We start from the raw sequence: 230,686 nt of genomic DNA on the forward strand, positions 1-230,686 counted from the left end.
GCACCGACAGCATCAGGCTGATTAACTAAAGAGAAAGGCTGGGATAACTTCCCGTCTTTATACTGTTGACCGCGATCGGTCGGTTTGGAAGAGCAGGCCGCAAGAATCGCTACCATTGCGCCTGCCATCAGATACTTCGCCCAACGTCCTTTCATTATATCTCGTCTTTAAGTTGCCCATTTCCGCGTGATGAAGATAACAAACCGCCAGGGCTAATGAAATGCGTTCGCATGCCCTTTGGCAAATTTTGCGCAAAAAATAGTCCATACAGCGCCATGTCGTTCAATTTGCATACAAAATCATGATTTATGTAAAAAAGGGGTTGCATCACAAACCTATCCGAGTATAGTGCGCATCCACGGACGCGGGGTGGAGCAGCCTGGTAGCTCGTCGGGCTCATAACCCGAAGGTCGTCGGTTCAAATCCGGCCCCCGCAACCAATTAAAATTTGATGAAGTATCTTCTACGACAGTAGAAAGACGGACGCGGGGTGGAGCAGCCTGGTAGCTCGTCGGGCTCATAACCCGAAGGTCGTCGGTTCAAATCCGGCCCCCGCAACCAATCAAATTTGAAGAAGTAAGTTTCTACAAGAGTAGAAAGACGGACGCGGGGTGGAGCAGCCTGGTAGCTCGTCGGGCTCATAACCCGAAGGTCGTCGGTTCAAATCCGGCCCCCGCAACCAACACTTCTAAAAACAATAAACACCCTGAAGGGTGTTTTTTTGTATCTGTCGTTTGTGAATGTGCCGGGCGTTTCACCCGGCTGAATGCGCTATCCGCGTCGCGCCAGCGTCGCCCCGTCTGAGAAATACGCCCGAATCCCCGCCAGAATCGACTCCGCCACCTCCTGCTGGAATTTTGCCGTCTTGAGCTTACGCTCCTCTTCAACGTTACTGATAAACGCCGTTTCGACCAGTATGGAGGGAATATCCGGCGCTTTAAGCACCGCAAACCCGGCCTGCTCAACGCTGTTTTTATGCAGCTTATTGATGTTACCCAGCTTGCCCAGCACTGCTTTACCAAACTTCAGGCTGTCGTTAATGGTCAGGGACTGCACCATATCGAACATCGTGTGGTCGACGTAGCGGTCACCGCTTTTGCTCACGCCACCGATCAGATCCGAGGCGTTCTGAGTGTCGGCCAGGTAACGCGCCGCGGTACTGGTCGCGCCTTTGGTTGAGAGCGCAAACACTGACGATCCACTCGGCTGACGGCTGGTAAAGGCATCTGCGTGGATCGAGACGAAGAGATCGGCGCGCTGCTTCTGCGCTTTTGCCACGCGAACTTTCAGCGGGATAAAGACATCTTCATTGCGCGTCATGTAGGCGCGCATATTGCCCTCTTTATCAATCAACGCCTTCAGACGACGGGCAATTTGCAGCACCACGTCTTTCTCCCGCGTATGATATTTCCCCACCGCACCGGAGTCTTCGCCGCCGTGGCCAGGATCGAGCATGATCACAATCGGGCGATCGCGCCCCGCTTTGCCCGGCTGCGGACCACTTTGCGCAGGCGGAACCTGACGTTGCAGATCGCCTTTGTTGTAATCCTCCAGCAGGGCCAGAAGCGGATCCTGAATATCCGTTGCATTGGCTGGGTAGAGATCCATTACCAGACGCTCTTTAAACGTCGCCACAGGGGCGAGAGCGAACAGCTGCGGCTTCACGTTCTGTTTGAGCTCAAACACCATACGCACGGTTTGCGGATCAAACTGCCCGACGCGCGCCGATTTAATAAACGGATCGTCACCGCGGATCTGCGCCGCCATCCCCTTCAGCACGGAGTTAAGGTTCACGCCTTCGAGATCCACTACCACACGTTCAGGATTGCTGAGGGCAAATTGCTTATATTTCAGCACACGATTGGATTCGACCGTCACGCGCGTGTACGTCGACGACGGCCAGACGCGCACCGCCACCACCTGACTCGTGGCGGCAAGGCCGACCTGGCTGACGCTAAGCAACCACATTGCCCCGGCCCCTTTTAACAAACGGCGGCGGCTTATTGCTGAATTGGATCCCGACATGCTTCTCCCGAGCAAGAAAACGAACTGATATACAAAAGTCCAGATTGACCGAAAACTTTAACGAATGACGCATAAACTGTCATCTATAAAAGGGTAAACAATTCGCTGCTAACGCACGGATTACTTATTCATTTCTGTGGGTCGCAGAAAATTTGCACTTGCACACGCGGCCACAATCGAATAAAAATACAGAAATTACGAATAAACATTCATTAAGGGTTGTACCATGGTGAAGGAACGTAGAACCGAACTGGTCCAGGGATTCCGCCATTCTGTTCCCTATATCAACGCCCACCGGGGAAAAACGTTTGTCATCATGCTTGGTGGCGAAGCCATTGAACATGAAAACTTTTCAAGCATCGTCAATGACATAGGCCTGCTGCACAGTCTCGGGATCCGCCTGGTGGTGGTCTACGGCGCGCGCCCGCAGATCGATGCCAACCTGGCCGCTCACCACCACGAGCCGATTTATCACAAACATACCCGCGTCACAGATGCGAAAACCCTGGAACTGGTGAAACAGGCGGCGGGGCTGCTGCAGCTGGATATTACGGCTCGCCTGTCGATGAGTCTGAACAACACGCCGCTGCAGGGGGCGCATATCAACGTCGTGAGCGGCAACTTTATCATCGCCCAGCCCCTCGGCGTGGACGATGGCGTGGATTACTGCCACAGCGGCCGCATTCGTCGTATTGATGAAGAGGCCATTCACCGTCAGCTGGACAGCGGTGCCATCGTGCTCATGGGCCCGGTGGCAGTATCCGTAACCGGGGAAAGCTTCAACCTCACGTCAGAAGAGATTGCCACCCAGCTGGCTATCAAGCTGAAGGCGGAAAAAATGATTGGGTTTTGCTCCTCACAGGGCGTCGTTAACGATGAAGGGGTAATTGTGCCGGAACTCTTCCCGAATGAAGCCCAGGCGCGCGTGGAAGCGCTGGAGGCCGAAGGAGATTACCACTCCGGCACCGTGCGTTTTCTGCGTGGTGCGGTGAAGGCCTGCCGTAGCGGCGTGCGCCGTAGCCACCTGATCAGCTATCAGGAAGACGGGGCCTTACTGCAGGAGCTGTTCTCCCGGGATGGCATCGGTACCCAGATTGTCATGGAGAGTGCGGAGCAGATACGCCGCGCGACCATCAACGATATCGGCGGTATTCTGGAACTGATCCGCCCGCTGGAGCAGCAGGGTATTCTGGTGCGTCGTTCCCGTGAACAGCTGGAGATGGAGATCGACAAATTCACCATTATTCAGCGCGATAACCTGACCATTGCCTGCGCCGCGCTCTATCCGTTCCCGGAAGAGAAGATCGGTGAAATGGCCTGTGTGGCTGTGCATCCTGACTACCGGAGCTCTTCTCGCGGAGAAATGCTGCTAGAGCGCGTGGCGGCGCAGGCGCGCCAGATGGGATTGAGCAAGCTGTTCGTCCTGACCACGCGCAGCATTCACTGGTTCCAGGAACGCGGGTTCACGCCGGTGGATATCGATTCCCTGCCGGAAACGAAGAAAGAGATGTACAACTATCAGCGCCGTTCAAAAGTGCTGATGGCCGACCTGGGATAATACGCCACTTGCCGGGAAGCGCTGCGCTTACCCGGCCTGCATTTCGTCCCTCATTCAGAGAGACTCAAAGATTGCGCCCAGCCCGCTTCGGCGTTCCGTGCGGGTGGCGATGGCCTGCATCAGCACGCGTTCATCGGTATACAGCGACAGGCGCTGACGCGCACGCGTGATGGCGGTATAGATCAGCTCGCGGGTAACGACAGGTGAAAGCTGCGTCGGCAGGATCAGCGCCGCATGGTTAAACTCAGAGCCCTGCGATTTATGCACCGTCATCGCCCACGCAGTTTCATGCTCGGGCAAACGGCTGGGCTGGAAGGACTTCACGCTACCATCCGGCATCTGGAACCAGACGCGCAACCCCTGCCCACGATCGAGTGCAATGCCGATATCGCCATTAAACAACCCCAGCGCACTGTCGTTGCGGGAAATCATCACCGGGCGTCCTTCATACCAGCGCGAGTGCAGGGTACGGTTGATTTTACGTTTCTGCGCCAGCAGCTGTTCCAGCCTGTCATTCAGGCCGCTGACGCCAAACGGCCCCTCCCTCAACGCGCAGAGCAACTGATATTCGCCAAACGCGGCAATCACCTGCTCCGGCGGACGTTGCTGTTGTACGCCGGTGAGAAAATGTTGATACCCCAGCAGGGCATCATCCAGCATCGCCTGATACTCTTCCCCACTTTGCAGCGACTTTTTCTCAATGTCGGTAAAGGTACCGTCAAACACCGCACAGGTCGTGTGCCGGTCTCCCCGGTTCACCGCCGACGCAAGCTGCCCGATGCCGGAGTCGCTGCCGAAACGGTAGCTTTTTTGCAGCAGGCACAAGCTGTCGCGCAGCGGGCCCGCGATTGAGTGCTGTTCCGCCGCAAGGGAACACCCTGTCAGGCGGGCCAACTCCTCCGCGCGTTCCGCGGTATAACCCAGACTGGCATAGGTGCAGATATCACCCAGCACGGCTCCAGCTTCTACAGACGCTAGCTGGTCACGGTCGCCGAGGAAAATGACCCGCGCATGAGGCGGCAAAGCATCGATCAGCCTCGACATCATCGTCAGGTCAATCATCGACGCTTCATCCACCACCAGCACATCCAGGTGTAGCGGGTTACCGGCATGGTAGCGCAGACGCTGGCTACCCGGCTGCGCGCCAAGTAACCGATGCAACGTGCTGGCTTCATTGGGAAAAAGCGCAAGCTGTTCCCCTGTAAGCGGCAATTTTTGCAGGGCGCCGCCTAATGACTCCGTCAGACGTGCCGCGGCTTTACCGGTGGGAGCCGCCAGACGAATACGACACTTTTGCTCACCGGATAACTGAATCAGCGCGGCAAGCAGTTTTGCCACCGTCGTTGTTTTCCCGGTGCCCGGGCCGCCCGAAATCACCGAGATCCGCCGCGTTAACGCCACGGCGGCCGCCACTTTCTGCCAGTCAGTCGCGTCGTCAGAGGTAAACAGCGTATCCAGCACTTGCCGGAGCTGCGCTTCATCGCAGGGAAGCGGGGCGTTGGTCTCGCTGAAGAAGCGCGCCACCGTCAGTTCGTTACGCCAGAGTCGGTTCAGATACAAACGCTCGCCGGTCAAAATCAGTGGCGTCCCGGTATCGGTCGCGCTGACGGCAGGCGAGCGGAGTAATATCGCCTGCCAGTCCACTGCCTCACCGAGCAGCGCGAAACACGACTGCAGCACCGGAGGCATTTTCTCATCCACAGCCAGACGCGACAGCGGAAGGCACACATGCCCCTCGCCTGCGTCCTTACTCAGAATGGCGGCAGCGAGCATAACGGCTGGCTCCTCGCCCGCCACCATCATGGCAAACTGCACGTCCAGGTGGCGCAATAATCGTTGTTCTACCGCCTCCAGCAATAGCGCCTGCATCGTCATGCCACCTCCTCTGTGCGTGCAGCAAACAGGTTATCCATTTTTTCAATCAGCTCCGCATCCGGACGGGTGCTGAAAACGCCCGACTGCGGGTCGTTAGCATCCACGCCGCGCAGGAACAGGTAAATAACGCCGCCAAAATGGTCTTCGTAACGGTAATCGGCCATGCGATGGCGCAGGTACCGGTGCAACGCCAGGGTATAGAGCTGATACTGCAGGTCGTAGCGATGCATTTGCATCGCTGAGGCCATCGCCTGTTGGGTATAGGCTTCGCTGTTCTCACCCAGCCAGTTCGATTTGTAATCCAGCAGGTAGTAGCGCCCTTCGTGGCGGAAAACCAGGTCGATGAACCCTTTTAACATCCCCTGAACCTGGCGGAAGTTGAGCGGTGGGCACCCGGCGGATAACGGATCGTACTCACGGATCAATGCGTCAAGCGCGTCGGCCCTGAGCGGGCTGGCGATGGGGAGATAAAACTCCATTTCGACCTGTTTATCTTTGGCGGTCAGCTGGCTGAGGGAAATCCCCTGTGTCGTGAGCGGCGCGTGCAAAACAGCGCGGAGCCAGTCGGTGAGAACCGGCTGCCATTGGGCGTCGTAGCCGCCGCTCTGGAGCATCTTCAGCACCCATTCTTCAGAGACCGGCAGGGTAAAATCCAGCTCTTCAAACAGGCTGTGTAAAAACGTGCCCGGCGAGGCCCCACGCGGGAACTGATGCGGTGTGAGCACCGGTTCAGCGGGCACGCTTCCTGCGCCTGAGGCATCTACGTCCAGTTTAGGCATCAAATCCTGAGCAACGCTTTGCCCGTGCTGCTGTAAACCGGAGTAACTGGTAACGCGCCAGTCGTCGGCAATCGTGCGGGCAACCTGGCGGGCATGCAGCTCTGACGCTCTCTGCTCCGGCGTCTGCCAGCGGCTGTTGTCGGGCTGAGACGGAATATGCAGGGCAACATGCTCTGAGCAAAGAGATTCGATGCACTGGCGCAGACCGGCAGCATCTTTGGGTTCGCCTCGCTGGATAAGCCTTCCCAGCGCACTCAGATGAAAATCACTCTCGCCGCTCTTATCGCCCCGGCGACGAAACAGCGGCGCAACGCCCAGGCTGCAGTGCCAGACCGAGCGGGTCAGCGCCACATAAAGCAGACGCAGATCTTCTGCCAGACGCTCGGCTTCGGCCAGCTCAACGCTTGACTCTGCGTTGCTGAGATCGAGTACCGCTTCAAACGACTCGCGATCGTGGTAAAAAGCCTGATCCTGCACGCGGTAATTGGCGATAAAGGGCAGCCAGACCAGCGGATATTCCAGGCCTTTCGATTTGTGAATGGTGACGATTTGCACCAGGTGTTTATCACTCTCTAGGCGCATCTGCTGGCTGGACGAATTACTGTTCGGGTCGGCAATCTGCTGCGCCAGCCAGCGCACCAGGGCATGCTCGCTCTCCAGCTGTGTCCCCGCTTCCTGCAGCAGTTCGCTGATATGCAGAATATCGGTCAGACGGCGCTCGCCGCCCGCGGTTGCGAGCATGTTCTCCGCAATGTGACGCTCTGCCATGAGCTCGCGCACCATCGCCATCACGCCGCGCTTTTGCCATTTTTCGCGGTAGCGAACAAACTCTTCTACCACGGCATCCCACGCGGCTTCGTCATTGTTGAGCACATCAATATCACGCGCATTCAGCCCGAGCATCGCACTCGCCAGTGCACTGCGCAGCGCACTCTCACGCTCTGGCGCCAGCACGGCCTGCAGCAGCCAAAGCATCTCCTGGGCTTCCAGCGTTTCAAAAACGCTGTCGCGGTTGGAAAGATAGACGGACGGAATATTCAGTAGCGTCAGGGCGTCGCGAATAAGCGCGGCCTCCTGGCGGCTTCGCACCAGCACCGTGATATCGGATGCTTTTACCGGCGCTGGTTTATCGCCCTTCCACAGCAACGCATCTCCACGCGCGCCTGCGCTGAGCCAGTCCCTTATTTGCGCCGCACAGTACTGGGCCATGGCATTTTGATAGTCGGCGACGCCACAGCCTTCGCCGTCCAGCAGCCAGAAGTGCATGGCGGGCTGCGTCTCACCGTTGAATTCGAAGCGCAACGAATCGTTTTTCGGGGCAAATTTGACCGGCAGAAACGGGATTTCCCGGAACATAAACGCCATATCCATGCGACTGAACAGCGCGTTAACGCTTTCCACCATGCCGGGAGAGGATCGCCAGTTGGTATCGAGCGTATAGTGCGCATCAACCTCACTGCGGGCTTTCATGTAGGTGAAAATATCCGCACCGCGGAAAGCGTAAATGGCCTGCTTCGGATCGCCGATTAACAGCAGTGCGGTGCCGGGCTGATGGCGCCAGATACGGCGGAAAATACGGTACTGCTGAGGGTCGGTATCCTGAAACTCGTCAATCATTGCGACCGGGAAGCGAGTACGAATCGCCTCTGCAAGCGCTTCACCATTTTCGCTGCACAACGCCGCATCAAGGCGACTCAGCATGTCATCAAACCCCAGCTCGCCCCGCCGGCGCTTTTCGCGCGACACGGCATCGCGAATTTCCGTCATCGCACGGGTGATCATCAGATCGTTAAGCGTCAGGGGCTCCGCCAGCAGAGTTTCAATTGCCACAAACAGGGGATGTTCAGGCACAATGCCGTCGGCTTTGGTCCGCTCAACCAGGAAACGCTGTGAGAATTTCTCCAGCGCGTCCGGAAGCTGATAACCGCGCGTCTCTTCCTGCGCCCATGCGCTGATCTTCTCGATCCATTTTCCCTGGTTGCCGCGGTTGAACTTGCGTCTGTCGATCCCGGAACTCTCGATGATCGCCTCAATCTCGCCGACTGATTCATTCCATTTTTGCTTGATGTCTGCGATTCGCGCGATGATTTTTTCATGGCGTGAGGCCAGGGTTTCATCCGCTGGCGGCGGCGATTTGATGACCGGCGCTTCCCCCTGAAGATAACGATCGATGGCACGCAGCAGTGCCTCTGGCCCTTTCCACAAGGCATGTACCGCTTCGGCGATATCGCGCGGTAACGGGTAGCAGTGGCGACGCCAGAAATCCGCACAGGCCTGATAGCGCAGCACGGATTCATCTTCAATGAGTTGTTGTTCAAACAGCATGCCGGATTCGAACGCATTCAGACTCAGCATGCGCTGGCAAAACCCGTGAATGGTAAAGACGGACGCTTCGTCCATCTGTCGTTCCGCAAGGAGCAGCCACTGGGCGGCCTGCTGCTTATCAGCAATTTCTTCCAGAAGGCTCGCGTAGAGAGGGTTATCCGTACTCTGGCGCAGGCAGGCGATGCGCAGTTCGTGAATATTGGTACGAATACGGCCGCGCAACTCAGCGGTGGCGGCCTCGGTAAAGGTCACGACCAATAGCTCTTCAACGCTCAAAGGGCGCGGAAAAGCAGCGTTACCGCCAAGCCCTAACAGCAGGCGCAGATAGAGCGCGGCAATGGTAAACGTTTTTCCCGTTCCCGCTGAGGCTTCAATCAATCGTTCACCCTGTAGAGGTAAACGTAAGGGATCAAGGGACTCAGCGGTATCGGTCATTCTTTCTTACTCCAGGGCATTGATTGCTGCAGCGCGCTGACGCTCTTCCAGACTTTCCAGCCTTGCGAGTTCACGTACTCCGTTTTCCCATTCTGGCTACCGGAAACCTGAGACAGAATGGTGATGCCCTGCGGCTTAATCACGGCCTGATGGAAGAAGTCCGCAACCTTCTGCGGCGTCAGCTGTTTTATCTCGGCCACTACTTTATCACGCGAATCAAATTTCATATTACCGCGATCAAAATCTTTGCTCAGCTGCGACGCCTCTTCGCCCAGCGTCTGCGGCGGCTGCATCACCTGCGCAATGACGGCCTGCTGGATCTGGGAAAATTCTTCCGGCTTCATGGCCCGCAGCTTTGCTTCCACCTGCGGGAAGAACGCCTGATAGCGCTGCCAGAGATAGGCCGGTTGTTTATCGCTGCTTTGCAGCAGGAAGCCCAGCCCCCACTGACGGCCAACGTTCATCGAGAAAGCAAATACCGCGTAGCCAAGCTGCTCTTCCGTGCGCAGTTGGTTATAGAACCACGGCTGAATAATCTGCCCCAGCACCGCGCTCTGTGCGGACCCGGAGAATTCGTCATAGCCCGTGGGCACAAACACTGCAGCCAGCGCGGAATCGGTACTGCTCCCCGCTTTTTCAAAAATCACATTCTGTTTTTTCTCAACCAGCACGTCCTGATTACGGCACCACTCGTCGCCTTTCGAACCCAGCTGAGTGCGGACATTCTCTGCCAGCGTTTTAGCCTGTTCCTCACTCATGTTACCGACGATAAGGAACTCAGGACGCGTGTTAGTTTTCAGCGCATCACGGTAAGCCAGCACCTCTTTTAATGAGATAGATGGCAGCAATGCCCGGCGTTCTTCACGCTGGAAATACGGGATTTGCGACAGCATTTGCGCTGGCATCAGCGCTTGATCGTATGCTTTGCCCTTTTCCGCAGAATCCATCATCTGCGCATACCAGGACTTGGCCTGCTCAAGCTGCTCTTCCGTCGGTGTATAGCTAAAATAGCCCTCCAGCAGTGCCTGGAACAGCTGAGGCAAACGCTGGGTATAGCCATTTGCATTCAGCATCAAACCATTGTTGGCATTGGTGGAGAAGCTGATCCCGCCAACGGCTGCCTGGTTGCTAAGCTGATCGAGCGCGATACCCGCGAGATAGTCATTAAGCGCGAACATCACCTGATTTTTGGCACTATTCATCGCTTTCGGATTACGCAGCACCACGCTGACATCCACCTTTGGCTCGCTCGCGAAATAACGGCTTGGGGTATACACCACGCGCAGCGTCGGCTCATCGACAATGAGCTGGGGGTGCGGATAATCCTTAGTGGTTTTGATAAGCGTAAAATCATCCGGAATGTAAGGGTTCAGTTCCGGCAACGTCAACGCAATCTCTCCAGCCTTCTTTTGCCAGGCAGCAAAGGTCTGGTCGCCGATCTTGTCTACCTGATAAGGTGCATCGACAAAGTAGGCGGTTTTGTTATGCGGTTCGTTCGGGCTGATGTACCAGATACGGGCATTCTGCGGGGTCATCATCGCCAGGCGCGCTTTTAAAGCCGCCGCATCATAGCGATCGGCAATATTGACCGCATCGAGGGTGTGTTCCACCGGCACGCGGATCATGGTATCCGCCAGCCACTCCACATAATCCATGTCGCGGGTGATGGACGGGTAACGGAAATCGAGATCCAGCACATGAGCGAGTTCATCAAAATAGCGCTTATCGACGCCTTTCTCACGCAGCAAAGAGAGGTAGCTGAAGATAGCGGCAACCACTTCATCACGGTTGGCCTGCCCTTTGTCGGTCAGGGTGGCGGAAATTGCCAGCACGCCGCTGTTGCCGTTTACAACAGGATCCGAATCGGCGCGAATCCCTTCCACCAGCCCCTGTTTTTGCAGCCAGTCGGATAATGTTCCCGGACTGCGGTTACCAATCAGGTAGGTCACCAGCTCGTCGGTTTTGCTGCGAAACTGTGCGGTGTTGTTATCAATGCGGAACTCAACGCGCAGCACCTTGCGGGGCATGGCAGGAACGTAGTGGATGACGATCCCTTTTTGCGCGTCCGTGACAACCGGCACGTCAATCTTGGGCAGGTCGATATTTTTATTTGGCACCCGGCCAAACGTTTTTGCCGCCAAACCAGCCAGTTCAGGCAGCGGTTTGTTGCTGTAAATAACCGCTTTCATCAGGTTGGCTGAGTAGTATTTGTCGCGAAACGCATGCAGAGCATCAATGACCGGGCTGCCGGGTTTATCGCTGAGCGTCTCCAGATTGCCGCCCGAGAAGCGTGCACCTGGGTGCGCCGGGTTGATCGTCTCAGCGCTGACCTGCGCCATACGCATACCGTCTCGGGTACGGGCCATCGTCAGTTCGGCATTCACCGCATTGCGTTCACGATCGGCGTATTTTTTATCCAGCAGCGGCGCGGCGATAGCATCCGCAAGACGATCAACCGCCCCGTCCAGCGCGTCATTTTCGACTTCGAGATAAAAGGCCGTGCGGTAAGGTGCCGTGCTGGCATTGTGGCTGCCGCCATGCATTTTTAGAAATTCGGACAGGCTATCCGGCTGCGGATACTTCTTTGACCCCATTAACGTCATGTGTTCGAGGTAATGCGCCAGCCCCGGATGAGCCTCAGGATCTTCCAGCGATCCAATCGGCACGACCAATGCCGAGAGGGATTTCACCGCCTGCGGATCGGAAACCAGCAGCACGGTCATGCCGTTATCAAGCCGGATCGCCTGATACTGCCGGGTGTCTTTTTCGCTCTTACGGATAGTGTCCTGAACGGGTTGCCAACCGGAGTCTGCCTGAGTGAAGGGAGCCCAAAAGGCGATAAACAAAACAAACGCTTTGAACACGGTGCTGCCTGGCATTACGACCTCTTTATCACGGCTATCCCCGTCATACTTCAAGTTGCATGTGCGTTGGCTGCGTGCGTTCACCCCAGTCACTTACTTACGTAAGCTCCAGGGGATTCACACCCTTGCCGCCTTCCTGCAACTCGAATTATTTAGGGTAAACATCATTAACACACTGCGTGCTGGACACGCCAACATCTCTTTATTGGGGGTACATCAGTCCGTGATAAGAAGTGCATCATAAATGAACACCCCATACTGCGCAATTTTTATACAGCGCTCAGGACTGATTAAATTTAAACAACGGTAACAGGTAGCGCTTTGCCTCTTCCGTGATAGCCTCAAAGTACTCTGGTTCGAGCGTGCGCCATAAGCGCTGGTACCAGACATCTTCCCCCTCGCCGCGCACCATCATGTTCCCTTCATAGGCCTGCATAAATTTACTGCGCGCTTTCTGCAGAGAAGCCTCATCCGTTAACATCGCATCATTCTGTGCGTCGTAACAGGCTTTTATCCACGCACCACCACTTTCAGGCAATAACAGCAGGGGTTTGTTCATTCCCTGGAGATAGCCTTCAATGTACAAAGAGAGGTAGCGAAACGCCTGCTCTGCCTCCATTGGCGGAAAGCGCCACTCGCCCTCTTTGCGCACGAAAATCCGGCTTTCGCCTTTATGGCCCAACGCACTGTAGACAAGATGTTCCAGCCAGAGTTGCAATCCCTGTGAAACGCTGAGCAGTGAAGGCCGCCAGCGCAGCAGCCCATCAGGCTGAACCTGAGTGAGCCAGCCGGTGAGCTGGATGCCATTGCAGCTGAGATCGATTTCAAGACTTTGTCCGGGCTGACGCTGCTCCCTTACGCGCTCCGCCAGAGCGTTCATCTCCTGGCATTGCGCCTCCCAGACGATCTCCCCAAACGCGCCATAAGGCAGTTGCCCTGCCGCACGATAGCGGCGATAAAGCTTGTCAGCATCTTCCTCGTCAACCAGTGCATTCAGCAGTTGCAGATTTAACTGATAGCGCTCCAGCCCTTCCAGCGTAAAAGGCTCTGCATCCGGAATTTCGCTCTCTTCAGAGCGGAAGTTGACCTGCAATCGCTGCTGGAAGAAGGCGCGAACAGGATGCGCCCAAAAGCGTTGAAGCTGTTCAAAAGTCAGGGTGTTAATGGGCAGCGGGTCAAGTGCCTGAATGAAATCCGTATGTGCTCTCCCCTCCTTTTTCGCCGCCGGTAGCCACTCGCGGGCATAGCTCTGCTGTTCGCTAACAACGTAGTTCATCGGGTCAAACGGCATACGGCTGTGGACACAGGTGATATGCGCCTTGACCCGCTGTTCGCTTTCATCACAGTTAAGGGCTTCATCACCCGCCAGATAGTGGCTCTGGCCGATATAATCCACTAACTCCTGCACCAGAACGGAGGGGAAGCGCTCGCTGTTATCCTGAATGGAGCGGCCGATATAGCTGATATAGAGCTTACTCTGGGCAGAGATGAGCGCTTCGAGGAAAAGATAGCGGTCATCATCACGACGACTACGGTCACCCCGCTTTGGATTTGCGCTCATTAAATCGAACCCCAGCGGCGCCAGGGCGCGAGGATAAACGCCGTCATTCATGCCGAGCAAACAGACCACCTTAAAGGGGATTGAACGCATTGGCATCAGCGTGCAGATATTGATTGGGCCCGCCAGGAAACGCTGACTGATTCGCTCCTGGTCAAGACGCTGCGTCAATTCATCCCTCAGCAGCGACAATGGAATCGCCTCGTGATAGTGGGAATTCACGCCCTCGTCGACGATAGCCTGCCACTGCGTTTCAATGAGCGCCATCGCCGCTTCGGTGTCACTGTCTGGCAGGAAGAAATCATTGAGCAACGCCCTGCAAACCGGAAGCCACTCTTCAAGCGGACGCGGCTGCATTAACTCACGACGCCAGCGGTTAAGCTGCATCAGCAGAGACGCTAAATGCCCCACCAGTTCAGCAATCAAACCGCTGGACTCATCGTATGGCAGCACCTCATTCCACTCGCCCTGGCTGCTTTCCATGGCGTAGCCCAGCAGCATACGCGTCAGGCCAAACCGCCAGGTATGTTGCCCGGTCGGAGGAAGCTCGAACTCCTGGACGTTGTCGTCATCAATCCCCCAGCGCACGCCAGATTCATTCACCCACTGGCGAAGGTAGCGCAGCCCTTCCTCATTGATGTTGAAGCGTGCGGCCAGCACGGGAACATCCAGTAACGCCAGGACATCTTCCGAGATGAAGCGGCTATCCGGCAGTGAAAGCAGGGTAACAAAGGCCTGCAAGGCGGGATGCGACTGACGAGCGCGACGGTCAGAGATAGCGTAAGGCAAGTATCGCTCCCCTGTCGCACTGCCGAAAACAGCCTGAATAAAGGGGCTGTAGCTATCGATGTCTGCCACCATCACCACGATGTCACGCGGCGTGAGTTCGGGATCGTCCTGCAGCATCGCCAGCAACTGGTCGTGAAGCACTTCGACCTCACGCTGCGGGCTATGGCACACATGGATCGTGATACTACGATCGTCAGCGTCCAGCTTCCGCTTGCTGTCGCTGCGTTCAAACTCTTTCGCCGTCACGCCCATAACGGCACGGTTTTCCAGATCAAGAATATCGAGCTGAATGTTATGCAGCAGGTTATCCGGGGCGATCTCGACAAAAGCATCCACATCGCCTTCACCCGATGAAGTGATATCAGAGAGCATGTGAATGTAATCACGTCCCAGCTTCCCCCATGAGGCAAGCAGCGGATTGGGCAGGTTCTGAATACCGTCTTCATCGAAAAGCTGCGCGGCGGTGGAGCCGTCTTTAAACAAAGGGACGGATCGCTCTTCAAAAAGGCGCTTTCTTTGGCGGGTTACCAGTCGTGAAAGCCAGCGTTCATCGAGGATATCCCCCCAATAGTGCCGGCAGGGGTTGGTAAACAAAATATGAATATCAATATGTTTACCCAGCGCATTCAGCGCCTTCAGATAGACAGGGGGTAATGCGGATATCCCACAGATAAAGACGCGTGACGGCAGACGGGCCGGGCGCTCCGAAGCATTTTCAAGTATCGAGATAAACCGATCGTACAAATTGGCACGGTGCCACTTAGGCTGGCCCAGTTTCTCCGTATGCTCAACCAGCGCTTTCCACAGCGGCGCCTGCCAGATTTGCGCCTCCGGTAGTCCTTCAACCCGCTCACCCGCTTCCCAGCGAATTAACCAGTCAGCACGGTAAACCAGATATTGGTCGTAGAGATCGGCGGTACGGGACGCCAGCTGGAACAGCTTGCGCTTATCGGTATCGTCATTGAGATAGTGGCGTAGCATGGCGAATTCATCGTGCTGCAGCATTTCCGGCAGCAGCGCCATCAGCTTCCAGCTCATGCTCTGCTTGTTGAAGGCGCTCTGCTCGGGAATGTCTGGCAATACGCGAACAAACATTTCCCAGATAAAGCTCGCCGGCAGCGGAAAATCAATGTTCGCGGCAATGCCAAATTTACGGGAAAGCGACATTTGCAGCCACTGCGCCATACCGGTGCTTTGCACCAGCACCATTTCAGGCTCAAAAGGGTCGTCCAGCCGCTCGCGCTCAACGATAAATTCCATCAGCGCTTCCAGCACATCCAGACGATTTGAGTGGTAGACCCTTAACATAGACGCTCCCGACTACTGGCTAACAGGGCAATGCAGACGCGTTATCTCACCGCGCCGCCCCAGAGGCGAAAAAAGTGTAACCGTGATGCTGACACATCCTGAGTGCGTTGTCTGCACCCGACTCACCTGCCAGCCTGCGGGCAGCGCAGTCGTTGAGAGCTGAGCCTGGTTCCAGGCATAATGCCAGAGCTGGCGGTACTGGTTAAACAGGGTAAACCGCGCCGCCAGTGCCCTGTGATAACCGGCCAGTGCGGTTACGATCATCACCAGCAGCATCATCGCCAGCAGAACCTCAACCATGCTAAATCCTTTCTCTTTGTTTACGGTAGCTGGCATAACGCGCGCTCCTTAAGGGGACAAAAATCACTCCAGCCGTGGGGTGAAAAGTGAATTTTACCGTCGATTATCTCTCCTGAGCGCCAGAGCAGCAGGTCATTGCCTCCGGCAATCAGCAGCACACTCGTCTCACTCAGCCGCCGTAAACACACTCGCCACGCTGATGCCTGTTTGCACTGCGCCAGAGGCGCCGATGACCAACGCTGAACGCGTCCCCACTCAAGCGCAGATTGCACCGCGGCCTGCTGCTGAAATGAACGGCTTTCTCCGCCAACGAGCGCACTAAACGTAGTGAGTTGCTGGTTGAGACCGGTGAGGATCAGGGTACCAAGCACCAGTAAAAGCAGAACCAGCGCCAGGGAAGACATTCCACGTTGACGGTTCACAAGTTGTACCCCGTGACCGTATACACCGCCTGATAAGGCTTCCCCTGCTCGCCCTTGCGGATAGCGACCAGTTCGATAGTGAACTCAGGCGCAAACCTGGCGTGTTCAACTTTTCTCACCATAAAGTGCGTGATCACCAGCCTGTCCGGATCCGTGAGCTTTTCCCATCCTTTGCCTTCACACGAGGTTGCACCACGCAGGGTTTCCAGTGCACCCGACTCCAGACGAAAACCGGTGCTGTCGTTTTCTGATGCACTGTTATCCCAGCTGCCGTTACTGTTGGCATCCCATCGCACAATGACACAGCTACCTTGCCTGCCCGTTAACAACCCTTGTCCCGGGCAGTTACCCGCACAGTAGCCTGCCCGCTGGAGCTGTTTGCCGAGGGAAAACAGTCTCTGCCAGACCTCCTCTTCCTGTTCTCGCTGGCCGGATTGCAGTAACACCGCTCGCTGCAAACCGGGTAAAAAGCGCGATGCGCCGATCAATAACAGGCTGCTGATGGCCGTCGCAATCAGAACTTCAGTAAGGGAAAATCCCTGCTGACGCTTCAACATTGCCCCCCCTGCGAGACCTGACACATCCTGATGCGCCCTCCATCTGAGACAATAATCAGCCATTCTCCTGCACGGCTTTGCACTCTTATCCGACCTGCCCATGCCGTATCCCTCAATCCATAGAACCCGAGTGACGGCGTTACCTCGCTGACCGCGACTTCTGGCCAGAGTGGAATCAGTGCAAAGGGGCTGCCCTGCTCACAGCCTTTTACGGCAGAACTCACCAGGCATGCCCTTTCCCCCACCTGCTGCAAGGTAATGCGGTGCTCGCGGTTGTACCGGTTGGCATGGTTGCGCAGAAACACCAGGTAGTCGCGCACCTGGCTGGCGGTTTGCCACAGCCGCTGCTGCCCCTGCCAACTGCTCCAGCCGTACAGGCCTGAGGCACTGAGAATGACGACCAGCGACACAGCCACCAGCGTTTCGATAAGCGTAAAACCGTTCTCTTTTTTCATACGGGGAGTGTGGCGATGCGCCGATAAAGTGGCGAGCAGCGAATTAACGTTTTACGAGGCGTTATCCAGGGTATTAAGCGAGTTGCAGCGCGTTGCACGCTTTCTGGATAACGCCTCGGGAAACGGGATAAAGACGAAAAAAAACCGGCGCTAAATAGCCCCGGTTGTGTCACGCTTTACCGCATCAGATAGCGACGGGCGCTTTGATGCCAGGGTGCGGGTCGTAGCCCTCAATCTCAAAATCATCGAAGCGGTAGTCAAAGATTGACGCCGGTTTGCGCTTGATGATGAGCTTCGGCAGCGCGCGCGGTTCGCGGGTCAGCTGGAGATGGGTCTGCTCCATATGGTTGCTGTAGAGATGGGTGTCCCCACCGGTCCAGACAAAATCCCCCACTTCCAGGTCACACTGCTGCGCCATCATATGGACTAACAGCGCATAGCTGGCAATGTTAAACGGCAGGCCGAGGAACACATCACAGGAACGCTGGTAGAGCTGGCAGGAGAGCTTTCCGTCAGCGACGTAGAACTGGAAGAACGCGTGGCACGGTGCCAGCGCCATTTTGTCCAGCTCGCCGACGTTCCAGGCGGAAACAATGATTCGGCGCGAGTCTGGATCGTTTTTCAGCTGGTTCATCACGGTGGTGATCTGGTCAATATGGCGGCCATCAGGCGTTGGCCATGCGCGCCACTGCTTGCCGTAAACCGGGCCCAGGTTGCCGTTTTCATCTGCCCATTCGTCCCAGATGGAGACGTTGTTTTCGTGCAGATACGCAACGTTGGTATCGCCTTGCAGGAACCAGAGCAGTTCATGAATGATCGAGCGCAGATGGCAGCGCTTAGTCGTCACCAGAGGGAAGCCTTCCTGTAAATTGAAGCGCATCTGGTGGCCAAAAATGGAGAGCGTACCGGTGCCGGTACGGTCGTTTTTCGGCGTGCCCTCATCGAGCACTTTTTTCATCAATTCAAGATACTGTTTCATGGTTCCTCAGGAAAGTTGTTGCTGTGGACGACGACGATACGCCCAAATCATCATAATGGCACCCGCGACAATCATCGGAATGGAGAGGATCTGCCCCATGCTGATGTACTGTACCCATTCACCGGTGAACTGTGCATCCGGCTGGCGGAAGAATTCAACAATGATGCGGAACGCGCCGTAGCCAATCAGGAACAGGCCGGAGACAGACCCCATCGGGCGCGGTTTGCGAATAAACAGGTTCAGGATGATGAACAGCACGACGCCTTCCAGTGCCAGCTCATAAAGCTGGGACATATGACGCGGCAGCACGCCGTAGGTATCGAAAATGGATTGCCACTCTGGATGCGACGGCAGCAACGCCATGTCTTCTGCACGCGAGCCGGGGAACAGCATGGTGAAAGAGACGCTCGGGTCAACACGCCCCCACAGCTCACCGTTGATAAAGTTGCCCAGACGGCCAGCCCCCAGCCCAAATGGGATCAGTGGTGCGATAAAATCTGATACCTGGAAGAAGTTGCGTTTGGTGCGTTTGGCAAAAATCACCATCACCAGGATCACCCCAATCAGGCCGCCGTGGAAGGACATGCCGCCGTCCCAGACGCGGAACAGGTAGAGGGGATCGTTCAGGAATACCGGGAGGTTATAGAACAGCACATACCCAATACGGCCACCGAGGAACACGCCGAGGAAGCCCGCGTACAGCAGGTTTTCCACTTCGTTTTTGGTCCAGCCGCTGCCAGGACGGCTGGCGCGACGACCAGCAAGCCACATGGCAAAAATGAAGCCCACCAGGTACATCAAACCGTACCAGTGAAGCGAAACAGGTCCTACTGAGAAAATGACCGGATCAAATTCCGGAAAATGCAGATAACCACTGTTCATCTGTCACCACAAGATGTTGTTATTCCGCTGAAAGTGGACAGCGGTAGAAATGCGATTCTGCCTTAAGCAGAGGCTCCAAAGTTGCGAATCATAGCATAAGGCGGGCGTGGAGGATGCGCCAGAGATGTAAAAGATGTGTATAGGGTTTTATCCGCACTGGTGCCCTCTCACCACAGGGAGAGGGAATAAGAGGATTAGCGGCCGCCGCGAATCAGGCCACCCATACCGCGTCGTTCCATAAACGCCGCCACCTGGTGCCGTACCTCCGCGGACAGCTGCGCTTCAAGACTGCGCTCAGCCAGCTCGCGAGCATCATTGATGTCGATATGTCGCAACAAATACTTCACGCGTGCGACGGCACGGCCGTTCATCGACAGGTGGCGATACCCCAGACCAATCAGGATCGCGACGCACATTGAATCCCCGGCCATTTCGCCGCACAGGCGTAAATCAATGCCGTACTGCTCCGCCTCACGGGCAATCATCGCTAACGCGCGAATGATCGCCGGATGCAGACTGTCGTAGATACTGGCGACGCGGGTGTTGTTACGATCGACGGCCAGAATATATTGCGTCAGGTCGTTCGTACCGACAGAGATAAAATCAACGCGGTTAGCCAGCTGCGGCAACATAAAGACCATCGATGGCACTTCGAGCATGACACCGATCCGTGGTTTAGGGATCGCATAGCCAATCATCTCTTCCACTTCCCGGCCAGCACGTTCAATCAGGCGCCGCGCTTCGTCGATCTCATCAATACTGGTCACCATCGGCAGTAAGATGCTGAGATTTCCCGTCGCCGCGTTGGCGCGCAGCATGGCGCGCACCTGGATCAGAAAGATCTCCGGCTGATCGAGCGTAATACGGATCCCGCGCCAGCCCAGGCATGGGTTCTCTTCGCTGATCGGCATATACGGCAGCTGTTTATCCGCCCCGACGTCCAGGGTACGCAGGGTGACGGGCTTGTCGTTAAACATCTGCAACATGCCCTGATACTGCGCCACCTGCTCCTCTTCGGACGGGAAACCACTTTGCAACATAAACGGGATTTCAGTGCGGTATAAACCGATGCCGTCGATGCGGCTGCCAAGCTTCTCCTCGTGCTCCGGGCTTAAGCCCGCGTTGAGCATGACTTTGATCCGCTCGCCGCTTTTGAGTTGCGCAGGCAGGTTAACGTCATCTTCCGCCAGCTTGCTTAATTCATTCTCTTCGCTGATGAGACGCTGATATTCCTGAAGCAGAACTGGCTCAGGATCGACCAGCAGTTCACCGCGGTAACCATCAACCACCAGCGTGCGTCGGTGCAGTACCGACGGCTGGATATCCGCCCCCATAACGGTAGGAATACCCAGCGCACGTACCATAATGGCGGCATGTGAGTTGGCGGCACCATCGCGCACCACGACGCCGGCCAGCCGGTCCTGAGGCAGTTCAGCCAGCGTCGTTGCCGAGAGTTCATCGGCAACCAGGACAAACCGTTTTGGCCAGGCATTTGGCCCCTGAATGGTGTCATCCAGATGGAACAGCAGACGTTGGCCCAGCGCGCGTAAATCTCCGGCGCGCTCCTTCAGATAACCGTCAGTTAATACAGCAAACTGTTCAGCAAACTTTTCGATAACCTTTTTAACGGCCCATTCTGCTACCGAACCTTTATCCACCTCGGCAAAAAGCTCACGACGCAAACGCGCGTCTGAGAGCAGGTGCGAATAGAGGTCAAAGATAGCCGCCGTCTCTTTTTGCGCACCTGCCGCAAAGCGTTTGCTGTAGCGACGAAATTCATTCGCCGCCTCTTCCAGGGCCGCGGTAAGACGCTCTCGCTCCAGCGCTTCATCAAGCGTGGAGGCTTCATACACCTGCTCCATTAACGGCAGCGTGGCGTCCATCCAGCCTTCAGCAATCGCCACGCCTGGCGAGGCCGGAAGAGCACGAATACGCGTATGACGATACTGACCAAAAAGCGCAGCAAGCTGAGACTGTGAGAGGATCGCCGCCATCTGTGTGGCAAGCGTAACGAGGAATGACTCTTCGCTTTCATCGTACTGACGCAGCTCACGCTGCTGGACGACCAGAACGCCGAGCAGCTGACGACGCTGGATAATTGGCACACCAAGGAAAGCGCGGAAGCGCTCTTCTTTTACGGAAGGAATGTATTTAAAACTGGGGTGTTTTTGCGCATCGGCAAGGTTGATGGGTTCCGCCAGCCGTCCAACCAGACCGACAATCCCTTCATCGAATGCGAGCGTTACGGTTCGTCCCCGTGGTTTTTTCAAACCACGGGTCGCCATCAGGTAATAGCAGCGCCGATCGTGGTCGGCCAGATACACCGAACAGACCTCGGTCTCCATCGCAAGACAGATGTCAGTAACCAGAATATTCAACGCCTCGTTCAGACGCGGAGCACTGGCCACCTTCTCGACTATTTCTCGCAAGCGGGTGAGCATGATTTGCGTAGCTTAACCTCTTTTACGTCGCCAGGCAGGTGCGCTTTGCGGCTTAGGCGGGATCTCCTGAAGCTGCATAACCACACTTGCAAACTCTTTCATCACCCTACGGTAAACATCGCGTTTAAATGACACGACCTGACGAACAGGATACCAATAGCTTACCCAGCGCCAGCCATCGAACTCCGGCGTACTGCTGGTTTGCATATTGATGTCTGAATCGTTGCCCACCAACTGCAGAAGAAACCACTTCTGTTTCTGGCCGATACAAACCGGCTTTGTGTCCCAACGCACCAAACGTTTCGGTAACTTGTAACGCAACCAGTTGCGGGTCGAGGCCAGGATGCGAACATCTTTACGGCTTAAACCGACCTCTTCAAAAAGCTCCCGGTACATCGCTTGTTCTGGGGACTCTCCCGGATTGATCCCACCTTGCGGGAACTGCCAGGAGTGCTGACCATATCGCCTTGCCCACATGACCTGGCCCTGACGATTACAAATTACTATTCCTACGTTCGGGCGGTAGCCATCGTCATCAATCACCGGACTACCCCAATCTAAACCTTATATATGAATGATTGTTTCACACTACAGGGAGGCGGTAAACCACTCTCTTACAGGCCTGCAACCTAATAACATTTGAATAACTCACAAATAAGGGCAGAGTTATAAACAGAAGTGCAGCTGCGAAGGGAATTTTATTCACCTTTTCTGTGGATATAGTTGTGAAGAAGTGTCTGATTACCCATGAACAACCTGAATCACCGTCAGGCTCCCTCTTTTAATGAAATTATATAAAATTATTATTTTCATATAGTTAAGCATGAAACCATCAACAAAAAAGAGAATAGCGTGACGATCATCACATCAGGGATCATCGTACTGATGAAAGATCGAACAGCGTCGGTTTTATCCACAGATTGTGCCAATAAGTTAAACACAATTTGTCTGAAATTTGGATTTTCGTCGCACGTCAAGGCTGTAAATTGAAACAGTAGTCAGGGTTATGCCCAGTTATCCCACTTTTCTGTGGATAACATGGTGTAAGATCCTGTTTATTGTCAGTGACCAGATTTGAACAACCCATTTTACGTTTCAGATCTGGTGCTAAATTTTCGATAAAAAAACCTATAAATCATAGACATGGAATATTGGTACAGAAAAAGTTAAACTCTATCCACAAGGGACAATTTCTTCGTTTATTTTTTAATCAAAAGGTTACCTTCATGCATCCGCTTACCCCCTTGCTCACACCGCCGTCAAGCGAGCGTCAGTTGCTGCAGCAGGCTCAGCGTCTGGCGGGTTTCTCGCTGGGCGAACTGGCGGCGATGGCAGGGCTTCCGATCCCGAAGGATCTGAAACGAGATAAAGGCTGGATCGGCATGCTGCTGGAACTGTGGCTGGGTGCCAGCGCCGGGAGCAAACCAGAGCAAGATTTTGCCGCCCTTGGCGTAGAGTTAAAAACCATTCCCATCGACAGCCAGGGCAAGCCTCTGGAGACCACGTTTGTCTGCGTTGCGCCTTTGACCGGTAATACCGGCGTGACGTGGGAGACCAGCCACGTGCGCCATAAGCTGAAGCGCGTGCTGTGGGTTCCGGTTGAAGGTGAACGTCAGATCCCACTGGCTGAGCGTCGCGTTGGCGCGCCGCTGCTCTGGAGCCCGGATGAAGAGGAAGAGCATCAGCTGCGTCTGGACTGGGAAGAGCTGATGGACATGATCGTGCTCGGGCAGGTGGAGCGCATCACCGCCCGACACGGAGAAGTGTTACAGCTGCGCCCAAAGGCGGCTAACAGCAAAGCGCTGACCGAGGCGATCGGCGCAATGGGCGAGCCGATACTGACGTTGCCGCGCGGTTTTTATCTCAAAAAGAATTTCACCGGCGCACTGCTTGCTCGTCATTTCTTACTAAAAACATAGTTTTTTACTTATTTTGCGAGCTAACAAACATAATCGCCTGGTTTTTAAGATTTTACTGCTTCTCCCTGTTTTCATAACGGGTTAATACTACACTATGATTTGATACGAGCCAGATGAGGACGATAACGATGAAAAAATGGGCGGTGTTAATTTCAGCAGTCGGGTTGGCGTTTGCTGTATCGGGCTGTAGCAGCGATTACGTTATGGCGACAAAAGATGGCCGGATGATCCTGACCGACGGCAAACCCGAAGTCGACGACGATACCGGTCTGGTCAGCTACCACGACCAGGCAGGCAATAAAATGCAGATCAATCGCGACGAAGTTTCGCAAATTATTGAGCGATAACAGTCAGAGGTCAGTAGCGTACTGGCCTTTTTGATTTTTTTCTTCCCCTTTTGCTTCCCCTCTGCCATGTTTATATTCCTTTGTCGGGAGGTTCCTGACGCGGTCTACATGTCTATTGAAGGAAGCCGGCTATGCATTATCACCGTATCCCCCACAGCGCTCTGGAGATAAGTCAACTGGGGTTGGGCACGATGACATTTGGTGAACAAAACAGCGAAGCCGATGCCCATGCACAACTCGATTATGCCGTCAGCCAGGGCATTAACCTGATTGATGTCGCAGAGATGTACCCTGTGCCGCCACGCCCTGAAACCCAGGGACTTACCGAAACCTACGTCGGTAACTGGCTGGCAAAACGCGGCAACCGTGAAAAGCTGGTTATCGCCTCGAAAGTCAGCGGCCCCTCGCGCAATAACGATGCCGGGATCCGCCCAAACCAAATCCTCGATCGCAAAAATATCCGCGCCGCGCTGGATGCCAGCCTGAAGCGCCTGCAAACCGACTATCTTGATCTGTACCAGGTCCACTGGCCACAGCGTCCAACCAACTGTTTCGGTAAGCTTGGCTACAGCTGGAATGAGAGCGCTCCCGCCGTTACGCTGCTGGAAACGCTGGAAGCGCTGACCGAATGCCAGCGCGCGGGGAAAATCCGCTACATTGGCGTGTCTAACGAAACGGCCTTTGGCGTGATGCGCTATCTGCACCTGGCGGATAAACACGATCTGCCGCGCATCGTCACCATTCAAAACCCCTACAGCCTGCTTAACCGCAGCTACGAAGTTGGCCTGGCGGAAGTGACACAATATGAAGAGGTGGAACTGCTCGCCTATTCCTGCCTCGGTTTTGGCACGCTGACGGGGAAATACCTGAACGGCGCAAAACCGGCCGGGGCGCGTAATACCCTCTTTAGCCGCTTTACCCGCTACAGCGGCGAGCAGACACAGAAAGCCGTTGCGGCCTATGTGGATATCGCAAAGCGTCACGGTCTTGACCCCGCACAGATGGCGCTGGCCTTCGTGCGCCGTCAGCCGTTTGTGGCCAGTACTCTGCTGGGGGCAACCACACTGGAACAGCTGAAAACCAATATTGAGAGTTTCCATCTGGACCTGAGTGAAGAGGTATTAGCGGAGATTGAAGCGGTGCATCAGGTTTATACGTATCCTGCACCGTAGCCCGATGCTTTTGCCCGGTGGCGCTCCGCTTACCGGGCCTACAAGTGCACAAACGTAGGCCGGGTAAGGCGAAGCCGCCACCCGGCTATATTTATCAACGGCGACGCTGCCAAAGCCATAATGCGGCAATCGCCAGCGCAAACAGCGCACCAAACCCGACGCCAATTCCCACCACTGGCACACCGACTTTCACCGCCAGCGAGTAGAGCCCCAGCATTAACAGCATCGCCAGGTTTTCACCCAGATTTTGCACCGCAATGGCATTTCCCGCCCCAACAGTCTGCTTGCCGCGCTCCTGCAGTAACGCGTTGAGCGGTACCACGAAGAAACCACCCAGAATACCAATCAGGATCAGCAGAACATAAGCAGGCAATAACGCATGCTGTAGCGAGAAAAGGAGCACCGCGACGCCAATGAGGATCCCCGCAGGCATGCAGCGTGCCACCGTTTCGAGCGTCACCAGCTTCGCCGCCGCGCCCGCGCCAACAACAATGCCGATCGCCACCATCGCGTTAAGATAGGTCGGCGTCGCATTGTCGGTAATGCCCAGCGCCACCGGCACCCACAGCACCAGCAGGAAGCGCAGCGTGACGCCTGCACCCCAGAACATACTGGTGCCCATCAGAGAGAAACGTGTTTCACCGTTACGCCAGAGCACGCGGCAGGCATTAAAGAAACTGCCGGTCATCGGTTTGAAGCGCCAGGATTGTCCCGGACGGGCTACCGGCAGCTTCGGAATGAACAGGTTAGCCACGACCGCACCGCCATACACCACCGCACAAACGCCCAGCGCCGCCAGGACATGCCAGTCGGCCAGTACACCGCCCGCGACGGAGCCGAGCAGGATAGCGGCGATAGTAGACGACTCCATCAGGCCGTTGGCTTTCACCAGCTTATCACCCGTGGTCAGCTCTCCGAGGATGCCATATTTCGCCGGTGAGTAGGCGGCAGCACCAATGCCCACCAGCGTGTAGCCAATAAACGGATTGAAACCAAAGCAAATGCTGGCGGCCCCCAGCAGCTTCAGACCGTTAGCAAACATCATCACCCGGCCTTTCGGGAAACTGTCCGCCACCTGCCCCACAAACGGCGCGAAGATAATGTAAGCGCCCACAAACACCATCTGCAGGATCGGCTGGCTCCAGTCAGGGTAAAACTCGGCCTTCAGCAGCGCCAGGGTGGCAAACAACAGCGCGTTATCGCCGAACGCAGAGAGAAACTGTGCGGCAATCACTGCCATCATGCCTTTTGACCTAAGCGATGTGTTAGTGTGCACTGACTCACGCATTTTGCTGTTCCGCCTCTTCAACCATGCCTTTCAGGGTCACAAAGTCAGGCTTACCGCTACCCAGTACCGGAAGGTGTTTCAGGTAACGAATATCGCGCGGTACCGCCAGCTCGGGAATGCCATGCTCACGCGCATGGCTAAGTAACCTGTCGCGCTTCAGCTCACTGTCGGTGGTAAACAGGACCAGCGCCTCGCCTTTGCTGGCATCACTCTTCACCACCGTCGCGTGCATCTTATCCGCGGACACCGCCGTCGCCAGCTGCTCAACCATCTCCAGAGAGACCATTTCACCGGCGATTTTGGCGAAGCGTTTTGCACGCCCCTGAATCTGCACAAAGCCCTGCTCGTCGAAGCGAACGATATCACCGGTGTCGTACCAGCCGGTTTCGACCTCACCGTTCACGTTTTCCGCCGTTGGCGCTTCCAGCACGCCCGGGTTTTCCACGCGCAGGTAACCGTTCATCACGTTTGGTCCTTTCAGCTGCAGGCGGCCACCGTCCTCAATGCCCGGTACCGCCAGCAGACGCGCATCCATTCCCGGCAGAATTCGGCCAACCGTACCCGGCTTCGCCGCCATCGGCACGTTGATGGAGACGACGGGTGCGCACTCCGTAACGCCATAGCCTTCAAGAATGCGCAGGCCAAACTTGTCCTGCCAGATCTGACGCGTGCTCTCCTGCAGTTTTTCCGCCCCCGCCACCACATAACGCACACGATAGAAATCATATGGATTAGCGAAACGCGCATAGTTACCCAGGAAGGTTGAGGTCCCAAACAGGACGGTGCAGTTACGGTCATACACCAGCTCCGGCACAATGCGGTAATGCAGCGGGCTGGGATAGAGGAACACTTCTGCGCCGGTCAGCAGCGGCGTAAACAGCCCCACCGTCAGACCAAAGGAGTGGAACAGCGGCAGCGCAGACATAAAACGGTCACTGGCGGTAAAGTCAGCAATGCTTTTGATCTGTTCAACGTTCGCGAGAATACTCTTGTGGCTGTGGACGACGCCTTTCGGGTTGCCTTCCGAACCGGAGGTAAAGAGGATAATCGCGTCATCTTCCGGCTGCTGTTTAACCTGTGCCAGGTGGGGCATCAGCAGGTGAGCGAAAATCCACAGCTTGTCGCCCGTCGTCACGTCCGCCTTCAGATCTTCCAGGAAGACCCAGCGAACCTGAGTCAGCTGCTCCGGCAGATGCCACAGCTTGCCTTTATCCAGGAACTGGCGAGAGGTAAAAACGGTGTTGATTTGGGCCGCAGTGATGGCACTGGTCAGCCCTTTTACACCCGCCGTGTAGTTCATCATTGCCGGAATACGGCCGCGGGACACCGCACCAAAAATCACCGCTGCGCTGATGCCCGCGTTAGGCAGCATCAGGCCAATCTTTTCACCCTTCTTACTGTATTTTTCAAGAATGCGGCCCACAAACAGGGTCTTGGTCAGCAGTTTGCGATATGTGTCAGGCGTGAAATTGATGTCTTCAATACAGTTTTTCCTGGCACCATAGCGATACTGTGCCGAAAGCAGAGATTCATACAGCGTTTCGCGCGGACGAACGGCCATTCGCGCTTCCATCATAATCTGGTGCAGCATTTCTCCGGCAATTTTACGGCGATCGCGGGCACGCGGTGCATCGGGCATCGGTAACGACGTTGGCGGCAGAATATGCAGGGTAATTTTTGGGAACAGACGCTGCTTCACCAGCCCTTTCAGGCGGCTGAAGTGGCTCAGCTCTGCGCCTTCGATACGCAGTGGCACCACGGTCGCTTTTGACTTCGCCGCGACAAATCCCGCGCCGTCATAGATTTTCATTAGCGAGCCGGTCACTGAAATGCGCCCTTCCGGGAAAATGACCACCGGACGCCCCTGCTCAACCAGACGTACCAGATGTTTAATCATCATCGGTTTGGTGGGGTCGAGCGGCACGAAGTCAATCAGCGGCGTGAGCCAGCGCATATACCACTGCTGGCTGATGGAGGTATACACCGCAAACACCGGACGCACGGGCAAAAACAGCGCCAGCAGGATGCCATCGATAAAGGAAACATGATTTGGTGTGATGAGAACGCGTTCGCCGCGAAGCGCCTGGGCATCGCCAGTAACGCGGATGCGAAAAAGAATACGGAAAAGTGTACGGAAGAACCCAAATAGCATCTCAACTCCCTTTGCCAGACAGTGTGGAGGGTTGACAGTAAATGGTGGCAGATTACACGAGAAGTGGTATGGGAGCGACAGCAAAAGTGGAGGCAAAAAAAAACCTGCGCATCCGCGCAGGTTGGTGCAAGAGATGAGTACGAAAACGTACTAAGAATTCTCACCAATCAATACCTCTGGGATCTTGATTGTGGCCGTTGCCCCTGCGCTTCGCCAGCAGGAAAACGCAAGGGAATGAGCCGAAGTGCAACCAGGTGTGAATATTCTCTTTTGCTGTTACAGGTTGAACTATCAGGCAAAAAAAAACCTGCGTAAAAACGCAGGCTGGTGTAAGTCGTGTTAATCAACCGGAGTTGATTCCACCTATCAATACCTCTGGGATCTCGACTCTATCAACCTCTTTAACGTCATCGCCACCGGACAATCGCAACAGCCTGAGGCAAAGTGTAACCAAAGGTTCAGATTCACCGTCTTCTGACATGACTGCGCGTGTAACGATTACACGATCAGGGGTGTTCTGCGTCACGTTTGTAGTGAGGGGAAATCGGTGCCCCTTGAATGCACGCCACTTTTCCGCAACACTATTTGGTGTGTAAACGCTTACCCCTAATAAGAAGGTTATAAATGGCGACAATAAAGGATGTGGCTCGTCTGGCCGGTGTTTCGGTTGCCACCGTCTCCCGCGTGATTAATGATTCCCCCAAAGCCAGCGACGCATCACGCCAGGCGGTACAAAGCGCCATGGAAACCCTGAACTACCACCCCAACGCCAATGCTCGCGCGCTCGCCCAGCAGTCCACTGAAACCATTGGTCTGGTGGTGGGTGATGTCTCCGACCCCTTTTTCGGCGCCATGGTGAAGGCGGTTGAACAGGTCTCTTATCAGACGGGTAACTTTTTACTGATCGGCAATGGCTATCATAATGAGCAAAAAGAGCGCCAGGCGATCGAACAGCTGATCCGCCACCGCTGCGCAGCTCTGGTGGTTCACGCCAAAATGATCCCGGATGCCGAACTGATCCACCTGATGAAGCAGATGCCCGGCATGGTCATCATCAACCGCATTATTCCTGGATTTGAAAAACGCTGTGTGGCTCTCGACGACCGCTACGGCGCCTGGCTTGCGACCCGTCATCTGATTCAACAGGGACATACGCGGATTGGCTATCTCTGTTCCAACCACCCTATTTCTGACGCAGAAGATCGTCTTCAGGGCTACTACGATGCCCTGCGCGAAAACGGTCTGCCCTGTAATGACCGTCTGGTGGCCTATGGTGAACCGGATGAGAGCGGTGGCGAACAGGCTATGACGGAACTGCTGGGCCGCGGACGGAACTTCACGGCAGTGGCCAGCTATAACGACTCGATGGCCGCTGGCGCAATGGGGGTATTGAATGATAACGGGATTGAGGTCCCGGCAGAAATCTCGCTGATTGGCTTTGATGATGTGCTGGTCTCTCGCTATGTGCGCCCGCGCCTGACCACCGTGCGTTACCCTATCATCACGATGGCCACACAGGCTGCCGAGCTGGCGTTAGCACTGGCCGAGCAACGCCAGCCACCGGAAATTACCCATCTCTTCAGCCCAACCTTAGTGCGCCGTCACTCCGTTGCGTCGCCTGCTGAAGCGCAAAGCGAATAACGGTACAGATGTACCGTTTTATCGGGATACTCCAGCCCATCGCCAATGTACTGCCAGCCGTAACGTTCATAGAAGTCACGGCAGGCAGACCAGAGATGGAGTTCGTCGTATCCGGCCTGTGCGGCAAAGGCGATAACGTGTTGCTGTAACTTACCTGCCAGTCCCTTACCGCGCGCCGCCTCATCAACGTAGAGCGCCGCCAGCCACGGACAGAGATCCTGTCGGGTAATCAAATCGCAGCGCCAGAGGCCCACCGTGCCGAGAAGCTGTTGGTCTTCTAAAGCGATAAACGTCAACGGCAGTGCCCCCGGCGCCTGGCTGTGCTCAACGATGCTGTGGAAAAATGCCCGTGGGAGCCCCTCGCCAAACGCCTGCCATATCCAGTCGGTAACCTGCTCCGCATACTGCGGGGCTTCATAAAGCGGGAGGATGACACTCTTTTTCACGTTTCACCTGGGTGTTCTTATTAATGGGCTAGGCTGACGCCTCCAGCCCGGTTTGTCGATTATTTTACCAGAGTCAGACTATTACGTTTTACTTCTGAGGGGCCAGGCGAATCGTTACCAAAAAGCGTGATCGTGGCAGAAGTTTTGCCCTTCCCGCATCGCTTATACGCCGTCAGGTCTGTGTTAAACTGCAGGGCATTACGTGGAAGCAGGAATGTAGAATGGCAACAATGCTGGATGTCTCACTGCGTGCGGGCGTGTCGAAGGCTACCGTCTCGCGCGTGCTGAACGGCACGGGTCAGGTTAAAGAGAGTACGCGTCAGCAGGTCTTTGCTGCGATGGAAGAGCTGGGCTACCGCCCCAACTTTCTCGCGCGCTCACTGGCTAACCAGACCAGCAACAGCATTGGTCTGGTCGTCTCCACCTTCGACGGCTTTTATTTTGGGCGCCTTCTGCAGCAGGCGTCGCGGCAGACCGAAACCCACGGCAAACAGCTGATCGTCACCGACGGTCACGACGCGCCGGAACAGGAAGAACAGGCAGTGCAAATGCTGGCCGATCGTCAGTGTGATGCCATCGTGCTTTACACGCGCTATATGAGCGAAAAGGCGATCATCAAACTGATGAATACCGTGCAAACGCCGCTGGTGGTCATCAACCGTGAAGTCAGTCAGGCTCCGGATCGCTGCGTGTTCTTCGAACAGCAGGATGCCGCATTTAAAGCAGTGGATTACCTGATCAATCAGGGCCATCGGGAGATCGCCTGTATTACCGTCCCTATCCACACGCCCACGGGTAAAGCGCGGCTGATGGGTTATCGCAAAGCGCTGGAAAAGCACGGTATTCGCCTGGACGAGCGTCGAATTAAGTACGGTGATGCCGGAATGACGAGAGGCTATGAGCTGTGCAAGGAGCTGATTGCCGACGGCGTGCCGTTTAGCGCCCTGTTTGCCTGTAACGATGATATGGCACTGGGTGCGTCCAAAGCATTGCACCAGGCAGGACTCAAGATCCCGCAGGATATCTCCCTGTTCGGTTTTGACGATGCCCCAAGCGCGAAGTGGCTGGAGCCTGCGCTTTCATCGGTTTATCTGCCAATAGATAACATGATTATTACGGCCATCGATCAGGCGATCCGGCTGGCAAAAAACCAGCCGGTCGATGCGATCCCGCCGTTTACCGGCACGCTGGTATTACGCGATTCGGTCACCACCGGGCCGTACTTTACTCAGATGAGTTCTAAAGCCAGCAGTTCCTGAATGGTCTGACGACGACGGATCAACTGCGCTTTGCCGTTATCAAATAGTACTTCCGGCAGCAGCGGGCGGCTGTTGTAGTTCGAGGACATCGACGCCCCGTACGCCCCGGTGTCGTGCAGCACCAGGTAATCGCCCGGCTTCACCTCTGGCAGCGCGCGGGTTTCCACTTTTCCACCTTCCTGCTGAGTGAATACGTCCCCCGATTCACACAGCGGGCCTGCGACAACCGTCTCGCGGCGCGGCGCATGCGTTAAATCGCGGCCATCAGCGGCCAGCGCGGTAATGTGATGATAGCTGCCGTACATCGATGGACGCATCAGGTCGTTAAAGCCCGCGTCAATCAATACGAAGTGGCGGGAGCCCATCTCTTTGACGCTGCGTACCTGCGCCACCAGCACACCGGCTTCGGCCACCAGGAAACGACCCGGCTCAATTTCCAGCTTCACGGCATGACCGAGATGGGCGGCGATTTGGTCACGCGCGGCGCTCCACAGGCCGTAATAGTGATCGGTGTCGATCGCCTCCTCTCCTTCGCGGTAAGGAATGGAAAGCCCGCCCCCGGCGGAGATCGCCTCAAGATCCTGGCCAAAATCGACAACCTGGCGCACCATCGCTCCGCAAACCTGCTCCAGATGGCCGTAATCCACGCCAGAGCCAATGTGCATGTGAATACCCACCAGCTTCAGGTTGTAACGCTGCAACACGTCAAGCGCGGCAGGCATGTCGGCATACCAGATGCCGTGCTTGCTGTTTTCGCCGCCGGTGTTCGTTTTTTGGCTATGACCGTGACCGAAACCCGGATTCACACGCAGCCAGACGCGATGACCAGGTGAAACCTGACCCAGCTGCTCCAGCATATCCACCGAACCGGCATTCACCGGCACCTGTAGTTCATGCACGCGCGCCAGCGTGGCGTCGTCAATCAGATCCGCAGTAAAGACAATCGCGTCTGGATCGGTTTTCGGATCAAATCCGGCCGCCAGCGCACGTTCGATTTCACCCAGCGAGACAGAGTCAACCTTGACCCCCTGCTCACGCATCAGGCGCAGGATGTGAATATTGGAGCAGGCCTTCTGGGCAAAACGCACCACGTCAAACTGATGCAGGGCCGCGATCTTCTCGCGAACGATCTGCGCGTCGTAGACCCACACCGGGCAACCAAACTCGGCGGGCAGGCGCAGCAGATTTTCGGCATTTAAATCGGTATCAGTTTGATTGAGCGGGCGTGGCATGGTCTTCTCCGGATAAATTCATTTTTCATGATTACGCCACAGCGGAAGGAGAATAAAAAATATCGTTTTATCGTGAGTCTATGCAAAAATGATATGGACAGTTCTCTGCTTTCAGGTGCCCTATGCCCGCTGTGAATTTACGCCATATAGAGATTTTTCACGCTGTGATGACCACCGGCAATCTCACCGAAGCCGCGCAGATGCTGCATACGTCGCAGCCGACGGTCAGCCGCGAGCTGGCGCGCTTCGAAAAGGTACTGGAACTGAAACTGTTCGAGCGCACCCGAGGAAGACTTCACCCAACGGTGCAGGGGTTGCGCCTGTTTGAGGAAGTCCAGCGCTCCTGGTACGGGCTGGACAGAATTGTCAGTGCGGCGGAAAGTCTGCGCGAGTTTCGTCAGGGCGAGCTGTCGATTGTCTGTCTTCCGGTTTTCTCTCAGTCTTTTTTACCGACCCTGCTTCAGCCTTTTCTGGCCCGCTATCCGGAGGTCAATCTCACCATCGTGCCGCAGGAGTCCCCCCTGCTTGAAGAGTGGCTTTCAGCACAGCGTCATGATTTGGGCCTGACCGAAACGCTCTCCACGCCTGCGGGAACGGCACGCACGGAGTTACTTTCTTTAGATGAAGTGTGCGTTTTGCCCGCCGGGCACCGGCTCGCCGGTAAGACAGTGATTGCACCAGAGGATTTCCACGGGGAGAACTACATTAGCCTGTCGCAAACCGACAGCTACCGGCAGCTGCTGGATACGCTTTTTGCTGAGCATCAGGTGAAACGGCGGATGGTAGTGGAAACGCACAGCGCGGCGTCAATATGTGCAATGGTGCGGGCGGGCGTCGGCGTCGCGGTCGTTAACCCGCTCACGGCGCTGGATTATGCCGGGAGCGATATCGTGATTCGCCCGTTTAGCCTATCCGTTCCGTTCACCGTGAGCCTGATCCGCCCGCTACACCGTCCGGCCTCCGCGCTGGTGGACACATTCACCGAACACTTAATGGAGCACGCCCGCAAGGTGGCGCTTCGCTTACCTGAACGGCAAAACCCATTATGAGAGCATAAACTCCACGGCATCGGCGGCGTGAATGGCGGTAGTATCGAATACCGGAACCGGGCTTCGCTCTGCAGGCACCAGCAGGCCGATCTCCGTGCAGCCGAAGATCACCCCTTCAGCCCCCTGCTGCGCCAGCTTTTCAATCACGCTGACGTAATACGCCCGGGAAGGCTCGCTGAAGGTACCCAGGCACAGTTCTTCGAAGATAATCTGATTGAGGCGCGCCCGGTCTTTCTCATCCGGTATCAGGCTTTCGATGCCGAACTCGCTGTGCAAACGCCCGCGATAGAAATCCTGCTCCATGGTGTAGCGCGTGCCGAGCAATGCCACGCGCGACATCCCCGACGAGCGAATCGCACGTCCTGTGGCATCGGCGATGTGCAGGAATGGCAGCGAACAGCGTGCTTCAATGTGCGATGCGACTTTGTGCATCGTATTGGTACACAGCAGAATGCCCTGCGCCCCCGCACGCTCCAGCCCCAGCGCGGCATCCGCCAGTATTTCACCGGCTTTATCCCACTCTCCGCTCGACTGACAGGCTTCAATTTCATGGAAATCAACGCTGTGCAGCAGCAGACTCGCAGAATGCAGTCCGCCCAGACGCTGCTTTACCCCTTCGTTAATCAGGCGGTAATAAGGGATTGTCGATTCCCAGCTCATCCCACCTATCAGGCCGATCGTTTTCATTATCTCTCCTTATCTCTGGTATCTCTTTTAACACAACCGACGCCCATATAAAAAGGCGCTGTATTCAGCGCCTTTTTAAACCCTGCGTTTATTGTGTCAACGGCTCTGACAGCGGATGACGGGAGAGCATCGCTTCACGCAGCAACACGCTACCGCAGGCAAAAAGCCCGCCCAGGAGTGCCGCCAGAATTACAATCAGAGGTTTGCCCGGACCGTCTTTTTTCACCGGCAAAGACGGAGAAAGCTGATACCTGAAGGGTTCAAGCTTAACGTCTGCAAAGGAGAGATTTTTCAGCTGCGCCAGATAGTATTCCCGGTTCTGGAAGTCCGCGTTCAGCTCCGTCACATCTTTGAGATTTTTTTCAATCTGCAGCTTTTGCGCGATTCCGTCAGCACCGAGCGCAACGGAGTAATCCGGGTCATCTTTTACCGCCTGCCCGCTGCTGTAGACTGGCTTCTTAATGCCCGCGGCATTCGCCACTTCCAGCGAATAATTCAGCCGCTGCAGGTTAGTATTGTGAATATTGGTCAGACGCACACGGTCGAGCTTAAGCTGCTGCTCTACCTCATTCGTCCTCAGGGCGATCTGGTTACGGATATTTTGCACCGTCTCTTTTTCAACAACCGCCGCGATATAATTGATATACCCCTCCAGTACGGTTTGCGCATCACTGGCTTTCGGTGCCGTGAAGCTCAGTGTCCAGGAGACGTAAGGCACTTTATCCGCATCTTTTACCTGCGCGTCATTCACCGCTTTCATTCTTTCCGCAATATTGACGACCGCACGGTGCAGTTCAAGCGCGTCAACCTCAACCTCTTCAAGCTGTGACATGACGTAAGGGGAAGAGGTCAAATACTCTTTGAGCAATGACTGCGACTGGAATTTTTTGATAAACAGGTCAAAGATTTCCGAGCGTGTCACCTGCACCTTCACGTCAAGGACCTGCAGTGCAACCATCATCTGGCGCAGCGGGTTCCACTGCGTCTGCTCTGCCGGGGTGATCACCGCTTTACTGGTCCATTTTTGCGGCAACATAAACGCAATAGCCAGACCTGCCAGCGCAAAGATAAAGACGATGGTGACGATGCGTTTTTTCGCGGCAAGCAGAACATCTAACAGACCCAGAAGGTCGATCTCTTTTGGAGAGATTGCGGGGGTAGCATATGAGGGAAAATCGAGATCCGTATTTTTTTTGAAATCCATTGCTGACATAGCCGTTCTTCTGTTGCGATTGCAGTAAAGTCCTGCCTGGTGAGTTCAGTTTTCAGATAATACTAGGAAATAAGAATAATCTGAACGCAAGAATTGGCTGTGTGTGTGCTTGCTATCAAAGTTGGTAGTTATTTACGACATTGCTCTTGTTAATTATCGAGCTAAAAAAAAAAGCCGGGTGGCGCTAGCGCTTACCCGGCCTACATTTTGCCCACGCAGGCCCAGTAAACGTAGGGCCCCCCGGCATTTACATTACACGCCGATATTACGCAGTTTTTCCCCGGCCATCAGTTTGCGTTCAATATGTTCCAGCGTCACACCTTTGGTTTCCGGAATCAGCCAGAAGGTCACGCCAATAAACGCCACGTTCAGCACCGTGTAGAGCCAGAAGGTTCCCGCAGCGCCAATGGCATCCAGCAGCGTCAGGAAGGTCGCACCAATGATCATGTTCGACACCCAGTTGGTGGTGGTGGAACAGGTGATCCCAAAGTCACGGCATTTGAGCGGCTGAATTTCGGAGCACAGGATCCACACCACAGGTGCGGCGCTCATCGCGTAACCGGCAATACACATCATGGTCATCCCGACAGAAAGCCAGGAAAGACCGCTTGAGGCCGTGCCGTTATCAAACTGCATCAGGCAGTAGCCGAGGATCAGCGTACCGAGAGCCATCACGCTAAAGCCAATTTTCAGCGCCGGTTTACGCCCGGCTTTATCGACGGTGAATACCGCAATAAAAGTGGCGAACATAAAGGTGAGCCCCACCACCAGCGTGGCAATCATCTGCTGCTCAGTGGTGGTAAAACCGGCCATTTTGAAGATGCGTGGCGCGTAGTACATGATGATGTTCATCCCGGTGAACTGCTGCATCGCCTGCAGCAACATGCCGAGGAACACCGCGCGGCGCACGTTGCGGTTGATCTTAAACAGCGCCCAGCCCCCCTGCTTCAGCTTCAGGCTTTCGCGGATTTCGTTCAGCTCTTCACGCGCTTTTTCAGAAGTATCGCGCAGCATCCGCAGCACCTCTTCCGCCTCGACGTGACGCCCTTTTTGCGCCAGCCAGCGCGGGCTATTGGGCAGGAAGATCACTAGTACAATCAGCACCACCGCAGGCAACGCCAGCACGCCGAGCATGGCGCGCCAGTTGCCGCTGTAGCTGAAGTACGTATCGGACAGGAACGCCAGCACGATGCCCAGCGTCACCATCAGCTGATACATACTGATCATCCTGCCGCGCACATTCTCACTTGCCATCTCAGAGAGATAAAGCGGTGCCGTGTAGGATGCGATCCCCACTGCCACGCCGAGCAGCACGCGGGAAAGCAGCAGCACCTCTACGTTGGTCGCAAATGCAGAGCCAATCGACCCCGCAACAAACAGGACGGCGCCGACCATCAGGCTGTATTTGCGCCCGAGGCGGAACGAAAGCCAGCCGTTAAACAGCGCACCGATAGCCGCACCAAGCATCATGCTGCTCACCACCCACTCCTGCAGGCGATTACTCAACGTAAAATGATCGGTAATAAACGGCAGCGCCCCGGCGATGACGCCGATATCCAGGCCGAACAGCAAACCCGCTACAGCTGCCGCAATGGAGACAAACTGGTTCATGCGTCGGGTATCGCGCAGCGCAGCGGGCATCAGGGTAGAGTCATTGATAGATGTCATATTTTTCCTGCCTCAACAGCAAAATTTGTTAAGTGAAATTACGAGAAAGCGCGGAAAAGTGTCAGGCTGGAATTCGCGAAGATATGGATGATTTCGCTATGGCATAGCGATCTGTGATGGACATTACAATTTCAACTAATCCTGAATAATCACAATATTTTACTAATGCGTTAATTTTTCAGGAATAAAAGTGTGACAGCGGTCATTTATCATTTTTCAGTATGGATTTTTCGTGTTTATCGATATGGATTTTGACAATTTTTAAGCAAAAAAAACCTCCGCTGAAGCGCAGAGGTTTTGTCAGAAGCGACGTTATCGTGCCAGCCAGCCGCCATCCACCGCAATGGTATAACCATTGATGTAGTCCGAGGCTGAGGAGGCCAGAAACACAACCGGCCCCATCAGGTCACTCGGCAGACCCCAGCGCCCGGCCGGGATACGCTCCAGAATGGCCGCACTGCGTTCTTCGTCCGCACGCAGCTGCTGGGTGTTATTAGTGGCCATGTAGCCCGGGGCAATCGCGTTGACGTTGATATTGTGCTGCGCCCACTCGTTCGCCAGCAGACGGGTCACGCCCATCACCGCGCTTTTTGACGCCGTATAAGACGGCACGCGGATGCCGCCCTGGAAGGAGAGCATCGAGGCGATGTTAATGATCTTGCCGCCTTTTCCCTGCGCGATGAAGTGCTTTGCCGCCGCCTGAGACATAAAGAATACGCTCTTAATATTCAGGTTCATGACGTCGTCCCAGTCAGTCTCGCTGAAATTAATCGCGTCTTCACGACGGATCAGACCCGCGTTGTTGACCAGAATATCAATATGGCCCCATTCCGCCACCGCGCGCTCAAGCAGTTGCGGAATGCCGTCAATTTTACGCAGGTCGGCGGTAAGGCTAAGAAAACGACGCCCCAGCGCAGTCACGCGCTCAATCGTTTCTGTGGGTTCAACGATATTAATCCCGACGATGTCACAACCCGCTTCCGCCAGACCTAACGCCATCCCCTGACCCAGGCCAGTGTCGCAACCGGAAACCACCGCCACTTTGCCCTGCAGAGAAAATGCATCCAGAATCATGTTAGTTCCTTACTCTTCAGCGCCTGTCACCAACAGGCAGATTGATACTTAACTGCCCGCGACTAGCGCAGATCCTTAACAGCAACGTGGTCCATGTCATCGAAGACCTGGTTTTCGCCGACCATACCCCAGATGAAGGTATAGGCTTTGGTCCCTACGCCAGAGTGAATAGACCAGCTTGGTGAAATCACCGCCTGCTCGTTATGCATGACGATATGGCGCGTCTCCTGCGGCTGCCCCATCATGTGGAACACGCAGGCATCGTCGTCCATGTTGAAGTAGAAGTAGACTTCCATGCGGCGTTCATGGGTATGGCACGGCATGGTATTCCACAGGTTGCCCGGAGCCAGTTCAGTCAGCCCCATGCTGAGCTGGCAGGTTTCCAGCACATCCGGAACGAAATATTTATTGATGGTGCGACGGTTGCTGGTGAGGTTATCGCCCAGCGTTACGGGCGCTGCGTCCTCAGGCGTCACTTTTTTTGTCGGGTATGAGGTATGCGCAGGGGCGCAGTTATAGTAAAACTTCGCGGGCTTACCGCCGTCGATGCTGGCAAAGACCACCTCTTTCGCCCCTTTACCGACGTACAGCGCATCGCGGTGACCAATCTCGAAGCACTGGCCGTCCACGGTAATCGTGCCCGGCCCGCCGATATTAATCACCCCCAGCTCACGACGCTCCAGAAAATAGCTCACGCCCAGCTGTTTACCCACTTCCCCGCCCACGGAGACGGTTTTTGCCACCGGCATAATGCCGCCGACAATAATGCGGTCGATATGGCTGTAGACCATGGTGTACTTGTCGGCCTCGAACACCTGCTCAACTAAAAACTCACTGCGCAGCCCCTGCGTATCCAGCGTTTTGGCGTGCGCACTGTGAATGCTTTGTCTGACGTCCACGGTAACCTCCAGATGTGGTCATGCCCAAAAGAAGAAAATAAACGAAACAACGTTCCGTTTTCATGATGAACACATACTATCGGCATAAAATAGGCTTTTCAATTAAATTCAAAACAACGTTTCATTTTTTATTTTGTTTATAACGAAAATGACACCCGGATCACGGTTAAGAGGTATGGGAATGAAGGGAGGATAAAAAACCTCCCGGAGGAGGTTTCATTAATCAGGAAAGATTAGCGTTCGATGGCCAGCGCCACCCCTTGCCCGCCGCCTATACAGAGCGTTGCTATCCCTTTGCGGGCATTGCGTTTTTGCATTTCGTGGACCAGTGAAACCAGTATCCGGCAACCGGACGCCCCGATAGGGTGACCCAGCGCAATGGCCCCACCGTTTACGTTGACCCGCAGCGGATCCCACTCCAGCATTTTGCCGACCGAGATCGCCTGCGCGGCAAACGCTTCGTTCACTTCAATCAGATCCACATCGGAGAGTTGCCACCCTGCGCGATCCAGACAGCGACGGGTAGCGTAGACGGGTGCGATCCCCATCAGTGCCGGATCAACACCCACGCTGGCAAACGCCTTGATGCGGGCCAGGACAGGGAGATCCAGCTCCAGGGCTTTACTTTCACTCATCATCATAACGGCTGCGGCGCCGTCGTTAATGGAAGAGGCATTGCCCGCCGTGACCGAGCCCTGGGTTTCAAACGCAGGATTGAGTCTTGCCAGGCCTTCAGCACTGGCGTCAGTGCGCGGCTGTTCGTCAGTATCCACGACAACCACCTCGCCGTTCTGACGCTGCGTACTGACCGGGACAATCTCGTCGCGAAAACGACCAGAATCAATCGCAGCACGCGCCTTTTGCTGGGAACTGAGCGCGTAAGCATCCTGCAATTCACGGCTGATGCCGTACTCGCGCGCCAGGTTTTCCGCCGTCACGCCCATATGATAGTCATTGAACGCATCCCACAGCCCGTCATGCACCAGGCTGTCGAGCAACTGACTGTTACCTAACTGCGCGCCGGTACGACTGTCGGTGAGAACGTGCGGCGCACGGCTCATATTCTCTTGTCCGCCAGCAATAACCACATCCGCTTCACCGCATTGAATGGCTTGCGTAGCGAGATGAAGCGCTTTGAGTCCTGAACCACAGACGTCGTTGATGGTGATGGCGGATACGGTGTTGGGCAGACCGCCTTTCAGGGCCGCCTGGCGCGCAGGGTTTTGCCCGGCTCCGGCAGTGAGAACCTGCCCCAGGATCACCTCATCAATTTCATGTGCGGCGACCCCGCTACGTTCCACCAGCGCTTTGACCACCACGCTGCCCAGGTCAACCGCCGAGTGACGCGCGAGCGCTCCCTGAAAACAGCCGATAGCTGTACGCAACGCACCCACTATGACGACATCTTTCATCACGACCTCTGTGTTAAATGACATGACGATAGTAGAGGATTGTTACTGGCAATTATCTTAATTGTTTAAAAATAGTGAGTTTAATCACAAGGATTAACGGACATCCTGCAGATACTGCCGCAGCCAGCTTCCGGCAACGCCGGGAGGGGATCGTTTATTCCACAGCAGATCGATGCCGATCGCCCTTGGCCAGCCAGGCACATTGAGCTGAACCAGGGATTTCGCGGCGGCAAATTCATCCACCAGCGCGCACGGCAACACGCACCAGCCGAATCCCTGCACAGCCATACTCAAGAGTAACAGGTAATTCGGTGCTGACCAGACGGGTCCTCGCGCAATTTCAGCCTCGCGTTCCAGATAAGTGCTAAGCCGCAGTTCGCGCCAGCCGTGCAGCTCGTCACTCTGCACTTCGGGTTGGCCCGCCAGGGGATGCGTAGTCGCAACATAAATTGCCATACGGGTCTGCATCGGCAGGCGGGTAACGCCAATGTCGGTGGGGTAACTGTCCCGCGCTTCCGTCAGCCCCACCTGCGCTCGCCCCTTTTGCAGCAGATCGATCACATCCTCTTCCTCGCCAATCAGACATTCGAACGCCGTATGGGGAAAGCGAGCGTCAAACTGCTTCATCATCTCTTCCAGCACGTCCGGGTTCAGGGTATCGGAAAGGACAAATGTCAGACGCGCCTCCGTTTGTGCCGTTAGCGACACCGCCAGTTCATCCAGCCGCGTGCTGGCGGCAAGGATGGCCTGCACATAACCCAGCACCTGTTCACCCTGAGCCGTTAACACAGGCTGACGCGCCGAGCGGTCAAACAGCTCAAAACCGAGATCGGCTTCAAGATGGGCAATGGAGGTGCTGATCGTCGACTGACTCTTACGCAACCGGCGTGCGGCAGCAGAGAACGAGCCAGCCGCAACGGCCTCAACAAACGCGGTAAGGGCTTCAGGTGAATAGCGCATGACCTATCTACTTTATCGATGGATACCATCTTTAATATATCAGCTTTAACGATAAAAATAGGCCGCATCACGCCCATACCGGCGAATTAATGAGGTCTACACTATGCAACATCAGGATGCACTCCACCGTAAACTGCCGGAGCGGATCTTCCATGCTGTCTGTTTCGAAGGGATTGCTACGGCGATCCTCGCCCCTACGGCCGCATGGCTCATGCAGCGCTCCGTAGTGGAAATGGGGGGATTGACCGTTATTCTGGCCACTACCGCCATGCTCTGGAACATTATTTATAACTTCGGTTTCGACCGTTTCTGGCCAGTCCAGCGGGTAACACGCACGGCAAAAGTGCGTGCGCTGCACGCCCTGGGGTTCGAATGTGGGTTTATTGTGATTGGCGTGTCGATTGTCGCTGCCGTGCTGGGCGTCACCCTGCTTCAGGCATTCACACTGGAAATAGGTTTCTTCCTGTTCTTCCTGCCCTACACCATGTTCTATAACTGGGCATACGATAACCTGCGTGAGAAATTCCTTAAGCGTCGCCAGCAACGACGCGCCCTGGCAGGCTAAATGCTCTCTGGCCGGACGCCTGTTCCGGCCAAACGCCATCGAAGCAACTGCGCTCTACGAGCATAATTATGGTAAATTGCACGCCATTCTGATGGTTTGATAGTTGAAACGTTGCTCTAATGTCGAAAATTTGGTCAAAAGATGAGACTCTCTGGAGTTTCGCTCTCTATGGCACGGCCGTGGGCGCAGGAACGCTGTTCTTGCCCATTCAGCTGGGCTCTGCAGGCGCTATTGTTCTGTTTATTACCGCCCTTGTGGCCTACCCGTTAACCTACTGGCCGCATCGCGCGCTGGCGCAATTTATTCTCTCTTCAAAAACAAAAGGCAATGAAGGGATCACCGGCGCCGTCTCACACTATTACGGCAAGAAGATTGGCAATCTGATCACCACACTCTATTTCATCGCCTTCTTTGTTGTAGTGCAGATTTACGCGGTGGCCATCACCAACTCGTTAACCGAGCAACTGGCAAAACACCTGACGGTGGATACCGCCGTGCGCGTGCTGGTCAGTTTAGGTGTGGTGCTGGTGCTGAATCTGATCTTCCTGATGGGACGGCATATCACGATAAAGGTGATGGGCTTCCTGGTATTCCCGCTGATTGCCTACTTCCTGTTTGTCTCGATCTACCTGACCGGGAGCTGGCAACCCTCGCTACTTACCAGCCAGATGGCCGTTGATCGCCATACGCTGCATCAGGTATGGATTTCCATTCCGGTGATGGTGTTTGCCTTCAGCCATACCCCGATTATCTCGACATTTGCCGTGGATCGTCGCGAGAAGTTTGCTGACGCCGCCATGGATAAATGCAAGAAGATCATGAAGGTGGCGTACCTGATTATCTGCCTGAGCGTGCTGTTCTTTGTCTTCAGCTGCCTGCTCTCGATTCCGCCGTCCTACATTGTGGCCGCCAAAGAGCAAGGGGTAACCATCCTGTCAGCACTGTCGATGATGCCCTCTTCTCCCGCATGGCTCGGCATTTCCGGGATAATCGTGGCGATTGTTGCGATGTCGAAATCGTTCCTCGGCACCTATTTTGGGGTCATTGAAGGGGCGACGGAGATCGTGAAGTCGTCGCTCAATCAGGTGGGTGTGAAAAAGAGCCGCGCCTTTAACCGCGCGATTTCCATTATGGGTGTGTCGTTAATTACCTTCGCGGTCTGCTGCATCAACCCGAACGCGATTTCGATGATTTACGCCATCAGCGGCCCGCTTATCGCCATGATTTTGTTTATCATGCCGACGCTGTCGACGTACCTGATCCCTTCGCTGAAGCCTTACCGCTCCCCTGGCAGCCTGCTGACGCTGATCGTCGGCGTGCTGTGCGTGTCGGTGATGTTTGTTGGCTAATGTTCCTGCCATACATTGTGCCGGGTAGCGCTGCGCTTACCCGGCCTACATTCCTACAGAGAATCACGCCCGGATATCGTCATATTCCCGCGTATTATCAAACTCATGTTTCGCAAACGGACACAGCGGAATAATTTTACGGTTCTCACCGCGCATCTTCTCGACCACTTTCGCCACCAGCTGTTTGCCAACGCCCTGCCCTTTCAGGCTCGGATCGACATCAGTATGCTCAATAATGCTCAGGTGCTCGCCGGTCGGCACGAAGACAATCTCCGCCACCTGATTTCCGTCTGCATCATTCACGTAAAACTTGTTATGGCCTTCCAGAATATCCATGGTTCCTCGCTTATTTTTGGCGATACTTCAGCGCACCGCTCGGGCAGGTATCAATTACGCGTACAACCGTTTCGACGTCCACTTCATCAGGAATAATCCACGGTTTACGTTTCAGATTAAACAGCTTTGCGCTCCCACGCACGCAGTTACCTGAGTGTTTGCAGATCCCGGTGTTGAAGTACACGTCAATTTTCTCGCCGGTATAGGCCCGGTAACCCGCATCCAGTAGTTCTTTATCCATGACATTGCCTCTGTAATTATTCTCGTGCTGAATGAAGCATAGCCTTACGGGATCCCGATGGCTATCACGCTGAAAACGAAAAGCCAGCTCACAACTCTTTTCTTACCGGATTGCGTCCACTATTTGCACATGTCAGGCTCCATAAATATCCCCTTTTCCAAGGCTAGCGCGGGTTGAATGAAACGCAGACTCTCTTTTCAGGTAAAGCTGTTTTTAGCGCTGGTGTGCTTCTCCTGCCTGCTGTTAGTGCTGCTGGGTACGATCCTGTTTCATTTTATTGACCGGCAGCTCCATCACGATCTCGGCCAGCGCGCCCGGGTTCAGGCCAGTGAGATTGCGCTGATGCCGGGTCTGGCGGAAAAGGTGGCGGCCAGAGATATCCCCGGCATCGCCCGGTTAATTCAGCCGCTGCGTGCCGAAAGTGACGCCAGCTATATTGTGATTGGCGATACCCACGAGCAGCATCTTTATCATTCGGAATCCCCGGAGCGCATTAATTTACCGATGATCGGCGGTGATAATGCTGAAGTACTCAAGGGCAAAACCATCATTTCCGTGCGTCAGGGCGGGATTGGGGTTTCGCTGCGCAGCAAAGCGCCCATCTTCAATGCACAGCATCAGGTGATTGGCATTGTCTCGGTCGGCTATCTGACTTCGTATATTGCCAACATTAACGCCCGCATTCTCTGGCAGGCCGGTTTATACGGGATTGCCCTTCTGCTGCTGCTGTTTATTTTCTCCTGGCTGTTTACCCGCAACCTTAAAAAACAGATGTTCAGACTTGAGCCGAAAGATATTGCCCAGCTGGTTTTGCAGCAAAGGGCGCTGTTAGAAGCCATGTATGAAGGGGTATTTGCCGTCAATGAAGAGAAGCAGCTGATTTTAATTAACCGCGCGGCACGAGAAATGCTGGATATTCATCGGAGTGAAAAAGATCTTATCGGCAAGCCGCTGGACGAGGTTCTGCAAACCTCGCCGGGGTTTTTAACACAGCGCTACGCCTCGGTGAGCAGCGGCCGCCACGACCAGATTGCGGTACTTAACCAGCGCGAGGTCATCGTCAACCGCGTGGCGATTGAGGTCGAGCCTGGCGTTGAAAGCGGCTGGGTATACAGCTTTCGCGACAAAAACGACATTAATACCCTCAGCAGCCAGCTCAGCCAGATCAAACGCTATGCCGACAACCTGCGCATTATGCGCCACGAACAGCTGAACTGGACCGCGACGCTGGTGGGGTTGTTGCAGATGAAACACTATGACGAAGCGATCCGCTATATCCAGGTGCAGTCGGAAGGCGCACAGCGCGTGCTGGACTTCGTGTCGGCCCATTTTGCCTCTCCGGCCTTATGCGGGCTGCTGCTCGGGAAATATGTCAGCGCACGGGAAAAAGGGGTTGAGCTACAGTTTGATCCCGCATGCCAGCTCACCCGCATGCCGTCCCGCCTCAGTGAAACGGAGCTGATGTCCATTATTGGTAATTTGCTGGATAACGCCGTGGATGCGACCCTCACCGCACCGGTCCCCGCGCCGGTAGAACTCTATATTTCCGATCGCAACCAGGAGCTGCTGATTGAGGTGGCCGACCGGGGCTGCGGGGTGGATGATGCGCTGAAGCCGCATATCTTTCGACAGGGATTCAGCAGCAAGCCGGACAGTGAAAACGACATTGTGGGTACCGAGCACGGTATCGGCCTGTTTCTGGTGGCAGGCTATATCAACAAAGCGGGCGGCAGCATTGAGATTGCCGACAATACGCCGCAGGGCACGATTTTCTCTGTATTTATTCCGAATGGGCTAAAGCATGACCCAAGCACTTGATGTTGTGATCGTTGAGGATGAGCCGCACCTGGCGGAGCTGCATCGCGAGTATATTGAGCAGAACTTTCATCTGCACGTGGTGGGCATCGCCGCGTCGATTGAGCAGGCATGCAGCCTGATTCGCCAGCATCAGCCGCGGCTTATTCTGCTGGATAACTATCTTCCGGACGGCAAAGGCGTGGAGTTAATCGACACTCCCCTGCTGAAAAGCTATGAGTGCTCGGTGATCTTCATCACCGCCGCCAGCGATATGCAGACCTGCAGCCATGCCATGCGCAGCGGCGCGTTTGATTACCTGATTAAACCGGTCTTTTTCCAGCGCCTGCACGCCTCGCTGGAGCGTTTTATGCGCTTCATCCACACCGTGCAGCAGGTAAAAGTCGTTGACCAGCATGCGCTGGATCGCCTGTTTAACCTGCCTGCTGCTGAATCCCCGCACACGCCGTCGACGAAGGGCATTGAGCCTCAGACCCTGGAGCGGATCAAACGGCTGTTTGCCGATCGTCCCGACAGCGCAATGTCGGTGGAGGAGGTCGTGGAAAACGTCGGGGTCAGCAAAACCACGGGGCGTCGCTATCTTGAATACTGCGTGGAGAGTGGGTTAATCAGCGTCGAAATGCTGTACGGCAATATCGGTCATCCCAGAAGGCTATACCGTAAAGCCCCCGATAAAACGTAATCCGCGAACATTAGCCAGCAAACGTTCGCGGATTCTATGGTGTTAATTGCTGAAACGACGGTGACAATCACACTTCGGAATCATCGCCCGCTTCCCCCTATTGTGGGTGGAGGCCGATAGGCTATGTTGACAATTAGTTCCTCAAATGTAACTAAAAGGTTAACTATAATGTCGAACACATTCCGAATTTCTCTGATTACCGCTACCGTCCTGTTCTCCGCTTCTGCGCTGTCTGCCCTGCCGCAGGGCTATCCGGCTGAGTATCAAAAGGTTGTCGATGCCGCCACGAAAGAGGGCAAAGTTGTCATCTACTCCACCACCGACACCAAAGCCGCCGGGCCGCTGATCGAAGGCTTCGAAAAAACGTATCCAGGCATCAAAGTTGAATATAACGACATGAACAGCACGGAACTGTACAACCGTTTTATCAGCGAACAGGCCTCCGGTGGCGGGAGCGGTGATGTGGTCTGGAGCTCGTCCATGGACACCGGACTGAAGCTCGCCGCTGACTACGCTATGGAGTACAAATCGCCGGAGCAGAGCCAGCTGCCGAAATGGGCGGTCTGGAAAGATAAGGCGTACGGCACCACCTATGAGCCGGTGGTCTTTATCTACAACAAACGCCTGATCCCGGCCGGTGACGTGCCGGATTCACACGCCGCGCTGGCGAAGCTGATTGCCAGCCAGACGGATAAATTCAAGAGTAAAGTCACCACCTATGACATTGAGAAATCGGGTCTTGGTTTTATGCTCTCAGTGCAGGATCACAAGGCCGATCCAAATTACTTTAAAACCCTGGCCGACGTTGCCAAAGGTGGCTTAGCGGTGCAGTCGTCTACCGGCACCATGATGGAGAGGGTCTCCTCCGGTGAAAACCTGATCGGCTTCAATATCCTTGGTTCTTACGCTGAAGCGCGTGCGAAGAACGACCCGTCGCTCGGCATAGCCTATCCAAAAGATTACACCCTGGTGCTGTCGCGCGTGTCGTTCATCAGCCAGCAGGCGCAAAACAGCAATGCGGCAAAACTGTGGCTGGACTATGTGCTGTCTGAAAAAGGCCAAAGCATCCTGGCAAATCAGGCGGACATTCCATCCATTCGTAACGATATCGAAGGCAAAAACGATATCGACGGCCTGACCAAAATCCTCGGCAATGCGCTGAAGCCGATCCCGGTTGATGAATCGCTGCTGGAGTATCTGCAGCCGAAGAAACGCCTGGAGTACATCAAAGAGTGGCGTGCAGCCGCCGCCAAATAAGCGTCCTGGCGCGGCGGCGTGCGCCGTCGCGCGTCTGTTCATCTGACTGAGTTCATTTTTCTGGGCTGCAACACCAGGGATACCCCATGAATACATTACGCAGAAAGTGGCAAAGCCTGCCGCGCGGTATTGTCGTGTTGATAACCGCCCTGGTTATCTATACGCCACTGTCGTTTATCGTGATACAGAGCTTCCTGTCCGCTCCGTTCTTTTCCCCGGCAAAAGAGTGGAGCCTTGAATCATTTGGTTTTATCTTCACCGACCCTGATTTCTACAAGGCCCTGAGAAGCGGCTTTCTTCTCGCGTTCGGGCTGGTCATCATTGCCATTCCGCTGGGTGGCGTGCTGGCGTTTCTGATGGTGCGTACCGATCTGCCAGGCCGACGCCTGATCGAACCGCTGATCCTGGTCCCGATTTTCGTTTCACCGATGGTGCTGGGTTTTGGCTATGTGGTGGCTGCCGGTCCGGTGGGCTTTCTGTCCCTGTGGGCACAGGCGCTGATCGGCTTTGTGCCGTGGAACATCTATGACATGTCGAGCATCGTGGTCATTGCCGGCCTGACGCATGTTCCGCATGCCTATCTCTATATTTCCTCCGCGCTGCGTAGCGTGGGCTCCGATGTGGAAGAAGCCGCGCGCACCGCGGGCGCCTCTCCGCTGCAGGTGATGACCTCCGTCAGCCTGCCGATGGTGCGGCCATCCATCCTGTACGCCATCGTGCTGCTGTTCTTCCTCGGGCTGGAAGTGTTTGGTCTGATGCTGGTACTTGGCGATCCGGAAGGCAACATGGTGCTGGCGACCTATCTGTACCAGCTGACGAACAAGCTCGGAACGCCTTCCTATCATCTGATGGCGGCGGTCGCCGTGGTGCTGATTTGCATCACTATCCCGCTGGTCATGCTCCAGCGTCGCCTGATGCGCACCGCCAACCGCTTTGTCACCATGAAAGGGAAAGCCTCTCAAGCTCGCGCGTTACCACTGGGTAAATGGCGCTGGGTGGCCGGGGCGGTGGTCGCCTTCTGGCTGACTGTCACCATCGGTGTTCCCCTGCTTGGCGTGGTGCTGCGCGCGTTCATCTCCAACTGGGGGGTGGGCGTTTCACTGTGGGATGAGCTTTCGCTGAGTACCTTTCGCACCATCTGGGCGCAGCCTAACCTGCTGCGCGCCATCGTCAACTCGATGTCGATTGGCGTGATTGGCGGCGCACTGGCCGTCGCGTGCTACCTGTTTGTTGGTATTGCCATGCACCGTAAACCGGACAACACCACGCGGTTCCTGGATTACAGCGTGCTGGTGCCGCGCGCCGTGCCGGGATTGCTGGCGGGTCTGGCCTTTTTGTGGGTGTTTCTGTTCCTGCCGATGTGGCTGGATAACGCCCTGAAATCCGGCTGGCTTTCCGGATTCGTCTGGACCGACTGGATGCGCGAAAACGTCATCGTCTGGCTGCGCTCGCTGCGCAGCACCATTTTCAGCGTCTGGCTGGCTTATACCGTGGTGTGGATGGCTTACGGACTGAGGCTCATCTCTTCCACGCTGTTGCAGGTGGGGCCGGAGCTTGAAGAGGCGGCACGCAGCACCGGCGCGACGCGCGGGCAGATCACCCGCCACGTCACCATTCCGCTCTCCCGCTACGGGCTTATCGGCTCATGGCTGCTGATGTTCCTGATCTTTGAGCGCGAATACTCAACCGGTGTGTACCTGCTCTCCCCCGGCACGGAAACCATCGGCTCGATGCTGGTTTCCCTGTGGGCCGCGGGTGCAATTGATATCGTGGCGGCGCTCTCTTTCATTAATATCCTGCTGGTCGTGGTAGGTCTGGGCATTGCCCTTCGTTTCGGAGTGAAATTACATGATTGAATTAGCGGTTGACGATCTGCACTTAACCTACGGCGACAATCCTGTTTTAAAAGGGGTCTCCATGAACCTGAAACGCGGCGAAGTGGTCTCCCTGCTGGGCCCTTCCGGCAGCGGCAAAACCACCCTGCTGCGCGCCGTCGCGGGTCTGGAAAAACCAACTCAGGGGTCGATTGTCATTGGTCAAAATAAAGTTTATGACGGTACGCCGCGCAGCGAGGTTCCGGCGGAGGAGCGTAACCTGGGGCTGGTGTTCCAGTCCTACGCCTTGTGGCCGCACAAAACCGTATTTGAAAACGTGGCCTATCCGCTCAAGCTGCGTAAAGTCCCGGCTAAAGAGATCCAGCAGCGCGTACAGGATGTGCTGGACCAGCTGGGTCTCGGTCATCTTGGTAAACGTCACCCGCACCAGCTCTCCGGCGGGCAGCAGCAGCGCGTGGCGATTGGCCGGGCGCTGGTCTATAACCCGCCGGTGATTTTGCTGGACGAGCCGCTGTCCAACCTCGATGCCAAACTGCGCGAAGAGGCCCGCGTATTTCTGCGCGAGCTGATCATTAAGCTCGGGTTATCTGCGCTGATGGTAACGCACGACCAGAACGAAGCGATGTCGATTTCCGACCGCATCCTGCTGCTCAACAACGGTAAAATTGAGCAACAGGGTACACCGCAGGAGATGTACGGTTCGCCGAAAACGCTGTTTACGGCCGAGTTTATGGGCAGTAATAACCGCCTGCATGGCAAAATCACCGAAGTACGCGACGGCAAAGCACGCATTGAAGGAAAAGACTGGGTGCTCTGGGGCCAGGCGGGTGAAGGGGTGCAGAGCGGTAATGAGGCTACGGCGGTGATCCGCGTCGAGCGCGTGGCGGTGGTCGAGGGGCCGGGGGAAAATCAGCTTGCGCTGCCGCTCCTCACCAGCATGTATCTTGGCGACCGCTGGGAGTACCTGTTCCGCACGGCGGGGGATGATTATGTGATCCGCGCTTACGGGAATGAGCTTCGCGACCCGCAGCATTGTCATCTATCGCTGCCAGAGAAGCATGTCTGGATATTCCCGAAAAACTAGAGAAATCGGCCTGCCATTCAGTGGCTAAACGGGATGGCAGGCCGACATTCAAAGCGCGAATGCGCTCCTCCATACTTATTTCAATCGTTTACCTGTTTCATCAACGACCTTCTCGCCGTCTTCCTTCGCGAAAGCCGCTTTCTGCGCATCAGGAAGAATATCCAGAACCACTTCTGAAGGACGGCACAGTTTGGTTCCCAGCGGCGTCACGACAATAGGCCGGTTAATCAGGATCGGATGCTGCAGCATAAAGTCGATTAACCGATCGTCCGTAAACTTATCTTCCGCCAGCCCCAGTTCTTCATAAGGCTCGACATTTTTACGCAGCAGTGCCCGTACCGTGATCCCCATATCTGCAATGAGTTTGACCAGTTCATCGCGAGACGGCGGATTCTCCAGGTAATGAATGACGGTCGGCTCATTTCCGCTGTTGCGGATCATCTCCAGCGTATTACGGGACGTACCGCAGGCCGGGTTGTGATAAATAGTGATGTTGCTCATAACAGTATCTCATTACAAAGTGAAAGAGAGACGTAGCGCCAGCGCGGCCAGCGTTACAAACAGCACAGGCAGAGTCATAACGATCCCGGTGCGGAAATAGTAGCCCCAGGTAATCGTCATGTTCTTCTGTGAAAGGACATGCAGCCAGAGCAGCGTTGCCAGGCTCCCAATAGGGGTGATTTTTGGCCCCAGGTCGCAGCCAATCACGTTGGCGTAGATCATCGCCTCTTTGATAACACCGGTTGCGGTGCTGCCATCAATAGAGAGCGCACCAACCAGCACGGTCGGCATGTTATTCATGATGGAGGACAGGAATGCCGTCAGGAAGCCGGTACCCAGCGTCGCGGCCCAGAGTCCTTTATCCGCCAGCACGTTCAGCACACCTGAAAGGTATTCGGTAAGCCCGGCGTTGCGCAGACCGTAGACCACCAGGTACATCCCCAGCGAGAAGATGACGATCTGCCAGGGTGCGCCATGCAGCACTTTGCCCGTGTTAATGGCATGGCCGCGTTTCGCCACAGCAAACAGGATGACGGCCCCCACCGCCGCAATCGCGCTCACCGGAATACCGAGCGGCTCAAGGACGAAAAAACCTACCAGCAACAGAATTAAAACGACCCAGCCGGTACGAAACGTCGCCGGATCTTTAATCGCTTTTGCCGGTGTCTTAAGAAGAGACAGCTCGTAAGTCGGCGGGATATCTTTGCGAAAGAACAGATGCAGCATCACAAGCGTGGTGACAATGGCTGCAATATCGACCGGAACCATCACCGACGCGTATTCGGTGAACCCCAGACCGAAGAAGTCTGCCGAAACAATATTCACCAGGTTTGACACAATAAGCGGCAGGCTGGCGGTATCGGCAATAAACCCGGCGGCCATCACGAATGCCAGCGTGGTGCCTTTGCTGAACCCTAATGCCAGCAGCATGGCAATCACGATCGGTGTCAGAATAAGAGCAGCACCGTCGTTGGCAAACAGTGCCGCTACCGCTGCGCCGAGCAGAACGATATAGGTAAAGAGCAAACGGCCCCGACCATTCCCCCAACGCGATACATGCAGCGCTGCCCATTCGAAAAAGCCGGATTCATCAAGCAGCAGGCTGATAATAATGACGGCAATAAACGTTGCCGTCGCGTTCCAGACGATATTCCACACCACCGGAATATCGCCTAAATGCACAACGCCTGAAATTAAAGCCAGGGCTGCGCCCAGCGTCGCGCTCCAGCCAATTCCCACCCCCTTCGGCTGCCAGATAACCAAAACAAGGGTCAGGACAAAAATAGCGCCTGCCAGTAACATAAAACCTCCTGACAGGGCGGCTCTGCCGCCCTGTATTAACCAATAAATTAGCGCATCAACGCTCTGAGCTTTTCGATACCGGCAGGCTCTGACGCCAGTAACGGAACAAGCGCTATACGATCAGCATGCTGATGCTTAACCGCCTCAATCTGCGGCAATTCCTGCCGGGCGCGCTGGCAAAGCAATGGAGAATGCGTATCCGCAATAGAAAGGCTGTTATTGATAATCCAGCCCCACGGATGAATCCCTGCGCGTTCAAGATCGGCCTGCAAATTCGCTGCCTCCAGCACTGGAGTGGTTTCCGGAAGCGTAACCAGCAGCACTTTGGTTCGCTCCGGGTCCTGAAGCTGCATCATCGGGGTAGTAAAATGGCCTTTGTCGCCCATTTTTTTGGCAATTTCGCGGTGATAAGCCCCGGTTGCATCCAGCAGCAACAGCGTATGCCCCGTGGGAGCCGTATCCATCACCACAAACCGCTTACCTGCTTCGCGGATCACTCGGGAAAATGCCTGGAAGACGGCGATCTCTTCAGTACAGGGGGAACGTAAATCTTCTTCCAGTAGCCGTTTCCCTGCTTCGTCCAGATCTTTTCCCTTCGTCTCAAGGACATGCCGGCGATAGCGTTCGGTTTCCTCGTGTGGGTTGATCCGGCTGACCTGCAGGTTATTCAGGCTGCCATTTAGCGTTGTGCTGAGATGTGCGGCGGGATCGGAGGTGGTGAGATGGACATCAAACCCCATGTCAGCCAGCCTGACGGCGACGGCAGCCGCCATCGTGGTTTTACCCACGCCACCTTTGCCCATCAGCATAATCAGGCCGTGTTCGTTACGGGCGATATCCTCGACCAGGCCAGAGAGCGATGCGTTTGCAGGCGTATCCAGGGCGTTCGTTGCAGGGAGCGGTAATGTCTCAGAACGGCTGTCCAGCAGGCCCTTTAATGCCGACACGCCAACCATGTTGACGGGTTGCAGTAATAAGGTATCTGTCGGCAGCCCGGATAAACCGGCAGGAAGATTTGCCAGTGCCTCTTGCTCCCGTTGCCATATCGCAGCAGCCAGTGCGTCATGTTCCGCTTCGGCTGCCGGCAAAACGCCATTAATCACCAGATACTGGTTTTTCAGGCCGATCGCCGCCAGTTCTTCATGGGTGCGGGCGACTTCCTGCAAAGTGGATTTCTGCAGTCGTGCAACCAGAACCAGACGGGTACGCGCAGGATCGGATAACGCCTCTACCGCGTGTGCGTACTGCTCACGCTGTTTTTCCAGCCCGGCCATTGGGCCGAGACAGGAAGCACCGTCCGGGTTACTTTCAATGAAGCTACTCCAGGCGCCGGGAAGCTGGAGCAGGCGAATAGTGTGGCCCGTCGGCGCTGTATCAAAAATGATGTGATCGAAGCGGGTCAGCAGGGAAGCGTCTGTCAATAAACCGGTGAACTCATCGAACGCCGCAATCTCAGTCGTACAGGCGCCGGAAAGCTGCTCGCTGATACTGTTAACGACGTCATCGGGCAAAAGCCCCTTAACAGGATCAACGATTCTGGCGCGATACTGCTGTGCAGCTTCCTGTGGGTCTATCTCCAGAGCGGAAAGCCCGGGAACGGCATTAACAGAGTGGATCGTGTTACCGATAGTTTGATCAAAGACCTGGCCGACATTGGAAGCGGGATCGGTACTCACCAGCAATACCCGCTTACCCCGTCCCGCCAGGCGGATAGCCGTCGCGCAGGAAATGGAGGTTTTGCCCACCCCGCCCTTTCCGGTAAAAAACAGGTAAGGCGGGATATTCTGTAAGAATTTCATATGTCCTCCCGACATACTCAGCAACAGGAAGTATTCCCACCACAGCAGCCGGTGGGCGCTAAGCCCACTTTTTCCAGCGGGATCCCAAACCAGCGAGCCAGCTCAGCGCGTTTTGGATATCGCCCGGCCATTACCGTTTCACCGTCCAGCAACAGCAGCGGAAGCCCTTCTGCTCCCGAGGCTTCCAGGAAGGCTTTCGCTTTTTCGTTCTGAACGAAGCTCATGGGCTGCTGCGCCAGGTTGTAACGTTCCACCTGTACGCCGCGTTCTTTCAACCACTGCACATCCGCAGAAAAATCAACCAGAACCTGATCGACATCTGAACCACATACGCCGGTACTGCAGCACAATGCCGGGTCAAAAACCGTTAACGTTTTCATTCTGAACACCTCACATTTGAAAAATCATATATGTTCAGGCAAATTTTTTTTTAGAGACAAATAGCCTTACCGCTACCAGAGCAATTTGCCGTTGCCAGCTTACGGGCGATGGCCTGTACGTCGTCCTGCTGGCATAACCAGGCCTGCTCAATCACCTGAGCAGCCCATGACGGAATATGCGGGGAAAGGCGATAGTGAACCCACTTGCCCTGCTTACGATCCTGCAATAGCCCACTTTCCCTTAGCATTGCCAGATGACGGGAAATCTTGGGCTGCGACTGATCCAGTGCCGTGCAGAGATCGCATACGCACAACTCTCCCATCTCTCTGAGCAGCAGTACGATGCCCAGACGGGTTTCATCGGAGAGGTATTTGAAGAGTTGTAAGGATGTTAGTGACATCAAACCTCCTGAGTATTTACCAACAGGATACCCGGCATGAACGAAAACTCAATACACATTCGGAAAAACACATATGTTTTTAATAATGGGTTTGAATCACGACGGATGCTTTACGTCTTATAAGGGGGAGGAAATTATTAGAATCACTAATACCCGATTAAAATTAGTGACTTGCCCCATCCGATCTCACCAGTAATAATACCGCCCAGAAACGTTACCAGGATAATAATCACTCACCAAAACAAAATGAAAATCTTTTTAGAAATAGTGGCGCTGTCAGTGCTATGGCTCGTCATCGGCTGGATCTTCTGTCGTGCATGGATGCGAGGCTGCAATGGGGAAGATAAATGATCAGATTGTCTCTTGAGGAAGTAGTAGAAGGACTTGAACGTCATAGCTTTATCTTTGAAGACGAACAACAGCATTCTCTGATCGTATTTATACTCTCCAGCATTTACGCCCAGGCGTCACAAAACACCGGAGGTCAGCCTACCTAATGAAATGGCTAATCGGTAGCGGTGCTGTGTTAATAATCCTGTTGTTGGTTTTAGTGACACTACTACTGCGTAGAACCAAACACGACAGTATGAAAACCATCCTTAGATACGTGAAAGACGATGAGAACTGAGGCACCCTCTATCTGAGGAAAACAAGCCGTACGGTGCGAACGGCGGGGATTAGGCCAGCTCATACCTATGTACAGGCGGAACGCTGTAATCAGGACGAATACTCTTAGAACCCGGCATAGCTCGCATCTCTTGCGGGAAGTGCCAGATATTGAAATCTTTATTCGGGAACGTATCGTAATGGAACGCATCCCAGCCAAGCACAGCAGCCATCCGTTCAAACGCAAGCTCTTTAGCCACTGACAGCTCCAGCCGTGGGTTAAGGTACTTCAAGTACCCAGAGTTCACAGCCCCAGTCAGGATGTCTACAACCTGCAATCCCAGATGGTGCTTAGAGTCGTGCATCGTTACAGACTTAACCAGCTTCTTCATCCCTGCCCTAGCCAGCATATGGTTAGCAACAATGCCCGTCACCTCATCATTCTTTTTGTACTTATCAATCTTCTGGTCAATGATGACTTCAACGTCACTCTTCATCTGCTTAGCAACGTTCTTAACGAGCATCGTGTACGTTTGGTAGAAAGCCAGCTCCCTATCTGTTTGCCAGTTGTTGTACAGGTTCTTCACAACGACAATCGAGTGAAAGCAGCATGAGTTCTTGAGCACCATAGCCAACAGCTCAATGCAGATGTTTGCCTGCCCCGCACTGTTCTTGATCTTCGACCACTTCAACTCACCAACGATGCCGTACTTGTCTTTCAGCTTCTGGACTCTCTCATTGAAGATGTGCAGCGTATCTTTACGCACACACAGCAAGCCAATGCCGTAACAGCGGTCACTCCCTGTCGTACCACTCTCATCACCAAAAGCCACGTATTCCATGCACAATACCCACTTAAAATTGAATGGGTATTTTATGCCCAACCCAAGCGGCAAGCAACGCTACTTGAGGTACTCTGGCACGTACCCTTCTGGAAGCTTATCCCGGAGCAATTTCCACAGCTCAAACGCTTCTTCTGTCTCATACGTGCTCAAACCGTAACGTTCACCATCCTTCCACACTCCTTCAAGTGTTTCGTACAGCCAGCCAAGCTCCATCCCCATAACTTCATCCACATGCCGAACAAGCAAGTTAGCCCTAGCCCGTCCAGCTTTCCAGCGTTCTTCTCTATCCTCCGAAAGGATGTCACCGAACTCACCTGTAGCAATCCGCGTATCCACGTACGCTGTGTAGTACCGAATCAGCAACAGCCGGGTTTTCATCAGCTCATAGTCTTCACTCAGGTTCATCATATTCATTTCCTCAAGACGCAGGGATGCCTAATGCCCGGTTGGTGATACAGGGCACAGCAGGATGCTTTGCATCCTTCCTCTTTAATCCGTAATGTTCAATCAGCCAAGTCTTATCAGGGTGCTCGTGTATCCTCAGCGGGAACCGTGAGCCAGACGGAGACAGAGCCTACATATCGTGTGTAGGTACGCTTTGGTGCGCAAGCACACCGGAATCACCATAAACCTGTTTATCCCGTCCAACGCTTCACAGCGGGAACGTGCAGAACATCGGGCAAATGCGCTAAGCTGATTGCTTCCAGTGAGTGGGGTTCATGTTGGGCTATCGCAGTACAACCGTTGAAACTACTGCCAGTGCAAGTGTATGCTCTCTGGGTCTACATTCACTGTCACGACAGAGACATCCAGAACTGCATCTAGCGTTGTACATTACACTGTGCCAGTCAGCTAAATAATTGAATTACAGAGACTTTAAGGAGTGGAGCGGGCGAAGGGAATCGAACCCTCGTATAGAGCTTGGGAAGCTCTCGTTCTACCATTGAACTACGCCCGCTTTGAGGTGCGTAAGGCATTATAGACCTTACGCCTCTTCATACAAGCCTCTTCACCACTAAGTGGCGATAAAATAATCACTTAGCACTTCGGCTTGCTGCCGGGTGCAGGAAGATAACGCTGCGGATCGATGGCCGTCGCCTTATAACGAATCTGGAAGTGCAGCTTCACCGAATCCGTTCCCGTGCTGCCCATGGTGGCAATCTTCTGCCCTGCTTTGACGTTTTGCCCGTTATTGACCAGCATCGTGTCGTTGTGCGCATAGGCCGTGATGTAGTCTTCGCCATGCTTAATCATGATCAGGTTACCGTAGCCGCGTAGCTGGTTACCGACATAAACCACCTTACCTGCGCCTGAGGCATAAACCGGCGTACCGCGTGCAGCGGCGATATCAATGCCTTTGTTACCCCCTTCAGACAGGGAGTACGGCAGCACCACTTTACCGCTGGCTGGCCAAATCCAGCAGCGTTGACCGACCGGTGGCCAGGAGGACTGCGGCACCGCATAGGATGGCGTCACTTTGGCGGTTTTGCCTTTCGCAGAAGATTTTTTACCCGAGGTCGAACTGCCGCTAACCTTCAGCTTCTGCCCCACTTCGATGGTATACGGTGGAGAGATGTTATTCAGACGCGCCAGATCCTTCACGCTGGTCCCCGTCGCACGCGAAATCCGATACAGCGTGTCACCGCGCTTAACGGTGTAGACCGAACCGGAATAGCTGCCCATATCCGAAGATTTACTCCCCGAACAGCCGGCCAGTAATAATGTCAGCGTCAGGCAAAAAATGGCGATGATGGGGTTTCTCGTCAGGCTTCCTGCAAACAAAACAGATCCTCGGTCAGCGTGAATGGCGCCCTATGATACCAGCCCTGGCAGAAATGGGTCAGCCCTTTTCCGCTCTGTGGGTCAAACCGTTCGTATAAGAATGCCGTATAATACTGCTCTGCTGATGGTGCAGAACCATCCGCATCGTTGGCACTGGAGCACGAATGAGTATTCAAGAACACGTTATTTTGGTAAACGACCAGGGAATGGTGATTGGCACTCAGGAAAAGTACGCCGCACACACCACCCAAACCCCTCTGCATCTGGCCTTCTCCTCCTGGCTGTTTAACGCCGAAGGGGAGTGTCTGGTCACCCGACGCGCGCTAAGCAAAAAAGCCTGGCCGGGTGTCTGGACGAATTCCGTCTGCGGGCACCCTCAAACCGGTGAAAAGACGGAAGAGGCGATTATCCGCCGCTGCCGCTATGAGGTTGGCGCTGAAATCACGGCGATTACCCCCGTGGCCGCCGAGTTTCGCTACCGCGAAACCGATCCTTCCGGGATTGTGGAAAATGAGATTTGCCCGGTATTCGCGGCACGCATTACCAGCGAACTGCGTATTAATCACGAAGAAGTGATGGAATTTGAATGGGTTAAGCTGGAATCGTTGTTCCACGCCCTAAACGCCGCGCCCTGGGGTTTCAGCCCGTGGATGGTGCTGGAAGCAACGGTCGCACGAGACGCTTTGAGAGCGTTTGCCGCGCAATAAAAAAGCCCCTTTCGGGGCTTTTTTTACATCTTAACGCCTTATTTCACCGGACGCATCGCCGGGAACAGGATCACGTCACGGATGGTGTGGCTGTTGGTGAACAGCATGACCATACGGTCGATACCAATACCCAGACCCGCCGTTGGTGGCAGGCCGTGCTCCAGCGCGGTCACGTAGTCTTCGTCGAAGAACATCGCTTCGTCATCGCCCGCTGCTTTCGCATCAACCTGATCCTGGAAGCGCTGCGCCTGATCTTCCGCATCGTTCAGCTCGCTAAAGCCGTTGCCGATTTCACGGCCGCCGATGAAGAATTCGAAACGGTCAGTGATTTCCGGGTTCTCGTCATTACGACGCGCCAGCGGAGACACTTCAGCAGGGTATTCGGTGATGAAGGTCGGCTGAATCAGGTGCGCTTCGGCCACTTCTTCGAAGATCTCGGTCACGATACGGCCCAGACCCCAGCTCTTCTCTACCTTGATACCGATGCTTTCCGCGATCGCTTTCGCAGAGTCGAAGTTATCCAGATCCGCCATGTTGGTTTCAGGACGGTATTTCTTGATTGCTTCGCGCATGGTCAGTTTTTCGAACGGCTTGCCGAAGTCGAACACTTCTTCACCGTAAGGGACCTGGGTGGTGCCCAGAATGTCCTGCGCCAGGGTACGGAACAGGGATTCGGTCAGCTCGATCAGATCTTTATAATCTGCATACGCCATATAGAGTTCCATCATGGTGAACTCTGGGTTATGACGAACGGAGATACCTTCGTTACGGAAGTTACGGTTGATCTCGAATACGCGATCAAAGCCACCTACCACCAGACGCTTCAGGTACAGTTCCGGCGCGATACGCAGGTACATGTCCAGGTCCAGGGCGTTATGATGGGTGATGAATGGACGGGCAGACGCACCGCCTGGAATCACCTGCATCATCGGGGTTTCCACTTCCATAAAGTCGCGGTTCACCATGAACTGGCGAATACCGGCCATGATCTGGGAGCGAATTTTGAAGGTCTTGCGGGATTCATCGTTAGAGATGAGATCCAGATAACGCTGACGATAGCGCGCTTCCTGATCCTGCAGGCCGTGGAATTTGTCCGGCAGCGGACGCAGCGCTTTGGTCAGCAGACGCAGCTCGGTACAGTGGATAGACAGTTCACCGGTTTTGGTTTTGAACAGTTTACCTTTCGCGCCAAGGATATCGCCCAGATCCCACTTCTTGAACTGCTCGTTGTAGATGCCTTCCGGCAGATCGTCACGGGAAACATACAGCTGAATACGGCCACCCACGTCCTGCAAAGTCACGAAGGAGGCTTTACCCATAATACGACGGGTCATCATACGGCCAGCAACGGCCACTTCGATGTTCAGCGCTTCCAGCTCTTCGTTCTCTTTACCGTCGAAGTCAGCGTGCAGTTGGTCTGAGGTGTGGTCACGACGAAAATCGTTCGGGAACGGCACGCCCTGCTCACGCAGCGCTGCCAGCTTCTCGCGGCGGGTTTTCAGTTCGTTGTTAAGATCGACTACCGCGTCAGCGCCCTGTGCTTGTTGTTCAGACATGTTGGTTCCTCATAACCCTGCTTTCAAACTTGCTTCGATAAATTGGTCCAGGCTGCCGTCCAGCACCGCCTGCGTGTTACGGGTTTCAACCCCGGTACGCAGGTCTTTGATGCGGGAGTCATCAAGGACGTAAGAACGGATCTGGCTGCCCCAACCGATGTCGGACTTGTTATCTTCCATCGCCTGTTTCTCAGCATTTTTCTTCTGCATCTCCAGCTCATAAAGCTTCGCTTTCATCTGCTTCATGGCCTGGTCTTTGTTCTTATGCTGGGAACGGTCGTTCTGGCATTGTGTTACCAGCCCGGTTGGAATGTGGGTAATACGCACCGCCGATTCCGTACGGTTAACGTGCTGACCACCCGCACCGGAGGCGCGATAAACGTCAATACGCAGGTCCGCCGGGTTAATTTCGATATCAATATCTTCGTCAACTTCCGGGTAAACAAACGCCGAGCTGAAGGAGGTATGGCGACGGCCACCGGAGTCGAACGGGCTCTTACGCACCAGACGGTGAACGCCGGTCTCGGTACGCAGCCAGCCGTAGGCGTAGTCGCCAATGATCTTGATGGTGACGGATTTAATACCGGCCACTTCACCTTCAGACTCTTCGATGATTTCGGTTTTGAAGCCGCGCGCTTCTGCCCAACGCAGGTACATACGCGTCAGCATGCTGGCCCAGTCCTGCGCTTCGGTACCGCCAGAACCTGCCTGAATATCGAGGTAACAGTCAGCGCTGTCGTATTCGCCGGAGAACATACGACGGAATTCCAGCTGCGCCAGCTTCTCTTCCAGCACGTCGAGTTCTGCCACGGCTTCGTTAAAGGTTTCTTCGTCGTCGGCTTCGACGGCCAGCTCGAGCAAACCGGAAACATCTTCCAGCCCCTGAGCCATTTGATCCAGCGTATCTACGATAGCTTCGAGAGAGGAACGCTCTTTACCCAACGCCTGTGCGCGTTCAGGTTCGTTCCAGACGTCCGGCTGTTCCAGCTCGGCGTTTACTTCTTCAAGACGCTCTTTCTTGGCATCGTAGTCAAAGATACCCCCTAAGAACGTCAGAGCGCTCCGTGAGGTCCTGAATACGGTTTTTTACCGGATTAATTTCAAACATGGTCTGTTTTCTTTTATGGACTTGTCAAAATGCGGTGATAAGAGCGGGATTGTACCGAATCCACGCCCTTTTTTATAGAGATTACTGCCGCTAAATTGGCCAGATATTGTCGATGATGATCTGAAGGGTGCGGTTTCCGCGAAACTCGTTGATATCCAGTTTGTATGCCAGTTCGACCTCGCGCACGCCGTTGTCCGGCCAGATGGCCGTATCGACGTTGAAGGCGATGCCGTCCAGCAGCGGTCCGCCGCCAACGGGCTCAACCATGACTTTCAGATGACGCTCGCCGACGATACGTTGCTGAAGCAGGCGGAAACGGCCGTCGAACAGCGGTTCAGGGAACATCTGTCCCCACGGACCTGCATCGCGCAGCATCTGCGCCACGTCCATTGTCATCTCATGCGGTGAGAGCTCGCCGTCGGACACCACTTCTCCCTGCAACAAGGCAGGGTCTATCCAGTCGGTGACCAGTTCACCAAATAGCCGCTGAAATTCGTCAAATTTCGCCTCTTCCAGCGACAGACCCGCCGCCATCGCATGGCCGCCAAATTTGATCATCAGGCCCGGGTACAGCGTATCCAGACGCTCCAGTGCATCACGCATGTGAAGACCCTGAATCGAACGGCCAGAGCCTTTCAGCGTGCCGTCACCAGCCGGGGCAAACGCGATCACCGGGCGGTGGAAGCGCTCTTTAATGCGCGAGGCCAGAATGCCAACCACACCCTGATGCCACTCAGGATGATACATCGCCAGCCCGCCCGGCAGCGTTTCACCGCTGCGTTCGAGTTTTTCGCAAAGGGTCAGCGCTTCGACCTGCATTCCCTGCTCTATCTCTTTACGGGTCTGGTTCAACGCGTCGAGCTCATTGGCCAGGACGCGCGCTTCGCCGATGTTATCGCACAGCAGCAGCGCCACACCGACGGACATATCGTCCAGCCTTCCGGCAGCGTTCAGACGCGGCCCGAGGGCAAAACCCAAATCACTTGCCGCCAGCTTGAGCGGATCGCGGTTGGCAATTTCCAGCAGCGCCTTAATCCCCGGACGGCACTTGCCCGCGCGAATGCGGCTTAAGCCCTGCCAGGTCAAAATACGGTTATTGGTATCGAGCGGCACGACGTCCGCGACGGTACCCAGCGCCACCAGGTCGAGATATTCGGCCAGGTTTGGTATGGCGATACCGCGTGATTCGAACCAGCCCTTATCACGAAGCAGGGTCCGCAGCGCCAGCATCAGATAAAACGCTACCCCCACACCGGCGAGAGATTTTGACGGGAAATCGCAGTCGCGCAGGTTGGGATTGATGATCGCTTCAGCGTCCGGCAATGTTTCACCCGGCAAGTGGTGATCGGTGACCAACACCGGGATCCCCAGCGCGTGCGCATGATCGACACCTGCATGGGAAGAGATCCCGTTATCAACGGTCATGATCATCTGTGCCCCGCGGGCGTGAGCCTGATCGACTACTTCCGGGCTGAGGCCGTAACCGTCTTCAAAGCGGTTCGGCACAAGGTAAGTGACGTTATCGCAGCCCAGCGCGCGCAGACTCAATACGCTCAAGGCCGTACTGGTTGCGCCATCTGCATCGAAATCCCCTACCACCACAATACGCGTTCCCTCACGGAGCGCGTTGTAGAGCATTTCGATGGCTTTTTCGATGCCGTTGAGCTGCTGCCAGGGCAGCATCCCTTTGACGCTGCGTTCAAGATCCTCAGCACTGCGCACGCCGCGGCTGGCGTAGAGACGCTTCAGCAGGGGTGGGAGATCGTCTGGCAAATCAACCGGTTCAACCGCCTCGCGGCGGCGCAATTTTATCGGGGCTTTCACGCGGATTATTTACCACCAAACTGTTTCTGGTGCGCGTCGAGGAACTCTTTCATCTCTTTTGGTCCCTGGTAACCCGGCACAACATAGCCATTGCTCAGGACAATCGCTGGCGTACCGCTTACGCCGAACTGCACGCCCAGCGCGTAGTGGTTAGCAATATCGATATCGCAGGACGCAGGCTTAACCTCTTTACCGCTCATCGCATCGTCAAACGCTTTGTTGCGATCTTTCGCACACCAAATCGCTTTCATGTCTTGCTCTGGCTGGCTCTGCACGCCTGCACGCGGGAAGGCCAGGTAACGCACGGTAATGCCCAGCGCGTTATAGTCTTTCATCTGCTCATGGAGCTTGTGGCAGTAGCCACAGGTGATGTCGGTGAAGACGGTAATCACATGTTTTTCCTGCGCCGCTTTATAGACGATCATCTCTTTTTCGAGCGCATTCAGGTTTTTCATCAGCAGCTGGTTGGTGACATTGACCGGCTGCGCGCCGCTCACGTCATACATTGGCCCCTGAATAATATGTTTGCCGTCTTCGGTGACATACAGCACGCCGCTGTTAGTCAGTACCGTTTTCATCCCGGCAACCGGTGCAGACTGGATGTCGCTGCTGGTAACGCCCAGTTTAGCCAGTGACTGTTTAATAGCGGCGTCATCCGCATGGGCGAACCCGGTAAAAGAGGCTGCCAGCAGGGTGAACAGCGCGAAAGACTTTTTCATAGTTGATCCCGTTACAATTTGTCGGCACTCACGCACGAGGGTGGTGCTGTTGGTGTAGCTGCCGCAGGCGTTCCGTCGCGACATGGGTGTAAATTTGCGTCGTAGAAAGATCGCTGTGTCCCAGTAGCATCTGCACCACGCGTAAATCTGCGCCGTGGTTTAACAGATGCGTCGCGAAAGCGTGACGCAATACGTGCGGCGAAAGCTTTTCACTGTCGATACCCGCCAGTGTGGCGTAATGCTTGATGCGATGCCAGAACGTTTGTCGTGTCATCTGCTGTGCGCGCTGGCTCGGAAACAAGACGTCGATAGACACGCCATTGAGCAACCATGGACGGCCATGCTCAAGATACGTTTCCAGCCAGTAAACCGCTTCTTCTCCCAGCGGCACCAGCCTTTCCTTATTTCCTTTACCGATGACGCGCACCACGCCCTGACGCAGGCTGATGTCGCTCATCGTCAGGCCAACCAGTTCAGAGACACGCAAACCGGTAGCATACAATAGCTCAAGCATGGCTTTATCGCGTAACTCCAGCGGCAGGTCAACAGCAGGTGACTGTAATAATCTCTCAACTTGTGCTTCGCTGAGATCTTTCGGCAGCCGCTGCGGGAGTTTAGGGGACGCCAGCAGCGCACTCGGATCGTCTTCCCGAATCTTCTCACGGTAGAGATGCTGGAACAGCCGACGCATCGCGCTGAGCAAGCGTGCAGAACTGGTGGCCTTATAGCCCCCTTCAACCCGTTCCGCGAGCAGCGCCTGAAGGTCGCCGCTTTGCGCACTCGCCAGCGATAATTCGCGACGCGCCAGCCACTCCACCAGCATGGTGAGATCGCGCCGATAGGCACTGAGCGTGTTCTCGGCCAGATTTTTCTCCAGCCACAGCGCATCGAGAAACTGTTCAACGAGTGCGAGATCCTTTTCCACATCGGCCCCTTTGATTCTGCAGTCAGGCCATTATGCCTGATTGCGACTGGTTTCTGGTACACTACGCACAAAGTCAAAGCATGAATTGAGATAGTTACGCGATGAATATTGGTCTTTTCTATGGTTCCAGCACCTGCTACACCGAAATGGCGGCAGAGAAAATTCGCGACATCATTGGCCCCGAACTGGTGACGTTGCATAACCTGAAAGATGACGCGGTCGCGCTGATGGAACAGTACGATGTACTGATCCTCGGCATCCCAACCTGGGATTTTGGTGAGATACAGGAAGACTGGGAAGCCATCTGGGATCAGCTCGATTCAGTCAATCTCGACGGCAAAATCATTGCGATGTACGGCATGGGCGATCAGTTGGGCTACGGCGAATGGTTTCTTGATGCACTTGGCATGCTGCATGACAAACTGGTACCGAAAGGGGCGACGTTTATCGGCTACTGGCCAACCGAAGGATACGAGTTCACCAGTCAAAAACCGATCATTGCCGACGGCCAGCTGTTTGTCGGACTCGCGCTGGATGAAACCAATCAGTACGATCTCAGCGACGAGCGCCTGCAGGCCTGGTGCGAACAGATACTTGGCGAACTGGCAGAAAAATTTAGCTGAGTGGGTTACTCCTGCGTCGGCTGTTGCAACAACATCCGGCGCAGATCTCGCCATTCTGAAGCATCCATACTGTCAGCCGCCAGCCACAGGTGCTGGCAACGTCCGCCGTCCACATTGCGTAACCGTAACATCATGCCGGAGTTGAGCATCCATGGCATACCCAGAATATCCCACTCTTTTCCCTGCCAGCGCAGGCGGGAATCCATCAGTAACTTGATCTCACCCTGACGAGCATTAATGCGACGCTGGCTGCGTACGCTGTCAAAAACGACAAACGAAAGTAACAGCAGCCACAGCGGTGTATAGCTCAGGGGCCATGGCATGAGTAGCACGATGGCCGCAACCAGGCCGTGGAGCATTAACGACATCCACTGCGAGCGCCACGAGACGCGAAGATCAGATTGCCACAGGACCACGTTCCCGATTCCGTGTTTGAATTAATTGCACCATCCGTTGCAACTCGGTGTCGGCGGGTTTGCCGTGGTTCATCAGCCAGTTGAATAAATCCGGATCGTCAGACTCAAGCAGGCGAACAAACAGCCGCTTATCATCATCGCTTAAGCTGTCATACTCATATTCGAAGAAAGGCATGATGGAAATATCAAGTTCACGCATGCCGCGACGGCATGCCCAGTGAATACGGGCCTTGTTGTTAATATCCATGTTCAGTTTCCTGCATTACGTTTGGCACAGTCGGGCCCCCGTTCAGTGTTCTTTATTTCTCTACGGGGACACCAGCTAGTGTAACGTGTTTTTGACCGTTTCATTACTGGAATATTGCGATCAACGAGCAGGCTTCCAGAATAAACCCTACAAAGACAGCGGATTACACTATTTTGCGTAGCGCTACGTATAACCGGTTTATGGCACAAATGGTCTGCTGAAAGCGCTTGCATTGCCAGCAGGCTCTTTTACCATTAGGCATTATCAAAGCGTTAAGCAATTCAGGATATCGTTATGGCATTTACACCATTTTCTCCTCGCCAGCCCGCCGCCTCTGCGCGTCTGCCGCTGACGCTTATTTCTCTTGATGACTGGGCGCTGGCGACGCTCGCCGGCGCCGACGCCGAAAAATACCTCCAGGGCCAGGTCACCGCCGACGTCAGCCAGATGACCGAACACCAGCACCTGCTGGCGGCGCATTGTGACCCCAAAGGCAAAATGTGGAGCAATCTGCGTCTTTTCCGCCGTCAGGACGGTTTTGCCTTTATTGAACGCCGCAGCCTGCGAGATGCGCAGCTCAAAGAACTGAAAAAGTATGCAGTCTTTTCCAAAGTCACTATCGTCCCGGACGACGAACATGTTCTGCTGGGCGTGGCGGGCTTCCAGGCACGTGCCGCGCTGAAAAATCTGTTTGCTGAGCTGCCGGATGCAGAAAAACAGGTCGTCAGCGAGGGGGCCACCTCCATCCTGTGGTTTGAACATCCGGCGGAGCGCTTCCTTCTTGTCACGGATGCCGCAACCGCCGAACGCGTCACCGAAGCACTGCGCGGCGAAGCGCAGCTCAACAACAGCCAGCAGTGGCTGGCGCTGAATATTGAAGCCGGTCTGCCGATCATTGACGCCGCCAACAGCGCGCAGTTTATTCCACAGGCTACTAACCTGCAGGCGCTGGGCGGCATCAGCTTTAAAAAAGGCTGTTACACCGGCCAGGAGATGGTGGCGCGTGCAAAATTCCGTGGGGCAAATAAACGTGCACTGTGGACACTGGCAGGTCATGCCAGCCGCGTACCGGAAGCGGGTGAAGATTTAGAGCTGAAAATGGGCGATAACTGGCGCCGTACCGGCACCGTGTTAGCCGCCGTACAGCTGGATGATGGTCGTCTTTTAGTCCAGGCCGTCATGAACAACGACATGGAAGCCGACAGCGTGTTCCGCGTGCGTGATGATGCGAATACGTTGAGTATTGAGCCGTTACCGTATTCGCTGGAAGAGTGATGCTGTATCGCCCGGTGGCGCTGCGCTTACCGGGCCTACCGATCCCGTAGGTCGGGTAAGGCGAAGCCGCCACCCGACAACAAACTACACCTGCCCCACATACAAATAAATCGCCAAAAAATGGCACACGCTGCCGCCCAGTACAAAACCATGCCAGATAGCATGATTGTATGGAATGCGCTTGCAGACGTAGAAAATGACGCCCAGCGAGTACACTACGCCTCCCACTGCCAGCAACGTTACCCCGCCAACCGCCAGCTTAATCGCCAGTTGATACACCACAATTAGCGACAGCCAACCCATGGTCAGATAGGTCACCAGTGACAATACTTTAAACCGGTGTGCAATGGTTAGCTTGAAGAGGATCCCCAGCAGCGCCAGGCTCCAGATGACAATCATCAGTCCGCGCGACAGCGGCGAGTTGAGCCCCACCAGCAGAAAAGGCGTATAGGTTCCTGCAATAAGCAGATAGATAGCACAGTGGTCAAATTTCTTGAGCCATATCTTGGCCCGTTGATGCGGAATCGCGTGATAGAGCGTCGACGCCAGGAATAACAGGATCATGCTTCCGCCATACAGGCTATAGCTGGTAATCGCCATCGCGCTGGCATTCGTATCAACCGCCTGTACCAGCAATAACACTAAACCGACTATCCCAAACACCAGGCCAATGCCATGGCTGATGCTGTTGGCTACTTCCTCCGCCAGTGAATATCCCTGTGCGATTAATGGTCTGCTCGCCATACAAAACTCCGGGAAACTAAAGATGATTATTCATCGCATGACTATGCTAACTGAGAATGATTCCAGTGAACACCTGTTAGCTAAAATATTTTCCATGTAATTTTTTTACAATAAAAATCAAAAGCATAGATATATTTTTCACCTGACATTTGTTCACATTAAAATTTATGCGTTATGAATCAATAGCATAAAATTAGATCCTGCCGTCTGGCTGCATGTTATGATGGTTAAACGAGGTCTGAATGAGAGTTTTGCCACTGTGAGTATGTTCACCCACTCCGCCATTGCCAGTCTCAATAACCTGGAGATGATGGTCTACAACTATGTCATTAAAAACCGTGACAAAGTGATGTACATGACCATCCGTGAACTGGCGGATGCGGCGGGCGTCTCAACCACCACCATCCTGCGCTTTTGCCGTAAGCTCAACTGTGAAGGGTATTCTGAGTTTCGCGTGCGCTTTAAGCTCTATCTTGAACAGAACGAACCTCAGCAGGCGAATTTCGGCGCCAGCGAAATTATCAGTTTCTTTAAAAGCGTGAATAATGAAGAGTTCGACGCTTTACTGGATGACGCGGTAAATATCATTCTCTCTTCGGAGCGAATTATATTTGTCGGCGCAGGGACATCAGGATCGCTGGCAAAATACGGTGCCCGTTTCTTTTCGAATATCGGAAAATTCAGCAACCATATTGATGACCCTTATTTCCCGGTCACCAATGATATGGCGAAAAATGCACTGGCAATTGTGCTCTCTGTGTCGGGCGAGACCGAGGAGATCCTGCGCTTCGCCAGCCAGTTCAGCCTGCATCACTGCAAGGTTCTCTCCATTACCAGCCATGAACACTCACGCCTGGCAAAACTGGCGGACTTTAATCTCTCCTGGCACGTTCCCCAGACGCGTATTGCAGGCGTCTACGACATCACCACACAAATCCCCGTTATCTATATTCTGGAATCTCTCGGACGCAAACTGGCGAAGAAACTGGCGGAATAAAACATCCTGTTTTTTTGATGTGACAAATCACAATTTCCGCGAATTGTTATATCGTGACATTCAATTTCGCTTTGCTAGACTCAAAACCAATACGTCATTTATTGAGAATAGCAGCGATGAAAAAATTGACCTTACCGAAAGATTTTCTATGGGGCGGTGCCGTTGCGGCGCATCAGGTTGAAGGCGGCTGGGACAAAGGCGGCAAAGGGCCAAGCATCTGCGACGTACTGACCGGCGGGGCGCACGGCGTGCCGCGCGAAATCACGCAGGACGTAGTGCCGGGTAAATACTACCCAAATCACGAGGCCATCGACTTCCACGGCCACTACAAAGATGATATCAAGCTGTTTGCCGAGATGGGCTTCAAATGTTTCCGCACCTCGATTGCCTGGACGCGCATCTTCCCGAAAGGTGACGAAACGCAGCCAAACGAGGAAGGGCTGAAGTTCTATGACGACATGTTCGATGAGCTGCTGAAATACAACATCGAGCCGGTGATCACCCTCTCCCACTTCGAAATGCCGCTGCACCTGGTGCAGGAGTACGGCAGCTGGACCAACCGTAAAGTGGTCGATTTCTTTGTACGCTTCGCGGAAGTGGTTTTTGAGCGCTACAAGCACAAGGTCAAATACTGGATGACCTTCAATGAAATCAACAACCAGCGTAACTGGCGTGCGCCGCTCTTTGGTTATTGCTGCTCAGGCGTGGTCTATACCGAACATGAAAATCCGGAAGAGACCATGTACCAGGTGCTGCACCACCAGTTTGTGGCGAGTGCCCTGGCGGTGAAAGCCGCGCGCCGTATCAATCCGGAGATGAAAGTCGGCTGCATGCTGGCCATGGTGGCGCTCTATCCGTTCTCCTGCAAACCGGAAGACGTGATGTTCGCCCAGGAATCCATGCGCGAGCGCTATGTCTTTACCGATGTTCAGCTGCGTGGCTACTATCCGTCTTACGTACTGAATGAATGGGAGCGCCGCGGTTTCTCCATCAAAATGGACGCAGGCGATGAGCAGATCCTCCGCGAAGGTACCTGCGACTACCTGGGCTTCAGCTACTACATGACCAATGCGGTGAAAGCGGAAGGTGGCACCGGTGACGCGATTTCTGGCTTCGAGGGCAGCGTAACTAATCCGCACGTCAAGGCGTCCGACTGGGGCTGGCAGATTGACCCGGTGGGCCTGCGTTATTCCCTGTGCGAACTATACGAACGCTATCAGAAGCCGCTGTTTATCGTGGAAAACGGCTTCGGTGCCTACGATAAGGTGGAAGAGGATGGCAGCATCAACGATGACTATCGTATCGACTACCTGCGCGCCCACGTTGAAGAGATGATCAAAGCCGTCACCCACGATGGCGTGGATCTGATGGGCTATACGCCATGGGGCTGCATTGACTGCGTGTCATTCACTACCGGCCAGTACAGCAAGCGCTACGGTTTTATCTACGTCAATAAACACGACGACGGCACCGGCGACATGTCGCGTTCCCGTAAGAAAAGCTTCGAATGGTATAAAGGCGTGATTGCCAGCAACGGCGAGCAACTTTAACGCCGTAACGCCGGGCGGCGCTACGCTTGCACCGGCCTACAAAACCTGCGAATCGTAGGCCGGGTAAGGCGAAGCCGCCACCCGGCGTTTATTTCCCGCCCGCCAGTTCAATAAAACTGCCCGTCACGTATGATGCCTTCTCGCTCAGCAGCCAGACTATCGCCTGCGCGACCTCTTCCGGCTGGCCGCCGCGCTGCATCGGCAGTAACGATTTCACGCGATCCACCCGCCCCGGCTCCCCACCAGACGCGTGAATATCGGTATAAATCAGCCCGGGCCGCACGCAGTTTACGCGGATACCCTGCGCCGCTACCTCCAGCGATAATCCGGTAGTCAGGGAATCTACCGCGCCTTTGGAGGCCGCGTAATCGACATACTCCCCCGGCGCGCCCAGACGAGACGCGGCAGAGGAGACATTGACAATCGCGCCACCCTTGCCGCCATGTTTGTGCGACATGCGCTTTACCGCCTCACGGCAGCAGAGAAAATAGCCCGTGACATTGGTGCTCAGCACGCGGTTAATGCGTTCAGCGGACAGATTCTCAATAGTGGATTGCTCAAACAGGATGCCTGCATTATTGACCAGCGCGGTAAGGGGCTCACCTTCGCGATCGAGGCTGTCAAACATGGCCATGACCTGCGCTTCATCGCTAATGTCTGCACGCAGGGCAAATGCTTTTCCACCCGCCTCAACGATCTGATTGATGACGTCCTTTGCGGCTTTGATATTGTGGTGATAGTTCACCGCCACGGTATAACCTTCGCGAGCCAGTTGCAGCGCGGTGGCTTTGCCAATGCCGCGGCTGGCGCCGGTGACCAGTGCAATTGCCATTGTCTTCTCCCAATAAAAAAGCCGGGTGGCGGCTTCGCCTTACCCGGCTTACGTTACTACAGCAAAAAAATTACTGGTATTCGCTCATCGGCACACAGGAGCAGAACAGGTTACGGTCGCCGTATACGTCATCAAGACGCTTCACGGTCGGCCAGTATTTATTCGCCACGCCTGCCGGGAAGACAGCCAGTTCACGGGAATAACCGTGATTCCACTCGGCCACCATCTCGTGCTGGGTGTGCGGAGCGTTAACCAACGGGTTATCTTCCAGCGTCCATTCGCCGTCCTGCACGCGGTCTATCTCCATGCGGATGGCCAGCATCGCGTCAATAAAGCGGTCCAGCTCGGCTTTGCTTTCAGACTCCGTTGGCTCCACCATCAGCGTACCCGCAACCGGGAACGACATGGTTGGTGCGTGGAAGCCGTAGTCGATCAGACGCTTGGCGATATCCAGTTCGCTGATACCCGTCGCTTCTTTCAGCGGACGAATATCGAGGATGCACTCGTGTGCCACACGCCCATCGCGACCGGTGTAAAGCACCGGGAAGGCCGACTTCAGGCGAGTCGCAATATAGTTAGCATTCAGGATCGCGACCTGGCTTGCCTGTTTCAGCCCTTCCGCGCCCATCATGCGGATGTACATCCAGCTGATTGGCAGGATTGAAGCGCTACCGAACGGTGCAGCAGAGACCGCGCCCTGACGGGTCAGCATACCTTCAATCTGCACGACGCTGTGACCCGGCACGAATGGCGCCAGGTGCGCTTTCACGCCGATAGGCCCCATGCCCGGACCGCCACCACCGTGTGGGATGCAGAAGGTTTTGTGCAGGTTCAGGTGCGACACGTCCGCGCCGATGAAGCCCGGAGAGGTAATGCCCACCTGAGCATTCATGTTCGCGCCGTCGAGGTACACCTGACCGCCGAACTGATGCACCACTTCACACACTTCGCGGATGGTTTCTTCGTACACGCCGTGAGTCGACGGGTAGGTCACCATGATGCAGGAGAGCTTATCGCCCGCCAGCTCGGCTTTCGCGCGCAGGTCGGCCAGGTCGATGTTACCGTTCTTATCACACGCCACGACCACCACTTCCATGCCCGCCATCTGGGCAGACGCCGGGTTGGTGCCGTGGGCAGAGCTCGGGATCAGGCAGATATCACGGTGGCCTTCGTTACGGCTTTCGTGATAGTGACGGATTGCCAGCAGCCCCGCATATTCACCCTGCGCGCCGGAGTTCGGCTGCATACAGAGCGCGTCATAACCAGTCAGTTTCACCAGCCAGTCGGAAAGCTGGTTGATCATGACATGATATCCTTCCGCCTGCTCTGGCGGGCAGAACGGGTGCAGCTCGGAGAACTCAGGCCAGGTGATAGGGATCATTTCTGCCGCGGCGTTCAGCTTCATGGTGCACGAGCCCAGCGGGATCATCGCCTGGTTCAGCGCCAGATCTTTGCGCTCCAGAGAGTGCATATAACGCATCATCTCGGTTTCGCTGTGATAACGGTTGAACACAGGATGCGTCAGGATAGCGTCATTGCGCAGCATGCTCTCCTGAATAGAGCGGCTGTCATGCGCGACCTCTTTGTCCAGCGCATCAATATCCAGACCGTGCGCATCGCCCAGCACGACATTAAACAGGTTGACGATATCGTCGCGCGTGGTGGATTCATCAAGGGTGATGCCCACGGCGTGATGAATGTCGCTGCGCAGGTTAATTTGTGCGGCATCCGCACGTGCCAGCACCACCGCTTTATCTGCGACGTCAACGCACAGCGTGTCGAAGTAGTGCTCATGACGCAGCTTCAGGCCTTTCTGCTGCAGGCCACAGGCCAGAATATCCGCCAGACGGTGGATGCGGCCGGCAATGCGTTTCAGCCCAACCGGGCCGTGGAAGACGGCGTACAGGCTGGCGATGTTTGCCAGCAGAACCTGAGAAGTACAGATATTAGAGTTCGCTTTCTCGCGGCGGATATGCTGCTCGCGAGTCTGCATCGCCATGCGCAGCGCGGTGTTACCGGCGGCATCTTTCGATACGCCAATAATGCGGCCCGGCATGGAACGTTTAAATTCATCTTTCGCGCCAAAGAATGCCGCGTGCGGTCCGCCGTAGCCCATCGGCACGCCGAAACGCTGGGCCGAGCCGAATACAATATCCGCACCCTGTTTGCCCGGAGCCGTCAGCAGCACCAGCGCCATAAAATCAGCGGCAACGCTGACCACCACTTTGCGGGATTTCAGCTCGGCAATCAGTGCGCTGTAATCATGCACTTCGCCGGTGGTACCCACCTGCTGTAACAGCACACCAAAGACGTCCTGGTGATCCAGCACTTTGTCAGCGTCGTCGACAATCACGTCAAAACCAAAGGTTTCCGCACGGGTACGCACCACGTCCAGCGTCTGCGGATGCACGTCCGCCGCCACGAAGAAGCGGTTGGCATTTTTCAGCTTGCTGACGCGTTTTGCCATCGCCATGGCTTCAGCTGCCGCGGTCGCTTCATCCAGCAACGAGGCGGAAGCGATATCCATCCCGGTCAGGTCGAGCGTCACCTGCTGGAAGTTCAGCAGCGCTTCCAGACGGCCCTGGGACACTTCCGGCTGATACGGGGTATAGGCGGTGTACCAGCCCGGGTTTTCCAGCATATTACGCAGGATAACCGGCGGTAACTGCACGTTGGTGTAGCCCATGCCAATGTAAGACTTATAGCGCTTGTTAAGGCCAGCGATGGCCTTCAGCTCCGCCAGTGCGGCGAATTCCGTGGTGGCTTCTCCCACCTGAGGCGGCGTGGCAAGCTGGATGTCTTTTGGCACGATCTGGCCGATCAGTGCGTTTAATGAATCCGCGCCAACCGTTTTCAGCATCTCCTGCTGTTGCTGAGCATCCGGCCCAATGTGACGTTCAATGAAAGCGCCACGGTTTTCAAGCTGGCTTAAAGTCTGTGTCATGAGCGATGGTTCCTGAAACGTGCAGTGAATTTAAGTTCCCTCTCCCCTCGGGAGAGGGTTAGGGTGAGGGGAAGATGGGCACCCTCACCCCTGCCCTCTCCCGGAGGGAGAGGGGGATTAACAATTACTCGTCTTCTAACAGGGCTTCGTACGCGGTCGCATCCAGCAGCGCGGCAACCTGAGATTCGTCACTGGCTTTGATCTTGAAGATCCAGCCACCTTCATAAGGCTCGCTGTTCACCAGCTCCGGCGAATCGCTCAGCGCGTCGTTTACGGCCACAATTTCACCGCTTACCGGTGCGTAGATATCGGATGCTGCTTTAACGGACTCCGCCACGGCGCAGTCATCGCCCGCGCTCACGGTTGCGCCCACTTCCGGCAGGTCAACAAACACCATGTCGCCCAGCAGCTCCTGCGCATGCTCGGTGATCCCTACGGTGTAAGTGCCGTCCGCCTCTTTGCGCAGCCACTCGTGTTCTTTGCTGTATTTCAGTTCTGCTGGCACATTGCTCATTGAAGTTCTCCTGATAAAAATAGTTAGGCGACCGGCTTACCGGCGCGAACAAAAATCGGTTTGGTCACGTTGACCGGCATTTCGCGGTTGCGGATTTGCACCACCGCCGTCTCGCCAATGCCCGCCGGCACGCGAGCCAGTGCAATACTGTAGCCCAGCGTCGGGGAGAAGGACCCGCTGGTGATCACGCCTTCGCGCGGATTGCCGTCGGCATCGGTAAAACGCACCGGCAGTTCTCCGCGCAGCACGCCTTTTTCCTTCATCACCAGGCCAACCAGCTGTTCAGTGCCCTTCTCGCGCTGCATTTCCAGCGCTTCGCGGCCAATAAACTCACGGTCAGCGGGTTCCCATGCGATGGTCCAGCCCATGTTGGCCGCCAGCGGAGAGACGCCTTCGTCCATCTCCTGACCGTAGAGGTTCATCCCCGCTTCAAGGCGCAGCGTATCGCGCGCGCCCAGGCCAGCCGGCTTCACGCCCGCTTCCACCAGCGCACGCCAGAAATCAGCTGCTTTCTCGTTTGGCATGGCAATTTCATAGCCCGCTTCACCGGTATAGCCGGTCGTGGCAATAAACAGATCGCCCGCCTGCACGCCAAAGAAGGGCTTCATCCCTTCGGTGGCTTTACGCTGCTCGTCGCTGAACAGAGACGCGGCTTTCGCCTGCGCGTTCGGCCCCTGCACGGCAATCAGCGACAGATCGTCACGGACGGTGATGTCGATGGCATAAGGTTCGGCGTGTTGGGTGATCCAGGAGAGGTCTTTTTCGCGGGTGGCGGAGTTTACAACGAGGCGGAAGAAGTCTTCGGTGAAGTAGTAGACGATAAGGTCATCAATCACGCCACCCGAGGCGTTCAGCATACCGGTATAGAGCGCTTTCCCCGGTGTCTTCAGCTTCGCGACATCGTTCGCCAGCAGATAACGTAGAAACTCCCGGGTGCGGCTACCGCGCAGATCGACAATTGTCATATGGGACACGTCGAACATACCGGCATCGGTGCGCACCGCGTGGTGCTCATCAATTTGCGAGCCGTAGTGCAGCGGCATCATCCAGCCATGGAAATCCACCATGCGGGCGCCGCATAACACGTGCTGTTCGTACAAAGGAGTCTGTTGAGCCATCTTGTCCTCGTTGAAAAATTCACCGTGAAACCCGGTATCGGCCTCGTTTCCGAATGCCGACGCAAACGTTCTCTTTTACCTGAACTTACCACCGAAACCGGCGGTTAACCATAAGGTAAAACGGGTCATCACATTAGCTTATGACCAAAAAACGCTGAAAAGCCTACAGAGTTATTCACTGGAAAAATGCGATTAACCCCGCACAAAATTAACAATGATCTAACAGGATTTAGCACATGGTGATATTTCATGCGGAAAAACGGGCCGAATTTCCGTCACATAAAAATCATGACATTAGATTATCTAATGCGAAAAATGACGTGGAATTAGAATATTTCAAACGAGGGAATTTTCCCGGCACAGAGGCCGGGAAAAGAAAGTGTGACGGGGGTCTATTTTATTTCAGCCAGTCCGGCAGGTCGTTAAGACCCATCGCCTGACGCAGGAGTTGAGGTTTGACGCCAGGGAGGGTATCGGCGAGCTTGAGCCCAATATCACGCAGCAGTTTTTTCGCCGGATTTGCCCCGGCAAACAGCTCGCGGAAGCCCTGCATGCCTGCAAGCATCATCGCCGCACTGTGCTTGCGGCTGCGCTCGTAGCGACGCAGATACACATGCTGCCCAATATCTTTACCCTCTCGCTGCAGACGACGCAGCTCTTCTACCAGCTCCGCCGCATCCATAAAGCCGAGATTAACGCCCTGCCCGGCCAGCGGATGAATGGTATGCGCCGCGTCGCCCACCAGCGCCAGACGGTGCGCGGCAAACTGACGCGCATAGCGTCCGGTTAAGGGGAAGACCTGACGCTCGCTCTCAAGAGTACAAAGCCCCAGACGGTTATCAAACGCCACGCACAGTGCCTGGTTAAAGGCCTCTGGCGTCGCCTCCTGCATCTGCTGCGCTTTTTCCGGCACCAGAGACCAGACAATTGAGCAGAGATGCGGATCGCTTAACGGCAGGAATGCCAGAATGCCGTCGTTGTGGAAAATCTGGCGCGCCACGCCGCCGTGCGGCTCTTGGGTACGGATCGTCGCCACCATGGCATGATGGCGGTAATCCCAGTAGGTCAGCGGAATATCCGCTTTATTGCGCAGCCAGGAGTTAGCGCCATCGGCACCGACCACCAGACGCGCGGTGAGCATATCGCCACTTTGCAGGGTGATAAACGCCTCGTTTTCGCCCCACGCAACCTGCTGGATTTGCGCAGGCGCAACCAGCGTTACGTCGCTGCACTGCTGAGCTTTCTGCCACAGCGCGTGGTGGATCACCGCATTCTCAATGATGTGACCCAGATGGCTATAGCCCATGCTTTCATCATCAAAAGCAATATGACCAAAGCTGTCTTTGTCCCATACCTCCATGCCGTGATAGCAGCTCGCACGCTGGGCTACGATATCTGACCAGACGCCAAGGCGCGTCAGCAGCTTTTCGCTGGCCGCATTTATTGCCGACACGCGGAGTTCCGGCGGGGCATCAGGTGCGACGGGCTGAGGCTGCTTTTGCTCCAGCACGGCCACACGCAGGCCGCTGCCTTGTAATCCGCAGGCCAGGGCCAGTCCAACCATTCCGCCGCCAACGATGGCAACATCAACATTTTGCACAGTGATAACTCCTTAACGCGCGACCCAACCCAGGGTCCGCTGCGCCAGCACGTCGCGTGCCGGAATGAACAGTTCCATCGCCATCAGCCCGAGGTTGCGACCGGCAACCAGCGGCGCCCAGCGATTGGCAAAGAGATGGACTAAACCATCGGTAACGCCGATTGTCGCCTCTTTATCGGCCTGACGTCGCTTCTGGTAATGGCTGAGTACCGGGTATGTGCCGCAATCTTTCTGTTCGCTCCACGCTTGCGAAAGCGCTTCGGCCAGGCTCATCACATCCCGCAGACCCAGATTAAAACCCTGACCCGCTATGGGGTGAAGCGTTTGCGCGGCGTTGCCGACCAGCGCCACGCGGTGCGAAACAGACTGTGATGCGGTAGTTAACGACAGCGGGTATACCGCACGTTTTCCCGCATGGGTAATGCGACCCAGCCGCCAGCCAAACGCTTTCTGCAGTTCACTGCAAAAACGTTCGTCGGACCAGGCCTTAACGTCTTCCGCCTTTTCCTGCGGATGGCACCAGACCAACGAGCAGCGACCATCCGACATCGGCAGCATCGCCAGCGGACCGTGCTGCGTGAAGCGCTCAAACGCCCGGCCGTTGTGTTCTGCGGCAGTAGAGACGTTCGCAATGACCGCAACCTGCCCGTAAGGCTGCTGCTGCCACTCAACGCCGCACTGGGTTGCGAGCGCCGAGCGCGACCCGTCCGCCGCCACAAGAAGCTGGCCGTCGAGAACGGTGCCATTATCCAGCGTCACGCTGACCGTTTCTTCACTGCGGGTAAAGCTCGCAACGCGTGACGGACAATGCAGGGTCACGCCTGGCGCGTCCTGCAACAGACGAAACAGGCGCAGGCCAACATCATGGAGTTCAACGACCTGACCCAGGGCGTCAATACGATAATCATGGGCATCCAGCGTCACAAACCCGGCATGACCGCGATCGCTCACATGCACGGTATGAATGGCGGTGGCGCAGTCGGCAATCGCCTGCCAGATGCCAATTCGGGAAAGCTGTTGGCAGGTTCCCTGCGCCAGGGCAATGGCGCGAGAATCAAAGCCGGGGTGATTCTTCGTTTGTGGTGCAACCGCCTCAACGAGATGCACCGGAAGCTGCCCCTTCGTCAAATGCGAGATCGCCAGTGCCAGGGTGGCACCGGTCATGCCGCCGCCAACGATAATCACGCTCATACGCGTGCCGCTGCCATCAGCGCCTCAATATCGTCTGCGTGTTTCACCACGCTCGCGGTCAGGTTTTCGTTACCGGTTTCGGTAATGACGATGTCATCTTCAATACGAATGCCAATTCCGCGGTACGCTTCGGGCACATCGGCATCCGGCGCGATATACAGCCCCGGCTCGACGGTCAGCACCATGCCCGGTTCCAGCACGCGTGAACGGTCGGTACCGTACGCCCCCACATCATGCACATCCAGCCCCAGCCAGTGGCTCAGGCCGTGCATAAAGTACGGACGATGCGCATTTTCGGCGATCAGGGTGTCCACGTCGCCTTTCAGGATGCCAAGCTTCACCAGTCCGGTAATCATGATGCGCACAACTTCGCCGGTCACCTCCTGAATGGACGTGCCCGGGCGATACAGCGTGAGCGACGTTTCGAGTGATTCGAGAACGATGTCATAAATTGCTCGCTGCGCGGGCGAGAACTTACCGTTCACCGGGAAAGTACGGGTGATGTCACCCGCGTAGCCCTGATATTCGCAACCGGCGTCAATCAGCACCAGATCGCCATCGCGCAGCGCACTTTCGTTTTCGGTGTAATGCAGAATGCAGCCGTTCTCCCCGCCGCCGACAATGGTGTTGTATGACGGGAAGCGCGCGCCGTGACGGTTAAATTCGTGATGAATTTCGCCTTCCAGCTGGTATTCGAACAGACCAGGACGGCATTTTTCCATGGCGCGGGTGTGTGCCAGGGCGCTGATTTCGCCAGCGCGGCGCATCACGTTCAGCTCTTCTTCAGATTTGAACAGGCGCATCTCATGCACCACCGGACGCCAGTCCGTCAGCGTGGCCGGCGCGGACAGATTCTGACGCGAGCCTTTGCGCAGCTTATCCAGAGCGGTGAAAACAATCTCATCGGCGTACGCATATTCGCCCTGCGCGTGATAAAGCACGTCGAGGCCATTGAGCAACTGATAGAGCTGCTGATTGATTTCGCTAAACGCCAGCGCGCGGTCGACGCCCAGCTTCTCCGGTGCGGCCTCTTGCCCTAAGCGGCGGCCAAACCAGATTTCAGCGGTTAAATCGCGTACGCGGTTAAAAATCACGCTGTGGTTGTGGGTGTCATTACTCTTAATCAGCACCAGGACCGCTTCCGGCTCGTTAAAGCCGGTGAAGTACCAGAAATCGCTATTCTGGCGATAGGGGTATTCGCTGTCGGCACTGCGCGTCACTTCCGGCGCGGCAAAAATCAGCGCCGCACTGCCGGGCTGCATTTTTGCCAGCAGCGCCTGACGACGGCGCAAATACTCTTGTTGCGAGATAACCATGACACCCTCCTGTGCGTTATTTTTCTTAATGTAAGGTTGGCTTACGAACTTCCGGCGCGGTCGGCTGTGAGCGCGTAAAGTTGTCGTGGCACAGCAGAGCCGCCACGCGCACGTACTCAATAATCTCTTCGAGGGACATTTCCAGCTCTTCCTGGTCTTCCTCTTCATCGTAGCCGAGCTGGGCGATGTTACGCAGATCGTCGATCGCTTCACCCGCTTCGCCGGTCACTTTATCAAGCTTAGGCTGGGTTACGCCCAGGCCAAGCAGATAGTGGTTTACCCAACCCGCGAGCGCATCGGCACGATCGAAGACGCTGACGTCATCACCTTCAGGCAGATAAAGCTGAAAAAGGAAGCCATCGTCCTCCAGCGAATCACTGGTTGCCGCATGCATTTTACGCAGCGATTCTGCCAGCTCGTGGCCAAACGCCAGCCCTTCGTTCGTGAGGTCGTGGATCAGCGGCTGCCATGAGCTGTCGCTGTTTCCGCCGCACAGTATGCCGCTGATCAGACCGTGCATTTCGGCAGGGGTAAGTCCGACACCCTGCTGGTTCAGTAACTGGTTTAAATCCTTGTAACCAGGCATTTCGTTCTGTATAGACATACGCATTCGTCATCAAAGGGAGGATATTCATGATATGCTACCACTTTGGACCCTGGTGATACCAGAAAAGGGCTTGTATCTTCACATCAGGGTAGCTATAGTGTCGCCCCTTCGCAGCCCCCGGGGCAGTAAGCGAAGGCAGCGCAGTCAATCAGCAGGAAGGTGGCATGTCTGCACAACCCGTCGATCTCCAGATTTTTGGCCGTTCACTGCGAGTGAATTGTCCGCCTGAACAAAGGGATGCTTTGAATCAGGCTGCGGACGATTTGAATCAGCGGTTGCAAGATCTAAAAGAACGCACTAGAGTCACAAATACTGAGCAGCTGGTTTTCATCGCCGCGTTGAACATCAGCTATGAACTGACTCAGGAAAAAGCGAAGACCCGCGACTACGCGGCTAGCATGGAGCAGCGCATTAAAATGCTCCAGCAGACCATAGAACAGGCATTGCTTGATCAAGGTCGCAATCCCGAAAGACCGGGACCAAAGTTTGAATAACACTTCTCAGTTGACTATGGTAGAGTAACTGTGAAGACAAAATTTCTCTGAGATGTTCGCAAGCGGGCCAGTCCCCTGAGCCGATATTTCATACCACAAGAATGTGGCGCTCCATGGTTGGTGAGCATGCTCGGTCCGTCCGAGAAGCCTTAAAACTATGACGACACATTCACCTTGAACCAAGGGTTCAAGGGTTACAGCCTGCGGCGGCATCTCGGAGATTCCCTCTTTCTTCTTCTACCTACTACCATGATTCAATTCCCTGAAGTTTCTGCCTCACGCCAGGATATCCGTCAACTTATTCGCCAGCGTCGTCGTGCACTTACGGCTGAACAACAGTCGCATTTTGCCCAGCAGGCCGCCGCCCGCATGATGGCGTGGCCCCCGGTGGTTATGGCTAACACGGTCGCTCTGTTCCTGTCGTTTGATGGCGAGCTCGATACCCAACCACTTATCGACCAGCTCTGGCGCGCCGGGAAGAAGGTTTATCTACCGGTGCTGCATCCTTTTAGCAAAGGCAATCTTCTGTTTCTGCACTACCATCCGCACAGCGAGCTGGTGGTGAATCGTCTGAAAATTACCGAGCCCAAACTCGACGTGCGCGACGTGCTCCCGCTGTCACAGCTGGACGTGCTGATTACGCCGCTGGTGGCGTTTGATGAACAGGGCCAGCGCTTAGGAATGGGCGGCGGTTTTTACGACCGGACGCTGCAAAACTGGCAGCAGTATGGGTTGCAGCCGGTGGGTTATGCGCATGATTGTCAGGGCGTGGAGGCGTTGCCCGTGGAGAAATGGGATGTGCCGTTGCCGGCGGTGGTGACGCCATCGACGTTGTGGGAGTGGTGAAACAGGCGTGCAGCCTGATGCCCTCACCCCAGCCCTCTCCCACAGGGAGAGGGTGAAAACATAAAAAACGGTAACGATAGTTACCGTTTTGCATTTACCTCGCCACCCGACACCATCAGTAAAGCAGACGCGCGCGAATCGTCCCCGGAATCGCTTTCATGCTCTGCAGCGCTTTCTCGGCAACATCTTCATCCGCTTCGATATCAATCACCACGTAACCCATCTGCGAGTTGGTTTGCAGGTACTGGGCGGCAATGTTGACGCTCTGCTCGGCAAAGATTTGGTTGATAGCCGTCAGCACGCCAGGACGGTTTTCGTGGATGTGCAGCAGACGGCGACCACCGTGCAGCGGCAGAGACACTTCCGGGAAGTTCACCGCAGAGAGCGTGGAACCGTTGTCGGAGTATTTGCTCAGCTTACCCGCCACTTCAAGGCCGATATTCTCCTGCGCTTCCTGAGTAGACCCGCCGATGTGTGGCGTCAGGATCACGTTGTCGAATTCGCAGAGCGGAGAGTTAAACGGATCGCTGTTGGTGGCAGGCTCCGTCGGGAACACGTCAATGGCCGCCCCCGCCAGATGCTTACGCTTCAGAGCATCGCACAGCGCAGGGATGTCGACCACCGTACCGCGCGCGGCGTTGATCAGCAGTGAGCCCGGTTTCATCAGCGCCAGCTCTTCTGCACCCATCATGTTTTTGGTGGACGCATTTTCCGGCACATGCAGGCTTACCACGTCGCTCATGTTCAGCAGGTCAGAGAGATGCTGCACCTGCGTCGCATTCCCTAGCGGCAGCTTGCTTTCGATATCGTAAAAGTAGACGTGCATCCCCAGAGATTCCGCCAGAATCCCCAGCTGAGTACCGATGTGGCCATAGCCGATGATACCCAGTTTTTTACCGCGCGCTTCGTATGAGCCCGCAGCCAGTTTGTTCCACACGCCGCGGTGCGCTTTGGCGTTAGCCTCCGGAATACCGCGCAGCAGCAGCAGTAATTCGCCAATCACCAGCTCCGCCACGGAACGGGTGTTGGAGAACGGGGCGTTAAATACCGGGATACCGCGTTTGGCGGCAGCATTCAGATCAACCTGGTTGGTACCGATGCAGAAACAGCCAATCGCAACCAGCTTCTCCGCCGCAGCAATAACGTCTTCCGTCAGTTGAGTACGGGATCGCAGGCCAATGAAATGGGCATCACGGATGGACGCTTTCAGCTCTTCGGTATCGAGCGCGCCCTTGTGAAATTCGATGTTGGTGTAACCCGCCGCACGAAGGCTATCAAGCGCTTTCTGATGCACGCCCTCGACCAGCAGGAATTTAATCTTGTCTTTCTCCAGTGATACCTTTGCCATTTCCCCGACCCTGTTTTTTATCTGAACTGATGTTGTGCTGGATTGAAATCCGCTGTAGCCAACATATCAAAAAAAACTATTGCAGCAATATGAACGTTTGCGTCGGCACTCTGAAGAAAAGTCATACAGGGCAAAATGGCAGAGCAAAATGCTAAGGAAATTTACAAACGTGGCAGGATCGGCAAAAGAGGTGGAAAAACGTGACACAAGTCACCGAATTTAGCTTTTCAAAAATTTTTTAGCGGGGGGAGCGCTCCCCCCGTCAGATCATTTTACGATGGTTTTCACACCGTCAGCGGTGCCGATCAGCGCCACATCCGCGCCACGGTTGGCGAACAGCCCTACGGTGACAACGCCTGGAATACCGTTAATCGCATTTTCCAGGGCAATCGCGTCGAGAATTTCCAGGCCGTGCACGTCGAGGATCACGTTACCGTTATCAGTGACCACACCCTGACGGTATTCCGGACGACCACCCAGCTTCACCAACTGACGGGCAACCGCACTCCGCGCCATCGGGATCACTTCGACCGGCAGCGGGAAATTACCCAGAATATCGACCTGCTTGGAGGCGTCAGCGATGCAGATAAATTTGTCTGCAACGGAAGCAATGATCTTTTCACGGGTCAGCGCTGCGCCACCGCCTTTGATCATCTGCATGTGGCCGTTGATTTCGTCTGCGCCATCGACGTAAATCCCAAGACGATCCACTTCGTTGAGATCGAAAACGGTAATGCCGAGGCTTTTCAGCTTTTCCGTGGACGCATCAGAGCTCGAAACCGCGCCCTCGATCTGCCCCTTCATCGTGCCCAGCGCATCGATAAAGTGTGCCGCCGTTGAACCCGTACCAACACCGACAATGGTACCTGGCTGTACGTACTGGAGAGCGGCCCATCCTACTGCTTTTTTCAGTTCATCCTGCGTCATGATCGTTTTGCCTGTGGTGTGAAAACTCAGGGCGCATTATAGAACACGTCGAATGGATTTCGTCTGCCACAAAGGGAAAATTGTGTCATAGTGCAGATTAAGCAAAATTTAGGAGCCAGCCAGAGCAATGAAACGTCCGGACTACAGAACACTACAGGCACTTGATGCAGTTATTCGTGAACGCGGTTTTGAGCGCGCAGCGCAAAAGCTGTGTATCACCCAGTCCGCCGTATCACAGCGTATCAAACAGCTTGAAAACATGTTCGGGCAGCCGCTGCTGGTGCGTACCGTGCCGCCTCGCCCAACGGAGCAAGGTCAAAAGCTCCTCGCCCTGCTGCGCCAGGTTGAGCTGCTGGAAGACGAGTGGCTGGGTGACGAACAAACGGGCTCCACGCCGCTGCTGCTCTCTCTGGCGGTCAACGCCGACAGTCTGGCAACCTGGTTACTGCCCGCCCTTGCCCCGGTCCTGGCCGACTCCCCTATTCGCCTGAATCTACAGGTTGAAGATGAAACCCGTACCCAGGAACGTCTGCGTCGCGGTGAAGTTGTTGGGGCGGTCAGTATTCAGCCTCAGGCGCTGCCAAGCTGCCTGGTGGATCAACTGGGGGCGCTGGACTACCTGTTTGTGGGTTCAAAAGCCTTTGCGGAGCGCTACTTCCCTAACGGCGTCACCCGCGCCGCGCTGCTGAAGGCGCCTGCCGTGGCGTTTGACCATCTGGACGATATGCATCAGGCGTTCCTGCAGCAGAACTTTGACCTGCCGCCGGGCAGCGTGCCGTGCCATATCGTCAACTCGTCTGAAGCTTTTGTGCAGCTTGCGCGTCAGGGCACTACCTGCTGTATGATCCCGCATCTGCAGATTGAGAAAGAGTTGAAAAGCGGTGAGTTGATTGATTTAACGCCGGGGCTGTATCAGCGCCGGATGCTCTACTGGCATCGTTTTGCGCCGGAAAGCCGCATGATGCGCAACGTCACCGATGCACTGCTGGCGTATGGGCATAAGGTGTTGAGACAGGATTAAAAAGAAAAAGCCGGGTGGCGGCTACGCCTTACCCGGCCTACAGGTTACTGAGCCGGTTTCGGCTGTGCTGCAACAGGCTCCAGCTGGAACACCACATCCACCTGATCGTCGAACTGAATGGTTGGCTGCTCGTAAGTTTCCTGAGCAGAAACCGGTGCCGCGTCAGCCTTCATCATCCGTACCATCGGGCTTGGCTGATAGTTAGAGACGTGGTAACGCACGCTGTATACCGGGCCAAGCTTGCTCTTGAAGCCGGACGCCAGCTGTTCAGCCTGATGAATGGCATCATCAATCGCCGCTTTACGCGCTTCGTCTTTGTATTTCTCCGGTTGCGCAACGCCCAGCGACACGGAACGGATTTCGTTCAAACCGGCCTTCAGCGCACCATCCAGCAGTGAATTCAGCTTGTCCAGCTGACGCACGGTCACTTCAACCGTACGCACGGCACGGTAGCCTTTCAGGATGCTTTTGCCGTTCTGGTAGTCGTAATCCGGTTGGGTACGCAGGTTAGCAGAGCTGATGTCTTTCTTGGCGACACCGTTCTGTTCCAGGAAGGAGAGATATTGCGCAACGCGGTCGTCCGCCTGTTTTTTGGCAGAGGCGGCATCTTTCGCAGCCACGTTGACTTCAATTGCCAGGGTTGCGACATCCGGTACCGCGTCCACGCTTGCGGTGCCTGACGTGACAATGTGCGGGCCATCCGGCAGTTCACTCGCCTGCGCCGACACCGCACCTAAACTCACTAATGCCGCCAGGGCCATCACTTTAAACTTCACTGTCATTCCTCCATGTTGCGAAGAGTGCCCCAGAAACAGGGCGCATGCCAGCAAGCTTAGCGGGTCTGGCTCAGTTGTCCATAAGACAACGCTTAGTTGAACAAACCCTGAACATGATGAACGCCCTCTTTCGCCAGCTGGAAAGCGATAAACCACATCACCAGACCGACCAGCGTATTAATGATGCGCTGGGCTTTGGCGGTCCGCAGTCGTGGCGCCAGCCACGCCGCCAGAATCGCAAGACCGAAGAACCACAGGAACGACGCGCTGACGGTTCCCAGCGCAAACCAGCGTTTAGGCTCAACGTCCAGCTGTCCGCCGAGGCTACCCAGCACCACGAAGGTATCCAGATAGACATGCGGGTTAAGCCAGGTCACCGCCAGCATGGTGACGATAATCTTCCAGCGCCCCTGCTTCATCACTTCAGCGCTTGCCAGTTCGAGGTTACTGCTCATCGCCGTTTTCAACGCACCGAATCCGTACCACAACAGGAAGGCGACGCCGCCCCAGGTCACCAGCGCCAGCAGCCACGGCGACTGCATCAGAAGTACACTCCCGCCAAAAATCCCGGCGCAGATCAGCAGCAAATCGCTCACCGCGCACAGCAGGGCAATCATCAGATGATACTGGCGGCGAATACCCTGGTTCATCACGAACGCATTCTGGGGACCGAGGGGAAGGATCATGGCCGCACCTAAAGCAAGCCCTTGAAAATAATAGGATAACATGACGAAATTCTCACAGTAATGTTCTGGATGCAGACTATACTGCGCGAATCACATTAGAGGAAATGGATAATATTAATTGGGGATTAGCAAGGCTTATAAAATCAAAGCCCGGTGGCGCTGACGCTTACCGGGCCTGGGGGTGACGTTACTCTGCTTCTTTAACTTTTTTGACGTTCACGTCCATCTGCGGATACGGGAAGCTGATGCCGTTGGCGTCAAACTCACGCTTAATACGTTCCAGCACGTCCCAGTATACGTTTTGCAGATCGCTGCTTTTGCTCCAGATACGCACCACGAAGTTGATAGAGGACGCGCCCAGTTCGTTCAGGCGTATAGTCTGCTCTTTATCCTTCAGAATACGATCGTCGGAGGCAATGATGTTGCTAATCAGTGACTTCACCTGATCGATATCAGAATCGTACGCTACGCTGATAATAAGCTCGTTACGACGTACCGGCTCACGGGAGAAGTTGGTGATGTTCCCATCGATGACCTTCTTGTTCGGCACGATCACGATTTTACCGTCTATCGAACGCAGCGTGGTGGAGAAAATCTGCACATTCAGCACGGTACCCGCCGTGCCGCCCAGATCGACATATTCACCGGCGCGGAACGGACGGAAGGTGACCAGCAGAACGCCAGCCGCCAGGTTAGCGAGCGAGCCCTGAAGTGCCAGACCAACGGCCAGACCGGCGGCGCCCAGCACGGCAATGACGGAGGCGGTCTGAACACCAACACGGCCTAATGCCGCAATGAGGGTAAACGCGATAATGCCATAGCGCACCAGCGCTGACAGGAAATCAGCAACCGTGGCGTCAATGTGGCGAGTGAGCATGACGCGATTGATGGCTCGGGAAACGGTACGGGCAACAATCATCCCCACGACAATAATGGCAATTGCCGCCGCAATATTCACGGCGTAGCTGATGAGCAGCGCCTGATTGCGCACCAGCCAGGAGCCAGCGTTATTGATGCTATCTACAACACCGAGATCTTCCATTTATCTTTCCTTATGCTCTTATAAACAACAAAAACCATCCCATAGCGAGACAGGCAGGTCAGTAAAGGGTAAACAAAAAGTACGCGTATTGCCAAGCAGATCACAAAAACAGGTATTGCAGGATATTGAAAAAGCATAAAAAAAGGCCCGCTATTGCGGGCCTTTTAACGCTTTCAGCAGCTCAAATTACAGAACGTCAACCGCGTTCAGTTCTTTGAATGCCTGCTCCAGACGAGTAATCATTGAAGTCTGTGCAGCGCGCAGCCATACGCGTGGATCGTAGTATTTCTTGTTCGGCTGGTCTTCGCCTTTCGGGTTGCCCAGCTGACCCTGCAGGTAAGCTTCGTTAGCTTTGTAGTACTGCAGGATACCGTCCCAGGTAGCCCACTGGGTGTCGGTATCGATGTTCATTTTCACCACACCGTAGCTGACGGAGTCTTTGATTTCCTGAGCAGAAGAACCGGAACCGCCGTGGAAGACGAAGTTCAGGCTGTTGTGAGGCAGGTTGTGTTTCTTAGAAACGTATTCCTGAGAATCACGCAGGATGGTTGGAGTCAGAACCACGTTACCTGGTTTATAAACGCCGTGTACGTTACCGAAGGACGCTGCAATGGTGAAGCGTGGGCTGATTTTGCTCAGCTCGGTGTACGCGTAATCAACGTCTTCTGGCTGGGTGTACAGGGCAGAAGCGTCCATGTGGCTGTTGTCCACGCCGTCTTCTTCACCACCGGTGCAACCCAGTTCGATTTCCAGAGTCATGCCCATTTTGGCCATGCGCGCCAGGTACTTAGAGCAGATTTCGATGTTTTCGTGCAGTGACTCTTCAGACAGGTCGATCATGTGAGAAGAGAACAGTGGTTTACCGGTGGCTGCGAAGTGTTTTTCACCCGCGTCCAGCAGACCGTCGATCCACGGCAGCAGTTTCTTCGCGCAGTGGTCGGTGTGCAGGATAACAGGAACACCGTAGTGCTCAGCCATCTGGTGTACGTGGTGCGCACCAGAGATAGCGCCCAGGATAGCAGCACCCTGAGGAATGTCAGTTTTCACGCCTTTGCCCGCGATGAACGCAGCACCACCGTTAGAGAACTGAACGATAACCGGTGCTTTAACTTTGGCAGCGGTTTCCAGTACGGCGTTGATGGAGTCGGTACCTACGCAGTTAACTGCTGGCAGAGCGAAGTTGTTTTCTTTAGCTACCTGGAACACTTTCTGTACGTCATCACCAGTGATAACGCCAGGTTTTACGAAATCAAAAATTTTAGACATGTTGCTTAGTCCTGTATCTTCGGCCGTTAGAAAAGGTGCGAGCTCTGATAAGCGCGCTGAAAATTGGGCAGGTTTCCCTGCCCTTGAATGGCTTACTTCTTAGCGCGCTCTTCGAGCATTGCTACTGCTGGCAGAACTTTGCCTTCCACGAATTCGAGGAATGCACCGCCACCAGTGGAGATGTAGGAGATCTTGTCAGCGATACCGAACAGATCGATAGCTGCCAGGGTGTCACCACCGCCTGCGATAGAGAACGCTTCGCTGTCTGCAATAGCGTTAGCCACGATTTCAGTCCCTTTGCGGAAGTTCGGGAATTCGAACACGCCAACAGGACCGTTCCACAGGATAGTTTTTGCGTTTTTCAGGATATCAGCCAGTTTTTGTGCAGAAACGTCGCCCAGGTCCAGAATCTGCTCTTCATCTTTGATGTCGTTAACAGATTTCAGGGTCGCGGTTGCGGTTTCGGAGAACTCGGTCGCCACGCGAACGTCAGTTGGAACCGGGATGTCACAGGTGCCCAGCAGGCGTTTCGCTTCGTCAACCAGGTCCGCTTCATACAGGGATTTACCCACGTTGTGGCCTTGAGCAGCAACGAAGGTGTTCGCGATACCACCGCCAACGATCAGCTGGTCAGCGATTTTTGACAGGGAATCCAGCACGGTCAGTTTGGTAGACACTTTAGAACCACCAACGATAGCGACCATTGGACGAGCAGGTTCTTTCAGCGCTTTGCCCAGTGCTTCCAGTTCGTCAGCCAGCAGAGGACCCGCACATGCTACGTCTGCAAATTTACCGATACCGTGGGTAGAGGCCTGAGCACGGTGCGCCGTACCAAATGCATCCATCACGAAGACGTCGCACAGTGCAGCGTATTTCTTAGACAGGGTTTCGTCGTCTTTCTTTTCGCCTTTGTTGAAGCGAACGTTTTCCAGAACAACCAGCTCACCAGCAGCCACTTCAACGCCGTCCAGGTAATCTTTTACCAGGCGAACCGGGTTGGACAGTTTGTCTTTCAGGTAATTAACCACTGGCAGCAGAGAGAACTCTTCGTTGTACTCGCCTTCGGTAGGACGACCCAGGTGGGAGGTGACCATCACTTTCGCGCCCTGCTTCAGAGCCAGTTCGATGGTTGGCAGGGATGCACGGATACGCGCGTCGCTGGTCACTTTACCCTCTTTAACCGGTACGTTCAGATCAGCACGGATGAAAACGCGTTTACCAGCCAGATCCAGATCGGTCATCTTAATTACAGACATGGTGAATCCTCTCGTTGATTCTTAAAGTTTTGCAGACGCACGATGCGTCTTACCTGAAACCTTGAGCGGCCATTGCTAACGTGGTGTCGAGCATCCGGTTAGCAAAGCCCCATTCGTTATCACACCAGACCAGCGTCTTGATAAGGTGTGCGCCACTGACCCTCGTTTGCGTGCCATCAACAATAGCGCTGTGCGGGTCGTGGTTAAAATCTACTGAGACCAACGGTAATTCCGTATAGTCAACTATACCATGAAATGCTCCCTGTGCCGCTTTTTGCAGCAACAGGTTGACTTCACAGGCTTTTACCGGTTTTTTCACCGTCACGCTCAGGTCGATTGCGGTGACGTTAATCGTCGGGACACGCACGGCAATCGCTTCAAAACGGTCATTAAACTGCGGGAAAATTCGGGTGATCCCTGCCGCCAGTTTCGTATCTACCGGGATGATTGACTGGCTCGCCGCGCGAGTGCGTCGTAAATCCGGATGGTAGGCATCAATAACCTGCTGGTCGTGCATGGCGGAGTGAATCGTGGTCACGGTGCCGGACTCAATGCCATACGCATCGTCTAACAGTTTGATGACCGGAATAATGCAGTTGGTGGTACAGGAGGCGTTGGAAACGATGAGGTGTTCAGCCTGCAGCTCATGCTGGTTGACGCCAAACACGACGGTCGCGTCGAGGTCGTTACTGCCGGGATGAGAAAACAGGACTTTTTTCGCACCGGCTGCCAGGTGAGCTTCGCCATGTTCGCGATTGCCGTAAACCCCGGTACAGTCGAGCACCACATCCACGCCCAGCTCACGCCACGGTAGCCCTGCGATACTGCTTTCATGCAGCACGCGGATGGCATCGTCACCGACAAACAGCTGCTCTCTTTCCTGGCGAACATCCCAGGCAAAGCGGCCGTGGCTGGTGTCATATTTCAACAAATGCGCCATGCCCGCAGCATCCGCCAGTTCGTTGATTGCCACCACGGTTATTTCCGCACGACGCCCGGATTCATATAAAGCACGAACCACGTTGCGCCCGATGCGACCGAAGCCATTAATCGCTACGCGTACGGTCATAGATCTCCTGCAAAGCTATCCCTGAGTTTGAGGTGGCTGAAAGAGTAATCCAGCTACGCCCGAAGGGGAATCTTTGCTATCACAAACTGCGATTGATTGGTCAATTGTCGAACATTTAATCGACTGAAACGCTTCAGCAAGAATAAGCGAATCGAGGAATAAAAGGAATGGCTGTCCAGATGAATAAGCGTGCTATATGACATGCGTCACATTTTCGGTGGAATAATGCCTACAAAAAAGCCGGGTGGCGCGCTAGCGCTTACCCGGCCTACTTGCGTGCCATTTGTAGGCCCGGTAAGCGTAGCGCCACCGGGCAAAACAGCAATTACAGCAGTTCTTTCGCCTTAGCGACAACGTTATCAACGGTGAAGCCGAACTCTTCGAACAGCAATTCTGCTGGCGCAGACTCACCGAAGGTGGTCATACCGACGATAGCGCCATTCAGGCCCACGTATTTGAACCAGTAGTCAGCGATACCCGCTTCCACTGCCACACGCGCAGAAACCGCTTTAGGCAGAACAGATTCACGGTAAGCCGCATCCTGTTTGTCGAACGCATCGGTAGACGGCATGGAGACCACGCGCGCCTTAACGCCTTCGGCAGTCAGTTTTTCCCATGCTGCAACCGCCAGTTCAACTTCAGAACCGGTCGCGATGAAGATCAGCTCAGGCTGGCCTGCACAGTCTTTCAGCACGTAACCACCGCGAGCGATGTTCGCCAGCTGCTCTGGCGTACGCTCCTGCTGTGCCAGGTTCTGACGGGAGAGGATCAGCGCAGTTGGGCCGTCCTGACGCTCAACGCCGTATTTCCACGCTACCGCAGATTCAACCTGGTCACATGGACGCCAGGTGCTCATGTTCGGGGTCACGCGCAGGGAAGCCACCTGCTCTACCGGCTGGTGAGTTGGGCCATCTTCGCCCAGACCGATGGAGTCGTGGGTGTAGACCATCACCTGACGCTGTTTCATCAGCGCAGCCATACGCACGGCGTTACGCGCATACTCTACGAACATCAGGAAGGTAGAGGTGTACGGCAGGAAACCGCCGTGCAGGGAGATACCGTTGGCAATCGCGGTCATACCGAATTCACGTACACCGTAATGGATGTAGTTACCGGCAGTGTCTTCGTTAATTGGCTTAGAACCAGACCACAGAGTCAGGTTAGATGGCGCCAGGTCAGCGGAACCGCCGAGGAATTCAGGCAGCAATGGACCAAATGCTTCGATCGCATTCTGGGACGCTTTACGGCTGGCGATTTTAGATGGGTTCGCCTGCAGCTTAGCGATGAATTCGTTCGCTTTCGCGTCGAAGTCAGACGGCATTTCGCCTTTCATACGACGGGTAAACTCAGCCGCTTCCTGAGGGAAGGCTTTCGCATAGGCGGCGAATTTCTCGTTCCAGGCAGCTTCTTTCGCCTGGCCCACTTCTTTTGCATCCCACTGAGCATAGATCTCAGATGGAATTTCGAATGCAGGGTGTTTCCAGCCCAATGCTTCACGGGTCAATGCGATTTCCGCGTCGCCCAGCGGTGCGCCGTGGGAGTCATGCGTACCCGCTTTATTCGGAGAACCGAAGCCGATGATGGTTTTGCACATCAGCAGGGACGGTTTATCGGTGACCGCGCGCGCTTCTTCTACTGCACGTTTAATCGAGTCAGCATCGTGGCCATCAACGCCACGCACAACGTGCCAGCCGTAGGCTTCGAAACGTGCTGCGGTGTCGTCAGTGAACCAGCCCTCAACGTGACCGTCGATGGAGATGCCGTTGTCATCATAGAACGCAACCAGTTTACCCAGCTTCAGGGTACCTGCCAGGGAGCACACTTCATGAGAAATGCCTTCCATCATGCAGCCGTCGCCCATGAACGCGTAGGTGAAGTGGTCAACAATGTCATGACCAGGACGGTTGAACTGCGCCGCCAGCGTCTTCTCAGCAATCGCCATCCCCACTGCGTTAGCAATACCCTGACCCAGTGGGCCGGTGGTGGTTTCTACGCCAGCGGTGTAACCCACTTCCGGGTGACCTGGAGTTTTGGAGTGCAGTTGGCGGAAGTTTTTCAGCTCTTCAATAGGCAGATCGTAGCCAGTGAGGTGCAGCAGGCTATAGATCAGCATAGAGCCGTGGCCGTTAGACAGCACGAAACGGTCGCGGTCAGCCCATGCCGGGTTCTGCGGGTTGTGGTTAAGGAAATCACGCCACAGGACTTCGGCGATATCTGCCATACCCATAGGGGCACCCGGGTGGCCGGATTTGGCTTTCTGTACTGCATCCATGCTCAGCGCACGAATAGCATTAGCAAGCTCTTTACGTGAGGACATTTTAACTCCAGATCGGACTGTTAAAGGCCATGCCCTTGACGACAGCGCGTTTTGGGCTACGCCGGAAAAAAGTGCCAACAATGTAACCCAAGCCGCAGGGCATGTACATGGACCATTCTTTTGCAGCTTAAGAAATCTCTGGATCATGCTCGCATGTTGCGCAATCTGCTCGCCCGCGCCTGTAGATATTCCTTATACTTATCCCGGCCCCGGCTTCGTTGCGGGTGCACTTTTCGGATTTTATTGAGATTAATAAGTACGGAAGCAACTTCATGAAAATGCGTGCAATAGTGCTGGCCCTGGGTACAACGCTCATGCTGAGCGGCTGTCAGAATATGGATTCTAACGGTCTGATGACGTCAGGCGCAGAAGCCTTTCAGGCCTACTCCCTGAGCGATGCGCAGGTTAAAGCGCTGAGCGATCAGGCCTGTAAAGATATGGACGGAAAAGCCACGATTGCGCCGGCTAACAGTACCTACACACAGCGTCTGAATAAGATTGCTTCCGCGCTCGGCGATAACATCAACGGTCAGCCGGTGAACTATAAGGTTTACATGGCTAAAGACGTCAACGCCTTCGCGATGGCAAACGGCTGCATCCGCGTCTATAGCGGGCTGATGGATATGATGACCGACAACGAAGTGGAAGCGGTTATCGGCCATGAAATGGGTCACGTTGCGCTCGGCCACGTGAAAAAAGGGATGCAGGTTGCCTTAGGCACCAACGCCATCCGTGCGGCGGCTGCCTCTGCGGGCGGTATCGTGGGCAGCCTGTCTCAGTCACAGCTCGGCGATGTCGGAGAAAAGCTGGTCAATTCCCAGTTCTCCCAGCGCCAGGAGTCCGAAGCGGATGACTACTCTTACGATCTGTTGCGCAAACGCGGGATTAATCCGTCAGGTTTAGCCACCAGCTTCGAAAAACTGGCGAAGCTGGAAGCGGGACGCCAGAGCTCCATGTTTGACGATCACCCGGCCTCAGAAGAACGTGCACAACATATTCGCGACCGTATGGCCGCAGATGGAATTAAATAATTCTGGAAGGAGGCAAATTTGCCTCCTTTTTATTTCGCATGAATTGCCAACTTAATCGCACGTATCGGTAACTCCCGCAAAACCCTCTCCATATCCGGCTCTTAGCGCTGAAACGTCTGGACACATAATTATTGCAATCATTAACCATTCGGGTAATTATCCGACCTGCAGTAATTCATTTTAATATATTAAGACAGAGACGTTCCCTCCGTGAAAAAAGAATTATCGTTAATTGCTTTAGGTTTATTCGCCGCATTACCCGCCGCTGCGAGCCAGCAATCCGACAGTCAGGGTTTTATTGACGACAGCCATCTGGACCTGTTTTTACGCAATGCGTATATCAGTCGCGACTATCATCAGGGCCAGCAGGATAAAGCCGAATGGGGCCAGGGTATTATTGCCACCTTCACATCCGGTTATACCGAAGGGCTGGTGGGCTTTGGTGTAGACGGCATTGCACAGTATGGCGTTCGTCTGGACGGTGGCCGTGGAAAAAGCGGTGCGGGCGGTATCGACTTCTTTAAACAGGAAGACGATGGCCGGGCAAAATCCGATTTAGCGAAATTTGGCGCAACCGCCAAAATGCGTATCTCAAATACCGTGCTGAGCTACGGTAGTCAGCGTCCTGAGCTGCCGATCGTGAATGCCGACAACTCCCGCCTGCTGTTTGAAAGCTACACCGGCACCCTGCTGACCTCAAAAGAGATCGACGGTCTGGAAGTCAACGCCGGTTACTTCACCGACGAGCAGCGCAAAAGTGATGACCGCCACGACAGCGGCCTGAAGAGCCTGACCTTCGGTGGCGCGAGCTACCAGTTTAACGAGCAGTTCAGCGGTGCGGTGTATGCCTCGCATAATGAAGAGGTAATGAACAAGCAGTACCTGGGCCTGAATTTCAAACAACCGTTCAGCACCGGGCAGCAGCTGGTACTCGACTTTAACGGCTATAACTCGCGTCTGGAGCAGGGTTACGCCGACAGCCTCGACACGGGCCGCAGCAACACCATCTGGAGCCTGGCAGCGAGCTATATCTGGGACATTCACACGTTCAAGGTGGCATACCAGCAGAGCAGCGGCAGCACCGGCTACAACTACGGTGGCTACCGAGACCAGGGCGGTGTGGGTGACGGCGGCAACACCATCTGGCTGGCTAACTCCTACTGGTCTGATTTCAACGGCGAAGACGAACGCTCTTGGCAGGCATCGTACGGCCTGGACTTTGGCGGACTCGGCCTGCCGGGCCTGAGCTGGACCACCGCCTACGTGCGTGGCGATAACATCAAAACCTCTGAAACCAGCAACGGCAAAGAGCATGAGTGGTTCAACCAGATCCAGTACCAGGTGCAGGATGGTCCGGCGAAAGATCTGAAGCTGAAGCTGCGCTATTCCGTGCTGCGTGTCTCCAGCAACGCCAGCGATTACAACGTGGGTGGGGATGAGATCCGTGCTTACGTGGAATACCCGTTTAACGTGTTCTGATGAAAAAAGCCGGGTGGCGGCTTCGCCTTACCCGGCCTACGGTTTTTTCGCTGTTATTGTGTGAGAAACCGTAGGCCCGGTAAGCGCAGCGCCACCGGGCGATATCCACGATATCAATACAGCGTCTTCTGCGGCGGCCCGGCAAACTTCAGGGCGCCAATCTGCCCCATCCGCACTTCCACTACCGACGGGCCCGGCATCGCCAGCGCTTCTGTCATAACGGCAACAAAATCATCGGCACGCTCAACGCTCCATGCCTGCAGGCCAATCGCCTGCGCCAGCAGAGTGAAGTCCGGCGTATGCAGCTCGTTGTAATACTGACGCCCGCCGAAATACTTATCCTGAATACCACGCATTACGCCGTACCCCCCGTCGTTCATGATCAGCAGCGTCACGTTGGCTTTCTCCTGGGCCAGCGTCGCCAGTTCGCCTAGGTTCAGACTCAGACCACCATCACCCACCAGCCCCACAACCTTGCGCTGCGGGTTAGCTATCGCGGTGCCAATGGCCATCGGCAACCCCATACCAATGGCTCCGGCCAGCGAGTGAATGTTCATCAGCGGGCCGTTGGCGCGGAACAGGCGGCTGCCCCACAGGCTGCCGGACACGGTGATATCGCGCACCAGCAGGCCGTCCTGCGGAAGCGCTTTCTCGATGGCATCGTTAAGTCTCGCATAGGGGCCGCACTGATCGCGCAGGCCCTGCCCGGCTTGCTCAACCGCCTGTTGAACCAGCGCGTCCCACTGCGCGTTGCCCCACTCACGCCCCTGTACGTTGTCGGCCAGCGCGCTAAGCAACGCGGAACAATCGGCTATCAGCGTGTTATCCATCAGATAATTACGGCTCGCCGCCGCCGGGTCGATATCTACCTGTACCCGTGGAGACGGCAGCGCCAGCGTCCATGAGCGGGTTTCGTTGCTGCGCAGGCGTGAACCGGCGACCAGCGTAAAGTCACATTGCGCGATGAGCGCTTCAACGGATGGCGAGTTGTGAAACGCCCGCAGGCTACCGCGATGGCTGTCCGGCAGCACGCCGCGCGCGTGGGTGCTGGAGATGACGGTGATGCCTGCATCCGCCAGTTTTTTCACCGCATCAGCGCTTCTCAGCGCTCCGCCGCCCAGCCACAGCAACGGCTGTTTTGCCTGCTTCAGCTGCGCCCAGAGTGCGTCAACTATCGCGGGGTCCACGGTGGCGACCGACGTCGGTTTCACCGGTGCGGTCACCAGCGAAAGCGGAATATTTGCACTCTGAATATCAATCGGGATCTCAACAGAGACCGGCCCGCACGGCGGCGTCTGCGCGTCCTGAATCGCTTTATGCAGGATAGCTATCGCCTGGTTGGCGTTGCTGATGCGGTACGCCCGTTTGGAGCTGGCCTTCAGGAAGGTCAGCTGGTCGCGGGTTTCATGGATAAATCCGGTATCGGCATCCAGCCAGGCTTTTTCGACCTGTCCGGTTAAATGCAGCAGCGGCGTGCAGGCGTTCATCGCTTCTACCAGCGCGCCTACCGCGTTACCCGCACCCGCACCGGTGCTGGTCAGCGCCACGCCGAGACCGGAAAAACGTCCGTGGGCGTCGGCCATGGTCACGGATCCCGCTTCGCCGCGCGCGGGCACGAAGCGAATGTTGCCGCGCTGCCCGACCGCATCCGCGATTGGCAGGTTGTGAATGGAGATGACGCCGTAGATGGCCTCAACCTGATACTGCTCCAGCGTTCTGGCGATGGCGTCGCCGACGGTTATCATTTCGCTCATTGCTCACCCTTTCTCAGTCGCACCAGTGGTTGACGCTGTTACCCGTCGCCAGATAAATGCTCTTTTGCTGCATCCAGGCTTTCAGCCCCTGAATGCCCTTTTCGCGGCCCAGACCGCTCTCTTTAAAGCCCCCGAACGGGGTTGAAATCGCAAAGACTTTGTAGGTGTTGATCCACACCGTGCCCGCCTCAAGCTGTTCGCTCAGGCGCAGCGCGCGCCCGGCATCGCGCGTCCAGATCCCCGCCGCCAGGCCGTACACCGAGTCGTTGGCCTCGCGGATAAGCGTGGCCTCGTCGCGAAACGGCATCGCCACCAGTACCGGGCCGAAGATCTCCTCCTGACACGCGCGGGCGCTGTTGCTCAGCCCTTCGATGAGGGTGGGCAGGAAGAAACTGCCGTTTGCCAGCTCAGGATCGGCCGGGATCTCCCCGCCGCACAGCACGCGGCCCCCTTCGCGCTTCGCCAGCTCGACGTAATCCTGCACGCTCTGACGATGTTTAGGGTTAATCAGCGGCCCGACATGGGTACCGTCAGTAAACGGATGTCCGACGCGCAGTCCGCGCGTGAGCTCAAGCAGCCGCGACATCAGCGGCGCGTAAATGCTCTCGTGGATAAACAGCCGTGAACCGGCGATGCACGCCTGCCCTGCCGAGCTAAAAATGCCGTAGCAGATGCCGCGCGCGGCCTGCTCGATGTCTGCGTCTTCCAGCACGATGGTCGGGGATTTTCCGCCCAGCTCCAGCGATGCCGGGATCAGCTTTTCCGCCGCCACGTGTGCAAGATGGCGGCCCGTAGTGGTGCCACCGGTAAAGGAGATTTTGCGCACCTTAGGGTGACGCGCCAGCGCATCGCCAATCACCGAGCCTTTACCGGGTAGCACGCTCAGCAGCCCGGCGGGCAGCCCGGCTTGTTCAAAAATACGCGCCAGCTCCAGCGCCATCAGTGGCGTGGCCTCGGCAGGTTTGAGGATCACCGCATTTCCGGCGGCAATCGCCGGGGCAACCTTTTGCATTTCGCTGGCAATCGGCGAGTTCCATGGTGTGATGGCAGCCACCACGCCGAGCGGTTCATAGCGGCTCAGGGTCAGCAGATCCGGCTGGCGTGGCGTCGGGAGTTCCCCTTCCAGCAGCTCGCAGGCAGAGGCAAAGTAGCGCGCCGTCCCTGCCGCACTCATCACCAGCCCACGCGCCTCCGCGAGCGGCTTGCCGTTATCGCGGCTCTGCATTTTCGCCAGCTCGTCGACGCGGGATTCAATCAGATCCGCGACCTTATGCAGGATCCTCGCGCGCATGTGCGGCAGGCTGCTGCGCCACGCGGGATCGCGCCACGCCCGCTCGCCGGCCTCGATTGCGTCATTCAGATCGTCGAGACTTGCCGCATTCAGCGTCGCATTGATCGACCCGTCTGCCGGGAAATGGCTCTGCATCGGATTGCCACCACCATGTCGCCAGTGGCCGCCGATAAAAATCTTCAGATCGTCCATCGTCGCTCCTCAGCTCAGGGCCAGCTCGCGGCAGGCGCGTACCGCGCTCAGTGCTGCAAGGGTGGAGGTTTTAGGGTTAGACGCCAGCGGCAGCCCGCTCAGCTCAAGATGGAACTCGCCGAACACGCCTTCGACATGCAGCGTGTGGGTATTGCGCTTCGTTGCCGGGTCGACCATCAGCTGCACGCGCGTCTCGTCCATCCCGACGCCACCGAGCGCCACCGTCGCCGCCACGTTGGCGTTCGCCGGGAACAGGCGCGCCGCCTCGCGGGCGCTGCCTTCAAAGAAAACGCTCGCCTCAGACACCGCGTTAAGGTCGATAAGCTGCTCAGCATAACTGCCGCGCCAGCTGGCCGGGCTTTTGCGCGACTGATAGGTCACGCGTTCCAGCCCGCCCTCTTTCGCCGCCGCCAGCCCGTCAATACCGGCAACCGCGCCGGAGAGCAATGTCAGCTTGCCGCCAGCACTGAGCAAACGCTGCTCCAGCGCGCTGTCCGCCAGCGCGCCGGTGGAGATCACCGCCAGATGCCAGCCGCGACGCAATATGTCCTCGCCGTACTGCGCCACCGCCTGCTGGCTGGCGCACTCCAGCACCAGATCGGGCGTGTCAGCGCACGCCACCGGCGTACCGAGCGCCATCACTGCATCACCAAACTGTGTGTGAATCGCCGCATGATGAGATTCACGCGCCACGATCCAGCCGATAGCCACGCCCGCGGGTAAACGCTCAATCACCGCCTGCGCCATGGCGCCAAAACCAATTAACATGATCTTTTTCATAATGTGTCCTTACAGGTGGCGGCAGAAGCCGCCGGAAACGTCCAGCGCGGCGCCGGTGGTGAATGACGCCAGCGGCGAGGCGAGGAACAGCAGCGCCTGCGCGGGCTCCTGCGGCTTGCCGAGACGCGCCATCGGGATGCCACGTTTACGCGCGATCTCCGCCGTCCACTCCGGCCAGCTCTGACTTTTGTCCGTCCGGCTCTCAAAGCGGCGCTGCCACTGCCCGGACTCCACCATGCCGAGCAAAATGGAATTCACGCGGATACCTTTACCCACCAGCTCTTTTGAGAGCGTCAGCGTCATATTCAGCAGCGCAGCACGGGCGGCAGAAGTGGCGATCATGTGCTCCTCCGGCTGCAGCGCCAGCAGGGAGTTCACGCAGGTAATGGAGGCGATATCGGACCGCTCCAGCAGAGGCTGAAACGCCTGCACCGGGTTGATCACCCCGAACAATTTCAGTTCGGCTTCGTGCAGCCACGCTTCGCGCGGGGTATCGCTGAAATGCGCCACGTAGCCCTGCCCGGCGTTGTTGATCAGCATGTCCGCCGCGCCAAAGCGGGCCTGAACGGCATCCGCAAAGCCCTGGACTTCGGCAGCGTTTAGCACGTCGCAGCGGTAGGAGAAAATCTCGCCGTCGGGGTATTCGTTTTGCAGCGTCGCGTGGGCGCTGGCGAGCCGGTCCGGGTCTCGGCCGCAGAAAGCCACTTTTGTCCCCTCGCCCAGCAGCAGGCGCAGCGTTTCAAAGCCAATGCCAGAAGAACCGCCGGTGACTACCGCTACGCGCCCGTCAATTTGTGCATTCATCGCGCACCTCTTCGTTAATGCGTAAAAGCTGTTGGTTAAAAAACGCCGCGTTATCGAGATAGCTGGCGTGCCCGGCCTGGGGAATGGCGGTAAACGGCATGCCGTAGCGCAGTGCCAGCCCCTGCACCAGCTCGGGCTGCGTGATCGCATCCTGCTCGCCGCACCAGACCTCAAACGTGCCGGAGTAACGTTTAAGCCAGCCGTGAATATCGTCGTGTGCCAGCATCCACGCGGCGGCAAGGTAGCCCTCAGGACGCAGCTTGCGCATGCCCGACGCGACGGTGGCGATATCTTCCCCGCGGGCACCGGGGCGCAACAGCTTCGCCGCGCGGGTCTGGGCAAGGATTTCACCGCCCAGCGCCATCTGCTGCTCGCGGCTGCGCCAGACCTGCTCGCGTTGCTCCGGTGCGGCCTGACCGTAGCCCTGCGCGGCATCTGCCAGCACCAGATGCCGCACCCGGTCGGGAAACTTCGCCGCAAAGGCGCTGGCGACCAGCGCCCCGAGAGAATGGCCGACCAGTACCGCCTGCCAGACGCCCGCGCGGTCAAGCATTGCCGCCAGTGCATCGGCGTAATCTCCCGCACTCGCCCGTTCTACGGTCAGCATCGGGCTTTCGCCATAACCGGGCATGTCCCACGCCAGCACGCGAAAACCCTTCAGCGCCATCTGCTTATGCCAGGAGGCAGCACCCGAGCTGATCCCATGCAGCAGCATCAGCGGAATGCCGCTTCCCTGTTCACGAAAACCCGTCATCATGCCCCCTTAGTTCCGCTTCACTTTTGAAAGCGGATGATCGGCGGGATAGGTCGGGATTTCCGGCTTGTTGGTCCCCAGCATGACGCACATCAGCGCCTCTTCTTCCCCGTGGTTAAACAGGCCGCGATAGATACCCGGCGGGACGGAGATCAGGTCACGCTCGCGCAGCACGGTTTCGGTGTAGTGTTCGCCGTCCTGGACCATCAGCGTGATTTGCCCTTTAAGCATGAAGAACACCTCTTCCACGTCGTCATGCAGGTGCAGCGGCCCTTCACACTTCGACGGCAGCACCATGGTGGAGAAGGTGAAATGGTCCGCCTGCACGGTGTTGGTGTCGTTCGCCACGCCCGTTGCGCCGGTGCCGATGTAGCGCATCTGCGCCCGGCGATATTTCGGGTCATAGTCGGCCTGGAACTTCAGCGCGTTCCAGTCGTACTTACGGCCTTCAAAGCGCGCGATGCGCGACTCGACCCACTCTTCCATCGTCAGGTGCTCAGGTTTGATGCCTGATTTATGGGTTACGGTTGAATCAGTCATGACACTCTCCTCAGTAACGTCTCAGCAGCGGCAGTAACAGGACGCAGCCCACCGCCGCCATCACCGCCAGAAAAATCAGCCCGGAATCCATGCTGTGGGTGAAGGCGATAAGCGCCCCCATCACCGCTGGCGACAGTGCGCCCGCGAAGTTTCCCAGCCCGTTGAAAATGCCGCCCGCCGTCGCGCTCACCCGTGGATGAGTGGCCTTCGCCAGCAGGGCAAAAATGTTGGGTGCGCCAGTGCCCCACATAAAGGTGCTGAAGCTCATCGCGGCGATGATGGTCAGCGGGGTGTCGAGGTGCATGACCGCCGCCAGCCCGACAGCCGCGCCCGCCATGGAAATAAAGCAGGCTGCCGCACGCTTATCGACCCGGTCAGAGAGCCACGCGCCAATCACTTCGCCCGCCAGCATGGCGATGAACGGCATCGACGACAGCCAGCCCGCATGCTCCAGGTGAATGCCTTTGCCTTTGATCAGGTAGCCCGGCAGCCAGCCATTGATGCCCCACAGGTAGGTCATGAAGGCGATGTTAAAGATGCAGATGATCCAGAAGTGCGGGCTGACGAACAGCTCGCGCCGCGCGGCACGCCGCTCATCCTGAGACGCCTGCGTGGTGCCAGGTTTCGCCTCCAGGCGGATACCACGCAGACCGATGCGCACGAAAATCAATACCGGCACGGTAAGCATCGCCATCACGAAGAAGGTGCTCTGCCAGCCGAAGGTGTTCAGCAGCCAGAGGGAGAGCGGAAAACCAATCGCCGCGCCCACCGGCGTGCCAAGCAGCCACAGCATGGTGGCGCGCGCCTGCAGATGCTGCGGGAAGTTGTGACGCACAATGGCGAAGGCCAGCGGGAACAGCGGCCCCTCCGCCACCCCCAGCAGAATGCGCAGCACGATCATCAGCGTATAGTTGTGGGTAAAGCCCATCGCCACCATCAGCACGCACCAGATCGCCATCATCCCGGTCAGCAGGCGCAGCGGCGCGATTTTATCCCCCAGCCCGCTGAGAAAGACTGACGAAAAACCGTAGCTCAGCAGAAAGGCGCTCATCAGAATGCCGAGGCGCGTGGTGTCGAAATCGATCCCCATCGCCTGCTGGAAATGGCTGTCAGAAAACAGCGCCGCAATACTGATTTTGTCGAAAAACGCCAGCAGCACGCAGGCCAGCAGCGACAGCGGGATAGCCCAGCGCACTGCTTTTTCAGGCGTGCGGGTTCCCTCACCGCCTGCCTCAACGGGCGCGGTGTTGGTCTCTAATGTGGTCATCTCTCCCCCTACGGGTGCGGGTTAGCTATCGCAATGACATCAGTGAAAAAGTCGGGTCGGCGAGCGGTACGTCCGATAAATCCCGCCCTGCCGCCATCCAACGTTTCGCCAGCTTGACGGTGCGCGCATCGTTAAACGCCACCAGCTGCGTCAGTCGTCCGTTTTCATCCAGCGAGAAAAAGAGCGAATCTTCACGCGCTATCGTGTTGCTGCCCGGATGCGGAATGCCGAGGATCTGAATATTGTGCTGGTATTGATCCGACCACAGCCACGGCGCGTCGTCGTAGCCTAGCGCATCGGGGTTGAGCATCGCTTTCGCCGTCGCCACCGCCTGATTCTGGGCAAATGCCCACGACTGAATGCACAAGCCGTAGTGGTGATGCTGAGCCACATCGCCAGCCGCAAAGATGAACGGATCCGAGGTACGCCCCTGAGCATCCACCACGATCCCGCGCCCGGTATGAAGCCCCGCATCGTGCGCCAGTTCCAGATTGAGATCGACGCCGATCCCGACCACCACCGCATCAAAGGTTTCGCGCTGGCCATCACAGTGAATAACCGGCAGGCCATTATCGTCCTCCAGCTCCAGCGCGCCGCAGCCGGTACGGATGTCGACGCCCTGTTCGCGATGGATGGCCGCTAAGCGTTGCGATACTTCTCCGCTCACCGACCTCATGCACAGCGCGGGCTGCTGCTCGAACAGCGTGACCGCCACGCCGTTTTTGCGCGCGGAGGCGGCGATCTCAAGGCCGATCCAGCCGCCGCCCACTATCGCCAGGGTTTTACTCTGCGCCAGACGCCCCTTCAGACGCTGCGCGTCCTGCCAGTGGCGCAGGGTATAGACCTGCGGATGCGCCGCCCACGCCTCGCCCGGCAGACGCGCCCGCCCTCCGGTGGCAATCAAAAGAATGTTGTAACTAAGATGCGTACCGTTGCTTAAACGCACCGTTTTTGTCTGACGGTCGATCTGCTCCGCACGCAGTGGGCGGTACCAGGTCAGATCCAGCGCCTGCTGTGCCTCTTCGGAAAACAGCCGCGGGAGCGCCGCGTCAGGCTCCAGCAGAGACGCCTTCGACAGCGGCGGACGTTCATAGAAATCCCACGCTTCTTCCGCCACCACGCAAATCTCGCCCTCGAAGCCCTCGTCGCGGAGGGTTTTTGCCGCCCAGCCGCCCGCCTGACCGCCGCCGATAATGACAATGCGCGACGTCATACCGCCTCCGGCTTTTTCTGCTGACGGCGCGTGTCGTGGTCGATGCCGCCTTCCACCGCCCATTCGGTGAAGGAGACCAGCGAATGCTCCAGCTCGCGCGGCTGCCAGTTTTCGGTCAGGTAATCGTCGTTGGTGTAATACTCAAACGCGCCGCCGGTCGGGCTGTTGACGTACCAGAAATAGGCCGACGACACCGGATGACGGCCCGGCCCAATAAACGTGCTCCAGGCGTTTTTATTCATCGCGATACCGCCGCCGATCACCTCGTGGATGTCGCGCACCGTAAACGCAACGTGGTTTAGCCCGCGCTTGCGGTTCGGTAATTGCAGCAGGAACAGGTTGTGATGGCCGCCGCGCACGCCGCAGCGCAGGAATACGGCGCGGTTGATGTAGCGGTCAGAGACCTGGAAGCCGAGCACTTCGCGATAAAATGTCTCCACCGCGGCCAGCTCCTCAACGAAAAACACCACGTGCCCGACATTAATCGGCTGGGCGCGATCGTAGACCGGGCTGGGGGTGTCGATTCGGCGAGCGTCTCCCCACTGGTTAATCGGCTCAACGTTCAGCTCCACGTCGGTCTGCTGGCTGACCTGCACGCGCAGCGTCATGCCGTTCGGATCGCGGCACTCCAGGGCGTCGCCCACTTCACGAAAGCCAGGCTGCCCGGCAAGCTTCGGGCGCAGCGCATCGAGGTCTGCCGGGGTGGCCACCGCCCAGGTCATACGGCGCAGGGTGTTGCCCGCTTCAAAGGCTGGCGGCAGGTCGGGGCTGTCAATCGGATTAAGCTCCACGCGCGCGCCGCTCAGGGTGGTAAAACGCTGGCCGCTGGCATCGCCCGTCAGGCCAAAATCACGCATAAATTTGGCGCAGTGCGTCAGGTCTTCCACGCCAAATTCCAGCTTTTCAATTCCGGTTACACTCATCGTTCGTTGCCTCATCTGGCCCAAATTGGGCGTAAAACATGCCCGACGCACTGAAGCGCCTGACGTTAACTCACTGATTTAACTGGCCTGTGACAGGTACCCTAAGAAGCCAGAAATTTTATCTGCCGCGAGGCGAACCTCGTTCTGGAGCCGCTCGCGGTCGGTCTGCGGGATCTCCTCCGACGGCACCAGAATGCTGACCACCGCCGCCACGCGCTGGCTTCGGTCATACACCGGATAGACGATGGAAGAGATGCCGTGGCGGAAGAAAGACTCGCCAATCACATATCCGCGGGCTTTGTCCTGCTGCACCATCTGCCACAGGGCTTCGCGGTCGTGAAGCTGCCCCGGCGTGTTGCCCGGCAGCCGCTCGTGCGGGAACAGCTGTTCAAAATCGGCGCGGGAAATATCGGTCAATAACATGCGGCCAAGCGAGGTACAGTGCACCGGCAGACGGGTGCCAATGCTGACCTGATTGATACGCGACCCGGCGGCGCTGACGCGGGCAATGTAAATAATGTCGCGTCCGTCGCGGATCGCCAGATGGCTGCTGCACTGGCTGACATCGCGAAGCTGCTCGATCACCGGCTGGCCTACCTGCGCCACGTCCAGCGAGGCGATGTACTCAAAGCCCAGGCGCAGCACGTTCATGCCCAGCGAGAAGGTATTGGTGCGCGCATTGCGCTCCAGAAAACCCATATACTCCAGCGTCTGCACCACGCGGTAGGCAGTGGCCTTCGGCATATCCACCAGCCGGTGTAGCTCGGCAAAGGTCAGCTCGCGATGCTGCTCGCCGAAGGCCAACAGCAGCTGCAAACCGCGTTCAAGCCCCGGCACCAGATACTTCACTTCCTGATCGTTTGCCATAATCGCCATACCTTAGTTAAAGACAAAACCGCCGTTGACCGGGATCAACTGCCCGGTGATAAACCGCGACAGATCGCTTAACAGCCAGACCACGCTGCCGGTGACATCCTCCGGCTGCTGCGCGCCCGTTAACGCGCGACCATTTTCGTAGAGCTGATGGCGTTCGGCGGGCACATATTCGGTGGCCTCGACGCGGGTCAGCCCCGGCGCGATAGCGTTGATTCGAATGCGTTTTTCCCCCAGCTCGCGCGCCATTGAGCGGGTCATCGCAATCACCGCCCCCTTACTGGCCACGTAGGCCATCAGGCGCGGCGCGCCCCACAGCGCGGTATCGGACGCCACGTTCACAATCCCCGCCCCTTCGCGCAGCAGCGGCACGGCGGCACGCGTCACCAGCCAGGTGCCTTTGACGTTCACGCTCATTACCCGATCCCAGAGATCCGGATCGTAATCCAGCATGTTTTTACCGCCCACGCCGGTCGCCATTGCCGCGTTGTTCACCAGGCCGTCAATCTGCCCCAGTTTGCCAATGGCGCTGATTACCTGCTCGATGGACTGCGGATCGGCCAGATCGATAACGTGCGATTCGGTTACATACCCTTGCTCGCTCAGACGGTGGGCGCTTTCGGCCAGCTCGCCTTTGAGGATGTCGCACATCACCACGCAGGCACCTTGCGCAGCGCATGCGCTGGCAAAGTGGTAACCCAGCCCGCGCGCGGCGCCGGTCACGACGATGCGCTTCCCGCTCAGCAGTCCGTTCATCAGGCGGCTCCCTGCTGCGCTTCGCGCATCGCCAGCTGTTCTTTCGCGGCCTTTTGCATCATGCGGCGCAGGCGCGAAAGCCCGACGTCGTGCTGGTAGAGGTATTCATGGTCACGGGCATTTGGCGCCAGGCTTTCCAGCACCACGCGGTCCTGCTCCAGCACTTCCCAGTGCAGTTTTTCCAGACGATTGCGGTACATAAAGCGCCACATATCGCGCTGCCAGCCCTGCACGCGGCGGATGCGCCAGAAAAAGACGCGGCAGTTGTCGTTATCTTCCGGCACCACCATGCCGACGATAAAGAAGTGGCCGCCCGGTCCGAAACGCTTCTTATACGGAATGGAGAGACGCATCCAGCAGGTGCCGCTGTTGCCCAATTCCACCCAGTCGAAATTGACGCCGCTCTGCCCCTTTTTCTCGAAGATGAAGCCGGTTTTGGTCGGCTGAAGCACCATGTCGGCCTTGCGATCCCCTTCCGCCATCGAATGTGATGACGAATGCAGATAGGTGCCGTGCATCGGGTCCATGACGTTTTCCAGCGCGTACTGGTAATTGCATTTCCACGCGGCGGTGCAGAGGAAGTTGCTGAAACTGTCCGTGTCGGCGAGCTCATCCGGGAAAGTCAGCTCGTCCGGCTGCTGGTCAGCAGTGACGCCGAACCACAGGAAAATGGCGCCGTGCGCCTCCTGCACGTTATAGCTGCGCACGCACTGCTGGCCGACCAGCGGGCATTTGTCCACGGCGGGCACATCTTTCACTTCGCCATTGCCCGCCACTTCCACGCCGTGGTACCAGCAGGCAATACGGTCCCCAAGGTTCCAGCCCATCGACAGGCGTGCGCCGCGGTGCGGACAGCGATCTTCCAGCGCCTGCACCTGGCCGTCTTTATTGCGCCAGACCACAATCTGCTCGCCCAGGCGGGTAATCCCCACCGGCGCGGACTGCACTTCCCAGCTCGCCAGTACCGGATACCAGAGGCCGCGCAGACCTTTATCCAGATAGTTTTGTACGGTAGTCGTCATCGCGTTGTCCTCAGTAGCCGTTAACCTGTAAGAATGCCTGGAAGCTGGCGTCGCTCCAGGGCTCGCCCTGCTGGTCGTGCATGCGCACCGCGTTCAGCCCGTTCACCAGCTCCGGCAAGGTTTCAACGCCCTGCTCGAAGAGATCTTCCAGCGTCGCGATCAGGTTCATCTCCCAGTTTTCCGGCTCGCGGCTGCGGGTTTGCCAGATCAGGTTCTGGTAATCGCCTGGCTTATGAATGGCACCGTTACCGCCTTCTGCAGGCGGAGTAAACTGGCGGCTTTCCGGCAGCGCCGGGTTGTAGTTCAGGGTGTCGCTCATGCCACGGTCTCCTCGACGAAGGTAATCTGGATTTGGTTTTCAAAGACCCGAACCGGATAGCGGTTAAGGTTGCGACCACCGGGGCCATGCAGGCACTGGCCGGTTTTGACGTCGAACACCGCCTCGTGTAGCGGGCATTCCACCTTGCCATCTTCGACGAAGCCCTGGCTCAGCAGGGCATATGCGTGCGGGCATACGTCTTCCAGCGCGTAATATTCACCGTCAATCAAATAAACGCCGATCTCTTTACCGTCGACGTTGCCGCTAAAAGGGAAATCTTCCTGTACTTGTTCTGCGTCACATACGCCTATCCAGCTCATCACGATCCTCCAGGCTTTTGTTTCATATATGAAACTCTGTTTCTTATTTAATACGGTCAATATAAAAGCGATGAATGTTTCGTCAAGCGCGAATGTGACGAATTTGTTAACCAGGAGGTAATTAATTAACTAAGTGTGCAAAGGATCACGAAAAAATGCAGCGATATGAAATTTTCATTATTGCCGCGTGAAAGAATACGATTTTTCGATAGTCTAAAATTTCAAAAAACAGATATTGACTTCTTTTCTTTTTGCTCATTAAAAATAAAAAGGTGGCACGTCATCGTGTTTCACCTGTGAAACTTATTTTTACTTTATTCTTAATAAACAATGAGTTTCATAGGCGAAACATTTTACACCCGTGACAATCACCCTGATAAAAAATATTCACACGCGCAGACATAAGGCAGGCATCATGACGGCAAGATGGCAAGGTACAATTGCACTGTTATTACTCATCATTATTTCCTACATCGACCGTGTGAATATCTCGGTAATGATTTTACACCCGGAATTTGCCGCACATTTTCAGTTAAATGAAAACAGAATGTTACAAGGAATGCTCATGACCTGCTTTCTGCTGGGTTATGGTTTTTCGGCTTTATTATTAACGCCAGTTATTGAAAGCAAACTTCATTATCGGCAGGGATTATTAAGCAGCATTGCGATTTGGGCCGCGGTCTGTGCGATTTCGCCCTTGCTCGGCTCGCTGATGGGGATGCTCATTGCGCGCGTAATTCTGGGGATTGCGGAGGGGCCGCTCTTTTCATTAAAAACGCGCTTTATCAGCGAGCGCTTTGACGCAGAAGAGATCGGCAAACCCAACGCGGTGACCGCGCTGGGCGTCTCGCTCGGGCTGGCGGTAGGCTTTCCACTGATCACCTGGCTGATGGCGCATCTGGGCTGGGCGGGATCGTTCTACGCGTTGGCCGTCATGAATCTTGTGCTGGGTGGCGGGTTAATCTGGCGCTTTCTGCCTGCGCCCCAGAGCCGGGGGAAGATGAAAAAGCCGGGATGGGTGCAGACCTTCACCCTTGCCTGGCAAACGCCGCTGCTGGGCTGGATCCTGTTGGTTGAAATCGCCACGCTGAGCTATCTCTGGGGGAGCAGCGCCTGGCTGCCCGCATGGCTGCGCGATGAACATCACTTCTCACTGCATGCTACGGGCCTGCTTGCAGCCATTCCCTTCCTACTGAGCCTGGGGTCGAAATTTTTGGGCGGCGTGCTGCTCGACAAAATGCGCCCGGAACAGGCACCGGTGCTGTTTGTGGTGGGAGGCGCGTTAACGGCGCTGTCCGTGGTCGCGCTGATGCTCAGCCATCAGCCTGTCTGGTTGGGGATGTTTATGTTGTCCGCCAATGCTTTCTGGGGACTTCAGGGAGCTGCGATCCCTGCGGTGATCCAACATCATGCCGCGCGGGAAGCGGTGGGTAGCGCGTATGGGATCATTAATGGCATAGGGAATATCTGTGCGGCGTTTATTCCGCTGCTGATGGGGGTGGTGATGAAATCGGTCGGGTCGGTCAGCTCTGGCTTTTCGGTCCTGGTCGTGTCGCAGGCGATCACCCTGCTGGCCGGAGGAATGTTGCTGCTGCGCATGCGTCGCGCAGCAGCAATCAGCGCCTAAGGCTTATTCGCCTTTTTTCGCCGCCTGAATGTAGAGCATTTCCAGTGCCAGGGTCGCTGCCGCCAGGGCCGTGATTTCGGACTGATCATAGGCTGGCGCCACTTCCACCACGTCCATCCCGACGATGTTCAGATCCTTCAGGCCACGCACCAGCTTGATGGCGCGGTCGGACGTCAGGCCACCGATCACCGGCGTACCGGTGCCTGGCGCAAAGGCAGGATCCAGGCAGTCGATGTCGAAGGTCAGGTAGACTGGCATATCGCCGACGATCTGCTTCACCTGCGCGATGATGTCATCCACGCCGCGATCGTTCACCTGGCAGGCATCCAGCACGGTGAAGCCGTTGTCTTTGTCGAACTCAGTACGAATACCGATCTGCACGGAGTGGTTCGGATCGATCAGGCCTTCGTTCGGTGCAGTGTAGAACATAGTTCCGTGGTCAAACTCGCAGCCGTTCGCGTAGGTGTCGGTATGCGCATCGAAATGGACCAGCGCCATTTTGCCAAAGTGTTTCGCGTGGGCGCGCAGCAGTGGCAGAGTCACAAAGTGGTCGCCACCGAAGGAGAGCATACGCTTACCGGCAGCCAACAGTTTCTCGGCGTGGGCCTGCAGCTTTTCGCTCATCTCACGCGCGTCGCCGAAGGCATACACGAGGTCACCGCAGTCAACCACGTTCAGGCGCTCGCGCATGTCGAAGTTCCACGGGAAGCGGTTATGCTCCCAGGCCAGGTTGGTGGAAACCTGACGGATCGCCGCCGGGCCATGACGTCCACCGGCACGACCCGAGGTTGCCATATCGAACGGCACACCGGTGATCACCCAGTCAGCATCGCTGTCGTAGGGCTGGAAGTTCATCGGAAGGCGTAAAAAACCAAACGCGTTAGATACCAGAGAGTTGTCGTACTGATGACCTAAAGTGCTCATGTCCTGACCTCTTAAAAGTCGTTGCATTAGATACAGATGAAAAAAAATCCCCTCCGCGTCGTTAAACCCGACGAGGAAGGGATTGATGTCCTTACTGCTTTTGCCTAATGCTAGCCTCTGGAACGTGAAGATTCAAGCTCACTTTTCAAAACATAAATCAATTGTGTTGCCAGACTTTTACGGCCCCTAATTATTCACCATACCGATAAAATTCATTTTTAGAATTGATATTATCTTAACCCCCCCATTTCTTCGCATTATTTGCGTTTAAAAGTTTGAAGCAAAACTTAATTCATAAATTTAATAAATATACCATTTTAAAACTAGGAATATATTTAGGCCTGGCCGATAGCGGTGGAGGAGATGACCTCTATACAATAGCCCCCCCAATGAAATGATATGGATATTTTTATGAATAAGTTATCTAAGCTGGCAATCCTGGCCGTTCTTTCAACCATCGGTACCGCCGCGGCAGCAGAAGATGGCACGATTACTTTTGAAGGTACTATTAGCGACGCAACCTGTACTATTACCGGCGGTGACGCACAGGGCGAATCTGAAAGCCCAGACTTTACCGTTCATTTACCTTCTATTAGTACAACCGCGCTTGCAACGGATGGACAGCGTGCGGGCGATACCCCATTCCACATTACGTTAAGCGGCGCAAACTGCACCAATGGCAAAATTGCCAGCGTATTCTTCGAACTGGCGCAAAGCACCAATATCGATGCCACCACCGGTAACCTGAAAAATACCGTGGCTAAAGCGTCAGGCGGAGCTGAGAAAGTTCAGGTTGGTTTACTGGATTCTTCAAAAGCAAAACTGAACCTGAATACCGCAAACGATAGCGCTAAAACCGTTACGGTTGCCGGTAATACGGCTCGCTTTGATTACTGGGCACAATATGTGGCGACGGGTGGTGCATCTACTGCCGGTCAAGTCTCAACCGACGTTGTGTACTCCATTAAATATCAGTAATCGCGCGCCCCGCGGGTTTATCCGCTAAGAGTATCACCTAAAGGATTAGGCCAGATGTTAAAAAAACTTGTTATATCTTCTGTATTCATGATGACGCTGGCCTTTTCCTTTGCGGCCAGTGCAACGATTCAAATTATGACGACCCGCGTGGCATTCAACGCCGGGGAGAAAGAACAAACGATTCGTATTAATAACGTCAGCAAAGCGCCTGAACTGGTTCAGGTGTGGCTTTCCAGCACCGATAAGAGTGACGGCATCGCCAAAGAAGATTTGCCTTTCTTTATCACCCCACCGGCGGCCAGAATTAACGGCCAAAAGGGGAAAGTTTTCCGCATATTCCAGACGGAAGGCGCCGCCGCGAAATATCCAAAAGATCGTGAAACGGTTCTGTGGCTCAATGTCCTGGATATTCCGCCTGAAATGGCGGACGACGTAGATAAAAATCAGCTAAAGATGGCGTTCAGAACGCTGATTAAATTTTTCTATCGCCCGGTTGGTCTGAAAGGTAATCCGATGAAAGCGGCGGATGAATTAACCTGGCAATTGAAAAAAGCAGCCAACGGTTATGACGTCGTTGGAACAAATAATTCGCCTTTCCATGTAAGCATGACAAATGTCTGGCTCCGAGATGCTCAGGGTAAAGATGTCATGATTGATGGCGAGATGATCGCGCCATATAGCACGCTGGTATATCACTTCCCGCAGGTTAATGCCGTGCAGGGGAAAGGGACATTCCAATACAATTATATTACCGATCTGGGTGCCTATATTAAGCGCACGTATAACTTCTGATTAGTAATCATATTGACCAGGACGGTGATATGTCGATGTTTTACAAGAAAACTAACATTCTGCGGGTGATTAGTGGCTTTGTCATTTCGGTGACCATTGCGCCACTCGCAGTATATGCCAGTGATACCAGTAAGCCGATGACATTTTCTCGTGGGTTTATGAAGTATTACGATAGCGGAATCGATCTGACACAATTTGACGGCGTTGAAAAAATACTGCCGGGGAAATATACGCTTGAGGTTTACAGCAACCTCAAGCCGGTTAATACCTGGACCGTTACCTTTGTGGCTGCAAATAATGAGCAGGGATTCAACGCCTGCATGACGCCCGAAATGGTCGTCCGCTTTGACGTCGACACATCAAAACTTCCCCCCGACTGGAAGCAGAATACCTGCATTATTCTCCCCGAGCTGATTAAAGGCGCGACGGTTAATTATAATGCGGTAGAAGAACAGCTGGATGTCACGATTCCTCAGGCAATGCTGCTTAACACGCCTGCGGGTTACGTAAGCCCGGAGTTATGGGATAACGGCGTGCCGGCGCTGATGTCCTCCTATACCCTCAGCGCCACCAGTTCACGTTATCGCCCCGCTCAGGATAACGCGACCTATCTCTACAGCAATTTGCACAACACCCTCGCACTGGGGGCATGGCGTTTTACGACCTACGACAGTCTGAGCTCCGGCAGCGACACGGAAAATACCGGCGTACAGCATATCCAGGCCTATGCAGAGCGGGCCATTGCGCCGCTGCAATCGCAGATAGTGCTGGGCGATCTGAACACCACCGGTGATTTTTTTGACACTACCGCCCTGCGTGGCGTTCGTCTCGCCACGGACGATCGCATGCTTCCCGACTCGGTACGCAACTATGCCCCGGTGGTGCGCGGCATCGCCAACAGCAACGCCACGGTGACCATCAAGCAGGCTGGCAACACCCTGTATGAAAAGGTGGTGCCACCTGGGGAGTTCGCCATCAGCGATCTCTATGCGACCGGCTATAACGGCGATCTTGAGGTCACCGTTAAAGAGACAAACGGCAAAGAGTCCTACTTCGTGGTCCCCTACTCCAGCGTGCCGCAGCTGCTGCGCGAAGGTTACTCCCGCTACTCTGTGGCTGCGGGTGAAATCCGCGATACCTGGCTGAAAGAGGATCCGAAAGCGGTTGAGGGCACGTTTCAGTACGGCTTATTCAATAACTTTACCGGCTACGTTGGTGGACAGAGCGCGTTCGAAGGTGATTATGCGGCGCTGATGACCGGTTTTGCGATTAACACCCGTCTGGGCGCATTAGGCGTAGACGTGACGCGCTCTTTCACCCGCTTCGAGGGGCAGCCGGACACCGCAGGCTGCGGCACCTTCTGCAATATGAGCCTGCGCATTAGCCTGGCGAAGCCCCTCCCGACAACCGGGACGAACTTCAGCCTGATTGGCTATCGCTATTCCAGCGCGAATTTCTACTCCCTGAGCGACGCGGTCAGCCTGAAGCGCTCGATTGAAGCCGATGAAGAAGACTTTCTCCCGGAACGCTATCGCGAGCGCCTGGAAGCCAACATCAACCAGACGCTTCCCGCCGGTTGGGGAAGCTTCTACGTCAGCGGGTTTGTGGGCAACGTCTGGAATAACGAGCAGGGCCGAAATGAAAAGTCGAACTTCGTGCTGGGCTACAACAACCAGTTTGGCATCACGACCTGGGGGATCTCCCTTGGACGCACCAATAACGACGATGGCGACCACGAAGATACGCTCTACCTGAACGTGAGCATGCCGCTTGGCCACCACTACGAGAAGCAGGCTCGCCTGGGGGCCAACTTTAGCTATAACAGCGAAGAAGCCAACTTCCGTACCTCGCTGAACGGCTCCGCCGGGGAACGCTCACAGTTTGGCTTTGGCGGCTATTTCAGCCAGTCCAACACGCCGGAAACAAACTTCGGCATGAACCTCTCCTACACGGGCGAGAGCGCCTCGGGCGGGATGACCTACAGCCAGTCCCGGGACTCCTTTATGGGAGGGGTCAACCTGAACGGCGGCGTGGTGGTGCATGAAGGCGGCATCAACTTTGTGCCAACCCTCGCAGACACCATTGGCATCGTGGAAGCAAAAGGCGCAGAAGGCTCTCGCATCTACCCGGATTCCCAGGCCGTCATCAAAGACAACGGCTACGGCATTGTCGGGTATCTGGTGCCTTACAAGTACAACGAGGTGTACGCCGACCCGAAAGGCACCGCGTATACCGTCGAGGTCGACGACACCCGCCGAACCATCGTGCCAACCTCCGGCGCGGCAGTGCTGATCAAAATGGACACCCAGGCCAATCGCCAGAGCTTTGTGCGCTTTATGCAGCCTTCCGGCGAAGTGATCCCATTTGGTGCGTCGGTACTGGACGAATCGCACAACGCGATCGGCATGGTCGGTCAAAACGGCGTGGCGATGGTGGCGCTTAAGGAAGGCCAAAACGTCTTTACCCTCCAGTGGAAGAAAAATAAAAAGCCCGCGCAGTGCGGTGCGCGTTATGTGAAGCAAGGCACTGAGGACCGACCAACCGAGGAAGAAGCGTTTAAGGCTATTGAAATTACCTGCATCAATAACGGGGCAACACCATGAAACGGATTTTTACGGCTGCGCTGATTCTTTTATCCACGGCGTTTATCTCTTTAACGTGCAACAACGCCTATGCGGCGTTGTGCACCCTCACGTCCCCGTTGGCGACGCTGAATATCATGGACGACATCACGCTTAACGTCATAAAGCAGCGTGAAGTCGGCAAGGTTTTATGGAGCAAAACCTATCAGGTGCCGGACGTCAGCTACACCTGCGACGCGTCCACCCAATCTTCATGGCATTCAAGCTATTCGCGAAGCTATATCCGGTCGCAGATTGATCATGTCTATAACACCGAAATCCCGGGGATAGGCATTCGCATGCGATGGCCCATGCAGACCGAATCTTCATGGTTGCCGGGTAACTCGGGTTCGCCGACCACGTGCTCCACCGGTTGTGGAGTGAAAAACAGTACGGTTCTGGTGGAAATGGTCCAGACCGGCTCGATGCCTGAAGGGGAATACTTTATTCCAGCGGGTAAGGTGGCGGAGGCACTGGTGATCCCGTCCGCCGATGAAAGCGAAAAACTGCCGATTATGGCCATCAACTTTGGTGTTGCCATTAAGGTGGTTACCGCCTCGTGCTCCATTTACCCCTCGGCAACAAACGTCGATTTAGGCACCTATAACATCGCCGATTTTCAAAACGACGATACTTTTCAAGGTGTTAAAAAAGACTTCAGCATCACCGTGGGCTGCCCTTCTACGGAACAAATTGGCATCACCTTCAACTCCTTAATTAACACCCCTTTAGGCGCGTTGACCGGTGTGATCGGCGTTGAAAGCGGCGATGGCTATGCAAGCAATTTTAGTATTCGCCTTTTTGAGAAGAACTCAACCGCGATCACGCTGGGTAAGGAGAAGGTCTATACCGCCTCCACGCTCACCAAAAACTATCAGGCACATATCTATGTTGGCGGCGGGGTCGATCGTAAGACGGCCCTCACCCCCGGCAAAGTTGTCGGCGCCGTTCAATACACCGTTGTCATTAAATAACGCTCAGGGAGAGAGTGATGCGTTGTCATTTCAAAATCAAAAACATCCTGTTTTTACTGCCTTTATTACAGGTGGCCCATGCCGCCATACTGCCCTCAGTTCAGAACAAGCAGGAACTTGACCGCCTGGAGCGGCAGAGTAACCAGTATCTGATTGAAGAGGCGAAAAGAACGGAAGCGTTGCTGCAACAGCAGCGCGCAATTCGCGGCGAAGACGCGGAGACCGGCCTGCCGGCAAATTCATCGTGGAAGTTCAACGTAACCCGGATCGAGATCCTCGACGATCATCTGTTCGACGGATCGCCGCAGCGCGAGGAGATCGTCCAGCGCTATCTGGGTAAGGATCTGGGTAAATCTGACATTTTCACCTTAGTGAAAGAGTTAACGGATTTTTATATTTCCCGTGGCTATGCCACCACTCTTATCAGTATCGACCCCGGCAACATCAAGAGCGGTACGCTTAAGCTTCGCGTGCTGTGGGGAAAGATTAACGATTTTAAGGTGAACGGCCAGACACCAGGCCTGCGTGATAGCACGCGTCTTTTTACCGCCTACCCGTTTGCCAAAGACAAGATCCTCAATATGCAGGATGTCGACCAGATGGTTGAGAACCTGATGCGGGTCTCGGAGAGGGATAATATTAGCGTTGAACCCTCAATCATTAATGGCTATTCCGATCTTAACCTGATTCATCAGCCCTCATTTCCGATTGACGCGGCGGCGGGGTTAAATAACTCCGGGAGCAAATCAGAAGGCTGGCAGCAATATTACGGCAGCCTGACGGCAAAAAATATTGCCGGATTAAACGACATTTTTAATGCGTATTACTTCTGGAACGATCTGAAAAATAATAATGATAAACAGGACTCCTGGTCATTTAGCTACAGCGTGCCGCTGGGCTATTGGGGGTTTGATACCAGCTATTACAAATCCGAATACGAAAAAGGCATCGACGGCGGCTTCGGCATTTACGATTCCGATGGCACGTCGGAGCGTGCATCCCTGCGTATCAGCCGCATGCTGATGCGTGGCGCGACGGGCAAAACCAGCGCCTGGATGAAAGTCGAACGCCGGGATAACTACAACGGCATCGAAAACGCGCGCATTGACGTTAGCTCAAAAACCTACACCTCGCTGGCGTCGGGCCTGACCTACGTTGGCGCCATGGGCGGTGGCTGGTTCTATGGCGATCTGAGCGTCACCGCGGCGGTGCCGTGGTTTGGTTCAGCCCGCGACGGCGATAAAGACCTTGAGGGTTTCGACGTCGATTATCTGAAATACAACGGCATTGCCTCCTGGACGCGCCCGCTCGCTAAGTTTGGCCGACTCGGCATGACCTACGAGCTGAACAGCGGTTTTCAGTACACGCCGGATGTGCTGGTGAGTGATGCCAAAGTGACTATCGGGGATGAATACACCGTTCGTGGTTTCAAAGACGATAACGTGATGAGCGACAGCGGCGCGTGGATTGCCAATAGCCTGCAATTTCCTTTCGATATTGGACTGGCCGGTATTTACCAGCTGACGCCCTATATTGGCTACGACGTTGGCTTCACAAAAGATAATTGCCCGAAAGGCGTCAATGTCTGCGACAGCCAATTCATGATGGGCGCATCAGTGGGCGTTAAAGCCACTGGCAGCCATTTCTCTTCCTACGTTATGGCAGGGTGGCCCGTTAAAAAACCAGACTCAATGGAAGAAGAAACCGTCGATAACACGGTGGTTTATTACAAAACGGAAATTAACTTCTAACAAAGGGAAGAATAATGAAAAACAAAAACACACGCAGCGGAAAAATAACCACGCGCAATTTGCATAAGCGGCTCTGCCCATTATATCTGTCTTTGGCCGGCATTTTCTCGGCCCCCGTCGATGCGGCAACCACGCCTGATAATCGTCAGTCGAAAGGCCCTACCATGGGCCAGGCGGCCAACGGCACGCCCGTGGTGAATATTGCCGATCCTAATGCGAAAGGCATCTCCATGAATAAATTCAACGAATTTAACGTTGAAAAACAGGGGATGATCTTTAACAACAGCATGCAGGACGGCGTAACGAAAATTGGCGGCTATGCGGTAAAAAATGCCCAACTGCAGCACGAAGCCAGCGCCATTATCAGCGAAGTAACGGGTGCGAAAGCGTCCTACATTAACGGCACGATGGAAGTTTTCGGTAAAAAGGCCGACATCATCATTGCCAACGAAAACGGCATTAGCGTGAACGGCGCAACCACCATCAATGCCAACAGCCTGACCCTCAGCACCGGTAAAGTGCAGGCAAATAACGACGGTTCCTATAAGCTGGCGGTCGAAAAAGGGGCGGTATCCGTCACCGGTCAGGGCATTAATACCGACGGGCTGGGCTACTTTGACATCGTTAGCCGCAGCGCGCAGCTGGAAGGCGAAATTGCCGGTAAAGCAGACATCAAAGTGCTGGCGGGCCAGAACGACTACGACCTTGCGACCCGTAGCCACACCGTACGTAACAAAGGCGACGGACGGGGTCCGGCCGTGGCTATCGACGGTAGCGCGCTTGGCTCCATGTACGGCGGAAAGATCCAGCTGATCAGCACCGAATCCGGGGCGGGCGTCCGTCATGCCGGCGGCATTATCGCCAGCAGCGATCTCGAGATCAGCGCGGATGGCGACATTACGCTCGCCAGCCTGTCGAGCGAGAAAAATATGTCGCTCTCCGGCAAGAATATCACCCTGAACAAATCCACTTCCGGCGTTCAGGCAAAAAACGACATTATCATGAACGCCCTGGCGGGCATCACGCTGAATAACGACGTGATCGCATCAACCGGCAAAATCCGCATTGATGCCAGCTCGCTGGTGCAAAATGCCGCCTCGCTGGTAACCAACAACACCACCACCACCGTTCCGGCGATTCAGATTAACGTCGCGGGCCAGTATACCCTGAACGGCAAACTGCAGGCGCTGGATGCCAACGGTAAGATCATTGCAAACGGCGTCGTGACGCTGAAAAACGGCGATTTCGTCGTGAAGGTCAACGGCGTTGAAGTGCCGTTTGCCTCGCTGATCTCGGATACCCAGGTGATCAGCCACAGCGGTGACGTACAGATTACCGCAGGCAGCATGAATAACGGCGGCGGCAGCGTCCTGGCGAAAAAAGGCACCCTGCAGTTCACCCTGAAAGAGGCCTTTGTGAACAGCGGCTCCGTCAGCGCCACGGGGGACCTGACGATTGCGTCCGGTTCACTGAAGAACGACGGCGTGCTGTACGCATCCAATAACCAGACGCTCCGCGTCGGCAACCTGGACAACAACGGCCGCATCTTCGCGGAAAAACGGCTGGTGATGAACGCCAGCGCGCTGAACAACCGTGGAAACATCGGTGCGACCACTGACGCACTGCAGGTCACCACGACCGGCAATTTGACCAACAGCGGCACCCTCGTGGGTGATGCGGCAGCCGTCAGCCTGAACGTCGGCGGCGACGTCGACAACAGCGGTAACATCATCAGCAACGAAAAAGATGTCTCCCTCACTGCCAGCGGTAAATCCATCAAGAACCAGGGCAAAATCGAGGGGAAAAACGTTACCCTGACCGCGTCCAACGCCGACGCGACGCTTGAAAACAGCGGTACGCTGAACGCCAGACAAAAAGCGCAGGTGAAAGCGGCGAAGCTGAATAACAACGGCGGCACCCTGAGCGCAGCGGGCGATGTTGCGCTGAACGTCAGTAAGCAATTAAATAACACCCACGGCGGCGAGATCCTGGCGGGAGAAAACCTTACGCTGGACGGCGCGCAGACGACTGCACTGACCAACGACAATAGCCGGTTCCAGGGGAAAAACGTCCCCCTGAGCAACATGTCCACTCTCACCAACACGGGCGACGCCGTTCTGCTCGCGAGTGGAGCGATGGATCTGTCCGGCACGACAACGCTGACCAACACGGCCTCCGGTATTCAGGCAACATCCATCCTGCTGGACCACATCGGTACGCTGAATAACACCCGCGATGCCACCCTCTACAGCAGCGGCAATCTCACCCTGTCCAACATCGGTACCCTCACCAACGATGCGTCTCAGCTGGTTGCAGACGGTGCGCTGGCGATGCTGGACATCACAAACGTATCCAACACTAACAGCGCCGCGATGGTCGGAAGCGGCAGCATAGCAATCAGTAATGTGGATACGCTCAACAACAGCAACAGCGCGGTGATCCAGTCTGAGCATACCCTCAGCATCAACAACGTGGGTACGCTGAACAACAGCGCTGACGCGGCGCTCCTCGCCTCGGGCAACATGACCCTGGACGGTGTGAATACGCTGAACAATGCCTCGGTGATCCTCAGCGACGGCAGCATCACGGTGCAGAACGGCGACACGCTGCACAATAACGGCGTCGTGCAGGCGGGCACCGATCTGATTATCCGCAATATCCGCAGCCTGATGAACGACGGGAGCGACCATGTGCTCATGGCCCTGCGGAACCTGACGATCGAGGATGTGGATTCCCTGACCAACTCCAGCCAGGCGGTGATCACGGCCAGCATGAACACGGTGCTGAACGCCGTTGGCGTTCTGACTAACCTCTCCGGCGGGGTGATTCAGGCCGTTGATGGGGCGTTAACCGTCGCGGCAAATTCACTCCTCAACAGCGGCAGTGAAAATGGTTCGAATTCGACCCTGGTGGCGGGCGGCGATGTGACCGTGACCTCAGAGAATGTGACCAACGAGAGTGGTGCGGCCATTGTCTCGACGGATAACAACCTGACGCTGAACGTGAAGAACACCCTTAACAACAGCGATGAAGCCGTGCTCGCAGGGGCAAAAACGACCTCGCTGAATGTTCAGACAGGCAACATCAAAAACACCACTGAAGCAGTCATTGCGGGCACAAATATTGCTGTTGCGACCAAAAACCTGCAAAACGATGCCAACGCCTCCATCACCGCCGACCGGGATCTGCAGCTGACTCTCGCCAGCCTGAACAACACGGCCGGTATTCTTGAGGCCGGACGCGATCTCACGCTTAGCGTCGACAACAGCCTGACCCTCGACGCCAATAACCAGAATATCTACGCCGGACGCGCGATGGCGATCGCCACGCACGGCGACTTTACCAATAGCACCCAGATGGAAGCGATTGGCGATTTGACCGTGAATGCAGACGGTAATTTCACCAACGCCGTCTCTATCGTGACCGGAGGCGATCTCAACGTCACCGCGGGCAATATCACCAACAATGCCGGTAGCCTGCTGTGGGCGATGGGCGATATGAGTCTGGAAGCCCGTAACGGTACTTTCTTCAACGGCGTGTCGGGTAACGTGCTCAGCATGGGCGATATGTCGATTATCGCGAAGGAGATCCATAACCAGGCCGGGATCATTCGCGCTGAGAAGGACGTGAATTTAGACGCTGAATCCATCAGAAACGAAAGTAGCTATACCGGCGACGAAATCTCCATGACGGGTTATCAGAACGCCAGTGCGGTATATAGCACCGTTGAGCATCTCGCGACTAAATCTAACACCATGATTAACTTCTCAATGCCGGTTGTGACCTCGGGATTGAGACTGGATCATCAGGCCGAGATCAGCGCGGGCGGCAACATTAATATCAACCAGCGCAATATCTACGACAGAAAACAGCTTACAAACAAAGGTGGTCTGATTCAGGCGGCGAAAGATATTACGGTTACCGGTGATATCTACAACTCACCGGAATACGGTGAAATGTCCATTTATGATTATCTGCAGCTGCCGTTAGAGATGCAGGGCGGGCTCACCTATCAGTGGCATTTAGGTGCCTATCATACGTCAACGTGGAACTTTGATACCCTTTACCAGTTCCTCGACTTCGAGTTTGGCAATGGCGCAGCGGCCGGTAAGACAGGCAGTGATGACCCTGAAAAAGCGCTCTGGTACAACGCCGTCGTGATGACCGGCAACGAGTCCACGCTTTTCAACAAAATGATGTCCGACATCTTCGGTGAAACCTGGCAAACCACCGACTACGGTACAATGTGCGGTATCTGGGCGAGCGTAACAGCCTCCAATAATGAGGCATTAAAAAACAATAAAACCTACTTCGTTCCTTCTGAAAAAGGCGAGATCACCGCGGGCGGTAACTTTACGCATAACGGCGGCACGCTGGATAACGGTATTGCGGACGCTGGGGTGATTAACAGCCACAGCGACGTAAGCGATATCGACGTGGGTGAATACACCGTGGATACGGTCATTGCCGGTTACGATGTCCAGGTAAATACCAAGAAAATTGACGAGCTGGCGATGGGCATTAGCCCGATGCCAACCATCAAGGATATGGTCTCCATTCCGGGCATGTTTGAAGTCTCAACCGACTTTAAGAAAACCGCCGAAGCGGAAAAAAATGGCACGGCGTATCCGGGGCCAGCCAACAATATCGTTCCGATCTTTGAAACGCGTCCGTCTATGATCGATCAGAGCGCTTACACAGGATCGGATTACTTCTTCGATCAGGTGGGCTATGACCCGCAGAAGCCGGTTAACGTTATTGGTGATAACTACTTCACCTCAGAATTGATCCGCCGTGAGATCAACAGCTCGGTGGGCAGTTTCTTTTCGATCCGTGATGGTCTGGAAGGCGACGCGCTGGTGCAGGCCCTGATGGACAATGCAGGCGTGGCCGCACAGGACAGCGAGCTGGGGCTGGTTGTCGGTCAATCCCTGACCGAGGAGCAGCGCAACGGACTGGACGCCGATATCGTCTGGTTCGTCAATCAGACGGTGAACGGCGTGGACGTGATGGTCCCGGTCGTGTACCTGTGCCCTGAAACGCTTCGTCAGATGGAGAGCGGAGACGTTAACGGCGGCACCGCGACCGTTCATGCCGGTGGCGATATGAACGTCGACGCGAACAGCATCAATAACGCCAACGGTACAATCTCCTCCAAAGGCGACATGACGCTGGTCTCTGATGGGGATATCAACAACGTTAGCAACGGCATGAGCGCGGGTATCTCTGCGGGCGGCGACATCAATATGTCCAGCACCAGCGGCAATATCAATAACAACGGCGCGGCGATTAACGCTGAGGGCGACGTGAACATGTCCGCAGCTCAGGGTGACATCACCATGACGGCCAGCGTAGGGCGCGATGAGAGCGGCAAGCAGGTGATCCACGCCTTTGAGGACGGCGTTACCGCAGGCGGCAGCATTAACATGGAGGCTAAATCTATCACCTCCAACGCGTCGGATATTACGGCGGGTCAGGATGTAAGCATGAAGGCCACCGACGGCGACGTCACCTTCAATGACCTGCATGAAATTGACGCCACGCGTATCATTGATAACGACGTCAGAAGCGCGCTCAACTACACGATGTCTGATACCTCAACCACCACGGGCAAAGCCATTGGTGCGAATGTTTCCGCTGGCGGCAACATGAGTATCGAGGCCAAAAACGACGTGGTGATGGAAGGGGGGACCTACAACGCCCAGACCGGCAGCATCACCGCTGAAAATGACGTGACGATCAAAACGTCCCAGGACGTTGCTCACGAAGAACAGCACAGCTCGTCACGCGAGTTTGTCATCAGCGCGGGCGTCAGCGGCGGCGGCCAGTCGGTTAACACCAGCTACGGCACCATGGACGGCGGCAGCACCGAAACGACCTCCGGCGACTATGTCAGCGCAGGATCAGAATCCGACACCTCTGCAATCGGCAAGAAGCCTGGCCGTGCGCCGGTCAATGATACGGCTGGCTTCACGTTTGGCATGAGCACCTCCAGTGACTCGTCCGTCACCGACAGCAAAAAGAACACCAATGCCGCAATCAACTTTGGCCAGTCCGGGACGATTGAAGCCGGTAAGACCGCTGACATCGGCGGGGCGGATCTCAGCGCGGGCGACGCCCTGACCATCAACGCCGAGGACGTCGCGACCACGAAATATGAAGATGAGATGAAAAACACCTCATCCCATAAAGCGACGTCGTTTGGTATCACGGGTGAAGCCCACAGCACCCTTGTAGATACCTTTGATAAAGCCGGTAACCTGATTGAAAAAGGCACCGAAGGCCAGACTGCCAACGCCGGAACAACGGCTGCGGAAGTGCTGGGCGAGGCCTCTAACCTGCTGCTTAACGATCTGGCTGGCGGTTCCGTTACCATTGGCGGCAGTTCGTCTAAATCGCACTCAACCTCCACCTCCACGGCGGAAAACATTAACCACATCAGCGCCAATAACGTTTCGATCAACACCAAAAAAGACACCACGTTGAACGGAACAGACATTAGCGGCCAGAACGTTGAAATTAACGCAGGCGGTGATGTGAACATGAATGCGGCGAAATCCACATCCAGCTACAGCAACACCACCGAGGAGCACTCGGCGGGCATCTCGGCTGGCGTGGGCGTGGATCTCTCCGGCGTGAGCGGCGGCGCGTCCGTCGACTACAGCGGCAGCAAAGAGACAGGAACAGGCAACAGCACCAGCTACACCAACAGCACCATTACGGCAGGCGACGTCAAAATTAAGTCCGGCGGCGACATGACCATGAGCGGTGCCAACATTGATGCCAATACCGCGGACGTGGATGTTGCAGGGGATATGACCGTGAACTCCCTTCAGGATACGGTTCACACGGACAACGAGCGTGCCAACTGGGGTGCATCCGTCGGTGTAGCCGTGTCGACGAAAGGCGTGATGCCTACCGGGGCCGTTAACGGCGGCGGCGGCTCAGAGGCTTATGACTCGGCAACCACCGCGAAGCAGTCCGGCATTCACACCACGGGGGACGTGCAGGTGAAAACCGGCGGCGACCTCAACATGGCGGGGGCCAATATCGTCTCTGATAATGGCACCGGTAACGTCAACGTTGCAGGCAATATCAACGCCAAAGACCTGCAAGATACCGTTGAGCAGGACGGCCTGTACGGCGGTGGCGGCGTAGGTATCGGTGGTTTGCCGGGTAAAAAAGGCGGCATTCCATCGGCTAACATCTACGTGGATACGGTCGATGAGATCCACCGTAACGAAACGCAGAAATCCACCATTTCCGTGGGTGACACCACCAGCAAAGGTACGACTGGCGAGATCAACACCAACAAGGATGAGATGTCCGTTGTCACCCGTGACGAAAAAGAAGCGGGCAACAATATCTCCTATACGCTTGCGGATCCTGGCATCGGTAAGAAGAAAAAAGGCAGTTACGACGTCGATACGCCGAGCGACCACCGCAATGGCGGCGGCTCGTCGAAGCATTCAGGCGATGGCACGAAGAAGAAAGAGGATATGCCAGCGAAACCTGCGCACAGCGAAGCGGTGCCTGCCGTTACGCCGTCGAAAGCGGACAATCTTAAGCCTGCGCCAAAACCGGCTGACAGCACGACGAAGACGGATACCACCCCGTCTGGAACCGCGCACAGCGAAGCGGTGCCTGCCGTTAAGCCGTCGAAAGCGGACGATCTGAAGCCTGCGCCGAAACCGGCTGACAGCACGACGAAGACGGATACCACCCCGTCTGAAACCGCGCACAGCGAAGCGGTGCCTGCCGTTACGCCGTCGAAAGCGGATGACCTGAAGCCTGCACCGAAACCGGCTGACAGCACGACGAAGACGGATACCACCCCGTCTGAAACCGCGCACAGCGAAGCGGTGCCTGCCGTTACGCCGTCGAAAGCGGATGACCTGAAGCCTGCACCGAAACCGGCTGACAGCACGACGAAGACGGATACCACCCCGTCTGAAACCGCGCACAGCGAAGCGGTGCCTGCCGTTACGCCGTCGAAAGCGGACGATCTGAAGCCTGCGCCGAAACCGGCTGACAGCACAACGCCGAAGAAAAAATGGGACGTTCCAAATACGAATTACCCAACGCTTTCTCCGGGTTCTGCAACCGGTAAAACCGGCAAAGATATGCCGAAAACGCCTGAGCACAAGCAGTGGAACGGCGACATGACCAACGGCGTGGCGCCGTCGAGCAACCCGAAAGGTACCGACGTGAAGCTCTCGCCAGGTTCTTCCACCGGTCAGACCGGCATGGACATGCCGAAAACGCCTGAGCACAAGCAGTGGAACGGCGACATGACCAACGGCGTGGCGCCGTCGAGCAACCCGAAAGGCACCGACGTGAAGCTCTCGCCAGGTTCCTCCACCGGTCAGACCGGCATGGACATGCCGAAAACGCCTGAGCACAAGCAGTGGAACGGCGACATGACCAACGGCGTGGCGCCGTCGAGCAACCCGAAAGGCACTGACGTCAAGCTCTCGCCGGGTTCGTCCACCGGTCAGACCGGCATGGACATGCCGAAAACGCCTGAGCACAAGCAGTGGAACGGCGATATGACCAACGGCGTGGCGCCGTCGAGCAATCCGAAAGGCACTGACGTCAAGCTCTCGCCGGGTTCGTCCACCGGTCAGACCGGCATGGACATGCCGAAAACGCCTGAGCACAAGCAGTGGAACGGCGATATGACCAACGGCGTGGCGCCGTCGAGCAATCCGAAAGGCACTGACGTGAAGCTCTCGCCGGGTTCCTCCACCGGCCAGACCGGCATGGACATGCCGAAAACGCCTGAGCACAAGCAGTGGAACGGCGATATGAGCGCAACAGCCCAGCCGAAGCAGTGGCTGCCGCTAATGGCGGAAACGCCAATTAATATCTATGCGAAGGTGACCATTACGTTCCAGGACGAACAGCTGAGTTAACCGCCCTCTCCCCGTCGTTCACCGGCGGGGTTTTCATGTAGCCATAAAAAAGGGTCTGACCACGGTCAGACCCTTTTCATATTCAGCTGGCGGAATAATTACTCGTCTTCGAGATAAGTATACCCGTACAGCCCCGCCTCAAACTCTTCCAGGAACTGCTGCTGCAATGCATCGTCGAGACCGGTGTTTTTCACCTGGTCGCGGAACTGGGTCAGCAGCGTTTTCGGATCGAGCTGAACGTATTCCAGCATGTCTGCCACGGTATCCCCCTCGTCAGACAGCTCAACTTCCACGCTGCCGTCAGGGAAGACAAACACGTCAACCGCTTCGGTATCACCGAACAGGTTGTGCATGTTGCCGAGGATCTCCTGGTACGCCCCGACCATAAAGAAGCCCAGCATCGGCGGGTTCTCCGGGTCGTACTCCGGCATTGGCATGGTGGTGGCGATACCGTCGCCGTCAACGTAATGGTCGATAGCACCGTCGGAGTCACAGGTGATGTCCAGCAGCACCGCGCGACGTTCCGGGGCGTGGTTCAGCCCTTCCAGCGGCAGAACCGGGAACAGCTGGTCGATACCCCATGCATCCGGCATCGACTGGAACAGCGAGAAGTTGACGTAAATCTTATCCGCCATACGTTCCTGCAGCTCGTCGATAATCGGACGGTGCGCGCGGTTGCTCGGGTCGAGCTGCTTCTGCACTTCATGGCACATGTTCAGATAAAGCTGCTCCGCCCACGCACGCTCCTGCAGGCTGAAGGTGCCTGACGAGTAGCCGACGTGAATATCGTGCAGATCCATCTGGCTGTCGTGCAGCCATTCGCGCAGGGAGCGACGCGTGCCCGGCTCGTGCATCTCCTGCCAGGTTTCCCACATGCTTTGCAGGGAACGCGGTGCATCATCCTGCGGCGGCGTCGCTTCGGAAATTTCGCTACGCTCAACGCCGATGATATTAGAGACCAGCACCGTATGGTGCGCGGTCACCGCGCGACCGGATTCGGTGATCACCGTCGGGTGCGGCAGGCCGTGCTCTTCACAGGCATCACCGATCGCCCAGATGATGTTATTGGCGTATTCATTCAGACCATAGTTCACCGAGCAGTCAGACTGCGAGCGGGTCCCTTCGTAGTCCACGCCCAGGCCACCGCCCACGTCGAAGCACTGAATATTCACGCCAAGCTTGTGCAGCTCAACGTAAAAACGGGCTGATTCACGCACGCCGGTGGCGATATCGCGAATATTGGCCATCTGCGAACCGAGGTGGAAGTGCAGGAGCTGAATGCTGTCCAGACGACCGCGCTCGCGCAGAATCTCCACCAGTTGCAGTACCTGGTTCGCCGCGAGGCCGAATTTGGATTTTTCACCGCCGGAGGACTGCCATTTACCGGAACCCTGAGACGCCAGACGCGCACGCACGCCGAGGCGTGGCACCACGTTAAGACGTTCAGCCTCTTCCAGCACGATCGCGATTTCAGTCATCTTCTCGATAACCAGATAGACCTTGTGGCCCATCTTCTCGCCAATCAGCGCCAGACGAATGTACTCACGGTCTTTGTAGCCGTTACAGACAATGACCGAACGGGTCATGCCCGCATGCGCCAGAACCGCCATCAGCTCCGCTTTGGAGCCGGCTTCGAGGCCCAGCGGCTCGCCGGAGTGGATAAGGGACTCAATCACGCGGCGGTGCTGGTTCACCTTAATCGGGTAAACCAGGAAGTAGTCGCCTTTATAGCCGTAGGATTCACGCGCGCGCTTGAAGGCGGCGTTAATAGAACGCAGGCGATGTTGCAGGATCTGTGGGAAGCAGAACAGTGCAGGCAAACGCTGGCCCTGAGCTTCACGGGCTTTCACCAGTTTGGCGAGGTCCACGCGCGCTTCAGGGACGTCCGGATCCGGGCAAACGCTGATGTGGCCCAGTTCGTTGACGTCGTAGTAGTTATTGCCCCACCAGGCAATATTGTATGTGCGCAGCATCTTGCTGGCTTCCTGGGAGCTCATCGCAACCTCCTGCATAGAACGTAGTACACCCTGTTCGCCCGCTGACGAAGGCGAAAAAGAAGACATGTCGTCAGACATAGCGAACCTCAACTCTTTGTATTAAGTGTAAAACAGTTGACTACTATCGCAGCGTTATACGGCGATAACAACCCATAAACGGCTCCGTTTCCCAGCAGAGTATGCTGAAATCCAGACCGTGCGACCGGTTTCTTATTCATATCATTGTAAAACACGTATCCGAACTCTGTATGACAAGGTTCGGCGAAACCACGAGAAAACTCTTGTATTAACAAGAGCGCCCTTGTTCAGTTTTCACACAGCCTGACCGGCCCTGGAATCCTGAGAAGCGCCGAGATGGGTATAACATCGGCAGGTTTGCAGACTAGAAATGCGGGTTGCGGGAATCAAATGCGCGCCAGAACGGCTGCGCTGAATTAGCGGAAAACGATGGTTCATTATCTCGTATCACCTCCACGGCCGCCTCTGCTGAAACGGACCCCAAGCCAAAGCTAAAAGTTCACTGCTTAACCCGGCTGGAAGTGGCGACTCGATGAGTTCATCGAGCGCTTATTTTGTATGAGCCGCGCGCCGCGTTTTATACCGAGAAGGGGGCTAAAAAGCAAAACAAAAATGCGTGGGTTGCCAGCGCCGTCAGGAAAAATTTCCAGCAGACATTTCAACGCCGTGAGAGATGAATCAAAAAAAACTGGAAATCGGGCGAAGAAGTGACCTAAAATAGCCATCCAGATGTTAATCCATCTATACTGATTAACACTCATACTGCCAGTGTCAAAAACCTGCAGGCCTTGGTAGAATTATCTCCTTTGGCTATTCCACACAGCAGCTTGAGCTAACCAAAATCCTCTTAGGTGAAATAAAACATGGCAAAACACCTGTTTACGTCCGAGTCCGTATCAGAAGGACATCCTGATAAAATTGCTGACCAAATCTCCGATGCGGTGCTGGATGCGATCCTGGCGCAGGATCCTAAAGCGCGCGTCGCGTGCGAAACCTACGTCAAAACTGGCATGGTTCTGGTTGGCGGTGAGATCACCACCAGCGCATGGGTTGATATCGAAGAGATCACCCGTAACACGGTGCGTGAAATCGGTTATGTGCATTCTGATATGGGCTTTGATGCCAATTCTTGCGCGGTGCTGAGCGCCATTGGCAAACAGTCTCCAGACATCAACCAGGGCGTTGACCGTGCCGATCCACTGGAACAGGGCGCGGGCGACCAGGGCCTGATGTTTGGCTACGCGACCAACGAAACCGACGTGCTGATGCCAGCCCCGGTCACCTACGCGCACCGTCTGGTACAGCGTCAGGCTGAAGTACGCAAAAACGGCACCCTGCCGTGGCTGCGCCCGGATGCAAAAAGCCAGGTCACCTTCCAGTACGATGACGGCAAAATCGTTGGCATCGATGCGGTGGTACTGTCTACCCAGCATTCCGAAGAGATTGACCAGAAATCCCTGCAAGAAGCAGTGATGGAAGAGATCATCAAGCCGGTTCTGCCGACCGAATGGCTGAGCTCTGCGACCAAATTCTTCATCAACCCAACCGGACGCTTTGTTATCGGCGGCCCAATGGGTGACTGCGGTCTGACCGGACGTAAAATCATCGTTGATACCTACGGCGGCATGGCACGTCACGGCGGCGGTGCGTTCTCTGGTAAAGATCCGTCTAAAGTTGACCGCTCTGCGGCATACGCGGCACGTTATGTTGCGAAAAACATCGTTGCTGCCGGCCTGGCTGACCGCTGTGAGATTCAGGTTTCTTACGCCATCGGCGTGGCTGAGCCAACCTCCATCATGGTTGAAACCTTCGGTACCGAGAAAGTGCCTTCAGAACAGCTGACCCTGCTGGTACGCGAGTTCTTCGACCTGCGTCCATACGGACTGATTCAGATGCTGGATCTGCTGCACCCAATCTACAAAGAAACCGCGGCATACGGTCACTTTGGTCGTGAACATTTCCCATGGGAAAAAACCGACAAAGCCGCCCTGCTGCGTGAAGCTGCCGGTCTGAAATAATCGACTGACAAGAGCGTTAAAAAAGCCAGCCTTTGTGCTGGCTTTTTTTGTGTCGGGTGGCGGCTGCGCCTTACCCGACCTACGGGGTATGGAGCTTTTGTAGGCCGGGTAAGGCGCAGCCGCCACCCGGCAATGTTTGGAACCGCTTACACGCCAGTCCATGTACCTCGCTTTCGGAATAATCTCTTTGCGTGATGGCATTTCTTGTGCTGTTACATTTCCTTTCAGTTAAGTCTGAAATGTATTCTTTCGCGATGCATATCACCTCATTTACCTCTATATTTTCAAAGCTTTAATAATTTTTACGGTTACACACCAGTGTAACCGATTACACCAATGTGATTAATCTCACATATTTTTACGGGTCACTCACCTACCCTTAACATCAATAAAACTGATAACCCAACTGGAGGGCATAATGCCTGACAATAAAAAACAGGGGCGTACGTCCAACAAGGCGATGACATTCTTCGTCTGCTTCCTCGCCGCCCTGGCAGGTTTACTTTTTGGCCTAGATATCGGCGTGATTGCTGGCGCCCTTCCCTTCATCGCAGACGAATTCCAGATTAACGCGCATACCCAGGAATGGGTGGTCAGCTCGATGATGTTTGGCGCAGCGGTTGGTGCTGTCGGCAGCGGCTGGCTCTCCTTCAAGCTCGGACGTAAAAAGAGCCTAATGATTGGTGCCATTCTCTTCGTCGCCGGTTCACTCTTCTCTGCTGCCGCCCCTAACGTTGAAGTGCTTATTCTTTCCCGCGTACTGCTGGGGCTGGCCGTCGGCGTCGCGTCCTACACCGCCCCGCTCTATCTCTCTGAAATTGCGCCAGAGAAAATTCGCGGCAGTATGATTTCGATGTACCAGCTGATGATTACCATCGGTATTCTCGGGGCTTATCTTTCCGATACCGCGTTCAGCTACAGCGGGGCATGGCGCTGGATGCTTGGCGTGATCATCATCCCGGCCATTTTGCTGCTGATTGGCGTCTTCTTCCTGCCGGACAGCCCACGCTGGTTTGCCGCAAAGCGCCGCTTCCACGATGCCGAACGGGTGCTGCTGCGCCTGCGCGACACCAGTGCGGAGGCGAAAAACGAGCTGGAAGAGATCCGCGAAAGCCTGAAGGTGAAGCAATCTGGCTGGGCGCTGTTTAAAGAGAACAGCAACTTCCGTCGCGCAGTATTCCTCGGCGTGCTGCTGCAGGTGATGCAACAGTTCACCGGGATGAACGTCATCATGTATTACGCGCCAAAAATCTTTGAGCTGGCGGGTTATACCAACACCACCGAGCAGATGTGGGGCACCGTCATCGTCGGCCTGACCAACGTGCTGGCGACCTTTATCGCGATCGGCCTGGTGGACCGCTGGGGACGTAAACCTACCCTGACGCTGGGCTTCCTGGTCATGGCGATCGGTATGGGCGTGCTGGGCACCATGATGCACGTCGGCATCCACTCCCCAACCGCACAGTATTTTGCGGTAGGCATGCTGCTGATGTTTATCGTCGGGTTCGCGATGAGCGCCGGTCCGCTGATTTGGGTACTGTGTTCTGAGATCCAGCCGCTGAAAGGGCGTGATTTTGGTATCACCTGCTCAACTGCAACCAACTGGATTGCCAACATGATCGTCGGCGCGACGTTCCTGACCATGCTCAATACCCTGGGCAATGCCAACACCTTCTGGGTCTACGCCGGTCTGAACATCTTCTTTATTGTGTTGACCATCTGGCTGGTTCCAGAAACCAAACATGTTTCACTGGAACATATTGAACGTAACCTGATGAAAGGTCGTCCACTGCGCGAAATCGGCGCACACGACTAATCCTCTTGCGGGAGGCGCCTCTTGCGCCTCCCCGCTTCGCGCTTTATGCTCTGCCCCTATGAAAGCTCCCCGTCTCCCCATCGCCCTTCAGCAAGCCGTTATGCGCAGCCTGCGGGAAAAACTCGCCCAGGCGAACCTGAAGCTCGGTCGGAATTACCCTGAACCGAAGCTCGTCTATCAGCAGCGTGGCACCGCGGCGGGTACTGCCTGGCTGGAATCGTATGAGATCCGCCTGAACCCGGTGTTGATGATGGAAAACCAGCAGGCGTTTATTGAGGAAGTGGTGCCGCATGAGCTGGCTCACCTCCTGGTGTGGAAACATTTTGGTCGCGTCGCGCCGCACGGAAAAGAGTGGAAGTGGATGATGGAGGCAGTACTGGGCGTTCCGGCGCGCAGAACTCATCAGTTCGAGCTGGAATCTGTACGTCGCAATACGTTCCCCTACCGCTGCCAGTGTCAGCAGCATCAGCTTACCGTCCGCCGCCATAATCGCGTGGTCCGCGGCGAGGCGACCTACCGCTGCGTCAAATGCGGCGAACCGCTGATTGCGGAGTAATCATTTGAACATTCAGGAACTTTCCTGATCTGACTGATTGCATACAGGAAAAACATTCGTTACGTTGCGGGCTCGTTTTGACACGGAGTGTAAGATGTCCCGTAATTTTTCTCTCGCGGTCGCCTTTCTGACGACAGCGTTCTCAGGCCATGCTCTGGCCGATGGTATCAACAGTTTTTCCCAGGCCAAGGCAGCAGGCGTGAAGGTGAACGCCGATGTGCCGGGCGATTTCTACTGCGGCTGTAAAATTAACTGGCAGGGTAAAAAAGGGGTCGTGGACCTGGAGTCCTGCGGCTATAAGGTGCGTAAAAACGAAAACCGCGCCAGCCGCATCGAATGGGAACATGTCGTTCCGGCATGGCAGTTTGGCCACCAGCGCCAGTGCTGGCAGGATGGCGGTCGTAAAAACTGTTCTAAAGATCCTGTCTACCGCCAGATGGAAAGCGATATGCATAACCTGCAGCCCGCCGTGGGTGAAGTGAACGGTGACCGCGGCAACTTTATGTACAGCCAGTGGAACGGTGGCGAAGGCCAATATGGCCAGTGCGGCATGAAGGTGGATTTTAAAGAAAAAGTCGCCGAGCCGCCTGCCCGCGCGCGCGGCAGCATCGCCCGCACCTACTTCTACATGCGTGACCGCTACGACCTCAACCTCTCCCGTCAGCAGACGCAGTTGTTCAATGCGTGGGATAAGCAATATCCGGTGACGGAGTGGGAATGTCAGCGCGACGAACGCATCGCCAGAGTCCAGGGGAATCATAACCCGTACGTCCAGCGGGCTTGCCAGGCGCAAAAGAGCTAACCTACACTACGGCAATTCGCTTATCTCGCATGACATATGGAATTTCTGACTATGCGCATTCCTCGCATTTACCACCCTGAACTGATTACCGCAGGTCGCGAAATCGCCCTGTCTGACGACGCCGCCAACCACGTTGGCCGCGTGCTGCGCATGGGGGCTGGGCAGGCAATACAGCTTTTCGACGGCTCTAATCAGATTTTCGAGGCGGAAATCACCCGGGCGGATAAAAAAAGCGTGCATGTGAATGTGTTGCGCGGTGAAGTGGACGACCGTGAATCGCCGCTGCACATCCACCTGGGCCAGGTGATGTCCCGCGGGGAAAAGATGGAATTCACCATTCAAAAATCCATTGAGCTGGGTGTAAGCCTCATTACGCCACTTTTTTCCGAGCGCTGTGGCGTTAAACTGGATGCGGAACGTCTGAACAAAAAGATCCAGCAGTGGCAGAAAATTGCCATTGCGGCGTGTGAACAGAGCGGCCGCAACCGCATACCGGAGATCCGCCCGGCAATGGACCTGGAGGACTGGTGTGCCGAAGAGGAGAGCGGACTGAAGCTCAATCTTCATCCGCGCGCCAGCGCCAGCATTAATACGCTGCCGCTGCCCGTTGAACGTGTACGCCTGCTGATTGGCCCCGAAGGCGGCCTGTCGGCGGACGAAATTGCGATGACGGCGCGTTACCAGTTTACTGATATTCTGTTGGGACCTCGCGTTCTGCGCACTGAGACAACGGCACTCACGGCCATTACCGCGCTACAGGTACGGTTTGGCGATCTGGGTTGAAGTATAAACGGAGAAGAACATGATTAAGCTCGGCATCGTGATGGACCCCATCGCAAACATTAACATCAAGAAAGATTCCAGCTTCGCTATGTTGCTGGAAGCGCAGCGTCGCGGCTATGAGCTCCACTATATGGAGATGAACGATCTTTACCTGATCAACGGTGAAGCCCGCGCGCGTACCCGCATCGTTAACGTCGAGCAGAACTACGACAAATGGTACGAGTTTGGCACCGAGCAGGATATTGCCCTCGCCGATCTCAACGTTATTCTGATGCGTAAAGATCCGCCGTTCGACACCGAATACATCTACTCCACCTATATCCTTGAGCGTGCCGAAGAGAAAGGGACGCTGATCGTCAATAAGCCGCAGAGCCTGCGCGACTGCAACGAGAAGCTTTATACCGCCTGGTTCTCAGACCTGACGCCTGAAACGCTGGTGACCCGCAGCAAAGCTCAGTTGAAGGAGTTCTGGCAAAAACACGGCGATATCATCATGAAGCCGCTGGACGGCATGGGCGGCGCGTCTATTTTCCGCGTGAAGGAAGGCGACCCGAACATTGGCGTGATTGCCGAAACCCTGACCGAACTGGGTACCCGCTACTGCATGGCCCAGAACTATCTGCCCGCCATTAAAGATGGCGACAAACGCGTTCTGGTCGTGGATGGCGAACCCGTACCTTACTGCCTGGCACGTATCCCACAGGGTGGCGAAACGCGCGGTAACCTGGCGGCCGGTGGACGCGGTGAGCCGCGCCCGTTGACCGAAAGCGACTGGGAAATTGCCCGCCGCGTTGGCCCAACGCTTAAAGCCAAAGGCCTGATCTTTGTTGGCCTGGACATCATTGGCGATCGCCTGACGGAAGTGAACGTCACCAGCCCAACCTGCATTCGCGAAATCGAAGCGGAGTTCCCGATCTCGATCACCGGAATGCTGATGGACGCTATCGAAAAACGTTTACAGAAATAATCTGTGACAGCGCCCGGCTTTATCCCCATACTGGGCGCTGTCGCTTTTTAAACCAGGAAACAGTACCTCTGACAATGAATTTACAGCATCACTTTCTTATTGCCATGCCTGCTCTCCAGGATCCGATTTTTCGCCGCGCCGTGGTTTATATTTGTGAATACAATGAAGACGGCGCGATGGGCATTATCATCAATAAGCCACTGGAAAACCTGCAGGTTGAAGGGATTCTGGACAAGCTGAAAATCCCGGCTGAAGCGCGACTGCCGGAGATCCGGCTTGATAAACCGGTGATGCTGGGTGGACCACTTGCAGAAGATCGCGGCTTTATCCTGCATACCCCGCCGGTATTCTCTTCCAGTATCCGCATCTCCGATAACACCGTGATCACCACCTCGCGCGACGTTCTCGAAACGCTGGGTACCGCAGAACAGCCTTCCGAAGTGCTGGTGGCGCTGGGTTACTCGTCGTGGGAGAAAGGCCAGCTTGAGCAGGAAATCCTCGATAACGCCTGGCTTACCGCACCGGCGGACATGAATATTCTGTTTAAAACCCCGATAGCCGATCGCTGGCGCGATGCGGCAAAACTGATTGGCATTGATATTCTGACCATGCCTGGTGTCGCGGGGCACGCCTGATGAGCGGAACACTTTTGGCCTTTGATTTTGGTACCAAAAGCATTGGCGTCGCTGTGGGTCAGCGCATCACCGGTACCGCGCGTCCGCTCACGGCCCTGAAGGCCAACGACGGCACGCCCGACTGGAATCTTATCGAACGACTGCTGAAAGAGTGGCAACCGGATGATGTTATCGTTGGGCTGCCGCTGAATATGGACGGCACCGAACAACCCCTTACCGCCCGCGCGCGTAAGTTCGCCAATAAAATCCATGGCCGCTTTGGCGTCTCCGTGAAGCTTCACGACGAGCGTCTTAGCACCGTCGAAGCGCGTGCTGGCCTGTTTGAGCACGGCGGCTTCCGGGCGCTCAACAAAGGTAGCGTAGACTCCGCCTCTGCCGTCATCATCCTCGAAAGCTATTTCGAACAGGGCTATTAATCTCAGGGGCCTATAGCCGCCCCTGCGCCCGTCTCTCCGCCACGCTCTGATCAAAGTTCTGCATTCCCGCCTGCTGGCCTGTTTGAATGATACCGGGCAGTTGCCAGGTTTTTCCTTCACGAATCAGATTTGCCGCCGCCGGGGTATTCACCAGCAGTTCATACAGCGCGACACGCCCACCCTGCAGGTCGGGAAGCAGCCTCTGTGCCAGCACCGCACGCAGGCTACCGGCCAGCTGGTTACGTACCGGGTCTTTCTCCTGCGCCGGGAAGGTGTCCACCAGCCTCTCAATGGCCTGCGAGGCACCCCGCGTATGCAGTGTCGCCAGCACCAGATGCCCGGTCTCCGCCGCCGTCAACGCGAGACGGATCGTCTCTGCATCACGCAGCTCCCCCAGCAAAATCACATCTGGATCCTCGCGTAACGCTCCGCGCAGCGCCTCGACAAAAGACGGGCAGTGCTGACCTATCTCCCGCTGCTGAATCAGGCAGCGTTCGCTCCGGTACAGATACTCCACCGGATCTTCAAGCGTGAGGATATGCCCGTCAGTATGGTGGTTGAGGAAATCGACCATCGCCGCCAGAGTGGTGGATTTGCCGCTGCCGGTCGCCCCCGTCACCAGAATCAACCCATTGTCACTGGATAACAGTTCCGGAATGGCACGCGGCACGCCCAGCGAAGAGAGTGGCGAACAGGTGCGTGGCAGCAACCGCAGGGCGATGGACACCCCGTTAATCTGCTTAAACGCACTCCCACGCAGACGCTGGCCTTCTGCCACCGTCACGGCAAAATCGACCTGACCGTGAGCCCACCAGCTTCCCTGCTGCTCATCATTGAGCCACGCTTTTAATAACGTCCCGACATCAGGCGGCGGAAACGGCGCGGGTTCAAGGCGTCCTGACCGGCGCCAGCGGGGTGGCGAATCACTGCACAGGTGTAGATCGGAGACGTTATGCTTTACACTAAGGGCCACCATTTCTTCCACATCCATAGACTACTCCTCGGAAAATGAACGACATTGCGCATAACCTGGCACAGGTCCGGGACAAAATCTCAGCTGCCGCAACGCGTTGCGGCCGTGCTTCAGAAGAAATTACGCTCCTTGCAGTCAGCAAAACCAAGCCTGCGAGCGCCATCGCAGAAGCGATTGATGCAGGCCAGCGCGCATTTGGTGAGAACTACGTGCAGGAAGGCGTGGATAAAATTCGCGACTTCCGGGAAAAGGGGAATACGGATCTTCAGTGGCACTTTATTGGTCCACTGCAGTCGAACAAAAGCCGTCTGGTGGCTGAGCACTTCGACTGGTGCCATACGATTGACCGTCTGCGCATTGCCACACGCCTGAACGAACAACGCCCGGCAGAGATGCCAGCGCTTAACGTGCTGATACAAATCAACATCAGCGACGAAAACAGCAAGTCTGGCATTGCGCTGAGCGAGCTGGATGCGCTGGCCGCAGACGTGGCCGCGCTGCCACGCTTAACCCTGCGTGGGCTGATGGCTATTCCGGCGCCAGAGTCAAGTTATGAAAGGCAGTTTGCCGTGGCACAGCAAATGGCTGTAGCATTTGAGGCGCTTAAAGCGCGCTACAACACGGTAGACACGCTTTCTCTGGGCATGTCGGATGATATGGAAGCCGCCATCGCGGCAGGCAGCACTATGGTGCGCATCGGTACCGCCATTTTCGGTGCGCGCGACTACTCCAAATAATAAGGAAACCTGAGGAACGCCATGAAGACGTTGACTTTCCTGCTCTCAACGGTCATTGAGCTGTATACGATGGCGCTTTTGCTGCGCGTCTGGATGCAGTGGGCCCGTTGTGATTTTTACAATCCGTTCTCCCAGTTTGTCGTGAAAATCACGCAACCTATTGTCGGGCCCCTGCGCCGCATTATCCCGGCCATGGGTCCCATCGACAGCGCTTCGCTGCTGGTAGCGTTTATTCTTAGCGTTATCAAAGCCATCGTGCTGTTTATGGTCATCACCTTCCAGCCGATTATCTGGATTGCCGCCGTGCTGATTCTGATCAAAACCGTCGGTCTGCTGATTTTCTGGGTGCTGCTGGTGATGGCCATCATGAGCTGGGTGAGCCAGGGGCGTAGCCCGGTAGAGTATGCCCTGATTCAGCTGGCCGAGCCGCTGCTGCGTCCGATCCGTAACTTACTTCCCTCTATGGGCGGCATCGACTTCTCCCCGATGATTCTGGTTCTGCTGCTCTATGTGATCAACATGGGGATCGCTGAACTGCTGCAGTCTACGGGCGACATGCTGTTGCCGGGGCTGTGGATGGCGCTATGAGTGCCGTAAGCACCTGCGCTGACGGGCTGGTTTTGCGGCTGTATATTCAGCCGAAAGCCAGCCGTGACAGTATTGTTGGACTGCATGGCGACGAGTTAAAAGTCGCCATCACCGCCCCGCCGGTTGACGGTCAGGCAAACGCGCATCTGACCAAATATCTGGCAAAACAGTTTCGCGTGGCCAAAAGCCAGGTCATCATTGAAAAAGGCGAACTGGGGCGGCATAAACAGGTAAAAATCCTCAACCCGCAATCCATCCCGACGGAAGTCGCGGCTTTGACAGAACAGGACTAAACCATGCAGAAAGTTGTTCTCGCGACCGGCAACGCCGGAAAAGTGCGCGAGCTGGCCTCGCTATTAAATGATTTTGGGCTGGATGTGGTCGCTCAGACCGATCTTGGCGTAGATTCTGCCGAAGAGACGGGGCTGACGTTTATTGAAAACGCGATCCTGAAAGCACGCCATGCCGCGCAGATTACCGGTCTGCCCGCCATTGCCGATGACTCCGGTCTGGCCGTCGATTTTCTTGGCGGCGCGCCGGGGATTTACTCTGCTCGTTATTCCGGTGTTGATGCAACCGACCAGCAGAATCTGGAAAAGCTGCTTTTTGCCCTGAAAGACGTACCGGACGAACAGCGGACCGCACAGTTCCACTGCGTGCTGGTCTATCTGCGTCACGCAGAGGACCCGACGCCGATCGTCTGCCACGGTAGCTGGCCGGGCGTGATTACCCGTGAAGCTGCGGGCAACGGCGGTTTTGGCTACGACCCGATTTTCTTTGTCCCGTCCGAGGGCAAAACCGCAGCGGAACTGACCCGCGAAGAGAAAAGCGCGATTTCCCACCGTGGGCGCGCACTGAAACTGTTACTGGAAGCACTGCGTAATGGCTAATTTGCCACCTCTGAGTCTTTATATTCACATCCCGTGGTGCGTGCAGAAATGCCCGTACTGCGATTTCAACTCGCACGCGCTGAAAGGTGAAGTGCCGCACGATGACTACGTTGCGCATCTGCTGGCTGACCTGGACGCCGATGTACCTTACGCACAGGGACGTGAAGTTAAGACCATTTTCATTGGTGGCGGTACGCCGAGCCTGCTGTCAGGCCCGGCGATGCAGACGCTGCTGGACGGCGTGCGTGCGCGCCTGAGCCTGGCCGCGGATGCTGAAATTACGATGGAAGCCAACCCTGGTACCGTTGAGGCCGATCGTTTTGTCGAGTATCAGCGTGCAGGCGTGAACCGTATTTCCATCGGCGTGCAGAGCTTTAGCGAGCCAAAACTGAAGCGCCTGGGGCGCATTCACGGTCCTGAGGAAGCAAAGCGTGCGGCAAACCTGGCGACAGGACTGGGTCTGCGCAGCTTTAACCTCGATTTGATGCACGGCCTGCCGGACCAGTCGCTCGACGAAGCGCTGGACGATCTGCGCCAGGCGATTGAACTTAACCCGCCGCATCTGTCCTGGTATCAGCTCACCATCGAACCCAACACGCTGTTTGGTTCCCGTCCTCCGGTTCTGCCGGATGACGACGCGCTGTGGGATATTTTCGAGCAGGGCCACCAGTTGTTAACCGCTGCGGGGTATCAGCAGTACGAGACGTCTGCGTATGCGAAACCGGGGTATCAGTGTCAGCACAACCTGAACTACTGGCGTTTTGGCGACTACCTGGGAATTGGCTGCGGCGCGCACGGTAAGGTGACTTTCCCGGACGGTCGCATTCTGCGTACCGCCAAAACCCGCCACCCGCGAGGGTATATGGAAGGCCGTTATCTCGAGCGCCAGCACGACGTTGAGGCGGCGGATAAACCGTTTGAGTTCTTTATGAACCGCTTCCGCCTGCTGGAAGCCGCGCCGCGCGCGGAATTTGCGCGTTACACCGGTCTGCCGGAGTCAGTGATTCGTCCTCAGATTGACGAGGCGCTGGCGCAGGGGTATCTGACTGAGTGTGAAGATTACTGGCAGATCACCGAGCACGGCAAACTGTTCTTAAATTCCCTTCTTGAGCTGTTCCTCGCCGACGATTCCTGAAGGCTAATTCAGGTTTTTGCATCCCGTTCTGCCAGCTGAGGGAAAGGCTGGCAGAGTGTGGGGATGGAAATTACTCGATCATACGCTAAACAGCTCAGACGCGAGCTGACGAAAGAAGAAAGACGGCTTTGGTATTTATTACGAAGCCGCCGTTTCGAAAATTATAAATTTCGCCGACAGCATCCGGCAGGAAACTACATCCTGGATTTCGCATGCTGTGCGGCTCGCCTGGCCATTGAACTGGATGGCGGACAGCATGATGAAAATCAGGAATACGATCGCCAAAGGTCGAAGTGGTTACACCAAAAGGGCTGGTATGTCATTCGCTTCTGGAACAACGAACTCTGGAAAAACGAAGAGGCTGTATTAGAAAAGATCCTTGAAACACTGCAAATGCTGCAACCCTCACCCCGGCCCTCTCCCTGAAAGGGAGAGGGAGCAAACCATCCCCTCGCCCCTTTGGGGAGAGGGTTAGGGTGAGGGGCCCAGCGCGCAGAGGATTACTTCAACGTCCCCACCAGCGCCTTCCGGCTATCTTCCAGCGACACCACGCGTTTACACACGTCTTTGCCGAACTGCTGGAAATCATCTTCCTGGTTCTTCCACTCGTTCTGAATTGAGGTCTGCAAGCCACCCAGACTGCCCAGCACGCCCTGCAGCGGGTTACCGCCGCCCTTCAGGACCGCTTTAGCCCCCATCTCGTTGATGCTGTCCTGCAGAATGCCGCCCATCGCCTGGTTCACCAGCTGCTGTCCGTCAGCACGGACCTGATCAATCGCCTTGTAGTGGAACGTCAGGCCATCAGAGCGCGTCTCGATAATCCGGTTCATCTGCTCTTTGAGCTGCTTATCGAGCTTCGTCAGGCGGGAGCGCATATTGCTGCTCTCCCCCACCTCTTTAGTAATGATCTTATCCAGCGCAACACGGCTCTTTTCGACGCGCGTCAGGGCACCTTCATTAATCCATGGCAGGGCGGTACGCAAATCGGCCTGATAGTCTTTCGCCTGCTCACGCTGTGCGGCTGTCAGATTGTACTCTTTGCCATTAAAGGTGACGTTCCCTTGCGGCGTAATCACCAGATTGCCGTTCTCGCCTTTGACCTGCACGGTTTGCGGGCTTAACACCACGTCATCACGCGGGGTGACGCTACATTTATACTCCGCATGGGCGGTGAATCCGGTTGCCATCAAAGCAACAGCCAGCAACGTTTTGCGCATCTTAAACACTCCCTCAGACAAAATGGGCCAGCTAATGCTGGCCCCGTACTGCTTTATTAGTCCCACCAAACGTCGAAAAGTTCGCTGACGCGGACATCTTCCAGCTTGTGGTCCTCAAGCCATTTACGAACTAGCGCCTGATGTTCTTCGGTGCATTTACCCACTTCCTGGGTGCAGATCAGACCTTCCCACGCCAGGTAACCGCTACCGTCGAAGGCCAGCTTGTTGGGCTCAATCACGTCGTTGATGAAGGCATCCACGTCCTGATCGATCTGTTCTACACTGGTGCCTTCCGGGAAACGCCACGCAACGGAGAAACCCACTTCCTGGAATTCTTCGATGTGCATTTTTTTACGCAGACGACGGCTACGATTCTTTGCCATTATTTCACCCTCTCGAACATTAAGTCCCATACACCGTGACCAAGACGATGGCCACGCTGTTCAAATTTCGTTACCGGACGTGAATCCGGACGCGGAACATAGTCGTTGCTTTCAGACTGGTTTTTATACCCGTCCAGAGACGACATCACTTCCAGCATATGTTCCGCATAAGGTTCCCAGTCGGTCGCCATATGGAAGACGCCGCCCAGTTTCAGCTTGCTTTTCACCAGCTCGGCAAACGGTGCCTGAACGATACGGCGTTTATTATGACGTGCTTTGTGCCACGGGTCAGGGAAAAAGAGCTGAACCATGGTTAAAGAATTGTCAGGAATCATTTTGTGCAGCACTTCCACCGCGTCATGACACATGACGCGCAGGTTCTCTACACCCTCTTCATGGGCAGTTGCGAGACACGCGCCGACGCCCGGGGAGTGCACTTCAATACCGAGGAAGTTCTGTTCCGGGCGAGCTTGCGCCATGGTCACCAGAGAGGTGCCCATACCAAAACCAATCTCCAGCGTGACTGGCGCTTCGCGGCCAAACAGCCCGGCAAAGTCCAGCGGCTGCTCGCTGAACTCAACGCCCATCACCGGCCAGTAGTTGTCCAGCGCATGTTGCTGCCCTTTTGTCAGGCGGCCCTGACGACGGACAAAGCTGCGAATACGGCGCAGCGGGCGACCGTTTTCATCAAATTCCGGTGAAATGACGTCGTTTTTCATAAAAGAGTTGTCTGCTTGTGAGAATGTTCGGGAAACGGGCATTATCCAAAGTTAAGGCGTCTATGCAAGCATGGGAAAGATCCGGTTTACAGCAGATTGACGCTGTGCTGCAATCTGCGTCCCTGATTATGTGAATCGATGACCATGCAAGCCTCTCAATTTTCAGCCCAGGTGCTGGACTGGTACGACAAATACGGGCGTAAAACCCTGCCCTGGCAAATTGAAAAAACGCCTTACAAAGTATGGCTCTCCGAAGTGATGTTGCAACAAACGCAGGTCGCCACGGTGATCCCATACTTTGAGCGTTTTATGGCACGCTTCCCGACGGTGACAGACCTGGCGAATGCCCCGCTGGACGAGGTATTGCACCTGTGGACAGGCCTGGGCTATTACGCCCGCGCGCGTAATCTGCACAAGGCCGCGCAGCAGGTCGCCACGCGCCACAACGGTAAATTCCCGGAAACTTTCGATGAAGTGGCAGATTTACCCGGCGTCGGGCGTTCAACGGCGGGAGCCATTCTCTCTCTCTCTTTGGGTAAGCATTTCCCGATCCTCGACGGCAACGTGAAGCGCGTGCTGGCACGTTGCTATGCCGTGGACGGCTGGCCCGGTAAAAAAGAGGTTGAGAAACGTCTGTGGGAGATCAGTGAAGCGGTTACCCCGGCCAACGGCGTCGAACGTTTTAACCAGGCGATGATGGATCTGGGTGCGATGGTTTGCACGCGCTCAAAACCCAAGTGCGAACTCTGCCCGCTCAATACTCTCTGCGTGGCCTACGCTAACCATTCGTGGTCGCAATACCCGGGGAAAAAACCGAAGCAGACGCTGCCGGAGCGCACCGGTTACATGCTGCTGATGCAGCACGGCGACGAGGTGTTCCTGGCCCAGCGTCCACCGAGCGGCCTGTGGGGCGGTCTATACTGCTTCCCACAGTTTGAAGATGAAGATTTGCTGCGTGAATGGCTTAAACAGCGCGGTATTGCTGCCGATAACCTAACGCAGCTGACCGCGTTTCGCCATACCTTCAGTCATTTCCACCTGGATATTGTGCCGATGTGGCTTCCCGTGTCCTCATTTGCCTCGTGCATGGATGAAGGCACCGCTCTCTGGTATAACTTAGCGCAACCGCCATCAGTCGGACTGGCGGCTCCCGTGGAGCGCCTGTTACAGCAATTACGTGCCGGTGCAATGGTTTAGCATCGACAATAAAAAGAGGAATGAGTATGGCCAGAACGATTTTTTGTACTTTCCTGCAGCGTGACGCTGAAGGCCAGGATTTCCAGCTTTATCCGGGTGATCTGGGTAAACGCATTTATAACGAGATCTCCAAAGAAGCTTGGGGACAGTGGCAGAAAAAGCAGACCATGCTGATTAACGAGAAAAAGCTCAGCATGATGAACCCGGAACACCGCAAGCTGCTGGAACAGGAGATGGTGAACTTCCTGTTTGAAGGCAAAGACGTGCATATCGAAGGCTATACGCCTCCAGAAAAATAATATTGAGCGGCTGTTGCCGGGTGGCGCTGCGCTTACCCGGCCTACAAAACCGTAGGCCCGTGCAAGCGAAGCGCCGCCGGGCAATAGCAACGACTAAGCAAACACAACACGCACGCCCGGAATGATGAAAAAACTTTTAGCGCTAGCCCTTGTTGCGCCGTTGCTGGTCTCCTGTTCGTCAAAAAAAGGCGATGATTACAACGAAGCCTGGATCAAAGACACCAACGGTTTTGACATTTTGATGGGGCAGTTTGCCCACAACATCGAGAACATATGGGGATTTAACGAAGTTCTTATTGCCGGACCGAAGGACTACGTTAAGTACACCGACGCCTATCTGACCCGTAGCCACATCAACTTTGATGAGGGTACGATCACCATTGAAACCATCGCGGGTACTGACCCTGCGGCACGACTGCGTCAGGCGATTATCAAAACCCTGCTGATGGGTGATGACCCGGGATCTATCGATCTCTACTCCGATGCCGACGATATCACCATCTCGAAAGAGCCGTTCCTGTACGGTCAGGTTGTCGATCAAACCGGTCAGCCAATCCGCTGGGAAGGTCGCGCCACGAAATTTGCCGACTATCTGCTGCAGACGCGACTGAAGAGCCGCTCTAACGGCCTGAAGATAATTTATAGCGTCACCATCAACCTCGTGCCGAACCACCTCGACAAGCGTGCGCATAAGTATCTTGGCATGGTGCGTCAGGCATCACGTAAGTACGGCGTGGATGAGTCGCTGATCCTGGCGATTATGCAGACCGAATCGTCGTTCAACCCTTACGCGGTTAGCCGTTCCGACGCCCTGGGGCTGATGCAGGTAGTCCAGCACAGCGCCGGTAAAGATGTCTTCCGCGCGCAGGGCAAATCCGGCACGCCGAGCCGTAGCTATCTTTTCGATCCCCAGAGCAACATTGATACAGGCACGGCCTATCTGGCGATGCTGAACAATGTTTATCTCGGCGGCATCGATAACCCGACCTCACGCCGCTATGCCGTAATCGCCGCCTATAACGGCGGCGCGGGCAGCGTGCTGCGCGTCTTCTCGAACGACAAAGTGCAGGCCGCGAACATCATCAACAGCATGGCGCCGGGGGATGTCTACTCCACCCTGACCACCCGCCACCCGTCTGCGGAGTCCCGCCGCTATCTGTATAAGGTCAATACGGCGCAGAAGAACTATCGTCGTCGATAATCAACACACCTTCTCCTGCAAGGAGAAGGTGTTCTGCTTTCCCTCTCCCCGTGGGAGAGGGTCAGGGTGAGGGCATCAGGCCGCACTCACTCACCCCACCCATACGAAAATGTTATTTGCATCACAATCCAAACTGCAAATTAATGTGGATTGCATTTTTTTGCGGGAGGTAACAAAACATATCGTTGCCAACTGATAGAATTGCATCAAATAACAACCCTGAATGTTCCAAAAACAACATATCTCCCGCTCACTTGTGAGGAAAGTAACATGAACCTTAAGCTGCAGCTTAAAATATTGTCGTTTCTGCAGTTCTGCCTGTGGGGTAGCTGGCTGACTACACTCGGCTCCTATATGTTTGTGACGCTCAAGTTCGATGGTGCGTCAATCGGTGCCGTCTACAGCTCGCTGGGTATCGCGGCGGTCTTCATGCCAACACTGCTCGGTATCGTGGCGGATAAATGGTTAAGTGCGAAATGGCTGTACATGCTTTGCCATCTGGTGGGCGCGGGGACGCTGTTTATGGCGGCCGAAGTGACCACGCCAGGGGCAATGTTTATGGTGATCCTGCTTAACTCGCTGGCCTATATGCCAACGCTTGGGCTGATCAACACCATCTCTTACTACCGCCTGAAATCTGCCGGGATGGATATCGTGACCGATTTCCCGCCAATCCGTATCTGGGGCACCATCGGCTTTATCATGGCAATGTGGGGCGTGAGCTTCGCAGGCTTTGAACTGAGCCATATGCAGCTCTACATCGGTGCCGCGCTCTCCGTGCTGCTGGCGATCTTCACCCTGACGCTGCCAACCATTCCGGTTTCAAACCAGCAGAAAAACCAGAGCTGGAGCACCATGCTCGGTCTGGACGCGTTCGCGCTGTTTAAAAACAAACGGATGGCGATCTTCTTTATCTTCTCCATGCTGCTGGGCGCAGAGCTGCAGATCACCAACATGTTCGGCAACACCTTCCTGCACAGCTTCGATAACAATCCGCTGTTTGCCGGAAGCTTTATCGTTGAGCATGCGTCGGTGATGATGTCCATCTCTCAGATCTCTGAGACGCTGTTCATCCTGACCATCCCGTTCTTCCTGAGCCGCTACGGCATCAAGAACGTCATGCTGATCAGTATCGCGGCATGGATGTTGCGCTTTGGTCTGTTCGCCTACGGCGACCCGAGCGCATTCGGCACCGTACTGCTGGTGCTGTCGATGATTGTTTACGGCTGTGCCTTCGACTTCTTCAACATTTCCGGTTCCGTATTCGTGGAAAAAGAAGTGAAGCCTGAAATCCGCGCCAGCGCACAGGGCATGTTCCTGATGATGACCAACGGCTTCGGCTGTATTCTGGGCGGCGTGGTGAGCGGTAAAGTGGTAGAGATGTACACCACCAACGGCATCACCAACTGGCAGCCGGTGTGGCTGATCTTCGCCGCATACTCGCTGGTGCTGTTCTTCGCGTTCATCGCGCTGTTCAAGTACAAGCACGTGCGTGTGCCGAACGGTGCTCAGCCGATCGCGCACTAATCTTTGGTGTGTTGTGCCCGGTGGCGCTAACGCTTACCGGGCCTACAAAACCCAACCGTAGGCCGGGTAAGGCGAAGCCGCCACCCGGCTATTTTATTGCAGAAAGCACCCACCCCACTGACAGCAAATCCGCGCTGCCCCCCGGACTCAGATTGCGTTCTATCAATGCGATATCCATTTTAAGCAACGCTTCGCGGTCCCAGCCGTTAGCCAGCAATTCCCGCGCGTAGTCCTGAACGTAGCGCAGCCCTTCCATGCCACCGCGCGACACCAGATTGCTGTCCTGATTGACTGACATCAGGCGTAACAGCAGGCTGTGAAGCGACCGTCCGTTCCACTGTGCCAACGCCTTACGCACCGTGGCAAAGCCGCTTTCCGCCTCACCGCGCGCGCCGGTTAAGCCGTGCTGCTGAAACTGCCGCTCGCCCGCCGTCGCCTGCCCGCTGCGCGCGGCCAACTCTCGCGACACCAGCCCGCGGCAGATGTTACCCACCTCACAACAGAGGCTGTCCGCAGAAAGATTGTTCACACGTCCGGCGGCGAAGCACAGTAAACCCAGGGCAAAAATCCCGCCTTTGTGCGTATTCACGCCGTTCGTCGCGGCGTACATCGCCTGCTCGCAGGCCATCCCCATTGGGCGGATAATCCGTAGCTGTGCGTCAGCGGGCTTATCCGCATGCGCGTTACCAAGTTCAGCAAAGCGCGCAAACCACGGCGTAATCGCCGCAATACTGCGGGCAAACAGCGCGTGGTCCATATCGCGGTGGGAACCGTTATTGAGCTTGTCCACCAGCCCCGGTTTGGGCGTCAGCTCCAGCTCCTGCCACAGTGCCGCTTCGGCAAGCGCGGGCACGTCCGCAATGCGGGGTTTAGTCGCGAGCAAACCAGTCATCAATCATCTTCTCCACCCGGGAAACCACCTGCTCAACGGGATGGTTCCGCGAGCGGGAACAGGCATGCGCAGGTTCGTCGCAGATCAGGCAGCGTCTGAGATTTGCCCCCAGCGAATGACGCCCGACGTGGCCATGCTGAGGGCAGATAACATCCAGATCCCACAGCCTGCCGAGCGGGTGCGTCTGCTCCAGATCCGCGCAGTGCGCTTTAATTTCCGCTGCCGGATGAGCCACGCACCACAGGGCCTCGGGCCCGGTCGGAAGCCACAGCACCTGACGGTCCAGCACCTGCCAGCGGTTCTCCCATAGCAGCTGGTCGCACGTCTGGAGCGCTACGCCCATGGTGTTGCGATAGCGCAGGCTGTCTTTAATTTCCCCTGGCGTGACCAGCGTGAGGGAAATCACCGGTTGTTGATAGTGCTCAAGCATGTCAGCCTGACGCGCTGCGCGGCGCTCTTTCGCCGCCAGCAGTTCGTCCAGGCTGACACCCGTCCGCACGGGTGTCGCTACTGTCATAATCACTCCTTCACCTGTCGCACTGTGTCGATCACGCTGCCGTCGCGGTAGCGGATCACCCCGACGATTTTGTCGGTAAACTCAATCGGCTTCGGTACGCCCGTCAGCGATATCGCCCGTTCATAGAGCGCGTTGATATCCACAATCTTCAGCCCGGCAGCCATCAGCCGCTCACGCACCTCCGGGCGCGCCGGGTTAACCGCAATGCCGTGATCGGTGACCAGCACGTCGATGCTCTCACCCGGCGTGAGGCGCGTGGTGACGCGCTTCACGACCGTCGGAATGCGGCTGCGCAGCAGCGGCGCAACGACGATGGTGAGGTTCGCCGCAGCGGCCACGTCGCAGTGTCCGCCGGACGCGCCGCGCATCACGCCGTCGGAGCCGGTGATGACGTTGACGTTGAAATCAACGTCGATTTCGAGGGCGCTGAGGATCACCACGTCGAGCTGGTCGCAGCTTGCCGCCTTGCTGCCGGGGTTGGCGTAAACATTGGTGGAGATCTCCACGTGGTTCGGGTTGCGCGCCAGAGACGCCGCCGCCTGGCCGTCAAAGCACTGGGTGTCGAGCAGCTTTTCGATGAGCCCCTTCTCGTGCAAATCCACCAGGCTGCCGGTGATGCCGCCAAGCGCGAAGCGCGCCTTCACGCCGCTGCGCTCCATTTTCTCTTCCATAAAACGCGTGCAGGCGGTCGCCGCCGCGCCGGAGCCGGTCTGCATTGAGAAGCCCGGGTTAAAGTAGCCGGAATGTTCAATCACGTCCGCCGCATAGCGGGCGATCATCAGCTCGCGCGGGTTGCTGGTGACGCGCGCCGCGCCAACGCTGATTTTCGCCGGGTCACCGACGCTCTCAACCTGCACGATGTAGTCCACCTGGTCCTGCACCAGGCTGGCAGGCATGTTGGGGAACGGCACCAGTTCTTCGGTCAGCAGCACCACCTTGCGGGTAAAGTGCGCATCCACCATGGCGTAGCCCAGCGAGCCGCAGCAGGATTTACCGTGGGTGCCGTTGGCGTTGCCAAACTCATCGCTGCACGGCACGCCGAGAAACGCCACGTCGATATTCAGCTCGCCGTCCTGCAATAGCTTCACGCGCCCGCCGTGGGAGTGAATTTGCACCGGCTCGTCCATCAGCCCGTGGGAGATGGCATCCGCCAGCCTGCCGCGCATTCCGGAGGTGTAAATGCGGGTGATGACGCCGCTTTCAATATGCTCAATCAGCGCGTCATTGCAGGTCATCAGCGAGCTGGAGGCCAGCGTCAGGTTTTTGAAACCCATTCGCGCCAGCAGCGCCACGACGGTGTTGATCACCCGGTCGCCTTCGCGAAACGCGTGGTGGAAAGAGATGGTCATCCCGTCCTGCAGGCCGCAGCGCTTCACCGCCTCTTCAACGGAGGCGCAGAGTTTGCGGCTGTGCTTCGCGTCAGCATCCGCCAGCCACGGCGTCGCGCTGTGGGCGGTATCAAACGGTTTTAAGCCCCGCAGATGGGGGAAATTCATATGGAGAAGTTCAGTCTGGTTCATTCTGTCATCCTTACCGACGCACGCCGGAGGCCGCCGCGCGCTCCAGCACCACCTGCGCGTGGTTAATAATCGGTGCATCCACCATTTTGCCGTTGAGCGACACCACGCCCAGGCCGTTACGCTCGCCCTCTTCTGCCGCCTCAATCACTCGCTTCGCGTGTTCCACCTCTTCCTGCGTCGGGGCGTAAGCGTTATGCAGCAGGTCAATCTGGCGCGGGTTAATCAGCGATTTGCCGTTAAAGCCCATCTTGCGGATCAGATCGACCTCGCGCAGGAACCCGGCCTCGTCGTTAACGTCTGACCACACCACGTCGAAGGCGTCGATGCCCGCCGCACGGGCGGCGTGCAATACGGCGCAGCGGGCGTAGAACAGCTCGGTGCCGTCGCCGCGCTCGGTCTGCATATCCATCACATAATCAAAGGCGGCCAGCGCGATGCCGATGAGGCGCGGGGAGCTGCGGGCAATCGCCACGGCATTTATCACGCCAATGGCCGATTCAATCGCCGCCATGACGCGGGTAGAGCCGACCTCGCGGCCGCACTCGCGTTCAATACGCGCCAGGTGACCCTCCAGCTCGTAGATATCGTCCGGGGTATCGGTTTTCGGCAGGCGAATCACGTCCACGCCCGCCCGCACGGCGGCTTCCAGATCCAGCAGGCCAAACGGCGTGCTCAGCGGGTTAATGCGCACCACGGTTTCGATATCCTGATACATCGGGTGCTGTAGCGCGTGGAACACCAGCATGCGCGCGGTGTCTTTCTCGCGCAGGGCAACAGCATCTTCCAGGTCAAACATGATGGAATCAGGCCGGTAGATAAAGGCGGTGGAAAGCATGGCGGCGTTGGCGCCCGGCAGGAACAGCATACTGCGGCGGAGTTTGCTCATTTCAGCGCCCCCCAGTTGATGGTTTGATCATCGGCGGCACGCATCAGCGCGCTTTGCAGGCGGGCGCGAATAACACAGTCCAGCGCCCCTTTATCTTCAATAATGATGAGTCCCTGGTGCACGTTCATGGCGCGCAATGTGTCGTTGACCACCTGGCGAATCTGCTCGCCAAACTGCTTAATCACTTCACTGTGGATGACTATCTCCAGCTCGCCGTGAGCGGGAGCGATTTTCACCATCAGGTCGCTGGACTCCTGCGTGCCGGCCAGCGCCTCCCTTACAATATTCATGATAAATTCCTGGTAGTTATGCGACTTCGGCACTCGCACGGTAATGCGTTTCGAGATGCGCGAAGGTGGAGTCCGGGACAATCTCCCGGATCCGGGAAAACTGCTGTGCCTTGAGTAAACGGCGCACTTCGGACGCGGAAATGGCGTTGCCGGTGGCCTTGATGCGCGGCATTTCCACCACCTCAATATGCGAGGCCAGCAGGTCGTGTAGCGTCTGGTTGTACTGCCGGGTGATATCGCAAAAGGGCTCCGAGCCGATGAAGCGGTGAGTGATGCCCAGCGCCGGGGCAATAAAGTCCCGGAAAATCAGCACGTCGATTTCACTCCACGCCTGCTGCACTTTGCCGGTCTCCTTCAGGAAGTAGGCCGGGAAGGTGGCGCGGGAGATGATGTACTGCGAGCCTTCATGCACCACCACGTTCGGCAGATGCGCCACGCCCGCCCGCACCATCTCAATGCGCGCGCTAAACGGGAAGAACGACGCATCTTCACGCACCACGAAGAGATGCAACGCATCGCACTGCGCCGCCGCCTGCTCCACCAGATGGCGATGGCCGAGGGTGAAGGGATTGGCGTTCATCACTATCGCGCCAATGTTCTCCCCGCTTTTGCGCTTCGCGCGCAGGGAACGGCAGTAGCGTTCGATCCCCTGCGGGGTGTTCTCCATCAGCACCGCGTTGTTTCCGCTCTGGGCAATCGGCCAGAAGCCACTGCGGGCAAAGCGCTCCCGGTTGCACGGACGGGTGCAGAGGAAGAGGTGAAAATGGCCGCGCTCCAGCGCCGCATTTTCCACCTCAGCCAGCAGCCGCGCGCTGAGGTTCTCGCCGCGAAGCTGCTCGTTGACCGCCACGCATTTGATGACGTTGGCGGCAAGCCCTGCGCAACCCACCAGCTGCGAGCCGGACCAGGCTTCGACAAACAGCGTGATGTCGTTGTCCAGGCCAAGGCCGCTGTCTGCCAGCAGGTAGCGGATCTGGCTTAAGCGTTCCGGATGCTTCGCCACCAGAGTGTGGCGAAAATCGATGGGTTGACTGTTCATGCCGTTTTACTCAGTGTGCTGCCGCAAGCCCGACGGCGGGCGCTTCCACGATCACGTTGCTCAGATGACCGATATGCTCGATCTCCACCTCAATGCGATCGCCCTCTTTCATAAACAGCGGCGGGTTACGCTTTTTCCCCACCCCGCCCGGGGATCCGGTGATGATCACATCGCCCGGGCTGAGGCGGGTGAAGGTGCTGATGTACTCGATCAGCTCCGCAACCTTGTGGATCATGCTGCTGGTGTTGTCTTCCTGCACCATGCGGCCGTTCAGCCAGGTGCGGATTGCCAGCTGGTGCGGATCCGGGATCTCATCCGCCGTCGCCATCCAGGGGCCAAACGCGCCGGTCTGACGCCAGTTTTTTCCGGCTGTAAACCAGGTGTGCTGCCAGTCACGGGCGGAGCCGTCCATGTAGCAGCTGTAGCCCGCCACGTGGCGCAGCGCGTCGTCGCGGCTGATGTTCTCCCCACCTTTGCCGATGATCACCGCCAGCTCGCCTTCGTAGTCGAATTCACTGGAGTGGCGCGGCTTCAGCACCGGTTCGTTATGGCCGGTCTGTGAATCCGGGAAGCGGACAAACAGCGTCGGGGCCGGGTTATGCTGGTCAAACTCCTTGCGCTTGTCTGCGTAGTTCATGCCCACGCAGAGAATTTTTTCCGGCTGCTCAATCACCGGTAAGAAGGTGATAGCGCTCATCGGCACGTCCACCGCGTCGTTCAGGTAGCGGGTGGCCTGCGCCAGCCCGTTGCCCTGCAGCAGCGCCTTGAGGTCGCTGTAGCGGTCGCCGAGACGGCGGCCTAAATCAATCACGCCGTCGGCCTGGACGATGCCGTAGCTGCGTTTTCCCTGGTATAAAAAGCTTGCGAGTTTCATTGTTCTTTCCTGAAAACTTAAACGAGGAAGTTGCCCAGAATCAGCAGAGAGATAGAGACGTTAATCGCTCCGCCGATACGGGTAGCAATCTGGGCGAACGGCATCAGGCTCATGCGGTTGCCTGCGGTCAGGATCGCCACGTCGCCGGTACCGCCCTGCCCGCTCTGGCAGCAGGAGACGATGGCGACATCAATCGGATGCATACCGATCTTTTTGCCGACGAAGAAGCCGGTCGCCACCAGCGCAGAAACGGTGCTGACAATCACCAGCAGGTTGCTGACGGTGAACGCCGCCACCAGTTCGTGCCACGGGGTGATAGCCACGCCGACGGCGAAGAGGATGGGGTAGGTCACGGAAGTCTGGAAGAATTTGTAGACGACCTGCGAACCTTCCAGCAGGCGCGGAGAGGCGCCGTTGCAGAGCTTCACCAGCACCGCCATAAACAGCATGCCGACCGGGGCTGGCAGGCCAATGAGCTTGTGGCCGAGCATGCCCAGCATGTAGAGCAGCACCGCCAGCAGGGCGCCAGAGGCGATTGTGGTCACGTCCGCTTTACCAGAGAACGCAGGCTGAGAGACGGTGGTATCGGCATTGGCGCGGTTAGGCATCAGCTGGCCTTCACCGGTCAGGTGCGGGTAGCGCTTACCAAGCTGGTTCAGGCAACCGGAGATAATGATCGCGGTCAGACCGCCGAGCATCACCATCGGCAGCACGCGGCCGAGCGCTACGCCCTGGTCCATGTGCAGCAGGGTGGCATAACCGATGGAAAGCGGAATTGCGCCTTCCCCGACACCGCCCGCCATAATGGGCAGAATGATAAAGAAGAAGATCTGGAACGGCTCCAGGCCCAGCGCGAGACCAACGCCCATCCCCACCAGCATGCCGACAATTTCACCGCACAGCATCGGGAAGAAGATGCGCAGGAAGCCCTGAATCAGCACCGTGCGGTTCATGCTCATGATGCTGCCGACGATAATGCAGCAGATGTAAAGATAGAGAATATTGGTGGATTTATAGAACTTCGTGGTGGACTCGACCACCACATCCGGCAGCAGGCCGTAATAGACCAGCGCGGAAGGGATAAAGGTGGCGCAAATCGCCGCCGCACCGAGCTTGCCGACAATCGGCAGGCGCTTGCCAAACTCACCGCAGGCAAAGCCGAAGAAGGCCAGGGTCGCTACCATCACCACGATGTCGCTCGGCAGCTTTCCGCCCAGACAATCAATCGCAATCAGTGCGCCCGCCAGAACAAACAGCGGCAGAGGGATAATCCCGATTTTCCAGGTATCCATAATATGCCACCAACGCTCTTTGAGCGAGGGTCGCTGAATTTCAATCGGGTCGTGGGTAACAGAGAAAGAATCGTCAGTTGTGCTCATAATAAGCCCCTTGGTTATTTTGTGCGTTCAGCTTAGAGTCACAAAGGCTTACTTTATGTGAGGGATGACATATTAAAAGCGAAGTTTTAATGGCCACTATGGTTTTAATGGTTTCTTTTATTTAATGTGATTTATGCCTTATTTATTATCGTGGTTTTTATGGTTTCTTTTCTGAATTGAACAAACAAATAACATTTATTCATATAGCCTGAACGAGGTAAGCCCTCAGGATAAATCTTTTACAGCACCCGCTGTGCAAGGGATCACAAGTTTTCGGCAAAGCGCAGGCAGCAACAGAAAAAAAGATGATATATTGGCGTTCTTTGTCGCTACCTTGCGTGATAGTTATGAAAGTCTCTTTCCAGATTAAGTTGTTTATTTCGCTGGTTGCCTTTTTCTCAGTGCTTTTTGCGTTGCTGGGCGGATATTATTATGCCGATGTCGGTAAGCAGCTTTATCAGGAAATGAGTGCGCGCGCAAAAATACAGGCGGAGGAGATTGCGCTTATTCCGTCATTACGCAATGAAGTTGAACAAAAAGATATCACCGCGATCCATGATTTTATGCAGAAAATGGCTGCCCATAGCGATGCCAGCTTTATTGTCATTGGAGATAACACGGGAAAGCACCTTTTTCATTCCGTCTTTGCCGACAGAGTGGGCACGACGCTGGTTGGCGGCGACAATGAGGCCGTCCTGCAGGGGAAAAGCACGACAACCATCCGTAAAGGCGGACTGGGTATTTCGCTGCGCAGTAAAGCCCCTATTTTCAACGATGCCGGGCAGGTGGTTGGCATTGTTTCCGTGGGCTATCTCACCAGCTACCTGGATACCATTACCGTCAGTAAAGTGGTCAATATCCTGATTGCCGCCGTGCTGCTGCTTTTGGCCCTCTTTATCTTCTCCTGGTTCTTTACCCGCAGTATAAAGAAGCAGATCTTCTCCCTCGAACCGCGAGAAATCGGCCTGCTGGTACGTCAGCAAAAGGCGATGATGGAATCTATCTACGAAGGGGTGATTGCCATTGATAACGAGCGGCGCATAGAAGTGATCAACCAGGCGGCGCGCAAACTGCTGGGGCTGAGCCAGCCGGCACGTGAACTGCGCGGGCAGTTGATAAGCCAGGTGATCGATCCGGTCCCGTTCTTCGACACGCAGACGATGCTGGCTAAAGATACCCACGATGAGATTTGCCGTTTTAACGATCTCACGGTGATTGCCAGCCGGGTTCACATCATGCTTGAGGGCTCGCTACAGGGCTGGGTGATCACCTTCCGCGATCGCAACGAAATCGACTCTCTGAGCGCCCAGCTCAGCCAGGTAAAGCGCTATGTCGATAACCTGCGCATTATGCGCCACGAGCAGTTAAACCGGATGACCACCCTCTCCGGCCTGCTGCATATGGGCCGCTATGAGGAGGCGATTGGCTACATACAGGCGCAGTCGGAACATGCCCAGGAGCTGCTGGACTTTATCTCTTCGCGCTTCTGCTCCCCGACCCTGTGCGGCCTGCTGCTCGGGAAAGCCGCCCGAGCGCGGGAAAAAGGTGTCGAGCTGAGTTTCGACCCGGCCTGTCGGCTGGATAAGCCGTTCCTGCCGCTTGGGGAGCAAGAGTTGATTTCGATTATTGGTAACCTGCTAGATAACGCCATCGAAGCAACACAGCGCTCGCCGCTTCCCCATGCGCCGGTGGAAGTCCTGATAAAACTCAGCGAACAGGAGCTGATTATTGAAGTCGCCGACCAGGGCGTAGGCATTAAACCGGAGATCCGTGAGCGGATCTTTGAACGCGGCATCACCACCAAAACACGCGGCGATCATGGGATTGGTCTGTATCTGATCGAAAGCTACGTTACGCAGGCTGGCGGCGCGATAGAAGTTGCCGATAATACCCCACGCGGCGCCATTTTCTCATTGTTTATCCCGGCCTCGGGAACCGTCCGGCAACTGGAAGACACCGACTATGCAACATGAACTTATCGACGTACTGATTGTTGAAGACGAGAACGAACTGGCACAGCTGCACGCGGAGCTCATCAGCAAACACCCGCGTCTGAGACTGGTGGGGATTGCCTCGTCACTGGCCGACGCGCAGGTTCAGCTTGAGCGTAAACAGCCTCAGTTGATGCTGCTGGATAACTATCTGCCGGACGGCAAAGGCATCACCCTTATCAGTAACCCGATGCTGACCCGCGCCAACTGCTCGGTGATTTTCATCACCGCCGCCAGCGATATGGACACCTGCAGCCAGGCCATCCGCAACGGCGCGTTTGACTATATCCTCAAGCCGGTTTCCTGGAAGCGTCTCAGCCAGTCGCTGGAGCGCTTTGTGCAATTTGCCGAACAGCAGCGCGTCTGGAAGATTGTCGATCAGCAAAACGTCGATTCACTGTATCAACTCCAGGCGAAGAACTACCGCCAGGACAACGGCAGCAAAGGGATTGAGGAGAATACGCTGGCACGGGTGCAGGCGCTGTTCAACGACAAGGCGACGCACTGCTTTACCGTGGATGAGGTGGTGAGCGAAACGGGGTTGAGTAAAACCACTACCCGGCGCTATCTGGAGCACTGCGTGGAGGCGGGGTTTCTGAGCGTGGAGATGCTGTACGGGAAGATTGGGCATCCAAGGAGGATGTACAAGCGTAGTGCGGTTTGATGAAACGTTCCCTCTCCCTGTGGGAGAGGGTTAGGGTGAGGGCAGCAGCCCGCACTACCTCAACACATATCCATACAGCCGTTTAATCCCGTCCGCATCCTTCTCGCTGTATACCCCCTGCAGCTCCGGCGAGAAGCCCGGCAGCAGGTTGATGCCCTCTTCCAGCGCCAGGAAGTAACGCTGTACCGCCCCGCCCCAGACTTCACCCGGCACCACGCACAGCACGCCAGGCGGATAGGGCAGCGCCCCTTCGGCAGCAATGCGCCCTGCGGCATCCCGTATGCGCACCAGCTCCACGTTACCGCGAATGTAGGCCTGGTTCGCATCCTGTGGATTCATCACCACCTCAGGCAGGCTTTCTTTGCGGAACATCGCCTTCTGCAGATCTTTTACGTCAAAGCTGACATAAAGATCGTGCATCTCCTGACACAACTGGCGGAGGGTGTAATCCCGGTAGCGCACCGGGTATTTCTGGTAGATGGTCGGCAGTACGTCCGCCAGCGGCGTATCGTCTTCAATATGCTGCTCGAACTGTCCCAGCATTGCCACCAGCTGCGCCAGCTTCTCGCTGCTTTCAGCTGGCGTCAGCAGGAACAGGATTGAGTTGAGATCGCATTTCTCCGGCACGATGCCGTTTTCGCGCAGGTAGTGCGCAAGAATGGTCGCCGGAATGCCGAACCCGGTATATTCCCCGGTTTCCGCATCAATACCCGGCGTGGTCAGCAGCAGCTTGCACGGGTCGACAAAGTACTGCTCGCGGGCATAGCCCTCAAACCCGTGCCATTTCGCCCCCGGCTCGAAGCTGAAGAAGCGGCGCTCGCTGGCAATGGCGTGCGTCGGATGATCCTGCCACGGCCGCCCCGCCACCACCGGCGGGATAAACGGCTTAATCATATGGCAGTTGGCAATGATCGCCTTGCGCGCCTCAATGCCCAGCTCAACACACTCCGCCCACAGCCTGCGCCCACTCTCGCCTTCATGAATTTTGGCATTCACATCCAGCGCTGCAAACAGCGGATAAAACGGGCTGGTGGAGGCGTGCAGCATAAATGCATTGTTCAGCCGCTTATGGGGGCAAAACCGCGCCTGGCCACGAATGTGGTTATCCTTTTTATGGATCTGCGACGTTTGCGAGAACCCGGCCTGCTGCTTATGCACCGACTGGGTCACAAAAATGCCAGGATCGTTCTCGTTCAGCTCCAGCAACAGCGGAGACGTTTCCGCCATCATCGGAATAAATTGCTCGTAGCCCACCCAGGCAGAGTCAAACAGGATGTAATCACACAGATGGCCGATCTTGTCGATCACCTGACGGGCGTTGTAGATCGTGCCGTCATAGGTGCCAAGCTGGATGATCGCCAGGCGGAACGGACGCGCCTCGTCGGCTTTCTCCGGCGCAGCCTCGCGGATAAGATCGCGCAGGTACGCGTCATCAAAACAGTGCTCGTCAATCCCGCCAATAAAGCCAAATGGATTACGCGCAGCCTCAAGATACACCGGCGTGGCCCCTGCCTGAATCAGCGCCCCGTGGTGGTTGGATTTATGGTTGTTGCGGTCGAACAGCACCAGATCGCCACGCGTCAGCAGCGCGTTGGTCACCACCTTGTTGGCCGCCGACGTGCCGTTCAGCACGAAGTAGGTTTTATCCGCATTGAACACTTTCGCCGCGAACTTTTGCGCATGCTTGGCGGACCCTTCGTGGATCAGTAAATCCCCGAGTTTCACGTCAGCATTGCACATGTCGGCACGAAACACGTTCTCACCGAAGAAATCAAAGAACTGTCGTCCCGCCGGATGCTTTTTGAAAAACGCCCCGTGCTGGTGACCAGGACAGGCGAAGGTGCTGTTACCCATCTCCACGTACTGGCTCAGGGTGTCGAAAAACGGCGGCAGCAGATTCTCTTCGTAACGGCTGGCAGCAGTCTCCAGTTCCAGAAACTCCTGCGCTTTCCCCGAGATGACCGCGGTAGCACCGTCAGGCACGTCCGTGTGCTCCTGCGAGAAAATAAACACCGGTAACTGAAAGCCCGTGCGTTTCAGCAACGCGAGAATACCGCTGCGACTTTCAGCAGTTGTCATGACGACTGCCGCCACATCGGTAAAATCCGTGTTATCCAGCGTCACCTTTTCACGGTGGGTTGAGACAGTGGAGAGCAGCTCGCGGCTGACGGCAATTTTCATGGTTTTCATAGGCGCTAGTTACCCTCACCGAATGGTGAGACAGGGAGGAGAAAATTCGCGCAATAATGTCACCTTTTATTTTTAGGTGCAAGAAGGAATCAATATGCACAAAACCTTCCAAAGCTAAGCGTAATGCCCGCTTTGCGTGTCATAATCATGCAATACCAATGATTAAGTAACAGGAGTTAGCGGTGGTAATTGGACCCTTTATCAACGCCGGCGCAGTGCTGCTGGGCGGCATACTTGGCGGCGTGTTAAGCCAGCGGCTACCGGAGCGTATTCGTACCTCCATGCCGTCTATTTTTGGCCTGGCCTCGCTGGGCATCGGCATCCTTTTAGTCATCAAATGCGCCAACCTGCCCGTCATGGTGCTGGCAACGCTGCTCGGCGCACTGATTGGCGAATTTTGCTATCTGGAAAAGGGCATCAATAACGCGGTAGGCAAAGCCAAAAACCTGATTGCCCGACCCGGTAAGGCGAAAAACGGTTCGCACGAGTCGTTTATTCAGAACTACGTTGCGATCATTATTCTGTTTTGTGCCAGCGGCACCGGGATATTCGGTTCGATGCAGGAAGGGATGACGGGCGACCCGAGTATATTAATTGCGAAAGCGTTTCTCGATTTCTTCACCGCCACCATTTTTGCCACCACGCTCGGTATCGCCGTCGCGGCAATTTGCGTCCCGATGCTGCTGATTCAGCTGGCTCTCGCCACCTGCGCCGCGCTGATACTCCCGCTGACTACGCCGGCAATGATGGCGGACTTTACTGCCGTCGGCGGCCTGCTGTTGCTGGCGACCGGGTTACGCATCTGCGGGATTAAGATGTTTGCCGTGGTGAATATGCTGCCCGCGCTGCTGATCGCCATGCCGCTCTCAGCGCTCTGGACGCGCTTTTTCGCTTAAGAGTGCGGCGAAATGGCGAGAGATTGCGCAGTCCGTAACGAAAACAACATTTTTCGTTGACGGCAGGAAGCAGATCAGGTTTAATGCGCCCCGTTGCCCGGATAGCTCAGTCGGTAGAGCAGGGGATTGAAAATCCCCGTGTCCTTGGTTCGATTCCGAGTCCGGGCACCAAATTTATATCAACGGACCTCCACGGAGGTCCGTTTTTGCATTCTAAGCCCGCCAAAATCAATACTTCTACACTCTCTTTTATCCATGACACCCGGACCACTGCGTCAGCAGCGCATGCAGTTTCGCCGGCTCCAGCGGCTTGCGCAGCACCAGGTACCCTTCCTGCTCAGCTTCCAGCAGAACCGGTGAATTAAATTCGCCGCTGACTATCGCGCCGCTCATATCCGGCAGACGTTCAAAAAGCGCTTTCAGGATGTCGAACCCGCTTTCGCCGGATCGCAGGCGCTGGTCGCACAGCACGGCGAACGGCGTGAAGCCGTCGTCGATTATGGCGAATGCCTCTTCAGCGGAGGCCGCACAGCGCACGTTGATTCCCCAGATGCTCATCAGGCTCTCCCAGGCTGACGTCACCAGCGGGTCGTCATCGACGACCAGGCAGGAACCGTGCAGCGGCGCATAGCGCACCGACGTGGCTGCGTGGTCATAAGCGGGCGAGGAGTCCGGTGCGATCTCTTCACCAGCAAATTGGGTGAAACGCATCCAGAATCGTGAGCCTTTACCTTCAATGGATTGCATCCCGTACTTCACCTTCATCAGCTTGGCACAACGAGCAACGACGGCCAGCCCCAACCCGTGTCCGGCGCTGTCGATCTTCCAGGCCAGCTCGGGGCGGTAGTAGGGTGAAAAGATTTTGCCCTTCTCGTCATCGGCGATACCGACCCCCGTATCCCACACCTCCACCATACACTCGTCACCGCGCGGTCGAATGGCGACCAGCACGCCGCCCCGTAGCGTGTAGCGAAGGGCGTTTTGAATCAGGTTAATCAGGGATTGTCGCACCAGCAGCGGATCGCCCATCACGTAAATGCGACGTTTTGGTCGCCAGGTGTACAGTCGCAGGGCTCGGCTGTTGGCCTCTTCGCGAAACAGTGTGATCACCGAGTCGAGCAGAACGCCGATATCCACTTTGGCAGGAGCAGAGAGTACATTCCCGGATTCAATTTTGCTGAGATCGAGCAGGGAATTGAGCATCAAATGTACGGAACGAATGCTCTGCTGCAGGTCAAGGAGTTGCGGCGTCAGGCTGTCGTCGCGGTTTCGGTGGAGGATGGCTTCAATCAGAAAACCCATGGCGTGTACGGGCTGGCGAAGATCGTGGCTGGCGGTTGTCAGAAACTGATTTTTATCCAGTAGAGCCTGCTCCGCGTCCTCTTTGGCCTGACGAAACTGTTCCGCCAGGCGTGAGCTTTTTTCCTCAAGCAGCGCCTGCTGAATAAAGAACGCATGTGAAGTTAACGCATGGCGGTAAATCGCAAAGCCGTAAAGCAGGTTCAGCATCAGTACGATGAACATCAGCTCATCCAGTCGCCAGATAATACCGAGGTTCAGTACCCCCCACGAGGCGAAGAAAAAGCGCGTAAAGGTGCTAATAACCGGGGTCAGATGCGTCGCATTGGCCGCGACGATAGCGGCGATGCTGATATTCAGTAGCAGGAAAAAGTCAAAGTTCTGCGTTTTAGGAGTAATTAAATAGAGTGATGAAATTCCCAGTCCGTGAATAAAGGCGACATTATTAATGCGCGGAAGCCAGCGTTGCAGGAGGTCCTTTTCAACATATTCTTTCGCTTCGCGCTGATAGTGTCGATGCAATATTCGTATCGCCACAGCGCATATCAGATAAATAATAATCCAGGTTATCGTTGGGCCAAGGTCATCCCCAAGCATATAAATCCAGATGGCAAAAGGAATACCGACAAAGGGCACTGCGCTAAAACTGAATACCAGCCGCAGAAAGGTATTGTTTAACAAACGGATCTGCGCAGCAGGAGAGATCCCATCGTTTTGTAAGCTCAGGAAAAATCTCATTCCGACGGTTCCTGTTTGCCATGCAGAAGCGTGATGGCTTCGACCCGACTGTTAACACCAATCTTTTTCAAAATATTGCTGATGTGTTCTTTGACTGTGGGTTCTGAAATTGAAAGCTGTGCGGCGATGCGTTTATTCGGCAGACCGCGCATAATCATATTTAACACATCTATTTGCCGCGGCGTTAAGTTAAATTTATTGAGTTTTTCATTATTCTTATTCACGGAAAATTCGTTTCCCTCAGGAAACCAGGTCTGATTATCAGCGAGTGCAAAAACAGCCTGTGAGAAAATTTCAGGAGGCTCACTTTTCAATACAAAACCATGTCCCCCGGCAGCGTGAATTTTCCGCCAGAGATCATTATTGTCGTCCCCGCTAACCACCAGGAGCCGCACCTGTGGGTAAAGTTGTTTTATCTCTTTGAGTAATTTCAATGCTGTTCCGGACGAAAGCCAAAAATCGATTACCAGCAAACGGGGCGGGCCATTATCCCTAATTTGACGGTAGCAATCCTCCTCATTCGTCACCACATACGCCTGCTTAAATCGGCATTGTGTAATCAGAAAATTGGCGATGCCGCTTGCTACCAATGGATGGTCATCAACGACCAACGCATAATTCTGTCCCAAAGGGTCCTCCTTTTACCTTCGCATCTCTGAGAGTATGGATGAATTATTATCTACCCACCCTACTTTAGGAGGGTTTTTTCGATTAGGAAAGGGAAATATATTATTCGCTGATTTGGGTAATAGAAAACATAAATACAATCAGTGAAATTAACTGATTGGATATAAAGGATAATTTATGAAAAAACCACTAATATTTTTAACCGTTACGTTGATGCTGGCCGGTTGTTCCACGCTGAAAACCGATCAGGCCATTCCACTGCTGCAGGCAGAGACCGCTAAAATGCTGGGTCTGGGCTCATCGGATGAAATAACAGTGACCAATGTTAATGGCGCCCAACCTGACGCACTAGGAGGGCAAAAACTATCTTATCGCGCTACGACGGAAAAAGGGCGTATTTTCGATTGCTCATCGATGATGATGCCCGGGATTTTGGGATCCGCACCGACGCTGAGCGCGCCAACCTGTACACCTGTTGTCACACATAAATAATTAACCCCAAATTAAAAGGCGTACATAAATAACGCCTTTTACATTTTCTCACGTATCTGAGTTTTCATATAAAAACGATTTTCCCGACATCACGCTAATGAGTACGGAGATAGCCCGTGAATAACTCTACATCGCATCTGCTAGCGGTTAAGACGCCGCTTTCCAGGCTTTACCTCGCTCTATTTTCCGCTCCGCTGTTACTGCTTTCACCTGCCGATTTCGCACGTGCAGCGGATGCAATTTTTGATGGCGACTCGCGTATTACCGACACGCTGGGTTATACCGGAGATGTTTACGTTGGACGTAATCAACGCGGAAACCTGCTGATCGATAATGGCAAAATCACCGCCTATAACATCAATATCGGTCGGCTGTTCGACGGGCAAATTTATGAAAGCATGGTCACGGTCCGTGGGCCAAACGCAGAACTTAACGCAGTGAACGATCAATACGTCCTGCGCGGCGACCTCAATCTTGGCCTCGGCACCCTCCGCGTCGAAGAGGGCGCGCTCGCCAGCGCAAAGGAGATCGTTGTCGGCACCACCCGCGGCTACGATAGCCACCTTATCGCCACGGGCGCCGGGTCTCGTGTGACCAGTAACTTTCTTAGCGTAGGCACCGATTTGGGTGCACGATCCACGCTGTTGATTGAAGACGGCGCCGCGCTCAGTACCGCCTATGATGCGCGCATTGGGAATGGTACCGGGCCGGATGAAACCGACACGCTGAGCCCGAAAGCCACCGTCACGGGGAGCGGTTCCCAGTGGAATGTTGGCCGTACGCTGTCGCTTTATGGCGATCTGGACGTGCTGAACGGCGGGGCAGTTACCGTTGGAGGCGTGCAGGTGGCGGGCGTATCCGGGGCCAGGAAGACTGCTGAGCTGGTTATTGCGGGCAAAGACTCGCGTTTTACCAGCGACAGTAATGTGAGCGTGGGTGATTATGGCAATGGCGTGCTGTCGGTTATAGACGGTGGTTCATTTTCCGCTGGCAGCAATACGCTGATCGTGGGGGAATCGGGTTCTGGCTCGAACCGGGGCGCGCTAATCATCGGCAGCCGAGGCAACATGGACACCGGCACGGGTTTGACTGAGCCAACACTTGGCACAGCCGGCGGCGCGGGTACCCTCGATTCGAACACGGCGATCAGCCTACGGGGCGGGCTATTCGGCAGCTATGTCTACTTCAACCATACCAACGAAAATTACGTCTTCAGCAACAAAATGAGCGGCGAAGGTGAGGTGATCAATACTTCCGGGCAGACAACGCTGAACGGCGATCTTTCGGCCCTTCAGGCGAACGTGACCGCGCGTGGTGGCAAAGTCATTATTGCCAGCAACATCAACACCCAGCCAGAAGACGATATTTTTGATGTTCAGACCCTTAGCGCCGAGAACGGCGGTACGCTGATCCTCAACGCGACGGCAGGATCCGACGTTAACAACGGGCAGGGTTACAGCAGCGCCGCGTCAATCAAGGCCGGCGGCACACTGGGGGGGAACGGCACGCTGGGCCAGACCGAGATCCTGTCCGGCGGGCATATCTCTCCAGGGGATGGCGATATCGGCACGTTGACGCTGAAACGGTATCTGAATTTTGTGGGCGAGTCTTTCTATGACGTCGATATCGCCGGTGATGGCCGCAGCGACCAACTACTGGTATCAGGCAAAACGACCATCAGCGATCAGGCTAAAGTACAGGTCACCGCGCTGGATCCTCAAACCAGCTACAAAACAGGCCAAAGCTATCGTATTTTAACCTCCGACGGGGGAATTGACGGTCAGTTTGCCGGAGCGATTTCCAAATCCGCCTTCCTGGACGTGGCGCTCAAGCAGAGCATCGACGCCGTTGATCTGACCATCGCGCAGAAAGAGACCGGCGGCGAGAATCCTGGAGGCGAAAACCCCGGCGGTGAGAACCCGGGCGGTGAAAATCCTGGCAGCGGCAAGCCGGGAATTTTCCAGACCGTGGCCAAAAGCAGAAACCAGTGGAATACCGCTGGCGCGCTCTCCACGCTGACGCAAAGCGGCTCGTCGCTGGCGCTTTATAACTCTCTCCTGGTGCTGAGCGCGCCGGAAGCGCGCGAGGCGTTCAACCAGCTTTCCGGTGAAGTTTATCCGTCAATGCAGTCCAATCTCATCGCCGGCAGCACGCAGGTGTTTAACGTGTTAAACCAGCGTATGCAGCGCGCGTTTGATAACGATAGCCTGCCGATACCGCCGTTAGCGATGTCGCTGGTGCAGCAGCCGGAACCGCAAAACAATGGCGTCTGGGGCCAGACCTTCAGCTCCTGGAGCCGAAACAGCGGCGACGGTAATGTGGGCAAGCTGGACGGCAACACTACTGGCTTCCTGCTGGGGGCGGACCGCAAGCTGGCGGACCATAACGTACGTGTCGGTGGCTACTTCGGCTACAGCCGCGGTGATTACGACGTCGACAGCCGTCGTTCCTCAACGAATACCGACAATTATCACCTTGGTCTTTATGCGGCAGGTCAACAGGATGCGTTCTCTCTTCGCGGTGCGCTGGGCTACACCTGGCACAAGATCGAAGGCGAGCGAAATGTTGATTTTAGCGGCTTCTCGGATCGGCTGAAGTCGGATTACGACGCCAACTCACTGCTGGCGTTCACCGAAGCGGGCTACCGTTTCGGCCAGCCAGCGATGAATGTTGAACCCTTTATTAACCTGTCCTGGATTCGACTGCATACTGACAGTTTCAGGGAAGACGGCGGTGCTGCCGCGCTGAGCGTAAATAACGAAACGATGAACACCTTCTATTCTACCCTCGGGGTGCGTGGCGTGACCGAGCTGCCGAAGAACGTTAACCTCTACGGTTCGTTAGGCTGGCAGCACGCATATGGCGATAAGAATACCTCTTCGCGCATGGCGTTTGCGGGCAGCGACGCGTTCATTACACAGGGGCAGGCCGTGGATGAGGACGTGATGGTGGGCGATATCGGCGTGAGCGTACAACTATCGCGTGCTGCGACCCTGGATGTGGGTTATCAGGGGCAATATGGTGCGGATACCCGCGTCAATTCGGTTAACGCGAATCTGCGCTGGTCGTTCTGAATTATATCCATTCAATGAACCCGCCCTCGTGGCGGGTGTTTGCTTTTAGCTTCTGACGCATTCAGGGATCGTTCCCAATCACATCCAGCAGTTTATTTTTAAAGATAAACAAACACGCCTCATTGAAGTTCTCCGCCCCCAGCCGTTCCGAAAGCGCCGTTCGTTTGCGGTAGAGGCTTTTCACCGACGTATTCAGCTCATCGGCAACGGCTTCCATCGACATCCCTGCCCTCAGCAACCGCAGCATGATCGCCTCGTGCGTGCTAAGCCGTAAGTTAAGCAGCCATTTGGTTGTCAGACGCCTGCCCTTCATGTTGAGCACCAGATTAAACAGCGACGCCATATCCGGCGCGGTGAGCGACGTGTTCATAAACAACTTCATACTGAGTAGATTCTCTTCGCGATGTCGCATATCCAGCATAACGCAGCAGATCGTTTTCCTTGTTCTGGCCGGATGGCGTATCAGGTAATCATATAAACGGAGCGGAGAACGACTATCAATCAATACAGAGTATTCGTCGGCACCATTATCAAATATGTTTCTGTCAATCGAGTCGAGCAGGATAATATCTGGAAAAAAAAGCCTCATGCCCCTGACAAGATAGCGATCCTGAGTCACTAACACTATTGAAGTTGCCACTAACCATCCCTTTTAGATTAAAGCAAGAACGCTCCTTCCGAGAGAAGGCCGCCTTCGTTTTATAGCGCTGTTATATTAACGACAAATGTATTCTGGCTTTGAACATCCCTCAATACACACATTGATGAGTAAGACTTCCTGTAGACCATCATTCAATGTCTGACATTAATTATAAATAAAAAACAATCTCAGAAAAGACACTTCGCTAAACATTAAGAATTTTTGTCATGAAACTTCCCAAACATGCACAAGAAAGTACTTTAATTGATGCTTCCATACCTCATTAAAAATATAAACAAATCTGTCACAATAAAAATAAAATACTTAAATATCATAATGTTATAAATACAAAACCCCTCCAATATAATCATAAAAAACCGCTCACTACAGAATTATCTCAAAACCACCCACCCTCTATTCACCATATTTATCCGGCAACATATCAGGTGTACATTACCGTTTACCCAATCCACCGAGATAAGGATCCATAATTACCTTTAAGTAAGTACCCCATAACGTTACTGCATTCAGATTTAATGTTCTCATTTATCGCCTTTAACGCACAGTTAAAAGGCAGCCGTGTTATGCAATGGATTCATGATAAACAAATGGCAAATAGATATGGAAAGATCGCTTCGCTTCAATACGTTATTCTTTTATCGCACCCCAGGATTATTGTTACTGTTATTACTCTTTCCTGTTCTGGTTCAGGCAACGGAATCCGTTTATGAACAACAGATTCAACAGGCGCGTAACGGTAATTACACGCCGTTTCTTGATTATCTGCAGCATTATCAGCAACAGCACGCCCTGACGCCTGAACAGGTCGCAGACTGGTTACAGGTGGCATCCTGGGCAGGTCATGATGATGAGGTGATTGAGGTCTGGCAGCGTTATGGCATTTATATGCCGCTGCCCGCTCGCGGCATTGCTGCTGTTGCCCAGGCCAGGAGAAATCAAAAAGCGTGGCAGCCAGCCTTATCGCTCTGGAAAGAGGCGTGCAGCCTTGCGCCGAATAACGATGATTATCGTATCGGCTATATCAAAACCCTGGCCGATGCCCGCATGGATGCACTCGCGCTGCAGGAAGCCCGGCAGCTGGTCACCCAAAACCCCACTCAGGCGCATCTTCAGACGCTCTCGTATGTCTGGTTACGTCAGGGAAAAAGCTGGGATCGGCTTCTGGCGGACACGCGCGCACTGGCTACCGTGCCAGAGAATAATGTCCTGCTCAGCGAGCTTGTCGACGCCCTGACGGATAACCGCGTGAATACCCCCGCGCTCGTACTTTCACAGCGGGTGCCGCTGTCCCCGGCGGAGCGTCGCCGTCTTGAACGTAACGCCGCCGCCGAAAGGGTTCGCCTTGCCGATGTGCCAGGCAGAACAGAAAAGGAGCGCCTGCAGCTTGCGCAATCTGCGCTGAATCGTTACGACGTTCTGCTTTCTCGCTGGAAAAGCGAGCCGCAGGCGGCGGAAGATGTCATCCTTGCGCGTATAGACCGGCTCGGCGCGCTGTACGCCCATGCTGATTATCCGCGGGTCATCAGCGAGTATCAGGATCTTACGGCAGCGCAGCACCCGGTGCCGGACTGGGCAATCGGCTGGGTTATCTCCGCGTATCTGCAGGAGAAAAACGCCGATGCCGCCTTCTCGCTTCTGCAACGCTATCCGCAATACGCCGCCGATCCGCAGGACGAAGAGCACGCGCTTTTCTACGCCTGGCTGGATACCGGGCAGTATCGGGCCGCCCGCCAGTATGTAGGGCGCCAGACCCGCAACGTCCCCTGGACCCGCTACGATTTCGGTTCCCCTACCCCTCAGCCGAACGATCGATGGCTCACCGGGCAGTCTCTCCGTTTTAACTATCTGCTGGCGACCCACGCCCTGCCTGAAGCCGAAAAGCTATCTCAGCGTCTGGCGACAACGGCGCCGGGCAACCAGGGATTGCAGATTGACTACGCCACTTTGCTACAGGCGCGGGGCCTGCCGCGTGCGGCCGAGCAGAAGCTGAAAATGGCGGAGTCACTGGAGCCATCAAATCTGGAGCTTGAGCAGCAGCAGGCTTACGTCGCCATGGATCTACAGGAGTGGCAAGAGATGGATTTACTGGCCGACGACGTGCTTGCTCGCGCGCCGGTCGATCGCAGTGCCCGTCGTCTGGACAGGCTCAGAACGGTTCATCATATGTCCGAGCTGCGCCTCAATGCGAGCAAGGGTTTGCACTCCGATAACCCCGTCAGCGGTACGCACGACCTGAACTGGGACGCCACGCTCTATGGCCCGCCAGTTGCGGATAACTGGCGGCTGTTTGCCGGCACCCGCTATGCAGAGGGTAATTTCGATGAAGGCAAAGGCACCAGCCGCCACCTCCTGGGCGGCGTGGAATGGCGGCCTAGTGACCTCCAGCTCGAAGCCGAGCTCTCCAGCAACCGCTATCACGGCGCGAACAAGCCGGGGGCTCGCCTTTTCACAACTTACTTTCTCACCGATAACTGGCAGCTCAGCGGCAGCCTTGAACGCGTATCTCGCACCACGCCCTTACGGGCATTACGCAACGGGATTAGCGCCAACCGGGGGGAAGGCGGCGTGCGCTGGTATCAAAACGAGCGACGTGAGTATCAGTTTAACGCCGCCGTCAGCCGCTTCTCAGACCACAACCGCCGTCAGGAATACACCCTTACGGGTAAGGAGCGTCTCTGGCAAACCCCATCCCTGACGCTGGATCTCGAACCGGGGATCGCCGCCAGTAAAAACAGCCTGCGGGACACGCTCTATTACAACCCGGCGCGGGATCTGTCCGTAACGGCCGCTCTGTCCGTCGATCATGAGATGTATCGCCATTACGACACCCTCTGGAGCCAGCAGTTCGTGGCAGGCGGCGGCAGCTACTGGCAGAAAAATCAGTCCGCCGGGGCCATCACCCTGCTGGGCTACGGACAACGCATCCAGTGGAACAACGTCATCGATACCGGCGTGATGCTGAACTGGGATAAACGCCCTTACGACGGCAAGCGCGAGAGCAATCTCTCCGTCACGTTTGATGCGACTTTACGCTTTTAAGGATGAATATGCTGAACATACGTTTTTCCGTGAGTGTGATACTCATCGGCTGGTTCTGCCTCAGCGCGAGCATTTGCGCCCAGCCACTCCCGTTTATTGCCCCCAAAGAGAGACCCCAGCTGGAGGCAAGCAAGCCCTGGCCAACGAATCGATTTCTGGTACTGGCCTACCACGACGTTGAAGATGATGCCGCCGATCAGCGCTACCTCTCCGTTCGCACCAGCGCGTTAAACGAGCAAATAAGCTGGCTTTTGCATAACGGCTATCACGCCATCAGCGTGCAGGACATTCTGGACGCCCATGACGGAAAAAGAACGCTGCCGCCGAAAGCCGTTTTGCTCAGTTTTGACGACGGCTACAGCAGCTTTTATACCCGCGTCTGGCCACTGCTTCAGGCCTGGAACGTCCCTGCCCTGTGGGCACCGGTAGGCAGTTGGGTGGACACGCCAGCAAATCAAAAGGTCAATTTTGGTGGTCTGATGACGCCCCGCGATCGCTTCGCAACGTGGGACATGGTGCGCGAGCTCAGCCAGTCTCCGCTGATTGAGATCGGCTCACATACCTGGGCCTCCCATTACGGTATCGTGGCTAACCCTCAGGGAAGCCGCGAGCCTGCCATCGCCAATCGCTTTTACGATAAGGCGACGGGCCGCTATGAAACCGATCGGCAGTTCAGCCAGCGGATCGGCGACGACGTGCGTAAAGTGACCGAGAAAATCACGCAGGTGACGGGCAAAGCACCGCGCGCCTGGGTCTGGCCTTACGGTGCCGCCAACGGTACGTCGCTCGCCATTGCCAGACAACAGGGTTACCAGCTGGCCTTTACGCTGGAAGACGGTCTGGGGGATGTAAATGACCCTGGCAACATTCCCCGTCTGCTGATCGCCGGCAATCCTTCGCTAAAAACCTTTGCCAGTACGGTCAGCCAGATCCAGGAACACGATCCCGTTCGCGTCATGCACGTCGACCTCGACTACGTTTACGATCCCGATCCGGCCCAGCAAACCCAAAACATCAACAGGCTGATTCAGCGAGTCTACGACATGAAAATCAGCCATGTTTTCCTGCAGGCGTTTGCCGACCCGCAGGGCGATGGCCGGATCAAAGCGCTCTATTTCCCCAACCGTCGGCTTCCGGTTCGCGCCGATCTGTTCAATTTTGTCTCCTGGCAGCTCCAGACCCGTGCGGGGGTGAAAGTCTTCGCGTGGATGCCGGTGCTCTCGTTCGATCTCGATCCCTCCCTGCCGCGCGTGCAGCGTCGGGATCGTCAAACGGGCCAGCTGCACGAGGCCACTGAACCTTATATCCGGCTCTCCCCGTGGAACCCGCAGGTTCGCCAGCAGGTGACGGACATCTATGAAGATCTGGCCCGCTATAGCACCTTCAATGGGATTTTGTTCCATGACGATGCGGTGCTGACGGACGTTGACGATGCCGGACAAGACGCCGCTCAGGACACAACGCGTCAGAAAAGCCGTCTGCTGATGGGCTTTACCCGTGCGCTGGGCCAGGCGGTGAAGCACATCCGGGGACCGCAGATCAAAACCGCACGCAATATGTTCGTCTTACCCATCCTTGAGCCTGAAAGCGAAGCCTGGTTTGCACAGAATTTTGATGATTTTCTGGCGACCTATGACTGGACGGTGCCGATGGCCATGCCGCTGATGGAGTCCGTTCCGGCGAACGAAAGCGACGCCTGGCTGACGCGTCTGGTTAACGTGGTCGCCGCACGGCCCGGCGCGCTCGATAAAACCATTTTCGAACTGCAGGCCAGAGACTGGGAGCAAAAAACGCAGCGTGCCGTTTCCGATAAACAGCTTGTCCAGTGGATGCGCGTTCTCCAGCTGAACGGCGTCAAAAACTACGGCTACTACCCCGACGATTTCATCAACAACCAGCCTGATATCTCCCGCATCAGGCCTGAATTTTCTTCCTACTGGTACCCTGACAATGACTGATCGCATCATCGCTTTTTCTATTTTGTGTCTGGTATTCGGGTTGCCTTTAGGCGTGGCCGCCCTTTTTACCGGCGAACTGATTCTGGATTTTGTGTTCTTCTGGCCGCTGTTCATGTCCGTGCTCTGGGTCACCGGCGGACTCTATTTCTGGTTTCAGCTTGAACGCCACTGGTCGTGGGATAAAGAGACCCCACCACCCTCGCTCGCTGGCGAGCCGCTTATTTCCATTCTGATCCCCTGTTTCAATGAGGAAAGGAACGCCAGAGAGACCATCAGCGCCGCGCTGGATCAGCGGTATAAGAATATAGAGGTTATCGCCATTAACGATGGCTCTTCTGATAACACGGCGGACGTGCTGCAGCAGCTGGCGCAGGAGCAGCCGCGCCTGCGGGTAATTAACCTCGCGGAGAACCAGGGAAAAGCCGTCGCGCTAAAAGCGGGTGCCGCGGCAGCCCGGGGCGATCTGCTGGTCTGCATTGATGGCGACGCCCTGCTCGACCGCGACACTGCGGTTTATCTGGTAGCCCCGCTGATTCAGTATCCTCACGTCGGCGCGGTCACCGGCAATCCGCGCATACGCACGCGATCCTCGCTGATTGGGCGCATTCAGGTGGGCGAGTTCTCGTCCATTATTGGCCTTATCAAACGCACGCAGCGGATCTATGGCCGGGTCTTTACCGTGTCCGGCGTCATCGCCGCCTTTCGCCGCCAGGCGCTGGCGGACGTCGGGTACTGGAGCCCGGATATGATCACGGAAGACATCGACATAAGCTGGAAGCTTCAGCTACGCCACTGGGATATCTTTTTCGAGCCGCGGGCGCTGTGCTGGATACTGATGCCGGAGACGCTCAAAGGCCTGTGGAAACAGCGCCTGCGCTGGGCTCAGGGCGGCGCGGAGGTTTTTCTGGTCAACCTTCGCAAGGTTGTGCGCTGGGAACATCATCGCATGTGGCCCCTGTTTCTGGAGTACGCGCTGTCCACGCTGTGGGCGTTCGCTTACGCGATGACGGTACTGCTGTTCATTATCAGCCAGGTCGCGCCGATTCCCGCCAGGCTGACCGTTGAGACCCTGTTCCCACCCGCGTTCACCGGTCTGCTGTTGGGCGTCATGTGTCTGCTGCAGTTCCTGGTCAGTTTGTTCATCGAGCGGCGATACGAGCGGAAGGTGGCAAGCTCGCTTTTCTGGGTGATTTGGTTCCCGATGGTGTACTGGATGATTGGCCTGTTCACTACCCTCGTCGCGTTTCCGAAAGTCATGCTTAAACGTCAGCGTGCCCGCGCGCGCTGGATCAGTCCGGACCGGGGAAAAGGAAGCATTCAATGAACGAAAATACCTTAATTTTGACTGAACATCGGCTGTTACCCCGTCTTTTCGATGCCGCGTTAACTCTGGTGGCGTGGGGAGGATTTCTGTTTTTCCTGTATGCCAGGCTGTGGATGCAGTTAACCGAAGAGAGTGAACACCGGTGGAGCGTCATTATTGCCTCCTTTAATACGGTGTTGATCTATTTGCTGTTCGCCGCGCTTAACGGATGGCTGCTGATTTTGTGGTATCAGTACAACCGCCGCCGCACGCATGTGAGGCGTCGTCAGCCGGGCTATTTTCACCAGGAGGAGCTGGCCCGCAGCTTTAATGTCTCACCACAGATCATCTCCGAGATGAGCCAGTACAACCTGCTGACGGTCTATCACGATCGGATTGGCCGTATTATTGATCTAAAGATCAGTCAACAGGACGAGGAGGAAGAGTGAAGAAACGTCCCCGCAGAATGGTCTGCGGGGAGCTATTTCGAGCGGTTCTGAGTTACTTATCCTTCACCACAATCAGCGGTTCAATATCGCTCTCTTTCTTCACCACCAGCGAGTCATCTCCGCGCAGACAGGTGCCGCCGTAGTTCCCGCCGACGGTAAAGGTGCAGACCTGAATGTACTTGCCGTCAACGTTTGGCAGGCACCACAGCTGCTGGTAAATGTTTTTGCGATCGATAAACTTGCCGCTGGATTTATCCAGCAGTTCGTCCTGGGCACTAATGAGATCGATATTGCTGCCGCAGCGTCCGGCAATCGGCTTGACGGCATAACCGGTCTGTTTCAGCAGGTCGTTAACCTCAAAATCGGTGTCGAGCAGGTAACGGTGGTTCGGGAAAAGCTGCCACAGTACCGGCAGAATGGCTTTGTTACCCGGTATCACCGTCCACAGCGGCTCAAAGACCAGCACTTCCGGACGCAGCAGGACGTCGATCAGGCGCACTTCACCCTCGGGATGTCCGGTCCGAATCGGCACGGCAGCATATTCGGTTTCGCTGACCTCGCGGATTTGCTCTATCGCCGTTTCCCACGCCCAGGTTTTCCACACGCAGTTGACGTGGCGACCTTCGTCGTCAATCAACTGCCCGGTAGCATCCCAGCTCAGCGCCCCCAGCCCGTGCAAAATTTTGGTTTCAAACCCGGCCTGCAGCAGTGAACGCTGAATAAAGAGCGCGTGATAATCCTCTTCGACATCGTTGTCCTGCATGATGTGCACGAACGGACGCGCGTGGCTGTGTTTCCACGCGCCGGTCAGCTCTTCCAGCAACCCTTCTGCCGGGTTATGACCGTGGCCGCGATAACCGTTTTTCACCCACTCTTCGAGAATCAACCCGCCCTCGGTATGGCAGGACGCGGAGTCGGCATTGTACTCGTAGACCTTAATCCCGCGCTCATCCATGCAAAAATCCATACGGCCGGTGATCATATGGTGACGACGCCACTGCCAGGAGAGGCGCAGGCGCGGCCAGAGGATTTTTGGAATGTCGAAAAGCGCCAGCAAATTGTCGTCTTTCAGCACCTTGTCCGTCGCGTGCAGGTACATCAGGTGCAGTTCGTTGGTGGCCTTGATCAGCTCCTGCTCGGCGCTTTCGGTGATGGTGAAGTACTGGCAGGGATCTTTATTGATCACATGACCGTTCGCGCGGATATACGCCTGCTGCAGCGCGTCATTTTCGTTGAGCCATTTTCCGTCGAACTGACGTTTGTTTTTCAGCCGCGCACCGCGAATTTTCAGCAGTTCGCCGTCGATTTCCGGCTGGGGAATGCTGTGTTCCGTGTCGTCGGTCTGGATCATCCAGCCGAGAATTTCCGTGTCGCTGAAGGTGTCATGGATTGTGTAACATCCGTTCTCCACGCTCAGCCGCAGCTCGCGCGTCCACTGCTGCCCGAGCGGCAGCGGGGAGTGCAGGACGTTCTGCTCTGCAATGCGCACCTTGTCGTCCAGAAGCTGGGTGATTACCGCCACGTGGCCGGTCTCATGAAACTCTCCGCCCTTTTGCCAGATCAGCAGCGCCCCGGCGCGCGGCGCACGCTTCGAGCCATTGGCAAACGCCTGAAGGGGCAGAATGTTATCGTTCACTACCTGACGCAAAAAGCGCAGGGAGAAGATCTCCCACGCCATGCCGACGTCGGTAAACACGAAACCATAGTTGAGGAACAGGAAACGGCGGGCAAACTCAACACACTGCCATTTGTGGCCCATGTATTCGTTGCCGATATAACTGCGAAAATCCGCATCTTCCGGGTATTTTCGCGGGTCCAGACTGCCGTAATTTGAGGAGTAAATCGCCACACCACCCGGCGCATAGCCTAACAACGTCCCGAATGGCGCATCACTGCTTAACTTTCCTTTACGCATGTATCCAACCTAAAACAGGCAGGCGGCAATTTTTTGAAGGGTTGTCGTCGTCTGCACGTTGTAATTAACCTGACAGAGGTGGAATTATCATACACCTGCCCTGTCCATTACGCTCGCATCGTTAAACGGTTCCCCTGCCACCTGCTAAACTGCCTCAACACAACACCAAAGAGGCAGGCCAACATGTCAGACGAAAACACCTATCAGCCACCGAAAGTGTGGGAATGGAAAAAGAACGGCGGCGGCGCGTTCGCCAATATTAACCGCCCGATTTCGGGCGCGACGCATGAGAAAGATCTCCCCGTGGGCTCCCATCCGCTGCAACTTTATTCGCTGGGAACACCTAACGGCCAGAAAGTGACCATCATGCTTGAAGAGCTGCTGGCGCTGGGCGTGACGGGCGCGGAGTATGACGCCTGGTTGATCCGCATCGGCGAGGGCGATCAGTTCTCCAGCGGGTTCGTTGAAGTGAACCCGAACTCGAAAATACCGGCGCTGCGGGATCACTCCACGACCCCACCAACGCGCGTCTTTGAATCCGGCAATATCCTGCTCTATCTGGCAGAGAAGTTTGGTCACTTCCTGCCGAAAGATCCGGCGGGACGCACCGAAACGCTGAACTGGTTGTTCTGGCTGCAGGGCGCGGCGCCATTCCTGGGCGGCGGTTTTGGTCACTTCTACAACTACGCGCCAGTGAAAATTGAGTACGCGATCGATCGCTTTACCATGGAAGCCAAACGCCTGTTCGACGTGCTGGATAAACAGCTGGCGCGCGGCCGTTACGTGGCGGGCGAGGAGTACACCATCGCGGATATGGCGATCTGGCCATGGTTTGGCTGCGTGGCCCTGGGTAGCGTCTATAACGCCGCCGAGTTCCTGGATGCCGAAAAGTACACCAACGTCCAGCGTTGGGCGAAAGACGTGGCGAACCGCCATGCCGTGAAGCGTGGACGCATCGTTAACCGCACCAGCGGCGAGCTGAACGAGCAACTGCACGAACGTCACGCAGCGAGCGACTTCGATACCAACACGGAAGACAAGCGTCAGGCGTAATGCTTTGCCGGGCGGGCCACCGCCCGGCAGATGAGATCCTTGCCAGGGGCATGATTAGCCTAAAGGTTGAGCCGCAATTGCTGGCACTATCTGGCCGTTTTTCTCGCGCAGATGTGAGAAACGACGTATCAATCGACAGCAGTCACAAAGGATCTGTTATGAAACTTATTAAAACAACGCTGGTCATCAGCGCTCTCCTTTTTTCCACCTCGGGAATGGCCATCGACAAAACCGCCGCTGGCGCGGTAGCGGGCGCCGCCATTGGCGCGGCCACAGGCAAAGATCTGAAATCCACCGTCGGCGGTGCCGTTGTTGGCGCAGGTACAGGTGCCATGTTCAAAAACGGCGAAAAAGGTAAAGACGCACGTAAGGGGGGTGCCGTGGGTGCCGTCGTTGGCGCAGGAGCGGCTGCCGTGACGGGCAAGAGTGTGCTGAAAGGAGCGGCCGTGGGTGCGGGCACGGGTGCACTGATTGGCGAAGCGACCCACTGATAAGTATTGCCGGGCAGCGCTGCGTTTGCCCGGCCACAGCGTTGTTCAATAATCCCCCCCCTGCCAAATCTCTCGTTTTTGCGATCCGCTTTCTGAAAATTATCTTCCCACTCAGTTATTACGATGCAAACAATTGCCTGTCGTAGCCTGAATATTACAATGCTTTGCTTATCGTAAACTACAGGCTACAATAATGGCTAACGTTAAACACTACATTACAGCTGATGGATATGATCCTTTTGATGCATATCTGCGAAGTTTGAAAGATCCCATAGCAAAAGCCATGATTGCCACGCGTGTCGCCAGAATGTCGACGGGTAACTATGGCGATTGCAAACCATGCAGAGAGAGTGTGTCAGAGCTCAGAATTGACCGGGGACCCGGCTATCGTGTCTATTTTAGTGAAGTCTCCGATCCGGCAGATGGCGCAGTAAGTCTGGTGCTATTGACTGGAACGAAAAAAAAGCAAAATGCAGACATTGAAAGGGCCGTTGAGTACCTCAACGACTACAAGCGCAGAATATAAGAGGAAATCGCAATGGCTAAATCAGTACTTCATGATGACGCAATGGTACAACTCCTGAAAGATTCTCCGGATTTCGCGCCCGTCTATCTTCACCAGGCTTTCATTGAAATTGACGAGCCAGGAGGCTATGAGGCGTTCATGCTCGCCTTACGGCATGTGATCGAAGCCTCTGGCGGGATGACTGTTATTGCAAAACGTGCTGGCATTTCTCGCGAATCACTTTATAAATCACTCTCACCAAACGGTAACCCCTCATTTAAGCGTATCGCAGAAGTGGCTTCTGCAACGGGATATCCGATTTCTCGAATTGCAACAGCAGGGTTAAACAATAATACAAGGCCGCATCAGGCGGCCTTGTAACGTTGTGTTATGCCGTCAGGCGGAACTTCTGCACCGAACGCTGAAGCTCTTCGGTCTGACGTTCCAGCGCGGCGGCTGCCGCGGAAACCTCTTCCACCAGCGAGGCGTTTTGCTGGGTGACGCCGTCCATCTGCGTAATGGCAATCCCGACCTGCGAAATGCCCTTGCTTTGCTCTTCAGAAGCGGAAGCGATTTGCTTCATAATGGTCGTCACTTCCGTCACGTCGCGTAAGATGGCATCCATGGTCGTGCCCGTGTCGCCCACCAGCTGTGCCCCCTGTTCTACGCGATTAACCGAATCAGCAATCAGCCCCTCAATTTCCTTGGCCGCGTTGGCGCTGCGGCTTGCCAGATTACGGACTTCCCCCGCGACGACGGCGAAACCGCGGCCCTGCTCGCCCGCGCGTGCCGCTTCAACGGCTGCGTTGAGCGCCAGGATATTGGTCTGGAAGGCAATACTATTGATGACGTTGGTGATTTCAGCAATTTTCTTCGAGCTTTCGGAAATACCGCTCATGGTGGTAACCACCTCTTCCACCAGCGAACCGCCGCGGCTGGCAGTGGTTGAACCCACATCGGCAAGCTGGCTGGCCTGACGCGCGCTTTCCGCGTTCAGTTTCACGGTGGCGGTCAGCTGTTCCATGCTGGCCGCCGTCTCTTCCAGTGCGGCAGCCTGCTCTTCGGTGCGCGAAGAGAGATCGTTATTGCCGCTGGAGATTTCCGTCGCCCCGCGCCAGATATTTTCACTGCCCGAGCGAATCGTACTGACGGCTTCACGCAGGCTGTCCTGCATGGCACTCAGCAGGGGAACCAGTTGTCCCACACAGTTGCGGCCGAACGGCGCAATGGGCTGGCTGAGATCGCCCTGGGCAATCTGGCGGAACTGCTGGCGGATACGCTCCAGCGGTTTTACCAGCATCGCCACCAGGTAACGGTCGGTAAAGAGCAGAATCAGCAGACCGATAATCGTGGCGACGATAATCACCGTGCGGGTCATACTGGTCAGGCCGTCCACCACCACGCGGGTACTGTCGAGCGTATTCGCGGCGGCAGTGTTGAACGCCTCGGCAGCCGCACCGAACGCACGGCTCAGCGGTGGCGTGACGTTGTTGGCCTGCTGGCGGTAGCCTTCCAGAGCCCCCTGCTTCGCCTGCGCCATTTGCGGCGTCACGCCCTGGTCGAGCAGCGCCTGCCAGGAGCCGATCACCCGGGATGCGATCGCCTCATCCATCGGGCCAGGTGACATCGCTTTCATCTCGGCCAGTTTCTTGCCCATGTTATCCAGCGCCTGTTGGGCGGAGGACAAATCGGGCGTGCCGCCAGCGGCTTTGACTTCCATTGCGCGGCTCAGGCGGGTCACGAAGCGGAAATACTGATCGTTGCCCTGGCTCAGTACCGTCATCTGTTTCACCAGATGGCGATCAACTTCATTGCCCTCTGAAACGCGTGATAAAGACCAGGTGCTGTACAGCCCAACGCCCGCCCACATTAAACAAAAGATCCCGAGAATCGTCAGCATGACGAAGCGGATCGTGAAATTACGTAGCATATTCATAAGATTTCCTTGCCGTGAGGGTGAATTCGCCCAGAGGCGAGTACTCCTCTCTTTATCGGCAGGCAGCGCGGAAATTATAACCTTTTGTGATTATTTTTAATTAGCGCGGCTTCACAGGTCACACAGCCAGGGTTAATTATTACCTTTCAATATGAAGGGGTTAAACCCTGTCATCGCTTCTGTGAACAATTTATGATTTGATAAACGCAGAATAAAAACGCTGTTTCGAAAATTCATTAAATAAGAAAGGAGACATCATGTCCTGGCACCCTTCCCCTGACCGCTACGAGAACATGCAGTACCGCTATTGTGGAAAGAGCGGCCTGCGCCTGCCAGCGCTGTCGCTGGGTCTGTGGCATAGCTTTGGCCACGTCCAGCCTCTCGATGCCGAGCGCGCACTGCTACGTAAAGCCTTCGATCTCGGCATTACCCATTTCGATCTTGCCAACAACTACGGCCCACCGGCAGGGAGCGCAGAGGAGAACTTTGGCCGCCTGCTGCGAGAGGACTTTGCCGCGTACCGCGACGAGCTCATCATCTCCACTAAAGCCGGTTACGACATGTGGCCGGGGCCGTACGGTTCAGGCGGTTCACGCAAATACCTGCTCGCCAGCCTCGATCAAAGCCTGAAACGCATGGGGGTCGAGTACGTTGATATTTTCTACTCCCACCGCGTGGATGAAAATACGCCGATGGAAGAGACGGCCTCAGCGCTGGCTCACGCCGTGCAGAGCGGTAAAGCGCTGTACGTCGGGATCTCGTCCTACTCAACGGAGCGCACTCAAAAAATGGCCGGGTTACTGCGCGAGTGGAAGATCCCACTGCTCATCCACCAGCCGTCCTATAACCTGCTTAACCGCTGGGTCGATAAGACCGGATTGCTGGATGCGCTGGAAGCAAACGGTACGGGGTGCATTGCCTTTACCCCGCTGGCGCAGGGTCTGCTGACCGGGAAATACCTGAACGGCATTCCGGAAGGTTCACGCATGCAGCGAGAAGGGCATAAGGTGCGCGGGCTGACAGAGAAGATGCTGACCGACGCCAACCTGAGCAGTCTTCGTCTGCTCAATGAGATGGCACAGGCGCGTGGCCAGACCATGGCGCAAATGGCGTTGAGCTGGTTACTGAAAGATGCGCGCGTGACGTCAGTGCTGATTGGTGCCAGCCGTCCGGAACAGCTTGAGGAGAACGTGCGGGCGCTGGATAACCTGCGCTTTACAGAGGACGAGCTCACGCGGATTGACCAGCATGTTGCGGATGGGGAGTTGAATCTGTGGCAGGCGTCGTCGGATAAATAGTGCAGATTGATGCCCTCTCCCCTCTGGGGAGAGGGATATGCACTTTACTTTTTACTGATCTTATCCAGATACCCCATCACAAACGCCGACAGCACAAACGTCAGGTGGATAATCACGTACCACATCAGTTTATTATCCGGCACATTCTTCGCGTCCATAAACACGCGCAACAGGTGGATAGAGGAGATCGCCACAATCGACGCTGCCACTTTATTCTTCAGCGACGAGGCATCCATTTTGCCCAGCCAGTTGAGCTTCTCCTTGCGCTCGTCGATATCAAGCTGGGAGACAAAATTCTCGTAGCCGGAAAACATCACCATCACCAGCAATCCCCCCACCAGGGTCATATCCACCAGCGACAGCAGAACCAGAATCAGGTCCGCTTCAGCAATGGAAAAAATGTTCGGCAGAACATGCAGGATTTCCTGAAAAAACTTAATCGTCAGCGCGATAAGTGCCAGCGAAAGGCCAAAATAGACGGGAGCCAGTATCCAGCGGGAGGCGTACATGGCATTTTCAAAGAAGCGTTCCATAAAGTCCTGTTTGCAAAAGAAACCAGCGCCCAGTATATCTCAACGGCGCTGGCTATTTGCAAGAACTCAACTGTTCATGACTTAGACGTTGTCCGGATTAACCTCCGGACGCGCATACTCCGGCCAGACCAGCACCACAAGTTCGGGGTAGGCTTCCAGACTGAACTCACGAAAACACTGGCGAAGGTTTAATACGTCCAGGTCTGAATACGAGACCTTCTCTCCGTTAAGACAGCGCTTTTTGATATTGTCGTAATATTTATAAACCGCTGAACTCAGGTCGCTGCAACGACGCTGCGCCTCAAACAGACCGGGCGTGTCATTAATTTCGGACATTTTCATACGCTTAATTGTCGCGTGTAAAAAGTCGATATATTCGTGATTCACCCGCCAGTACCAGACAGGCGTAACAGAGTTCATCAAAACAGAGAAATGGTCTTCACCTTCCTCTTTTGTCATCAGTTCAGGCTGTGGAGGTTCACTGGTGTCTTTCGACACTTTCGTTTTATTGAACTCCTGCATCAATAAAAGCACACCAGCGGTCAGTAATAGTAATGTGATGACCGTAAAAAAGATGCTGTTCATGGGTTGGCTCCATTTTTTTTGATTTTAAAATTGCCTCATGATATTGTCAACGAATCTCACGCCTTTACCAACCCCACCCTGTTGAAAATAAAGGAAATTAAAAAATGCTGCCCGACTATCTCGTCCCGGCTAAGTACCACATTACGCCTGTGGAACAGCAACCGACGGAAGAAGAAAAAAAGGCCAGTTTCACTCAGGGGAAAAGAAAGCTCTCCGATTTCGAGCCTGATATATTAATTGGTGTTTCCCGCACTGGCAAATCCCGTAATATGTTGCTGGAGGAGCACGATCGCCATATAAAAGACCGCTTATTTCGCGCTATAAAAATTGAGGCCTTCGTCCACCTGCTGAATGACCTCCAGGCTGAAGGCGAAATAGATGCCCAGAAACTAAGTCAAATAATGGCTGAAAAAACAAAAGAAATAAATGAAGCGGGCAATGAAATTTGGCTTAATCTAATTACGCGTGAAAAAAACAACCCTATTTTTTATACCCTTGGGGAAGATTAACGTGAAAGAAGTTAAAGACAACGACGTTTATTTGACTTTAGATGATAAAAAAAGTGATGAATTTATCTTAAAGCAAAATCTCGACGCCCTGAGAAACACAAAAAATATCGAGATGACGCGTATTACGCAAGACCTGGTATCGATTCCGGCGACGCTGGTGCGGCTGAAATGGCAGAATCGCCGCGAGATTTACCCGCTACAGGTCAAAGAAGAGATTTACGGTGCGGTGATAAATAGCCTCATCGAGCAGCAACCCGAGCTGAAAGAGAAGCTGCTGGGCCGGCTAGAGGCCAACTATCAGTATCTGCTTGCCAGAGAAGTCGCCACCCTGCGCCTGACGCGCAAGCTGTCAGCCGGTGAGTACCGTACCTCAAACGTCACCTGCGTTGCGCTCGACGAAGACACGCTGGCAACCTCCTCTGCCGCGCAGACGGATAATAAAAACGCATAAACCGACAGACATAAAAAAAGCCGGCTTTCGCCAGCTTCTTTACTATTTTTTGGCCGCTTTCTCTTCGCCAACCAGTCCAATCTTCAGATAGCCCGCCTGATGCAGCGTGTCCATCACCTTCATCATGGTTTCGTAGTCGACGGTTTTGTCCGCACGGAAGAAGACGGTGGTGTCTTTCTTGCCGCCGGTTAGCTGATCCAGCGCCGGAATAACCGAAGCATCCGTTACCGGGTCGTTACCCAGGAACATCGATTTATCCGCTTTCACCGAAAGATAGATGGGCTTTTCCGGACGCGGCTGCGGCTGGCTGGACGAGGCCGGCAGATTCACCTTCACGTCCACCGTCGCCAGCGGCGCAGCGACCATAAAGATAATCAGCAGAACCAGCATGACGTCAATAAACGGCGTCACGTTGATCTCATGCATTTCACCGTTATCGTCCAGATTTTCGTTTAGACGCATCGCCATAATATCAACCTACGCGCAGTTTAGACGCCGCATGCACCGGTTTCACGGCGCTGGCATTCAGGTCGAGATCGCGGCTTTGCAGCAGCAGAACCTGAGCGGCAACGTCACCGAGCGTGGCTTTGTAGCTGCCAATCATACGCGCGAAAATGTTATAGATAACGACTGCCGGAATCGCCGCGACCAGACCAATCGCCGTCGCCAGCAGCGCTTCTGCGATACCGGGCGCAACAACCGCCAGGTTGGTGGTTTGGGTCTGAGCGATACCGATAAAGCTGTTCATGATGCCCCAGACCGTACCGAAAAGACCGACGAACGGCGAAATTGCGCCGATGGTAGCCAGATAACCATTACCACGTCCCATGTGTCGGCCAACGGCCGCAACGCGACGCTCCAGACGGAAACCGGTACGCTCTTTAATGCCTTCGTTATCTTCACTGCCAGCGGAGAGTTCCAGCTCGTTCTGCGCTTCGTTCACTAACAGGGTGGTCAGGCTTTTTGCGTGGAAGGATGAGGTCATATCAGACGCCTGATCCAGAGAGCGGGCTTCTGCCAGCTGCTGCTGTTCCCGCTTGAGGCGACGCTTCTGCGAAAGCAGCTCGGCGCTTTTGCTGAAGAAGATAGCCCAGGTGACAACGGACGCCAGAATCAGGCCGATCATCACAATCTTAACCACGATGTCAGCATGTTGATACATGCCCCAAACGGAGAGATCCGTCTGCATCAAATTATTACCCACTCTGTATCTCCAGGACGCAAATCACAAAATCTGAACGTAATAATATCAAAACGTCGTCGAATTGATAGTAGTTCTCATTAGTATTTGCATGGTGCCGTAATTTTCGCTCACTTTCCTTGCGCTTACGCAGTAAAAATTTCTTATGCGGTTTTTTGCTAATATTTTCTGCTTATTCGATAAGCATGCGGGTGCAGTTTTTCACAATCGTGGTAGTCTGGACGTCCAGACGTATAAAAACAGAGTTAGCGAACATGACTAAGAAGCATCTTGATACCACGCTGGTACAGGCCGGACGCAGTAAAAAATATACGCAGGGTTCGGTTAACAGCGTGATTCAACGCGCCTCCTCCCTGGTGTTTGACACCGTTGAGGAGAAAAAAATCGCCACGCGTAACCGCGCAAAAGGCGGGCTGTTTTATGGCCGTCGCGGCACGCTAACCCATTTTTCTCTGCAGGAAGCGATGTGCGAGCTGGAAGGCGGTGCGGGCTGCGCGCTGTTCCCGTGCGGTGCGGCTGCGGTCGCCAATACCATTCTGGCGTTTGTGGAACAGGGCGACCATATCCTGATGACCAACACCGCCTATGAACCCAGCCAGGACTTCTGCACCAAAATACTCAGTAAACTCGGCGTCACTACCGGGTGGTTCGATCCGCTGATTGGCGCAGGCATTGCCGAACTTATTCAGCCAAACACGCGCATCGTGTTCCTGGAGTCTCCCGGTTCAATCACCATGGAAGTGCACGACGTACCGGCTATCGTGAAGGCCGTGCGCAGCAAAGCGCCGGAGGCGATCATCATGATCGACAACACCTGGGCGGCGGGCGTGCTGTTTAAAGCGCTGGAATTCGACATTGATATCTCGATTCAGGCGGCGACGAAATACCTGATTGGCCATTCAGACGGGATGATTGGCACAGCAGTGTCTAACGCGCGCTGCTGGGATCAGCTGCGTGAAAATGCCTACCTGATGGGCCAGATGGTCGATGCAGATACGGCCTACATGACCAGCCGCGGTATCCGCACGCTGGGGGTTCGCCTGCGTCAACACCATGAAAGCAGCCTGAAAGTGGCAGAGTGGCTGGCTCAGCATCCACAGGTTGAGCGCGTTAATCATCCTGCGCTTGCGGGCAGTAAAGGCCATGAATTCTGGCAACGTGACTTTACGGGCAGCAGCGGGTTGTTCTCGTTTGTGCTTAAAAAACGGCTAGATAATGACGAACTGGCAAACTATCTGGATCACTTTACCCTCTTCAGCATGGCCTACTCCTGGGGCGGTTTTGAGTCCCTGATCCTGCCTAATCAGCCGGAGCAAATCGCGGCTCTGCGCCCTGGCGGCGAAGTGGACTTCAGCGGCACCCTGATTCGCCTGCACATCGGTTTAGAAAATGTGGACGATTTAATTGCGGATTTATCAGCAGGGTTTGAACGTATCGTGTAGAGTGCTCGCTGAAAATGTACTCCCCGGACGCTTTTCTTAACACTGCAAGCAGAAAAGTCTGCATGAGTTGCGCCTGCGATCAATCCCGGCAGGTATAATTGGGAGTACAATAGCGTTATCTCTGCTGTTCCACAGGAAAGTCCATGGCTGTTATTCAAGATATTATCGCGGCGCTCTGGCAACATGATTTTGCCGCACTGGCGGATCCGCACGTTATAGGCGTCGTCTATTTCGTGATGTTCGCAACGCTGTTTCTGGAAAATGGATTACTGCCAGCCTCGTTTTTACCCGGTGACAGTTTGCTTTTGCTTGCCGGGGCATTGATCGGTAAAGGCGTTATGGACTTTACGCCAACGATGGTTATCCTCACCTCTGCCGCGAGCCTGGGCTGCTGGCTGAGCTATCTGCAGGGCCGCTGGCTGGGGAACACGCGCGTCGTGAAAGGCTGGCTGGCGCAGTTACCGCATAAATACCATCAGCGGGCGACCTGTATGTTTGACCGACACGGCCTGCTGGCGCTGCTGGCCGGACGTTTTCTGGCTTTTATTCGCACCCTGCTGCCCACCATGGCGGGTATTTCCGGCCTGTCGAACCGCCGTTTTCAGTTCTTCAACTGGCTGAGCGGCCTGCTGTGGGTGGGGGTCGTGACCACGTTAGGCTACGCGCTGAATATGATCCCCTTTGTGAAACACCACGAAGATCAGGTCATGACCTTCCTGATGGTGCTGCCGATTTTCCTGCTGGTAGCCGGGCTGGTGGGAACCATTGCGGTGGTGATTAAGAAAAAGTACTGCAGCGCATAAACAAAAGCCGGGTGGCGGCTACGCCTTACCCGGCCTACGTTTCTCGTCAGGCGCCCTGCATCGTTCGTATACGCGACGCATCTTCTCCCGGCGTGACGCCGAAATAGCGCTTAAACTCCCGACTAAACTGCGACGCACTCTCATAGCCCACCCGCATTGCCGCCGCGCTGGCCTTCATGCCGTCGTGGATCATCAGCATCCGCGCCTTATGCAGCCGGTAGGTCTTGAGGTATTGCAGCGGCGAGGTGCTGGTCACCGATTTAAAGTTATGGTGAAACGCCGAGACACTCATGTTCGCTTCCGCGGCGAGCTGATCGACGCTGAGGTTTTCCGTGTACTGGCTCTCAATACGCTTGAGCACGCGGCTTATCAGACTGAAGTGGGTCTGTCGGCTCACCAGCGCCAGCAACGCTCCCCCGCCGGGGCCCAGCAGCACATGATAGAGAATTTCGCGAATGATCTGCTTGCCCAGGATACGCGCGTCCAGCGGCCGCTCCATGACGTCCAGCAGACGCTCGATGGCGCACAGGATCTCTTCAGACAGCGTGGCCGAGTTAATCCCGCTTGAAGCCATCGACGGCTGGAAGAGTTCATCTTCGCCTATCTCCATCAGCAGTTCCTGCAACTGAAGGATATCGACATTAACGCGAATACCCGCCAGCGGGACCTCCTCTGTCGCGAAAGTTTCACATTCAAAGGGTAAAGGTACTGTCAGGAGCAGATATTCATTGGTGTCGTAGCGGAACACGCGGTCATTGATATAACCAATTTTATGGCCCGAAAAGAGAAAAACGATGCCCGGCTGGTACATCACTGGCGTGCGCGTCCCGGGCTGCGTGCCATAGAGCAGACGAATATCAGGCAACTGATCGCTGACACTATTTTCATTATCTATCAGTCTCTTAATCTGCGCAGTAAGCTGATGGCAGATCGCTTCACGGTTCATTTTTCGTTACTCCGGGTACGTTTTCCGACTTTCACAGTTTGCGCACTTTCCCGACGTTTCTCCAGCGCTCTGTAGAAATGGGCAAGACATTGGCAGGAATGTGCATTGAGAGCATAGCCCCGGACCGCCACAATGTGCAGCATCAGGCAGGCATCAGTGCCGCCACGGTTTTTCACCCACTAAAGGGAACGAGCAATGAACAATTTTAATCTCCATACCCCAACCCGCATTCTGTTTGGCAAAGACGCAATCGCTGACCTGCGTGCGCAGATCCCCGCTGATGCGCGTGTCCTGATCACCTACGGTGGCGGCAGCGTGAAAAAAACCGGCGTGCTGGATCAGGTTTACAGCGCCCTGGACGGTCTGGACGTGCGTGAGTTCGGCGGCATCGAGCCAAACCCGTCTTACGAAACGCTGATGAATGCGGTAAAAATCGCCCGTGAAGAAAACATTACTTTCCTGCTGGCGGTCGGTGGCGGTTCCGTTCTGGATGGCACGAAGTTCATCGCGGCGGCAGCGCACTACGCTGACGGCGTTGACCCGTGGCACATCCTGGAAACCCGCGGCAGCGACATTAAAAGCGCAATCCCGATGGGCTCCGTGCTGACCCTGCCAGCCACCGGTTCCGAATCCAACAAAGGCGCAGTGATCTCCCGTAAAACCACCGGTGACAAACAGGCCTTTATGAACGAGCACGTGCAGCCTGTCTTCGCTATCCTCGACCCGGTTTACACCTATACCCTGCCTGCACGTCAGGTAGCGAACGGTGTGGTTGATGCCTTTGTTCACACCGTTGAGCAGTACGTGACCTACCCGGTGAATGCCAAAATTCAGGATCGTTTCGCGGAAGGCATTCTGCTGACGCTGGTTGAAGAAGGTCCGAAAGCGCTGAAAGAGCCAGAAAACTATGACGTTCGAGCCAACGTCATGTGGGCGGCAACGCAGGCGCTGAACGGTCTGATCGGCGCAGGTGTGCCGCAGGACTGGGCGACCCACATGCTGGGTCACGAACTGACGGCGATGCACGGTCTCGATCACGCTCAGACGCTGGCGGTGGTTCTGCCTGCGCTGTGGAACGAAAAACGGGATACCAAACGCGCCAAACTGCTGCAGTACGCAGAGCGCGTGTGGAACATCACCGAGGGTTCTGACGATGCGCGTATTGACGCGGCCATCGAAGCGACACGCAACTTCTTCGAAAGCCTGGGCGTACCAACGCGCCTGTCTGGCTACGGCCTGGATGGCAGTTCTATCCCTGCTCTGCTGGAGAAACTCGACGCGCACGGCATGACTCAACTGGGCGAGCACGGTGACATTACGCTGGACGTCAGCCGCCGTATCTACGAAGCGGCACGCTAAGCGTTTTTGTCCTCCCGACTTTCGTTTTTTGACATTTCGTCCAGACTTAATGCACACCCCATCGCCGGAGCCCCCCTCCGGCGATGCGCACCTGAAGGAGGAAAAATGGCAAACCAAACCGTAATCAAGCTGCAGGATGGCAACGTGATGCCCCAGTTGGGGCTAGGTGTATGGAAAGCCGGTAACGACGAGGTCGTCTCCGCCATTCATAAAGCCCTGGAAGTCGGCTATCGGTCAATTGATACCGCCGCCGCCTACAAAAACGAGGACGGCGTAGGCACTGCACTGGCCAGCGCCGGCGTCCCCCGCGATGAATTATTCATTACCACGAAACTGTGGAATGACGATCAAAAACGCCCTCGCGAAGCCCTGCAGGAGAGTCTGGAGAAACTTCAGCTCGATTTCGTCGATCTGTATCTGATGCACTGGCCGGTTCCCGCCATCGACCATTATGTTGATGCCTGGAAAGGGATGATTGAACTGCAAAAAGAGGGGCTGGTGAAAAGCATCGGCGTCTGTAACTTCCAGGTTCATCACCTGCAGCGCCTGATTGATGAGACAGGCATCGCACCGGTGATTAACCAGATCGAGCTGCACCCGCTGATGCAACAGCGCCAGCTTCACGCCTGGAATGCGACCCACAAGATCCAGACCGAATCCTGGAGCCCGCTGGCGCAGGGTGGCGAGGGGGTCTTCGATCAGAAAATCATCCGCGACCTGGCGGATAAATACGGCAAAACGCCCGCACAGATCGTCATTCGCTGGCATCTGGACAACGGCCTGGTCGTCATTCCGAAATCAGTCACGCCATCACGTATTGCCGAGAACTTCGACGTCTGGGATTTCCGCCTGGACAAAGATGAGCTGGGTGAGATTGCGAAGCTGGAGAAGGGCAAACGCTTAGGGCCGGACCCGGATCAGTTTGGCGGTTAAAAAAAGCCGGGTGGCGGCTTCGCCTTACCCGGCCTACGTGTCTACATAAAAAACCCCGGCTTGCCGGGGTTTTTTATTTACGCTTTGCGCTTCACGGGCTTCTTCGCATTCGAATTACCGTTCGAACGCTGATGCACAATCGGCGTGTGCTTGGTCAGCGCCGGGCGCGTATTGCGGTTCTGGCGACGCGCTTCGCGCATCTCATCCAGCGTCGGAGCGGGTACCAGACAGTCGCGGCGTGAACCGATCAGGTGTTTTTTACCCATCTCTTCCAGCGCCTGGCGGATCAGCGGCCAGTTTTTCGGGTCATGATAACGCAGCAGCGCTTTATGCAGACGACGCTGTTTATCCCCTTTTGGCACCACCACCTCTTCACTCTTGTAGCCAATCTTACTCAGCGGGTTCTTGCCGGTGTAATACATGGTCGTCGAGTTGGCGAGCGGTGACGGGTAGAAGTTCTGCACCTGATCCAGACGGAAGCGACGCTGCTTCAGCCACAGTGCCAGGTTCACCATATCCTCATCACGCGTGCCGGGGTGCGCGGAGATGAAGTACGGGATCAGGTACTGCTCTTTGCCCGCCTGCTTTGAATACGTGTCGAACAGCTCTTTAAAGCGGTCATAGCTGCCCATACCCGGCTTCATCATCTTCGACAGCGGACCTTCTTCGGTGTGCTCCGGTGCAATCTTCAGGTAGCCGCCCACATGGTGGGTCGCCAGCTCTTTGATGTAGCGCGGATCTTCCACGGCGATGTCGTAACGCACCCCCGAGGCAATCAGGATCTTCTTGATGCCCTTCAGGTCGCGGGCACGACGATAGAGATTGATCGTCGGCTCGTGGTTGGTATCCATATGCTCGCAGATGCTCGGATAGACGCAGGAGAGACGACGGCAGGTTTGCTCCGCGCGCGGCGACTTACAGCGCAGCATATACATGTTCGCGGTTGGACCGCCAAGGTCGGAGATCACACCGGTAAAGCCTGGCACCGTGTCGCGAATCGCTTCGATCTCATTGATGATCGAATCTTCAGAGCGGCTCTGAATAATACGGCCTTCGTGCTCGGTAATAGAGCAGAGCGAGCACCCTATAATTCTGATCATTTAGAAATTTTTTTGCGTTTAAAATCAATGAATTGAAAGATTTCATTTTTCTAAGTCTGATAAAACAGATGAAAACCCAACTGACTATACTCATAAAACTCAATCTTTGCGCTGCTGTACGATACCAGTAATTACAGGCGCCGAGTTTAACATCATGAAAAGTAGCCCAATAATGAATGACGCAACGCCAGCTGCGGTGCCTAACTTCTGACTGAACACCATTGAAACAAAGTACATATTTGGGATAAAAACGGACATAGCAATCACGAAAAGTAACTTATTCAGATAATTATTTATTCGGGTCTTAACCTCAACTCTATCATAAAAAGCCATCGAAACGTAAGCAGTTATCAGTGAATAAAAAGACCATGTCATATAGTTAACCGATTCATTAAATGCCTCTCGCAAAAGCAAAGCACTTTCTGTCATTCCCTACCTCATTAAATCAATAGAAAATAAATCTGAATAATTTATTTTTAAAAGAAAAGAACACAACATAACTTCAGTAGTTATGATTAATCCCTGAATGATTATTTCTTAGCAAGATATAACATGCTTAATGTATATCAGGCAATAAAAAAACTCCCAAAGACCACCGCTGTGGTCTTCAGGTATAGGATTTAAAGAACGAACTCAGTCCGGAAACGTATCACTATCTTCTGTAACGTCCGCTTTCTCTGGTAACATTCTGTTTTTAATATACTGTGAATTCCTGCAGATGAGAGGAAAAATCTCCGAGTTATTCATTATACAACTCGTTGCCGTACGGGCGTCCTCCGGAGACCATGATGAAAATGAAAACGTCTGACGGTCAAGCCATTGAGACAATAATACATTATCAACAGAAGCGCTAAACAGCGCCGCAATAGCCCTGCGTTCAACGGCCTTCTCAGGTTCAATAAACGACAACTCATTATGAAAACGGGTAATAATCGCAATACGGCTGTCAATACGAATATGTCTTTCAAGTAAGACATCGTGCAACTCATCAAGTACAGTCTCTCTCTGGGTATCGTCGAGGCAAGACCACAGAAAATGAATGTTCTCGGCATTTGTGACAACGTCTGGCTCTGCATCACGGAACCATGATGCAAAGATACCCACACTACCTTCCATCCGGATATGCTGCCCCTGAAGTTGCATTTGTTCAAGGATAAAGCGCATGTTCACAGGAAGAACCGTAAAACACTCAATAAGCCTTTCAGAAGAACTAAATACTCCACATGCCAGGGCGTTCAGCTTTTTCTTCAAAATATCAAACTGCTCACCTGACTGATATACGTCATGGAGAAATACTGGACCCATAGCATTCACATCAGACTCAATTATTTTCTCTGACAGTGCTTTTTGACGCTCTCGCACAAATATTAAAAGAGAGGTTGCATTTGTAGCTTCTTTGATGACGTCATACTGACCTTTAACAAAGCTCAGGACAGGTATATTCACCAGAAGACCTAAATCAACAATCCTGCCAACAGCATTTTTGATGTACGGCAGAACATTTTTATCCTTAAGTGCTATAAAGATACTCTCGGCAGTACGTAGATAACGAAGATATGCAGCCAAAGCCAGGTCAAACCGTTCCTCACCAATATGTTCACTGTACGACTCGATACCGGCATAGTTACCATGGAGCACCATGTGAGCAACAGCCTGTGCAGCAAATTCCGCAGGGAAGAGATTCCTCGTCGCCGTATTATTAAGATAATATTGATTTAAAACATTATTATTCCAGTCCGGGCTCAGAACAATTTTTCTGAAATGGATAACGTCCTCAACAACCTGACGATTTTTAAGCGTCATTATTGCAGAGCTAACCTGAGCCCCACCTGTACCATCATTCTTTCCAATTACGTTCTGTACCGCCTTCGATGCAATATTGATATGCCGGATAATTCCCGGATTAAAAAGGTCTATCTGAGGTTGCTCAGCTCCATAGCGTAACATCTCCTCCCGACCGTGATTTCCGATATCTAGTGTGCCAATTTTCAGGTTTGACAAGGTCTCTTCATTATTGACAAGGTATTCCACATAAAATACGCCATCTACAAAATTCTCCATTTTATTCAGTAGTGATTCACCGGCCAGAACAGAGTATGAATCAGCTTCCTGCAGCAACGTCTGCGTGGATTCAGCCTCCAATTTTTCTGAATCCTGAATTTCATCAAGTTTACTCACAATAAACGATATTTGCCTTTCGACGAAAGGCTCTAGGCTTATCCGCCCGTCAGCCATCAGTTTCTGCAGACTCAATACGAAACCTTCATCATTCTTTTCTCTGAGTGAAACAGCATAACTCTGATTCAGCATTTGCACTGCGACTTTGAGTTGCGGTTCGGCGAGAGCCTGACACTTCTCATCCATCCGGCTATAAGAAACCAGCCAGTCTCGCATCTGAATATGTGGTGCCACTCGCTGCCATGCTTCAGCGAAACCCCACAAGGCCGTCAGTTCTTCAAGCCGTGGGATATTTATAGCACCAATCGCGTCTTTAAGAGGCGTATCAAGCAACTCGCTCCTGGCAAGCTCCACCGTGGACTGATAGTGGATGCTCATCAGAAATTCGCTCCATCTTTCTGTATCGTTATTAAAAATTCGGGATATTTGTTGATAAGTTAGCGAGAGCATCTCGTCAAAATCATCCGGAGCAATACCGGGTTCGGTCTGACTAGCTTTGGGATCGCGAAGTAATACTTTAATATCTCGCTCCCCGTATCTGACCACCAGTAAGTAGAGAGCAATAAGAATATGGCGATGATCTTCTGTTGCAGGAACGGTAAGGTTCAGAATATGAATATCATTAACAAACTTCTTCATTAATCGCGGTGTGATACGAGGATACTCAGAGGGTTTCCAGCGCTCAAGCAACACCGTTGCTTCCCGGCACGCTATCCCTGCATCCTCATTTACTGTTTCTTTCCAGTACTGCCTTAACGCTTCCTGCCATCCTGCCGAAATAAGAGGAGGAACCTGAAAACTTACAGGAATCCGCTTTGCAATAAACTCACGCCCGCTGAAACCCGCCACAGAAAGTGAGGCTGAAACCTGTCTTGCCGAATAGGGCACCACTATCCTGAAGTGTTCATGAGTGGCTCCGGCAATAAGCTCCATATCACTCCAGAGCTCTTTCACTTTGTCTGCACTGATTCGGTCCAGATTATCAATGATAAGGATGAAGCGATCTCCATGGGAAATGACCTCTTTGGAGGTAAATCCCTGCAGAGCTTCAGCCAGCTCAATAGCTCCGACCTCCTTATTAACTAGCCAAGTCTCTTCAATCCTGTCAGTACTGTTGCGTTTGAACAAATCACCAATACTCGAATACCCTTTCTTTCTGTACCATTCCATGTTCTGCAGGCATGCCAGTCCTGCGACCATAATGGCAGGAGAAAGAAACGCGGCCACCTCAACATAAAAAAGCCACCCTAATAATGACTCCTTGTTAGTAAAATATTGATTAAGGTCTGTTAGCACATAACGAAGCATCTGCACGGAAAGCAATGACAGTAAAATAAAAACGACGGTCAACCAGCTTAGCCTGCTGCTGACCCTCTTGTCGTATTCAACGATGTTACCCAGAGCCAGATTTTTATACTTATCCAACACATCCCGGGAGCCCGGACATTGTAGGCTGACCCCGTGGTGGATGACATCGATAAGCGCTTTTTTAGTTGAGCCATGATGGTAACGTTCTGCATCAAAGTTAATGAACGTAAAATCATCTTTAAGCTTTTTCTGCAGGAACTTCAATATTGTTGACTTACCTGAACCCAGCTCACCTTCCAGACCAATAATATTGACATCAGGTGTCCTGATGATCTGAGCCACATTCTCTGCAACTTTTTCATGACTGCTGCCTCTAAACATATCCTGGTCAGCGGGTGATTCCGTCTGCAATCGTAGAGTCATTCAGCAATTTCCTTCGTTATAACGTAAGATTCTTTCACTATTAGACACAGTACAGAGCCCACAGCAACCAAATGACTGCAGCCGGGGCAGTTTAGTTTTAAGCATGCATAAGCCGATTTCGATGGAATCCCTTTCACACAATAATATTGAATTGAAGCAATGAAAACATTAATGTGTTTGTTGTGACTAGCTGCAGGGGCCTGGAAGAAATTCCAAAGCCTGACAAACCGGAACAGGGCTTGCTCTGCTCCGGTTTTATCCAGTTCATCTTGAAGCCCTTGTTTTTGTTACATATCCCTGCTCACTCTTTCAGCCATTGTTAAGCTTCTTGTGTGTAATCTGCGAATAATACGGATGCAAAATTGATGCAATGGATTATACATACCTACAGCGCACGTTACGCTGAGCTGAATCGAATTTCAGAGAACGTTCTTCGCTATTACCCTGCCCAGCCAGTTGAACACATTTTATCATCCGGCCCCGAGAGTGACATGTTCTCTGCCTGGTACAGCCTTCATCAGAGTCAAACTAGACGTTATTTACAGGCAAAAGAAGACAGCTACAGAGTTTAAGTCTGACATTATTCGTGGCTGTGTCTGCCTTCGGAGTTTTCAGCTTATCCCGATAACAGCGGTTTTGAAAAATTGACGTTTTTTACACCGGTACATTGCCCGAACGCAATCTCCCCCGTAGCGAAATACCGCCCCGCAGAAAATCGTCCATGCTCGGCATGCCCCTGGAACATCAGCATCTTTTCAATAAAGGTTTTACAGCCTATAGTCTGTATAACACAAAATACACCTTACCTGCTGTATTACAGGGCGGTACTCCCTACTCAGTCTGCGAGGCAGGTCACTTATGAATAATCAGTTCCCGATAAAAACGCTGAACCAGCTCAGACCTGTGCTAATCGGGTTTCGCAAAATCAAGGGCTTCACGCAAAAAGATGTGTCTGAGAGGCTTGCCGTAACGCAGCAAACCTATGCCCGCCTGGAAGCAAACCCTGCTAGCGCCAGTATTGATCGTCTGTACAAGGTATTCAGTATTCTGGGCGTAGAAATAACGCTGTCATCTATTTCCCCTTCACCCTTCATTTCCCACACAGAGATGAGGGGGGCATTTGACAGCACTCCCGCCAGACGGGAGAAATGGTGACTATTAGAAGTTTGCTAGTTTTGTCGAATGACGCCAACTACATGTCCGCATCCATCGAGTAGTGGCTTCAAGCCACGATTGTCACTGCCTCCGCTGCCTTTTTCCAGTAACTCTCTCCTTTTAATTCTAATATTTAGGGGTGTCAACGCAAAGCAGAAACGGCACCTTCTTTGCGAGACAGAAATGACCTGTGATTGCCTGGCCGATTTATGGCAGCTAAGTGCGAGAAGCGGATATAGCGAATTCGCCATTGTACGGGATTAGCAGGTTTACTGAAGCAACCTGCGATGGCGTTATGGCAATAGTCAGTCCCCTGTCCAGTCGGCATAGGTGGCCACCTCGTCACCGCCGGGGATAAACTGATTGAAGCCTCCGCGCAAAATCACTTATTCTTTTCCGTTAATAAAATGCAGGAGCAAAGTCATGACTGGCGAAATTCGTGGGCGAGGCAGGCCACGAAAAACAGAGAGTACCTATACAGGGTAAGGGTGCCAACTTACTGATTTAGTGTATGATGGTGTTTTTGAGGTGCTCCAGTGGCTTCTGTTTCTATCAGCTGTCCCTCCTGTTCAGCTACTGAAGGCGTGGTGCGTAACGGTAAAAGTACTGCCGGACATCAGCGCTATCTCTGCTCTCACTGCCGTAAAACATGGCAGCTACAGTTCACTTACACCGTCTCTCAGCCCGGTACACACCAGAAAATTATTGATATGGCCATGAATGGCGTCGGATGTCGCGCCAGTGCACGCATTATGGGCGTTGGCCTCAACACGATTTTACGACACTTAAAAAACTCAGGCCGCAGTCGGTAAACTCACGCATACAACCGGGCAGTGACGTCATTGTTTGCGCGGAAATGGACGAACAGTGGGGTTACGTCGGCGCTAAATCACGCCAGCGCTGGTTGTTTTACGCGTATGACAGGATACGGAGGACGGTTGTGGCGCACGTATTCGGTGAACGCACGTTGGTCACGCTGGAGCGTCTTCTGGGCCTGCTGTCGGCCTTTGAGGTCGTGGTATGGATGACGGATGGCTGGCCGCTTTATGAATCACGCCTGAAGGGAGAACTGCACGTTATCAGCAAGCGATATACGCAGCGCATTGAGCGGCATAACCTGAATCTGAGGCAGCATCTGGCAAGGCTGGGCAGGAAGTCACTGTCGTTCTCAAAATCGGTGGAGCTGCATGACAAAGTCATCGGGCATTATCTGAACATAAAACACTATCAGTAAGTTGGAGTCATTACCGGTGCTCTGATATATTTATTATACTATAGTGGGGTATGTGTTGATCTTAATGTAATACTCCCCTATAGTATAAGAAATACAGAGCAGTGAGGTAAGCAATGCCCAGTACTCCTGAAGAGAAAAAAAAGGTCCTAACCCGGGTTCGCCGTATCCGGGGTCAGATTGATGCTCTGGAAAGAGCACTTGAAAGTGGCGCTGAATGCCGTTCCGTTCTCCAGCAAATCGCCGCCGTCCGGGGCGCCGCTAACGGACTGATGGCAGAGGTGCTGGAGAGCCACATACGGGAAACCTTTGACCAGAATGACAGCTACAGTCATGAAGTCAGTAAATCAGTTGACGATACGATTGAGCTGGTTCGTGCCTATCTTAAATAGGTGAGGCCATTATTACATTGAGGATATATTACGTATGAAATCACGTGCCGCTGTTGCATTTGCACCAGGGAAGCCCCTGGAGATTGTTGAAATTGATGTTGCTCCGCCTAAAAAAGGCGAGGTGCTGATTAAAAACACCCACACAGGTGTCTGCCATACCGATGCCTTTACCCTCTCAGGGAATGACCCTGAGGGCGTTTTCCCGGTGGTTCTCGGCCACGAGGGAGCCGGTATCGTCGTTGAAGTTGGTGAAGGCGTCACCAGTGTGAAGCCGGGTGACCATGTTATTCCGCTCTACACCGCTGAATGCGGGGAGTGTGAATTCTGCCAGTCCGGTAAAACGAACCTCTGTGTATCGGTTCGCGAGACTCAGGGCAAAGGACTGATGCCTGACGGGACCACTCGCTTTTCATACAACGGTCAGCCTCTTTACCACTACATGGGATGTTCCACATTCAGTGAATACACCGTTGTGGCCGAGGTTTCTCTGGCAAAAATTAACCCGGAGGCGAACCATGAACACGTCTGCCTGTTGGGTTGTGGCGTGACTACCGGTATTGGCGCCGTCCATAACACGGCTAAAGTGCAGCCGGGCGATTCAGTTGCCATTTTTGGTCTGGGGGCAATTGGTCTGGCTGCGGTACAGGGGGCCCGTCAGGCAAAAGCGGGACGTATTATCGCTATCGATACTAATCCGACAAAATTTGACCTGGCCCGTCAGTTCGGGGCCACTGACTGCATTAACCCGAATGATTATGACAAACCGATTAAAGATGTTCTGCTGGATATCAACAAGTGGGGTATTGACCATACCTTTGAATGTATCGGTAACGTTAACGTCATGCGTGCAGCGCTGGAAAGTGCTCACCGTGGGTGGGGGCAGTCCGTTGTCATTGGTGTCGCAGGGGCCGGACAGGAGATTTCCACCCGTCCTTTCCAGCTGGTCACCGGGCGCGTATGGAAAGGTTCCGCGTTTGGCGGAGTAAAAGGCCGCACTCAGCTCCCCGGTATGGTCGAGGATGCCATGAAGGGGGATATTGACCTTGAGCCATTTGTAACCCATACGATGACACTGGATGAAATCAATGACGCCTTCGAGCTTATGCATGAAGGCAAATCTATCCGGACAGTGATTCATTACTGATCCCATCAGAATTTTAATCAACTCAAACTGAAGGAAGTGGAAAATGACAACTCCGGTAATTTCTGGTGACGGCATCTTTTCTCATGTGTTCATTGGCGCAGCCGATGTCGAGAAATCCTCCGCATTTTACGATGTCGTCCTGGGCACGCTTGGTATCAATAACCTCGGCCCGTTTGGCAACGGCTGGGTACTCTATGGCCGCGAAAAGCCGGCATTTATCATTGCCCGTCCGGGCAACGGTGAAGCACCTTCCGCTAACGGGGTGACTGTCGGCTTCGCTGCTGCCACCCCGGAAGAGGTTGATGCTTTCCATGCTGCCGGCCTTGCCGCCGGTGGAGCTGATGAAGGTCAACCTGGCCCGCGTGGTCACCTTCCCGGGGCCTATGCTGCCTACCTGCGGGATCCGGCGGGTAACAAAATCACGGCGTATACGTTTATCTGACGTCCGGATTTAAAGATACTTCCCCTGGCTTCGGTCAGGGGAAATAACCATGAGATAACGGCTGATGGAACTCATTGAGCAGCATGCCAGCTCTGGCGGCTGGCAAAACGTGTACCGGCATTATTCACAATCCCTTAATTGTGAAATGAATTTCGGTGTGTATCTTCCTCCCAAAGCAGTAACAGAAAAACTGCCGGTACTATACTGGTTGTCGGGCCTGACCTGTACTGAGCAGAATTTCATCACCAAATCAGGTATGCAGCATTATGCAGCCCGGCATAACGTCATCGTTGTTGTCCCGGATACCAGTCCCCGGGGTAATAATGTCCCGGATGCCGACAGTTACGATCTTGGCCAGGGGGCCGGTTTTTATCTGAACGCGACGGAACAGCCGTGGAATGTTCATTACAGGATGTATGACTATATTCTCAGAGAGCTTCCGGATGTCGTCATGAATCATTTTCCTGCAACGGCAAGAAAATCTATATCCGGTCATTCTATGGGAGGGCTGGGTGCTCTGGTGCTGGCTCTGCGAAATCCTGGTGAATATGTGAGCGTATCAGCATTTTCCCCGATAGTATCGCCTTCTCAGGTGCCATGGGGGCAACAGGCATTTAGCGCTTACCTGGGTGAAAACAGAAAAACGTGGGAAGCCTACGATCCAGTCAGCCTCATTTTACAGGGTGAAAAATTACCAGAAATCTTCATTGATCAGGGGCTGAGTGACGCCTTTTATGAAGAGCAACTGCGCACCAAAATCCTTGAGAGAGTATGCAATGAGATGAACCTCAATGCGTCGTTCCGATATCATACTGGATACGACCACAGCTATTATTTCATTTCCAGCTTTATTGGTGAGCACATTGCTTACCATGCCAACAGGCTCAGGCTGTCAGCATGAGTTGATTTCCAGCCTCAGAAAATGTGCTTAATTTTCAGGCCTGAACAGGGCCTGAACCCTGCAGACCTGAGATGTACTGTAACTGGTGGCTTCAGCAGTTTCTCTTATGCTCAGTTTCTTGACCTGTCGGTAATACAGAACTTTCTTATGTCGTTCCTGATCGGCCTGTTTGCCCCGGTGAATAGCCACGGATAATCTAGACACTTCCGAGCCGTTGATAATACTGGTTTTCATATTCTGTCGGTCACATCTGATCGCTAGAACCATGCCGACGCTTACTGTTATAAAACATTTCGATGTAATCAAAAATATCGCTGCGGGCTTCCTCCCGCGTTCCGTAGATCTTTTTCTTTATCCGTTCGCGTTTCAACAACTGGAAACAGCTTTCTGCAACCGCATTATCGTGGCAGTTACCGCGACGGCTCATGCTGCCCTCCAGTCCGTGTGATTTCAGGAACGACTGCCACTCATGGCTTGTGTACTGACTGCACTGATCCGAATGAACCAGCACCTGTTTTTGGGGATTACGCCGCTATACAGCCATCAGCAGTGCGTTCAGGACAATGTCCTTTGTCATCCGGGATTGCATGGGCCAGCCGATAATTTTGCGTGAGAACAGATCAACAACCACAGCAAGATACAGCCAGCCTTCGTGGGTCCTGATATAGGTTATGTCGGTTACCCAACGCTCATCCGGAGCATCCGGATTGAACTGTCGCTGGAGCCTGTTGGGCGACACAATACTGGCCTCGCCTTTACGTGCCCGCGGGCTCCGGTATCCGACCTGAGCCTTTATCCCGACACGTTTCATCAGTCGCCAGACTCTGTTGACTCCGCACTGTTGCCCGCTGTCCCGCAGATCCAGATGGATCTTGCGATAACCATAGACGCATCCCGATTCCAGCCAGAACTGTTTAATCTGTCCTGTCAGTCTCAGGTCTGCCCGATGGCGTTGTGAATGCGGCTGCTGAAGCCATGCGTAAAAGCCACTGGGATGAACATCCAGCACCCGACAGAGCAGGCGAGCAGGCCAGCAACGGGCGTTGTCACGGATAAAGGCGTACCTCAGTCGGACAGTTTTGCGAAGTACGCCGCTGTAGATTCAATTGGTCAACGCAACAGTTATGTGAAAACATGGGGTTGCGGAGGTTTTTTGAATGAGACGAACATTTACAGCAGAGGAAAAAGCCTCTGTTTTTGAACTATGGAAGAACGGAACAGGCTTCAGTGAAATAGCGAATATCCTGGGTTCAAAACCCGGAACGATCTTCACTATGTTAAGGGATACTGGCGGCATAAAACCCCATGAGCGTAAGCGGGCTGTAGCTCACCTGACACTGTCTGAGCGCGAGGAGATACGAGCTGGTTTGTCAGCCAAAATGAGCATTCGTGCGATAGCTACTGCGCTGAATCGCAGTCCTTCGACGATCTCACGTGAAGTTCAGCGTAATCGGGGCAGACGCTATTACAAAGCTGTTGATGCTAATAACCGAGCCAACAGAATGGCGAAAAGGCCAAAACCGTGCTTACTGGATCAAAATTTACCATTGCGAAAGCTTGTTCTGGAAAAGCTGGAGATGAAATGGTCTCCAGAGCAAATATCAGGATGGTTAAGGCGAACAAAACCACGTCAAAAAACGCTGCGAATATCACCTGAGACAATTTATAAAACGCTGTACTTTCGTAGCCGTGAAGCGCTACACCACCTGAATATACAGCATCTGCGACGGTCGCATAGCCTCTGACCTGCCCCCACGATTAGATACAACACTCAGTTAGTAACGTCGGAATCTTCATTCTCAGAATGACCCTTTCTCCAGCCCGCTGCAAATTCAGACGGTGTCTGATAATTCAGCGTGGAGTGCGGGCGGCATTCGTTATAATCCTGCCGCCAGTCATTAATAATTTTCCTGGCATGAACGATATCGCTGAACCAGTGCTCATTCAAACATTCATCGCGAAATCGTCCGTTAAAGCTCTCAATAAATCCGTTCTGCGTTGGCTTGCCCGGCTGGATTAAGCGCAACTCAACACCATGCTCAAAGGCCCATTGATCCAGTGCACGGCAAGTGAACTCCGGCCCCTGGTCAGTTCTTATCGTCGCCGGATAGCCTCGAAACAGTGCAATGCTGTCCAGAATACGCGTGACCTGAACGCCTGAAATCCCAAAGGCAACAGTGACCGTCAGGCATTCCTTTGTGAAATCATCGACGCAGGTAAGACACTTGATCCTGCGACCGGTGGAAAGTGCGTCCATGACGAAATCCATCGACCAGGTCAGATTGGGCGCCGCCGGACGGAGCAGCGGCAGACGTTCTGTTGCCAGCCCTTTACGACGTCTTCTGCGTTTTACGCCCAGGCCACTGAGGTGATAAAGCCGGTAGCCTCCCTGACCTGCCTGTACTCAGGACAGTTATAATTCAGGGTGCCGTTTGCCAGCCCCGCTCGTTTTTCCACAGCATACTGGCTGATACGCTCCCCTGATAACATCAGTTCCCTCAGGGCCTGCTCTGCTCTTGCCTGTGTTTTTTTAACCCCCGACTGTTCGTTCGTCATGCTCTATTCATCCTTTTCAAAAAAACGGACAGCATCTGCATAAAAATCTCTCTCAAGCATCAGAAAATCCCTGTCAGCCTGAGGAGCATTATTTCGCACGGCAATCTCCAGAAGGTTGTCATAATGAGCCATCCTGCGTTTCCACACGGGAACAGAATCAGCTCCGGCCAGCATGTTCTCACATCCCGGATTGCAGGACGCTGACTGAACAACCGCCTTAAACTCGCAGTCATGGCCATTCATGCAATAAAAACCGTTTCCAAGAGATACCAGTTTTTGCCCGCCTCGTTTAGCCATGCTCATCGCTTTTTTCAGTGTAGGAAACGTCATCTGATGTAAGTGCCCACCTCTCTGGGACATCAGTAACTTCCCGCCTTCGCCATAAAGCAGGCCTTCATGCTGATAAGAAACAGCCCTGGAAGCTGAGAGTTCGGTATCAACCCTCTCAATCTCGGCAGCGAATGCCTGAGGGATCGCCCGGCTAAAATGCGAAGCGTTGAGTGCACCGGACATATACCACTCCGTCATGCCTCTGATTAAGTGCTTAAACTGCCGGATAAGATCATTAGTAGAAATCAGATCAAGACGCCTGAGGTGTACAGCAAGTGAACGGCGAAACTGATGGGTTCGCAATGGCCAGAAAGCCCCCTCCCGAATCTCCATCGCAACGCGTTCATCATCACGTATGTTTGGATTTAAAAGCCTGAACTCATCAATATGGTCACGTCGGATGAACAGATGGTGTCTTTTCACAAATTTCTTTGCCCACTCAGTCTGGCGCTGCGTCCCCATAAAAGAGAGTTTTTGCTCCGAGAACCACGACCTGATATTTAAAGACAATGGAACATTGTCCAGCGTCTTCCCGTCCAGGCCTGTCATGATTTGATTAATTCTGCGTAAATGCTGAAAAGGCTTTTCCACATAGCGACAAACAACCCAGTCTTCGTGACTTCCACCTTCCGGGGCGAACTTATGCAACACCGAACGAAGTCCCAGGATATCACCATCATAAATCAGTGAACCGTGCATCACGCCAAGCACTTCGCTGTGTCTCATCCCCGACATGGCCTGTATCACATTCATGACTTTTAACGTCAGCTCAAAATGCCAGGTGTTCAGCTTTATGTGATCAACGCCAATAAAATCAGATCTCCAGCGCTTATTTTTATGTACCGAGAACCAGCCCTGCATCCCGGGGCCAAGTGTCGCGAAAAGCGCCCGAATTTCCCCGGCAACAATATTGTAGTAATACGCGGCCCGGTAATCCGGTATGCTTTTTGCTGTCCCTCTTTTACGGGCTTCCAGCATCGACGTATAGTAAGGCGAATCATAAAAACCGTTTATGATAGCGCACAGCCGGGAAAACCCGTCAAAATCGAAATCACTGATTTCAGCATCCAGTTCAGTAATCAGCCCTTCCCAGACAGACATCATAAGACTGAAAGGCATACAATATGTCTGGTTTGAATCATCCACACTGTTGTAACTGTCGAAGCTAATATCAGGAAAGTAACCGTATTTTCGAAGACGGGTATGACCTGTCAGCGAGATATCCGCCAGGTCCATAAAGTAATTACGTAATGTTCTTTCAGAACGCTTCCTGCCGTGCTCATCCTCCTCCTTCATCTTTACAATGAAAGCATTCCGGACAAGCGGAAAACGAAGCTGAAACAGACTGCGATACCCCATAGACTCAATAATACGGGCTCCCGCCACAATGTTTGCACATTTCCGGATCAGGGACTGCGTCTTCGCGGTCCTGCCGACAATCCAGAGCAGGCTGGCTGAGATGATTTTGGCTTCAAGACGCAGTTCAGGATCCCGTATGCCTGAAAAATTAACGGTTCTTAACGTTTCACCAATATGGGTTCTGACATAGCGATTGGTCCAGACATCATCCCTGAAATAAATATTCAGCGTCTCCTCATTGATAAAACGCATATCATGTTCATCTGAGCTGGCGATAACCAGGCAGTTATTCAGACGTTCAAAGCTTTTGTTTTCTAGTGCCTCACAGATGATATCCTCAGTCGGAAACTCATCCCCTGAACGAAGCGGCGTTCCGGCAGGAAACTCCGCCATTCGACTACGGCTTACCTCTTTTTTCTTCAAATCTGCCATACCGGAGCCACACCTTCTCGCTGAAGTTTAACGCGCGCTTTTTTCAGGGTCGCCTCATCTACCAGCCCAAGCCGTAAATCAATCTTCAGGAGTAACGTTTCATAACGCTCCACAGCATTGACCGAACCGATGTACAACGGTTTTCCATACTCGATAGCATGCCTGAATGACAGCAGGAGCCATACAGACTCCAGCGTTTCCACAACGCAACTTTTTGAACATTCGACACAATGAGAAAAATCCGCACAAGCCTTTGGTGTCCGGCCAAATCGTTTTTGCTTTTTTATAAAGCGCAATTCAATATCTGTAGGCGGCTCCTGCGATCGACATCCCAGGCCATTCAATAAAAGATCCACACCCTCATCGCTTCCACGCAGATCGATCCCCAGCTCATCAGCAACTTTTACCCGCTCGGATAACGCACGTGTCGCAATCCCCTGATTCATAAGCGTATCAAGTGCAGCACTGAAGTTTTCCTTCGCCCCCTGTGGGTTACCTGCAGCATAATTCCGCCTGTAAGTGCCCCAGTTATGCTGTGCTTTTTCCGCCGTAATCAGACCATTCTTTAATGTTCTGTCCGTATACTGCTCAGACGTTTTGCGCAAGCCAGAAACGGTAATTGATGGAAGCGAGGGATTAAGCTGCCGCATCGTGGCCCACGCCCCCTCAGAGTTAGAAAATTTAGTCAGATGACTGGGATTAAGAGAATAAAGCTTACGGAATTTCACCTGCGGCTCACTCAGAAACAGCGCCTGTACCGGAGGGAAGTTATCTGCGGAAACCAGATAGTTAACGATGTCGTCCCTGAGCCTGATAAAAGACAGAAACCAGTAATAGCCCGCACGTTTGGTCACATACTCCGATTTACCTATCGTCAGACGTATATACTTATTCGCTCTCCCCTTATAAACATAATCAGTGCTGATACCCTTTTCATCCAGATGTATATCATCCCGCGTCAGACCCAGAACCTGAGAGGTGTTTCCCCATGTGTGGTAACAGAACAGAAAAAAAGAAGTAAGAAAGTAATTTTCCAGAACGTCCCTGATGATGATCTCTGCCCTGCTGACCCCGTTCTCTCCCGGATACCGGAAATACGCTTCATAAACAGGTGCCAGCAAAGACGGTGAGAAATGCCGCACCCCTTTTTCCGATTTAGCGATATGCTCCCGGATACATCCCGCAAGGAACTCATTCATGGATGACAACTGCCTCAGGATCTCGGAAAGTTCATTCCTGGTATAGCTATCCCTTCCCTGCTGCTGATACGTTCCTTTCGGTAAGAATTCATATTCATACCGCCTCTGAATCTGCCCGCCCGTAAGCAAAAACCGGTTGACCACGGACAAGTAGTGTCTTGCCATCCTGACTGAAATTTTTCGCCGACGAATATCGTTCATGAGATGTTTAATATACATTTCAACGCCTTCAGCCGTGCCATAGTCATACTGATTGACTGACTGCCATATAAAAAACATATTGAGATAACGGAAAATGGTTAACCTTCCGGCGGGACGGTAAGACAGAAGAAATCGTTTCAGAGAGGCAATAAAATCGCGTTTTTCAGGGCGGGCAAGATGCGAATGTTCACTAAACCATCCGGGGAGCAACACATAATCTGAAAAATGAGCCTGAAGATAAACGTCAAGTAAATAATATCGGTTCAGATCCCGCTGAGTGATGTGTCCGCTGACCGTCTCCCATGACAGCACATTTTCGGCCATCCACGTTATCTGCGTTTCACTCCGGCTCATATATGGCTCCATCGCGACCTGCAGCACCGTCAATCAATGCGTCCATGACCCCGGCGACTGCATCAGAAATCTGGTTTTGCTGAAGAAAGACGATGTATTTCATCGTCGTATTTTCGCTTTTATGGCCCATCCAGTATTTTACTGTACCCAGCGCATTTGCGGCCTGATCGGGATAGCAACTCAGTGCCGAGCGTAAAAAATGGGTCGCAAACGTTGCCCGCAAATCATGGGGTTTATGTCTGAACACATTTCCCGGAGCAGACCGGGCCAGGCGATGGCGAAAACTGTACCAGCGGGAGTAAAAGGCTTTTTCAGACATCCGTTTCCCGTTTGCCATTAAAAATAAAGGCTCGTGCCGCCCTTCCCCACCCTGTCGTGCACGCCATTTTTGGATCTTCTTTTCATACTCCTCATCCGCCAGATAATCCAGAACCTGCTCGTACAATCGTCTGGTGATGAAGAGTTCTCGCGTCATCCCAAACTTCGTATGAACTCCGCATCTCGGACCAATATGAAGCCCCCTGATGGTCAACTCAGATACAGGGACACTGGCAAGGTACTCTTCAGTAAAGAGTGACGACGGCAGGGTCAGCATTTCATCCAGCCGTAACCCACAATTTTTCATCAGCACAATCATTAAACTGAACAACCCGGACTCAGATTTCAGTGCCTCATCCAGGATATGAACCTCTGCATCATTCAGTGGGTTGATTGTCCTTTTTGTTGTGCTGGTTATCCTGATGGCAAGATCCGAACTTATCACCTTGCGTCGCCCGTCAACGACTTTTTCGACCAACGTAAAAAATGAGCTGGCAGCCAGCTCACCACACTTGCCCAGAAATACGTAAAACCGTCGGATAACGCTGATGTACACCGCCGCGGTGGATGAGGCGATGCGCCCCTGCCTTACGGCCCCCAGAAGATACTCCCTGAAGCCATATGTAGGGCTTTGGTATTTCAACGTTCCCGGGGTGAAAGGGTCAAGTCCGTTATCCTCCAGCCACCTTATCCAGCGTAAAAATGCCCGGGCTAAAGGCTTTAAATCCCTGGCCTGCAGGATAGCTTTATCCATAAGATAAAAGTGTACATATCGGCTCAGTTTTCGATTCTGGATGCCGCTAATATAAGGTATTTCAGCATACAGAAATCCGGGTTCAAATTTCAGTTTCGGCTCTGTTGCATCCAGTTTGCTGACACGCCCATAACGCGCATGAATGTTAGTGATTATCCTCACAGTCTGTCGCCCTGAAACGCCACCTCATGCCTACACTATAAATCCGGAAGAAGAAAAAACAAACAACCAGGTTGCCGGGAGTGAATATGCAAATCAGGAGGAAAGTAAAAGATGTAACGACACCATCACGATGCAATACATTGACCTCAACACGTTACCCGGACCATACGTGATAAACATCACAAATCCTTTGAGTGAAGAACTTAAGATGTGATTTTCATTTCCCGGCACAAACCGTGCCCTTAAAAAACAGGCAACGGATACATCTTAATGCCAGAAGTAAACCTTAATTGATTGAATACAGCCTGAGTCCATTGCAAAAATAACACACAGGGTAAATTCGCATATACAGAACCCAACGAAAAGCAAAAGAAACCTGTAACACATTTCGTTTACCTGTCACTTTCAATTGTAAAAGCCAGCAGAAAAAGCGCATATAACTATATTTATCCCTGCGGGGACTTTTGTTTGTGCTATATATTTTTTACAGAGAACCGCAACGCGTCCAAACACAAGAATATATTTACCTCTGGAAAATGGTCTGACTCCCTTTCACGTGGTTGTAGTGACCTGTTCTGTGATTCATGTAATGTCTTTTCTGGATGAGGAAAATATGTCATCACTGATATTTTATACAGACGAAGCACAAGCACTGATTGTAACAGATACCCTTGCCGTCACCGATAATGGGGAGCCGTTATCTTTTGTTTCCAAAGCAGGTTACATCCCCCAGCTAAGAACCATCATAGCAGGTACGGGGGCAGGTGGATTTTCTAACACCTGGTTGCTTGAAGCATCAACCAGAATGGTCGTATCAGGTATACAAAATCTCAATTATCATACATCGGCCTGTCTAAGGAGGCTGTGGAAACAATACAAGCATGACCATGCAATTCCCTCTTCTTCAACGGTGACAACCAGTGTTTATCAGTTCGCAATTTGCGAGGAAACAGGAAATATCGTTTCGTTCGCCTATCGCTCAGTCCATGATTTCGAATCAGAGCAATTACAATACGGAACAGGAGTAAAACCTGAGTGCCAAATCCTGGATGGGGATTTGTTGCAGACAATTCCTGTAATGATGAATGAACAAAGGGCTATACAGGCGACATACTCACACCCGGAACGGATCCATATTGGCGGTGAGATGATTGCGCATTATCTGACATCATCTATGTATCAATGCTTTAAGATTGGGGAATTTGAGGATTTCAGAACTCAGGGAGAGTATATATTGAGCAGGATTTAGGCAAAACGCGGTTCAGATAAAGTGCTTTTAACAGGCTTGCTGAACATTAAAAGGATATCTCTCAATTACGATGAATAGCTTGAATTCTAAAAATAGAAAAGTAGAGTTTAACTCTAAATACATAAAAACAAGAGTAAATGAACACCCGCCGAAGCAGCCGCGCATGATGTTGATCGAGAAACGGATCATCTCATACGCCGGGATGCGGGCGTTGCCGTACGCCGGATGCGGTACGCGCTTGTACGGCAGCGCAAAGACGCTGTCCATCTCTTCGGTGGAGAGCGGGATCGCCGGCGGGTTGATCCAGATAAAGCGCTCGCCGTGCTTCTGCATTAACGCGCGGGCACAGCCCGGGTTGGTTTCGTGGTGCAAAATACGGGACGCATGGGCGTAGAGAACTTTGTCAGCCTTCACCTTCTCGTAAGACGGCAGCAGCACGTAGGTTTTTTCCCACGGTTTCGGGCGCGGCGGCTGCACGACAATCGCCTTTGCTTCCGCTTTCTTTGGCTCAACCGGTTTATTATCCGCACACGGCAAATCTTCGCCGTACGGGTGTGGGATAGGATCGATTTTGCCCGGCATATCAATGATGCGGGAATCCACCCCGCTCCAGCCCGGCAGCGCCTCTTTCACCATGATGGCCGTATTGCGCACGTCTCGGATGCTGCTCACCGGTTCACCCTGCGAGAGACGATGCGCTACTTCCACCAGCGGACGTTCACCGTTGCCGTAAATCAGCATATCGGCTTTGGAATCCACCAGCACCGAGCGGCGAACGGTATCTGACCAGTAGTCGTAATGCGCGGTGCGGCGCAGACTCGCCTCAATGCCACCCAGGATCACCGGCACGTCTTTCCAGGCTTCTTTACAGCGCTGGGTATAGACGAGGGTAGCGCGGTCCGGACGTTTGCCCGCCACGTTATCCGGCGTATAGGCATCGTCATGGCGCAGCTTACGGTCGGCGGTATAGCGGTTGATCATCGAATCCATGTTGCCCGCGGTCACGCCGAAGAACAGGTTCGGTTTACCCAGACGCATAAAGTCGTCTTTGCTGTTCCAGTCAGGCTGGGAGATGATCCCCACACGGAAGCCCTGCGCTTCGAGCATACGGCCGCAGATGGCCATGCCGAAACTCGGATGGTCAACATAGGCATCGCCTGTGACCAGAATGATATCGCAGCTGTCCCAGCCAAGTTGGTCCATCTCTTCCCGGGACATCGGCAGGAACGGCGCCGGTCCAAAGCAGGCCGCCCAGTACTGGGGCCAGGAGAAGAGGTCACGATCCGGCTGGATCAGGGAAATGGCGCTCATAATGCTTCCGAAGAAAAAATAGACAAAAGGAGCGGGATTATACGCTGTTCATCCGTCCAATTTGAAGAAAAGGATGCAGGAAGCAGACATAAAATCGCGGAAGTCGTTAAAATACAGCGCCCTGTTAATTTTGCATCATAATTACCCCTGACGCCTCCGGTTCTCTGCCGCCGGGAGGCATTCTGGCGTGGAGTTTCCGTGTGAAGTTCAACGATTCGTTACATGTGTCTCAACTGCGGGTTGTGCTCCACCTCTGCGGTTTCCTGGTTCTGCTGTACAGCCTTTCAATGCTGCCGCCGATGGTCATCGCCCTGCTGCACAAAGAGCGGACCTACTTTGCGTTTTTGACCACGTTTCTGACCTTTTTCAGCCTCGGGGGGTTAACCTGGCGGGCGACCCGTCACGCCGGCATACAGCTGCGCACCCGCGACGGTTTCGTGATCATTGTGCTGTTCTGGCTGCTGTTTTCAGTGATCAGCGCCATGCCGCTCTGGATGGATGATGGTCTGCATCTCTCTTTTGCGGATGCGCTCTTCGAAGGGGTGTCCGGGATCACCACCACCGGGGCAACGGTGATCGGGGACGTCAGCGCCCTGCCTAAGTCGTACCTTTATTATCGCGCCCAGCTCAACTTCATTGGCGGGTTAGGCGTCATCGTGCTGGCCGTCGCGGTACTGCCGCTGCTGGGCATCGGGGGCATGAAGCTGTATCAGTCAGAAATGCCCGGGCCGTTCAAAGAGGAGCGCCTGACGCCCCGGCTTGCCGATACTGCGCGCACCCTGTGGTTGACCTATTTCACGCTGGGCGTGACCTGCACGCTGGCCTACTGGCTGGCAGGGATGCCCATTTTTGACGCCATCTGTCACGGGCTTTCAACTGTGTCACTGGGCGGGTTCTCTACCCGCAGCGAGAGCATTGGCTTTTATGACAGCCACGCAATTGAACTGGTTGCCGGGGCCTTTTCGCTGCTTTCTGCCTTTAACTTTACCCTCTGGTACGTCGCCATTGTCAGACGCACCCTGAAGCCGATCCGCCGCAGCCCGGAGGTCAAATTCTTTCTCAGTGCCGCCGCGGTGATTATCCTCATCACCGCCTGGCAGGTCTGGCATGCGGGAATGTACAACCCCACGGATAGCCTGGTACACGCTTTCTTCCTTGCCAGCTCGATGATGACCGATAACGGTCTCGCGACGGCCGACTATGCCCAATGGCCTGCCCACACCATCTTTTTACTGTTGAGCGCCAGCTTCTTTGGTGGCTGCGTCGGCTCGACCTGCGGCGGGATCAAAGCGCTGCGTTTTCTCATTATGTTTAAGCAGAGTATTCAGGAGATGAATCAGCTGGCCCATCCGCGCGCGCTGCTGAGTATTAAGGTGGGCAAAAGCGTGGTGAATGAACGCGTTCTGCGTTCGGTATGGAGCTTCTTTTTTCTCTACGTGATGATTACCGGATTTTTTGTCTGGGCGCTTAATCTGATGGGCTATGACCTGTTTACGTCATTCGCCACGGTTGCCGCCTGTATCAACAATATGGGACTGGGTTTTGGCGAGACAGCATCAACGTTTGGCACCTTAACCGAAGGGGCAAAACTGCTGATGTGCGCGGCGATGATCTTAGGGCGTCTGGAAATCTACCCGGTGCTGATTCTGTTCTCGCGCTTTTTCTGGCGGGCATAACACATTCCCGGCGAACCGGGAATGTCAGGGGGTTATGGCGCGGGGTTGATCAACATCTGCCCCACGGAGCCCCTGTCCATCATCTCCAGCGTCTGGCTATGGAACAGGAACGGGAAGTGCGGCCACGAAGGCTGGCCATAGTAGACAAGCAGTTCGACCTGACCATCCACCCAGACGGTATCTTTCCAGCCGCGATCTTCCGGGAACGGCATCGCACCGTTGACGTTACGGATCAGGAATGACACCCCTTCAATATGGAACGACTGCGGCATATCTGAACGGACCGTCCAGCGCTCCCAGGTGCCCTGCTGGGCGGTGATGTCGATACGGTTGACGTCCCACAGCGCGCCGTTGATGCCCGGATCGTCGCCCAGGCTGATATCACGGCTGCGCACCGGCGAACCGCCCATGATCTCCTGCGGCAGCAAACGCATCGGCAGGCTATCGGTGACCAGCGGCAGCAGGCCGGTTGGACGCAGGGTTAACACCAGCGTGGAGACCAGAATGCTCGACGGCTCGAAGAACCCGCGAATACGGTCAACAATGCTCGCGGCTTCGCCACAGGTGACAGAGACTTCATCCCCGTTGGTCATATCCACCAGAATTTCCCGACGTTCCCCCGGCGCCAGCGCCAGTTGCTTAACGGAGACCGGCGCAGGTAAAAAGCCCTGGTCACCGGAGATCACGTGGAGCGGGCGGCCATCGCTCATCTGCAGCTGATAACGACGGGAGTTAGAGGCATTAAGCAAACGCAGACGCACCCAACCGCGGGAAACTTCGACATACGGGCTTTGCGCACCGTTTACCAGCAGCGTATCGCCAACAAAGCCACCGCTCCCCGGCTCGCTGTACTCCGGCGTGCCAAAGTTATCCAGGCGCTTGTCCTGAATAATGATCGGGAAATCATCCACGCCGTAGTGGTTCGGGATCGGCAGCGACTTGCTGACCTCATCTTCCACCAGCCACATCCCGGCCAGACCGTTATAGACCTGCTGCGCCGTGCGGTTAGGCGTGTTGGCGTGATACCACAGCGTTGCCGCGCTCTGGCGGATCGGCAGGACGGGTGCCCAGTCGGCGTTGGGAGACATCATGCGCGCCGCGCCACCGATCAGCGGGCCTGGAACCTGTAAACCGCTGATGGTCATGGCAACATTTTCAGTGGTGCGGTTGCTGTAAATGAGCTTAACGTCATCGCCGTTCCACACGCGAACGGTTGGCCCGAGGTAGCGCCCGTTAATGCCCCATACCTGCGCGCGCGTGCCCTGGGTAAAGGACCAGTGGCTGCGCTGTAGCGTCAGAAATAGCGGCTGGCCGCGACGGGATTCAATCAACGGCGGAATGGGTAGCGGCCGTTGCTGCCCGGCGGCGCTGGCTGTCAGCGGCATCGCACCCGCACAGAGGGCAATCCCCGAAGCCTGAATAAACTGACGCCGACTGAGTGACATATAAGCTCCATCTGAAACGACTAACAACGCGGGAATTCGTTTTCCCTTTAACGCCGGATTAAATCTTACCGGCGGCTTCTCTTTCTGCGACTTCTTTGTCCAGCTGCGCAATACGCTGAGCCATCAGCTCGCGGCAATGTGCTGCCAGCTCGCGTACCTGGTCTTTACCGTATTTGCTGGTATCGACAGGCGGCAACATTTCGACAATCACCAGACCATTATTCAGGCGGTTAAGATTAATCTTATTCGAAGTATTGGAAACGCACACAGGAATAATTGGAACGCCCGCCGCAATTGCGGCATGAAAAGCGCCCGTTTTAAACGGCAGCAGGCCACGCCCACGGCTACGCGTTCCTTCCGGGAACATCCAGATGGATATTTTGCGCTTTTTAAAATGATTCACCACTTCCGCAATGGTGCTGTGTGCTTTTGCGCGGTTATTACGATCGATCAGCAGGTTACCGGTCAGCCAGTACAACTGGCCAAAAAACGGGATCCACAGCAGGCTCTTTTTCCCCACCGTCACGGTCGGCGGCAGAACGATATTGGAGGCCGTCACCATATCGTAGTTGTTTTGATGGTTGGCGATATAGATGGCATTACCGAAGTTCTCTGCCCCTTCAGGCAGGCGTTTTTCAACCTTCAGACCAAACAACGGTGCAAGGCGGCCGAACATATGGCCGAAGGTGGCAACGTGCTTAGGATTGCGCGGGCTGAACAGGCAATAAATTGAGCCGAAAACACAGACCAGAATACAGTAGATAACGGTAAGAATAAGACGAACAATATATAGCATAGCGACCTCTGAAGCCCCAACAGCTGACAATTATACTTCACCTGTGGCCAGGTAAGGACTTTATTACGAGCGCGTATTGTTAATCGCAACGCACGAATTAACAACGATTTTACGGGAAATTTTATTGAACTTCCCCCTCCGGACGGAGGGGGATATCACGAGACTACTCTTCGCTGTCACCCGCGCTGCTGCGCGCCGGTGAATCTATCTCCACACGGTCGATACGCTGCAGGCCGCGCATCAGCGAACCGCGACGACCGCGTTCACCCACCACTTTCTGCAGCTCTTCCGGGCGCAGTTTGATCTTACGCTTGCCAACATGAATGGTCAGCGTGCTCTGCGGCGGCAGCAGGAAGAGGTGCGCCAGACCATCTTCACCTTTCGCGGCTTCCGCCGACGGGATGTTGATGATCTTGTTGCCCTTCCCTTTCGACAGCTCCGGCAGGTCGCTGACCGGGAACATCAGCATGCGTCCGGCGGAGGTGATCGCCAGCAGCATATCGCTTTCGTTCTCGATCACCAGCGGCGTCATCACGCGAGCGTTGTCCGGCAGGCTAATCAGCGCTTTACCGGCACGGTTACGCGACACAAGATCGTTAAAGGTACAGATAAAGCCATAACCCGCGTCAGACGCCATCAGCAGCTTCTGGTCATCGGCCTCCATCAGCATATGATCAACCGTCGCCCCCGGCGGCAGCGTCAGCTTACCGGTAAGCGGTTCGCCCTGGCCGCGCGCGGAAGGCAGCGTGATCGGGTCGATGGCGTAGCTGCGACCGGTGGAGTCGATAAACGCCACCGGCTGGTTACTCTTGCCTTTCACCGCCGCTTTAAAGCTGTCTCCGGCTTTGTAGCTGAGACCCGGCGCGTCGATATCATGGCCTTTGGCGCTGCGCACCCAGCCGCTTTGCGACAGCACAATGGTCACCGGCTCGGAAGGCTGCATGTCATGCTCGTTCATCGCCTTCGCTTCTTCGCGCTCGTGCAGCGGAGAACGACGATCGTCGCCGAAAGCATCAGCATCCGACTGCAGCTCTTTCTTCAGCAGGTTATTCATCTTGCGCTCGGACGCGAGGATCGCCTGCAGCTGATCGCGCTCTTTTTCCAGCTCGTTCTGTTCACCGCGGATCTTCATCTCTTCCAGTTTGGCGAGATGGCGCAGTTTCAGTTCGAGGATCGCTTCCGCCTGCGTCTCGCTGATGCCAAAGCGCGACATCAGGGCCGGCTTCGGCTCGTCCTCGGTACGGATGATCTCAATGACTTCGTCGATATTGAGGAACGCCACCAGCAAACCTTCGAGGATATGCAGGCGCTTCAGCACTTTCTCCAGACGATGGTTAAGACGACGGCGGACCGTATCACGACGGAACGTTAGCCATTCGGAGAGGATCTCCAGCAGGTTTTTCACCGCCGGGCGTCCGTCAAGGCCGATCATGTTCAGGTTGATGCGGTAGCTTTTTTCCAGATCGGTGGTGGCAAACAGGTGGTTCATCACCTGCTCCATGTCCACGCGGTTGGAGCGCGGCACGATCACCAGACGGGTCGGGTTCTCGTGGTCAGATTCGTCGCGCAGGTCGTCCACCATCGGCAGCTTTTTATTGCGCATCTGGGAGGCGATCTGCTCCAGCACTTTCGCGCCGGAAACCTGGTGCGGCAGTGCGGTGATCACCACAGCGCCGTCTTCTTTATTCCACACCGCGCGCATGCGCACGGAGCCGCGACCGTTCTGGTAGATTTTGCGGATTTCCGCACGCGAGGTGATGATTTCCGCTTCAGTCGGATAATCCGGCCCCTGAACGATATCCAGCAGCTCGTCGAGCGACGTTTTAGGCTGCTCAATCAGGGTGATGGCGGCTTTCGCCACTTCACGCAGGTTGTGGGGCGGAATATCTGTCGCCATACCGACCGCAATACCGGTGGTACCGTTCAGCAGGATGTTTGGCAGACGCGCAGGCAGCATCTTCGGCTCCTGCATCGTACCGTCGAAGTTTGGCACCCAGTCAACGGTTCCCTGACCCAGCTCGCCCAGCAGCACTTCGGCATATTTAGAGAGACGAGATTCGGTATAACGCATCGCCGCGAAGGATTTCGGATCGTCCGGTGCCCCCCAGTTCCCCTGACCATCCACCAGCGGATAGCGGTAAGAGAACGGCTGCGCCATCAGGACCATCGCTTCATAACAGGCGCTGTCGCCGTGCGGATGGTATTTACCCAGCACGTCACCGACGGTACGGGCGGATTTCTTGAACTTGGCGGTGGCGTTCAGCCCCAGTTCGGACATCGCATAGACGATGCGGCGCTGAACCGGCTTCAGGCCATCCCCGATAAACGGCAACGCCCTGTCCATGATGACGTACATGGAGTAGTTCAGGTAGGCGTTTTCCGTGAATTCATGTAGCGCGAGGCGCTCTGCCATATCGCTCATTACGTGTGATTCCTCAACTCAGAAACCGATGGGTTTCAGGCAATATTGCCGCAGATACTACCCTATCTGACGAGTTGAGTCACAAAGAAAAAGGGCCGGGTGAGCGGCCCTTTTCGGGTTATTTGTTCAGCTTGATAACCTGCTTCACATCGATTTCAAACTCGTTCCAGTCTTTATCGACTTTACCCTGCAGCTCCACTTTATCCTGCGGGGTCACGGTCACGCCGTTCCAGCGCTTGTGGTCAATTTCGACCACCACGGTACCGGACTCATCGCGGAAGGTGTAGCGGTCATCGGACAGGCGCTCGGTAATGTTCCCGCGCAGCTTCACCCAGGCATCGTCCTTCAGATCTTTCACTTTAGCCGCGGTGGTGAGGTTGGCGTTGTTATCGACAAAACCGCCCTGCTGAGTTTGCGTCTGGGCCGGCGTGGCGGATGGGCCACTAAAACCGCCCTGAGCAGCAAAGACCGGCGCGGTGGTCATCATCATGATGGCAGCAATTGCAGCGAATTTTTTCATCGTAATCTCTCCCTTTAATGTCGTTTCGCAGTCCATTAAACAGGGTAATCCTTAACAACTTCTTAAGGGGAAAATTTATTTATTTTTACTGTACACCAGCCGCTTAGAGAGGGTTTACTGGCGGCATCAAGGAGGGAACATGCGCATTTTACTGGTAGAAGATGACAAGCTCATCGGCGATGGCATCAAAGCGGGCTTAAGCAAACTGGGCTTTAGCGTGGACTGGTTTACCGAGGGGAAAACCGGGCAGGCCGCGCTCGCTTCCGCGCCCTATGATGCCGTGGTGCTGGACCTGACGCTGCCGGAAATTGACGGTCTGGACATTCTGCGCGCCTGGCGTGAAGGCGGACACAGCGAGCCGGTACTGATCCTGACGGCGCGGGATGCGCTGAACCAGCGTGTTGAAGGGCTGCGCCTCGGGGCGGACGATTATCTCTGTAAGCCTTTCGCCCTGATCGAAGTGGCTGCCCGCCTTGAAGCGCTGGTGCGCCGCAGCCACGGCCAGACGCGCAGCGAACTGCGCCACGGCAAGGTCACGCTCGATCCAGCGAGCCTTATCGCCACGCTGGATGGCGAAACGTTAACGCTTAAGCCTAAAGAGTTCGCGCTGCTGGAGCTGTTAATGCGTAACGCAGGCCGGGTACTGCCGCGCAAGCTGATCGAGGAAAAACTCTATACCTGGGACGATGACGTCTCCAGCAATGCCGTCGAAGTCCATGTTCATCATTTACGCCGCAAGCTCGGAAGCGACTTTATCCGCACCGTACACGGCATCGGTTATACCCTGGGTGACGCATGAAATTGAGCCTGAAGCTGCGCCTGACGCTGCTGTTTTTAGTCCTCTCTCTGACAGCATGGTTCGCCGCCAGCCTGGTGGCCTGGCAGCAGACCACCCACAAGCTGGATAAGCTGTTCGATACGCAGCAGATGCTGTTTGCCAAACGACTGCTGACGATGGAACTGGACGAGCTTCATGCGCCAGCGCGCATGCGAGAGGTGCCGAAAAAAGCCAAACACGGGCATCTTGACGACGACGCGCTGGCCTTTGCGATTTACGCTTCAGACGGCTCGATGATCCTGAACGACGGCGAAAACGGCCGCGATATCCCGTATCACTATCGCCGTGACGGCTTTGACGACGGACGGCTTCAGGACGATAACGACGAATGGCGCTTTTTATGGCTAACCTCGCCAGACGGGAAATACCGCGTGGTGGTCGGCCAGGAGTGGGAGTACCGGCAGGATATGGCGCTCGACGTCGTCAGCTCACAGCTGACGCCTTGGCTGGTGGCGCTGCCGGTAATGCTGCTGTTGCTTATTGTCCTGCTGAGTCGGGAACTGAAACCGCTGAAAAATCTGGCACAGACCCTGCGCGCGCGCTCGCCGGATGCCACCGATGCCCTGCCCATCCAGGGCGTACCGGCGGAAGTGCGCCCCCTGCTCGACTCGCTGAATCATCTCTTTGCGCGTACCCAGGAGATGATGACCCGCGAGCGCCGTTTTACCTCCGATGCCGCCCATGAATTACGCAGCCCGCTGGCGGCGCTGAAGGTGCAAACCGACGTGGCGCAGCTCTCTCAGGACGATCCGCAGGCGCAGGAAAAAGCGCTGACGCAGCTGCACGCGGGCATCGATCGCGCGTCCCGCCTGGTGGATCAGCTCCTCACGCTGTCGCGTCTGGACTCGCTGGACAGCCTGGACGGTGTAGAACAGATAGCGATGGCCGATTTGCTGCAGTCCGCGGTAATGGATATCTACCCTCCGGCGCAGCAGGCGGGCATTGATATTCGTCTGAACATTAACGCGCGAGAGGTGACGCGCACGGGTCAGCAACTGCTCCTGAGCCTGCTGGTACGTAACCTGCTGGATAACGCCACCCGTTACAGTCCGCGCGGCAGCGTGGTGGATGTGACGCTGGATGCGCGTCGCTTTACCGTGCGCGACAACGGCCCGGGTATTTCCCCCGATGCGCTGGCGCGTCTCGGCGAGCGCTTTTACCGTCCGCCAGGTCAGGATGCCACCGGAAGCGGGCTGGGGTTATCCATTGTGAAACGCATCGCCGCCCTGCACGGAATGCACGTCGCGCTGGGCAACGCCCCTGAAGGCGGCTTCGAAGTGAACGTCAGCTGGTAAAAGATTATTGCATTTAACGCAAAAGACTTTGCACATTTTGCTCATTTTTCCGCTCCGTCCTCGCGCGTAGAATACCCGGCATACTCTCAGTCACGAGGACAAATAATGAGCAACATTTTGATTATCAACGGCGCAAAAGAATTTGCGCACTCTAAAGGCCAACTGAATGACACCCTGACCGAGGTCGCGGATGGTTTCCTGCGCGACGCCGGGCATGATGTTAAGGTCGTGCGTGCGGACAGCGAGTATGACGTGAAGGCGGAAGTGCAGAACTTCCTGTGGGCCGACGTAGTGATTTGGCAGATGCCGGGCTGGTGGATGGGCGCACCGTGGACGGTGAAAAAGTACATGGACGACGTCTTCACCGAAGGTCACGGTTCACTGTATGCCAGCGACGGCCGCACCCGTTCAGACGCGTCGAAAAAATACGGTTCCGGCGGTCTGATTCAGGGCAAAAAATATATGCTTTCCCTGACCTGGAACGCTCCTCTGGAAGCCTTCACCGAAAAAGATCAGTTCTTTGAAGGCGTGGGGGTCGACGGTGCGTATCTGCCGTTCCACAAGGCGAACCAGTTCCTGGGGATGGATCCGCTGCCGACCTTTATCGTCAACGACGTGATTAAAATGCCGGACGTCCCGAGCTATATCGCAGAATATCGCAAGCATCTCGCGAAAATTTTTGCTTAACTGGTAGCCTGGAATTAAAGGAGTAGTAACCATGCTTACAGTAATCGCAGAAATCCGTACTCGTCCAGGTCAACATCACCGTCAGGCGGTGCTGGATCAGTTCGCGAAAATTATCCCAACCGTACTGAAAGAAGAAGGCTGCCACGGCTACGCGCCGATGGTGGACGCCGCTACCGACGCAAGCTTCCAGGCCACCGCGCCAGACTCCATTATCATGGTTGAGCACTGGGAAACCGTCGCCCATCTTGAAGCGCATTTGCAGACCGCACATATGAAAGCGTGGAGCGATGCGGTGAAAGGTGACGTGCTGGAGACCCACATCCGTATTCTGGAGCAAGGGGTTTAAGTTCGTGGAATTTGCCGGGTGGCACTGCGTTTACCCGGCCTACAAAACCTGAACCGTAGGCCCGGTAAGCGTTAGCGCCACCGGGCTTTTTTAGCACCTTAAACCTCAACTGCTATGCTTATTCTGACTTCATGATTAACAGGAGGATGGGATGGGTCTTTTTAACTTCGTAAAAGAAGCAGGCGAAAAGCTGTGGGATAACCTGACCGATCATAAAGGCCAGGGCGACAAAATCACCGAGCACCTCAAGAAACTCAACATTCCCGGTTCAGACAAAGTCCAGGTTAACGTTACCGACGGCAAAGCCAGCGTAACGGGCGACGGGCTGACCCAGGAGCAGAAAGAGAAAATCCAGGTCGCCGTCGGGAACATCGCGGGCGTCAGCGAAGTGGAGAACAATATCACCGCGACCGATGCCAAAGATGAAGCCACCTACTACACGGTAAAATCCGGCGATACCCTGAGCGCTATCTCCAAAACCGTGTACGGCGATGCCAACCAGTACAACAAGATTTTCGAGGCCAATCGCCCTATGCTCTCCAGCCCGGATAAAATCTACCCGGGCCAGACGCTGCGTATTCCGAAAGCGTGATCCACGAGTCGGGGGGTACCCCCGACTGTTTTTAACCGCTTTTCTTCCCCGGCTTTAACCCACGATGCAACTCATTGATACGCTTCATCGACTTAATGGTGCGCTGCGGCTCGGTGGAGGCAACGGATAAAACAATCATCTCCAGACACAGCAGCACCGTGCCATGAAGCGGGATTTTACCCTTCTCTCCGCCACGCGGGACGTGGATCACCACGCTGGCCTCTTTACTGAATTGTGAGTCGGTGGCATTGGTCAGCAAAACGGTGGGGATCCCCAGGCGTTTCGCCTCGCGCAGCGTGGTTTGTCCTTCCCGATGCGCAGATTTTTGCGCCATCATGATCAGCACATCGCCGCGCTGGAGCCCAATCAACTGTTCCGCAAGCCCTATCCCGGTACGGTTGAGCGGCATGGCGGGGAGTCCCATCCGGCTGAACAATCTGGCGGTGTATTCGGCCAGAATCCCGGACGCGCCAATACCAAACAGGGCAACCTGCCTCGCCTGAGCCAGCAGTGAGACCGCCTGCGCCATCGCGAGGCGGTTGTGGGGTTCAGACAAGACGTTACAGGTATGCTGGTGCCCCTCCAGCACAAAATCAATGCTCGCATTGACGTCACTGGTAAGCGTATTCACCGTGGTGGAGATCTTTTCGCTGGAGGTCACCACCGGACCAAACCACTGCTCCAGCGTCTGCTTGAGATCGCGCAATCCACCAAAACCGAGTGCCTGGATGGCGCGGACGACGGTAGCATCCGACGTTTTAAGCAGCGTCGCGATCTCCATCGCCGTCTGTTCCATCACCGCTTCACGATTTTCATTGATATAGCGCGCCACCAGCAGCAGCCGCGGCGTAAGCTGGTGCGCCCGCGAGCGGAGGCGGTCGCCGAAAACATCGACTTTTCGGCTCATCGTGACGCCTCCGGCAAAGGACGTCCGGCAATCTGCGACTGCACCTGCGCGGCCATGAGCCCTAACGAGGCGAACGAGTTCGAGATGGCCTCTTCGCGCGAGATCAGTACGTAGTGGCCGGTTCGGCAGGCATTCAGGAACTGGCACCAGCCGGGCATGACCGCATCCATCGCTGCCAGCTCATCCTGCGGTTTGCCGCCCGTATCCCCGCGCCAGGTAGCGAAAACGAAATCAGCATCCAGCTCCGGCAGCCGTTCAGCACTGACGTCAATCCGCCCGCCCTCCGGGATGGACTCAATCAGCGGCGGGAAGATAAACCCGGCATCACGCAGGACGCGCCCCAGCGAATGGTAGCTGTGCATGGCGTTGATTTTCCCCTGATTAGCCTGAATCACCGACACGGTGATTTTGCGTGTGTCGATAGTCGCCTTCAGCGCCTTGATTTGTTCCTGATAGCGGCGTTCAAGAACCTTGAGCCGCGCCTGCGTGCCCGTCAGCTGCGCCAGTTTGCGGTAGATCTCCGGCGCGCCGCCGTCGAGATGATCGATACTCACCGTCGGGGCTATCTTTTCCAGCTGCTCCACCGGCGTGTTGCGGGTCGGTTCGGTAATGATCAGGTCCGGTTTTGCCGCGGCGATGGCCTCAATGTCGATATCGGCAGTGCCGATAAACTTGATGTCGGAATTATCGAAGTCGACGCCGGTCAACATGCCGCTGGACCGCAGAAAGTGGCTACCGTCCGGTCGCGTGCGGCCATGGCTCGCCACGGGCGGTACGCCAAGCTCAATCAGTGGAATGGTGATATCCAGATCGTGTAACGAGACGATCCGTTTCGGATGTACCGGTACCACCACTTTCCGGTTCAGATCGTCCGTAAACGTCTGGGTCGGCTCGGCCGCACCCACCGCAAAGCCTACCAGCAACAGCATCGCAAACAGTACGCGCATCATAGTCTCCTAAAATCTGTCCCGACGCTGCCAGAGCAGCAGCAGGAAAAAGGGTCCACCAATCAGTGAAATCACAATGCCCGCAGGCAGCTGCAGCGGGAGGAATACCAGCCGCCCGACGTTATCCGCCAGCAGCACCAGCAGCGCCCCCAGCACGGCGCTTCCCGTCAGGAGCGCGGTTTGCCCGCCGCGCAGCAGCAGGCGCGCCATATGTGGCGCAATAAGCCCGACAAAACCAATACTGCCCACGCAGGAGACGCAGGCCGCCGTCAGCACCACCGGGGCGAGAACGCGCAGCAGCGCCAGTCGGTTCGTGCGCACCCCCAGCCCCGCCGCCGCGTGGTTGCCGAGCAGCGCCACGTCGGCAGCGCGGGCGGTTAATAACAGCAGCGCAAATGCCGGAAGCGACCAGGCCGCCGCAATGCTGACCAGCGTCCAGTTTGCCGCGTGCAGGCTTCCCGCCAGCCATAGCATCGCCGTCTGCACGTCGCGCACGTCCGCCGTGGTCATAAAGACGCCCATTGCCGCGGCGAAGGCCCATGAAACGCCGATGCCGATCAGAATGAATCGTGGACGCGAAATATCACGCGCCAGGGCCACCACCAGCAGCGCAGTGAGTAGGCCTCCGGCTATGCCGACCAGCGGCCGCCAGCCTAGTCCCAGCGCCGGAAACTGAAAAATCAGCAGCAGTACCGCCGCGCTACAACCCTCTTTCACGCCGATAAGCCCCGGGTCCGCCAGGCCATTGCGGGTAATGGACTGCATTGCCGCGCCAGCCATGCCGAGCATCGCGCCGCACAGTACCGCCATCAGGAGGCGCGGCAGACGGATATCCATCACGATGTAGTGCGTCTCTGAGGTCAGGCTTTCGGGATAAAACAGCGCCCGCCCAATGGCGGATGCGGGAACGGGAAGCGAGCCGTGCGTCAGGCCAAATGCGGTAAGCAAGCAGGCCGCCAGCGTCAGGACGGCCAGGCACACCAGCGCTTTTGGACGAACCAGCGCCGAGAAAGCCCCCACGCGTAACGCGCGCAATCCAGCCCGGTTCATTTGAACATCCTTGCAGCCATGAAGATAAAGACGGGCGCGCCGACCAGGGCAGTCATGATGCCGGTTGCCAGCTCCCAGGGCGTAAACAGCGTGCGGGCAGCAATGTCCGCCAGCAGCAGAACCAGTGCCCCACACAAGGCAGAGAGCGGCACCATCACGCGCAGATCGACCGACACCACACGGCGAATGAGCTGCGGCACCACAAGGCCGATAAAGCCAATCGGCCCGGCGAGGGAGACCGCCGCTCCGCAGAGCAGCGCGATAGAAAGCAGAGCGAGCAGGCGGGTTTTCAGCAGCGACACGCCCAGCCCCTGCGCCATCCTGTCGCCCATCGCCAGCATATTGAGCGAGGGCGACAGCCCGATGGCGAGAACAAAACCGGCTGTTGCAGCCCAAAGGGCGTTCTGAAGCGTCTGCACGTTGATCCCGGCCAGGTCCCCCGCCAGCCAGGTCCGCATGGCGAGCAGCGTCTGTTCATCCAGTATGAGCACCGTGGCGGTAATCGACGCGGCAAACGCCGACATCGCCACGCCGCACAGGGTCACCTTCATCGGCGTGAGTCCGGCGCGGCCGGACGAGGAGAACATCAGCACCAGCAGAAACAGCGCAGCGGCGCCAGCGGCGGCAATCAGCGGGCGTCCAAACGGCAGCGTGAGCCCAAGCGCGTTCGTCAGTACCACCGCCAGTGCCGCCCCGGCATTGAGCCCCAGAATATGCGGTTCGCCGAGCGGGTTGCGGATCACGGATTGCAGCAGCACGCCCGCGACGCCGAGGGCAGCACCTGTCACCATCGCGCCGCAGAGACGCAGCAGCCGCAGTTTGATAATGATGTTATGGTCGAAATTGCGCGGGTCGAAATGGAAGAAGGCCTCCACCACCGTCTTCGGGGCGATAAAACGCGCACCGATACCCAGATGCGCAATCGCGCCCATCGCCAGCAGCAAGGTGAAAAGCAGGAAAGCCAGAGAGGTGCGCATCATGGCTGTTCCGTGACCTGGCGGAACGGCATAAAGAACGGTTTGCCGGTCAGCGGATTGATGGACATATGCACGTCGACATCAAACACCGCTTTAATCAGCTCCGGCGTGCAGACGTCGCCCTCATGTAATACGCCCTCCACTTTTCCCTGGCGTAAAAAGACCAGTGAATCACCATAATTCACGGCAAAGTTAAGGTCGTGCAGCACCACTACCACGGTACGTCCATGCGCGCGCGTCAGCGTATGCAGCAGTTCGAGGATTTCCACCTGGTAGCGGAGATCGAGGAAGGTTGTCGGTTCATCCAGCAGGATATACGGCGTCTGCTGCGCCAGCGCCATGGCGATCCAACAGCGCTGACGCTGGCCGACGGACAGGCTCTCGACAGGCCTATGGGCAAACTCCGCCGTGCCGGTCAGGCGCAGCGCCTCTTCCACCGCCCGCTCGTCTTCGTCGCTCCACTGGCGCATAAAATTCTGCCACGGAAAACGCCCGCGCGAGACCAGCTCGAAAACGGTTAACCCTTCCGGCAGCAGCGGCGACTGCGGCAGGATACCCAGCTGGCGGGCGACCGCTTTCGTCGGCTGCGCGTGGATTGCCTTGCCGTCGAGAACGGCCGCGCCGCCCAGCGGCTGGAGTAAGCGCGCAATCGTACTCAGCAGCGTCGATTTTCCGCAGCCGTTCGCACCCACCAGAACGGTTATTTTCTGCTGCGGGATCGTAAGGGAGATATCATCAACGATGATTTTTTTCTGGTAACCGGCAGAAAGATTCTCCAGAACCAGTCCCGGTTTTTGGGTGTTATGAGCCACGTGAATGCCAACGTAATGAAAAACAGCAATAAATATAAATAAAAATCATTCTCTTTTGAGAGTTTGCCGCCGCGTCATGTAGTAGTCAAGTGAAGAAACACCCTTGAAAAACCAGGGGTAACGGGGCATTGATACGCGATACAAAACACAAATAAGTATATATTTTTCAATCAATTAAATGGTTAACCTTTTGTATTTTCGTCACGTTTCGCCTGTGTAGCCAATTTTCATCTTTTTTCATTTACTACTACATGCCTGCATGATTGAATGATTCTCAATTACATGTTCGATGCCGGTTCTGGCTAACGAGCAGACCATTAAGGGCAATGACTCACACATTCTTCCGTGGAGGTGATTCACGGATATTTCGGGATAACAGATGTAATGGCTACGTTCACACCTTCACTCTCTGGGGTAAAAGGGCGCGCGCTCTTTTCTCTGCTGTTTATCGCACCGCTGGTACAGGCCGCAGACGCTAATACGGCTAAAGACGGCGAAACGCTTACCGTTATCGCCGATCCCACTGCCGTGGCGGAGGCCACCAACGGCTACCAGCCGCTGAACACCTCCACCGCGACGCTGACCACTATGCCCATGCTGGATATCCCGCAGGTGGTGAATACCGTCAGCGATAAAGTGCTTGCGGATCAGCACGCTACCACGCTCGATGAAGCGCTGTATAACGTCAGCAACGTGGTTCAGACCAACACCCTGGGCGGTACGCAGGATGCCTTTGTACGCCGTGGATTTGGCGCGAACCGCGACGGCTCGATCATGACCAACGGTCTGCGTACCGTCCTGCCGCGTAGCTTCAACGCCGCTACCGAACGCGTGGAGGTGCTGAAAGGCCCGGCCTCAACGCTTTATGGCATTCTCGATCCGGGCGGCCTGATTAATGTCGTCACTAAACGCCCGGAGAAAACCTTTGGCGGCGCAATTTCTGCCACCTCCTCCAGCTTTGGCGGCGGCACCGGACAGGTTGACGTGACCGGCCCGATTGACGGGACCCGTCTGGCGTACCGCCTGACAGGGGAGTATCAGGACGAGGACTACTGGCGCAATTTCGGTAACGAACGCAGCACCTTTATCGCCCCCTCCCTGACCTGGTTTGGCGATGATGCCACGGTGACCGTGCTCTATTCCCACCGCGACTATAAAACGCCGTTCGATCGCGGCACGATCTTCGACCTCAACACCAAACAGCCGGTGAACGTCGATCGCAATACCCGTTTTGACGAGCCGTTTAACATCACTGACGGGCAGTCCGATCTCGCTCAGCTTAACGCGGAATACCGCCTTAATAGCCAGTGGACCGCGAAGTTCGACTACAGCTACAGCCAGGATAAATACAGCGATAATCAGGCCCGCGTAATGGCCTACGATGCCAAAACCGGTAACCTCACCCGTCGCGTGGATGCGACCCAGGGCTCAACCCAGCGCATGCACAGCACCCGCGCGGATTTGCAGGGCAACGTGGATATCGCGGGCTTTTACAATGAGATCCTGACCGGCGTGTCGTATGAAAATTACGATCTGCTGCGTACGGACATGATGCGCTGTAAGAACGTCAAAGGTTTCAATATTTACCATCCGGTTTACGGCAAACTCGACAAGTGTACAACCGTCTCCGCCGCTGACAGCGACCAGACGCTGAAGCAGGAGAGTTACTCTGCCTACGCGCAGGATGCCCTGTACCTGACCGATAAATGGATCGCCGTCGCCGGGATGCGCTATCAGTATTACACCCAGTACGCCGGTAAAGGCCGTCCTTTCAACGTTAACACCGACAGTCGCGACGAACAGTGGACGCCAAAGCTGGGGCTGGTTTACAAACTCACGCCGTCCGTTTCGCTGTTTGCTAACTACTCCCAGACGTTTATGCCGCAGTCGTCCATTGCGAGCTATATTGGCGACCTGCCGCCGGAAACGTCGAATGCCTACGAAGTGGGCGCAAAGTTCGACCTGTTCGACGGGGTTACTGCCAACATCGCGCTGTTTGATATTCACAAACGCAACGTGCTGTATACCGAAAGCATTGGGGGCGAAACCATCGCCAAAACCGCGGGCCGCGTGCGTTCTCAGGGCGTAGAGGTGGATCTCGCCGGGTCGCTGACGGAGAACACTAACATTATCGCCAGCTACGGCTATACCGACGCGAAAGTGCTGGAAGACCCGGACTATGCGGGTAAACCGCTGCCAAACGTGCCGCGCCATACCGGTTCCCTGTTCCTGACCTACGATATTCATAATGCGTTTGCCGGGAATACGCTGACCCTCGGCGGCGGCGGGCATGGCGTGAGCCGTCGCTCAGCGACCAACGGTGCGGATTATTATCTGCCGGGCTATTTCGTGGCGGATGCGTTTGCGGCGTACAGGATGAAGCTGCAGTATCCGGTGACGCTGCAGGTCAACGTGAAGAACCTGTTTGATAAGACCTACTACACGTCATCTATCGCGACCAATAATCTGGGCAACCAAATCGGCGATCCGCGTGAAGTGCAGTTTACGGTGAAGATGGAGTTTTGATGTAAAAAAGCCCGGTGGCGCTCACGCTTACCGGGCCTACAATCCATTCCCTCTCCCTGTGGTAGAGGGTTAGGGTGAGGGCATCAGGCCTCAATATCCGCCATATCACCCTTCTCCTGCAGCCAGTTACGTCGGTCTTCCGAACGTTTCTTGGCAAGGAGCATATCCATCATGGCATTCGTTTGCTGTTCGTCTTCGTCGCTGATGGTCAGCTGCACCAGACGGCGC

The 230,686-nt window shown here is 55.1% G+C and carries 200 protein-coding genes, 5 tRNA genes, 1 other RNA gene and 8 pseudogenes (2 of these 214 only partly in view); 90 read left to right on the top strand and 124 right to left on the bottom strand.

Annotation, left to right across the window (positions count from 1 at the left end; translation table 11 throughout):
* On the bottom strand, nt 1-155 hold the 5' end (the start) of the coding sequence (gene mltA, locus AAER43_RS18360; protein ID WP_050862139.1) for a murein transglycosylase A. The gene continues 943 nt to the left of window position 1, outside the view; the window shows 155 of its 1,098 coding nt (coding positions 1-155); the start codon lies at nt 153-155; its stop codon lies off the left edge, out of view.
* Nucleotides 156-363: 208 nt separating this feature from the next.
* Between mltA and AAER43_RS18365 the strand changes: the two genes are divergently transcribed.
* From AAER43_RS18365 to AAER43_RS18375, 3 genes are all read left to right on the top strand, one after another.
* Nucleotides 364-440 (top strand) — tRNA-Met (locus tag AAER43_RS18365).
* 44 nt (nt 441-484) lie between these two features.
* Nucleotides 485-561 (top strand) — tRNA-Met (locus AAER43_RS18370).
* A gap of 44 nt (nt 562-605) precedes the next feature.
* Nucleotides 606-682: transfer RNA gene (locus AAER43_RS18375), tRNA-Met, on the top strand.
* 89 nt (nt 683-771) lie between these two features.
* Here AAER43_RS18375 and amiC read toward each other — a convergent pair.
* The gene (gene amiC / locus AAER43_RS18380; protein ID WP_014885071.1) at nt 772-2,025 is read right to left on the bottom strand and encodes an N-acetylmuramoyl-L-alanine amidase AmiC; all 1,254 of its coding nucleotides are present in this window, start codon (nt 2,023-2,025) and stop codon (nt 772-774) included.
* Nucleotides 2,026-2,251: 226 nt separating this feature from the next.
* Here amiC and argA point away from each other — a divergent pair, with 226 nt between their 5' ends.
* The gene (gene argA / locus AAER43_RS18385; RefSeq protein ID WP_014885072.1) at nt 2,252-3,583 is read left to right on the top strand and encodes an amino-acid N-acetyltransferase; all 1,332 of its coding nucleotides are present in this window, start codon (nt 2,252-2,254) and stop codon (nt 3,581-3,583) included.
* A 54-nt stretch (nt 3,584-3,637) separates the two neighbouring features.
* Here argA and recD read toward each other — a convergent pair whose 3' ends face one another.
* The 12 genes from recD to rppH form a co-directional block, all read right to left on the bottom strand.
* Nucleotides 3,638-5,458: an exodeoxyribonuclease V subunit alpha gene (gene recD, locus AAER43_RS18390; RefSeq protein WP_050862140.1), complete on the bottom strand. Its 1,821-nt coding sequence runs from the start codon at nt 5,456-5,458 to the stop codon at nt 3,638-3,640.
* The gene (gene recB, locus AAER43_RS18395) at nt 5,455-8,997 is read right to left on the bottom strand and encodes an exodeoxyribonuclease V subunit beta (RefSeq protein WP_050862141.1); all 3,543 of its coding nucleotides are present in this window, start codon (nt 8,995-8,997) and stop codon (nt 5,455-5,457) included. Before recB ends, recD begins: the two co-directional genes overlap by 4 nt.
* The gene (gene ptrA, locus AAER43_RS18400; RefSeq protein WP_050862142.1) at nt 8,994-11,876 is read right to left on the bottom strand and encodes a pitrilysin; all 2,883 of its coding nucleotides are present in this window, start codon (nt 11,874-11,876) and stop codon (nt 8,994-8,996) included. Before ptrA ends, recB begins: the two co-directional genes overlap by 4 nt.
* Nucleotides 11,877-12,141: 265 nt before the next feature.
* Entirely contained in the window at nt 12,142-15,516 is a 3,375-nt protein-coding gene (gene recC / locus AAER43_RS18405; RefSeq protein WP_050862143.1) for an exodeoxyribonuclease V subunit gamma, read from the bottom strand.
* Between the two features lie 12 nt (nt 15,517-15,528).
* Nucleotides 15,529-15,852 carry a prepilin-type N-terminal cleavage/methylation domain-containing protein gene (locus tag AAER43_RS18410; protein ID WP_023331216.1) on the bottom strand — a complete coding sequence of 108 codons (324 nt, stop codon included), beginning with the start codon at nt 15,850-15,852 and terminating at the stop codon, nt 15,529-15,531.
* Complete coding sequence (locus AAER43_RS18415) at nt 15,837-16,238, bottom strand: DUF2509 family protein (RefSeq protein ID WP_050862144.1); 402 nt, start codon at nt 16,236-16,238, stop codon at nt 15,837-15,839. Before AAER43_RS18415 ends, AAER43_RS18410 begins: the two co-directional genes overlap by 16 nt.
* Nucleotides 16,235-16,795 carry a prepilin peptidase-dependent protein gene (locus AAER43_RS18420; RefSeq protein ID WP_050862145.1) on the bottom strand — a complete coding sequence of 187 codons (561 nt, stop codon included), beginning with the start codon at nt 16,793-16,795 and terminating at the stop codon, nt 16,235-16,237. Before AAER43_RS18420 ends, AAER43_RS18415 begins: the two co-directional genes overlap by 4 nt.
* Nucleotides 16,789-17,250 carry a prepilin peptidase-dependent protein gene (locus AAER43_RS18425; protein ID WP_023331219.1) on the bottom strand — a complete coding sequence of 154 codons (462 nt, stop codon included), beginning with the start codon at nt 17,248-17,250 and terminating at the stop codon, nt 16,789-16,791. The genes AAER43_RS18420 and AAER43_RS18425 overlap by 7 nt, the downstream gene beginning before the upstream one ends.
* Before the next feature lie 184 nt (nt 17,251-17,434).
* Nucleotides 17,435-18,229 (bottom strand): thymidylate synthase, encoded by a 795-nt coding sequence (gene thyA / locus AAER43_RS18430; protein ID WP_014885081.1) that lies wholly within the window; start codon nt 18,227-18,229, stop codon nt 17,435-17,437.
* 6 nt (nt 18,230-18,235) lie between these two features.
* Entirely contained in the window at nt 18,236-19,111 is an 876-nt protein-coding gene (gene lgt, locus AAER43_RS18435) for a prolipoprotein diacylglyceryl transferase (protein WP_014885082.1), read from the bottom strand.
* Between the two features lie 194 nt (nt 19,112-19,305).
* Nucleotides 19,306-21,552 (bottom strand): phosphoenolpyruvate--protein phosphotransferase, encoded by a 2,247-nt coding sequence (gene ptsP, locus AAER43_RS18440; protein ID WP_014885083.1) that lies wholly within the window; start codon nt 21,550-21,552, stop codon nt 19,306-19,308.
* Nucleotides 21,553-21,564: 12 nt separating this feature from the next.
* Nucleotides 21,565-22,095 carry an RNA pyrophosphohydrolase gene (gene rppH, locus AAER43_RS18445; RefSeq protein WP_013098553.1) on the bottom strand — a complete coding sequence of 177 codons (531 nt, stop codon included), beginning with the start codon at nt 22,093-22,095 and terminating at the stop codon, nt 21,565-21,567.
* A 463-nt stretch (nt 22,096-22,558) separates the two neighbouring features.
* Between rppH and AAER43_RS18450 the strand changes: the two are divergent.
* The 4 genes and pseudogenes from AAER43_RS18450 to AAER43_RS18465 form a co-directional block, all read left to right on the top strand.
* Nucleotides 22,559-22,624 (top strand): annotated as a pseudogene (locus tag AAER43_RS18450) (hypothetical protein); the annotation flags it as partial.
* 154 nt (nt 22,625-22,778) lie between these two features.
* Entirely contained in the window at nt 22,779-23,471 is a 693-nt protein-coding gene (mutH, locus tag AAER43_RS18455) for a DNA mismatch repair endonuclease MutH (protein ID WP_014885084.1), read from the top strand.
* A gap of 128 nt (nt 23,472-23,599) precedes the next feature.
* Nucleotides 23,600-23,818: a YgdI/YgdR family lipoprotein gene (locus AAER43_RS18460; RefSeq protein ID WP_014885085.1), complete on the top strand. Its 219-nt coding sequence runs from the start codon at nt 23,600-23,602 to the stop codon at nt 23,816-23,818.
* Between the two features lie 131 nt (nt 23,819-23,949).
* On the top strand, nt 23,950-24,990 hold the full coding sequence (locus tag AAER43_RS18465) for an NADP(H)-dependent aldo-keto reductase (protein WP_014885086.1): 1,041 nt from the start codon (nt 23,950-23,952) through the stop codon (nt 24,988-24,990).
* A gap of 94 nt (nt 24,991-25,084) precedes the next feature.
* Here the strand turns inward: AAER43_RS18465 and lplT are convergent, their stop codons facing one another.
* The gene (gene lplT / locus AAER43_RS18470; RefSeq protein ID WP_045269593.1) at nt 25,085-26,278 is read right to left on the bottom strand and encodes a lysophospholipid transporter LplT; all 1,194 of its coding nucleotides are present in this window, start codon (nt 26,276-26,278) and stop codon (nt 25,085-25,087) included.
* Nucleotides 26,271-28,430 (bottom strand): bifunctional acyl-ACP--phospholipid O-acyltransferase/long-chain-fatty-acid--ACP ligase, encoded by a 2,160-nt coding sequence (gene aas / locus AAER43_RS18475; protein ID WP_023331223.1) that lies wholly within the window; start codon nt 28,428-28,430, stop codon nt 26,271-26,273. Before aas ends, lplT begins: the two co-directional genes overlap by 8 nt.
* Before the next feature lie 624 nt (nt 28,431-29,054).
* Here aas and galR point away from each other — a divergent pair.
* The gene (gene galR / locus AAER43_RS18480) at nt 29,055-30,071 is read left to right on the top strand and encodes an HTH-type transcriptional regulator GalR (protein WP_014885089.1); all 1,017 of its coding nucleotides are present in this window, start codon (nt 29,055-29,057) and stop codon (nt 30,069-30,071) included.
* Here galR and AAER43_RS18485 read toward each other — a convergent pair.
* Nucleotides 30,032-30,517 carry a GNAT family N-acetyltransferase gene (locus AAER43_RS18485; RefSeq protein ID WP_014885090.1) on the bottom strand — a complete coding sequence of 162 codons (486 nt, stop codon included), beginning with the start codon at nt 30,515-30,517 and terminating at the stop codon, nt 30,032-30,034. The genes galR and AAER43_RS18485 overlap by 40 nt on opposite strands.
* 221 nt (nt 30,518-30,738) lie before the next feature.
* Here AAER43_RS18485 and AAER43_RS18490 point away from each other — a divergent pair, with 221 nt between their 5' ends.
* Nucleotides 30,739-31,776, top strand: coding sequence for a LacI family DNA-binding transcriptional regulator (locus AAER43_RS18490; RefSeq protein ID WP_014885091.1), 1,038 nt, complete (start codon nt 30,739-30,741; stop codon nt 31,774-31,776).
* On the opposite strand, the gene lysA is transcribed toward AAER43_RS18490, so the two are convergent.
* Nucleotides 31,746-33,008 (bottom strand): diaminopimelate decarboxylase, encoded by a 1,263-nt coding sequence (gene lysA / locus AAER43_RS18495; RefSeq protein ID WP_014885092.1) that lies wholly within the window; start codon nt 33,006-33,008, stop codon nt 31,746-31,748. The two genes, AAER43_RS18490 and lysA, sit on opposite strands and share 31 nt — an antisense overlap.
* A 122-nt stretch (nt 33,009-33,130) precedes the next feature.
* Between lysA and AAER43_RS18500 the strand changes: the two genes are divergently transcribed.
* Complete coding sequence (locus AAER43_RS18500; protein ID WP_048996814.1) at nt 33,131-34,057, top strand: LysR family transcriptional regulator; 927 nt, start codon at nt 33,131-33,133, stop codon at nt 34,055-34,057.
* Here AAER43_RS18500 and AAER43_RS18505 read toward each other — a convergent pair.
* The 7 genes from AAER43_RS18505 to AAER43_RS18535 all read right to left on the bottom strand — a co-directional run bounded on the left by AAER43_RS18505 (nt 34,052) and on the right by AAER43_RS18535 (nt 41,970).
* Nucleotides 34,052-34,744: an aspartate/glutamate racemase gene (locus AAER43_RS18505; protein ID WP_032635646.1), complete on the bottom strand. Its 693-nt coding sequence runs from the start codon at nt 34,742-34,744 to the stop codon at nt 34,052-34,054. The genes AAER43_RS18500 and AAER43_RS18505 overlap by 6 nt on opposite strands.
* An 88-nt stretch (nt 34,745-34,832) precedes the next feature.
* The gene (wzz(fepE), locus tag AAER43_RS18510; RefSeq protein WP_057057630.1) at nt 34,833-35,957 is read right to left on the bottom strand and encodes an LPS O-antigen length regulator Wzz(fepE); all 1,125 of its coding nucleotides are present in this window, start codon (nt 35,955-35,957) and stop codon (nt 34,833-34,835) included.
* 252 nt (nt 35,958-36,209) lie between these two features.
* Complete coding sequence (locus tag AAER43_RS18515; RefSeq protein WP_023331227.1) at nt 36,210-37,625, bottom strand: sugar porter family MFS transporter; 1,416 nt, start codon at nt 37,623-37,625, stop codon at nt 36,210-36,212.
* Nucleotides 37,626-37,937: 312 nt separating this feature from the next.
* Entirely contained in the window at nt 37,938-38,699 is a 762-nt protein-coding gene (kduD, locus tag AAER43_RS18520; RefSeq protein WP_014885097.1) for a 2-dehydro-3-deoxy-D-gluconate 5-dehydrogenase KduD, read from the bottom strand.
* Between the two features lie 62 nt (nt 38,700-38,761).
* Nucleotides 38,762-39,598 (bottom strand): 5-dehydro-4-deoxy-D-glucuronate isomerase, encoded by an 837-nt coding sequence (gene kduI / locus AAER43_RS18525; RefSeq protein ID WP_014885098.1) that lies wholly within the window; start codon nt 39,596-39,598, stop codon nt 38,762-38,764.
* Nucleotides 39,599-39,831: 233 nt separating this feature from the next.
* Nucleotides 39,832-41,010 carry an acetyl-CoA C-acetyltransferase gene (locus AAER43_RS18530; RefSeq protein ID WP_050862147.1) on the bottom strand — a complete coding sequence of 393 codons (1,179 nt, stop codon included), beginning with the start codon at nt 41,008-41,010 and terminating at the stop codon, nt 39,832-39,834.
* Between the two features lie 93 nt (nt 41,011-41,103).
* Entirely contained in the window at nt 41,104-41,970 is an 867-nt protein-coding gene (locus AAER43_RS18535) for a LysR family transcriptional regulator (protein WP_050862148.1), read from the bottom strand.
* A gap of 103 nt (nt 41,971-42,073) precedes the next feature.
* Here AAER43_RS18535 and AAER43_RS18540 point away from each other — a divergent pair, with 103 nt between their 5' ends.
* Nucleotides 42,074-42,535 (top strand): multidrug/biocide efflux PACE transporter, encoded by a 462-nt coding sequence (locus tag AAER43_RS18540; protein ID WP_023331229.1) that lies wholly within the window; start codon nt 42,074-42,076, stop codon nt 42,533-42,535.
* A gap of 119 nt (nt 42,536-42,654) precedes the next feature.
* Nucleotides 42,655-43,884, top strand: coding sequence for an amino acid permease (locus AAER43_RS18545; RefSeq protein ID WP_032635639.1), 1,230 nt, complete (start codon nt 42,655-42,657; stop codon nt 43,882-43,884).
* Nucleotides 43,885-43,947: 63 nt separating this feature from the next.
* Here the strand turns inward: AAER43_RS18545 and AAER43_RS18550 are convergent, their stop codons facing one another.
* Both AAER43_RS18550 and yjdI read right to left on the bottom strand, forming a co-directional pair.
* Nucleotides 43,948-44,220: a GNAT family N-acetyltransferase gene (locus tag AAER43_RS18550; RefSeq protein WP_014071634.1), complete on the bottom strand. Its 273-nt coding sequence runs from the start codon at nt 44,218-44,220 to the stop codon at nt 43,948-43,950.
* A gap of 10 nt (nt 44,221-44,230) precedes the next feature.
* Entirely contained in the window at nt 44,231-44,461 is a 231-nt protein-coding gene (gene yjdI / locus AAER43_RS18555; protein ID WP_008499689.1) for a 4Fe-4S mono-cluster protein YjdI, read from the bottom strand.
* A 177-nt stretch (nt 44,462-44,638) separates the two neighbouring features.
* Between yjdI and AAER43_RS18560 the strand changes: the two genes are divergently transcribed.
* From AAER43_RS18560 to AAER43_RS18580, 5 genes are all read left to right on the top strand, one after another.
* The gene (locus AAER43_RS18560; RefSeq protein WP_014885103.1) at nt 44,639-46,279 is read left to right on the top strand and encodes a sensor histidine kinase; all 1,641 of its coding nucleotides are present in this window, start codon (nt 44,639-44,641) and stop codon (nt 46,277-46,279) included.
* Complete coding sequence (locus tag AAER43_RS18565; RefSeq protein WP_014885104.1) at nt 46,263-46,958, top strand: response regulator; 696 nt, start codon at nt 46,263-46,265, stop codon at nt 46,956-46,958. The genes AAER43_RS18560 and AAER43_RS18565 overlap by 17 nt, the downstream gene beginning before the upstream one ends.
* Before the next feature lie 168 nt (nt 46,959-47,126).
* Complete coding sequence (locus AAER43_RS18570) at nt 47,127-48,215, top strand: ABC transporter substrate-binding protein (RefSeq protein ID WP_045134116.1); 1,089 nt, start codon at nt 47,127-47,129, stop codon at nt 48,213-48,215.
* Nucleotides 48,216-48,301: 86 nt separating this feature from the next.
* Nucleotides 48,302-50,071, top strand: a complete 1,770-nt coding sequence (locus AAER43_RS18575) for an iron ABC transporter permease (RefSeq protein ID WP_023331232.1) — start codon at nt 48,302-48,304, stop codon at nt 50,069-50,071.
* Nucleotides 50,064-51,134, top strand: a complete 1,071-nt coding sequence (locus AAER43_RS18580; protein ID WP_045134115.1) for an ABC transporter ATP-binding protein — start codon at nt 50,064-50,066, stop codon at nt 51,132-51,134. Before AAER43_RS18575 ends, AAER43_RS18580 begins: the two co-directional genes overlap by 8 nt.
* A 75-nt stretch (nt 51,135-51,209) precedes the next feature.
* Here AAER43_RS18580 and arsC read toward each other — a convergent pair whose 3' ends face one another.
* From arsC to actS, 9 genes are all read right to left on the bottom strand, one after another.
* On the bottom strand, nt 51,210-51,635 hold the full coding sequence (gene arsC, locus AAER43_RS18585; RefSeq protein ID WP_014885108.1) for a glutaredoxin-dependent arsenate reductase: 426 nt from the start codon (nt 51,633-51,635) through the stop codon (nt 51,210-51,212).
* Between the two features lie 12 nt (nt 51,636-51,647).
* Nucleotides 51,648-52,937, bottom strand: a complete 1,290-nt coding sequence (arsB, locus tag AAER43_RS18590; RefSeq protein WP_014885109.1) for an arsenite efflux transporter membrane subunit ArsB — start codon at nt 52,935-52,937, stop codon at nt 51,648-51,650.
* Nucleotides 52,938-52,984: 47 nt separating this feature from the next.
* A complete protein-coding gene (gene arsA / locus AAER43_RS18595; protein ID WP_050862150.1) occupies nt 52,985-54,736 on the bottom strand; it encodes an arsenite efflux transporter ATPase subunit ArsA in 1,752 nt (583 codons plus the stop codon).
* A gap of 17 nt (nt 54,737-54,753) precedes the next feature.
* Entirely contained in the window at nt 54,754-55,116 is a 363-nt protein-coding gene (arsD, locus tag AAER43_RS18600; RefSeq protein WP_050862151.1) for an arsenite efflux transporter metallochaperone ArsD, read from the bottom strand.
* Between the two features lie 50 nt (nt 55,117-55,166).
* Entirely contained in the window at nt 55,167-55,520 is a 354-nt protein-coding gene (gene arsR / locus AAER43_RS18605; protein WP_269430396.1) for an As(III)-sensing metalloregulatory transcriptional repressor ArsR, read from the bottom strand.
* Between the two features lie 674 nt (nt 55,521-56,194).
* On the bottom strand, nt 56,195-56,965 hold the full coding sequence (locus tag AAER43_RS18610) for a DUF3800 domain-containing protein (protein ID WP_050862325.1): 771 nt from the start codon (nt 56,963-56,965) through the stop codon (nt 56,195-56,197).
* A 60-nt stretch (nt 56,966-57,025) separates the two neighbouring features.
* Nucleotides 57,026-57,376, bottom strand: coding sequence for a hypothetical protein (locus tag AAER43_RS18615; RefSeq protein ID WP_050862326.1), 351 nt, complete (start codon nt 57,374-57,376; stop codon nt 57,026-57,028).
* A gap of 476 nt (nt 57,377-57,852) precedes the next feature.
* Nucleotides 57,853-57,926, bottom strand: a tRNA-Gly gene (locus AAER43_RS18620).
* Nucleotides 57,927-58,006: 80 nt separating this feature from the next.
* The gene (gene actS, locus AAER43_RS18625; protein ID WP_041163068.1) at nt 58,007-58,750 is read right to left on the bottom strand and encodes an amidase activator ActS; all 744 of its coding nucleotides are present in this window, start codon (nt 58,748-58,750) and stop codon (nt 58,007-58,009) included.
* Between the two features lie 164 nt (nt 58,751-58,914).
* On the opposite strand from actS, the gene idi reads away from it, so the two are divergent.
* Nucleotides 58,915-59,457 carry an isopentenyl-diphosphate Delta-isomerase gene (idi, locus tag AAER43_RS18630; protein WP_014885129.1) on the top strand — a complete coding sequence of 181 codons (543 nt, stop codon included), beginning with the start codon at nt 58,915-58,917 and terminating at the stop codon, nt 59,455-59,457.
* 38 nt (nt 59,458-59,495) lie between these two features.
* Here idi and lysS read toward each other — a convergent pair whose 3' ends face one another.
* The 5 genes from lysS to xerD all read right to left on the bottom strand — a co-directional run bounded on the left by lysS (nt 59,496) and on the right by xerD (nt 65,589).
* Complete coding sequence (gene lysS / locus AAER43_RS18635) at nt 59,496-61,013, bottom strand: lysine--tRNA ligase (RefSeq protein ID WP_014885130.1); 1,518 nt, start codon at nt 61,011-61,013, stop codon at nt 59,496-59,498.
* 9 nt (nt 61,014-61,022) lie between these two features.
* Nucleotides 61,023-62,121, bottom strand: a protein-coding gene (prfB, locus tag AAER43_RS18640) for a peptide chain release factor 2 (RefSeq protein ID WP_096059326.1) whose coding sequence is annotated in 2 segments (ribosomal slippage) — nt 61,023-62,045 and nt 62,047-62,121 — 1,098 coding nt in all. Because the reading frame shifts where the segments join, the coding sequence is not laid out codon by codon here.
* Between the two features lie 90 nt (nt 62,122-62,211).
* Entirely contained in the window at nt 62,212-63,945 is a 1,734-nt protein-coding gene (recJ, locus tag AAER43_RS18645) for a single-stranded-DNA-specific exonuclease RecJ (RefSeq protein WP_023331239.1), read from the bottom strand.
* 5 nt (nt 63,946-63,950) lie between these two features.
* Nucleotides 63,951-64,664: a bifunctional protein-disulfide isomerase/oxidoreductase DsbC gene (gene dsbC, locus AAER43_RS18650; protein WP_014885133.1), complete on the bottom strand. Its 714-nt coding sequence runs from the start codon at nt 64,662-64,664 to the stop codon at nt 63,951-63,953.
* Nucleotides 64,665-64,692: 28 nt separating this feature from the next.
* Entirely contained in the window at nt 64,693-65,589 is an 897-nt protein-coding gene (gene xerD / locus AAER43_RS18655; protein ID WP_050862327.1) for a site-specific tyrosine recombinase XerD, read from the bottom strand.
* A 101-nt stretch (nt 65,590-65,690) separates the two neighbouring features.
* On the opposite strand from xerD, the gene fldB reads away from it, so the two are divergent.
* Nucleotides 65,691-66,212: a flavodoxin FldB gene (fldB, locus tag AAER43_RS18660; protein WP_050862328.1), complete on the top strand. Its 522-nt coding sequence runs from the start codon at nt 65,691-65,693 to the stop codon at nt 66,210-66,212.
* Nucleotides 66,213-66,217: 5 nt separating this feature from the next.
* Here the strand turns inward: fldB and AAER43_RS18665 are convergent, their stop codons facing one another.
* Nucleotides 66,218-66,628, bottom strand: coding sequence for a protein YgfX (locus AAER43_RS18665; RefSeq protein WP_014885136.1), 411 nt, complete (start codon nt 66,626-66,628; stop codon nt 66,218-66,220).
* The gene (gene sdhE / locus AAER43_RS18670; RefSeq protein WP_010435322.1) at nt 66,609-66,875 is read right to left on the bottom strand and encodes an FAD assembly factor SdhE; all 267 of its coding nucleotides are present in this window, start codon (nt 66,873-66,875) and stop codon (nt 66,609-66,611) included. Before sdhE ends, AAER43_RS18665 begins: the two co-directional genes overlap by 20 nt.
* A 294-nt stretch (nt 66,876-67,169) precedes the next feature.
* Between sdhE and ygfZ the strand changes: the two genes are divergently transcribed.
* Nucleotides 67,170-68,150 (top strand): tRNA-modifying protein YgfZ, encoded by a 981-nt coding sequence (gene ygfZ / locus AAER43_RS18675; RefSeq protein ID WP_014885137.1) that lies wholly within the window; start codon nt 67,170-67,172, stop codon nt 68,148-68,150.
* Between the two features lie 84 nt (nt 68,151-68,234).
* Here ygfZ and AAER43_RS18680 read toward each other — a convergent pair whose 3' ends face one another.
* Nucleotides 68,235-68,894: a hemolysin III family protein gene (locus AAER43_RS18680; RefSeq protein WP_023331242.1), complete on the bottom strand. Its 660-nt coding sequence runs from the start codon at nt 68,892-68,894 to the stop codon at nt 68,235-68,237.
* 265 nt (nt 68,895-69,159) lie between these two features.
* Between AAER43_RS18680 and AAER43_RS18685 the strand changes: the two genes are divergently transcribed.
* Both AAER43_RS18685 and AAER43_RS18690 read left to right on the top strand, forming a co-directional pair.
* Nucleotides 69,160-69,891 carry a MurR/RpiR family transcriptional regulator gene (locus tag AAER43_RS18685; protein WP_014885139.1) on the top strand — a complete coding sequence of 244 codons (732 nt, stop codon included), beginning with the start codon at nt 69,160-69,162 and terminating at the stop codon, nt 69,889-69,891.
* A gap of 116 nt (nt 69,892-70,007) precedes the next feature.
* Nucleotides 70,008-71,441: a 6-phospho-beta-glucosidase gene (locus AAER43_RS18690; protein ID WP_050862329.1), complete on the top strand. Its 1,434-nt coding sequence runs from the start codon at nt 70,008-70,010 to the stop codon at nt 71,439-71,441.
* Nucleotides 71,442-71,529: 88 nt separating this feature from the next.
* Here AAER43_RS18690 and AAER43_RS18695 read toward each other — a convergent pair whose 3' ends face one another.
* The 8 genes from AAER43_RS18695 to AAER43_RS18730 form a co-directional block, all read right to left on the bottom strand.
* Nucleotides 71,530-72,273 carry an SDR family oxidoreductase gene (locus AAER43_RS18695; protein ID WP_014885141.1) on the bottom strand — a complete coding sequence of 248 codons (744 nt, stop codon included), beginning with the start codon at nt 72,271-72,273 and terminating at the stop codon, nt 71,530-71,532.
* A 70-nt stretch (nt 72,274-72,343) separates the two neighbouring features.
* On the bottom strand, nt 72,344-75,217 hold the full coding sequence (gene gcvP / locus AAER43_RS18700) for an aminomethyl-transferring glycine dehydrogenase (RefSeq protein WP_050862330.1): 2,874 nt from the start codon (nt 75,215-75,217) through the stop codon (nt 72,344-72,346).
* Between the two features lie 124 nt (nt 75,218-75,341).
* Entirely contained in the window at nt 75,342-75,731 is a 390-nt protein-coding gene (gene gcvH, locus AAER43_RS18705) for a glycine cleavage system protein GcvH (RefSeq protein WP_014885143.1), read from the bottom strand.
* Between the two features lie 23 nt (nt 75,732-75,754).
* Nucleotides 75,755-76,849, bottom strand: coding sequence for a glycine cleavage system aminomethyltransferase GcvT (gene gcvT / locus AAER43_RS18710; RefSeq protein ID WP_014885144.1), 1,095 nt, complete (start codon nt 76,847-76,849; stop codon nt 75,755-75,757).
* Between the two features lie 397 nt (nt 76,850-77,246).
* The gene (gene ubiI / locus AAER43_RS18715) at nt 77,247-78,449 is read right to left on the bottom strand and encodes an FAD-dependent 2-octaprenylphenol hydroxylase (RefSeq protein WP_023337733.1); all 1,203 of its coding nucleotides are present in this window, start codon (nt 78,447-78,449) and stop codon (nt 77,247-77,249) included.
* Between the two features lie 12 nt (nt 78,450-78,461).
* Nucleotides 78,462-79,640 carry a 2-octaprenyl-6-methoxyphenyl hydroxylase gene (gene ubiH, locus AAER43_RS18720; protein ID WP_050862331.1) on the bottom strand — a complete coding sequence of 393 codons (1,179 nt, stop codon included), beginning with the start codon at nt 79,638-79,640 and terminating at the stop codon, nt 78,462-78,464.
* Entirely contained in the window at nt 79,637-80,950 is a 1,314-nt protein-coding gene (gene pepP / locus AAER43_RS18725; RefSeq protein ID WP_100246826.1) for a Xaa-Pro aminopeptidase, read from the bottom strand. Before pepP ends, ubiH begins: the two co-directional genes overlap by 4 nt.
* A 31-nt stretch (nt 80,951-80,981) precedes the next feature.
* Nucleotides 80,982-81,560, bottom strand: coding sequence for a YecA family protein (locus AAER43_RS18730; RefSeq protein WP_014885148.1), 579 nt, complete (start codon nt 81,558-81,560; stop codon nt 80,982-80,984).
* A 167-nt stretch (nt 81,561-81,727) separates the two neighbouring features.
* Between AAER43_RS18730 and zapA the strand changes: the two genes are divergently transcribed.
* From zapA to AAER43_RS18745, 3 genes are all read left to right on the top strand, one after another.
* Nucleotides 81,728-82,057 carry a cell division protein ZapA gene (gene zapA, locus AAER43_RS18735; protein WP_006811891.1) on the top strand — a complete coding sequence of 110 codons (330 nt, stop codon included), beginning with the start codon at nt 81,728-81,730 and terminating at the stop codon, nt 82,055-82,057.
* Between the two features lie 41 nt (nt 82,058-82,098).
* A non-coding RNA gene (ssrS, locus tag AAER43_RS18740) (6S RNA) lies at nt 82,099-82,282 on the top strand.
* Between the two features lie 24 nt (nt 82,283-82,306).
* Nucleotides 82,307-82,903 carry a 5-formyltetrahydrofolate cyclo-ligase gene (locus tag AAER43_RS18745; RefSeq protein WP_050862333.1) on the top strand — a complete coding sequence of 199 codons (597 nt, stop codon included), beginning with the start codon at nt 82,307-82,309 and terminating at the stop codon, nt 82,901-82,903.
* Nucleotides 82,904-83,018: 115 nt separating this feature from the next.
* Here AAER43_RS18745 and serA read toward each other — a convergent pair whose 3' ends face one another.
* Nucleotides 83,019-84,251 (bottom strand): phosphoglycerate dehydrogenase, encoded by a 1,233-nt coding sequence (serA, locus tag AAER43_RS18750; protein WP_014885150.1) that lies wholly within the window; start codon nt 84,249-84,251, stop codon nt 83,019-83,021.
* Nucleotides 84,252-84,518: 267 nt separating this feature from the next.
* Nucleotides 84,519-85,178 (bottom strand): ribose-5-phosphate isomerase RpiA, encoded by a 660-nt coding sequence (gene rpiA / locus AAER43_RS18755; RefSeq protein WP_003860091.1) that lies wholly within the window; start codon nt 85,176-85,178, stop codon nt 84,519-84,521.
* A gap of 127 nt (nt 85,179-85,305) precedes the next feature.
* Here rpiA and argP point away from each other — a divergent pair, with 127 nt between their 5' ends.
* Complete coding sequence (gene argP, locus AAER43_RS18760) at nt 85,306-86,199, top strand: DNA-binding transcriptional regulator ArgP (RefSeq protein ID WP_008499727.1); 894 nt, start codon at nt 85,306-85,308, stop codon at nt 86,197-86,199.
* A gap of 44 nt (nt 86,200-86,243) precedes the next feature.
* Here the strand turns inward: argP and AAER43_RS18765 are convergent, their stop codons facing one another.
* From AAER43_RS18765 to tkt, 7 genes are all read right to left on the bottom strand, one after another.
* Nucleotides 86,244-86,975 carry an oxidative stress defense protein gene (locus AAER43_RS18765; protein WP_014885152.1) on the bottom strand — a complete coding sequence of 244 codons (732 nt, stop codon included), beginning with the start codon at nt 86,973-86,975 and terminating at the stop codon, nt 86,244-86,246.
* Between the two features lie 92 nt (nt 86,976-87,067).
* Entirely contained in the window at nt 87,068-87,703 is a 636-nt protein-coding gene (gene argO, locus AAER43_RS18770) for an arginine exporter ArgO (RefSeq protein WP_050862334.1), read from the bottom strand.
* Between the two features lie 145 nt (nt 87,704-87,848).
* Nucleotides 87,849-88,703 (bottom strand): small-conductance mechanosensitive channel MscS, encoded by an 855-nt coding sequence (mscS, locus tag AAER43_RS18775; RefSeq protein ID WP_023331254.1) that lies wholly within the window; start codon nt 88,701-88,703, stop codon nt 87,849-87,851.
* Nucleotides 88,704-88,889: 186 nt separating this feature from the next.
* Nucleotides 88,890-89,969: a class II fructose-bisphosphate aldolase gene (gene fbaA / locus AAER43_RS18780; RefSeq protein ID WP_014885155.1), complete on the bottom strand. Its 1,080-nt coding sequence runs from the start codon at nt 89,967-89,969 to the stop codon at nt 88,890-88,892.
* Nucleotides 89,970-90,061: 92 nt separating this feature from the next.
* Complete coding sequence (gene pgk, locus AAER43_RS18785; protein WP_014885156.1) at nt 90,062-91,225, bottom strand: phosphoglycerate kinase; 1,164 nt, start codon at nt 91,223-91,225, stop codon at nt 90,062-90,064.
* A 49-nt stretch (nt 91,226-91,274) separates the two neighbouring features.
* Nucleotides 91,275-92,294 carry an erythrose-4-phosphate dehydrogenase gene (gene epd, locus AAER43_RS18790; RefSeq protein ID WP_014885157.1) on the bottom strand — a complete coding sequence of 340 codons (1,020 nt, stop codon included), beginning with the start codon at nt 92,292-92,294 and terminating at the stop codon, nt 91,275-91,277.
* A gap of 325 nt (nt 92,295-92,619) precedes the next feature.
* Nucleotides 92,620-94,611 (bottom strand): transketolase, encoded by a 1,992-nt coding sequence (tkt, locus tag AAER43_RS18795; RefSeq protein ID WP_014885158.1) that lies wholly within the window; start codon nt 94,609-94,611, stop codon nt 92,620-92,622.
* A gap of 272 nt (nt 94,612-94,883) precedes the next feature.
* Here tkt and AAER43_RS18800 point away from each other — a divergent pair, with 272 nt between their 5' ends.
* Nucleotides 94,884-95,642, top strand: a complete 759-nt coding sequence (locus AAER43_RS18800) for a M48 family metallopeptidase (protein WP_023331256.1) — start codon at nt 94,884-94,886, stop codon at nt 95,640-95,642.
* Nucleotides 95,643-95,852: 210 nt separating this feature from the next.
* Complete coding sequence (locus tag AAER43_RS18805; RefSeq protein ID WP_023337739.1) at nt 95,853-97,121, top strand: OprD family outer membrane porin; 1,269 nt, start codon at nt 95,853-95,855, stop codon at nt 97,119-97,121.
* Between the two features lie 113 nt (nt 97,122-97,234).
* Here AAER43_RS18805 and AAER43_RS18810 read toward each other — a convergent pair whose 3' ends face one another.
* The 14 genes from AAER43_RS18810 to AAER43_RS18875 form a co-directional block, all read right to left on the bottom strand.
* Nucleotides 97,235-98,875, bottom strand: a complete 1,641-nt coding sequence (locus tag AAER43_RS18810; RefSeq protein WP_050862335.1) for a thiamine pyrophosphate-binding protein — start codon at nt 98,873-98,875, stop codon at nt 97,235-97,237.
* Nucleotides 98,876-98,888: 13 nt separating this feature from the next.
* Nucleotides 98,889-100,358, bottom strand: a complete 1,470-nt coding sequence (locus AAER43_RS18815) for an aldehyde dehydrogenase (protein ID WP_050862336.1) — start codon at nt 100,356-100,358, stop codon at nt 98,889-98,891.
* A 9-nt stretch (nt 100,359-100,367) separates the two neighbouring features.
* The gene (locus AAER43_RS18820) at nt 100,368-101,138 is read right to left on the bottom strand and encodes an aspartate dehydrogenase (protein ID WP_023331260.1); all 771 of its coding nucleotides are present in this window, start codon (nt 101,136-101,138) and stop codon (nt 100,368-100,370) included.
* A 9-nt stretch (nt 101,139-101,147) separates the two neighbouring features.
* Nucleotides 101,148-101,942, bottom strand: a complete 795-nt coding sequence (locus AAER43_RS18825) for an SDR family oxidoreductase (protein ID WP_050862337.1) — start codon at nt 101,940-101,942, stop codon at nt 101,148-101,150.
* Nucleotides 101,926-102,696, bottom strand: coding sequence for an alpha/beta hydrolase (locus AAER43_RS18830; protein ID WP_023337743.1), 771 nt, complete (start codon nt 102,694-102,696; stop codon nt 101,926-101,928). The genes AAER43_RS18825 and AAER43_RS18830 overlap by 17 nt, the downstream gene beginning before the upstream one ends.
* A gap of 9 nt (nt 102,697-102,705) precedes the next feature.
* A complete protein-coding gene (locus AAER43_RS18835) occupies nt 102,706-103,236 on the bottom strand; it encodes a cupin domain-containing protein (RefSeq protein WP_050862338.1) in 531 nt (176 codons plus the stop codon).
* Nucleotides 103,237-103,246: 10 nt separating this feature from the next.
* Nucleotides 103,247-104,503 (bottom strand): MFS transporter, encoded by a 1,257-nt coding sequence (locus tag AAER43_RS18840; protein WP_057057631.1) that lies wholly within the window; start codon nt 104,501-104,503, stop codon nt 103,247-103,249.
* Between the two features lie 25 nt (nt 104,504-104,528).
* On the bottom strand, nt 104,529-105,716 hold the full coding sequence (locus AAER43_RS18845) for an FAD-dependent oxidoreductase (protein WP_050862340.1): 1,188 nt from the start codon (nt 105,714-105,716) through the stop codon (nt 104,529-104,531).
* On the bottom strand, nt 105,713-106,639 hold the full coding sequence (locus AAER43_RS18850) for a VOC family protein (protein ID WP_014885169.1): 927 nt from the start codon (nt 106,637-106,639) through the stop codon (nt 105,713-105,715). The genes AAER43_RS18845 and AAER43_RS18850 overlap by 4 nt, the downstream gene beginning before the upstream one ends.
* Nucleotides 106,640-106,717: 78 nt before the next feature.
* Nucleotides 106,718-107,506, bottom strand: a complete 789-nt coding sequence (locus tag AAER43_RS18855) for an IclR family transcriptional regulator (protein ID WP_014885170.1) — start codon at nt 107,504-107,506, stop codon at nt 106,718-106,720.
* 12 nt (nt 107,507-107,518) lie between these two features.
* Nucleotides 107,519-108,268 (bottom strand): SDR family oxidoreductase, encoded by a 750-nt coding sequence (locus tag AAER43_RS18860; RefSeq protein ID WP_050862341.1) that lies wholly within the window; start codon nt 108,266-108,268, stop codon nt 107,519-107,521.
* Complete coding sequence (locus tag AAER43_RS18865) at nt 108,268-109,290, bottom strand: aromatic ring-hydroxylating dioxygenase subunit alpha (protein ID WP_014885172.1); 1,023 nt, start codon at nt 109,288-109,290, stop codon at nt 108,268-108,270. Before AAER43_RS18865 ends, AAER43_RS18860 begins: the two co-directional genes overlap by 1 nt.
* Before the next feature lie 10 nt (nt 109,291-109,300).
* Nucleotides 109,301-109,609, bottom strand: coding sequence for a recombinase-like helix-turn-helix domain-containing protein (locus AAER43_RS18870; RefSeq protein ID WP_014885173.1), 309 nt, complete (start codon nt 109,607-109,609; stop codon nt 109,301-109,303).
* Nucleotides 109,606-109,929 (bottom strand): non-heme iron oxygenase ferredoxin subunit, encoded by a 324-nt coding sequence (locus tag AAER43_RS18875; protein WP_003860044.1) that lies wholly within the window; start codon nt 109,927-109,929, stop codon nt 109,606-109,608. Before AAER43_RS18875 ends, AAER43_RS18870 begins: the two co-directional genes overlap by 4 nt.
* A gap of 415 nt (nt 109,930-110,344) precedes the next feature.
* On the opposite strand from AAER43_RS18875, the gene AAER43_RS18880 reads away from it, so the two are divergent.
* Nucleotides 110,345-111,556: an MFS transporter gene (locus AAER43_RS18880; protein ID WP_047626740.1), complete on the top strand. Its 1,212-nt coding sequence runs from the start codon at nt 110,345-110,347 to the stop codon at nt 111,554-111,556.
* A 3-nt stretch (nt 111,557-111,559) separates the two neighbouring features.
* Here AAER43_RS18880 and speB read toward each other — a convergent pair whose 3' ends face one another.
* Nucleotides 111,560-112,480 carry an agmatinase gene (speB, locus tag AAER43_RS18885; protein WP_002434404.1) on the bottom strand — a complete coding sequence of 307 codons (921 nt, stop codon included), beginning with the start codon at nt 112,478-112,480 and terminating at the stop codon, nt 111,560-111,562.
* 411 nt (nt 112,481-112,891) lie between these two features.
* On the opposite strand from speB, the gene AAER43_RS18890 reads away from it, so the two are divergent.
* From AAER43_RS18890 to AAER43_RS18915, 6 genes are read left to right on the top strand one after another with little or no spacing between them, the layout of a single operon-like run.
* The gene (locus AAER43_RS18890) at nt 112,892-113,458 is read left to right on the top strand and encodes a fimbrial protein (RefSeq protein ID WP_231082186.1); all 567 of its coding nucleotides are present in this window, start codon (nt 112,892-112,894) and stop codon (nt 113,456-113,458) included.
* Nucleotides 113,459-113,512: 54 nt separating this feature from the next.
* Nucleotides 113,513-114,250 (top strand): fimbria/pilus periplasmic chaperone, encoded by a 738-nt coding sequence (locus AAER43_RS18895; RefSeq protein ID WP_023338772.1) that lies wholly within the window; start codon nt 113,513-113,515, stop codon nt 114,248-114,250.
* Between the two features lie 29 nt (nt 114,251-114,279).
* The gene (locus tag AAER43_RS18900; RefSeq protein ID WP_050863108.1) at nt 114,280-116,853 is read left to right on the top strand and encodes a fimbria/pilus outer membrane usher protein; all 2,574 of its coding nucleotides are present in this window, start codon (nt 114,280-114,282) and stop codon (nt 116,851-116,853) included.
* On the top strand, nt 116,850-117,845 hold the full coding sequence (locus AAER43_RS18905; RefSeq protein WP_050863107.1) for a fimbrial protein: 996 nt from the start codon (nt 116,850-116,852) through the stop codon (nt 117,843-117,845). Before AAER43_RS18900 ends, AAER43_RS18905 begins: the two co-directional genes overlap by 4 nt.
* A gap of 17 nt (nt 117,846-117,862) precedes the next feature.
* Nucleotides 117,863-119,596 (top strand): ShlB/FhaC/HecB family hemolysin secretion/activation protein, encoded by a 1,734-nt coding sequence (locus tag AAER43_RS18910; RefSeq protein ID WP_050863106.1) that lies wholly within the window; start codon nt 117,863-117,865, stop codon nt 119,594-119,596.
* A gap of 14 nt (nt 119,597-119,610) precedes the next feature.
* A complete protein-coding gene (locus tag AAER43_RS18915; RefSeq protein ID WP_342702013.1) occupies nt 119,611-128,511 on the top strand; it encodes a hemagglutinin repeat-containing protein in 8,901 nt (2,966 codons plus the stop codon).
* Nucleotides 128,512-128,609: 98 nt separating this feature from the next.
* On the opposite strand, the gene speA is transcribed toward AAER43_RS18915, so the two are convergent.
* From speA to AAER43_RS18935, 4 genes and pseudogenes are all read right to left on the bottom strand, one after another.
* On the bottom strand, nt 128,610-130,586 hold the full coding sequence (speA, locus tag AAER43_RS18920) for a biosynthetic arginine decarboxylase (protein WP_014885182.1): 1,977 nt from the start codon (nt 130,584-130,586) through the stop codon (nt 128,610-128,612).
* A gap of 8 nt (nt 130,587-130,594) precedes the next feature.
* Nucleotides 130,595-130,726 carry an acid stress response protein YqgB gene (yqgB, locus tag AAER43_RS18925; protein ID WP_127312443.1) on the bottom strand — a complete coding sequence of 44 codons (132 nt, stop codon included), beginning with the start codon at nt 130,724-130,726 and terminating at the stop codon, nt 130,595-130,597.
* A gap of 94 nt (nt 130,727-130,820) precedes the next feature.
* Nucleotides 130,821-130,910, bottom strand: a pseudogene (locus tag AAER43_RS18930) (hypothetical protein); the annotation flags it as partial.
* Nucleotides 130,911-131,032: 122 nt separating this feature from the next.
* Nucleotides 131,033-131,251 (bottom strand): hypothetical protein, encoded by a 219-nt coding sequence (locus AAER43_RS18935; protein ID WP_014885183.1) that lies wholly within the window; start codon nt 131,249-131,251, stop codon nt 131,033-131,035.
* Between the two features lie 138 nt (nt 131,252-131,389).
* On the opposite strand from AAER43_RS18935, the gene metK reads away from it, so the two are divergent.
* The 8 genes from metK to ruvX all read left to right on the top strand — a co-directional run bounded on the left by metK (nt 131,390) and on the right by ruvX (nt 138,519).
* Nucleotides 131,390-132,544: a methionine adenosyltransferase gene (gene metK / locus AAER43_RS18940; protein ID WP_014885184.1), complete on the top strand. Its 1,155-nt coding sequence runs from the start codon at nt 131,390-131,392 to the stop codon at nt 132,542-132,544.
* Between the two features lie 418 nt (nt 132,545-132,962).
* Complete coding sequence (gene galP, locus AAER43_RS18945; protein WP_014885185.1) at nt 132,963-134,360, top strand: galactose/proton symporter; 1,398 nt, start codon at nt 132,963-132,965, stop codon at nt 134,358-134,360.
* Between the two features lie 58 nt (nt 134,361-134,418).
* On the top strand, nt 134,419-134,916 hold the full coding sequence (locus tag AAER43_RS18950; protein ID WP_014885186.1) for a SprT family zinc-dependent metalloprotease: 498 nt from the start codon (nt 134,419-134,421) through the stop codon (nt 134,914-134,916).
* Between the two features lie 94 nt (nt 134,917-135,010).
* The gene (endA, locus tag AAER43_RS18955; RefSeq protein ID WP_014885187.1) at nt 135,011-135,718 is read left to right on the top strand and encodes a deoxyribonuclease I; all 708 of its coding nucleotides are present in this window, start codon (nt 135,011-135,013) and stop codon (nt 135,716-135,718) included.
* Nucleotides 135,719-135,769: 51 nt separating this feature from the next.
* Complete coding sequence (rsmE, locus tag AAER43_RS18960) at nt 135,770-136,501, top strand: 16S rRNA (uracil(1498)-N(3))-methyltransferase (RefSeq protein WP_023331277.1); 732 nt, start codon at nt 135,770-135,772, stop codon at nt 136,499-136,501.
* Nucleotides 136,502-136,520: 19 nt separating this feature from the next.
* Nucleotides 136,521-137,468, top strand: a complete 948-nt coding sequence (gene gshB / locus AAER43_RS18965) for a glutathione synthase (RefSeq protein WP_023331278.1) — start codon at nt 136,521-136,523, stop codon at nt 137,466-137,468.
* Nucleotides 137,469-137,542: 74 nt separating this feature from the next.
* Nucleotides 137,543-138,103, top strand: a complete 561-nt coding sequence (locus AAER43_RS18970) for a YqgE/AlgH family protein (RefSeq protein WP_008499752.1) — start codon at nt 137,543-137,545, stop codon at nt 138,101-138,103.
* Nucleotides 138,103-138,519 (top strand): Holliday junction resolvase RuvX, encoded by a 417-nt coding sequence (gene ruvX, locus AAER43_RS18975; RefSeq protein WP_006811925.1) that lies wholly within the window; start codon nt 138,103-138,105, stop codon nt 138,517-138,519. Before AAER43_RS18970 ends, ruvX begins: the two co-directional genes overlap by 1 nt.
* Nucleotides 138,520-138,529: 10 nt before the next feature.
* Here ruvX and AAER43_RS18980 read toward each other — a convergent pair whose 3' ends face one another.
* Nucleotides 138,530-139,510, bottom strand: a complete 981-nt coding sequence (locus AAER43_RS18980) for a type IV pilus twitching motility protein PilT (RefSeq protein WP_045281449.1) — start codon at nt 139,508-139,510, stop codon at nt 138,530-138,532.
* A gap of 17 nt (nt 139,511-139,527) precedes the next feature.
* Here AAER43_RS18980 and AAER43_RS18985 point away from each other — a divergent pair, with 17 nt between their 5' ends.
* From AAER43_RS18985 to AAER43_RS19010, 6 genes are all read left to right on the top strand, one after another.
* The gene (locus tag AAER43_RS18985; RefSeq protein ID WP_014885191.1) at nt 139,528-140,229 is read left to right on the top strand and encodes a YggS family pyridoxal phosphate-dependent enzyme; all 702 of its coding nucleotides are present in this window, start codon (nt 139,528-139,530) and stop codon (nt 140,227-140,229) included.
* Nucleotides 140,230-140,250: 21 nt separating this feature from the next.
* Nucleotides 140,251-140,817 carry a YggT family protein gene (locus AAER43_RS18990; protein WP_014885192.1) on the top strand — a complete coding sequence of 189 codons (567 nt, stop codon included), beginning with the start codon at nt 140,251-140,253 and terminating at the stop codon, nt 140,815-140,817.
* A complete protein-coding gene (gene yggU, locus AAER43_RS18995; RefSeq protein WP_014885193.1) occupies nt 140,814-141,110 on the top strand; it encodes a DUF167 family protein YggU in 297 nt (98 codons plus the stop codon). The genes AAER43_RS18990 and yggU overlap by 4 nt, the downstream gene beginning before the upstream one ends.
* Nucleotides 141,111-141,113: 3 nt before the next feature.
* Nucleotides 141,114-141,707, top strand: coding sequence for an XTP/dITP diphosphatase (locus tag AAER43_RS19000; protein ID WP_050861951.1), 594 nt, complete (start codon nt 141,114-141,116; stop codon nt 141,705-141,707).
* Nucleotides 141,700-142,842 (top strand): radical SAM family heme chaperone HemW, encoded by a 1,143-nt coding sequence (hemW, locus tag AAER43_RS19005; RefSeq protein ID WP_023338778.1) that lies wholly within the window; start codon nt 141,700-141,702, stop codon nt 142,840-142,842. The genes AAER43_RS19000 and hemW overlap by 8 nt, the downstream gene beginning before the upstream one ends.
* Nucleotides 142,843-142,905: 63 nt before the next feature.
* Nucleotides 142,906-143,268 (top strand): DUF559 domain-containing protein, encoded by a 363-nt coding sequence (locus AAER43_RS19010; protein WP_014885196.1) that lies wholly within the window; start codon nt 142,906-142,908, stop codon nt 143,266-143,268.
* Nucleotides 143,269-143,342: 74 nt separating this feature from the next.
* Here AAER43_RS19010 and AAER43_RS19015 read toward each other — a convergent pair whose 3' ends face one another.
* From AAER43_RS19015 to trmB, 3 genes are read right to left on the bottom strand one after another with little or no spacing between them, the layout of a single operon-like run.
* Nucleotides 143,343-144,059, bottom strand: a complete 717-nt coding sequence (locus AAER43_RS19015) for a DUF2884 domain-containing protein (RefSeq protein WP_014885197.1) — start codon at nt 144,057-144,059, stop codon at nt 143,343-143,345.
* A 56-nt stretch (nt 144,060-144,115) separates the two neighbouring features.
* Nucleotides 144,116-144,442, bottom strand: a complete 327-nt coding sequence (locus AAER43_RS19020) for a YggL family protein (protein ID WP_014885198.1) — start codon at nt 144,440-144,442, stop codon at nt 144,116-144,118.
* Nucleotides 144,442-145,161: a tRNA (guanosine(46)-N7)-methyltransferase TrmB gene (gene trmB, locus AAER43_RS19025; protein ID WP_014885199.1), complete on the bottom strand. Its 720-nt coding sequence runs from the start codon at nt 145,159-145,161 to the stop codon at nt 144,442-144,444. Before trmB ends, AAER43_RS19020 begins: the two co-directional genes overlap by 1 nt.
* 144 nt (nt 145,162-145,305) lie before the next feature.
* Here trmB and mutY point away from each other — a divergent pair, with 144 nt between their 5' ends.
* The 4 genes from mutY (at nt 145,306) to AAER43_RS19045 (ending at nt 149,385) form a co-directional block, all read left to right on the top strand.
* Entirely contained in the window at nt 145,306-146,358 is a 1,053-nt protein-coding gene (gene mutY, locus AAER43_RS19030; protein ID WP_014885200.1) for an A/G-specific adenine glycosylase, read from the top strand.
* 26 nt (nt 146,359-146,384) lie between these two features.
* Nucleotides 146,385-146,657 (top strand): oxidative damage protection protein, encoded by a 273-nt coding sequence (locus AAER43_RS19035; RefSeq protein ID WP_003862425.1) that lies wholly within the window; start codon nt 146,385-146,387, stop codon nt 146,655-146,657.
* Between the two features lie 124 nt (nt 146,658-146,781).
* Complete coding sequence (gene mltC / locus AAER43_RS19040) at nt 146,782-147,858, top strand: membrane-bound lytic murein transglycosylase MltC (protein WP_050861950.1); 1,077 nt, start codon at nt 146,782-146,784, stop codon at nt 147,856-147,858.
* A gap of 270 nt (nt 147,859-148,128) precedes the next feature.
* Entirely contained in the window at nt 148,129-149,385 is a 1,257-nt protein-coding gene (locus AAER43_RS19045) for a nucleoside permease (RefSeq protein ID WP_014885202.1), read from the top strand.
* An 88-nt stretch (nt 149,386-149,473) separates the two neighbouring features.
* Here the strand turns inward: AAER43_RS19045 and citG are convergent, their stop codons facing one another.
* The 8 genes from citG to AAER43_RS19085 are packed head-to-tail and all read right to left on the bottom strand — an operon-like array spanning nt 149,474 to nt 156,782.
* Complete coding sequence (citG, locus tag AAER43_RS19050) at nt 149,474-150,277, bottom strand: triphosphoribosyl-dephospho-CoA synthase CitG (protein WP_032635576.1); 804 nt, start codon at nt 150,275-150,277, stop codon at nt 149,474-149,476.
* Complete coding sequence (gene citX, locus AAER43_RS19055) at nt 150,255-150,794, bottom strand: citrate lyase holo-[acyl-carrier protein] synthase (protein WP_023338783.1); 540 nt, start codon at nt 150,792-150,794, stop codon at nt 150,255-150,257. Before citX ends, citG begins: the two co-directional genes overlap by 23 nt.
* Nucleotides 150,795-150,796: 2 nt before the next feature.
* Nucleotides 150,797-152,314, bottom strand: a complete 1,518-nt coding sequence (gene citF, locus AAER43_RS19060; RefSeq protein ID WP_050861949.1) for a citrate lyase subunit alpha — start codon at nt 152,312-152,314, stop codon at nt 150,797-150,799.
* A gap of 10 nt (nt 152,315-152,324) precedes the next feature.
* Nucleotides 152,325-153,200: a citrate (pro-3S)-lyase subunit beta gene (gene citE / locus AAER43_RS19065; protein ID WP_014885206.1), complete on the bottom strand. Its 876-nt coding sequence runs from the start codon at nt 153,198-153,200 to the stop codon at nt 152,325-152,327.
* On the bottom strand, nt 153,197-153,490 hold the full coding sequence (gene citD / locus AAER43_RS19070) for a citrate lyase acyl carrier protein (protein ID WP_014885207.1): 294 nt from the start codon (nt 153,488-153,490) through the stop codon (nt 153,197-153,199). The genes citE and citD overlap by 4 nt, the downstream gene beginning before the upstream one ends.
* Before the next feature lie 16 nt (nt 153,491-153,506).
* Nucleotides 153,507-154,529: a [citrate (pro-3S)-lyase] ligase gene (gene citC / locus AAER43_RS19075; protein ID WP_050861948.1), complete on the bottom strand. Its 1,023-nt coding sequence runs from the start codon at nt 154,527-154,529 to the stop codon at nt 153,507-153,509.
* A gap of 10 nt (nt 154,530-154,539) precedes the next feature.
* Complete coding sequence (locus AAER43_RS19080) at nt 154,540-155,403, bottom strand: fumarylacetoacetate hydrolase family protein (RefSeq protein WP_045134818.1); 864 nt, start codon at nt 155,401-155,403, stop codon at nt 154,540-154,542.
* Nucleotides 155,404-155,420: 17 nt separating this feature from the next.
* Entirely contained in the window at nt 155,421-156,782 is a 1,362-nt protein-coding gene (locus AAER43_RS19085; RefSeq protein ID WP_014885210.1) for a 2-hydroxycarboxylate transporter family protein, read from the bottom strand.
* 347 nt (nt 156,783-157,129) lie between these two features.
* On the opposite strand from AAER43_RS19085, the gene AAER43_RS19090 reads away from it, so the two are divergent.
* Both AAER43_RS19090 and AAER43_RS19095 read left to right on the top strand, forming a co-directional pair.
* Nucleotides 157,130-158,755: a sensor histidine kinase gene (locus tag AAER43_RS19090; protein WP_050861947.1), complete on the top strand. Its 1,626-nt coding sequence runs from the start codon at nt 157,130-157,132 to the stop codon at nt 158,753-158,755.
* Nucleotides 158,745-159,437: a response regulator gene (locus AAER43_RS19095; protein WP_023337769.1), complete on the top strand. Its 693-nt coding sequence runs from the start codon at nt 158,745-158,747 to the stop codon at nt 159,435-159,437. Before AAER43_RS19090 ends, AAER43_RS19095 begins: the two co-directional genes overlap by 11 nt.
* A gap of 54 nt (nt 159,438-159,491) precedes the next feature.
* On the opposite strand, the gene AAER43_RS19100 is transcribed toward AAER43_RS19095, so the two are convergent.
* Nucleotides 159,492-161,627 (bottom strand): ornithine decarboxylase, encoded by a 2,136-nt coding sequence (locus tag AAER43_RS19100; RefSeq protein WP_048996882.1) that lies wholly within the window; start codon nt 161,625-161,627, stop codon nt 159,492-159,494.
* Nucleotides 161,628-161,809: 182 nt separating this feature from the next.
* Here AAER43_RS19100 and AAER43_RS19105 point away from each other — a divergent pair, with 182 nt between their 5' ends.
* The gene (locus tag AAER43_RS19105; RefSeq protein ID WP_023331294.1) at nt 161,810-162,523 is read left to right on the top strand and encodes a DUF554 domain-containing protein; all 714 of its coding nucleotides are present in this window, start codon (nt 161,810-161,812) and stop codon (nt 162,521-162,523) included.
* 95 nt (nt 162,524-162,618) lie between these two features.
* Nucleotides 162,619-162,694 (top strand) — tRNA-Phe (locus tag AAER43_RS19110).
* Between the two features lie 78 nt (nt 162,695-162,772).
* On the opposite strand, the gene AAER43_RS19115 is transcribed toward AAER43_RS19110, so the two are convergent.
* Nucleotides 162,773-164,560: a hybrid sensor histidine kinase/response regulator gene (locus tag AAER43_RS19115; RefSeq protein ID WP_050861946.1), complete on the bottom strand. Its 1,788-nt coding sequence runs from the start codon at nt 164,558-164,560 to the stop codon at nt 162,773-162,775.
* Nucleotides 164,557-165,189, bottom strand: coding sequence for a response regulator transcription factor (locus AAER43_RS19120; RefSeq protein WP_047344502.1), 633 nt, complete (start codon nt 165,187-165,189; stop codon nt 164,557-164,559). The genes AAER43_RS19115 and AAER43_RS19120 overlap by 4 nt, the downstream gene beginning before the upstream one ends.
* A 175-nt stretch (nt 165,190-165,364) precedes the next feature.
* On the opposite strand from AAER43_RS19120, the gene AAER43_RS19125 reads away from it, so the two are divergent.
* Complete coding sequence (locus tag AAER43_RS19125; protein ID WP_047344503.1) at nt 165,365-165,679, top strand: lipoprotein; 315 nt, start codon at nt 165,365-165,367, stop codon at nt 165,677-165,679.
* 116 nt (nt 165,680-165,795) lie between these two features.
* The gene (locus AAER43_RS19130) at nt 165,796-168,753 is read left to right on the top strand and encodes an autotransporter domain-containing protein (protein WP_050861945.1); all 2,958 of its coding nucleotides are present in this window, start codon (nt 165,796-165,798) and stop codon (nt 168,751-168,753) included.
* 61 nt (nt 168,754-168,814) lie between these two features.
* Here AAER43_RS19130 and AAER43_RS19135 read toward each other — a convergent pair whose 3' ends face one another.
* Nucleotides 168,815-169,342, bottom strand: a complete 528-nt coding sequence (locus tag AAER43_RS19135) for a helix-turn-helix domain-containing protein (RefSeq protein WP_045134821.1) — start codon at nt 169,340-169,342, stop codon at nt 168,815-168,817.
* Nucleotides 169,343-170,014: 672 nt separating this feature from the next.
* Here AAER43_RS19135 and pgaA point away from each other — a divergent pair.
* The 4 genes from pgaA to pgaD are packed head-to-tail and all read left to right on the top strand — an operon-like array spanning nt 170,015 to nt 176,163.
* On the top strand, nt 170,015-172,453 hold the full coding sequence (pgaA, locus tag AAER43_RS19140) for a poly-beta-1,6 N-acetyl-D-glucosamine export porin PgaA (RefSeq protein ID WP_057058028.1): 2,439 nt from the start codon (nt 170,015-170,017) through the stop codon (nt 172,451-172,453).
* Between the two features lie 8 nt (nt 172,454-172,461).
* A complete protein-coding gene (gene pgaB, locus AAER43_RS19145; protein WP_050861943.1) occupies nt 172,462-174,411 on the top strand; it encodes a poly-beta-1,6-N-acetyl-D-glucosamine N-deacetylase PgaB in 1,950 nt (649 codons plus the stop codon).
* Nucleotides 174,404-175,735, top strand: coding sequence for a poly-beta-1,6-N-acetyl-D-glucosamine synthase (pgaC, locus tag AAER43_RS19150; protein WP_023331300.1), 1,332 nt, complete (start codon nt 174,404-174,406; stop codon nt 175,733-175,735). Before pgaB ends, pgaC begins: the two co-directional genes overlap by 8 nt.
* On the top strand, nt 175,732-176,163 hold the full coding sequence (gene pgaD, locus AAER43_RS19155; protein WP_014885222.1) for a poly-beta-1,6-N-acetyl-D-glucosamine biosynthesis protein PgaD: 432 nt from the start codon (nt 175,732-175,734) through the stop codon (nt 176,161-176,163). The genes pgaC and pgaD overlap by 4 nt, the downstream gene beginning before the upstream one ends.
* A 52-nt stretch (nt 176,164-176,215) precedes the next feature.
* Here pgaD and gss read toward each other — a convergent pair whose 3' ends face one another.
* Entirely contained in the window at nt 176,216-178,078 is a 1,863-nt protein-coding gene (gene gss / locus AAER43_RS19160; protein ID WP_050861942.1) for a bifunctional glutathionylspermidine amidase/synthase, read from the bottom strand.
* Between the two features lie 183 nt (nt 178,079-178,261).
* On the opposite strand from gss, the gene yghU reads away from it, so the two are divergent.
* The 4 genes from yghU to AAER43_RS19180 all read left to right on the top strand — a co-directional run bounded on the left by yghU (nt 178,262) and on the right by AAER43_RS19180 (nt 180,508).
* Nucleotides 178,262-179,131, top strand: coding sequence for a glutathione-dependent disulfide-bond oxidoreductase (yghU, locus tag AAER43_RS19165; protein WP_014885224.1), 870 nt, complete (start codon nt 178,262-178,264; stop codon nt 179,129-179,131).
* A 158-nt stretch (nt 179,132-179,289) separates the two neighbouring features.
* The gene (locus AAER43_RS19170; RefSeq protein WP_014885225.1) at nt 179,290-179,622 is read left to right on the top strand and encodes a glycine zipper domain-containing protein; all 333 of its coding nucleotides are present in this window, start codon (nt 179,290-179,292) and stop codon (nt 179,620-179,622) included.
* A gap of 193 nt (nt 179,623-179,815) precedes the next feature.
* Nucleotides 179,816-180,148, top strand: coding sequence for a type II toxin-antitoxin system RelE/ParE family toxin (locus AAER43_RS19175; RefSeq protein WP_014885226.1), 333 nt, complete (start codon nt 179,816-179,818; stop codon nt 180,146-180,148).
* 12 nt (nt 180,149-180,160) lie between these two features.
* On the top strand, nt 180,161-180,508 hold the full coding sequence (locus tag AAER43_RS19180) for a DNA-binding protein (protein WP_050861941.1): 348 nt from the start codon (nt 180,161-180,163) through the stop codon (nt 180,506-180,508).
* Between the two features lie 7 nt (nt 180,509-180,515).
* Here the strand turns inward: AAER43_RS19180 and AAER43_RS19185 are convergent, their stop codons facing one another.
* Nucleotides 180,516-182,063 carry a methyl-accepting chemotaxis protein gene (locus AAER43_RS19185; RefSeq protein ID WP_057058029.1) on the bottom strand — a complete coding sequence of 516 codons (1,548 nt, stop codon included), beginning with the start codon at nt 182,061-182,063 and terminating at the stop codon, nt 180,516-180,518.
* Nucleotides 182,064-182,320: 257 nt separating this feature from the next.
* Between AAER43_RS19185 and AAER43_RS19190 the strand changes: the two genes are divergently transcribed.
* Nucleotides 182,321-183,361: an aldo/keto reductase gene (locus AAER43_RS19190; protein ID WP_057058030.1), complete on the top strand. Its 1,041-nt coding sequence runs from the start codon at nt 182,321-182,323 to the stop codon at nt 183,359-183,361.
* Between the two features lie 44 nt (nt 183,362-183,405).
* Here AAER43_RS19190 and AAER43_RS19195 read toward each other — a convergent pair whose 3' ends face one another.
* Together AAER43_RS19195 and AAER43_RS19200 are read right to left on the bottom strand one after the other, a co-directional pair.
* The gene (locus AAER43_RS19195; protein WP_014171606.1) at nt 183,406-183,894 is read right to left on the bottom strand and encodes a TIGR00645 family protein; all 489 of its coding nucleotides are present in this window, start codon (nt 183,892-183,894) and stop codon (nt 183,406-183,408) included.
* 81 nt (nt 183,895-183,975) lie between these two features.
* On the bottom strand, nt 183,976-184,479 hold the full coding sequence (locus tag AAER43_RS19200; protein WP_342702014.1) for an RNA helicase: 504 nt from the start codon (nt 184,477-184,479) through the stop codon (nt 183,976-183,978).
* Between the two features lie 104 nt (nt 184,480-184,583).
* Here AAER43_RS19200 and AAER43_RS19205 point away from each other — a divergent pair, with 104 nt between their 5' ends.
* Both AAER43_RS19205 and AAER43_RS19210 read left to right on the top strand, forming a co-directional pair.
* The gene (locus AAER43_RS19205) at nt 184,584-184,988 is read left to right on the top strand and encodes a hypothetical protein (protein ID WP_014885230.1); all 405 of its coding nucleotides are present in this window, start codon (nt 184,584-184,586) and stop codon (nt 184,986-184,988) included.
* 1 nt (nt 184,989) lies between these two features.
* The gene (locus AAER43_RS19210; RefSeq protein ID WP_014885231.1) at nt 184,990-185,439 is read left to right on the top strand and encodes a hypothetical protein; all 450 of its coding nucleotides are present in this window, start codon (nt 184,990-184,992) and stop codon (nt 185,437-185,439) included.
* A gap of 42 nt (nt 185,440-185,481) precedes the next feature.
* On the opposite strand, the gene exbD is transcribed toward AAER43_RS19210, so the two are convergent.
* Together exbD and exbB are read right to left on the bottom strand one after the other, a co-directional pair.
* Complete coding sequence (gene exbD / locus AAER43_RS19215) at nt 185,482-185,907, bottom strand: TonB system transport protein ExbD (RefSeq protein WP_014885232.1); 426 nt, start codon at nt 185,905-185,907, stop codon at nt 185,482-185,484.
* Between the two features lie 4 nt (nt 185,908-185,911).
* On the bottom strand, nt 185,912-186,643 hold the full coding sequence (gene exbB, locus AAER43_RS19220) for a tol-pal system-associated acyl-CoA thioesterase (protein WP_014885233.1): 732 nt from the start codon (nt 186,641-186,643) through the stop codon (nt 185,912-185,914).
* A gap of 251 nt (nt 186,644-186,894) precedes the next feature.
* Here exbB and metC point away from each other — a divergent pair, with 251 nt between their 5' ends.
* Both metC and yghB read left to right on the top strand, forming a co-directional pair.
* Entirely contained in the window at nt 186,895-188,082 is a 1,188-nt protein-coding gene (metC, locus tag AAER43_RS19225; RefSeq protein WP_014885234.1) for a cystathionine beta-lyase, read from the top strand.
* 143 nt (nt 188,083-188,225) lie between these two features.
* Complete coding sequence (yghB, locus tag AAER43_RS19230) at nt 188,226-188,885, top strand: DedA family general envelope maintenance protein YghB (RefSeq protein WP_014885235.1); 660 nt, start codon at nt 188,226-188,228, stop codon at nt 188,883-188,885.
* 46 nt (nt 188,886-188,931) lie between these two features.
* On the opposite strand, the gene AAER43_RS19235 is transcribed toward yghB, so the two are convergent.
* Nucleotides 188,932-189,831: an AraC family transcriptional regulator gene (locus AAER43_RS19235; protein WP_014885236.1), complete on the bottom strand. Its 900-nt coding sequence runs from the start codon at nt 189,829-189,831 to the stop codon at nt 188,932-188,934.
* Nucleotides 189,832-190,026: 195 nt separating this feature from the next.
* Between AAER43_RS19235 and yqhD the strand changes: the two genes are divergently transcribed.
* Nucleotides 190,027-191,190, top strand: a complete 1,164-nt coding sequence (gene yqhD / locus AAER43_RS19240) for an alcohol dehydrogenase (protein WP_023331305.1) — start codon at nt 190,027-190,029, stop codon at nt 191,188-191,190.
* A gap of 105 nt (nt 191,191-191,295) precedes the next feature.
* Nucleotides 191,296-192,123, top strand: a complete 828-nt coding sequence (gene dkgA, locus AAER43_RS19245) for a 2,5-didehydrogluconate reductase DkgA (protein WP_014885238.1) — start codon at nt 191,296-191,298, stop codon at nt 192,121-192,123.
* Between the two features lie 77 nt (nt 192,124-192,200).
* Here dkgA and AAER43_RS19250 read toward each other — a convergent pair.
* The 3 genes and pseudogenes from AAER43_RS19250 to AAER43_RS19260 form a co-directional block, all read right to left on the bottom strand.
* A pseudogene (locus tag AAER43_RS19250) lies at nt 192,201-193,208 on the bottom strand (radical SAM protein); the annotation flags it as partial.
* A 114-nt stretch (nt 193,209-193,322) separates the two neighbouring features.
* On the bottom strand, nt 193,323-193,652 hold the full coding sequence (locus AAER43_RS19255) for a hypothetical protein (protein WP_000140246.1): 330 nt from the start codon (nt 193,650-193,652) through the stop codon (nt 193,323-193,325).
* A gap of 204 nt (nt 193,653-193,856) precedes the next feature.
* The gene (locus tag AAER43_RS19260; RefSeq protein WP_023314849.1) at nt 193,857-197,132 is read right to left on the bottom strand and encodes a P-loop NTPase fold protein; all 3,276 of its coding nucleotides are present in this window, start codon (nt 197,130-197,132) and stop codon (nt 193,857-193,859) included.
* 858 nt (nt 197,133-197,990) lie between these two features.
* Here AAER43_RS19260 and AAER43_RS19265 point away from each other — a divergent pair.
* The 6 genes from AAER43_RS19265 (at nt 197,991) to fghA (ending at nt 202,397) form a co-directional block, all read left to right on the top strand.
* Nucleotides 197,991-198,287, top strand: coding sequence for a helix-turn-helix transcriptional regulator (locus tag AAER43_RS19265; RefSeq protein WP_023314851.1), 297 nt, complete (start codon nt 197,991-197,993; stop codon nt 198,285-198,287).
* A 536-nt stretch (nt 198,288-198,823) separates the two neighbouring features.
* A protein-coding gene (locus tag AAER43_RS19270; RefSeq protein WP_223195083.1) for an IS1 family transposase occupies nt 198,824-199,521 on the top strand; the annotation gives its coding sequence in 2 pieces (ribosomal slippage) (nt 198,824-199,073 and nt 199,073-199,521; 699 coding nt in all).
* Nucleotides 199,522-199,634: 113 nt separating this feature from the next.
* A complete protein-coding gene (gene frmR / locus AAER43_RS19275) occupies nt 199,635-199,910 on the top strand; it encodes a formaldehyde-responsive transcriptional repressor FrmR (protein ID WP_017384071.1) in 276 nt (91 codons plus the stop codon).
* Between the two features lie 34 nt (nt 199,911-199,944).
* A complete protein-coding gene (gene frmA, locus AAER43_RS19280; protein WP_017384070.1) occupies nt 199,945-201,054 on the top strand; it encodes an S-(hydroxymethyl)glutathione dehydrogenase in 1,110 nt (369 codons plus the stop codon).
* 43 nt (nt 201,055-201,097) lie between these two features.
* Nucleotides 201,098-201,496 (top strand): VOC family protein, encoded by a 399-nt coding sequence (locus AAER43_RS19285; protein WP_012561111.1) that lies wholly within the window; start codon nt 201,098-201,100, stop codon nt 201,494-201,496.
* Nucleotides 201,497-201,560: 64 nt separating this feature from the next.
* On the top strand, nt 201,561-202,397 hold the full coding sequence (fghA, locus tag AAER43_RS19290) for an S-formylglutathione hydrolase (protein WP_012561110.1): 837 nt from the start codon (nt 201,561-201,563) through the stop codon (nt 202,395-202,397).
* A gap of 27 nt (nt 202,398-202,424) precedes the next feature.
* Here the strand turns inward: fghA and AAER43_RS19295 are convergent.
* Nucleotides 202,425-202,577: pseudogene (locus tag AAER43_RS19295) on the bottom strand (resolvase); the annotation flags it as partial.
* A 64-nt stretch (nt 202,578-202,641) separates the two neighbouring features.
* Nucleotides 202,642-203,487, bottom strand: a pseudogene (locus AAER43_RS19300) (IS3 family transposase); the annotation flags it as partial.
* Nucleotides 203,488-203,554: 67 nt separating this feature from the next.
* On the opposite strand from AAER43_RS19300, the pseudogene AAER43_RS19305 reads away from it, so the two are divergent.
* A pseudogene (locus AAER43_RS19305) lies at nt 203,555-204,139 on the top strand (IS30-like element IS30 family transposase); the annotation flags it as partial.
* A gap of 29 nt (nt 204,140-204,168) precedes the next feature.
* Here the strand turns inward: AAER43_RS19305 and AAER43_RS19310 are convergent.
* The 5 genes and pseudogenes from AAER43_RS19310 to AAER43_RS19330 form a co-directional block, all read right to left on the bottom strand.
* Nucleotides 204,169-204,780 (bottom strand): annotated as a pseudogene (locus tag AAER43_RS19310) (IS3-like element ISSen4 family transposase); the annotation flags it as partial.
* On the bottom strand, nt 204,747-204,953 hold the full coding sequence (locus AAER43_RS19315) for a hypothetical protein (protein WP_342702015.1): 207 nt from the start codon (nt 204,951-204,953) through the stop codon (nt 204,747-204,749). The pseudogene AAER43_RS19310 and the gene AAER43_RS19315, both read right to left, overlap by 34 nt.
* A 3-nt stretch (nt 204,954-204,956) precedes the next feature.
* On the bottom strand, nt 204,957-207,074 hold the full coding sequence (locus AAER43_RS19320) for a hypothetical protein (protein ID WP_017384059.1): 2,118 nt from the start codon (nt 207,072-207,074) through the stop codon (nt 204,957-204,959).
* Nucleotides 207,062-208,828 (bottom strand): hypothetical protein, encoded by a 1,767-nt coding sequence (locus tag AAER43_RS19325; protein WP_007897920.1) that lies wholly within the window; start codon nt 208,826-208,828, stop codon nt 207,062-207,064. The genes AAER43_RS19320 and AAER43_RS19325 overlap by 13 nt, the downstream gene beginning before the upstream one ends.
* Nucleotides 208,815-210,062 (bottom strand): site-specific integrase, encoded by a 1,248-nt coding sequence (locus AAER43_RS19330; protein ID WP_007897923.1) that lies wholly within the window; start codon nt 210,060-210,062, stop codon nt 208,815-208,817. Before AAER43_RS19330 ends, AAER43_RS19325 begins: the two co-directional genes overlap by 14 nt.
* Nucleotides 210,063-210,675: 613 nt before the next feature.
* Between AAER43_RS19330 and AAER43_RS19335 the strand changes: the two genes are divergently transcribed.
* Nucleotides 210,676-211,311, top strand: coding sequence for a hypothetical protein (locus tag AAER43_RS19335; protein ID WP_023279901.1), 636 nt, complete (start codon nt 210,676-210,678; stop codon nt 211,309-211,311).
* 135 nt (nt 211,312-211,446) lie between these two features.
* Here the strand turns inward: AAER43_RS19335 and AAER43_RS19340 are convergent.
* Nucleotides 211,447-212,622: pseudogene (locus tag AAER43_RS19340) on the bottom strand (YgiQ family radical SAM protein); the annotation flags it as partial.
* 200 nt (nt 212,623-212,822) lie between these two features.
* Between AAER43_RS19340 and AAER43_RS19345 the strand changes: the two are divergent.
* Nucleotides 212,823-214,298 carry a TrkH family potassium uptake protein gene (locus AAER43_RS19345; RefSeq protein ID WP_050861939.1) on the top strand — a complete coding sequence of 492 codons (1,476 nt, stop codon included), beginning with the start codon at nt 212,823-212,825 and terminating at the stop codon, nt 214,296-214,298.
* Nucleotides 214,299-214,330: 32 nt separating this feature from the next.
* Here the strand turns inward: AAER43_RS19345 and ftsP are convergent, their stop codons facing one another.
* From ftsP to AAER43_RS19365, 4 genes are all read right to left on the bottom strand, one after another.
* Complete coding sequence (ftsP, locus tag AAER43_RS19350) at nt 214,331-215,743, bottom strand: cell division protein FtsP (RefSeq protein ID WP_342702016.1); 1,413 nt, start codon at nt 215,741-215,743, stop codon at nt 214,331-214,333.
* 58 nt (nt 215,744-215,801) lie between these two features.
* Complete coding sequence (plsC, locus tag AAER43_RS19355; RefSeq protein ID WP_014885242.1) at nt 215,802-216,539, bottom strand: 1-acylglycerol-3-phosphate O-acyltransferase; 738 nt, start codon at nt 216,537-216,539, stop codon at nt 215,802-215,804.
* Between the two features lie 163 nt (nt 216,540-216,702).
* On the bottom strand, nt 216,703-218,961 hold the full coding sequence (gene parC / locus AAER43_RS19360) for a DNA topoisomerase IV subunit A (protein ID WP_050861938.1): 2,259 nt from the start codon (nt 218,959-218,961) through the stop codon (nt 216,703-216,705).
* Between the two features lie 118 nt (nt 218,962-219,079).
* On the bottom strand, nt 219,080-219,481 hold the full coding sequence (locus tag AAER43_RS19365; protein WP_014885244.1) for a YgiW/YdeI family stress tolerance OB fold protein: 402 nt from the start codon (nt 219,479-219,481) through the stop codon (nt 219,080-219,082).
* A gap of 139 nt (nt 219,482-219,620) precedes the next feature.
* On the opposite strand from AAER43_RS19365, the gene qseB reads away from it, so the two are divergent.
* The 5 genes from qseB (at nt 219,621) to lysM (ending at nt 223,239) form a co-directional block, all read left to right on the top strand.
* On the top strand, nt 219,621-220,280 hold the full coding sequence (gene qseB, locus AAER43_RS19370) for a quorum sensing response regulator transcription factor QseB (protein ID WP_014885245.1): 660 nt from the start codon (nt 219,621-219,623) through the stop codon (nt 220,278-220,280).
* The gene (gene qseC, locus AAER43_RS19375; RefSeq protein WP_050861937.1) at nt 220,277-221,614 is read left to right on the top strand and encodes a quorum sensing histidine kinase QseC; all 1,338 of its coding nucleotides are present in this window, start codon (nt 220,277-220,279) and stop codon (nt 221,612-221,614) included. Before qseB ends, qseC begins: the two co-directional genes overlap by 4 nt.
* Nucleotides 221,615-221,719: 105 nt before the next feature.
* On the top strand, nt 221,720-222,301 hold the full coding sequence (locus AAER43_RS19380) for an NAD(P)H-dependent oxidoreductase (protein WP_014885247.1): 582 nt from the start codon (nt 221,720-221,722) through the stop codon (nt 222,299-222,301).
* A 31-nt stretch (nt 222,302-222,332) separates the two neighbouring features.
* Entirely contained in the window at nt 222,333-222,647 is a 315-nt protein-coding gene (locus AAER43_RS19385; protein WP_050861936.1) for a putative quinol monooxygenase, read from the top strand.
* A 151-nt stretch (nt 222,648-222,798) separates the two neighbouring features.
* Nucleotides 222,799-223,239, top strand: a complete 441-nt coding sequence (lysM, locus tag AAER43_RS19390; protein ID WP_014885249.1) for a peptidoglycan-binding protein LysM — start codon at nt 222,799-222,801, stop codon at nt 223,237-223,239.
* A gap of 31 nt (nt 223,240-223,270) precedes the next feature.
* Here lysM and AAER43_RS19395 read toward each other — a convergent pair whose 3' ends face one another.
* Genes AAER43_RS19395 through AAER43_RS19415 form a run of 5 tightly spaced genes read right to left on the bottom strand, consistent with a single transcriptional unit; the run spans nt 223,271 to nt 227,932 of the window.
* Nucleotides 223,271-224,146 carry a MurR/RpiR family transcriptional regulator gene (locus tag AAER43_RS19395; RefSeq protein ID WP_014885250.1) on the bottom strand — a complete coding sequence of 292 codons (876 nt, stop codon included), beginning with the start codon at nt 224,144-224,146 and terminating at the stop codon, nt 223,271-223,273.
* Nucleotides 224,143-225,093 carry an iron-siderophore ABC transporter substrate-binding protein gene (locus tag AAER43_RS19400; RefSeq protein WP_050861935.1) on the bottom strand — a complete coding sequence of 317 codons (951 nt, stop codon included), beginning with the start codon at nt 225,091-225,093 and terminating at the stop codon, nt 224,143-224,145. The genes AAER43_RS19395 and AAER43_RS19400 overlap by 4 nt, the downstream gene beginning before the upstream one ends.
* Nucleotides 225,094-225,102: 9 nt before the next feature.
* Complete coding sequence (locus tag AAER43_RS19405; RefSeq protein ID WP_050861934.1) at nt 225,103-226,143, bottom strand: iron ABC transporter permease; 1,041 nt, start codon at nt 226,141-226,143, stop codon at nt 225,103-225,105.
* A complete protein-coding gene (locus tag AAER43_RS19410; protein WP_048996873.1) occupies nt 226,140-227,123 on the bottom strand; it encodes an iron ABC transporter permease in 984 nt (327 codons plus the stop codon). Before AAER43_RS19410 ends, AAER43_RS19405 begins: the two co-directional genes overlap by 4 nt.
* Entirely contained in the window at nt 227,120-227,932 is an 813-nt protein-coding gene (locus tag AAER43_RS19415) for an ABC transporter ATP-binding protein (protein WP_050861933.1), read from the bottom strand. The genes AAER43_RS19410 and AAER43_RS19415 overlap by 4 nt, the downstream gene beginning before the upstream one ends.
* 384 nt (nt 227,933-228,316) lie before the next feature.
* Between AAER43_RS19415 and AAER43_RS19420 the strand changes: the two genes are divergently transcribed.
* Complete coding sequence (locus AAER43_RS19420; protein ID WP_057057653.1) at nt 228,317-230,458, top strand: TonB-dependent siderophore receptor; 2,142 nt, start codon at nt 228,317-228,319, stop codon at nt 230,456-230,458.
* An 83-nt stretch (nt 230,459-230,541) separates the two neighbouring features.
* Here AAER43_RS19420 and parE read toward each other — a convergent pair whose 3' ends face one another.
* On the bottom strand, nt 230,542-230,686 hold the 3' portion of the coding sequence (gene parE, locus AAER43_RS19425) for a DNA topoisomerase IV subunit B (protein WP_050861931.1). The gene runs 1,748 nt beyond the window's last position; only the last 145 of its 1,893 coding nucleotides appear in the window; its start codon lies off the right edge, out of view — the gene reads right to left on this strand; it ends in the stop codon at nt 230,542-230,544.

The organism is Enterobacter sp. FUJ80071 (genome assembly GCF_038739915.1).
Taxonomy (GTDB): domain Bacteria; phylum Pseudomonadota; class Gammaproteobacteria; order Enterobacterales; family Enterobacteriaceae; genus Enterobacter; species Enterobacter kobei.

Coding starts and splice junctions, on each gene's coding strand:
- tkt (WP_014885158.1), bottom strand. CDS start 94,611: ATGTCCTCACGTAAAGAGCTTGCTAATGCTATTCGTGCGCTGAGCATG.
- AAER43_RS18895 (WP_023338772.1), top strand. CDS start 113,513: ATGTTAAAAAAACTTGTTATATCTTCTGTATTCATGATGACGCTGGCC.
- lplT (WP_045269593.1), bottom strand. CDS start 26,278: ATGCGTGAGTCAGTGCACACTAACACATCGCTTAGGTCAAAAGGCATG.
- gcvT (WP_014885144.1), bottom strand. CDS start 76,849: ATGGCTCAACAGACTCCTTTGTACGAACAGCACGTGTTATGCGGCGCC.
- idi (WP_014885129.1), top strand. CDS start 58,915: ATGAGTATTCAAGAACACGTTATTTTGGTAAACGACCAGGGAATGGTG.
- argP (WP_008499727.1), top strand. CDS start 85,306: ATGAAACGTCCGGACTACAGAACACTACAGGCACTTGATGCAGTTATT.
- lysA (WP_014885092.1), bottom strand. CDS start 33,008: ATGCCACGCCCGCTCAATCAAACTGATACCGATTTAAATGCCGAAAAT.
- AAER43_RS19285 (WP_012561111.1), top strand. CDS start 201,098: ATGACAACTCCGGTAATTTCTGGTGACGGCATCTTTTCTCATGTGTTC.
- AAER43_RS18465 (WP_014885086.1), top strand. CDS start 23,950: ATGCATTATCACCGTATCCCCCACAGCGCTCTGGAGATAAGTCAACTG.
- qseC (WP_050861937.1), top strand. CDS start 220,277: ATGAAATTGAGCCTGAAGCTGCGCCTGACGCTGCTGTTTTTAGTCCTC.
- AAER43_RS18890 (WP_231082186.1), top strand. CDS start 112,892: ATGAATAAGTTATCTAAGCTGGCAATCCTGGCCGTTCTTTCAACCATC.
- AAER43_RS18500 (WP_048996814.1), top strand. CDS start 33,131: ATGCCCGCTGTGAATTTACGCCATATAGAGATTTTTCACGCTGTGATG.
- AAER43_RS19090 (WP_050861947.1), top strand. CDS start 157,130: ATGAAAGTCTCTTTCCAGATTAAGTTGTTTATTTCGCTGGTTGCCTTT.
- AAER43_RS19175 (WP_014885226.1), top strand. CDS start 179,816: ATGGCTAACGTTAAACACTACATTACAGCTGATGGATATGATCCTTTT.
- yghU (WP_014885224.1), top strand. CDS start 178,262: ATGTCAGACGAAAACACCTATCAGCCACCGAAAGTGTGGGAATGGAAA.
- mscS (WP_023331254.1), bottom strand. CDS start 88,703: ATGGAAGATCTCGGTGTTGTAGATAGCATCAATAACGCTGGCTCCTGG.
- AAER43_RS18460 (WP_014885085.1), top strand. CDS start 23,600: ATGAAAAAATGGGCGGTGTTAATTTCAGCAGTCGGGTTGGCGTTTGCT.
- AAER43_RS18830 (WP_023337743.1), bottom strand. CDS start 102,696: ATGACGGGTTTTCGTGAACAGGGAAGCGGCATTCCGCTGATGCTGCTG.
- recB (WP_050862141.1), bottom strand. CDS start 8,997: ATGACCGATACCGCTGAGTCCCTTGATCCCTTACGTTTACCTCTACAG.
- AAER43_RS19135 (WP_045134821.1), bottom strand. CDS start 169,342: ATGAGGCTTTTTTTTCCAGATATTATCCTGCTCGACTCGATTGACAGA.
- yqhD (WP_023331305.1), top strand. CDS start 190,027: ATGAACAATTTTAATCTCCATACCCCAACCCGCATTCTGTTTGGCAAA.
- AAER43_RS19265 (WP_023314851.1), top strand. CDS start 197,991: ATGAATAATCAGTTCCCGATAAAAACGCTGAACCAGCTCAGACCTGTG.
- serA (WP_014885150.1), bottom strand. CDS start 84,251: ATGGCAAAGGTATCACTGGAGAAAGACAAGATTAAATTCCTGCTGGTC.
- pgk (WP_014885156.1), bottom strand. CDS start 91,225: ATGTCTGTAATTAAGATGACCGATCTGGATCTGGCTGGTAAACGCGTT.
- dkgA (WP_014885238.1), top strand. CDS start 191,296: ATGGCAAACCAAACCGTAATCAAGCTGCAGGATGGCAACGTGATGCCC.
- AAER43_RS19320 (WP_017384059.1), bottom strand. CDS start 207,074: ATGGCAGATTTGAAGAAAAAAGAGGTAAGCCGTAGTCGAATGGCGGAG.
- AAER43_RS19400 (WP_050861935.1), bottom strand. CDS start 225,093: ATGCGCGTACTGTTTGCGATGCTGTTGCTGGTAGGCTTTGCGGTGGGT.
- AAER43_RS19260 (WP_023314849.1), bottom strand. CDS start 197,132: ATGACTCTACGATTGCAGACGGAATCACCCGCTGACCAGGATATGTTT.
- AAER43_RS19080 (WP_045134818.1), bottom strand. CDS start 155,403: ATGAAACTCGCAAGCTTTTTATACCAGGGAAAACGCAGCTACGGCATC.
- AAER43_RS19015 (WP_014885197.1), bottom strand. CDS start 144,059: ATGCGCAAAACGTTGCTGGCTGTTGCTTTGATGGCAACCGGATTCACC.
- AAER43_RS19235 (WP_014885236.1), bottom strand. CDS start 189,831: ATGAACCGTGAAGCGATCTGCCATCAGCTTACTGCGCAGATTAAGAGA.
- AAER43_RS18825 (WP_050862337.1), bottom strand. CDS start 101,942: ATGAATGCACAAATTGACGGGCGCGTAGCGGTAGTCACCGGCGGTTCT.
- AAER43_RS18615 (WP_050862326.1), bottom strand. CDS start 57,376: ATGATGAACCTGAGTGAAGACTATGAGCTGATGAAAACCCGGCTGTTG.
- AAER43_RS19180 (WP_050861941.1), top strand. CDS start 180,161: ATGGCTAAATCAGTACTTCATGATGACGCAATGGTACAACTCCTGAAA.
- AAER43_RS18985 (WP_014885191.1), top strand. CDS start 139,528: ATGAACGACATTGCGCATAACCTGGCACAGGTCCGGGACAAAATCTCA.
- AAER43_RS19010 (WP_014885196.1), top strand. CDS start 142,906: ATGGAAATTACTCGATCATACGCTAAACAGCTCAGACGCGAGCTGACG.
- zapA (WP_006811891.1), top strand. CDS start 81,728: ATGTCTGCACAACCCGTCGATCTCCAGATTTTTGGCCGTTCACTGCGA.
- lgt (WP_014885082.1), bottom strand. CDS start 19,111: ATGAACAGTGGTTATCTGCATTTTCCGGAATTTGATCCGGTCATTTTC.
- kduD (WP_014885097.1), bottom strand. CDS start 38,699: ATGATTCTGGATGCATTTTCTCTGCAGGGCAAAGTGGCGGTGGTTTCC.
- pgaA (WP_057058028.1), top strand. CDS start 170,015: ATGGAAAGATCGCTTCGCTTCAATACGTTATTCTTTTATCGCACCCCA.
- aas (WP_023331223.1), bottom strand. CDS start 28,430: ATGCTATTTGGGTTCTTCCGTACACTTTTCCGTATTCTTTTTCGCATC.
- AAER43_RS19395 (WP_014885250.1), bottom strand. CDS start 224,146: ATGAGCCGAAAAGTCGATGTTTTCGGCGACCGCCTCCGCTCGCGGGCG.
- yggU (WP_014885193.1), top strand. CDS start 140,814: ATGAGTGCCGTAAGCACCTGCGCTGACGGGCTGGTTTTGCGGCTGTAT.
- rpiA (WP_003860091.1), bottom strand. CDS start 85,178: ATGACGCAGGATGAACTGAAAAAAGCAGTAGGATGGGCCGCTCTCCAG.
- yjdI (WP_008499689.1), bottom strand. CDS start 44,461: ATGGATAAAGAACTACTGGATGCGGGTTACCGGGCCTATACCGGCGAG.
- AAER43_RS19035 (WP_003862425.1), top strand. CDS start 146,385: ATGGCCAGAACGATTTTTTGTACTTTCCTGCAGCGTGACGCTGAAGGC.
- arsC (WP_014885108.1), bottom strand. CDS start 51,635: ATGAGCAACATCACTATTTATCACAACCCGGCCTGCGGTACGTCCCGT.
- gss (WP_050861942.1), bottom strand. CDS start 178,078: ATGCGTAAAGGAAAGTTAAGCAGTGATGCGCCATTCGGGACGTTGTTA.
- AAER43_RS18680 (WP_023331242.1), bottom strand. CDS start 68,894: ATGGCGAGCAGACCATTAATCGCACAGGGATATTCACTGGCGGAGGAA.
- fghA (WP_012561110.1), top strand. CDS start 201,561: ATGGAACTCATTGAGCAGCATGCCAGCTCTGGCGGCTGGCAAAACGTG.
- AAER43_RS18915 (WP_342702013.1), top strand. CDS start 119,611: ATGAAAAACAAAAACACACGCAGCGGAAAAATAACCACGCGCAATTTG.
- AAER43_RS19085 (WP_014885210.1), bottom strand. CDS start 156,782: ATGAGCACAACTGACGATTCTTTCTCTGTTACCCACGACCCGATTGAA.
- ftsP (WP_342702016.1), bottom strand. CDS start 215,743: ATGTCACTCAGTCGGCGTCAGTTTATTCAGGCTTCGGGGATTGCCCTC.
- ygfZ (WP_014885137.1), top strand. CDS start 67,170: ATGGCATTTACACCATTTTCTCCTCGCCAGCCCGCCGCCTCTGCGCGT.
- metC (WP_014885234.1), top strand. CDS start 186,895: ATGACTAAGAAGCATCTTGATACCACGCTGGTACAGGCCGGACGCAGT.
- arsB (WP_014885109.1), bottom strand. CDS start 52,937: ATGTTACTGGCAGGCGCTATTTTTGTCCTGACCCTTGTTTTGGTTATC.
- ubiH (WP_050862331.1), bottom strand. CDS start 79,640: ATGAGCGTGATTATCGTTGGCGGCGGCATGACCGGTGCCACCCTGGCA.
- AAER43_RS18810 (WP_050862335.1), bottom strand. CDS start 98,875: ATGAGCGAAATGATAACCGTCGGCGACGCCATCGCCAGAACGCTGGAG.
- AAER43_RS19200 (WP_342702014.1), bottom strand. CDS start 184,479: ATGAACAGCATCTTTTTTACGGTCATCACATTACTATTACTGACCGCT.
- AAER43_RS18910 (WP_050863106.1), top strand. CDS start 117,863: ATGCGTTGTCATTTCAAAATCAAAAACATCCTGTTTTTACTGCCTTTA.
- citF (WP_050861949.1), bottom strand. CDS start 152,314: ATGAACCAGACTGAACTTCTCCATATGAATTTCCCCCATCTGCGGGGC.
- epd (WP_014885157.1), bottom strand. CDS start 92,294: ATGACCGTACGCGTAGCGATTAATGGCTTCGGTCGCATCGGGCGCAAC.
- AAER43_RS18530 (WP_050862147.1), bottom strand. CDS start 41,010: ATGAAAGATGTCGTCATAGTGGGTGCGTTGCGTACAGCTATCGGCTGT.
- yghB (WP_014885235.1), top strand. CDS start 188,226: ATGGCTGTTATTCAAGATATTATCGCGGCGCTCTGGCAACATGATTTT.
- rsmE (WP_023331277.1), top strand. CDS start 135,770: ATGCGCATTCCTCGCATTTACCACCCTGAACTGATTACCGCAGGTCGC.
- AAER43_RS18535 (WP_050862148.1), bottom strand. CDS start 41,970: ATGCGCTATTCACCTGAAGCCCTTACCGCGTTTGTTGAGGCCGTTGCG.
- arsD (WP_050862151.1), bottom strand. CDS start 55,116: ATGAAAACGTTAACGGTTTTTGACCCGGCATTGTGCTGCAGTACCGGC.
- AAER43_RS18425 (WP_023331219.1), bottom strand. CDS start 17,250: ATGAAAAAAGAGAACGGTTTTACGCTTATCGAAACGCTGGTGGCTGTG.
- citX (WP_023338783.1), bottom strand. CDS start 150,794: ATGACAGTAGCGACACCCGTGCGGACGGGTGTCAGCCTGGACGAACTG.
- recC (WP_050862143.1), bottom strand. CDS start 15,516: ATGTTAAGGGTCTACCACTCAAATCGTCTGGATGTGCTGGAAGCGCTG.
- dsbC (WP_014885133.1), bottom strand. CDS start 64,664: ATGAAAAAGTCTTTCGCGCTGTTCACCCTGCTGGCAGCCTCTTTTACC.
- AAER43_RS18505 (WP_032635646.1), bottom strand. CDS start 34,744: ATGAAAACGATCGGCCTGATAGGTGGGATGAGCTGGGAATCGACAATC.
- gcvH (WP_014885143.1), bottom strand. CDS start 75,731: ATGAGCAATGTGCCAGCAGAACTGAAATACAGCAAAGAACACGAGTGG.
- AAER43_RS19115 (WP_050861946.1), bottom strand. CDS start 164,560: ATGAGATTTTTCCTGAGCTTACAAAACGATGGGATCTCTCCTGCTGCG.
- AAER43_RS18420 (WP_050862145.1), bottom strand. CDS start 16,795: ATGTTGAAGCGTCAGCAGGGATTTTCCCTTACTGAAGTTCTGATTGCG.
- fldB (WP_050862328.1), top strand. CDS start 65,691: ATGAATATTGGTCTTTTCTATGGTTCCAGCACCTGCTACACCGAAATG.
- AAER43_RS18835 (WP_050862338.1), bottom strand. CDS start 103,236: ATGACTGATTCAACCGTAACCCATAAATCAGGCATCAAACCTGAGCAC.
- AAER43_RS18950 (WP_014885186.1), top strand. CDS start 134,419: ATGAAAGCTCCCCGTCTCCCCATCGCCCTTCAGCAAGCCGTTATGCGC.
- AAER43_RS19045 (WP_014885202.1), top strand. CDS start 148,129: ATGAACCTTAAGCTGCAGCTTAAAATATTGTCGTTTCTGCAGTTCTGC.
- AAER43_RS19380 (WP_014885247.1), top strand. CDS start 221,720: ATGAGCAACATTTTGATTATCAACGGCGCAAAAGAATTTGCGCACTCT.
- AAER43_RS18685 (WP_014885139.1), top strand. CDS start 69,160: ATGTTCACCCACTCCGCCATTGCCAGTCTCAATAACCTGGAGATGATG.
- lysS (WP_014885130.1), bottom strand. CDS start 61,013: ATGTCTGAACAACAAGCACAGGGCGCTGACGCGGTAGTCGATCTTAAC.
- recD (WP_050862140.1), bottom strand. CDS start 5,458: ATGACGATGCAGGCGCTATTGCTGGAGGCGGTAGAACAACGATTATTG.
- yqgB (WP_127312443.1), bottom strand. CDS start 130,726: ATGAATAAGAAACCGGTCGCACGGTCTGGATTTCAGCATACTCTGCTG.
- AAER43_RS18990 (WP_014885192.1), top strand. CDS start 140,251: ATGAAGACGTTGACTTTCCTGCTCTCAACGGTCATTGAGCTGTATACG.
- AAER43_RS18840 (WP_057057631.1), bottom strand. CDS start 104,503: ATGACCACATTAGAGACCAACACCGCGCCCGTTGAGGCAGGCGGTGAG.
- AAER43_RS18865 (WP_014885172.1), bottom strand. CDS start 109,290: ATGACGACTACCGTACAAAACTATCTGGATAAAGGTCTGCGCGGCCTC.
- metK (WP_014885184.1), top strand. CDS start 131,390: ATGGCAAAACACCTGTTTACGTCCGAGTCCGTATCAGAAGGACATCCT.
- AAER43_RS19125 (WP_047344503.1), top strand. CDS start 165,365: ATGAAAAAACCACTAATATTTTTAACCGTTACGTTGATGCTGGCCGGT.
- fbaA (WP_014885155.1), bottom strand. CDS start 89,969: ATGTCTAAAATTTTTGATTTCGTAAAACCTGGCGTTATCACTGGTGAT.
- citE (WP_014885206.1), bottom strand. CDS start 153,200: ATGAGCAAACTCCGCCGCAGTATGCTGTTCCTGCCGGGCGCCAACGCC.
- mltC (WP_050861950.1), top strand. CDS start 146,782: ATGAAAAAACTTTTAGCGCTAGCCCTTGTTGCGCCGTTGCTGGTCTCC.
- mutH (WP_014885084.1), top strand. CDS start 22,779: ATGCATCCGCTTACCCCCTTGCTCACACCGCCGTCAAGCGAGCGTCAG.
- pgaB (WP_050861943.1), top strand. CDS start 172,462: ATGCTGAACATACGTTTTTCCGTGAGTGTGATACTCATCGGCTGGTTC.
- hemW (WP_023338778.1), top strand. CDS start 141,700: ATGGCTAATTTGCCACCTCTGAGTCTTTATATTCACATCCCGTGGTGC.
- AAER43_RS19410 (WP_048996873.1), bottom strand. CDS start 227,123: ATGATGCGCACCTCTCTGGCTTTCCTGCTTTTCACCTTGCTGCTGGCG.
- AAER43_RS18515 (WP_023331227.1), bottom strand. CDS start 37,625: ATGACATCTATCAATGACTCTACCCTGATGCCCGCTGCGCTGCGCGAT.
- AAER43_RS19170 (WP_014885225.1), top strand. CDS start 179,290: ATGAAACTTATTAAAACAACGCTGGTCATCAGCGCTCTCCTTTTTTCC.
- AAER43_RS19095 (WP_023337769.1), top strand. CDS start 158,745: ATGCAACATGAACTTATCGACGTACTGATTGTTGAAGACGAGAACGAA.
- AAER43_RS18980 (WP_045281449.1), bottom strand. CDS start 139,510: ATGGATGTGGAAGAAATGGTGGCCCTTAGTGTAAAGCATAACGTCTCC.
- AAER43_RS19195 (WP_014171606.1), bottom strand. CDS start 183,894: ATGGAACGCTTCTTTGAAAATGCCATGTACGCCTCCCGCTGGATACTG.
- AAER43_RS18800 (WP_023331256.1), top strand. CDS start 94,884: ATGAAAATGCGTGCAATAGTGCTGGCCCTGGGTACAACGCTCATGCTG.
- AAER43_RS18540 (WP_023331229.1), top strand. CDS start 42,074: ATGCAACATCAGGATGCACTCCACCGTAAACTGCCGGAGCGGATCTTC.
- exbD (WP_014885232.1), bottom strand. CDS start 185,907: ATGGCGATGCGTCTAAACGAAAATCTGGACGATAACGGTGAAATGCAT.
- ptsP (WP_014885083.1), bottom strand. CDS start 21,552: ATGCTCACCCGCTTGCGAGAAATAGTCGAGAAGGTGGCCAGTGCTCCG.
- AAER43_RS18870 (WP_014885173.1), bottom strand. CDS start 109,609: ATGAGCGACACCCTGAACTACAACCCGGCGCTGCCGGAAAGCCGCCAG.
- AAER43_RS18560 (WP_014885103.1), top strand. CDS start 44,639: ATGAAACGCAGACTCTCTTTTCAGGTAAAGCTGTTTTTAGCGCTGGTG.
- pgaD (WP_014885222.1), top strand. CDS start 175,732: ATGAACGAAAATACCTTAATTTTGACTGAACATCGGCTGTTACCCCGT.
- argO (WP_050862334.1), bottom strand. CDS start 87,703: ATGTTATCCTATTATTTTCAAGGGCTTGCTTTAGGTGCGGCCATGATC.
- AAER43_RS19420 (WP_057057653.1), top strand. CDS start 228,317: ATGGCTACGTTCACACCTTCACTCTCTGGGGTAAAAGGGCGCGCGCTC.
- speB (WP_002434404.1), bottom strand. CDS start 112,480: ATGAGCACTTTAGGTCATCAGTACGACAACTCTCTGGTATCTAACGCG.
- AAER43_RS19205 (WP_014885230.1), top strand. CDS start 184,584: ATGCTGCCCGACTATCTCGTCCCGGCTAAGTACCACATTACGCCTGTG.
- AAER43_RS18550 (WP_014071634.1), bottom strand. CDS start 44,220: ATGGATATTCTGGAAGGCCATAACAAGTTTTACGTGAATGATGCAGAC.
- AAER43_RS18875 (WP_003860044.1), bottom strand. CDS start 109,929: ATGAGCTGGATAGGCGTATGTGACGCAGAACAAGTACAGGAAGATTTC.
- AAER43_RS19190 (WP_057058030.1), top strand. CDS start 182,321: ATGTCCTGGCACCCTTCCCCTGACCGCTACGAGAACATGCAGTACCGC.
- gcvP (WP_050862330.1), bottom strand. CDS start 75,217: ATGACACAGACTTTAAGCCAGCTTGAAAACCGTGGCGCTTTCATTGAA.
- AAER43_RS18850 (WP_014885169.1), bottom strand. CDS start 106,639: ATGAGTGTAACCGGAATTGAAAAGCTGGAATTTGGCGTGGAAGACCTG.
- parC (WP_050861938.1), bottom strand. CDS start 218,961: ATGAGCGATATGGCAGAGCGCCTCGCGCTACATGAATTCACGGAAAAC.
- AAER43_RS18970 (WP_008499752.1), top strand. CDS start 137,543: ATGAATTTACAGCATCACTTTCTTATTGCCATGCCTGCTCTCCAGGAT.
- frmR (WP_017384071.1), top strand. CDS start 199,635: ATGCCCAGTACTCCTGAAGAGAAAAAAAAGGTCCTAACCCGGGTTCGC.
- citD (WP_014885207.1), bottom strand. CDS start 153,490: ATGAATATTGTAAGGGAGGCGCTGGCCGGCACGCAGGAGTCCAGCGAC.
- AAER43_RS19335 (WP_023279901.1), top strand. CDS start 210,676: ATGTCATCACTGATATTTTATACAGACGAAGCACAAGCACTGATTGTA.
- AAER43_RS19405 (WP_050861934.1), bottom strand. CDS start 226,143: ATGAACCGGGCTGGATTGCGCGCGTTACGCGTGGGGGCTTTCTCGGCG.
- frmA (WP_017384070.1), top strand. CDS start 199,945: ATGAAATCACGTGCCGCTGTTGCATTTGCACCAGGGAAGCCCCTGGAG.
- galP (WP_014885185.1), top strand. CDS start 132,963: ATGCCTGACAATAAAAAACAGGGGCGTACGTCCAACAAGGCGATGACA.
- AAER43_RS18610 (WP_050862325.1), bottom strand. CDS start 56,965: ATGGAATACGTGGCTTTTGGTGATGAGAGTGGTACGACAGGGAGTGAC.
- qseB (WP_014885245.1), top strand. CDS start 219,621: ATGCGCATTTTACTGGTAGAAGATGACAAGCTCATCGGCGATGGCATC.
- argA (WP_014885072.1), top strand. CDS start 2,252: ATGGTGAAGGAACGTAGAACCGAACTGGTCCAGGGATTCCGCCATTCT.
- AAER43_RS19100 (WP_048996882.1), bottom strand. CDS start 161,627: ATGAAAACCATGAAAATTGCCGTCAGCCGCGAGCTGCTCTCCACTGTC.
- AAER43_RS18575 (WP_023331232.1), top strand. CDS start 48,302: ATGAATACATTACGCAGAAAGTGGCAAAGCCTGCCGCGCGGTATTGTC.
- speA (WP_014885182.1), bottom strand. CDS start 130,586: ATGTCTGACGACATGTCTTCTTTTTCGCCTTCGTCAGCGGGCGAACAG.
- AAER43_RS19315 (WP_342702015.1), bottom strand. CDS start 204,953: ATGACGAACGAACAGTCGGGGGTTAAAAAAACACAGGCAAGAGCAGAG.
- AAER43_RS18900 (WP_050863108.1), top strand. CDS start 114,280: ATGTCGATGTTTTACAAGAAAACTAACATTCTGCGGGTGATTAGTGGC.
- AAER43_RS18580 (WP_045134115.1), top strand. CDS start 50,064: ATGATTGAATTAGCGGTTGACGATCTGCACTTAACCTACGGCGACAAT.
- galR (WP_014885089.1), top strand. CDS start 29,055: ATGGCGACAATAAAGGATGTGGCTCGTCTGGCCGGTGTTTCGGTTGCC.
- citG (WP_032635576.1), bottom strand. CDS start 150,277: ATGACTGGTTTGCTCGCGACTAAACCCCGCATTGCGGACGTGCCCGCG.
- AAER43_RS18745 (WP_050862333.1), top strand. CDS start 82,307: ATGATTCAATTCCCTGAAGTTTCTGCCTCACGCCAGGATATCCGTCAA.
- AAER43_RS18845 (WP_050862340.1), bottom strand. CDS start 105,716: ATGACGTCGCGCATTGTCATTATCGGCGGCGGTCAGGCGGGCGGCTGG.
- AAER43_RS18490 (WP_014885091.1), top strand. CDS start 30,739: ATGGCAACAATGCTGGATGTCTCACTGCGTGCGGGCGTGTCGAAGGCT.
- amiC (WP_014885071.1), bottom strand. CDS start 2,025: ATGTCGGGATCCAATTCAGCAATAAGCCGCCGCCGTTTGTTAAAAGGG.
- AAER43_RS18565 (WP_014885104.1), top strand. CDS start 46,263: ATGACCCAAGCACTTGATGTTGTGATCGTTGAGGATGAGCCGCACCTG.
- gshB (WP_023331278.1), top strand. CDS start 136,521: ATGATTAAGCTCGGCATCGTGATGGACCCCATCGCAAACATTAACATC.
- AAER43_RS18545 (WP_032635639.1), top strand. CDS start 42,655: ATGTCGAAAATTTGGTCAAAAGATGAGACTCTCTGGAGTTTCGCTCTC.
- lysM (WP_014885249.1), top strand. CDS start 222,799: ATGGGTCTTTTTAACTTCGTAAAAGAAGCAGGCGAAAAGCTGTGGGAT.
- AAER43_RS18695 (WP_014885141.1), bottom strand. CDS start 72,273: ATGGCAATTGCACTGGTCACCGGCGCCAGCCGCGGCATTGGCAAAGCC.
- plsC (WP_014885242.1), bottom strand. CDS start 216,539: ATGCTATATATTGTTCGTCTTATTCTTACCGTTATCTACTGTATTCTG.
- AAER43_RS18935 (WP_014885183.1), bottom strand. CDS start 131,251: ATGGCTATTTTAGGTCACTTCTTCGCCCGATTTCCAGTTTTTTTTGAT.
- sdhE (WP_010435322.1), bottom strand. CDS start 66,875: ATGGATATTAACAACAAGGCCCGTATTCACTGGGCATGCCGTCGCGGC.
- AAER43_RS18880 (WP_047626740.1), top strand. CDS start 110,345: ATGACGGCAAGATGGCAAGGTACAATTGCACTGTTATTACTCATCATT.
- thyA (WP_014885081.1), bottom strand. CDS start 18,229: ATGAAACAGTATCTTGAATTGATGAAAAAAGTGCTCGATGAGGGCACG.
- AAER43_RS19385 (WP_050861936.1), top strand. CDS start 222,333: ATGCTTACAGTAATCGCAGAAATCCGTACTCGTCCAGGTCAACATCAC.
- AAER43_RS18815 (WP_050862336.1), bottom strand. CDS start 100,358: ATGGACGATCTGAAGATTTTTATCGGCGGCCACTGGCGACATGGTGGT.
- endA (WP_014885187.1), top strand. CDS start 135,011: ATGTCCCGTAATTTTTCTCTCGCGGTCGCCTTTCTGACGACAGCGTTC.
- arsA (WP_050862150.1), bottom strand. CDS start 54,736: ATGAAATTCTTACAGAATATCCCGCCTTACCTGTTTTTTACCGGAAAG.
- ruvX (WP_006811925.1), top strand. CDS start 138,103: ATGAGCGGAACACTTTTGGCCTTTGATTTTGGTACCAAAAGCATTGGC.
- AAER43_RS19325 (WP_007897920.1), bottom strand. CDS start 208,828: ATGAGCCGGAGTGAAACGCAGATAACGTGGATGGCCGAAAATGTGCTG.
- trmB (WP_014885199.1), bottom strand. CDS start 145,161: ATGAAAAACGACGTCATTTCACCGGAATTTGATGAAAACGGTCGCCCG.
- AAER43_RS19020 (WP_014885198.1), bottom strand. CDS start 144,442: ATGGCAAAGAATCGTAGCCGTCGTCTGCGTAAAAAAATGCACATCGAA.
- AAER43_RS18860 (WP_050862341.1), bottom strand. CDS start 108,268: ATGAACGGACTGCTGAGCGGGAAGCGCATCGTCGTGACCGGCGCCGCG.
- AAER43_RS18410 (WP_023331216.1), bottom strand. CDS start 15,852: ATGCCAGCTACCGTAAACAAAGAGAAAGGATTTAGCATGGTTGAGGTT.
- AAER43_RS18820 (WP_023331260.1), bottom strand. CDS start 101,138: ATGAAAAAGATCATGTTAATTGGTTTTGGCGCCATGGCGCAGGCGGTG.
- AAER43_RS18690 (WP_050862329.1), top strand. CDS start 70,008: ATGAAAAAATTGACCTTACCGAAAGATTTTCTATGGGGCGGTGCCGTT.
- pgaC (WP_023331300.1), top strand. CDS start 174,404: ATGACTGATCGCATCATCGCTTTTTCTATTTTGTGTCTGGTATTCGGG.
- AAER43_RS18570 (WP_045134116.1), top strand. CDS start 47,127: ATGTCGAACACATTCCGAATTTCTCTGATTACCGCTACCGTCCTGTTC.
- AAER43_RS19255 (WP_000140246.1), bottom strand. CDS start 193,652: ATGACAGAAAGTGCTTTGCTTTTGCGAGAGGCATTTAATGAATCGGTT.
- mutY (WP_014885200.1), top strand. CDS start 145,306: ATGCAAGCCTCTCAATTTTCAGCCCAGGTGCTGGACTGGTACGACAAA.
- citC (WP_050861948.1), bottom strand. CDS start 154,529: ATGAACAGTCAACCCATCGATTTTCGCCACACTCTGGTGGCGAAGCAT.
- AAER43_RS18855 (WP_014885170.1), bottom strand. CDS start 107,506: ATGGCAAACGATCAGGAAGTGAAGTATCTGGTGCCGGGGCTTGAACGC.
- AAER43_RS18730 (WP_014885148.1), bottom strand. CDS start 81,560: ATGTCTATACAGAACGAAATGCCTGGTTACAAGGATTTAAACCAGTTA.
- AAER43_RS19365 (WP_014885244.1), bottom strand. CDS start 219,481: ATGAAAAAATTCGCTGCAATTGCTGCCATCATGATGATGACCACCGCG.
- AAER43_RS18905 (WP_050863107.1), top strand. CDS start 116,850: ATGAAACGGATTTTTACGGCTGCGCTGATTCTTTTATCCACGGCGTTT.
- ptrA (WP_050862142.1), bottom strand. CDS start 11,876: ATGCCAGGCAGCACCGTGTTCAAAGCGTTTGTTTTGTTTATCGCCTTT.
- AAER43_RS19185 (WP_057058029.1), bottom strand. CDS start 182,063: ATGAATATGCTACGTAATTTCACGATCCGCTTCGTCATGCTGACGATT.
- AAER43_RS19000 (WP_050861951.1), top strand. CDS start 141,114: ATGCAGAAAGTTGTTCTCGCGACCGGCAACGCCGGAAAAGTGCGCGAG.